Consider the following 230,686-nt stretch of genomic DNA (forward strand, 5'->3'; position numbering starts at 1 on the left):
GATTAAAAGCCGCAACTAAGCGGCTTTTTTCGACACATATACTTTAGAAGTAGACTACATTACTTGGGATACCGCGGCAACCATTTTAGCAGCAAGTGCTCAATATAGTACTTTTTCAGATTTACTTTCATTAGTTGCTTCTGGTGCTAGCGGTACCGTATTAGGTAACGTTATTGTCAAAGCTTTAGGTCTTACAGGCGTTCCTGCTACAGTTGCTTCGTTCGCGGTGGGTACAGTTGTTGCGCTAGGTTGGGACTGGCTAAGTAAAATTGACCGTTCGAGAATGTACGATACTTTTATGACTATGAATAAAAGCAAAAATCAATACATGAAAGTAGAGTTCATGTATTCGAACCATAAGATAAGTAAGTTATACTCTCTTATTTCTAAAACCAGTAGTGTTCCCAATCCATTCCCTGGAATGTGGGGCGATTGGAAAGATAATAAATTTGGATATTTATATAACTTTATGGTTGAAAAAAAGGGGTATAAAAATTTCATACCCCTTTTTCACATTAAGGTGGTGGAATATGGTAAAAAAAATAAGCGCTCTTATTGGCATATTTTCAGTAATGATCATCGCTTTTTGTGGAACAGAGTATCTTACTTATATTTTCCTTAGCAAAAAAAGCAAATTGTTCATTCCTTGCTTTCTCTTATTTTTACTAATGGTATCAATGTCTATTGAAATAATGCAAAAATTCATCATTCTACCAAACAAAATAATAATTGTACCTATTATAGTGCTATTTGCCGTCTTTATCAGCCTAGTCATATTGAAATTTATACTTCCTTACTTATAAAATTGTTAAACAATCATAAAAAGGAACGGGGAATCGGTAGATTGATTACCGGAGATTGATCGCAAAAAGGCTGCTTTACAGTAATGAATCTCTCTACCGCAGAGCAGCCTGTACTTATCTTTAGGAAAAGAATATAAATGGATTACGCCGCGCTTCGGCGACCTGCGGAAGGGTAATCACCTCATCGGCCTTAAATAACAAAAGGTCAATAACCGCCTCTCAATGGGCGGTTTTTTCGTCCTCAATAGTCTTCGCTTTTTAACAACATTAACTGTATTGATTTGATCGAAATACTTTAGCAATATCAGTATCAGCGTATAGAGAGTAATAGCTCTAAATTTAGATCTGGGTTAATACTAAGGCTTTAAGAAATGCTCCCCTCACGTTAGACAGGTGAATCATAGAAACCTGTCTCCGTAAGGGGAGCATCTCAAAAGCTCTTACCGCTTCACTCCGCCTTCTCCAACAACGTCTCCGTGGTTAGCGTAAAGCCCTCGATAACGGCATCTTCGTCAACCTCAATCATAATGCAGCGTTTGCCTTGGAAGCTCACCTGCTTAATATACCTTAAATCCTGTGGGCTGATCGTAATCGTCGCTACCTTGGTATCGATCTTGATCGATTTGGATGTGAATTTCGGGATCACGCTGTTGGCCTTCAGTTCATAGTTTTTATCGTCCACGATGGTTTCAAACGCCCGTTCCACGGCTTCCTTGGTCACGTTTTCTACGCCGCTTGCGGTCAGCACGCGTTCCACATCGGTATAATCCAGCTTCGGAGGTTCTTCCTCGTCCTGGTGGGATTCGATCACATGATGAATTTCCTCGTACACGTGTGCGATCGTGGCCGAGTCCAGCTGTTCGCCCGCCACTTCCTTCACGATGTCTTCAAAGATCGCTCGCTCTTCCAGCGCCGTCACGGACCGTTCCGCATTCAACACCTCGGAGATGAAACGCTCATTCGGATCATTCGATTTCCCCGTACAATACAGAACCCGGTTCACGTCGGAATAATTGTCCGTCACGCTGGGATAGAAGAACCCTTCCTCCGGCGTGCTGAGCTTGATAATCGGATCTACAATGATATTGTACTTAAACTCTTTCTCCACATAGTCGAACAAAAGCGCCTTCCGCTGCTTCTCCGTAGAGTTCACGCTGCATAGAATGAACGGATGCCCGAACACCTCGTCGTTCCCTGTCTCCTCGGCCTCATCATTCCTCGCCTTGGTCGGCCGGTAGTATTGTCCGCGCACGAACGTAATGACCGTATCCCGTTCATAGGTCGTGTCCGCCATCATTTTCTCTACGAGCAGCAGCATCAGATCCTGCCACTCCTCCGGATCGCCCGTCTGGATCGCTTGATGAAGCAGCACCCGCGAAGGGTCTTTCTGGTCCTCCGTCTCCTCCGTAAACTTAAGCTCGAACAGCTTATGATCCAATTCATTCCCATTCCAACAAGACAGCCTCAACCGTTATTCCGCCAGTATGTAAGTATCAGTCCCAAATGGATGATTCAACGCTTTTCGATTATAGTGTTTGAACTTGTTTGCTCCCATATCTTATCCTTAGCCATTCCATCTACTAGAATCAGCAACCGCCGCACAAACCGGAAGCTAAAAATTTCTCTCGCTCTTTTAGACTATAGGAACGCAATTGATTACTTACCAATTTACATATAATATCATTAATATAATGTATAAATACTATTTATTGTTAAAAAAAATAAATATTTTGATTTAAATTCCATAACAAAACCAGTTCGAGGAACGTTAGATATTTATAGAAGGGTAGTTTCCCTTAAAATTTACAAGAGAGGATGATGTTTATGCTGTAGGCCAATACTTTAAAAATTATGACGCTTCTCTCTATGATTTTATTTGCGGGAACCAAAATGAGGATTGAATAAGTAATTGTCACAAGATTTAGCTCACTCGAGGAACAAAAGGTTGGTTATAAAAGAAGAAATCAATAGTGACTGTTTGACAAATCTAAGTTTTGAATATTCTAAATTAGGAGTGATAACTCAATGTTGAAAAAACTAGTATTTTCAGTTGCTCTATTATGTGTAAGCGTTGCGCCAGGTTTTTCATTTGCTTCCAATACTGCACCTGAGTCTGAAGTAAGTAAAGTTGAAAAAGTTGTTAATAACTTTTACGACAGTTTAAATCGCCAAGATAGTGATTTGTTTTTGAAATCTATTGCAGATCCTGAAAGTGAAGCAACTCAATATAATGCTGCACATCTCGAGGATCAAAAGATAAGTTACAAAATCTTAGATATTGAAAAGGTTAATGATTTCAAATATGAAGTAGAAATTTCCAAGATTCAGAACGGTATTCAATATCCAGTAATTCCATACGACGTTGTCTTAGAGAATGGAACTTGGAAATTTGATCCTTCAAATATTGTGATTTCTCCTAAAGATGTGGTTGACAAATCTGTAAAAAGCATAAGACCATCTTACGTTCCCTACAGTAATGTAGTTAGTGAAAACGAAAACTTTGTAGTCGGAAAGATATTGGAAACAGATGAAATTTCAACCAAGTCCTGGGAAACTTATACATTTAATTCCTACTCAGCAGATATATACTCTCCAGGTTCTCTTCGCGTAGAGTCTATGCCTGGTACAAATGATGAGAAAAAAGACGAGTATAATTTCGTAGTAGCAAATATCTATAAAAAAGATAACGGAGAAAATTACCTCATGGATTCTGAAATTTTAAATGCATATAATAATGATAACGTGACGTTCTCAGGTTACTACGGATATCATAAAATATGGTGTGGGAACTTTAATTATCCTTGGTTACCGGGTAAATATAATGTAGTGTGGTAAAAATTTAAAAGGGGTTTCAAATTGGTATCAATCGGAACCCCTTTTTTTCTTTTTAAAAGCATAACTTTTTGATATCCAGAAACGTCTTAAGTAATGTATGGAATTTGTTTCGTAAGGGAGGATTATAATGAAGAAAAGAACATTATTACTTTGTATCGGAGCTGTTGCATTAACAATTGGTGCATCTGTGGGAGTGCAAGCGGCAAAGTCAGATAATGCTGCACCTACATCTAATATTAAGATTAGTAAAAAGGAATTTTTGCGTATGTCATCTATTATTTCGGACGTGAACACCGGAAAATTACCGATCACTGCACTGGAAGAAGCCCAACCGCTTCTTGATAAACGCCCCGACATGTTATCCCCAAAAATTGCAAATGAATTAGAGAACTCAAAATTAAAATAATCGACCGTTACTGTGTACACAATATTTTATAATTCAACAGATGCTTATTGTTGCATTGATTTGTTTACGTTTAAATTAAAGCGTCAAAAGGATGCCCGCTTTTTGCGAGCATCCTTTTTCACGGTATCTCCGTAAAGATGATGTTACACTTACTGTATTCTTTTACAATTTAGCATTCTTCGCTCTATAAATAATATACTGTTCGTTAGCCAAATCATAGTTATTTTGCATTGTTGGTATTTATTTCTGTTTTTATCCATCTTTACTAATTGCTACGAGAATTTGGGTGCTTCAACTCTGAGTGACCCATAAAACTATGTCCTTGGTTCACAATACCAACTTTTTCATTATTCCTATTGAAAGCAGGAATAAAACTAAAACAAAACGCCCTGTTTAGATACCCTCCAATGTCTCAGTAAGGCTGGGCTGATTCGTATCATTCGGATTTTTTCCGATCGAGATGAGCCTCTAGCGCATCGACATGTTGGTTCCATCGCTCGCGGTAGGCGCTCAACCAATCGTCCACCCCAGCTAGGAGACCGGCATCCAGTGAATAGATACGACGTTGGGCCACTGCCTTGACTCGGACGAGTCCGCTCTCACGCAACAATCGCAGATGGCTGGAGATCAGCGGCTGCGACAGGCCCAACTCTTCGGTCAAATCATTGACGGTGGAATCAGAACGCAGCAACCGATCTAGAATACGCCGCCGGGAAGGCTCTGCAATTACAGCATAAATGTCTTGCAGGGCAATCACCTCACTTTCACCCACTATTATAAATATTCATTTTTTATATAAATGAAAGTTTATATAAAAGATTCGATTTTATGAAATAATGTTATCTAAGACTGTTCCACACAAATTCCGAATAACCCCTTTTTCAAAAATCATTGGCCTTCTTTTTAAAAGTTATGATCGTCTACCTATCAACGGGTGAATACGGGGAATCTGTTATAAAATGCTGAAGGCGGCGCAATTTTAAATGGTTGATATGGGACTTTGATATTTTTACTTATTAGGAGAGGGGGAGTGATTCAGAAGGAGCTCCAAGCATAATACTCCCCTTACGATAGACAGGAGAAATCATAAAACCTGTCTTCGCAAGGGGAGCATCTCAAAAACTGCTATCGCTTCATTCCGCCTTCTCCAATAACGTCTCTGTCGTAAGCGTAAAGCCCTCAATAACAGCATCTTCGTCAACCTCAATCATAATGCAGCGTTTGCCTTGAAAGCTCACCTGTTTAATATACCTTAAATCCTGTGGACTGATGGTAATCGTGGCTACCTTGGTATCGATCTTGATCGATTTGGACGTGAATTTCGGGATCACGCTTTTCGCCTTCAGTTCATAGTTCTTATCGTCAACGATGGTTTCAAACGCCCGTTCCACGGCTTCCTTGGTCACGTTTTCTACGCCGCTTGCGGTCAGCACGCGTTCGACATCGGTATAATCCAGCTTCGGAGGTTCTTCCTCGTCCTGGTGGGATTCGATCACATGATGAATTTCCTCGTACACGTGTGCGATCGTGGCCGAGTCCAGCTGTTCGCCCGCCACTTCCTTCACGATGTCTTCAAAGATCGCTCGCTCTTCCAGCGCTGTCACAGAGCGTTCCGCATTCAACACCTCGGAGATGAAACGCTCATTCGGATCATTCGATTTCCCCGTACAATACAGAACCCGGTTCACGTCGGAATAATTGTCCGTCACGCTGGGATAGAAGAACCCTTCCTCCGGCGTGCTGAGCTTGATAATCGGATCTACAATGATATTGTACTTAAACTCTTTCTCCACATAGTCGAACAAAAGCGCCTTCCGCTGCTTCTCCGTAGAGTTCACGCTGCATAGAATGAACGGATGCCCGAACACCTCGTCGTTCCCTGTCTCCTCGGCCTCATCATTCCTCGCCTTGGTCGGCCGGTAGTATTGTCCGCGCACGAACGTAATGACCGTATCCCGTTCATAGGTCGTGTCCGCCATCATTTTCTCTACGAGCAGCAGCATCAGATCCTGCCACTCCTCCGGATCGCCCGTCTGGATCGCTTGATGAAGCAGCACCCGCGAAGGGTCTTTCTGGTCCTCCGTCTCCTCCGTAAACTTAAGCTCGAACAGCTTATGATCCAATTCGCCGGTCAGCAGCTTTTTGAAGTTGCCCATGTACAGCTCCTGCTTCTCCCGGTCCACTAACCCAAAAGGACTCCGCTCCCAGTGATAAATTTCGTTCGTTTCCTTCATAATGTACACGTTCAGAATATCGTAAATTTGCATCAAATGATTGTCCAGCTTAAACTGCTTGCGTATGTGCGCGACTTCTTTCTTGTTCATGGTTCGTCAGACAACTCCTAGAAAGTAAATTGGCTTTACCATATAGAATGAATTTATGTTTTTTCTTGTCATTCCTTGATCCACAGGGAATATCCGTTTCAAAGATGTGACTTACTTTCATTCAATCTATATAGTATAAACGATACAAAAACCCTCCGCTAGAAGGGTTACGCGTCTTGCTTCTTTTCTCTATTTTATAGCGATCTGCACTGCCGCAACGAAAACTATTTTCCTCAACATGTACTGCGCCGCAATTCATAAAAATACTGCACAACGGGATGCTTTAACTTCATCTTCTCGGACATGTTCAAAATCCGCTTTTTCCCGACCCGTCTGTCCACCAAAGCCAGAACATTCAATAAAATATCCTTGCTCTCGATGCTTTCTTCGATAGAAGTCGATAAAAATTGAGTAGCGACAGCGACAAAATTGGATTTGCTTAATGAAGCCTGCGCCGCCAAAAGCTCCTTGGCATATCCTGATATTTTTCGGTTTCTGGCAATGACTTTCAGACGATCCTCCGGAACGTTTCCTTTGGTATCCTTTCTGACCGCTTCCATTTCTTCATCGCTGACCGGGATTTGGATATCGGGATCATTTTTAATTTCCAGCTCCGTCTGATACCACCTTATTGAACTCGCTTTATCATTCATTCGGAGTACGTCCTTTTTATCTACCGAAATATAACAAAGCCCTGCTTTGTCAGGCAAATAACGATAACCCGTTGCTCGGTATTCAACCCTTCCGTTTAACGCAGGACAGAGAAAACTCTCCAGCTGCTGCTTCAATTTACTCCAGGACATGGTGCCTCCTATATGCTCAAACCCTGCCGATCCGTATGTGCGGTTGTCAGGCTTTCTTTTTTTTAAAAAATGATGCTCTTAAGAAGGCACGGTATTATTCTGCGCCGTCTTGTTCAGTATGAATAACCCTCTGCCAAAAAACAACCCACAAAGTTTGCACTGTCGTTACTATTGTCGTTTTTGTGGCACACATCTTTCAGTACGAGGGAGAACGGCATAAAAACGGAATGTTGCATTGGACAAATGTTAGCTGCAGCGTACCTGGTTTGGTCGGTTGGCCACCGCGCCTCCTCCGTTGTTGTCAGATAGCGTTTGAAATCCGCAATATCCTTTTGGGCCGGAAATATCGGATTAACGTCCTTTACATATCGAGATTGCTCTTACCTTAGCCACTTTATGAATCTCTTCAAACTTGTCATATAATTCAAGATCGTCTGGTCCCATATCCCTTATCATTTAAATGGGAGAGAAATTCTTAAGAATATAAAAATCACCGTACTCTAATTTATAAAATACGTAGAGTTTTTCAACCCTTAACGGTGCTATGCGGCTTCTATCTTTTCGTTTTACAACAACTCGTCATATTCTGTATAGAGAATTGACTAGTTGCTTTCCGTTAGTTCAAGGATGTCTAACCATTCGCCAAGATCATACCAGGCTCCGGCCGGCAGGGAAAAGCAACAATTCTTCGGTTAAACACGTCTAATAATATGTAAAACACAAAACACCGAATGGAGGCGGAGTAAATGAAAAAAAGCTTTTGGGTTCTGCGTATGGCTGTGATATTTACATTGTTTGCAACAAGTTTAGTTCCGCTCTCATTGGCTCATGCTGAGCAAAAACGCGTTACGGGTACAGTGGTATTAAACGGTAAAGCTTTAGATGACAAAGCTACTGTTATTAACGGGAATACAATGATACCATTCCGTAATTTTTTTGAAGCTTTGGGTATGTCTGTTAATTGGGATCAAAAAACCAAAACAGTAACAGCTTCTAAGGATGATCTTGAAATAAAACTGACAAATGGGATATTAAAGGCGATTATTAACAAAAGGGAGGTCCAACTAACCCAAGCTCCTTTTTTAGATGAAACAGAAAACAAGTTTTATGTTAATACGCGTGTTGTTGCTGAATCCATTGGTGCTACTGTTGAATGGAATAACGTTGAGAAAATAGCATCCATAACAACTAAAAATTGAGTAGATTTTATTAAGGCTCTTATGTGAAATAGGAGCCCTTTTTTCTGGTTATGCCACACGGTAATCCATAAGCTCAGATTCATGAGGCCAGTTCCGAATGCGTCAATATTTTCCGAACCCTTTTTCGCATATAATATCCGTTTCAAGAATGTCGTAAAGCTCTTTTTTGGATTCCTCCAACTTTTTTTGAGCATGTTCGATTTCAGATATTTTCTCCAAAATAAGTTGGGATTGATCCTCATGGGACAATCCATTTTTCGAGATCATCGCTTTTATATCGTTAATTGAAAATCCCACAGCTAAACATTTTTTAACAACTTCTAAATAAGGAATGATTTCTGAAGCATAATCCCGGTAATTATTCTGTTCTCTCCGAATGTAATCATTAGTGATAATACCTATTTTCTCATAGTATCGGATCGTTGATATTGGAAGGTCTGCCATTTTTGCGACTTCACTAATCTTCATATGAATCACCCCGATTCCTTCTCTTGCTATAAAGTATACTTCATAGTTTACAATCCTCCTAGTGAGGTGAAGCGGCCCGAATCTCACAACAAATATAGATGAAGGAGAGAGCAAAAATGAGCACATTGACTGGAAAATTCCATGCCACTAACAATTTCAATGAAATTGTCTTGGGACGCCGTTCGGTAAAAGTGTACGATCCCGAAGTGAAAATTAGCCGGGAGGAAATGACTGAAATTTTAACGGAAGCTACCCGCGCCCCTTCTGCGATTAACATGCAGCCATGGCGTTTCCTTGTTATAGATAGCGCTGAAGGCAAAGAAAAACTTGCACCTCTGGCATCCTTCAACCAGTCGCAAGTTCTGACTTCATCGGCTGTCATCGCGGTTTTTTACGATGCCAACAACATTGAATATATTGACGAGATTTATGGTAAAGCCGTAGAACTTGGATACATGCCGCCGGACATCATGGAGTCGAATTTGCAACAAGCGAAATCCTACTATGCGAATATATCTCCATCTGACCTGCGAGACATGAACTTGATCGACTCGGGCATCGTATCCATGCAACTCATGCTTGTCGCCCGCGCCCATGGATATGACACGAACCCGATGGCCGGATATGATAAGGAACGGATTGCTGAAGTTTTTGGTCTTGATAAAGACAGGTTCCAACCGGTCATGTTGATCTCGATCGGAAAAGCAGCCAAAGAAGGCTATCCGTCTTACCGCCTGCCAGTTGAAACCATTGCGACTTGGGCATAACCAAACATCAGGCTAAAAATGTGAAATCAGAACCCTAACCTGGACGCTTTACGTTTCATGTTTTTTTAGAAACACGTCCGAATGTAGTCGACGGATAGCGGCAGCCAAATTGCGGGACTGGCTTAGGCTTAGCTTGCGGTCTGATTTTTAATTACATCTACATGCTTCCTGTGAAGCTAAATGGTAGTGTTTTTTCTAGGAGACGTTAAAAAAGGAGGACTCCGGATCCTATCCGAAGTCCTCCTTCCTTGCACTTATGCCGGTCATTCCCCTACGGGTTCAAGACTCTCCAATATTTCGCTAAGGCTCAGCTCGGCGCACGCCATGGACGTGTCGGCCACTCCGTAATACATCCGGACGACGTCCCCGTGAACAGTCGCGCCGCAGGAGAACACCACCTCGCCAAAGAATCCATTGGTTTCATAATCCGCTTCGGGCTCCATCACCGGCTTGCCGGAACGGGCGATGACTTTGGACGGATCATTCAGGTCCAGCAGGACGGCCCCCATGCAGTACCGGTGATCCCGCGTCGCTCCGTGGTACAGTTCCAGCCAGCCCTGTTCGGTTTTGATCGGAACGGCTCCGCCGCCGATACGGCCGCTGTCCCACATGCCTTGACGCAGGCCGATCAGATGTTTGTGGTTGCCCCAATACAATAAATTGTCCGATTCGGCGATCCAGATTTCGGGGCGGCCTACGCTTTTGGTTGTCGGACGGTGCAGTGCGTAATACTTGCCGTTGATTTGCTCGGGAAAAATGATCACGTCCTTATTGTCCGGTCCAAAGATAAGGCCATGATGGGTCCAGGTCCGAAAATCCTTCGTTGATACCATCGCTTCCCCGATGCCTACCGGCGATACGGCCGAGAAATAAATGTAATAAGTGTCCCCGATTTGCGTAATCCGCGGGTCTTCGATGCCGAACACCTCCAGCGGGTTGGAAGGGTAGATGAATGGCTTATCCTCAATAGTGAAATGATGTCCGTCCTTGCTGCGAGCGATCCGCAAATAAGACAAGGACGTGAGGTATTCAAACGCCGGAGCGTTGGCTTTCTTCACGATGACCCGGGGGTCGGAAAAATCATAGCTTTCATCATCCAGACGGATTTCCATGAGATCCAGATCCTGTGTCTCCGGGTTGTAAACCGGTGCCAGCACAATGCTCGGGTCAGGGCTGACCGGGCGCTCCGCAACGCGGAGCAGCAGGATCGTTTCGCCGTTATATTCGGCCACCCCGGCGTTAAACGTACCGATCACTTCAAAACCTTCACGATGGGGATGGACGTCAGCCGGCGTAATCAGCGGATTCTGTTCATAACGGTATATATTCATGGCATTTAGCTCCTTGTAGTCACTTTAGTTCATGAAATAAAGTCCGGGGGTTCATTCCGGCCTTATTCGAATTTGGCAAAAGGATCGTCAATCACGATACGCTGCGCGTCGGCGTCGCCGATCCCCGCGTAAAGCACGGCAGTTCCGTCCTCCTTGCGGATAAGCCCGCCGCTAAACACAACGTCCTGCAGATCCGGGCGTTTGGACGGTCCAGGCAGAAAACGGTCGCGTACCGCGATGAGCTCCATGTCCGTAAAGGTCAAGTCGCTCGGGCTGAACACAAATGCCATCGGGTAATAATGACGGTCACCGCTTGGATCGTAGCAAGCCGCATGCCCAAGCACGCCTATCCGTCCGTCTTTGAGAAGATGGACCTCATTCGCTCCTCCCCATTCTTCGTCGGTAAATTGCCCTTCCAGCAGCGGAGCATCGTTAATGACCTGAAGGGTCAGCTTTTCCAGGGATGGAACCTTGGCAAACCCGATTTTACCGCGTCCGCCCTTCTTGCCCTGCGGTCTTGTAAAAATGCCGATGCTGCCGTCCTTCAGCTCCACCAGGCGGAGATCCTTCATGCCGTCCGGTCCTTTGAAAAATTCCTTCAGCCCGTTAACGGAGCTCCCTTGGTAAAATACGGTGCGCCACATCAGCGCATTTTCTTTCTCGGGATGCGGATAAATCTGCACGCCGCCGACGATCAGCTTTCCGCCGATCCGGGTATGAAACGGATCCTGCAGATCGAATACCGGCGCGCCGGCGCGCGGCAGCCATTTTCCGTCCCGCTCCACAAAAAACATCACCTGGGAATGCTCGCTGTCCCGCGGTTCCACGCGTCCGGGAAGCACCAGTTCCCCATCATCCTCAAAAGGAGCCGCAATATTGTAGACATCCTTGTTTCCTATCCCTTCAAACACTAGCCTTTCGGCCTGTTCAGCTCTCGCCTGCTTGCTGTTATAAGAGGCCAACAGGGCCGAGCAGGTCAATGCTTCTCTTGGTATACTCATGGTTTCTTCCTCCAAATCCGGTTTCCAATAACCTCTTCTATCTACTTACTTCAAACTGAACTGCATGCCCTCCTGAAACTTCTTGCCGAAAATAATAAACATGATGATAATCGGCAGCGTCAGCAGCGCGGATGCCGCATAAAGCGGACCCGGATAGGAGCCGTAAGGGCCGAACATTTGCGAAATGAGCACGTTCAGCGTGAGCATCCGATCGCTTTTGACGACGATCATATCCCACAGCAGCTCCGTCCACCGCTCCATCAGGAGGAACAGGAAAATGACGGTGGTGATCGACTTGGACATCGGCAGCATGATCTTATACATGATCTTAAGGTCCGAGGCCCCGTCCAGGCGGGCGGCTTCGATAAAGACGGTCGGTACGGCTTTAAAGAAATTGGTATACATAAAAATCGCCCATAAACTGACGGCTTTAGGCAGAATCAATCCCAAATAACTGTCATATAGACCTACTCTCTGAATGATCAGGAACGTCGGAATCAATAGAATAATCGCCGGGAAAAACATATGGAACAAAACGAAATTGTTGATGGCGTTCCGTCCGAAGAAATTCAGCTTGGACAGCGCGTAAGCAACCATCACGCCGAAGATCATCATCAGTACCGTGGAAGCAAGCGAAACCATGACGCTGTTCAGAAAAGCATGCAGCCAAGGACGGGGGATCCCCGTTTCCCCGCCGGTAAACAGCCATTCGTACGATTTCAGGCTGTATTTCGTCGGGAGCAGCTGCTTATCGATGTGCGCCCAGTCGGCAAAAGAGTTCAGCACCATATACAGGTACGGATAAACCATCACGAGGAGCAGGATCATGGCGAGCGCATACCGGACCGTGCGTCTGATGCCGCGATTTCGATTAGACCCAACCATTTCTCTTCCCCCATATCTCCAGTAATTTGCGAATGATAAAGATCGAAATAAAGGTGGCGACCGAAGCGAGCAAGGCTACGGCCGACGCATAACCGGCCTGCAGGTTCGTAAATGCCTGTTTGAAGATTTCCATCTGCCAGGTGTTGGTCGCATTGTTGGGGCCGCCGCCCGTCAACTGATACACCTCGGTGAAAATGCCGAACGTGACGCCGAATGCCAGAATCAGCGTTGTATAGAGCGACGGATACAGCAGCGGCAGCGTAATGCGCCAGAAACGCTGACGGTCGGTAACGCCGTCGATGGCGGCTGCCTCGTACACTTCCTTGTCAATGCTTTCCAGACCCGAGGTAAGGATCAGCGCATAATAGCCGGTGAATTTCCAGGCCAGAATCAGGCCGACAATACCTAGCGCAGATAACGGCGTGCCCAGCCAGTCGATATCGAGCCCCATTTTTCGCAAAAATACGTTCATCGGGCTGGTGTAAGAAAGAAGGCCCTTGGCGATAAGCGATGAAACAACGCCCGAGGACAGGTAGGGCAGAAAAAAACCGATCAGGAACAGGCTTTTAAAGCGCGGCAGCCCGTGCACCAGCACGGCGACGGCCGTCGCCAGCACCGTTACAATCGGTACGAAAATAATCATGAACTTATAAGTCACCCAGAAGGCCGAATGTACGCTTGGCGATTTTAGGGCATTCGCAAAGTTCTCGATCCCGACCAGATTGAAAGTCGGAGCGATCAGATTCCAATCCGTGACGGACAGGAAAAACGACCAGATCAGCGGTCCGAAAAAGAAAATAAGCGAATAGAGAAGGTAGGGGCTGGTAAATAACCAGCCCATTTTATTGTTTCTATGGTCCATCATCGGTCATCCTCCCTTATTGAAGGGCGCCTTCAATCGCTTTCTGCATGTTAGCCCAACCTTCGGCCGGAGAAATTTGCCCTTTGACAACTTTATTAAAAGCTTCGGTTCCGATGATGGTTTGCAAATCGTTGTATTTTGCGTTATCCATCGGCGGAATGGCATTGGGAACATTCTCCGCATAAGGCTTCAGTTCCGGCTGTTTATCCAAAATAGCTTTGAAGGAATCGTTGGTTTTCAAATCGTCTCTCGCTGGCGGCAGATTGGTCTGCTCAAACCACTTCGCGTCGTTAGCCGCATCGGAATATACCCATTTTATGAAGTCAATCGCGGCTGCCTGCTGCTCTTTCGTAGCGGAGGCATAAATGACCAGCCCTTTGGTATCCGCAAAGGTTTTGCTGTCTTTAGGATCCATCCCGTCCGGCACCGGAGGCATGGTCAGCGCAAAGTTGTCGCCGTATTTCAGATTCGGATATTTCTCTTTCCAAGTTGTGAACGTCCACGGACCTACGTCCGTAAAGACGCCGACGCCATTTTCAAACGGATCCGTCACCTGGCGGGCCAGGAGTCCGTTGGCCTTCCGCAAATCATCCATGAAAGCAAGGACTTCTTCGCCGGCTTTCCGATCGCCGGTAAACCGGCTGCCTTCAATGAACTTGTTGCCGCCGGACGCCGCATTATACAGCATGTAGAAGTCAAACCAGCGTTTCCAGGCCGTAGGATCGGCCAAGTCGGCTTTCGCCCACAGATATTTTTGGTCGCCGTATTTGTCTTTCAGCTTCTTGGTCAGCTCCACGATTTCGCTGTAGGTTTGCGGCGGTTCGTTATAGCCAAGCTCTTTCAGGACATCCAGTCTCCAGCCGAACAGCATGGCGTTGGAATAGATCGGCAGCACGTATTGGTGTCCATCCGCGAATTTCCAAGGTTCGATGGTGCTGTTCATGTTGCGTTCCTTGACGATATCTTGGAATCCGTCCAGCGTATCGAGCGGAACCAGCGCTTTGCTGTCCGCCAGCTGTGCGCCGAAGCCCCGGTTAATGTTCTCGGACATGGTCGGAGCGCTCTTCGCCGCAATCGCGGATTGAATGCTCGCTTCGGATGTCGGCGATTCTTTGATGGCACTGACATTAATTTTGACGTTGGAGTGTTCCGATTCATAGGCTTTGGCCATTTCCTGCCAGTAGGCCTGCTGCGTCGGGTTAGGAGCTGCCCAGAATTCGATGGTTGTCACTCCGCCCGAAGCCCCTCCATTCCCACTGCTTTCCGTCGAGCCTTGACCGGTGGAGCATGCGGACAACATCGTGGAAGCTACGGCGGCCAGCAGTAGTGCACCAAGTGATTTTCTCATCATTCGAACATGACCTCCAATAGAATGTAATTTCAAAGTCAAACCAAAATCCGCAAAATAACATTACAAAACATTATTTTTTATCCCATGTAAGCGCTTATGCACCTTATTATTACCTTGATTCGGATGCTTGTCAACTCATAATAATGATTACACTCTATTGTACACAACGAAAAATCAGTTTACTTTTCTATTTTGTAACGTTACAATCTTATCATATAACTAAGCTTGGATAAGGTACGGATTCAGACCCTCGAATGCTTGACAGTCGTCTCCGGAACTGAAAAAATGAAATCGAATGCAAGACCGGTTTAATGCCCTTCCGGTTGTTGCTCGACGGAGGTTGAATTCATTTTGAAAAATAAAGTTACCATGCAGGACATCGCAGACCATCTTCAGATATCCAAAAATTCCGTCTCCCAGGCTCTGACGGGGAAGGACGGGGTCAGCGAAGCGACGCGCGCCCTGGTGAAGGAAACCGCTGAACGGCTGGGCTACGTCTATAGGAAAAGCCGCCGCGGCCGGCAAAGCGAAGCTGCCGCTCCCCCTGCTTCCATCGATCCTTCTGCGGTCCTTCAAGACGGCGGCACCATCGCCCTCATTGCTTCGGATTATGCTTTCTCCAGAAAATCGTTTTTTGGAGACATTTATTTAAGTGTAGATAAAGAATTGAAAAAGTACGGCTATGAACTTGTCATTCAGTCCATCAGCCCGGAGGACGCAGAAGCGCTTCGCCTGCCCGCTTTTGTTGAAAACCGGTCGGTAGACGGCATTTTGATCCTGAGCCACATTACGACGCCCTATGTACAAGCCGTGCTGGATACAGGCATTCCTGCCGTCCTGATTGACCACCACCATCCCTCGCTGCAAGCCGACAGCATCCTTACGAACAACCGTTTCAGCGCGTACGAGGGGGTGCGACATCTGATCGAATTAGGCCATAAGGACATCGGTTTCATGGGCGATATCGACTATTCTCCCAGCCATTACGAGCGGCTTGAAGGCATGCGTCTCGCCGCCTTCGAAGCCGGCATCCGGCTTCGCGAAGACTGGCTTATTCAAGACGCCGTCGAAGACAGCAGCTATGTACACGGTGCCATTGCACAAATGCAGGAACGCCCGACCGCCTGGTTCTGCGTCAACGACGGCTTCGGCTTTATGATTACGTCCGCTTTGCAGCATCTGGGCGTGAAGGTGCCCCAAGAGGCTTCTGTGGTCAGCTTCGACAACGGGTATCTGTCGCAGGTTTGTACGCCCCCGACCACAACGCTGGATGTGAATCGCAGGTTATTTGCGACATATGCCATTAAGCAGCTTTTCTCCCGCTTGGAGAATCCGGATCAGCCTTATACGGAAATTTTGCTGCCGACGCAGCTGCTGGTCCGGGAATCCACAGCACCGCCTCCAGGAAGAGCAGAGGAAAGATAACTATGAAGCAGCATGTAATCCAGGACGCCTATCGAGTAACCGGGGGCGGCTCCTACGTTCTGCACATTTGACAAGATGCATGCACTCACAAAAAAAGAACAGCCCATCCATTCGGGCTGTTCTTCTCAGGCTGTCGAGCAAACCAAAGTACATTTTTTACCACAGATCCGGTTTTTCCTACGTCAAGGAATAACCGGATTTTCTGTATCAAAAACATGTTTTGGGTATGGTCTTGGGATCCGCGATTGTTCCGGAAGACTACTGGTTGTCCCGGACCGGTGCGGTCCCGGTTCCGACGTAAATCCACTTTTCTGTATCCGGATTAACCTTCACCTTTTCATGCTTTGGATGATCCCCTGGAGGATAGTTCAGGGACTCCATCAGGGTCCGTTCGCCCCCGGATCGTACGTCTTGCGCGGTTGTCCCTTGGTGATTTTTATCACTTTTCCAGCTGTCGCAGCGGAGTATACTGTTGCTGACAGTCCAACGACAACGCGGAGGTAGATTGACCTTAGGCAACAAATAACTACGAAACCGGGGAGGAGATATCATGAACAACAACGCGGCAGAGCCGTCCTTGAGTCAACGGCCGTCCATGTTCTGCTTTCAATGCCAGGAAGCGTCCAAAGGAACAGGCTGCACCCTTGTCGGCGTATGCGGCAAACCGCATGACGTGGCGAACCTGCAGGATTTGCTGATTTATCTGCTGAAAGGGATCTCTTTTCTCAGTCTGGATGTCCGGCTGCCGGAAGGGCTGGAACGGCGCGTATCGATGTTTATCATGGACTCCTTGTTTGCAACCATTACGAACGCTAACTTTGACCGCGGGGTTTTTGTGGGGAGAATCCGGGAAGCGATCGCGCTCCGCGGTGAGGTGCGCGCCTATTATAACGAACAACATCCGGAAGGAACGGCTCATCTCCCTGATGCTACCGTCTGGGAAGCGGATCATGAAACCGCAATGGATGAAAAAGCCCGTACGGTTGGTGTCCTCTCGACCCAGAGCGAAGACATCCGCTCGCTGCGCGAATTGATTACGTACGGCTTGAAGGGGATGGCTGCCTATACGTACCATGCGCTTCATCTGGAGCGGGACGACATCGAATTGAACCGGTTTATGCGCCGCGCGCTTGCGGCTACGCTGGACGACAGCCTTGAGGTGCAGGAATTGGTCGCTTTGGCGATGGAAGCCGGCAAATACGGGGTAACCGCCATGGCGATGCTGGACGAAGCGAACACATCCGTGTACGGAAATCCGGAAATCACGAAGGTCAATATCGGGGTTCGGAACCGGCCCGGCATTCTCATCAGCGGCCACGACTTGAAGGATTTGGAGGAGCTGCTGAAGCAGACGGAAGGAACCGGCGTGGACGTGTACACGCACAGTGAAATGCTGCCTGCCCATTATTATCCGGCTTTCAAGAAATATGAGCATTTTGTAGGCAATTACGGCAATGCCTGGTGGAAGCAGAACAGCGAATTCGCCTCCTTTAACGGGCCGATTCTGATGACGACCAACTGTATCATTCCGCCGAAGGACAGTTACAAGAACCGTATTTATACGACCGGCAACACCGGCTTTCCGGGCGTACGCCATATTCCGGAAGGAATGAACGGCGCTGCCAAGGACTTCTCCGCCCTGATCGAGCAGGCGAAAGGGTGCCCGCCCCCAACGGAACTTGAAACCGGTGAGATCATTGGCGGCTTCGCCCATGCCGCTGTGATGAACGTGGCCGATCAAGTCGTCGATGCCGTGAAATCCGGCGCGATCCGCCGATTCTTCGTCATGGCCGGCTGCGACGGACGGATGAAATCCCGCAGCTATTACACCGATTTTGCGGCTCAGCTTCCAAAGGACACGGTCATCCTGACCGCAGGCTGTGCCAAATACAAATACAATAAGCTGGATTTGGGCGACATCGGCGGAATTCCGCGGGTTCTGGACGCCGGGCAATGCAATGATTCCTACTCCCTGGTCGTCATTGCATTGAAGCTGAAGGAAGTATTCGGCCTTGAGGATATCAACGATCTGCCGATTTCCTACAACATTGCCTGGTACGAGCAAAAAGCGGTGATCGTGCTGCTTGCCCTGCTGTATCTTGGCGTCAAAAATATCCATCTGGGCCCCACGCTTCCTGCATTCCTGTCGCCTAACGTGACGAAAGTCCTCGTGGATAACTTCGGGATCGGCGGCATTACCAATGTGGAAGATGACATGAGCATGTTCCTGGGTGCCTGATTTCTGCTTCTGAACCAAAAAGAAGACACACAGGAGGACCCTGTTGTCTTCTTTTCTTTTAGACTTTTTATCCCAGTACTAACTCAAACCGAGCGAAAATATCTTCTTCATACCACATCGTGAAGTTCGTTCCCCATGTGGTGTTCAATAGTGTAAACGTAAATTTATGGTTGTCTGGATGGTACTTGTTGTTATAACTTAGATTGTTATTGGTTCCGATTCCCAACAGAGGGGCATCAATAGGTTTAATATTGATTTTTTTATCGCTGCCATCGTAAATTAACTCTTCAATCATGTGCTGCAGCTTATTTCCGTGACCTACTACTGCAAAAGGTGAAATCACGGTATCGATTTTACGAATCTTCGTTAAATACGGCGAATTCAAACGTGGTGTCATGTCAAAAGAATAAATTTCCGGATAACGAATGGCATCTTTATCCTGTAATAAAAGTGCAATTTCAACTTTATCCCCAAATTGATATTTAACCTTTACCACTCTTGGAGCACCATACTCCTCCACAGCTCTTTGGCTATATTTTAACGTTGCAATCATCGAATCATTTTCCTTAACTAGTTTAATAACATGTGGTGTGAAATTTTCATTCCATTGAATGCGTTTTTGAATCTCCATTCCTGGCTTTAAGAAGTCAATGGCCCACCAATTATGCTGCAGCTCACGCAAATAGTTGTAACGCAGGTTATCATAGTCATTTTGCCCGGCAATGGTATAGCTCAGCACCCCGAGTTTGTTGTCCTGATCAAAGTAAAGGACCCCATCCTTCTCTAAGTGGTTAATAGAACCATCGCTAGCAAACATCACTTGATACCCGTTGATCGAAATCAATTCTTCCAAACCACATTCAGTCCCTTGGTTATCAAAGATATGATAGGGGACTTCGATCATTTTTTTAATGTTATGTTGATCTTCAGGCTCCAAACAAGCGATTGCACGATCAACGTTCTTGCGTTGTTCTTTCCAGGAAGACTCATAAAATTTGTACGAACGGTCCGTCCACTCATTATAAGTGAATTTCATTTCGCCAACCGTTGCATCTTTAACAATGCCATAAGCGTAGGTTAAATCAGCATCCGTAATTTGGTCTAAACTGCGCGCCCGCTGGAAATCTTTCTTTTCATAATTCGTATAGTCACTGAAATAGCGTTTGATATCCATTCCCCACGTATGCTCTGGAACTAACATTGCATAGAAATTAGCATCATCATTTTCTATTTGGTGATCCAACATATAATTCGTTAAAATCCGGTAATCACGAATGATTTTCGGATCAGACATCGTTCCGTGAATCCAGGTATCCCCAATCTCCTCTGTAATCACCGGCAGTTGGTCGCGTACTTCCCAAAGTTCATTGGCAAACTGATCCATGGAAGTCATTTCAAGCTCATAGTCTGGATACTCATTGGCCATTTTTGACAAATACGCGTTAATTTTCTCCTTTGTTCCTGGACCACTATTATCATGCGTATGCATAAACGCCAACTTGTTATCCATGCAATCCACTCCGATGACGCCGCCATAGTCGTCTGAATAAGAGACAATGATCTCGCTTTCGCCATGCTTCCATAGAAATGTATCTGGAACTTCCGGAATGGAGCTTGAGCCATTTACACCGATGTGCAGGAATTTAATTCCTTGACGATATAACTCATCGACAATCCCGATCGTATGTCCTGGGACGTCCGTCATCTTTGCGCTTGTTGTTGTGTATCCATACCGAGCATCTAACTTCTTGGAGATGGAAATGATGTAATGCAACGTTTGAGATGTCATCGCTTCAGAGTGAAACGTACATGGGATCGCGTGCCAGCGTATGTAACCTTTCTTTATGGCGTCATCCAGCTTTTGACAAGCTTCTTCATCCATGTTTTTGAAGTAATATTCAATGATAAAGCTGCCTGTTGTCCAAACAAAGTCTTTGCCCTCTTTTCTTAAGTCTTCAGCTAACGTGATTGCGTTTTGAATGTATTCATGGCAATACTTGTGCAGGACATTTTCTGCCAAATCGGTAAAACCAATGTCCAAATGAGTTTTGTTTACCACATAGATTTTTTTCATCTCTATCATCACGCCTTTCTTAGTCATCATGCGTCGTGAATATCTACCGACGAGAACATGAAGTTAGATCGTGTTATCTGATATGATAAACGCCCAAACCATATTATTCTTTGAACTAATGAGACAACATTTTGTATTGTGCGGACATGATGATAAATGAATGATTTTAGTTTGGAATGAAGCGGCTTCCGCCCTTCCCGGAGAATTTGATTCTATGCCGCCGGAAGAACGCAATTGCCTATGGAGATTTTTTAAACTTCCGGAAATGCAGAAACGAATTGAGAATTGGGAGGAAATTGCTCACAAATCCTTGGCTCAATTTCAAAGGACATATGATAGGTATGCAGGGGATTCGTTATTCGAGGAATTGGCTGAGAAGCTGCAAGCGGTTAGCCCTGATTTTAAACGTATGTGGTCGAATCACGATGTACTGGGGAAAGACTATGGATATAGGGAAGAAAACCACCCGTCAATAGGGAAAATGGCATTCCAGCATTGTACATTTCAGGTTTATTAATGAATACCGCAATAATAAGAAGCCATTTCATGAATAAACCAGAGCCGCCGATGAAGCAAAATAGCTTGTGTATCAAGTTCACGGAGCCCGTGGACCATTGCTTCTTCTGGTTAGTTTGTTATTGACGGCGTCGAGCGCTTTGGCCAATTCGTTCTGGCGGTGAGATAAATCTTCCTTGTACGGGTTCAAGATCGCTTTGCGCTGTGGAATCGTGTCAGTATCTTCAGAACGGCTCACTGGTTCTGACTTTGCTCATAACCAGCTTCAGCAAGAGCGAATTCTAACTGCTCTCTGTTCCGTATCCATGTTATCAAGTCTATATCGTCATGTGGACGGGTAATCTTCCCGGCTAAAACATCGATTGCCCATCCACCACGCAACCGGAATTTGCGGTCAATTCTTGAAGAAGTCTTATAACTTAAGCAATAAAACCTTTTTTTCATAGTTGTCTAAACACCATTGAAACTTCTTTAGTATCTGATTATTAATTGGTTTGCCCTCATAGTCAAATTCTTTAAAACCAAATTTTTCATAAAAATGTTTTAACTCTTCAAATGGCAGACAATACACTTCTTTTAAATTATTTTTTTTAGCTTCCTTTACCAAGTAATCAACCAACTCATTTGCAAGCGATAGTCCTCTGAACTCATCCAATATATATATACCGCCAATTTCAGCCTCTTCTGCATTCAGATAAACAATCCTTCCAACCCCTGCAAATTCATCCTGATGTGTAACTATTGCAATTTTTTCACTTTCTAAATTACTCGGCAAAAAGCCTATTTTCTGATACTGTTCATTTACCCATTGGAGTTCATTTTTAGTTGCTAATCTTATTCCCATTCCTTTTCGCCTCCTAACTATATAGACCAAGTATAACAAATCAAATAAATTGCCCATTAGCGTAATAGAACTGCCGGTCAGCACCGGCAGCTCTTCCTTTTCGTTTATTCAACTATCGTCAAGCTAAGCTCGCACCATTAATCAAATGCGTTCTGGGCATGGGGAAGGGATCTTGACCTATTCCATGCGCAGGACAACTTGCTGGTTCGCCGTATCGGTGGAAGCGGATCGTCCGCATAGTAGCAGGACTGGATATGTCTGATTGTTCACCTCTTTGTTAGACGTATCTAAATTCTCCAATTTGAGGTTTGTTTTAGCAAACATCCCCTCTCCTATGCCCGAGATCAGCGAAACGCATACTTCACTTGTGTCAGCTCCTCGGAAACCGTCCACAACCGCCACGCGGCTGCTTCGTCATGCGAGCGCGTATTTGAATCTACCTTTTTAGGATATCCGCGCAATTCGAGACGTGTTGGCCCAAAGTAATCTCCGCCTTGGACGTTTGGCGCAGTGGCTGCATAAAGGGTCGGCAATACACCCATTTTCGAGGGCTGCGCGAAAAGGGGATTCAGGCGTCGCATCATGCTGGAATGCCGCAGCGCATTGGTCGCTGACCAGCCCGGATGCGCAGCTGCTGCCAGCGTGGATTGGCCTGCCGCAACAAGCCGGCGCTGCAACTCATAGGTGAACAGCAGATTCGCCAGCTTGCTCTGAGCATAGCCGCGCGCTGGCTTGTAATTCCGCTCCAGGTTCAGGTCATCAAAGTGAATGATTCCCGACCGATGCGACAAACTGCTTACGGTCACAATCCGAGCGCCCGGCGTTGCGCCGAGCCTATCCAGCAGCAAACCGGTCAGCGCGAAGTGCCCCAGGTGAATGACCCCGAATTGCTGCTCGAAACCCTGCGCTGTTTTCCTGTAAGGCGGCTTCGCCACGCCGGCGTTGTTGATCAGGAGATCAAGCCGATGGTAGTTCTGACGGAAGGCCGTCGCAAAAGCGCGGACGCTCTCCAGATCACCCAGATCGAGCGCCATGACTACGACCTTGCCCGACGGCTTAAGTGCTCTAATCCGGTTAGCGGCAGGGTTGGCTTTGGCGATACTGCGGCAGGCCATAATGACCGTCGCTCCCTTGTTGGCTAACGCCCGCGCCGCCTCCCAACCAATCCCGCTGTTTGATCCAGTCACAATCGCCACCCGTCCGGTCTGATCCGGCATGTGGTCTTCTGTCCATGGTGTTGTCATGTGGTTCCGTCCTTCCTCCGTTCAATCCGAAAACTAGAGTCAGTGTTCCTATTCAAATGCCGGGTAAAAAAACTCCTCGCAAACGGCTTATAGCCAACTGCGAGCCCGGGCACGAACTTAGATCTGAGAGCCTCCTCCATCCACGGGGAACTCGGCTCCGGTTGTGTAAGTCGCGTCGAACGCAAGGAACGCGGCTGCTTTGGCAACCTCGAGGGGGTCACCGAAACGCAGCATGGGGATCTGCTGACTCATCTCCGCTTTGGTCTGTTCTGCAGCTTCCTTCGGCATCGACTTGTCCATGATGCCGGTGTCGATGGGGCCGGGGCTGACCGCGTTGACGCGAATCTTCCGCGGCAACAGCTCACGGGCCAGACTGCGAGTCATGGAGCGCAGCGCTCCTTTACTGGCCGCATACGCATTGAGCATCGGGATACCCACTGCGTTCGCGATCGACGTGGTGAATACCACGCTGCTTCCTGTGTTTAGCAACGGTGTCAGTCTCTGCACGGTAAAGTACGGACCTTTGGTATTGATGGTAAGCAGCTCGTCGTACACTTCCTCGGTCATCGACTCGAAGGGGATAAAGCGCGTGATGCCGGCGTTTACGAACAGGGCATCGATCGTTCCGAACTCGGCCTTTATCCGTTCGGCCAACTCGTCGATATCTGTTAACATTGCTGCGTCGCTCAGCACTGCGACTGCGTCGTTGCCAATTTTTTCACGGGCTGAGTCAAGCTTGGCCTGGGTACGACCGGTAATAAGGACGCGTGCTCCTTCATCCGCCAGCAGCTTTGCTGTTGCGAGGCCGATCCCGCTGCTGCCTCCCGTAATCACCACTTTCTTGCCTGCGTATTTACTTCCTGCATTGTTCCCCATCTTCATCTTCCTCCCTTGGTTTATCCGGTATCATCTTGCTAAACAAACGGTCTCAGTTGTACCAACGATTGACCCAACAATGTAGTAAAAACTAAACTGTTTGTGCTAATCTTATCCAAGAGGTTTGGGCTGTACAACCAGTAAAAAACCGTATTTGTGGCTTAAACAACAGAGGTGCTTATTTGTTGTCCTTTGGCTTTCCAAAACGCATGATAACCAATAGATCCTGAGAAAGAGGGAGAAGCAGATGCTCACTAACACAAACGATCCTCGCGTGAAACGGACGCGTCAACTATTGATGCACGCTTTTATGGAATTGCTTGAGCAGAAGAAGAATGTCTCTTCTATTACCGTACAAGATATTACGTCTTACGCGACCGTAAATCGCTCCACGTTCTATGCGCATTTTGAAGACAAATTCGCATTTCTTGAGAGCTGGATGAGGGAAAAATTTTTGGAGAAGCTGAAGAATGAGCTGCCTAATGCTGCTTTATCCGATATAGGGAGCCTGCGAACGCTTATTTTAATCGTTTTCGATTTCCTGTACTGTACTCGTCCGTATATGACTTTAGCTGATCGTCAGTATGAATCGTTATTTGAGGTCGCAATGCAAAAGGAGCTATATGCCCTGTTATTTACCTGGTTAAGCGAACAATCGGAACCATCCGTTTCGCAAGAGACGGTGGAGGCTGCAGCCCGGATTGCAAGCTGGGGGATATTTGGATCAGCCGTCGAGTGGAGCAGACATCCGGAATCTAAATCGGCGGAAGACATGGCGCGAGAAGTGTTGGTGGTCGTGGCTGCAGGTTTAGCACCCGCCATAGGGGAATAGTTCGTGCCGCGTACAACGGTAAATCGGGTTAGATCCAGCCGCTTCAACAGCTCATCTCCCATTTCGGTCAACAGCACGATGCCGATGTCCTCAGAAATACTATTTTTTAATCATGAGTTACGATGTAAGGATCATCTTAAACTCAATAGCTCATCACGGAGTTCGTAATAAGCATCATTCCATCCCATCTTTGCATAAAAGCGTAATCCGATCAATCCATTATAATAGGTTGCACCCATGAACCTCTCTTTAAAATTCGGTATGTCCATGCCTATTTCTTGCTGATAATCTTGGTATATTTGGACCACATCGAGCTTCAAGTGTGTTTTGATGTGCCAGTCCAATGTGGCAAGGTCGATCAGAAAATCTCCATATTTGCCGTTGCTATCAATGATCCCGGTTATTCGTTGCCCGTCAGATAAAATGTTGTACTGGTGAAAATCGCCGTGAATAAAAAATCGATGCGGTTCATTGTACGTAGCATAGGCTAACAATCTGCTGTAACATTCATCAAACACGTCTTTCTCCAGACAGGATGTTTCGAACAAGCTGTGCCAGCCTTCCCATAAGCTATCCGCTTGTTCCTCAGCGAAGGTCGCAATAATATGCTCCCTCCAGGAACTATAAGTACCATCACCACTAGCATTTATCGTCCCATATCCTTTGGTTGTTTCTGGCTTTACCTGGTTCATTTGCGTTAAAATTTGAACGACCTCCGGAAGCATTCGCTGTTGCTGCTCATAAGAGAAGTCGTTCAGAATCCGTCCCGCGATCTTTTCCGAAATCAGGTAGTTCATTGATTTAAATTTTCCTAGCTCCATGCAGCGGGCAAACGGAACTCCCTGCGAGGATAAAAGGTTTGAAATCAATTTTTCCGTTTCAAAACTCCCGGTTAAATCGCAAAATTTAATGATGTATTCCTGATCCAAACATGCGAAGGAGAATACCGCGCTTATATTCCCGCCTTCCAATGGCGTTATTGCGGTTACATCTGATCGAAAATGCTTGCGCAATACAGCTCGCACTTCGGAAATTTCCACTGTTGGTTTATTATACGCCGCCATCTATTTCATCCTTTTTATCTTCGTCTTTTTCCTGCATATACAACGTGTATGAAAAGCATAGCATGGAGTTACCGTTAAAATATAGGTAAAGTACAATTATAATGATCTGCCCTTTCGTATAACAAAAAACAGCAGCCAATTACTTGACTGCTGTCATCCTGTCAGCGTAGCAACAGGTTGCGTATCTAAACCACGGGGCAGGAACCATTATTTTAACGAATAATCAAAGGAAAACGAGCTTGGTTTACTTACAACCCTATGAACGATTGAAAATAAACGGGTTGCAAGATCACCTTTAACATTAAGTCTATACCCACCTCGGACCCTATCCACGAAGCCCAGTTCAATGCAATCCACGATTACCTTGTCAAAATTCATGTCCGAGGGCAGCCGGGAGCGAAGGATCGATTCTTCTACTGGAGTGAAGTCTGGCTGCAGGTTCTCATTGTTAACCAATAACTCATACAGAACCGTAATCATATCGGCAGGTAAAACGTTCATTGGAAATTCTACGGATTCATGCATTGCATCTGTAGCTTCGTTTAAGAAAAGCGATGTTGCGATACAAACCAATCTGTCTTTAGCCCACAAACCTAATCCAGTTGGACCTAGATGGATTTGAGTTAGTGATGGGTGTGATGCCGGTGTCTGCACATGATGAGATGTAGCAGCAATCACCTCGCCCAAAAAATTAATCTGTTCCTCTTGCGTCGTCTTCCGGAGTTCCATTCTGATTTGAGGTAACATGGCTTGCAAATGGCTGCCTCTTCCGAGCAGGTAGTCTGTAGTGCAGTCAAAAACGTTTGCCAACTCCGTTAAAAGAGAAATATCGGGCAAGGAGTCCCCTTTTTCCCATTTGGAAACGGCTTGTGCCGAAACATTAAGAAGCAGCCCTAATTTTTCTTGGGTCATGCTTTTGCTATGACGCAGCTGACTGATTCTTTCACCAAAACGATTCGCATCCTGTACCATGGTTTACCACACCTCCCTTAATTTATAAATTGATTATATCCGATCTGTATCTTGATGATATCGAGGCGTAATTTTAGAACTTAATCACTGGTTGGAATTCTAAAACGCTGGTTGAAACGGACTGCTGAATGCTCATAATCTGCCCTGCCATACAACAGGTCAACGCAAAGAAACTCCATCCCCTAAGGGACGGAGTTGCTCCGCATACCTTATTTAATTTTCTGCGCCCTCATCCATATGTTGCGTAAATTCGTCCAGAAGCGCGCGCACTTCATCGGTAGACGTCGTGCTCATCAATTGATTCCTTAGTTCGCTTGCCCCTCGGAACCCTTTGACATAAATCTTGAAAAAGCGGTGAAGAGCTTTGAATGGACGGGCCTCTAACTTTTGGGAGTACTGATCATGGAGATCCAGCTGCAATCTTAAAAGATCAAGGTATTCGCTGCTACTATGCTCCCTCGGCTCTTTTTCAAAGGCAAATGGATTTTTAAAAATACCGCGCCCGATCATGATCCCGTCCACGCCATATTGTTCAGCCAGCTTCAAGCCCGTTTGACGGTCAGGAATATCTCCGTTAATCGTCAGCAGCGTATGCGGCGCCACACGATCCCGAAGCTCCTTGATTTCAGGAATCAGTTCCCAATGCGCATCGACTTGGCTCATTTCCTCTCTCGTCCGCAAGTGGATCGAAAGATTAGCGATATCTTGCTTCAAAATATGGGTCAACCAGTCCTGCCATTCATCCACTCTTGTGAAACCAAGTCTGGTCTTCACGCTTACAGGCAATCCTCCTGCCTTGGCCGCTTGGATGATGTCAGCCGCAACCTCCGGCCGGAGAATGAGGCCGCTTCCCTTCCCGTTGCATGCAACATTATGGACAGGACAACCCATATTGATATCGATCCCTTTAAATCCCATCTTCGCCATATCGATACTCATTTTTTCAAAATACTCCGGCTTATCGCCCCATATATGCGCGATCATGGGTTGTTCATCCTCGGTAAAGAGCAGCCGGCCGCGCACGCTATGATTGCCTTCCGGGTGACAATAGCTCTCCGTATTCGTAAACTCCGTAAAAAATACATCCGGTCTTCCCGCTTTACTCACGACATGACGAAAAACAACGTGCGTCACATCTTCCATCGGTGCAAGCACAAAAAAAGGCCGGGGTAAATCAAGCCAAAAATTGTTGTTCACTTCAAACTCAAATCCTTTCGTTATGATGCAGCTTCAAACGTTGTCCCAACATATTACGCCTAATGTTTTTCTTATCCGCTTATATCATGCTTAATCACTTAATGATTAAACAATAGTACTCTTGAGAGATCCAACCAAGCAACTGCTTAGTGCTTACTGACAATATTATATATCAAATTAAAAGAATTTTTTATCTTGTCAGCCTTTAAGAAAAAAGAACCAATTCCCCAACCAGAAATTTTCGGTGCGACCGGAAATCATACAATCCTTTTTTAGAAGACACAAAAACCGAGGAGAAACGGGAGTAGATACCCTCTCGGACGGCTCTCATGCAAACTTTTTGTCCTTTAGTCAGACTTCTTAGACTTTGGGTGAACGCAGATGCTAATTATGTTGAGTAGATCGTTTGGGCAGATTGATGCCGTGCCCCTAATGGCTTACACCCATATTGGAGCTTTGTATGATATAAAAAGGAAGACGCCACCCCACATACATAGGGCAGCGTCTTGATATTTCAACTATCATTAAGGGTTGGTTGACCAGAGTCCGGCATGTTTTAGTAAAACACGCGGATGAAGTTTCAGCTGTGCAACCATTAAGTCTGCCAAGTCTTCTGCCTGCATCACTTTATCCGGATTGCCGTCTGTTAAGTTGAGTTCAACAGCCATATCTGTTGCCACCGTACTTGGCGTTAACGTGGTCACACGGATATTGTGCTTACGCACTTCAAGCATTAATGACTCGCTTAATCCGATCACCGCAGCTTTTGAAGCCGAGTATGCACTTGTAACCGGTGCGCCTTTTTGGCCGGCCGTCGAGGAGATATTAATGATGTCGCCTGTTTTGCGCTCAATCATTTCCGGGAGTACTGCACGAGTTGTGTAGTACACGCCTTTTACGTTGACATCGATAATATTGGTCCATTCCTCAGGCGTTAAGTCCATGAAGTTGCCGAATTTGGAGATGCCGGCATTGTTGACCAAAATGTCGATCGCGCCAAGCTCACCGCGAATGGATTCAACCGCTGCAGTGATCGAGTCTAGATCCGCTACGTTTGCCGCGGCGATGGCCACCTTCACATCATACTGTTTAAGTTCCTCTGCTACGCGTTGCAAATTTTCAAGCGTGCGTCCGACAAGACCTACGTGAATACCTTCTTTGGCAAAAGCTATTGCTGTTGCACGTCCAATTCCGCGCCCTGCTCCTGTAATTAACGCCACTTTGCCTTGGATTGTTTGCATGGTGTTCACTCCTTAATAAAATCGTTTTGAAACAACGCTGAACCCTGCATTCCACCGTTGCCTCAATATATAAACTTGCAAAACAGTCATTTACTCAATGTTCGACCCCACTTATTGTATCACGACTTGATTTGAATCTGAAATGTCATGATGGAAAAACAGGAGTGGAGCAGTGATTATCCATCTACCACAAGCATTGATTAAAGCTGCCAGCAAGATATGCACAGTTCATCTTCAGGATGTCAAGAAAGTCCTCAACAACTATTTTTATCTCCAAATTATGCAACGCGATACCGCGGTAATATTGTAAAAAACAGGAAATTACTCAGATCGCATTCCATCATAAATGAAAAGAAGAACAACCCAGATCCTTGGCTGTTCTTTTTACGTTAAATATTGCTGTTCAATAATTTCAACCCAGCGTGGAAGCGACTCCGCACGATGTGTAATCAAACCATTTCGTATGACAAGAGCAGTTTCACCTTCAGATCGGCTATTATCAACAACAATAAGGTGATCAAGCAAATGAAGATGTGAAATTAAATTTTGCATTGAGGTATCATGTCGTCTAACAATATCCTCAGCTGGAATGTGATGTCCACCATTTTTAACACGCACTGCTACCCTCTCAATATTCAAGCAATAATCTCCTAGGCCAACGTAAAACATGGTTACTTCGAATCCGCTTGCTTTGGCACCCTGCATAAGACGTATGGCGTTACTTCCGGCCAATGTTGTTTCGATTGAAAAGTCGCGGCTATTATGAATGCAATCTCTTGCTAATTTTATGGCCTCTTTCCCAGCAGATACCCTTCGTCTCTCTGGATGATTAGAATCCAGTCCTCGAGCCAAAGCATCGGGGTCAATGTTTATACTGATCCCAAGCCGGTCAACAATTAGATTACGGATCGTGCTTTTTCCACTGCCATTGTTCCCGGCGAAAACATACATGATTGGCATTGATTCATGCATGACTGCTATCACGTTCGGTTATTGGAATAATATTTCCGTCACTGTATTCTTTTACTATTTGGCCTTCAGCCGTCTTGTATACAATGTACGTTTCATTGGCCTTGGCATCCAACTTCGCTCGATCACCCGTTAGTTTAATCAACTTCTGGAGATCTTTGAATTGATTCATTCGGCTCACCATCCTGTTACACCAGTATTGGCTTTTAATCTGATTATAACACAAGAGAAGCTCCTGATTAGAATCTCTTTGATTGGGACAACTGAGTTATTGAAGTCTCATAAAGTGTGATACACGCCTTAAAAGGAGGTAGAATCGTAAAGTAGTAGCCCAAAACAAAAAAATCCATCCGGAAAGTTGCTGTATCAAGTTCAATGCGGCATACCTCGCTACAATTTTGATTAACCGGGAGTCCACGTGAAGATCATATCGGAACTTAGGGATCCAGATTAAATGGGGTTGGAAAGAAAATCCAAAGAAAAGGCCGAGCAATATGCAGAGTCTATGAATATGTCGAATTCGGCTATTTACGATCAATTGATTTCAGAATACGGAGAAAAATTTACTAAGGAAGATGCAAAACGCCATAGATAATTTAAAAGCCATAGATAATTTAAAATAAGATAAAAAGGCCCTACTGGCTATATGAAGTGCACCCCTTAGAACAGACATTGGAAAAACCCCTTGGTTTAACCGATGAATTTCTAGGGGGTGTATTTTTTTATGGCGACTAAAGGTCAAAAGTTTAAGACATATTCTGAGGAAATCAAAATAGAGGCCGTCCGCCTGCACGTAGAGGAAAAATGGACATATCGGCAAATCAACGAACACTTAGGAATACAAGATAAGGATCGAATGAAGCGATGGATGCGTAAATACCGTGAGCAGGGTGAATTTGGTCTACTGGATCAACGAGGAAGGCGGAAGGAATATTTAGATCAGGAGCGATATGTTCAGCAGCTGAAACGGGAGAATTCGATGCTAAAAAAGTGTTTGGAAAGTGGTTACTACGCATATTTGAAGCGGAAGAACAACGACCGAGACGCCGAGGCTAAACGACTCATCCACACGGTGTATAAACGCTACGAAGGAAGGTATGGCTACCGGCAGATCCAGTTGTTCTTGTGGCAGGATGAAGGTGTATGGATGAATCACAAGAAGGTACTGCGCCTTATGCAAAAGCTCGGTCTTCAAGCCAGCATTCGCCGGAAACGTCGATTGAACATGACATACCATTAGTTGTGGGCTTCAAGCGGCGGCTACGCGGCTTAGGCGCGGGGTTATACCCAAACTCCATAGGATCGCCTCCTATATATCCGATTGGTATTTCATAATGGTTTGGAGTGCTGATACCTGTACTTTAATTGCATCTGCTGCCTCAATCCCGGCTTTAAAGCGAGCTTCGGCCAAATCACGTTGGAATAAATATTCCGATACGTTACCCTTCGCTATATCGGGGATGAGAGTAGTCTGCATCCCTCCGCTTTTAGCTTTAGCATCTCCTGAGCAAGCATAGAACGGTACTCGCGTTCAGTCTCAGCCTTAGCCCTTCCCAATTCGAAAAGAGCGTCAGCAGACTTGCTAAGGCGTTGTGCAGCGGCATGGATTTCTTTACTGATTTCTGTTATCTCCATGCGTCACCTCAAAACGGCAAATCGTCGTCATTGATATCGATTGGCTGACCGTCATCCATAAATGGATCTTGTTTTTTACTCTCCGTTCGTTCTTGCTGTTGCCCTTTCGGCTCAAGAAAACGCACATTGTCGGCGATGTGCAATGACTCCTTGGTGCAAACCCGTAGCGAGCCGTCAGCCTCTTTGACAAAAGGTTTTTATCGATGTCATTGAGTTTACCAATACGCCTGACAATCACCAGGATGGCGTATGACACAATTCGACAATTATTGTGTGGAGGTGGTCATCAGATTGGAATAATACTAAACTCGGAACAAATTGTTCTTAACACCCGGAGGGAGTGCGGAATTCTAATCCGCATCTTGCTCAATGATCCACTCGTATAGGTCTATGCGTTTCAAAGAAATGTACATTGCAGAGTTTGAAAGGATGCGAGATCAGATTAAGACCGGCATCGACCTCACCGGCTTAAGCCCACAACTCCAGCTACTAATCGCAATGGAACATCGTCAATTACAGATCGAGCAGAAACAGCAGGAACATGAACAGCAGCTTGAAACGATCAAAGAGACGTTCTTGCAGCGTGATGCGTTTGTCCGGAAACTGGTCGATCAAAAGGTTGGGTATCTGCTCGGGAAGCCCTTTGGCATTCAGACGGCCAAGCCGGCATATTACGATCTGCTAAGCCAGTTTTTTGACAAGGCCATGATGCGGCGCCAAACCGTAGCGCAGAGAACTTCCATATGCCGGGCTTAGAATCGACAGCCTGGGCTGGGGATCGGGTCTACGGGGCTGTTTGAGCTCGCGTTTAATAAGAGGAACGGTGGAACGAAGGAATGAAGCGAAGACCCTGCTGGCTACGTGCTGGCAGGGTCTTTTTTCTTTTTGCGATTGTATTCTTTTCGATACTTTTGCTGTTTTAAATGGCGCTCTGGATTAATGATCGGTCGCTTCCCGAGCGGGCATCGTCTCCCGCAATTTGTGGTGACTCCGTTATGTAGATCCGCACTGTCAGCGATCCGGGTATTGCCACAGTCACATTTACATAACCAAAACGAATGATTATTACGTGCTTTTTCGTATGATCTCTCGATTACAACCAAGCGACCGTATCGCTTACCAGTTAAATCCTTAAATTTCGGGGGAGGAGTCTTTGACTTTAAGCACCCGCATGATTTTGTATTTCCACTCCGCAGGCTGTCCACTTTGACGGTTACCTCGTTCCCGCAGTCGCATCTACATATATACCTGCGGTGCTTTCCGATTCGGGACGTCTCCGAAATCACCGTTAGCATCCCGTATTTTTCGCCGGTGAGATCAAGGCGAGCCGGACTGGCGGTATTATTGGTTTGCGCTTCGGGTGATCCGCTTTTCCTGGAATACTTCATCGGCCAGTGGGAAGCTTGGCAGCGCGGTCGCTACTGCTTTGGTCCATGTGGATACCGGATCCACATTCTCTTCGTACACCATCGGTAAACTTTGGCGATACGCACGTCCGGCACGAAAGCGACATTGATACAATAGTCGCCCATATCACCGAAAAACTGGAGCAAGATATCGCATCCTCCGCGGATGCCGTTTATGGATAAGGAGGGATGAATGGTGCGCGTTTATGGTGTCGAGCTGAGCTTTAACAATAAAGCCGAGGTCCTGCGGCTCCCGATCAATCCCTCTGAGATCGAGGTCAGCGAGTCCGGTCAAGGGAGTACGTACGATGTGGTTGGGCTTGGGCAAAACGACCAAATCAAAGCCCTGCAGGAGAGCAAGGCTTTTTTGTTTGTCCCGGAAGACAGCAGTAAGCCGAAATTCAAAGGTCGAACCCGTTGCCGATGGGCTCAGCAGCCCCGGGTCCAGGATGTTAAACTGGTACGCCTCAAAGGCGCTAAGCGCCGCCGAGAAGTCCGAACCGCTGGCCGTACCGTCTGCCCCTCCCGTCAGCTTTACGCCTGCTGTCGGCGTCAGCGTGCCGGTACCGGACCAATCAATAAATGCGTTCGGCTGCAGATCCTCTATCTTGGTTACCGTCTGCAGGTCATCGCCGAGTACAGCCCGAGATAGGTTTGCCACGTAATCGATCGGCAAAAGCGGACAGAAACGCTGTAGACCGCTCTCGACTGTATATTCTGATCCGCAACGTTCGCATTTATCTTTGCTCCCGATCGGGGCTGTGGTACAATATCCTCAATATATTTCAACAACGGCTGGAGCAATCTATAATCCCGACGGACAAGTTCAATTCTACATTCTGGATGCGAATTCCGGGGCCGATATGATAGAGTTGAATCCCGGGGAAATGGAAGTCCTCTATGGCCGTAACTTCCCATTTGAGATCGCACAGGTGGAATTGATCAACGGAGTGTACCATATTCTGATTGTGGAGTTGGATAAATGAGCGAAGGTAAAAAACCATTTTCGGATCCGCGGTGGAATGATACGTCCAAACCGAAGATCATCGGCCATATCGAAAGGACCGAAGAGGAACGCGAAGTCGACAAGAAACGTTTCCGTGATCATCTGCGGAAAATCGGCGTTTTGAAGGATGAAAAGGAAGAGAAATGAAGCACTCACGCTAAGGCGAGGGTGCTTTTTTCATGCCCTGGAGAGTTTCTTCTCGCATCTCAAAACGGAAGGACTCTATCCCTATGATATACGAAATCTGGCAGAGGCACAAAGACGAATTGAGAAATACATACGTTTTTACAACCGAAGACGACCACAGCGTAAATTAAACAATGATGCTAGACTAAATAGTGGACACCGAGAATCGAGAATGCGACAATAAACCTAGCAAAATCGAGGTGTCCGAAGATGAGTCAGAAATATGACAAAGAGTTTAAAATCCAAACCGTAAAAATGATTCAGGAACAGGGGAAGCCGGTGGCGCAGGTCGCCCGAGAATTGGGCGTATCCGACAATACTCTGTACCGCTGGATCAACGAATTCAAACAGGATCCGGTCAATGCGTTTCGCGGCAGCGGCAACCTGAAAATCGAGGAAAAAACCCTTCTCGAAATGCAGAAACGAATCCGCCAACTCGAGATGGAGAACGAAATTTTAAAAAAGGCGATGCACATCTTCGCAAAAGACCGGAACTGATCTTTGCGTTTATCCACAAACACCGCTCCAAGTATCCGGTATCGGAGATGTGCAAGGTTTTGAACGTATCCCGGAGTGGTTATTATCAATGGACCAGGCGCCAGGAAAGCAAGCAAAAGAAACGTCGCCGAGAACTGGAACAACAGATTAGCCGTATCTTTGTGGACTCGCGTCGCCTGTACGGCAGCCCGAAGATCGCTCAAGTCTTGCGCCAGCAAGGTGTTCGGGTATCCGAAAAAACGGTCGCCCGCATCATGAAGGAACTGGGGCTTAAGTCGCGCACCGTCAAGAAATACAAGGCGACGACGAACTCGAACCACAATCTGCCAGTGCATGACAATGTGCTGAACCAGCAGTTCAGGGCACAAGCTCCCAATCAAGTCTGGATGGCGGACATCACTTACGTTCCGACAGACGAGGGATGGCTCTATGTCGCGAGCGTGATGGACTTGTACACGCGCAAAATCGTAGGCTGGCACGCCGATGAGCGAATGACCAAGGAATTGGTCCTGCAAGCTCTGGATCAGGCTTACAACCGTCAACGGCCGAAAGGCGAAGTCCTGCATCATTCCGATCGCGGCAGCCAATACGCATCTCATGAGTACCAAAAACGGCTCTTGAAATACGGGATGAAATGCAGCATGAGCCGCAAGGGCAACTGCTATGACAATGCCTGCATCGAATCGTTCCACAGCGTGCTCAAAAAGGAACTCGTCTATCTGGAGAAGTTCAGAACCCGCAAGGAAGCCCAAAGTCGGATTTTTGAATACATCGAGTTTTTCTACAACCGGAAACGCGTACATTCCGCTATCGGGTATCTTACACCTTTTCAATACGAACAAATGTACGGTCAAATTGCGTAATTTTCTCGATTCTGGCTGTCCAATCTATTGACAGAGGTCCAAAAAGCGATTTTTCTTTCTGGCAGTAAAATCAGTCGGTCTGGCATTCCATCAAAACCCGGTGAGACAAGCTTTAAGGCTAGGCCACCCAAGTCTTTTGTCATCAGAACTAATTTCTGCTCTATATTTTTTTCTCTCATATGTCCTCCATGTTCCCTAAATCCAAAAAATCTCTATACGCGCGTAAATACGCGTCTGTGTGCGATTTTTACTTTTAATCTTAGGGATTATTTTTAATAGTAATTTATGGAACAATGGAACACAGGATATTAAGTAGCCTAGTTTGTAAGGGGCTTCTGCCTGTTCCGATGTGGTGTACCGAAGAGGTGTTTTTGTTTCACCGGAACAGGTGATAACTGTTCCCACGGCTGAATTTGTTCCAAATGTTCCAATCTTCATCATGGTTTGGGAACATAAACCCATTGCGGCCCATAAAGCGAAATGCGTTCCTTTTTAACAAGACCGCTCCAGCCGCCAATACCCGCCATGATCGCGGATATTTCATTACCATCCATCCTTCGCAAATTGGCGCGATCCTTACCAAAGCATTCGCACCAGATCTCCATGTTGGAAACGGATGTACGCTTTTTCACGCCAACCCGCTGGCTCTCTCCAAATTCAGTACCATTGATGAATGCACGGCGCTCGTATAAATCCATGGTGTCCCAATCTTCAGGTAAAAGCATGTCAAGGTACTCGCGCACTAAACCTTCTCGCTCATCCGATTCCATCGCTTCTCTTTGTTCGTCTTTCGCAAGTTTTTCTAAGCTGGCATCCAGATACAATTTCTCGCCCGCCTTAACAAAGGTGAGAGCTTCTGCCCATATTTGCAATATTTCATCTTGTGTCAACTGCCATGACTTTTTTGTACCATTACCTGGAGTCTTTACCGGCCAGAACCTACGATTACCAGTTGTATCTCGCAAATATCCTTTCTCAGCATTGGTAGTACCAAAAAATACACATTGTCTTAGGTGGGGAGTTGCTCTTCTGCCAAAACTAGCTCGGTAAATATCATTCTGGCGGGAGAGGAAACTACGAAGCGTCTCTACTTCAGCCTTTTTAAGTCCGGCAAGTTCTCCAATTTCTAAAATCCAATATCCCTGCAGTTTTTCAGCAGCAGTCTTATCCTTTGTATCAGATAAACTTAAGCTATCTGAAAACCAGTCACCGCCCAGCTTAGCGATGAGTGTACTTTTTCCTACACCCTGTGGTCCATTTAGAACCAGCATGGAATCGAACTTGATACCGGGTGTGAGTACACGTGCGATGGCCGCACATAGGTTTTTTCTAGTAACTGCCCGTACATACGGATTATCCGATGCTCCAAGATAATCGATTAAAAGGCTGTCTACACGTGGCACCTTATCCCATTCAGGGAGGGCTTCTATAAATTCACGAATAGGATGATAGGAACGATCATCGGCCACTTTTGCTACAGCCACATCATAATTTCTTGCAGAGAAAGTTCCATAGTGCGTATCAATGTAGCTGATCAACTGAGCATCATCAGCATCTCTCCAGAACCTTGACGGATGCGGCCATGGAACATCGCCTTTGATCTCAAGACTGTCTGAGAGTTGATTAAAGACAATGCTTTTCAGGTTTGGGTCATTTTCCAATATTAAAATTAAGTTTCTCAATGTATTCTTAACTGCACCGGTCTTATCCAGTTCAAGCTGCTTTTCCCAATCCTCATCGATAAATTCACTTTCAGCTTGTACCCTGCGTTCCTCGGCAAATTGCTCCTTGACTCGTTCATCTTTAAGAGCCAAATCCGTCATCGCTCTAAAAGAAGGCAGTTTGCTTGGCGCTGTATTTTCAGTAGTCTTCTCGTCCAAATCTCGAAATTTATGCACGCGGACAAGATCAAAAGCATTCAGCAGCATTCCGCAGGCGGGGTCGGTAGCGTGATGGCTATAAGCAAACTTCCCATCATATATCACCAAGCCCGCTGATGAGTCTGCTGGAATGTAATCGTAACGTCCATTCATGGTGCTTGGCTCATACACGTCCTGCAAGAAAGTGTCGATAGCTTCTTCAATCGTATAAGCTCTGCAAAATGCACCGACTACGCCTTCTTTTGAAAGCGGATCTGCCTGTTTAGTAATCTTTCGTTGAACCACCTCTGATTGTCTGGAAGATACCGGCCACATAGAGGTATCGCGCCAGTCCGTGTATTTAGCAAGGTACATATCCGGGTCTAAAAGCTCTCCGTCTTTTTCCTTGAAAACAAACTCACCATCAGAGGAAGTTGATGGCCAATACATTAGCCTTGATGGTTCATAGGTAGTGTCATCGAAGAAGTCGATTCCGATTTCCTTTGCTACCATGCGACCAAGCGCCGGGTATTCATCTTCCGTAACTTCTCGTTTCAGCGGAATCAAAAGCCTTAACCTTGGAGCGTCCGACGTGTGTTTATGGGTGGAGTAAATGCAGCATTTGAAATCGTGCAGCGTCTCAATCTGCTCCCATATGCCAGGCTTTGCATAGTCCATGTCAAGAGTCAGAAGGGAACGGCAGAGAACATAACCGTTTCTGCGTTTTCCTTCACGTAGTGCTCCGCCTACAAAGCCGCCAACGTCTTTGATGGTATCTTGCTGAGCCCTGCTCATCTTGCGGAACTCAGAAACCGTTTCAGTAGTGCGGATGGTTGTACTCACTCGGGAGATAAAGTCGTTCCAAGATATGTCCTTGTTCTTCCACTTTCTATCCATACGGCTGTTGCCAACCGCTATTTTCATATCTACTGCACCTCCTCGCATTTTTCAGTAAAATATCTGACAGGGATGCGATGCTTTGAAGCTTTGTCGATTTCTGCTTGCATTCCATCTGAGATGTAGCTACCAAATACCCATAGTTCATCACATTTTCTGAGCCAGGCCATGCCAAAAAACAAACCTAGCTTTCTCTGGTCAGGATTGCAGTCATCCATCACCTGTGGATATAGCAGATGAGGAGCGAAGGGAATGGCTCCTTGCTCCACTGCAAATTTTAGGTATCTTCTGGCATTCTCCAGGTTTCTAACTGTATCTCCAGCGAAAGGCGAGCAGATGAAAACGAAAGGCTTATATTTTTTGGCTTTTTCTTCGCGCATTACATTCTCCAATGCTTCTGCTGCAGTTGGGTCCGGATATCCTTCAGAATTATATTTGTCCATCGCTATACCACCTCAAATTCCTGCCCTTGCTCTATTAGCGGAAGAATGCCCTGCGCTTTCAGCAATTCATAGATAAACAAGCGGCCTTTCTGAGTCCAATAAGTATGGACCTTCGAATGCATCGTCCCATCATTTCCGGGGTAGCTATGAGTTTTGGTTACAGTATAGCCATGCTGGGCGTGTTTCTGATACAGGAGCCATATTTTCCCCTGACGGAATTGAACACCCAGATCATGAAGATATTCATTAAGCCAGCGACCCGATTTTCCATAATCCTTCGCGATCGTTGTTATGGCCACCGCATCCTTACAATTAAGAACCACGTCGTAATAGCTTGCTTTAGGTTTCATTTCAGCTATCTGCTGTTCCTGAATACTGATGGTGGCAGATAGCTTAGCATTTTTTGCACGCTCTGCTTTAAGCTCTTGTAACGCCTTGATCCAAAGATCAGGGTTAGCTAGCAGTTCATCCGCAGCATATAGTCCATGCTTTCGAATAGAGGGAAGAACCTCGTGGGTTACCCACCGTTTGAACTTTTTGGCTTCTGGCTTTCGAGAAACCAATATCACGCTATACAGGCCGCTTTCGTTGATAATAGATACTTCCTGTTTGCCTCCAGGGGTGTCGATAATATCGACTCCCTTTTCATCACTGTCCAAACGGGCCATAACATCGCGGCTGTTCCCGATATCTAATACAGCACATACATCTTTTAGCACCCACCAAGGATTCCCATTCTTCAGAACTGTTCTGACTGTGCTTCCCTCGTAGTTAAAAATAGTTAATTCGTTCATATAGAACCTCCAGCTTATCGTTGTAGGGCGGCATGAACTGCCCTCAGCTATAAGCAAAAAAAGGGGGCTAATCGAACCCCCTAAAAATCAATCTTTTTTATAAAAGTTGCATTCATAACCATCAGCACGAAGTAAAAGTCCCTTTGCCCAAGGCGGAGTTTTACCCATAAGAGTACAAACATCCTGTAAGGATACTCCTAATGGCACTTCTAACACAGTCTCGTCGTGGACATGCATCACGATTTGAAAACCTGCTTTATCTAGATTTTGCATAGCAAAACACAGAATATCTCTTGAGATTGCCTGCACAATGTTTTCCACAAACTTTGGTCCATAGCTTTCGATGCGCTCCCATTTTTTTGTTGTACCTATGCCTTCATATGTCACCGACTCACTTCCAAAACTGTTTATTCCAATTCGGGGCTTTACATAGGTCAGTTGTCTTCCTGATGGAAGCCATATCAGAAGCATTCCACTTCGATATTCAAACTGGATTCTATGAGTTTCAGTTCTGGTTCTCTCTTTTACCGCTTCTTTCACGGAGCTATCAACATCCCACCACAGCCGTACAATATTGGGGTTAGCATTTCGCCATGCAGCTACCAGCGGTTTTAGTTCTTCCTCGGAAAGACCCATATCCAGAGCGCCCATTGCTTTCAGTGCGCCAACAGAGCCACCGTAACCTAAGGCCAGTTCTGCAATCTTGCCTTTTTGCCTTAGCGGACTTCCTTTTGTCACTTCTTCAATGGGAACTCGAAACATTTGAGCAGCTGATGCTTCATATATTTTTCCATGGGTAGCAAACACTTCATTTCGCCATGCTTCACCTGCAAGCCAGGCAATAACCCTCGCTTCAATGGCACTGAAATCAGCCACGATAAACTTGAATCCTTCTTTAGGGATGAATGCAGTACGGATTAGTTCAGACAATACGCCTGGGACAGAATTATACAGCATCTCTAATGCTTCAAACTGTCCGCTGCGAACAAGGCTTCGTGCTTGTTCCAAGTCAGACAAGTGATTCTGCGGAAGGTTTTGTACCTGAATGAGTCTTCCTGCAAATCGACCTGTACGATTAGCTCCATAAAACTGCAATAGACCGCGTGCTCGCCCATCAGCACAAACGACATTTTCCATGGCTGTGTATTTCTTTACGCTGGACTTGGCCAGTAGCTGCCGCAGTTCCAGCACTTCACTTAGCTGATTCGGTGCTGTCCGTAGTAATGTTTTTACTGATGCCTTATCTAGGCTTTCTGTTTCCAGACCGTTCTCAGAAAGCCATTTTTTCATCTGGGCGACTGAGTTTGGGTTTTCTAATTTAGTAAGGACACGCATTCGGTTCGTAATCTCTTCTCTCGTCTGATCATCACATCGGATGGCTCGCTTTACTAATTCCAAATCTAACTGGATGCCCCTATCATTAATCTGCTGGTCTAGAATATAGTTCTGCCACTCATGTTCAGGCATCGGGAACTTTTCAAGTCGCGACTGTATCGCCAGTTCCGTTTCTACATCTCGGGCGTTATATGCCTTGAACCGTTCCCATTTATCCTGAGCATGCTCCGGTAAATTTCGGGTACGACCGCCATTTGTCTGAGTTGGTTTACATGGGACGGAGAAATACCGAATCAGTTCCTTGCCTTCAGTCAGTTTTTGTTTATCAACACCGGTTACCAAGGCTGCACCCTCTAAAGAAAGCGGAAGTCCAAGATACGCAGACCAAACCATCGTGCAACGCCACGAATTAGGTTCCAGCCAGATGCCAAGGTACCGGGACAAACAGATGCGTTCAAACTGTGCATTGAATGCCCACTTCGTGATATTCCGATTTAAAATCGCGCATTGAATATCTTCTGGAAGCGTTTCTCCGTTTGCTATGTCAATAACCCGTACTGGCCCTCCATCAACGCTATATCCGAAAAGCAAAATTTCAAAATCTGGAGCTTCAGCATAGCGATAGACCCCGCTTTTGGCGAGGTCTACACTACTAAAGGTCTCTAGGTCAATGCTGAGTGTTCTCATGACAAGAAATCGTCATCCACATCGGTGGCAAAATCATCAGCGGCATTCGTTCTACCACCTAGTGGCTCACCGTCACGGATTTTCTGAATATTGCCAAGGCCACATGCAATACCTTTATTTCCGTTGGAGTTGAAGGCATAGAAGTTGATACTTACTCTTGCGTACACACCAGAGTAAACTTCGGAACGGTCAAGAATCGGATTAACGTTTCTATCTACAATTTGTGGAGCAGTGTTGCTATTGGCATTGATGAAATAACTGTTTGCGTAAGGCTCGTCGTCTGGACGATCGATATCTCCATCACGCAGAGGGAGTTTAAGGGCAGCTTTATTAGGAATCTTGCCACCAAACTTACCTTTGCCTTCTTCAATTGCGGCATTCACCGCTGCGTTAATTGCAGAGAGCGTCTTTGTATCGCTCTTAGGGATAATCAAGCTCACGCTGTATTTTTCAGCGCCGCCGTTAATAGACTTTGGTTCCCAGACGTTGGCATAAGAAAGACGTACAATTCCAGTGATTACTTTCGTAGGGATTGTTCTTTTTGCTGTGTTTGACATAGTATTAAACCTCCATAAAATCATTTTTTACTGATGATGTATTCATTTCAGGACGCTTGTCTGAAACAGGCACTAGCGTCGGTTTTCCCGGTGGCTTCATGACCAGACCACCAAGGATTTCATTAAACTTGGGTTTGCCCATCAATTTTTCCATTTCAGTAATGCTGATGAGACTTTGCTTGTAAATATCGCGATAGCCTGCATTTTTCGCCGCTTCAGCGACTGCTTCTTCATCTGTGTATTTACGGTTGGAGCGGCCTTCGACTACCTTAAAGCCAGGCCATTGCTTTCCATGATTAACCGCTGCATCTGTTGCGTAGGCCATAATCTCATTTGCCCAGCTGGTGAGATCTCCGATTGATGAAAGAATCTCTGCGATTTCCTCATCTGACAGTAATGGCGGCAAAGCAAACTCGAACGCAGCCAGTTTTATTTTTGCTTCCGCTCTGGCCCGGCATTTTACTGCTGCTCGGCAAAATTGGCACCATTCTCCAGGGCAGTAATTGCCGTCACCTGCAAAAGCTAACTCCGCTTTTGGCTTTAAAACTTCCTCTGCCCACTGATACAAGCTTTCCTTCATTACTGTGTATGTGCTGACATTTTCCCGGCGTGGTTGATAGATTATCATGGAAACCGTATCGATGTCATAGATGCCATCGAATAACTCCAGTGCACCAAGGGCATAGAGCTTCATCTGCGGGTTCTCCTCTGCGTTTACCAAAACACCCTGACCATACTTGAAATCAATTATATGAAGGGTTCCATCAGAGATAATCAAGCAGTCACCCGTCCCAAAACCATCGGGTACATATTTTGAGAAGTCCAATCGCTGTTCAATTAAGACAAGAGGGTCATTGCATGACTGTTTTGCCTGTTCGATGGTTTCGAGTACGAACTCCACATATCCGTCAGTGAAGGTATCCATTTCATCGGAGTCATAAGGCGAAACCGGCTTTTTTGACCGCATCTTTAGTGCCCTGCGAAGCTTGTGTTCACTTAATGCATGAGCTGCAGTTCCTTCGGCTGCAGCTTCACCGCTGTTATCATCAAACTCTAGTTCCAATCTGGCTGACGGTGTACAGTTCATCCAGCGATGGGCTCCCGATGCGGAGAGAATTGCATGTTTGCTCATTTCAACCCCTCCGCATCTGCAAGAAGCGCGTCGTACTTGCTTGGATCAATCTCGCTAAGTTTAGATGCTCCATACTTTTGTAGCAGCGCTCTTACTTCAGCTGTAAATCCGTCATGACTCTTTTCCGCAAGCACAGCCCTTACTTCTTCCAAGGTAACCCGCTTTTCTTCAGGCTGCTCCGGTTTTGAAACCTCTTCAGGCGCGTTACTTGCTATTGCGTCTGCAACAGCCTGAACGCTGTCTGCCAGCGATCTAAGATCTGAGACCACATCGAGAAGAAGCTTGATTTTGCTCATGCTCCACACCTCCTTCCCTGATTTCCTTGATTTCTACCGTTTCAACTGAGTCACCGGGCGTAATTACAAGCAGGCTCACTTTTTTACCGAACAACAAATCGAGGAGTTTACTTCGGATTGTCTGTCTGCTGCTTTGAATTACAGGGCTTCGTCCGCCACCGGGTTTAGCCACATTGATTGTGACTTTGTGTTTTAGGCTCATATTTCGTCTCCTTTCCGGGGGCGGTTTTTCTGCCCCTCACCGATAAGCGAAAAAGAGAGTTCATTCGAACCCCCATCAGGAAAGAATTTTTCTTAATTTTTCGTGTATCTTTTTCAGGCGGTTACGGATAGCCGCTTCCGTCACTCCTTCTTCAGCAGCTATATCTGTGTTGGTACGTTTGTCCAAATAAACCTTTTTGAAAAGCTCTTTTTGCTGAGGCAAGAGACAACCCATAGCCTCGGCAAGCTTGTCCAGCGCATCCAGATGTTCAGCTTTATCTTCGGCTTCTATGTAAATCTGTTCTGGATTTGCACTTTCATCTGCCAAATACTTATTCCGATCTGTTGCCGCTTCACTCTCACCATCGTGATAAGCATCCAAATGAGATGTAACGCGGTAGTTGTAGCGGCGCTGCTCGTCCACTTCGTTATCATCCATAGAATGTAAAAGCTCGATGTCGGCTACGGTGACTCCATCTTCACCAGGGGTAATAACAATCTTTGTTCCTTCAGCGGTGTAATAAATATAATTTGTTCTGTTCTTTTTACTTGTTTTGTACTCTCTTGACATGTTTTGACTCCTTTGGTTTTCAAAATTTGGCTTTGAAATCCGCAGGAGCCGAAACAATCCGTAGAACAAAAAAACGACGGCCGGGATAGTCCTCTGGTATGAGAACTAATCCTAGCCGTCGTGCAGCTCTGCGGATTTTCTATTCAATTGATTAACGTCTTACGCTGCATAAACATGGCTTTCTACATGGAAAGCCGAATCATTTAATCGAGTGACTATCGTCACAACTCCTTCACGTTCAATCCTCAACGTTCCCCCAATAGGAATTTGTGTACTGGTTTTGCATCGTTTGTATAAAACTTCTACGAGACCTGTGGTTGCGTTACCTTTGCAGGCTATGCGACCCTTACAATCACGAATCTCCTCCATGGATTGTCCTCCTTTTGCAAAAAATATGGCTTGTCTAACCGTCTAAGTAAATTTTATTTATACGAACACAATAAGTCCTCAGCCACAACTCCGCTGTCACTCCGCTGTGACTCAGCAAATTCCAATCGTTTTTATCTCCAAAAAAATAAGCATTTGCAAAGGTTAAATCAGCACATTCAAATTTTTAATTGTGATTTGCTTAGTAATTTGTTATAATAGTAAAAACACGTCTTTTGAATACCGTCCAGTAATGCTTGGAGGCGATAGAATGGCATTCAGTTATAACAAACTTTGGAAGCTTTTGATTGATAAAAAGATGATGAAAAAAGATTTAATGGCGAAGACGAATTTGACATCGACAACGATGGCGAAGCTGAGCAAAGACTTGCCGGTAAGCATGGATGTGTTAGCCAGAATCTGTAAAGCACTTGACGTCAACATTGGCGATATTGTTGACTACGTTGACGACGATACTCATTGATTGAAAGGGGGCGCAATCTTTGAAAAAGCTGTGTTTTGGTACTTTTGCAACGATCTTGAAGCTTTGCAAGGCAAAAAGCGTTACACAAAAGGGGCTGTGTGGTACCATACTGCTTTCTATTGCGCCTACTTATGACATTCGTAACGATGATGGCACCGTTTCAGATTTGATACTTGGCAAAAAAAATCTATCCCCCAATGTGACCGATGTTGCACCGACAGCAGATGCTCGTGCTACCTCAAATTACTTTAAGCAGAACATCCTTCCACTGTTGGATGGCAATAAAAGGAGCCTTATCGTTCTTGCGTTGAAGGATATCATCGCCTCTGATGGCACAATAAAACCTGACACAATCGTTGAAAAAGTGAACGACATGACAAAGGCAACTATTGCAGTACGTGATGCTTTTGTTTTGGAAGACTTTCTCGCTGGAATTTTTCTTTATACGGCGGTCAATGTTGAAAACCGAAATTGTGAAGAAAGTGTAAAAGAGATAACTGACGAGTACATAAAGTCTTTTGACTCTAAAAAAACAGACATAAGCTTCCTTACTACATACAGTAAATTCTCTAAGGATACCGCTGATGAAATTGCAATTGACACTCACTCCTTGGTGCTACTAACAGAGACTGGCGGCAAGTGTCAAAAATGCGGTAGATTGTTGGGCATAAAAAAAGAAGGCAACGACGTTAACTACGCTAAGGTCGTTCACCTTTCCGAAACCGATGACGTAGTTCTTTGTGTTGACTGTGAACGCGAAATACAAAGTGCTTCCGAAGAGGATAAATTGGCTTTGCTTTCGGACAAACATTACTTGGAAAATCTTATGGTAGCAAGAGATGCAACGTCACGATATATGTTAGAAAAGCAAATTGAAGAGGTGCTTCGTGAAGTCCACTTGATGGATGTAACTGACGATACACGACTTAAAATTGAACCTGTCAAGGTTGAAAAAAAAGTTACTGAAAAGCGATTGAAAGAGAGAGTGCTTTCTGATGTCAGGCAGTTGTATGAAGGCGTCAATAATGCATTAGATCGATTGGCTGGAGAAAATAAACTGAACGTTGATAAGTTTGCTAAGAATATTAAGCGGATGTATGAAGATGCGAGTGAATCGCTTACATCCCAAAGCGATATTTACTATATGCTTGTTGAGACGTTATTTGAAAAGACCGGCCGCAAATACAGAGAAGCCTGCGAGATAATAATCTCCTACTTCGTGCAAAGGTGTGAAGTGTTCGATGAGATTGCCGAGTAAAGTTACACCCTATTCAAACAGCGTCATTGCCCGTTTCCCAGATATCTTAGAGGCATTGACGCAGCGGGATATGTCCCCCAAAGAGCTGTTTGAATTAACCACATCAGGCAAAAAGGGTATGGGCGATTTTTTGAGCGCTTTAGACTGCCTGTTTGCATTGGGGAAAATTGAACTAATCGAGGAAGGGAGGGTACTACGCTATGTTGACAGAAATTCGATGTGATAAATTCGCAGCAGAGCATCAAACAGTTCGATTCAATCCAGGACTTAACACTGTTTTAGGCAGCGCAGGAGGAAGCAATGCCATCGGCAAGTCAACGTTTCTGTGGATTATCGACTATGCATTCGGCGGCGAAAGCTACTACTCCATGTCGGATGACATTAAAAAGGAAATCGGTCCCCATACCATCTATTTCACTTTCCAGTTTGAAGGGCAGCCACACTACTTCTACAGAAGTACTGATGATCCAAAGAATGTGTGCCGCTGTGATAAGGATCACCATTTCATTACGAAATTGACGCTGGATGAATTTAGAAGCTTTCTCTTTCAGGAATACAAGATTGGATTGCCAGCCCTCACATTTTCAGAAATCACAGAGCGTTATTTCCGTATTTATGGGCGCGAAAACACACTGGAAAAGTATCCTCTGCTCGTAAAGCCCCGCGAACAGGATGAAAAAGCCGTTGATTTTCTGATGAAGCTGTTCGGCCACTACCAAATTCTCGCTGCCATCAAGAGCATGGAGGAAGAACTTGGTATCAAATCCTCGCAGCTCAAATCGCGCCAGCGTCAGCAGGTGGACACCGAGAAAATCGAAATGAATCAGAAAACTATAGAGTCGCTGAAGAAAAGGCTCCAAAAGCTGATGAAAAACAGTGAAGAAGCCCAGTTAGCAATGTTTGGTTTTGACACACAGACATTTGAACGAGTAACAGCAGCTCAAAAAGAGTTGAATAGTTTCATCCGCAAACGCAATCGTCTGCAGTCGCAGCTAAATGCGATTAAGAGTAATATCGCTGACAGTAATCCCGAAACCGCCAGTGAATTTAACTCCTTGGTGCGTTTCTTCCCAAATACTAATATAAAAGCCTTCGAGGAGATTGAACATTTTCATAAGAAAATCAGGGAAATTCTAGGTGAAGAGATGGCCCAGGAAATCGAACGTTTACAACCCCTTATTGATCATTGCGACAAAGAAATCAAACGGCTGCATCAAAAAATCGAAGAGTCTGGTTTGGCAAAGGAGATGTCGGAACGAGTGCTCTCTCAGTGCGTCAACGTGTCAAAAAACATTGATAGACTTGAGGAAGAAACAGCTGAGTTGATTCACCAGAAAGAATTGCAGGAAGCCCGCGCCGAAGCAGAGCGCAGGCTGGCAAAACTATTACTACAGCAAACCGAAAAGCTGGAAGAGATACAAGACGACATCAATCTGCGTATGGCAACAATAAACGGCGTGGTGACTGAACGACAGGAAACAGCGCCTCTTTTGCAAATCACACCCCAAAAGGAAATTATCTTTGAAACGCCCGGTAACACCAGTGAAGGTACTGCGTTTAAGAGCCTTGTGGTGTACGATTTGAGTATACTTGAATTACGTCCAATTCCTGCGCTCATTCACGATTCCAATATTCTTAAGCGTATTGAGGATACACACCTTGAACACATATTGGAACGTTATCAGGATAGTGGACGACAGATTTTCATTGCATTTGATAAAGCTGACTCTACAACTGAGAAGGCGTATAAGATTTTAGAGGACACGGCAATTTTACGCTTGTCGGACGGAAATGAACTTTTTGGTCGTTCGTGGAGCAAGTACGAATTGAATGATTAAGCTTAGGAGGATCTAAAATATGGCTGCAATCAATGATTTACTGCGACAAATCCCTGACACGACTCTGCGTAGTCGCTTGGAGCAGGAATTTGCTCGCATATCTAAAAATAAAAAATTTGGACTAGTATTCGAGGAGCATATCCCCGAATGCACTCCACTTTACGATGTTCCTATCAAACGTGGCTCGACTGTCGCATTAAAAACTGGCCACATTAATGATGTATATACTGTATTGAAATTAGACGGTGATTCTGCTCTTTGCCATAACAAATCAACAGGTGATACAATGAACATCCCACTTGCGGAGCTAGTTTCAGTTGCTCAGTTTGGCGAACCAATATTTCCTATGCTCCAACCTATCGCATCAGTAGAGAATGCAACTGATAATAGCTTATGGCATACACTCATCGAAGCAGACAATTATCACGCACTTCAACTATTGGAATACCTCTATCCAAAACAGGTGGATTGCATTTATATTGACCCGCCGTACAACACAGGTGCGCGGGATTGGAAGTACAACAACAACTATGTGGATTCCACTGATAGCTGGCGCCACAGCAAGTGGTTGTCTATGATGCAAAAACGGCTTAGGATTGCAAAAAGAATCTTGAACCCCGATACTGGTGTATTAATTGTTACGATTGATGAACACGAGGTTCATCACCTTCGTACTTTGCTTGAGGATCTCTTTCCCGAAGCATACATTCAAATGGTAACCATTGTAATTAATCCAAAGGGAGGAACACAAGGTAGATTTTCAAGAGTAGAAGAATACGCTATTTTTTGTTTTATGCCAAATGCTTATGTTGTTGGTGGATCTGACCCTTTGTTAGGCGAAAAAACTCCTTCAACGAAACCGCGTTGGAAAGGACTACTGCGTTCTGGTGCTGATTCTCGTCGTGAAGATAGTAAAAACCAGTTCTACCCAATTTTGATAGATGCAGAAAAACATAAATTAATTAAGGCTCTTGAACCATTGCCATATCCAGAAAAACCAGACTTAGATGCAAAAATTGATGGCTATGATGTAGTCTGGCCGATAAGGAGTGACTTGTCAGAAGGTCGATGGATGCTAAGTAATTCTACACTTAACGATCTCATAGAAAAAGGATATGCCGCACTCGGCAGATATGATTCTAAACGAAAAACATGGGGAGTATCCTACCTCAGTCAGAAATTTCAACAACAAATTGAAAATGGCGAAATTATAATTACTGGACGCGATGAACAAAGAAACGTTGTTGATGTGGAGTTTGCAAATTTACAATCCAAACAGATTATGACTGTTTGGCATAGGAGTTTACATGATGCAGGTGCATATGGTTCTGACATGGTTTCAAGCATAATTGGACAGTCAAGAGCTTTTTCTTTCCCAAAATCACTCTATTCTACAAAGGATGCTATTGCAGCAATAGTGCGCAATAAGAAAAATGCCCTTATCGTAGATTTTTTTGCCGGTAGCGGAACCACGTTGCATGCAGTAAACCTGCTTAACGCAGAGGATAACGGAAACCGTCGCTGTATTTTGGTGACAAATAACGAGGTATCGGACGCCGAATCAAAAAACTTGCAAAGTAATGGATATCAGCCTGGTGATCCAGAATGGGAAAAGCTTGGAATATGTCGCGCAGTAACTTGGCCGAGGACAAAATATAGCATCCTTGGTAAGCGCGACGACGGTACGGTCTTGACAGGCGATTACTTCACAACCCTGACTGAGACAAAAGAAATTGAACGCTCATTCTATCAACTTGGCTTTGTCGAAAACCCCGCAATCCTAACGAGCAATGCCAAAAAGCAGCTTGTTTCTTTGCTTCGCAGTAAGGAAGGAAAAACACAAATACCGCAAACGTTGGTAAAAACGGATAGCAAATTTATTGTTTCGGATAAACATTCAGCGTCGATTCTTTTTGATGTAAATGCTGCTGATGAGTGGTTGGATGCGCTGGAAGATCAAGATCACATCACTGACTTTTACATAGTGGTAAAGGAAGCGGCGGTATTCAAGGAAATCAAAGCACGAGTTTCCGACTTGCTTGGCCCCATCAATGTAGCATCGCAAGTTAAACGTCCCATGAGCGAAGGCTTTCCTGCCAACGTCGAATACTTCAAGCTGGGTTTTTTAGATAAAAATAGCGTGTCACTGGGTCAACAGTTCCACGAAATATTACCATTGCTTTGGCTCAAATCGGGTGCAATCGGTAGGCGGCCCGAAGTAAGCAGCGATGAGGAACCGGAAATGCTAATTCTCCCGCAGAACGGCTTCGCTATTCTAATTGATGAAACAAAGTATGCCGAGTTTGCCGAAAAGCTCTCAGAAGAAGATAATATCAGAGTTGTCTATTTCGTGACCAACTCCGAGGAAGCTTTCCGCGAAATGACCGCTGGGATAAAAGTAAATAACACATATCAACTATACCGCGATTACATTGATAACTTTGTGTTGGGAAGCAGGAGGGATTCATAAATGAGAGATATATTATTTCCGTTTCAGGAAACGGCTCTTGCCGAATTGCATGAAAAAATCAATAAGGCACACTTGATGTGGAGCGAACGTGACCCGCAAGTGATTTCCTTTTCCGCGCCTACAGGTTCGGGAAAAACCATCATCATGACCACGCTTTTTGAGGAAATTCTGTATGGAAATGCTGATAACATCAGCGAGCCAGATTCGATATTTATTTGGCTTTCCGATTCACCGGAGCTTAATGAACAAACGCGGCTAAAAATCGAAAGCAAGTCTGATAAAATCCGTGTGCGGGACTTAGTGACTATCGATTCAACATTTAGCGCCGAGTATTTTGAAGGCGGCCGCATCTATTTTCTGAACACACAAAAACTCGGTTCTGACAAGCTGCTGACAGGAACATCTGACACGCGGCAGTATTCTATTTGGGAGACACTCACTAACACTGCCAAACGTAATCCAAAGCAGTTTTATGTGGTGATTGATGAGGCACATAGAGGCACCTACACATCCGTCCAGGCGGAGAACAAGGCGCAGTCTATTATGCAGAAATTCATCAAAGGGAGCGAGGACGACGGGCTTTGTGTCATGCCCCTAGTTATCGGTGTGACCGCGACACCACAGAGATTTGATAATTTAATTGCTGGAACGACATCGACAGTTCAAAAAGTCATCGTTCCGCCTGAGCAGGTGCGTGAATCAGGGCTATTGAAAGACAGAATCATCATTCACTACCCAGATATTCAGCTGAGTGCCGATATGACAATGTTCAAAGGCGCAGTGGATAATTGGCTAAAAAAATGCTCTCACTGGAAATCCTACTGTGAGCGCGAAGACGAAAAAATGGTAAATCCTATTCTTGTTGTTCAGGTTGAGGACGGCAACGAGCGTGAAGTAACCCATACTGATTTGGGGGCTTGCATCGATTTACTGGAGGAATCACTGGGACGCAAATTACTGCCCGGCGAAGTGGTACATACATTCAATGACCGCGGCACGATTAAAGTCCGTGACGTTGAAATACAGCAAATTGAAGCCTCCCGAATTGAGAACGAGGAAAATGTGAAGGTTGTGTTTTTCAAAATGAACCTTTCCACAGGCTGGGACTGCCCCCGTGCTGAAACGATGATGTCATTCCGCAGCGCGCAAGACTACACTTATATTGCGCAGCTTTTGGGACGTATGATTCGTACTCCTTTGGCAAGAAGGATTTCCTCCGATGCTGAGCTAAACAGTGTCAGTCTGTTTCTACCGTACTTTGATGAAGATACAGTGAAGAATGTTGTTAATGCTCTACGAGACAGTGAAGCGGTTATGCCCACCGAAACAGGCACCAGCAAAGAGCTTGTTACACTTGGGCGCAACCTTGCCTATTCTGATGTGTTTGAGGCAATGTATAACCTCATCACCTATCGGGTAGATTCATCCCGTAAGCAGGCACCTCTCAAGTTGTTAATACAGCTTTCCCGTGCGCTGACGATGGACGGCATTGACTTGGGAGCACAAAAGGCTGTTAAAAATGCAGTTTTATCAAAAATGGATGAGGAGATTGCACGGATAAAAGAAAGTGGAGACTTTGACATCCGAGGGGCGTCAATCACCGGATTTGCTCTTGGCACACTGATATTTGAGTATGGAGACAATGCCTATTCCTTTGATGAAACAACACAGACCATGACCGTGTCCGAATTTGATATTTCCCGACATTTTGAGCAAGCCGGGAAGTTGTTGGGAGAGGGTTTACACAAGGAATATTGGATTCGCCACAGTACCCGTGATCATATCGATGTAAAAAAAGAAATCATCGTTCTCACAAGTGATACGGACGCAATGGAGAGGATTAATGCCTATGCAGAGAAAGAATTCATTACGCTCTACGAGAACAACAAGCGATCCATTGCTAGACTGAACGAGGCACGAAAGAATGTCTATGAAAGATTAACTAATGCTTCAGCGCAACCGATATCTGTACCATGGGTATTACCGGATTCAATCGATTTTTCTGTACCGGATGATAGTAAGAAGTTTGAACAGCACCTCTATTGTTCTGAGGACGGGACATTCCAAACATCACTGAACCCTTGGGAAAGCGGAGTTATTGCAGAAGAACTTAAAAATGGCGCTGTCTGCTGGTTACGCAACCTCGACCGTAAAAAGTGGTCACTTGAAATCCCGTATGAAATCAGTGGTGTAACCACTTCCATGTTCCCGGATTTAGTGATTGTCCGCGCCGATGCACAGGGTTACGTTTTCGATATACTGGAACCTCATGACCCCAGCCGTAAGGACAATTACCCCAAAGCAGTGGGCTTAGCGAAATTTGCAGAGAAGCACTGGGATAAATTTGGAAGAATTCAACTCATCCGTCTAAAAAAAGGTGTAGATGGTCGCGAACATTTCTATCGATTGGATATGGGAAAAACGACAGTCAGGAATAAGGTTCGTGGTATAACATCAAACGAGGAGCTTGATAGAATTTTCGATACTGATGGAGTGCGAGAAGACTAAATTTTACATCTATCCTGTCTCCTCAACCCCTATGAAAATAGGCGTTATCTAAACTGTCAACTCAACCCCATATCCTTCAGGGCAGTTGATATGTTACCGCAAACAATAAAAATAAGGGTTTCTCGACATTGTCTCCTCCGGCAAAATAGCCGTGAGAAAAACTCAATGTCTGGAAACCCTTTGTTTATAAGCTTTTTCAGCCCTACTATTCATCAACCCTTGACATCAATACGACACACTCCACATGTGTTGTATGCGGGAACATATCCACCGGCGTCACTTCCACCGTGCGATACCCGCCATCCTCCAATACGCGCAAATCCCGCGCCAGCGTAGAAGGATTACAGCTTACATAGACCACCCGCTCCGGCTTCATCTCCAAAATCGTCTCCAGCAGCTTCGGATCGCAGCCCTTGCGCGGCGGGTCGACGACGATAACGTCCGCTTCGATGCCCTGCTCTTTCCAGGCAGGAATGACATCCTCGGACGCGCCAACCTCGAAAGTAACGTTGCTCATCCCATTCAGTTCTGCGTTGCGGCGCGCATCCTCAATCGCCTCCGGCACGATCTCGACGCCGTACACCTTGCCCGCATGCTGCGCCAGGAACAGCGAAATCGTTCCGATGCCGCAGTACGCGTCAATGACCGTCTCTTTTCCGGTCAACCGGGCGTATTCCACCGTTTTGCCGTACAGCACTTCGGTCTGCGCCGGGTTCACCTGATAGAACGACCGCGCCGAGATGGCGAACTTCACGTCGCCGATATAGTCATAAATCACTTCGCGGCCCCACAGGACACGGGTGACGTCCCCGAAAATCACGTTCGTCTGCTTCGTGTTCACGTTCTGGCAGATGCTGACCACCGACGGCAGCTGTTCGCGAATCGCGCCGATCCATTCGTCCGCGTGCGGGATCTTGTCCCCGTTGGTGACCAGAACGATCATCATCTCGCCGGTACGGAAGGCGACCTTCACCACAACGTGACGAAGCAGACCTTGGCCGGTTTCTTCATCGTACGCGGAGATGCCGAGCTTGCGGCCGATTGCCTTCACCCGGGCAACGACCTCGTCGTTGCTTTCGTGCTGGATGAGGCAGGCTTCCATGTCGATGATGCGGTGGCTGCCGCGGGCGTAGAAGCCGCCGACCAGGCCGCCTTCGGTGACGCCGATCGGCACCTGGGCCTTGTTGCGGTAGCGCCATGGTTCGTCCATGCCAAGCGTGGCATGAACCTGGATCCCCCGGGAGTTCCCTGCTTCCGAAGGTGCCGCCTCAACAGGCTCTCCCGGGTCCCCGCGCCGCAGTTCCGGCTCCCCGAGCACCTGCAGCTTCCCGATCCGCGTCAGGTTGTCCACGACAAGCTGACGTTTCCAGGCCAGCTGCGCGGCATAATCCATATGCTGCAGCTGGCAGCCGCCGCATTTGTCGAAGATCGGGCAGGGCGCGGCGATGCGGTCCGGGCTGGCTTCGACCAGCTCGAGCAGTTTGGCGTAGCCGTACTGCTTTTTGGTCTTCAGCACTTTCACGCGCACTTTTTCGCCGGGCAAAGCGCCCGCGACGAATAACGTATATCCTTCGGCCCGGCCCACGCCTTCACCGTCATGGTTCATTCCGATGATGTCGATGACGACCTCGTCGTTTTTGGCCACCGGCAGTCCGGTGATGGGTGCAGGCGTGCTGCGGCGGCCGGCGTTCCGGCGGCTTTGTCGCTTGTTCATGCTGCTTACGTCACTTCTTTCCTTATATATTCAATCGTAAAATGGAGGCCCTATTGCAGACACCATTTTTCGTATGCATTCGCCTAACGTCTTTATTTTTAAAAAGGCAATGAACCTTCCCTGCATGACATCCATCCTATTATACCAAACATCTCCCCAACGCAAAAAAGATCAAGATGTCCCGCTCCCCTTCCCGGTGCGATGGGCAGCGACTGGACATCTTAACCTGCGTGAACTGCCGGTATGTATCGGTTTACGGCCGCTTGGGCCGTCTTGCAAACCGCAACGCTGGTCTTGCTAAAAAAACCATTCCTTACGCAAAAATCCTCAAATGCTGATGCAGCACCGAAAACTGGCCCGGAAGCGTTCCGCCCAGCTCGCCGTCGAGGTTGAGCAGCACCTTGCCCGGGGAAGTGACCTCCATCGAGCGGGTGCGGAAATACACGACCTTTTTGTCGTTAAAATGCTCGCCGCGCAGCGCCAACGTGACGACCCGGACGAATTCGGCCAGGTTGCATTTTTTGAGGGCGATCACGTCGAGCAGGCCGTCGTCGATCCGCGCGCCGGGCGCAAGCTTCTCGAAGCCGCCGACCGAGTTCGTGTTGGTGATGAGGAAAATCATGAATTCGTCGTGGATCGTCTCCTGCCCTTCGGCTTCGATGATCAGCTCCTGCGGCGACAGGCTGACCATTTTTTCGACCCCTTTAATGTAATACGCGAGCTGCCCGATCATCGTCTTGAGGCGGCTGGGCACGTCATAAGTCAGTTCCGTCAACGTCCCTCCGCCCGCGATGTTGATAAAATACCGGTCATTGGCTTTCCCGACGTCGATCGGACGGGTCTGCTGCCGGATCACGAGATCGCAGTAGTCCTCCCAGCTTCTCGGGATGCCCAGCCCGCGCGCAAAATCATTCGTCGTTCCCACCGGAAAAATGCCGAGCGGAGGCACATTGTCCTTGCCGGCCATGCCGTTGATGACCTCGTTCAGCGTGCCGTCGCCGCCCGCGGCGATGATCATGTCATATCCGCGTTCCACGGCATCCGCAGCCGCGGCCGTCGCGTCGCCTTCGCCGGTCGTCGCATGGCAGGAGGTTTCGATGCCGCCCAGATCAAGCCGCTGCAGCACGTCAGGCAGACGCCGCCTCATTTCCTCCCGGCCGGAAGTGGGATTATAAATCAATCTTGCTCTTTTCATTACCAAACGCCACCCATTTTAGGAATTCACACCGTTATGATTGCTCTAAGGGATGTCGCATGTCGGTGTCGCCAAAAGCACGCAACCTTAAGGCCATACGCCCCTTAGAAGAATATAGCCCATTATTCCACTTTTAACCAGTCTTGAACCTGCTGGTCAATCCACGCGGTCAGCAGCGGATGCGGCAGCAGCGCCTTGCCCGGATACAGGTAACTCAAGCCTTCCAGACGTTTCGGAATCACTTCGCGGATAAAATAACCCTCACTCAAAAAAAGCGGAGCCGCAATGACCTGCATTCCCCGGTCCTTTTGCCAATATGCCACTTTCTCGCGAACGTTGTCCGGCCGCAGCAGCGCAACATCGCTGCATGCAAAGCCGCCGATCTCCCGCACCTGGTCCGCCAGCCGCCGGAGGCCTTCCTCCCAGCGTTTGCGAAAACTTTCATAACTGCTTCCATGTCCGATCAGGACAAGGACTTCCCGCTCCGGTTCCCGGGATACCGGCCGTATTTTATCCCACAACATTTCCGCCACGTAAGGCCCATGCTCGATCGGCGAGCCGTAGTGAATGGTCGCGCCGACCCGAAACGGCTCCAGGTCGCTGTCGAAAGAAGGAGCATCCAGCACGCCGAGCGCGTATGCAATTTCGTTCACATGCGTGCTCCCGGAAGAAACGAACAGCGGAATGACCAGAATGTCCGTGACTCCCTGGCCTTCAAGCCGGTCGATGCCATCCTGAATGAGCCGTCCTTCCACGAGTTCCAAGAACGAAGCCGCCACAGGGAGGTCTCCCCGCAGCGGCAGCTGATGAATGGCTTCATCGACCAGATCGACCCAAGCCTGTTCCCTTGAGCCGTGGCTGATGATTAGTACGCCCCGTTTGCGCATCTTATCGTCCAAGACGGTCTAACGTCATTTTATACCCTTCGTTGCCGTAATTCAAACACCGTTTTACGCGGGAAATGGTCGCGGTGCTCGCTCCCGTTTCAGCCTCGATCTGGTTGTACGTGCAGCCTTTGCCGAGCATGCGCGCCACTTCCAGACGCTGGGACAGGGACTGGATTTCGTTCACAGTGCACAGGTCATCGAAGAACACGTAACATTCTTCAATATTTTCCAGCGTTAAAATAGCTTCAAATAATTGGTCAATACTTTTATCATTAAGTTTCTTCAGTTGCACTGAATCATCATCCCCTACTATTACTATTGCCTATTCAGGATTGTGCTCCCGTCACAGGGTCTTTCCACATTATAATATCGGTCAATCCATATTCAAATGATAGTCCTCTATGTACTCTCATTGTACCGAGCCGGTATAAAATTTTCAAGCGTTAACGAATTCACGCACTGAAGAGTTGCATGGCAGCAGGCTGAATAAAGCGACTCGGATCAGCCGCCCGGTCCCCCGATGCCTTTCCATCGTTAAAATGCATCAAACACCACCTTCCACTTGAAAGCGCTTAAATTATACATCATCCATGCGGGCTTGTACATGATGTTTTGGTGGATCATTTCCAATTCCGGTTATTCGGCTCTTTATCCATCTCCGTACCTGCACCAACCGGGACGCCGCTGAATCTTTTAGGATACGGGCTCTGCGATCCTTGAACGCGGATTTGGCGCAAAAGAAAAACCGCCCTATATGGCTGCATGGCCCGTCGCTGTTGGTGTCGTGCCCGTTCACTCCGGACTCGATCCTTCCTTGGCCCGTGAATTTTTCTCCTGATGATAATCCTCCCAGACCTGCAATTTCTACGCTGCCGCAGCCCCACACTCTGGCAGGACACCCCAAACCCGCTCGCCCGACGCCGCTTCTGGGTATTCGCCCGATTCCGCACCTATCCCTGTCTACCGGGCATTCGTCCATACCTTATGTTCGCCCATGACATACAGTATAATAAAACATTCCAAAAAGGAAAGTGATATCCATGCCTGAGCATTACTATCACCGCAAGCCCCGCAACGATCATCGCTCGCTGAACGGCGGTCCTTTCTCTCCTTACCCATCCTATTCACCCTATCCGGGTATCCCTTATAACGATTTTGGCGCCGGTCCGGGCACGGGCCTTGTTCCGATGCCGGGGGGCGAAGTGCTGCCAAGCGCCGAAGTGCTGACGGGAGCCGCCGAAGCGACCTCCGTGGCAGCTGCAGCCGCGCCTGCGGCTGCTGCCGCCAAATCGGGATTTTCCCTGGCCAATATCGGGGAGCTGAAAGGATTGATCGACCGGATGGGCGGGATTGACGGCATCGTCAATTCCATCGGGAAGGTGCAAAAGGTGATGACCGGCGTGCAGCAGGTGGCGCCGATGTTCAAACTGCTGTTCGGAAAAGGCAAAACGAACGCCGCCGAGGAGCCGGCCGAATACCGGCCCCGCCGCAGAAGAAACACGCGCAAAAAATCCTCTTCCCGCAAACGTTCGAACAACGCCTATCGCCCCGGCAAATCCTCGAAATCCTCCCGCAAAAAGCGGCGCTGACCAGACACATAGGAGCATACAATCTCCCATCCTTCCCAGCCCGGACATCGGTCCCCCGAACCCATCCGATCCCGGGCCGTTTCATGCCGCCATCGCGCCCGCCAGCCCGCAGGACGATACAAAGATGCTTAAATTTACATCCAGGGGACCGGAAGGTCCCCTCTTCCCCGTGGTTCGCGCTCCCAAAAAAGCCGCCCTCACGCGGCTTCCCGCAGCATATTTACTTAAACCAGCCCCGCCGCTGAAACCACAGCACCATGCCCGCCGCCAGAGCGAACATAAGCACCATCACCGCAGGGTAACCGTATTTCCAGCCGAGCTCCGGCATGTTCGTAAAGTTCATCCCATAAATACCGGCAATCAGCGTCAAAGGCATGAACACGGTCGTGATGACCGTCAGCGTCTTCATGATCGAGTTCATCCGGTTGGAGTTGAGCGAGATGTAGCTGTCCCGCAGATCGGCCGTCATTTCCCGGTCCGCTTCGATCATGTCGGTCAGCTTCAGCAAATGGTCGTAAATGTCGCCGAAATACACCTTATGCTCGCTGCTGCTTTGGACATGCTGGGAGTTCACGACCCGGTACAGCAAGTCGCGCATCGGCACGATCGTGCGCCGCAGCTTCAGCAGCCGCCCCCGCAGCTCGAACACCTGCTTCATCAGCTCCTCGACCGATTCCCTGCTGCCCCGCGTTTCAAGCTCCGCCAGCTCGTCTTCGATCGTAAACACGCACGGAAAATATTTGTCCACCAGCTTGTCCATCACGTTGTAGGCGCAGGACACCGGCCCGCGGGACCAGATTTTCCGGTCATGGGCATGCTGGATGATTTCCTTCCACGCTTCGTCCACTTCCTCCAGCTCTTTTTCGTGGAACGATACGAGCAAATCCTGCCCGAGAAACAGATCCACCTCTTCCACATGGAGCGTATCGGGATCGATGGCATGAAGCACGTAAAATTGCAGTTCGTCGTAATTGTCCAGCTTCGGGCGCTGCAGCACATGGAGGCAGTCCTCCACCGCAAGCGGGTGAAAATGGAAATAAGTCGTCAGCAAGGCCGATTCCTCTTCGGTCGGCGCGTTAAAGTCCACCCACATCCAGGCGTAATCCCCCGGACGGGTGTCCTCCAGCGGAAAATTCGTCACCACCTCATGCGTATGCGTCACAGCCAGCGTGCGTATCATCGGTTATCGACAGACTCCTTTCGAGAGCGGGATGCACAAGCCCAAATCCGTCCCTTGCGTTATTCCTTTTATTGTACAGCAAAGACAGCCGTACGCGAAATTCGGGAGGGGGACCGTTTCCCGGGGCAAGGGGACAAGCGCCAACGTCAGCCATTAGAACGACGCGCCGTACTCCTCACCCAAACGCCGGGCCGGCCGATTTCGGGCATACAAAAAAGCCAACCTCATCGATTGGCCCCCACTTCATATCCATATTTGATTTGTCTAGAATAAAATCTTATAAATAATGCCTGCCAGAATCGCGGAGATCGGGATGGTAATAAACCACGTGACCACGATCCGTCCGGCCAGCGACCATTTCACTTCGGAAAAACGCTTGGCGCTGCCTACCCCGAGAATCGCGGAGGTAACCGCATGGGTCGTACTGACCGGCAAATGCAGCAGCGTTGCGCCGAAGATAACCGAAGCCGAAGTAAAGTCCGCGGCAAAGCCGTTGATCGGCTCGATTTTGAATATTTTCGTCCCCATCGTCTTGATGATCTTCCAACCGCCGACGGAAGTACCGAGCGCCATCGATGTGGCGGCAGCGATTTTTACCCAAAGCGGAACTTCGAGATGATCCAGACGGCCGGACGCCACCAGCGCGAACGTGATGATCCCCATCGCCTTCTGCGCGTCGTTCGTGCCGTGCGTGAAAGACTGCGCGGCTGCCGTGACGATCTGCATCATCCGGAAGCCTTTGTTCACGGTATGCGGGCTTTTTTTCGCAAAAATCCATTTCAGGATCGTCATGATGATGTAACCGACCACAAACGCGATCAACGGGGAAAGCAAAAGTCCTTCGACGATTTCGATGAATCCGCTCCATTTGACATGGTTCGAGCCGGCTCCGACAAATACCGCTCCGGCCAAAGCGCCGATCAGCGCGTGCGAGGAGGAGGACGGAATCCCCAGCCACCAGGTGAGAAGGTTCCAGATAATCGCGGCCAGCAGCGTGGCAATGACCACTTCGATCCCGTTATCGAGCGTGGACGGATCCGCGACGCTTCCGCCGATTTTTTTCGCGACGCCCGTAAACATGATGGCCCCGACGAAGTTCATGATGGCCGCCAGGATGATCGCCGTACGCGGCTTGAGCGCCCGGGTCGATACCGAGGTTGCGATGGCATTCGCCGTATCATGGAAACCGTTAATGAAATCAAACGCCAGCGCCAGGAAGATGACAATGCCTAATACAATGATTGGTGTCTCCATGTGTTTGTAAACCCCTTACGAGTTGCTCATAATAATCGATTCCAACATATTGGCCACATCTTCGCACGTATCCGTGGTCGTTTCGAGACGTTCGTAAATTTCCTTGCGTTTGATCAGCTCGATCGGATCGGATACTTTGGCGAACAGGGCTTTGATGGAAATGCGAAGCAGCTCGTCCGCTTGGTTTTCCAGATCGTTCAGACGAATCGTATATTCGCGGATGGCAAGGAGCTTTTTCTGGGACAGCAAATGAACCGCCTTTTGAATCTCATAGGCCGACTGCCGCAAAATTTCCGCAAACTGAATGATATACTCGTCAGGGTCTGGCAGATGATACATATCGAAGCGGGAAGCGCAGGCCTCCAGTCCGTCCATTACATCATCCATGCTGGTTGTCAGATCCATGATGTCGTCGCGTTCGATTGGCGTTATAAACGTTTTGTTGAGCTCGGTAATAATGGTGTGTGTAAATTCGTCACACTGCGACTCAAACTTTTTCATTTCGTTGGCAAAAAGAACCACATCTTGAAGATTGGCCACATGCTGTGCGAAATAATCGGCAGCCTGCACAATCGTATCGGCCATATTTTCCAACGTCTGGAAGAATATGTCCTTTTTCTTCAATTTCATACGATAACCCCTTTACTTAAAATTGCTTGTATAAATTGAACAAAAGTTTAATCTTCCATATCCCGGTCCTGCCGATTTAATGAAACGATGCTCCTTTGCTTTCGTCCAATTTATAAAGAACGCGCGAAAACGGAAAAAAGACAACCCTAGTTATCTTATCAATCCACGGCGTATTTTGTAAAGATAACGGCTTTCAATTTTCGCGTAATCGCAAGGGTTTGCCGGTTGTCTTACCTTCAAAATACCCAATCTCCCGTAAAATTATCCAAGCGCTGGATATTACCCCTGCCAGTATTTACATAATGACGTCGAAGTTCGTCCCTTTATGCTTTAAACCGGAGCTCACTTTGAACGTAAAATTTCGACATGGCTCCCGAAGGCCGGCGCGTTCGGCACGATGTTGAAATACGTCGTTCCCGGGTACAGCGGCACTTCCTTGCCGTCCTTGACGAACCGGATCGCATCCCCCTTGGCGCGCGCCCAGCGCCCTTGGAGCACTTTGCCCCGCTGCAGCAGCACGGCTTCCCCGCCGGAGACGGTATCCACGGCCAATCGGCCCACGTCGTCGAGGGTCTTGTGGCTGGCGCCGAGAATGATGACGTTGGCCGCGGTCAGCTGCTCTCCCGTGTTCAGGTCGATATGCGGTTTGCCGTTGATGGATCGCTTGTACAGCTTGCTCGCTTCGTCGTACCGGTATTCGACCTTGTAGCTTTTCAGCAGGAAGGTTACCTCCGCCCCTGATGCGTCCTCGCCCTCTGGAAGGTCCTCCTCGGCCCGGAACGCGTACGCCGGGATATCCGCTTCCTTTTTGTAACCGCGCTTGTCTGCGCCCTTCCGGAGCGTGTCTGCGTCCGAATACAGGTTATGCGGAGCTTTGCGCGACTTGTCTCTCCAAAAGTATGCCCCTGCGTTGCCGATTTCATCGAGGTCTTCCTTATGCTGCTTCTGCAAAATGGCGTACGCGTCGTTGCTGCCTCCGGCATGCACCAGCACGCCGCCGTAGCTTTCCCCGATATCGATCAAATACGGGCGGATGCTGCGGATCGGGCCGATTTTTTCGTTCGTGCCCCGGCTTTGGAAAATGCCGATGAGCCGCGTGATGCCGCCTTCGGCCAGCACCTCGTATACGATATCGGCCTGGGACAGCCCCGACTGCGGACGCGCGGCCGGCGCGTTGTTGATCATGACCGCAAGCGGGCGTGCCGAAGCGGGCTTGTCCACGGGCAGCCCCGTCAGCGGCGCGGTGTAGGCGATCTTCGCCGGTTCCTCCGGAACGACTGGTTCGTTCTGGGCCGGTGCCGGCTCCTCCGGCGGCGTCGCTTCTTCCACAACCGGCGCCTGGGGCGCTTCCGCCTTCGGCTGCCCGCATGCGCCAAGCGCCGTCCCGAGCATCATCAGGCAGAGCAGTCCGCTCCCCAGCTTGTACCATCTGCGCGTTTCCCCATGGCCCTGCTTCTTCATCGATGAATGGATCCTCCTTTTCCTCTCTCCGTGCTTCCTTTTTTCACCATTTAATCACAAACGGCAGGCTTTGTCTTTGAAAAACCGAAATTTTTTGGCCTTCGCTTTCGACTGCTTGGGGAAATATGGCGATTGTATTATAAATCGTTGATTACGCTACTTGCCGGTGAAGGACTGTAACTTATAATTTAAGGATGTTATTCCATTAAATACTAAAATTTGAAGCAGTAAAGGAATGACAAAGAAAGCACCCTGCCATATAAAAATGAAGGAGTGGGAAAATTGTTCAACAATTGGCTGAGAAAAAATCAAATCGCCATGTGTTTGCTGACGGTCGTCCGGATTTATTTGGGGTACACCTGGTTAAAGGGCGGGATCAAAAAGTTGACCGGAGGTTTCGATGCCGGAGGGTTCCTGAAAGGCGCAATCGCCAAAGCGTCGGGCGAACATCCTGCGGTGCAGCACTGGTGGGCGGCTTTTCTGAAACACGGGGCGCTCCCTGGCGTCAAACTGTTCAACGTTCTGATCCCGCTCGGCGAAACGCTCGTCGGCTTGGGACTTCTGCTGGGCACCTTCGCCACTCTGGCCGCCTTGATGGGCATGGTCATGAACTTTGCTTTCCTCTTCTCGGACAGCGTTAGCGTCAACCCTCAAATGATCCTGCTCGAGATGATCCTCGTAGCCGCTGCCGCCAATGCCGGACGCATCGGGCTGGATTATTGGATCATGCCTTATCTGCGCACTTTGTTCTCCAAAAAGCCAACGCCCTCCGCCTCAACGCCGCACGAAAGCATATAACGTCTGCAACAGCTAAGCCTATTCAAACCTGCATGAATTTCTCGTACGGAGCCGGGCCGGATTTCCGTTCGGCTCCGTTTTCGCATGGCTGCCTGCCGGAGAGAGGGATTCCCGAAAAAATAATTTTAAATTTTATTTATATTGTGATTTTTATCACATATATTGTGAAAATTATCACATATAATAAAGACATGAAAGAGATGATCATCCTCCAACAAAACAAAGAAGCGAAACACCAAGGCTCAAGCAGACCAAACGCTTCTTCCAAAAAATACGAAACCCGAAAAAGGAGTGGTTCAATATGTTCAACAATTGGCTGAGAAACAACAAAGCGGCGATGTGGCTGCTGACGGTCGTCCGGATTTACCTGGGATATACGTGGTTCATGGGCGGGATCGGAAAATTAACCGGCGGATTCGATGCCGGAGGGTTCCTCAAAGGAGCCATCGCCAAAGCGGGCGGCGATCATCCCGCCGTGCAGGGCTGGTGGGCCGCCTTCCTGGAACATGGCGCATTGCCCGGCGTGAAGCTGTTCAACTTCCTGATCCCCGTCGGGGAAACGCTGGTCGGACTGGGCCTGATCCTGGGCACCTTCACCACCTTCGCCGCCCTGATGGGCATGGTGATGAACTTCGCCTTCCTCTTCTCGGGCACCGTAAGCACCAACGCCCAAATGCTGCTGCTTGAAATGTTCGTCGTCGTGGCCGCCGCCAATGCCGGACGCATCGGGCTGGACCGCTGGGTGATCCCTTACCTGCGGAACCTCTTCCGCCGGAACGGCGAAGGCAACACGCCATTCCCGCAAGGCGGGATGACGAAAACGAAAGGCGCCGCCTAAAACGGTAAACAAGCGATCCCTCCCCCGCGGGAGAACCCAAAAGAGCCGGACTGAATCTTCAGCCCGGCTCTTGATTTTATTTTTGTCACGTGTCATTAGGAACCGAACATCCAGCAGTTCAGGCTCAAATTGCCGTACTGATAGTCCTGGAACAGCCGCTTGGCCCGGCGGTCGTCGTCCGCCGCGCCCATGGCGTAAAACAGCGGGATAAAATGCTCCACGCCGTAAGACGGCACCGCCTGGCGGACATGGGGGGCTTTTTTGTCGTATTCGAAAAGCTCGCCAAGCTTCCAGCCTTCAAGCTTTTCCGCAACCCAATCATCGAACTCCACCGCCCACTCGTCCGGCGTCTCCGTCTGCCCCAGCATCCGCAAATTGTGCACGAGGCCGCCGCTGCCGATGATCAGCACGTTTTCCTGGCGAAGCTCCTTCAGCATCGCGCCGATCGCGTATTGTTCCGATGGAGAACGTTTGGAGTCGACTGACAGCTCGACAACGGGAATGCCGGCATCCGGATACATTTTCTGCAAAATGACCCATGCGCCATGGTCGAGCCCCCGGCCGGAAACGGTCTGATGCGGCAGGTTGCCTGCCTCGAACAGCTCCCGGATCCGTCCGGCAAGCGCCGGGGAACCCGGAGCCGGATAACGCAGCTCGTACATCGCGTCGGGGAAACCGTAAAAGTCATGCATCGTCCCGTTGGTCTCGTCCACGCTTACCGACTGGTCGGCTTCATCCCAATGCGCGGAAAAGACGGCGATGGCTTCCGGCACGGGCAGCTCCCGTCCGAGATTTTCCAAAAAACGCGTGTAGCCGTTATCCTCCAGGGCGAGCATGGGTGAACCGTGCGCTACAAATAGAGATGGTATTGTCATCGATGTCAACCTCCACACGCCAGTATAAGTTGCTACTTATATTTTACCGCGTAGATCAGGATAATTCCAACTTCTGTACACCGTGTCTTTTCCACCCTCTGCCGCCGCGCCGATCCGAACATGCCGCGGGTGCGCCCAAGCGCTTTTTTTCAAAGCTTTAGATCGACCAATGCTGCCAGTCCTGCTGCTGGGAAATTTGCTCGTTCAGCCATTCTTTGGTCCGGTGAATCAGCTGGTTGCAGTGCGGCCCCGACGAATACGTATGGTTGCCCTGAAAAATGATTTCCTTGTCGCAGCGCCCCTCGGACCGCATCCAAAACACTTTTTGATACAAAAACGCGTAATCCACCGGGATCGTATCATCCGACGTTCCGTGCATGACCAGCACGTTGCCGCTGAATTTGACCGCTTCCTGGAAAGGCTGGAACATGCCCAGCGAGTCGAAAAAGGCCGGCGTCAGCCCGAAGCCGAGATAATCCGCGCTGCCTTCCTTTACCGCTTGGTCATATACGTCCCGGCCGGTGATTTTCACGATGTCGCTCAGCGGGTAACCGACCGCCGACCACAGCACCAAATTTTTGACCCTGCGGTCGCGCACCGCCGTCAGGATCGCCACCGCCCCGCCAAGGCTGTGCCCGATCAAAGTGACTTGCGACGGATCGACGTTCCCGCATTCCAGCGCGTAATCGAGCACCGTCCGCGTCTGGGCGATCATCGATTCGAGCCCCTCTTTGCCGTACGAGCCGGTGCTTTCCCCGCATCCCGCAAAATCGAAGCGCAGCACCATATACCCGGCACCCGCCAACTCGCGCGCGGTTTTCACGAATAAACGGTCTACCCCGATTCGGCTGCCGACGAAGCCGTGGCATATGACGACGAGCGGAACCCGTTCCCCTTTAGGTCCGTTTTTCCCTTCCGGCTGCGCCGCCGGATAATGCAAGCTTGCGGTCAGCTCTTCCTGCCCGTAACGTATGCCGATTTGTCTTTCCATCGCGTCACTCCCCCTTTAATTCCGATCGACCCAAGACTGAAAACCAAAGATATGTGGTCTTTCTATCCCTTAACTTATAATTCCGATAAGTTTAATATGTTTTAGATACAACCATATTAGCACCGCTCGTTCGGCTGTGTCAAATAGATCGTTTTTATGGAAGCCGGCGTGGTATGGAACCGGGCAGCATGACAGAAACTAGGTTCAAAACCGAATGCAGAAAGGGACGTGTCGTTATGTGGCAGCAATGTCTAGCTCATATTCGCGAGCATCCGCTGTCCTGGGTGCTGGTCGTTTGCGTCATCGCGGCCGTCATATACGTGTTTGTCCATCGCGAGCAGCTTTTTCATCTCGAATGAAGCCCCCATGCTCCGAGCGGACTTGAATCCGGCAATGCCAGTTCCTATACTTGATGTATACGGAGGAACGGACATGACAACGAGAGAAATGGTACAAGAAAACAACCGTCTGCGGGAGCAAATGACGCCGGCGAACAGGGATTTTTACGAAGATATCGTCGTTTATGTAAGAGACAGCCGGGCGGACCGTCAACGGGGCGAGCAGCGGCTGCTGGAACTGGCCCGGGAAGTGCTGGAAGCCCAGCAAAAAGGAATTCCGGCTTCCACGCTGTTTGGCGGCGATGCGGAGGCCTTCGCCCAATCGGTGGTTGAAACGCTGCCGCAGGTCCGAAAGCTCGAAGGTTCCGCCTACTATCTCATGATCGCGTGGACCGCTTTGACGATTTTGTTCCTGGCGGAAGCGGTCATCGGTTTCGGCGCGCAGCTTGCCGGGCATGGCGGGGATCAGCTTAACCGCATCAGCCTGCTGGCCGTCATCCTGGTCGCCGCAGGTTCGGTCGCGCTGACGGAAATCATCATGAATTCGCTGGGCAAAACGGCGGATACCGGTCCGCAAAAACCCGGAATCAACCTGAAGGCGATCGGCATTTATTTGGTGATCATGGTCGTCGTGATGGTCGCCGGATTTTCGCTGCGCGGCGTGCTACCGGTGTGGACGGTACCGCCGTGGGTGAGCCTGATCCTGTGCGTTATCGGCTTTCTCGGGCTGCGGTTTATCTTTTTGCGCAAAACCAAATAATCCCTCAAACATCTTTGGACTGAACAACGTAAGAAGCGTTCGGGCAAAGATGTTTTTATTTTTCCGCAAAAAAGTTTACAAGTCCGAAACAAGCGGACGCGATCATGAAACAAGATGCGGTTAATATGGGAGTAACGAAACCTTGGAGGTGCTTTTACATGAAAAAATGGACCAAATCCGCAGCCGCGGCCGCTGCTTTAATCGCCGCCATCAGTTTGCAAACCGGCGCCCCAGCCGTTCATGCGGCCGAAGCCGTGCCACAAGCCGCCCCTGCAGGCGGGCCGACAACGGCACCTGCTGCCGCTTCCGCCAAAACGGCGCATGCCAATGCGGTGTTCAACCAAATGATGAGATTGCTCAAATCTCCTCCCAAACAAGCCGAGGCCGTTGCTTACATGGAGAAAAACATCTATCAAGTAACGCCTTGGCAGGCCACCATCATGGTGCTGAAGCTCGAAAACGCCGAAAAGGCGAACCTCGACGCTTGGAACGACAAATTTTACAGGGACAACGTGCAGCAAAAGCTCATCAAGCTGATGAAGCAGGGCGACGACCTCACTTCCCTGATCAGCAAAACAAACGATAAAAACTTGAAGACCCTGTTCGCAGGGGCGCGAGACAGCGGTTACCGCATCGATACGGCCGAGGGCATGTTCTATCTCGTGCTCGATTACCCGCGCCTGCAAAAGGTACGCCCCTACGTCACCAACGACATCAAAAGCTACATCGACATCATGACGGCCGAAACGAAATCCCCGTTTGCGCGCGATGCCGCTTTGTCGGTCGGCTGGACGGAAGCAACGAAACGCGCTTTGTCGGATGAGGCGTTCCTGAAGTCCTACCCGACATCCAACCGGGCGACGCAAGTCAAATCGTTGTATAACCTGTACCTGGGCGTTTCCATGTACGGCCTCAACAACACGCCGATGTTCGACTATGACACCAAAAAGGTTGATCCGGAGGGAAAAGCAGCCCTGCAGGCAGCCGTTCAAAAAGGGGACCCTTCCAAGAGCGCTTACCTGAAAAAGATTAAAGGATTCCTGGACGTACTCGAAAAAAGCCATGACGTGCTGACGCCGGAGGTTGAGAAGTATCGGAAAGCGGCGACGGGGAATTCGTAAATTCTTGAAAAAGATCGGCCGATAGCGCAGCTTGGATGGGACGATCCCTTCTAAAGTGCGGAAAAGAACCCACCTTTGGTGCTAAACTTGGGGTGGGTTCTTATTTTTCTGTAACGCCTACTGGGCCGGAATATTTTCTGCTAATTAGGGCTTGCTGAACGATTCTTTAACCGAAACTCATGGCTAGGCGACTGCGAGATAGCAGCGTAAAAATGAGGCAAAAAAGAACGCGGAGCCTGCGCTCCAGGTTCATCACCAGAAGTTGCAGCGTAATCACGGATTCACTTGTCTTTGCGAGGCGTGCTCGAATACAGCCAAGCCCGTACTTGCGCTTGCCTTCTCCGAACTTGCCTTCGATTGCGTTTCGTTCTCCGGTATCCTGTTTGGCCACTTGCCTATCTTCGCTTGTCGGGCCGTTTTTCGGCTTGCGTCCCAGTGCCGGTCCGCTGAGCCGAATCCCATGCTGTTTGCAGAATCTCCGGTTTTCGCGTGTGCGGTAGATCTGATCCGCTTGGACGACAGCCGGATAGAATCCCATGCGGCTGCGATACTTCTCGATCACGTCCATGAGCGTCGTGCTCTCGTTGAAGTTATCCCAAGATAGCCGATCAAGGAACGCGTAGCCCTTCGTCATGCTTACCGCGATCTTGGCTCCGAACTCGACGCGCGCCTTGGCTTTCCCGCGCACGATCGGCCTGACATGCGGCTGATGAATGCTGACGACCCGGTCTTCCATCTGGTGGGAACGCTCGTTGTACATGTGAAGCTGCTGACGGTACAGTTCGTGAATCACCAGCAGGTCGCGATAGGCTTTGCGGCCAAGTAGCGTGAGCGGTTGCGACTTGGCTTGCTCGGCGATGATGGAGAGGTTCCGTCCAACGTAACCGAGTTGCCTCCTGATCGCTTTGCGAATCACTTTCGGCCCCGGTCTGCGTTGCTTGGAAACGGCCAGAAACTGTTTGCGCGCTTTTTCCCGGTACGTGCGCGGTTTCGCCATTTGTCCGATGACCGGCTCATGCAGCGTATCGATGATCGCTTCGAGCTTCTCCCGCGCTTCATTCAACAGATTCAGATCGGTCGGATACGCCACATCCGCCGGCGCACAGGTGGCATCCACCAGCACGGTCCCTTGATTCGGCTGCTCAGGGGCTTCCCATTCTGCGGTCGATTTCGGATGCGCTTCGCAAACAAGTTTATTCGTTTCAGGAACCTCTGACTCTGTAGCCATCGACTCCACGGGAGACGCTGCTTCTGACGATGCGACTTGCGATTGTGCAAACATGGTTTGCTGCTCGACTGGACCTCTGTCAATAGATTGGACAGCCAGAATCGAGAAAATTACGCAATTTGACCGTACATTTGTTCGTATTGAAAAGGTGTAAGATACCCGATAGCGGAATGTACGCGTTTCCGGTTGTAGAAAAACTCGATGTATTCAAAAATCCGACTTTGGGCTTCCTTGCGGGTTCTGAACTTCTCCAGATAGACGAGTTCCTTTTTGAGCACGCTGTGGAACGATTCGATGCAGGCATTGTCATAGCAGTTGCCCTTGCGGCTCATGCTGCATTTCATCCCGTATTTCAAGAGCCGTTTTTGGTACTCATGAGATGCGTATTGGCTGCCGCGATCGGAATGATGCAGGACTTCGCCTTTCGGCCGTTGACGGTTGTAAGCCTGATCCAGAGCTTGCAGGACCAATTCCTTGGTCATTCGCTCATCGGCGTGCCAGCCTACGATTTTGCGCGTGTACAAGTCCATCACGCTCGCGACATAGAGCCATCCCTCGTCTGTCGGAACGTAAGTGATGTCCGCCATCCAGACTTGATTGGGAGCTTGTGCCCTGAACTGCTGGTTCAGCACATTGTCATGCACTGGCAGATTGTGGTTCGAGTTCGTCGTCGCCTTGTATTTCTTGACGGTGCGCGACTTAAGCCCCAGTTCCTTCATGATGCGGGCGACCGTTTTTTCGGATACCCGAACACCTTGCTGGCGCAAGACTTGAGCGATCTTCGGGCTGCCGTACAGGCGACGCGAGTCCACAAAGATACGGCTAATCTGTTGTTCCAGTTCTCGGCGACGTTTATTTTGCTCGCTTTCCTGGCGCCTGGTCCATTGATAATAACCACTCCGGGATACGTTCAAAACCTTGCACATCTCCGATACCGGATACTTGGAGCGGTGTTTGTGGATAAACGCAAAGATCAGTTCCGGTCTTTTGCGAAGATGTGCATCGCCTTTTTTAAAATTTCGTTCTCCATCTCGAGTTGGCGGATTCGTTTCTGCATTTCGAGAAGGTTTTTTTCCTCGATTTTCAGGTTGCCGCTGCCGCGAAACGCATTGACCGGATCCTGTTTGAATTCGTTGATCCAGCGGTACAGAGTATTGTCGGATACGCCCAATTCTCGGGCGACCTGCGCCACCGGCTTCCCCTGTTCCTGAATCATTTTTACGGTTTGGATTTTAAACTCTTTGTCATATTTCTGACTCATCTTCGGACACCTCGATTTTGCTAGGTTTATTGTCGCATTCTCGATTCTCGGTGTCCACTATTTAGTCTAGCATCAGGCTCTATACCACCACCTACTCCCCAACATCCTTCCCCTCCCCACAAAAACACCTCCACCATCACCAAAACCCCCATCCTAAACCCTTGCTCGAATATGCCACCATTGTTCCTCTACGTACATGCGGATGGTCTCCGTTATCGCTTTATTCATTGCTCAATTATGATTTAAATGAGCGTTTTGCAGTAATCTGAGGCCTTGAGCCGTAAGGATTTTCGGACATAAAAAAGGGACTTCACCCCAACTTGGAGAAGTTTTCAAGTGACCAAACCCAAAAACCTCAAGGATGGAGGAAGTCACTTTGTATATTCTCCAAGAATGTCTGTTTTCCTTCGAAGAACTTTTAAAAATTCAACCCAAGGAGAGATTGCCGATCTTCTTCAGCTCTCTCGATCTGAGACCGTATGCCAAGGAACTGAGAAGCCGTTCACCCCGAGGCGCTGAGGGATACTGCAGACAAGGTATTCTACGAGCACTCTTGGCTGCGCCGCTTGAAGGAATAAGTACCTTTTCAGGGTTGCATAAGCGTTTGGATACGGATCTCCGGTTTCGTTATCAGTGTGGTCTTCCGCTGGATCGAGAAGCTCCTTCCATATCCACATTAAGCCGAGTTTTCTCAGAACTGACGAGAAAGGACTTGGCAAAACGGCTTTTTGAGGATTTGGTCACACGCTGTCAGCAGGAAGGTATCATAGAAGGCAGTAACGTCGCCATAGACAGCGCCGCTCTCCGCGCTTACGAGAAAAAGCAGCCCAAACGCAAAAGCGAGCAAACGGGTAATGCGAACTGGGGCGCAAAAATTGATTCCTTCGGCAATAAAATCACATGGTTTGGTTACAAAATTCATCTGGCGGTCGATACGAAAAGTGAATTGCCGATCGCCTTGGAAGTAACGCCGGCGCATGTCAATGATGGAGAAATGGCGCCGGGCCTGATCGAGAAAACAGCGTCCAGGACGAGCACACGATTTTTCATACTCGATGCGGGCTACGACCAAATGAAAGTTTATGAGGCCGCCCGCAACGTCAAGGCACAAGCCATCATTCCCCTTAATCTTCGGGGGGAGAAGGAACCGCCTGCTGGCATGACCTCGAACGGAACACCGTGCTGTTCCATGGGTTATGCGATGACATACTGGGGAGTTGACGGCGATATGCATAAATTTCGCTGCCCGCATGCCACGGGTAAAGTCGACTGTCCGCTTGGCATGGCTGCCTGCTCGTCTTCAAACTATGGAATGGTCGTCAAAGTAAATGCGAAGGATGATCTCCGGCGATACAGCATCCCTCATCGGGATACAAAGCGTTGGAAGGAACTTTACAATGAACGAACCAGCGTAGAACGCTGCAACTCCCGATTGAAAACCTATTTGACGGCAGACGCCGCACATGTCCGGGGCATTCAGAAAGTCACAACTCACCAGTATTTGAATGCCATTGTTCTGCTTGCATCTGCGCTCGCCGTTTCTCATCATTCAAAACGGGCTGCCGCTTAAAAAACGAGCTGTTCTAAAATTCTGCAAGTCTGCCCTTTTCTTCATCCATATAATACCATTTTCGAAAATTACCCCTTAACGACAGTGAATATGCTATCGCTTCTTCTCTGAAACGGAATTATGCAAAACACTCAAATCAATAGTGATTTCCTTTTCTTCGAAGTTTTTTTTGCTATCAAATAGTACAACGGCCCATTTATTTTCTGTTATGTTATAATCGATCGTTTTTATAACAGGCACATCCATGTCCTTGCATTCATTGATTGCTTTTACTATTGCTTCTTTCTTAGATTTTTCATTTTGTTGTTCGTCATGGGTAACTCCAATTTTCTTTGCTTTTCCCTGGGCCGGATTTGAAGTTTCAAGCCCACCGTCAAATTCGACTGATATTCTATCCCCAATGTCTAATTCCATAGATGTTATGACCCATATAGCTTCACTTTTATTTTCTGAATCAGCAATATAATTTGTGACTAGTACTCTCCCGATTTCTTTTTTTACAATATAACCGGAAAAAGTAGTATTTATAAAATCACCTTTTTCTGTGTCAGATTCACTATTAGAACATCCGGAAATAAAAATAAGTAATAACTGAAACATAATAAAATACTTTATTCTCATTCAAACCTCCTAAATTAGCTGCAGCCGGTTATAAATATAACCGGCTACAACTATTATTTTAATATGGGGTGCCATACGTGAACAACGTCAAATCTGACCAATAGGTATGAAATGTGGAGATTTTTGTAGCTGAAGCCCATGCATCTGTTCCAGTTACGCTAGACTTTCCTGACATAACCCCATGAAGTGTATTGAGACTAAATAATGGAGCTCCGCTATCTCCATTATTCTGAAAAGAGTAATTAGGGTTGGAAATTTTAATCTGGTCGGGTCTGATTACTCCACTGATTGTAGGAGTAAAGCTTGTACTTGTTACTGTGCTACATGTGTATCCAGTAGTAATACCAGATTTACATACGCTTTGGCCTTGAATGACACCAGCATCACCATTAAAGTACCCATCATAACTGGTTGTTGATGATTTGATTACTCCATTACTAATTTGTCGACCAGATTCAGTAATTTTGATAAGCCCGATATCTTGTCCATTTCCGGCAGTAGACCACTCAACTCCAACTTTAGAGGTGTTTTGGTTAACGGCTGTTTTTCCATCGCCGCCTGATGATAAACAATGTTCAGCTGTAATAATATATCTTTCTGTACCTTTTTTAGCTGTAGCGGCCACTGTGCAACTACTATTATTAATGGCTACACCACCACCGATAATCGAGTTATTACCAGTTCTAGATATGGTATGAACTCCACCTTTATATTCTGGACTTACTCTTAATTCGATAATATCTCCATATGCTTCATCAAGAGCACTTTTCGCTTGCTCAGAAATATTCGTAGCCTCAACAATGACCTTATCAATTTCTTCATCAGTATAAGTTGATGTAATCCTGAATTTCGAAAGTGCATAAGATCAATGCAAGATGCTAAAGCAATGGCGACTTAAGAAGTGAAAAGGTGGGAGTTTCCCATGTTTTAGTGGAGACGGAAGCTTGCGGCAGATGGTCTTTCCCCCTCCCCAATGAAGAGGCAGTCCTGATTTCCATGTAAAATTTTGCTTATCATTATTCTAACTGCGCCACTCGAACCTCGATTCGTTTCCAGACATAACGGCTGGGAAAGTCCCTCGCAAGCTTGAGTAGGATAGAGCGACCATGCCGAATGAGCGTTGCGGCGCAATAAAAGAATTCCAGACGGAACCGGGCAATCGTATAGCCTTGATGGACTGGCTCACAGCAGTCACGTTTGAAGCGCTCGAACAAATTGTAGGCCAGCAGCTTGATCAGCAGATCCAGACCATTGGCTTTGAAATCACCTGTCGCAATGCGATCGATGGAAAACCCGTTCTTGGCTTCCTTAATGTAATTTTCCATGCAGCAGCGCTGATTGTAGAATCGCCACAAATCGATCGGTTCCCATTCCAGATTAGTCACCATGGCTTCGTACTGCCAGTCCGAATCGAATACAATGCGGCCTTGGCCCTCCTCGAACACTTGCGCCTTACGGATGATCGCTACACGACGCGCCTTGTTCCAGGAGGTCGCTTGGTAGATCAAGCAAATACCTTCGATGATCCACTCTTCGTCGACATATCGCGTCCAGTAACGACAAGCCCCAACTTCCTTGGCCAGCCGCTGGGTCCATTTCAGCTTGCCGACATAGCCGATGTGGTGCTGCTCCCACAAGCTGTAAAAATCTTCACCGCCAAAGCCTTTGTCGAACCTTGCGTACTTCACTTTGTGTTCGTCGAGCAGTCTAAAGGTTTGCCGCAGGAAGTCGGCCGCATCGGTGGAAGAGTGCGTATTGCCCGGTCGAAGCACGGCGTTCAAGTTTAGTCGGCTCTGGCCTTCAAAGGCAAGCAGGGGATGATAGCTCTTACGCCCGGGCTTGTGTGGATTTGTGCCTTTGGCCGCGCCGGACTGATCGCCATACACGGTCTCTACCGTGGAATCCAGATCGAGAATCAGCTCAGGTGGCAAGCAGGGTCGAATGATCTCTTGATTCAGCCTCCGCAGTTCGTTAACCAGAGAGGGACAGAAACGACCAAGCCGGATCAATTCCTTGTACAACAGACTGTGATGCGGGCAGCGGCCGCCGAGAAAGCGCCTCAGCAGCACGTCGCTTTGCAAACGACGGAAATGAAAAATCCGTTCGCAGCCAAGCATCCAGCCAACGATGAGATAGAGCAGAATACGGTAAACGGGGAAGAGGGAGTTGCGCGCTTTGCCGCCGGAGAGGCTGCACATCGCCTCCGGCAGTTTGATTTTTTCGAGAAAGGCCAGGAAGATTTTGATGCCGCCGCAGCTCGTTGCGTTTTGTAGTGAAAATTCTGTTTTAATTTTGCTGATCGTTGTGGTAGACTTCACCTATAAGGTGCTCCTCTCTTTGGGTGTAGTGTTCCAAGTAAACACCATTCTACCAAAGATTCGGAGCCCTTTTCATATTTTCAAGAAGCGATACTTTCGAAATTCAGGGTAATTTCTGCACCCAGCTTGACAAACTCATTCCATCGATTATAAAGCCCAATATTCGCTTGTTGCAATTCATTTGAACTGTATATATTTCCTTCTACTTCCCTCACCTCTAACATATCTGAATAGGTGGTGGAGCTAAGATTTGTTAAGGCATTAGCAAGCGTCATTGATGCCACCGAATCTTTTGGTAGAGAGATAACTAGCTTTTTACTATTATCTAAAGATTGACTATTTTGGCTACTTTCGAAATAAAGAGTGCCATGTTCTTTTAAATCCTTCATAAAGGGCTCAATGTATTGAATAACTGCTTTCTCGTTGGAGATTAAAGAAGCAACGGTATCATTTTGAAACGTTTCCGTAAGTGGTTCAGCTGAGACACTATTCACAAGAAAACCAAAAACAACAAATGAAGCTAGAATGGAACTGATTTTTTTCATAGTAACCCTCCTTCTTTTTATTTCATCTTAATCTATTATTTACCATATTTTTTTATTTTGGTTCAATTTATTATTATTTCCCTGCTTTTGTAATCAAAAACGATTAACCTCGATCAATTCCGTTAGTTTTCTGTTAACCGGCCGATATTCAGGATCTGCGGGGATAATCTGCTCTCCAGGATTCAAGTTACCGTAATATAATTCTTCTATTATATTCTTCATTTGCTCCCACACGAGTATTTATAAAGTAGGGAATTGGAAAATGTGTAACTCCACTCCCCCCGCCTAGTTTACCTCAGACTCACCGCCAAATTGAATTTTATGCGAACACTGTATATTGATTGATTATTAAATTACAGAAAAGCAGCCCCCTCGGGCATTTCTCCTCTTTCAGGATGCGTACTCTCCCTCGATTTTGAGGGATATATAAAACACTCCACCCCCAGTAAATGATTTTCTATATTTCCGCATATTCAGAAAATAATTTTCTAAAAGCGTTTACAAAATGAATTAATTTTGTTAGCCTAAAGGCAATCCAAGGAATACCATCTTGAGGAAAGAGGGGTTTAGACATGCAGCAATATGACGTAGTCGTGATGGGCGGCGGCATCTCGGGGTCCATGGCGGCCATCGCCGCGTCCAAAACGGGAGCCAAGACGCTGATCGTCGAATCGCACGGGTTTTTGGGCGGTACGCTGACGGCGAACGGCGTCGGCCCGATGATGACGTTCCATGCCGGCGACAAGCTGGCCATCCAGGGTTTTACGAACGAGCTGATCGAGCGGCTGAAACGGATCGGCAAATCACCGGGGCATATTTTCGATACGGTGGGTTTCACCTACTCCGTTACCCCGTTTGACGCCGAAGCGATGAAACATGAGCTTGAGCTGATGGTGACGGAAGCCGGCGGCGAAATTTTGTATCACACGATGCTGGCCGGCGTCGAGACGGAAAACGGGCGCATTACCGGCATCAAGGTTTGCAACAAATCCGGGCTCAGCGACATACACGCTTCCGTTTTCATCGACGCGACGGGAGACGGCGACCTCTCCGCCGGGGCCGGCGCGGAATACACGAAAGGCCGCGAATCCGACGGCGCAACGCAGCCGATGACCTTAAAAATGAAAATGTACAATGTCGACATTCCCAAGGTGAAGGAATACATTCACAGCCATCCGGAGGACTTTCCGCTGTACAACGGGGACACCTCCATCATCGAAAAAGCGCCGCGCCTGTCGGTCGGCGGTTTCGACAGCCTCTTCAAAAAAGCGAAGGAACGCGGCGAAATCTCCATCCCGCGCGAAAATATCCTCTTCTTCGAAACGAACAACCCCGGCGAAGTCATTCTCAACACGACCCGCATCATCGGCCATGACGCCACCGATGCGCTCAGCGTGAGCCGCGCCGAGATGGAAGGCCGCAAGCAATGCCGGGAGCTCGAACTTTTTGTCCGTAAATACATTCCAGGTTTCGAACATGCAGTCGTTGAGTCTACAGGCCCAAACATCGGCGTCCGCGGCTCGCGCCAAATCAAAGGCGTGTACACGCTGACGGCGGACGATATTTTGCAGCAGCGCACGTTCGACGACACGATCGCCCATTCGGGGTACCCGATCGATATCCACAGCCCCGACGGCGAGGGCACGAAACATCAGAAGCTGGAATGGGGCGGCATGTACAGCATCCCCTACTCCTGCATGATCACGAGTTCGGTGAAAAATCTGATCGTCATTGGCCGCTGCATCTCGGCCACCTTCGAGGCGCAGGCCGCCATGAGAACGACGCCGACGACGGGCGCCATCGGCCACGGCGGCGGCGTTGCCGCAGCGCTTGCGGCGCTGGAGGGTAAAAATGTACAGGAGGTCGACATCAAGAAGGTGCAAACCATTTTAAAAGAGCAAGGAGCTTACCTGGAAGTTTAGGAAGTTTAAAAGTTGTACTAAAGAAAGGACCGCTTATCATAATTAGTTCTTAAAAGCAAAGGCAGCGAAGGGGACGGAATCGATTCTTGCGGAGCTAAGGCTGTTTACGAAATAACTGCTTCGGAAGCATAGGTTGCGGTCGCCTAAAAGCTTTCCTACGGAAAGCTAGCATCGGAAGCATATGCTTTGTGAGCAGATTTCAACCATGAATCGTTAAAATCATAGAAATCTGTGAGCAACAGCGATCGGAAGAACGATCCGTAACCGAAGCGGCCACCTCGCACTATCAACTACTAGCTTTAAAGTTTGAGCCTGAATTTCAAGCCCATTTCGAGAGGGGAAATTTGGATGACAACGGCAATGTGGTTTCAAGCAATCGGTATTCTGCTCGTCTTTTTGGTGTTCGTCGGACTCATGATGGCGCGCAAGCTGCCGACCATTCTGGCGCTGCCCTGCATGGCGATCCTGTTCGCCGTCATCGCCGGCGTGCCGTGGGTTTCGGGCAATCCGGACACCGTTACCATCGCCAAAACCGTTCTGGCCGGCGGCTCCATGAAGCTGTCCGGCGCCATCGCCGGCCTCGTGTTCGGCGCCTGGTTCGGCCAAATCCTGAACAAGGTCGGCATTACCAAAGCGATTATCCGCAAGGCGGCCGAGCTGGCCGGAGACAAACCCGTACTTATAGCTATTCTGTTTTTTATTACCGCATCCATCATTTTTTCCGCCGCCGGCGGGCTCGGCATGGTCATCCTCGTCGGTACCATCGTCATTCCGATCATGCTCACGGCAGGCATCTCCCAATTCGTCGCCTCCATCGTCGTCCTGTTGGCCGTCGGCGTGGGCTCCCTCTTCAACGTTTCCAACTGGGCCGTCTACGTGGATGTGCTCGGGCTTTCGGTCGATAAAATCGCCAATTATACGTTGGTGGTGGCCCTCCCGCTGATCGTCATTTCGCTCATCATGATCGTCTTCTACGTGCAAAAGGACGGCAAAGGCCGCAAAGCCTGGTCGATGCCTGCCGCCACACCCGGCGACAACAACAAGGTGCCGGCGTTTGCGCTGATCAGCCCGCTCGTGCCGGTCATTCTCGTCTTTATCTTCAAGATCGACATCGTCCCGGCCGTCATCGTCGGCGCGATCGTCACCCTGCTGCTCACTTGGCCCAAACGTCCGATCCACATCCTCTCCAGCGCATTGGTGGAGGGCATCCAGGACGTCGCCGGGGCGATGGCGCTGATGATCGGGATCGGCATCCTGCTCAGCTCCGTCATGTCGCCGCAGGTATCGGCCGTCATTTCGCCGCTGATCGAAACCGTGCTGCCGGGCAGCCCGCTTACGTACATCCTGTTCTTTACGATTTTGTCGCCGCTGGCGATTTACCGCGGACCGCTGAATGTGTGGGGACTCGGCAGCGGCATCGCCGCCCTTTTCGTGACGGCGGGTATGTCGCCGGTCGCGGCCATGCTTGCCCTGCGCGCGGTCAGCAACGTACAGTCCGTGTCCGACCCGACCAACTCCCATAACGTGTGGGTCGCCGATTTCACGAAAAGCGACATCAACGAAATTTTGAAAAAGACGCTGTCTTGGACGATGGCGTCCGTGCTGATCTCGGTGATCATCGGATCGTTTATGGTGTTTTAACCGCGGTTAACCGGCATCTGGACCGATGCTTCCCGACATCGACAAAACCGGGCGAAGGGCCCCGCAAAAGGTTCTTTGCCCGTCATCTCAGGAGGACATTATGCACAGACGAAAGGTTCGAGTAGGCATCGACGTCGGCGGCACGTTCACCGACGCGGCCTTGATCGACAACGAAACGTTCGAAGTCATCGAAAAAATGAAAATCCCGACCACGCACCATGACCCGGACGGCGTGGCGAAAGGGATCGTGCAAATTCTGAATCGCATTCTGAGCAGCAAAGGCATCGATCCCGAAGACGTCGTCTTTATCGCCCACGGCACCACACAGGCGACTAACGCTTTGCTGGAAGGCGACGTGGCCCGCGTCGGCATCATCGGCATGGGCTCCGGCCTGGACGGCCTCAGCGCCCGCTCCGAATCCAATCCCGGGGATATCGAGCTTGCGCCGGGGAAATATCTGCAAACCTACCACACCTATCTCGATTCGAAAAACTTGACGGACGATCAGATCGAAGCCGCCATCGACGAGCTCATCCGGCAGGGCGCCGAAGTCATCGTCGCTTCCGAAGCCTACAGCGTCGACGATCCTGCCAACGAGCTCCGCGTCATCGAGCTTGCGGCCCGCAAAGGCGTGTATGCAACGGGCGGCCACGAAATCAGCCAGCTCTACGGCCTAAAAACCCGGACACGCACCGCCGTGATCAACGCCTCGCTTATCCCGAAAATGATGGAGACCGCCAATATGACCGAAAAGTCCGTCAAAGACGCGAACATTTCGTCCCAGCTCATGATTATGCGCTGCGACGGCGGCGTCATGAGCATCGACGAGGTGCGGAAGCGGCCGATTCTGACGATGTTGTCCGGCCTGGCCGCCGGGGTTGCGGGGGCGCTGATGTACGAAAAAATTTCGGACGGCATCTTCTTTGAGGTCGGCGGCACCAGCGTCGACATTTCCGTCATTAAAAACGGCAAGGTCATGATCAAAAACGCCGAGGTCGGCGGACACCGCACATACCTGCAGTCCCTGGACGTCCGCACGCTCGGCATCGCCGGCGGCAGCATGATCAAGGTCTCGGGCGGGCGCATCGCCGACGTCGGTCCGCGCAGCGCGCATATTGCCGGCAAGGAATACGAAGCTTTTGCATCCGCCGACGATATCGTCAGCCCCGGGGTCCGCTTCATCAGCCCAAGGGCGGGCGACCCGGCCGAATACGCGGTCTGCGGATGCGCGAACGGAAAGGAATATGCCTACACCCTTGCCGGGGCCGCCAACATTCTCGGATACGTTCCGGAAGGGGACTATGCGAAAGGCAATAAAGAAGCGGCGCTGAAAGCCTGGGAGGCGCTGGCGGGAGCCGTCGGGGTTAGCGTGGAGGAGGCGGCCAGACAGGCGATGGACATCGCCATCGATAAAACGATGAAAACCGTCAACGCAATGATCGACGACTACGAGTTGGACCGAAGCTTCGTTACGCTCGTCGGCGGCGGGGGCAGCGGCGCGGTGCTCGTGCCCGCCATGGCCGAACGCGAAGGCTTCAAATGCCGGATCGCGAACAACGCCCCTTACGTCTCCACGATCGGCGTCGCGCTGGCCATGGTCAAGGAACAGCTGGAGCGCACCGTCGTAAATCCGACCGAAGAGGACATCAAACGCATCCGGGCCGATATCGTCGAGCGGATCGTCAAGTCCGGAGCCTCCGAGGAGACCGTGGAGGTGACGATCGAAATCGACAGCCAGAAAAACATTCTGCGGGCCGTCGCCACCGGCTCCACCGAACTTCGCTCCAAGGATCTTGCCCAGGAGGCGATGCCGGTCCGGCAGATGCAGGAGATCGCCGCGAGCTCGATCGATCAGCCGGCCGAAGCCACCGTGCTTGCGGCACAAACGGGGCGCTGGAGCCTGTTTGCCAGCGAAAGCGTCAAAAAGTCCTTTTTCGGGCTGATGAAAAAGAAAACGAGCGGCGTCAGCGTCCTGGACCGCGAAGGCGTCGTCCGCTTCAAGAAAAACAACGCCCATTATAAAGCGGTGCCCAAGTCCGACCGCGGTGCATTGAACGATTTTCTGGACGAAAACACCGTTTATTCCGACGCCAATGCCACCATTCCGAAGGTGTTCGTATTTTACAAGGAAAAGATGCTGGATTTGACCGGCATGCAGACCAAAGAGCAGCTGCTCTCGATTCTGGACATCGAAACCGAAATGCTGCTGGACGAAGATGAGATGCTGGTTGTCGCCTATCAGTAAAGCTTCGGGATTTCGACATCAAAAAGGAGGTTCGTCCGGATGCCTGTCCTTCCCTTCCCCCTCTGCGCTTTATCCGATGAAATCATGGGCTGCCTGGAGCTCGGGCGCGACCTGCTTTTTCATAAAATCCCGGAAGCCGACATTCCGTATTACGTTCATGCCTCGCTTCGGGCCGGCCGCCTTGCGGCAGCGCCATACCGGGGGAAAAGCATCCGGGAAATGTGCAGGGAAGCCGGGCTCCGCTACGCGGTCACGCATGCCTCCGGCACGTTTCACGGCGTCGCTTTTCGGGCGCAAATCGATTTTGCCGCGAATCCGCCCGAAATCATCGTGTACGCGGATTCTTTGGAGGGGATGCGGCGCGTGTCCCGGGAAGTGCTGGCGGAGCCGCGCGAAACGTCCCGGCCATCCAATCCCGAAGCGGATTTGAACCTGCTGATCGACATTCATTTGGCGCACGAGTTTTTTCATTTTTTGGAGTATCGGGACGGAGCTTTTACGAACGAAAGGCTGGAGCGAATCGAGGTTTTTAGGCTCGGACCGTATACGAAAAAGGCAAGCGTGGCACAATGCAGCGAAATCGCGGCCCATGCCTTTTGCAAAACGCTGCTGAACCTTCCCTGCCTCCCGAACCTGCTGGATTACGTTTACCTGATCAAGGAAGGGCTGATGACGGCGGAACAATTCCAACGGCGGATCGAAGCCTGCAAATGTTGGATGTCGCGGCCTCTGCATCCCTCACCCGGTGTGATATAATGAGGAAAGCTAACGAAAATTTACCGGATTCGTCATTTCCAGCGTTAGATCAGGAGGAGGTATCATGTCTTCACAGATTCCGGCCGTCATCGCAAAAATCGTGTCCCAAACCCAAAAATTGACCTTCGGCGAAAACCAGATCGCCAATTTCGTCATACACAATCCGGATTTTATTACGCGCAACACGATCACGGCCATTGCCAATGAAATCGGCGTATCGGAAACGAGCATCAACCGATTTTGCAAAAAAATAGGCTTCAAGGGCTTTAACGATTTTAAAATCGCTTTTGCCCAGGACGCTTTTTACCGCGATATGCAGGCCAAGAAAAAAGAACGGCGGGAAATCAACCCGATCGACGCGCTGGCCCTCGATTACAACGAATTGATCGTCAATACGTCCGCGCTTGTCACCGAAGAGCAGCTCCTCCGCGTCGTTGACATTCTGAAAGGGGCACGGCGGATTTACGTGATCGGCCTCTTCGATTCCTATCTGGCAGCCATCGCCCTGAAGAACCGCCTGGCGATTATCGGCATCCATGCCGAAGCGCTGAACGACAGCCGCGCCATGAAAATCGCCGCCTCCCAATGCGGCAAGGAAGACGCCGTCGTCGCCTTCTCCCGCTCCGGTTCCACGAAGGAAGTGGCGGACACCGTTGCGATCGCGCAGGTCAAGCAAGCCAAAACCGTCGCGATCACCTGTTACGATTCGTCGCCGATTACCGAAAACGCGGACGTAAACATCATCGTGCCGGACAAAATCTCGGTGAGCAACAGCGCGCTTTTATCCAATCATATCACCTTCCTGTTCGTCGTCGATCTGCTCATGAGCATCTTCATCTCTTCGGACAAGGCCTATTTGAAAAAAAAGCTCGACAGCGAGGCCGTGCTGGCCAGCGATCAGGCGATCACGAATTATTTCTTGTAACGTTTGCGGCCGTTTTCCGGATCATCCCGGAAGGCGGCCTTTTCAACGGGTGCCAGAACGGTTCTCATGCTGGTGGTAAGCGGATGCGTGCTGCTGGTGGGCGCCGTTCTTCTCGGTACGCGTTTGGGCCTGCTCTCTCTTCTGCTCGTGCTCGTCGTGCTGCTCGTCGGAACGGTCTGCTTCACGGCCATCGGTTTTATCGCGGCGAATTTGTCCCGCGACGAAAGCAACGTGAACATGATTTCCAATCTGATCGGCTTTCCGATGCTGTTTACGAGCGAAACCTTTTATTCGCTGGCGCATGCGCCCAAGTGGGTCGTCGTCATCGGGAAATTGCAGCCTTTCCACTACCTCGTCGAAGCGATGCGAATCGCGGTATCCCCGGGGGAAGCGGTCTCTGCGCTCTGGCTCCCGCTCGGCATTCTCTTAGGCTTTACCGTCGTTTGCGTCGCGCTCGCGGTGTTCACCTTCCGATGGGACAGCGAAAGGCCGGGGAAACGGAAAAAACAGAAAACGCGCATGACGGCGGCAACATAAAAATCCCCTATTACCGACCGTTCCGATGCTCATGCAAAAAACCCCGCGCTAGCCGTCAAGCCGGCTTACGCGGGGGATAGAAGAACAATTAAATCAGAATATTGTACAAATTCGAGTCCTTGTTCAGCTCGGTATACTGCAGCCCTTTGCGGTTCATGCGCTCGATCAGCGGCAGGTAGTCCTCTTTGCTGTTGAGCTCGATGCCGACCAGCGCCGGGCCGTTTTCCTTGTTATGCTTTTTCGTATATTCGAAGTTGGTGATGTCGTCGCCGGGGCCGAGCACGTCCTCGAGAAACTCGCGGAGCGCGCCGGAACGCTGCGGGAAATTGATCATGAAATAATGTTTGATGCCTTCGTACATCAAGGAACGCTCCTTGATTTCCTGCATCCGGTCGATATCGTTGTTGCCGCCGCTGATGATGCAGACGACGTTTTTGCCTTGGATCTGCTCGCTGTACAGGTCCAGCGCGGCGACCGGCAGGGCGCCCGCCGGCTCCACGACGATCGCGTTTTCGTTGTACAGGTCAAGGATGGTCGTGCACGCTTTGCCTTCCGGCACCTTCACGATGTCGTCGAGCTTGCTCGCGCAAATCGCGTACGGCATGTCCCCTACCCGTTTGACCGCGGCCCCGTCGACGAATTTGTCGATCTCCTCCAGCGTCACCACTTCACGGCGCAGCAAAGCTTCGCTCATCGAAGCCGCTCCCGACGGCTCCACGCCGATCACCTTCGTCGAAGGGCTGACGGCTTTGATGTACAAGCCCACTCCCGCCGCCAGGCCGCCGCCTCCGATCGTTACGAATACGTAATCCGCCGGCACGTCCAGGCTCTCCATGATTTCCATTCCGACCGTGCCGTTGCCCGCGATAATTTTCGGGGCGTCGAACGGGTGGATAAACGTCATGCCCTGCTCTTTGCAAGCCTTCATCGCCTGCTCGAAAGCGTCGTCGAACGTATCGCCGATCAGGACGACTTCGACGTTGCTGCCGCCGAAACGCTTGACCTGCTTCACCTTCTGGTTCGGCGTCGTGCTCGGCATATATATTTTGCCTTGGATGCCAAGGGCATTGCAGGAGAATGCGACGCCTTGGGCATGGTTGCCCGCGCTTGCGCACACGATGCCCCTTGCCCGCTCTTCATCCGTTAAGTTGCGAATCATGTTGTAAGCGCCGCGGATTTTAAAGGACCGCACGACCTGCAAATCTTCCCTTTTCAAATAGACGTTGCATTTGTATTTCGCCGACAGCACGGCATCGTGCTGAAGCGGCGTGCGCACGATCACCTCGCGCAGCACGTGATGGGCTCGCACGATATCCTCCATCGAAACCGATTGGTCGCTGACTTCCGGCGCCGGATTGGCAACGCCCGCAGCCGTTTCTTGCACATGTTCCTTCATTTTGTTCCCCTCACTCCATCAGCCCGCATTTATCGCTTCCGGGCTTTGATTCTCGCCTTAAAAGTTTATTACTCAGTACCGTACCTTTTTTGCGGCGTTTTTTCAAGAGGAATTTCGGAAAAATCGATTTCGGGTCGCGGATCGCCACAACGCAAAAAACCTCCCGTCCCATGTCAGGACAGGAGGTTCTCCCTTATAGATTTAGAAGCGGTTATCCAGCCAGTCGGAGGCGGCGTACAGCTCCCTTTTGCTCAGCTGATGGCCCTGGTTGTCCCAATGCACTTGAACCTCGGCTCCCGCTCCGGACAATAGCGACTGGAGCTCTTCCGTTTCGGACACGGAGCAGAGCGGGTCGTTTTTGCCTGCGCCGATAAAGACCGGAACCCCGGTCAAATCCGGCAGCTGCTTGCCGCGCAGCGGCACCATCGGATTGAGCAGCACCGCTCCCCACAGCGCATGCTCGTAATGGAACAGCAGGCTGGCGGCGATGTTGGCGCCGTTCGAGAAGCCGACGGCGATCATGCGCTCGCGCTGCAGGCCGTATGCCTTCGCCGCTTCGTCGAGAAAATCGTTCAGCTCTTTCGTGCGGAACACCAAGTCTTCTTCGTCGAACACGCCTTCCGCCAACCGGCGGAAAAAGCGCGGCATGCCGTTTTCGAGCACGTTGCCGCGCACGCCCAGCACGGACGATTCCGGCGAAAGCATCTCGGCCAGCGGCAGCAGGTCATGCTCGTTGCCCCCGGTGCCATGCAAAAGGACCAGCACCGGCGCAGCCGGATCGGAACCTTGTTTGAATACATGTTTCATGCTTAAATTGCTCATTGGAATTCTCCCTTCACTTCACGTACTTCAAGCTTGGTCAATATTTGTTCGATCAATTCGCGCTGCGGCTCGTACCATTCCGGCAGCATCAAATGCGTGCCCAGTTCCTCGAAAGTTTCGTCGCGGGCAAAGCCCGGAGGATCGGTCGCGATTTCGAACAAAATACCTCCCGGTTCACGGAAGTATATCGCATTAAAATACTGGCGGTCAATGACCGGCGTCGGCTGGAAGCCGATTTCCGCCAACAGCGCGCGCCATTGCTCATGTTCTTCATAGTCTTTGGCCCGCCATGCGATGTGATGCACCGTGCCTGCGCCGGGATCGCCCCACGGGGCGTTTTCGGCATTGACGTCGATGATGTTGCCGATGTCCCCGAATCCTTTAAAGCGAACAAGGCCGTTTTCTTCGGCCACGCGCCCGAGACCTAGCACTTTTTCCAGCACGAGCATCGTATTTTTCGAGGAGATGCTGCTGAGCATCGCGCCTCCAAATCCTTTGATCGCATGTTCCGCCGGAATGCCGTTAAAGGACCAGCGGCTTGGCGCTCCTTCCTCGCGTTCCACGAGCTCGATTTGCAATCCCGATGGATCGAAGAAACGCAGGTAGCTCTCCCCGAACCGGGAAGTTGTTTCATGACGGATTCCAAAGGAATCGAGGCGTTTCGCCCAAAAGTCCATGCTGCCGGCCGGAATGGCATATACCGTCATGCTTACTTGCCCGCCGCCGATGACGCCCGTTCTCGCATTGTCCTGCGGAAAAAACGTGATGATCGTGCCGGGGCTGCCGTTTTCGTTGCCAAAATACAAATGATATACTTCGGGTGCGTCAAAGTTAATCGTCTTTTTGACCAGTCTCAACCCGAGGACGCCGGCGTGAAAATCGACGTTTTGCTGCGCGTTGTTCACGAATGCCGTTATATGGTGAATGCCTGCTGTTTTCAGCATGGTCATGATGCGATGCCTCCTTTTACAAAATCTCTAATTTAAGATTATTAATTATATAATATGTGATTTGAAGATAAATAGCAAGGGGTTTGATTTCGAGCCTGCCAACAATAAGTGAAAAACCTATGTGAAGTGAACCGTTGCCCACGAATCATAAAGTAAAAGACCGGAACTCCTTGTTCATCAAGGAATCCCGGTCTTTCGATTCTCCAAAATATTCGTATATCGTTCGAAGTCCGCAGGGTCACTTGTTCCACTGGGCTATCATTGCAGATCCAAACCAGTCAAGCGCGCGCTGAGCTCCCACAGCCTGCGGCGAAATGGGCCGTCATAGGCTTGCTTGTCGGCAGTTGCTTCCCTCTTTCGATCGAAGTATTTCCCCGTCACTCCTTCGAGTTCGGCCGAAACAGCCAGATGGACGACCGCATCTGCTCCGGAACGGACGCTGCCCAGCGGAGTAACTCCGCTTTCGCGCACCATTTTCGTATCGAGGTACGTTCCGGGATGCAAGCAGTTGCTGGTGATCCCGGTACTCCGGAACGTTTCGGCCAACTCGAACGTGAACGCTACGAGTGCAAGCTTGCTTTGCTGATAGGCCGCTAACGGCGAATAACCTCGTTCCAGCATCAAGTCGGATAAATCGATCCGTTTCTGACTTGCGGACGCAACATTCACGACCCGCGCCGAATTGGCTTTCAACATGGGCAGCAGCAAACCGGTCAGCAGATACGGGGCCAAATAATTGACGGCAAGCATAAGCTCATATCCGTCCCGGCTTAAGGCGCGCGCTCCTGTTCCACCGGTACCCGCGTTGTTGATCAGCGCATCGAGACCTGCATACTCGGCCTGTACCTCCGCTGCGAACCGCTGCACTTCGGCAAGCGACGAAAAGTCCGCCTTATGAAAACGAATGTTTTCGTTTCCCGTTAACCGGACGATCTGCTCTACCGCAGCCCTTCCCCGCTCGTCATTTCTCCCGTGCACGATAACGGTCGCTCCCCGCGACGCCAAATCGATCGCGGTCTGTTTACCGATGCCGTCCGTCGCTCCCGTAACAAGAATCGTTTGTTCATGGATCGGCTTCATGATGCTCCCGCCTTCTTAATGGCAATTTTGTTTTTGATTTTGCTCCCACAGCCGCAAATGATCGTATGCTTCAAATTTTTAATCGGTTGGCGGCATACGGGACATACAATTCGATGACGAACCGTTTTGCTTCACCTCTCCTCCCTTATATGACGATGCTTCGGTTGAAGCATCTGGCGTTTCTCCCCCTTTGCAGCATGCGAACACTCGGGTTACTTCACTTCACCTGTTGCCATGAGGATTGCTCTCCCCAGCGTATGGCCCAGCATGGTGAATCCCAGGAGAGCCGGCGTGGCGCTTGGGTCAACGCCGATCTACTCGACATCCAGCGCGTGAACGACAAAATAATACCGATGAGGACCGTGTCCCGCTGGAGGCGCCGCACCGATAAACCGTTCAAGCCGCAAATCGTTCGGCAGTTGCAAGGCGCCTTCCGGCAAGCCGCTGCCATGTTCGTCGCCTGCGCCGGCAGGCAGTTCGGTGACGCCGGCAGGGATGTTGATGACCGCCCAGTGCCACAGGCCCGATCCGGTCGGGGCATCCGGGTCATACGCGGTGACGGCGAAACTCTTCGTGCCTTCGGGCGCACCCGACCATTTCAAATGGGGCGAAAGATCTTTGCCCCCCTCCACTCCAGACGCGTATTGCTGGGGAGGCAAGGGAAAGCCCTCTACAATATCGTTACTCGTTACCTGAAAGGCCGCGACTTCCGGCAATTTGGCAAATGGGTTGTTGTTCACTGTAAACTCCTCCTTTTTTGTACGATTCGATTATATATTCCAGAATCGATTCTGTAAACATAAATATTTTTGTGATTAAATTTTCGAATTTCATCTTGTTTTTTTATAAGTTTCAGTGTAAATTATTTAAACGTGGATTATCCCGATGTTATAAAGGATGGTGTCGGCTTCATGGCGAAAAGAAACGGTTCGTCCACATTAAGTGAAAATGTTACAAAGAAACTGCGGCATGATATTTTGGCCGGGCAATATGAACCAGGCTCTCCATTAACCGTTTCGGAACTAGCCAAAAGTTTTGATGTCTCGGTTGCCGTCGTTCGGGAAGCACTGACCCGGTTAGCAACCCAAGGCCTCGTTTTGCAAAATCCGAATCACGGCTTTTCCGTGAAAACGGCGTCGGAAGAAGAATTGAAAAGCATCATCGAAGCGCGGTTGATCAATGAATCCGCAGCATTACGCCTGTCCATCGCCCATGGCGATCTCACATGGGAATCCAATGTAATCGCCCTTCACCACAAATTATCGCAAACGGCCGAATACGAGGAAGCGGATCAAAAGCTTGCCATTCGCGAAGAGTGGTCCGACATCCACCGTCAATTTCATTACCAGCTTATCGCCGCATGCCCCAATGCGCTTCTCCTGGATTTCTGCAGACGCCTTTGGGATTTGAGCGAATTTTATCGACATTGGTCGTTCCAACAGCAGCCGACCCGCGATGGCCGCGCCGAACATAAAGCATTAACCGATGCCGTTCTTAGCCGCGACAGCGATCGTGCCGTCGACATCTTTAGAACGCATATCCAACTCACTGCGGACAACCTGCTTGACAATCTATAACAGACGATGCCTTCAAAGCGCCGCCTTTACCGAAATCCGTTATAGATTAGTGGCAATATAAAAAGGCAAAATAAAACACCTTCAAGAACATGCAACCATCTCGTAAGGTATGGAAGCATCTTTGAAGGTGTTTTTTTCGCGGCAACAAGAGTAAGCTGCCTGGTGGAAAAAACGATGAATGCGAAAAGGCATTACCATGAGCATGCCCCGAAAGGTTACGCCCCCTGATCATGCCGCAATCGATCATTTATAACCAGTCTCTTTTTTCAAAAAAGCGCTGCCCGAGAAGCAAATAAGCCGCTCCCGTAACCAACGTAATCGCCCATAAACTGTATGGTTCGACCCTTGGGGCATAGATGGCCGCCTGCGGCATCATCACGTAATAGGGAATCGTAAACGGAAGCCAGGCTCCGATCGCGGAATGAAACCCGGTCAGCACGATGTTCGGCACGACATAACCTACGGACAACGCCAGGGAAGCGCCGAAATTGCGCACTTTAATGGAAACGATCAGCTGCAGGGCGGCGAGCGGTAGAATGCCGATCCATCCCCCAAGTCCGGTATACAGCAACGTTCCCCAAGGAATGCTTCCCGGAGCGCCCGCCAGCTTTCCTGCGGCAAGGTAGCCCAACATGAATACAAGTTGCACCAATGCCAGAATCCCGATTAACACCAAGTATTTGGCATAGAATACGTTATGCCGCGGACCGGGAGATCCAAGCACGATCTTCCAGCCCCCATCCCGGTGCTCGTACATACACAATAAGGAAGCCAGAATCCCGCAATAGAGAGGAAAGAAAAACATCGAGTGAAGATTCACGCTGTGGATATAAAGGGTCGTCCAGCTCGGCGCAAAAAATTCCTTCAAACTTTGGAGCTGCCCTACGCCCATGGCTGCATTGATCAGCGTATCGAGCAAAGCCAGCAAAAAAACGATTTTCCATTGGATTTTCATCGCTTCGGCACGCAAAAGCATTTTCATGTCTTCTGTTCCTCCTATTCAAACTCTCTTCTGGCGAACATGAAAGCTCCCAGGATGGACAACGATAATCCCACGCCAAGCGATATCCAAATCCACTGTACATGACCGGGAATAAGCGGACTCGATAAAGCGGGATATGACCAAGGAAGAAGATGAATGATGGAAGAACTGCTTCGGGCCAAAAACAGGCTGGAAATGGAACCGAATATTCCTATAGCCAGCGGCAACGCCTGGTTGGAAAACACGGTGGAAAACCACAGCTGGATCGCCATCATCGGCAGGGAAGACAAGCAGACGAAAAGCGGCTGTAAGATCAAGATTTTCCACGGCAGCGGTTCGCTCGTATATAAAAACCAAATGATACACATGCCAACGACCGTAATCGCTACAGTGCACAGCTGCAAAATGAAAATCCACAGCAATTTCGTCAGATAAATCGATCCTTTGGGGATCGGCATGGCCAGCAGCTGCTTCCAAGCCTTCGTTTCGTGCTCCGTACCTGCCATTATGCTGGCAAGAATCGTAATGCCCAATAAAAAAACAAACGAGATAAACATATACATGACGGCAAAACCCGCATAGACTCCCCCGGGTCCTTGACGAAAATAGAGATACCACTCCAGCGCCGTCATGCTGATCAAAATGATGCCCTGCAAAAAAGGGATCAAGCGGCATAACCTCTTCAGTTTGAGGCCTTCGGCACGGATCAGCTCCATATTCATAAGCTTTGCTCCTGCCCGGTCAATTCAAGGAAAATTTCTTCAAGGGTCTTTTTCTTCTCCGTTACCCTGTAGACATCATGCCGCCGTCCAACAAGATATCGGATCATTTCGGCCGATTCCTTCCGACCGGTTACGGAGGTTCTAAGCTGACCTGTCGCTGCATCCGGCTCCGCATCCCATCCGTTGTCGTTCAAGGCAGCCGCTGCTTCCATAGGCCGGTCGATTTCCATCCATACATAAGGCCTGCTTCGTTCGGTTAATTCCTGAAGCGGCCCTTGGAAGATCAATTCTCCATGGTTAATAATCCCTACATAGGTGGCCACTTGCTCAATTTCACTCAAGAGGTGGCTGGAGAGCAAAACCGTGATGTCAAAGTCACGGGGCAGCCGCGTAATCAGCTCGCGGATTTCTTGAATGCCGGATGGGTCCAAACCGTTCGTCGGCTCGTCCAGAATCAGCAGCTTGGGCTTTGTAATCAGCGCCATCGCAATGCCCAGCCGCTGTTTCATGCCAAGGGAATACCCCTTCACCGGACGATGGGCGGCTTGCTCCAGCCGGACCCATTGCAAAACCTCGTTGATTCTGGATTCCGGAATCCCGTGCATCAGCGTTACGATTTTCAGATTTTTATAGCCTGAAAGATGGGCATAGTAAGACGGAGATTCGACGAGCGATCCCACATCTTTTAATATCTCCATTCGGTTTTTGTTCAGATCTTTGCCCAAAATGCGGATATCTCCGGACGAAGCGCGGATCAAACCAAGGAGCATCCGGATCGTGGTTGTTTTCCCGGCTCCGTTCGGCCCCAAAAATCCATAGATCTCTCGCTTCGGAACCTTCAGGTCAATCCGCTTCACCGTCTCCCGTTGTCCAAACCTTCGCGTTAGCTGATGGGTGTCGATTGCATAATCCGTCATTGTTTATTCCTCCTGCTTGCATCTTAACGAACATCTCAAGTGTAGCAATGCAGGGTAAATAACAGGTAAACAAGGAATAAACGGCAGCCTAATTCATCGGCCTAATTCGGCAATGTGATCTCAACCCGGGTGCCCCCGCCGTCAGCCTTCATGATGTTCATCCGTCCGGAATGCGCTTCGACAAAGGCTCTGGCGATCGCGATCCCTTTGCCGGAATGAACCATCCCCTCCTTCAGCACGCCCTCGCCGATCCCGACTCCATTGTCCTCGATCACAATGAACCCGCTGTTATCTCGAACTGCAAATTCGCATGTAACCTGAGTTCCGGGAGGATTATGGATCACGGCGTTCATCAGTACGTTTTGAATGGCTCTCCCGAGCAGCTTGCTGTCAAAATCCATCCTATACATGCTTTCCGAAGCCGTAAAAGTAAACAGGGTATGCTCCGCCAAAGGATGGTTTGCGATATCGATGACCACATCGCGCAGAAAATTCACCATATCTTCCCTTTTGCGGTCCATGGGAAATGTCTCTACCGGCCAGCGGTTCGTATGATTCAAATCCTGGATCAGCCTTTTGATGTCGGCCGTCTTATCGCTGATCTGCCTGCTGAAATTCGACTTTTCTTCATCGGTCCAATGATACTCGGCTGCGGTTAACATGTGGGCGTAACCCTCAATATAGGACAGCGGCGTTTTCAGGTCGTGACTGATGGAAGAAATCCATTCCTGCTTTTTGGCTTCCATATTCAGCCGCTCCGCTTCGCTCTGACGCAGCTGCTCCGATAACTGGCTCATCTCCTCGAACAATTCCTTGTATAACGCATAAGGATAACGATAGCTTTTTTCTTGTACGGCACCCTTGGATTGCTTCCGAACATGGTCTTCGGGCTGTTGGTAGTTCCCATCGTATAAACGGTGGATCCAACGAATGAAATAGATCAGGGGTTTGCCAACGCTCCAGCCGCAAGCCAAAATAATGAAGACGATTAGAATGATCCCTAATGAAAAGAGTAATGTTCTTGTGGATATGAACTGCAGCGGAGTTATGATCTCCCGAAGATAAATAAGGACAATCGCAAGTATGATAAAGCAAGCAACGGAAGCCGCCACCAGCACGAGGGTGAACTGAATAAAACGAATCGCCATTTTGATCATGGCTACATTCCTGCCCCTTTCCTCGGGGCTACCATTTTGTAGCCAAGCCCCCTGACGTTCACAAGAAAGCGGGGATGGCCCGGGTCGGGTTCAATCTTTTTCCGCAGCCGGGAGATATGGATCACAACGGTCTTCTCATCTCCGAGATAAGGCTCGTTCCAGACCGCTTCGTATAAGTGGCGCGTGCTGAAAATACGATTCGGATGACGGCATAAAAATACGAGCAGTTCCCATTCGCGGGCCGGGCATTCCATCCGCTTCCCGTCTACGATAAGCTCCCCGGCCTCAGGCTCAACCCGGAAATAGTTGTAATCCAATATCGCTGACTGGGCCGCCGCCTTTTCTTCCCGCATCTTGTATTTCAAACGGGCTTTAATGCGGGCGACAACCTCCAAAGGGTTAAACGGTTTGGTGATATAATCGTCCCCGCCGATCCCAAACCCCATCAGCTTGTCCAAATCGGTGTCCCTGGCGGTCAAAAAAAGAATCGGCGCTTCGGTCATTTTGCGCATTTTCCGGCACACCTCGAAGCCGTCTTCATCCGGAAGCATCACATCCAGCACGATGACATCGACCGTGAGCACGGCCAACATTTGCAGCGCTTCGCTCCCGGTCCCCACGCTGCGGATCTGCCGAAAACCTTCCTTTTTCAACACGGCGGTCAGCATGTCGCACAACCCCTGCTCATCGTCCACCAGCAATATGGAAATTTGATCGATAAAGTTTTTCTCCATCACTCTGAGTTCCTTTTGGTTCGACATCGTATTTGGCCGATTGCCCGGATCATCCGTTTGCGGATCGGCCAATACAAGTATTATATAACGAAAAAGGAAGAAAGAGGAAATTTGTCGTTAGCGTTTGTTTCGGCAGCAATCAAACGATGAACATGATTCAAACACCCATCCTTTCTGCGCGCAAAAAGGAGCCTTCGTTGACGAAGACTCCTTTTACAAATTTCCCATATTCCTCTTCATTTAACGGGGTTAATCCTTTATACCAACGCTTTGGCGGCAATGTCCGTGCGGTTTTGCTTGCCCTCGAACGTAATCCGCTCCGCTTTTTCGTAAGCTTTTTGGCGGGCTTCGGCGATATCGGCGCCCAATCCGACAACGCCGAGCACACGTCCGCCGCTTGTGACGTATTGCCCCTGCTCATTCAAAGCCGTGCCGGCGTGGAACACGACTGCGTCTTCTACGTCCGTCGACATTTCCAGACCGTTGATCGGCCGCCCTTTCGGGTAAGAACCCGGGTACCCTTCGGAAGCGAGGATGACGCAAACGGCGGCGCGGTCGCTCCATTCGATGTCGACATCGGCCAGCGTGCCGTTTACGGCCGCGAGGAAGATGTCGAGCAGATCGCTTTTCAGCCGCGGCAGCACGACTTGCGTTTCGGGATCGCCGAAACGGGCGTTGAACTCCACCGTCGTCGGCGTGCCGTCCGGCTGAATCATCAGCCCCGCGAACAGGACGCCGCGGAACGGACGGCCTTCGGCCACCAACGCTTTGGCGGTCGGTTTGACGATGGTCTCGATCGCCTTCTCCACGATGGCCGGATCGATATGCGGCAGCGGCGAATAGGTGCCCATGCCGCCGGTATTCGGCCCGCGGTCGCCGTCGAAGATCGGCTTGTGATCCTGGGCCGCCGGCATCGGACGTACCGTCTCCCCGTCGACAAAGGACAGGATCGACATTTCCTGGCCTTCGAGGAACTGCTCGATGACCACCTGTGCGCCCGACTCGCCGAACACTTTGGCGACCATGATGTCATGAAGGGCCTGCCGCGCTTCCTCCATCGTGCGGGCGACCGTCACGCCTTTGCCGGCTGCAAGCCCGTCCGCTTTAATGACGATCGGCGCCTGCTGCGTATTCAAATAAGCCAACGCGGCTTCATGGTTGTCGAACTTTTCGTAAGAAGCCGTCGGGATGCCGTATTTATGGAGCAGATCTTTCATGAACGTTTTGCTGCCTTCGATTTCCGCCGCGTTTTTGCGCGGTCCGAACACCGGAATGTTTTTCGCTTCAAACGCATCGACGATGCCGTCCGCCAGCGGATCATCCGGTCCGACAACGACCAGGCCTACGTTTTTGTCGGCTGCAAAAGCCGTCAGCTTGTCGAATTCATGTACGGCAATCGGCACGCACTCCGCGATTTGCCCGATGCCGGCATTTCCCGGCGCGCAGTAAATCGTTCCCGCTTTGGGGCTTTTCCGCAGCGCCCAGACGATCGCATGCTCCCGGCCCCCGCCGCCAATGACCAAAATATCCATGTTTCGCCTCCTGTAGTTCCCATGTATTATTCAGGCCCCGCCCGCATTCGCTTTAAAACGGCAGCAGGCGGAGCCCGATCTCAAGTTTCATATGTCGTTTCTGATATGCCGGGTCCGGCTTTTAGTCGCAATGTGCATATAACTTTGGCCGTTCGCCCAATGAAGTTTAATGTTTAAAATGTCTAACGCCCGTAAACACCATGGCGATGCCATGCTCGTTTGCGACTTTGATCGACTCTTCGTCGCGGACGGAGCCGCCCGGCTGTATTACGGCCGTGATGCCAGCTTTGGCCGCAAGCTCCAGCGTGTCGCCCATCGGGAAAAAGGCATCGGAAGCCAAGACGGCGCCTTTTGCTTTTTCTCCGGCTTGCTCAATGGCGATTTTCGCCGCACCGACGCGGTTCATTTGCCCGGCGCCGACGCCGACGGTCATGTTGTCCGCGGCAAGCACGATCGCATTGGATTTGACGTGCTTCACGACTTTCCATCCGAACAGCAGCTGCTTCAGTTCTTCCGGCGTCGGCTGACGGTCGGTCACGACCTTAAGGTCCGCCTCATCCAGGGCGTGCACGTCGCTTTCCTGTACGACCATGCCGCCGTCGATGGACGTAACGACAAAGCTGCTTTTGCGTTCCCTGGAGGATCCGAATTCGCCCATTTTGAGGAGACGGATGTTTTTCTTTTTCGTCAAAATGTCGAGCGCTTCCTCGGTGAAGCCCGGCGCGAGGATGATTTCGAGGAAAATTTCGCTCAGCAGCTTCGCGGTATCGCTGTCGATGATCCGGTTCGCCGCGACGATGCCGCCGAAAATCGATGTCGGATCCGCGCTGTACGCTTTTTCGTAAGCTTCCAAAATGCTTTCGCCCACGCCTACGCCGCAAGGGTTCATGTGCTTCACGGCGACGACCGCCGGTTCGTCGAATTCTTTCACGATTTGCAGCGCTGCATTGGCATCATTGATGTTGTTATACGACAATTCTTTGCCATGAAGCTGCTCCGCCGTCGTCAGCGTGCCGGATGGAGCCAGCGGTTTGCGGTAAAAGGCCGCTTTTTGATGCGGATTTTCCCCATAGCGGAGGTTCTGGATTTTTTCGTAGGTAACGGTAAAACGTTCCGGCAGCGGATCGCCGGTCACGTTCGACAAATAATCGGCGATCAGGGCGTCGTATGCGCCGGTATGGCGGAAGACTTTGGCTGCAAGCTGTTTGCGCGTCTCCAGGGTGGTGTCCCCTTGCTCGCGGATTTGCTCGATCACGGTGCCGTAATCGCCCGAATCCACGACGACCGTTACGAACGCATGGTTTTTGGCAGCCGAACGGAGCATGGTCGGTCCGCCGATGTCGATGTTTTCGATGGCGTCTTCATACGTCACATCCGGTTTTGCGATCGTTTCCTGGAACGGATACAGGTTGACGACAACGAGATCGATATAGCCCAGCCCCAAATCCTTCATCTGCTGCTGATGATCCGCGCTGTCGCGAATGGCCAGCAGGCCGCTGTGAACCGCGGGATGAAGCGTTTTGACGCGCCCGTCCAAAATTTCGGGAAACCCCGTCACGTCGGAAATGCCGATCACCGGCACGCCTTCTTTTGCCAAAAGGCTTTTGGTTCCGCCCGTCGAAATGATTTCCACGCCCAGTGCAGACAGCTCGCGGCAAAAATCTACGATGCCTGTTTTATCCGAAACGCTTACCAGCGCTCTTTTTATACCCACAATATGCTCCTCCTTTGTCGTAGAGGATGGTGGAAAATCCTCGATCACGGCTTTGCGGGCCGCTTTTCCATCATCCTCGCGTTAATACGCTAACATTCGGGTGATCGTTTTTTATTTCCCGAGAAATATCGAATGGTCTCCGTGTTTCTCTCCCTCAACATGCCGGTCATGACAAAACATCGGAATATTCACATTCCTTAGCCGAACTTGTCGTCTCCTTCAGCGAAAAACGCATCTAAATCATTCCCCGATTGTAACCTGTCTGCCTTCCAGCTTGACCCGTCCTTGGGCAAACCAGGATACGACCTCGGGATACAGTTCTCGCTCCACCGCATGGACCGCTTGCGCAAAAGACTCCGGCGTTTCGCCCGATGCGATCGGAATCGCCGCCTGAGCGATAATCGGCCCCGTGTCCATCCCTTCGTCGACAAAATGAACCGTCACGCCGCTTACTTTTACGCCGTATGCCAAAGCTTGTCCGATCGCGTCTTTCCCGGGAAATGCCGGCAGCAGCGACGGGTGGATGTTGATAAGGCGCCCGCTGAATTTTTCGACGATCACGGGCGTCAGCAGCCGCATGTATCCCGCAAGCACGACAAGATCCACGCCATGCGCCTCAAGCTGTTCGACGATTTCGCGTTCGTAAGCTTCCCGGGACTCGTAATCCTTCGGTTGGAACAGGAAGGCGGGGATGCCCAGCCGCCCGGCACGTCCCACGACAGGCGCCGACGGTTTGTCGCAAACGAGCAGCGCGATTTCGGCTTTGCCCAGCCTGCCTGCATCTGCCGCTTCGGCCAACGCTTGGAAATTGCTGCCTTCGCCCGAAGCAAATACGGCGATACGGTAAACGCCCATTAAACGTCAGCCCCCGTAAACGTCACGATCGATTCGCCCGCCGTCACTTTGCCGATGATGTAGGCCTCTTCCCCTTGTCCCTTCAAAAAGCCGACGGCTTTTTCCGCGTCTTCAGCCTTGACGACAAGAACCAGCCCGATGCCCATATTAAACGTCGTAAACATATCGCGGTTTGAAATGGAGCCTTTGCGCTGCAGCAGCTCAAAGATCGGCAGAATCGGCCAGGAGCCGTATTCGATGTCGACGTTGACGTGATCCGGCAGCATCCGCGGAATATTTTCGATGAACCCGCCGCCGGTGATGTGCGCCATGCCTTTGACCGGCAGCTGCTCCAGGAGGGCCAGCAGCGGTTTGACGTAGATTTTCGTAGGCGCGAGAAGCGCGTCTCCCAAGGTGTCTCCCAGCTCCGGAACCGAATCCTGCAGGCTGTAGCCCTCCTGCTCCAGGAGAAGCTTGCGGACGAGGGAAAAACCGTTGCTGTGCACGCCGCTGGACGAGAGTCCGATCACCGCGTCGCCCGGGGCAATGTCCGCGCCGTTAATGATTTTGCTTTTGTCGACGACGCCGACGGTGAAGCCGGCAATGTCGTATTCGCCTTCGGCGTACATGCCGGGCATCTCAGCCGTTTCGCCGCCGATCAGCGCGCAGCCGGCTTGATGGCAGCCTTCCGCGATGCCGGCCACGATGGCTTCGATTTTTTCAGGCACGATTTTGTCGCACGCGAGATAATCCAGGAAAAACAGCGGTTCGGCGCCCTGCACGACGATATCGTTGACGCACATGGCAACGGCATCGATCCCGATCGTATCGTGGCGGTCCATCGCAAAGGCGATTTTCAGCTTCGTGCCGACTCCGTCCGTGCCCGACACGAGCACCGGTTCCTCGTATTTCTCCTTGTTTAATCCGAACAATGCACCGAAGCCGCCGAGATCGGTCATCACTTCGGGACGGAACGTCCGTTTCACGTGCTTTTTCATGCGTTCTACCGCTTCATTCCCTGCCGCGATATCGACGCCGGCGTTTTTGTAGGCCTCAGACACTTCCCACGACACTTCCCTTCCATTTTATATCAATGATTGATGAAAACGAGCGTTAACGTATACGTGATAAAATTTTTATCTGATGAACTTTCACGGCTGTCATCACGGTCAAACGCTTAACAGCCGCAGCCGAACTTCTCTTCGCCGTCGAAATCGAGGCGCGTCGGGTAATCGTTGTCGAAGCAGGCCAGGCAAAGACCGCCTTTATAATCCGCCTCGTTATTTCCCGCGATTGCCGCGATCAACCCCTCGGGGCTTAAAAATGCCAACGAATCCGCATTGATCTCGCGACAAATTTCTTCCACGGTCCGTGACGAAGCGATCAGCTCGCGCCGGTCCGGCGTGTCGATGCCGTAAAAACAAGGGTTTTTGAACGGCGGCGACGTAATCCGCACATGCACCTCGACGGCGCCCGCATCGCGGAGCAGATTGACGATCCGTCTCGAAGTCGTGCCGCGGACGATCGAATCGTCGATCATGACGACCCGCTGCCCTTCCACCACGCGGCGCACGGCGCTCAGCTTCATATTGACGCCCTGCTCGCGCAGCTCCTGGCTCGGCTGGATGAACGTCCGGCCGGTGTATTTGTTTTTGATGAGACCCAGCTCATACGGAATCCCGGTCTGTTCGGCATAGCCGATGGCCGCCGAAATGCTGGAATCCGGCACGCCGGTCACGATGTCCGCATCGACAAACGATTCGATCGCCATCTGGCTGCCCATGCGCTTCCGCGCCGCGTGCTGGTTCGAGCCGTTCATGTCGCTGTCGGGGCGCGCAAAGTAGATGTATTCCATCGCGCACAGCGCTTTGCGGTGTTTTTTCTCGTCAAAGTGGCCTTCATGCAGCCCTTCGCGGTCCAGCACCAGCAGTTCGCCCGGCTCGATGTCGCGCACGAATTCCGCGCCGATCGTCTCGAACGCGCACGTCTCGGAAGCGAAAATATACGCATCGCCGAGTTTGCCCATGCTGAGCGGGCGCAGGCCGTGAGGGTCGGAAGCCACCAACAGCTTGTCGTTCGTCATGATCAGGAACGCATAGCCGCCGACGATCCGGTTAAACGCATCTTTCGCCGCTTCAACCAAATCCTTCGGGGAACGGGCGATCAAATGCGCGATCACCTCGGTGTCGCTTGTCGTTTGGAAAATCGAGCCGCTTTCCTCCAGCTCGCGGCGGATTTGCGGCGCATTGACGATATTGCCGTTGGTTGCCACGGCGAGATCCCCCGCGCGGTATTTGAACACGAGCGGCTGCGCGTTCGCCAGCTTGCTGTCGCCGCTGGTCGAATACCGGACATGGCCGATGGAGATGGAGCCGGCAAGAGACGACAGCAAGTCTTTGTCGAAGACCTCCTTCACCAGCCCCATGCCGCGGTGAAAATGAAACTCCTGACCGTCGCTGACGCAAATCCCGGCGCTTTCTTCCCCCCGGTGCTGCAGGGCATGCAGCCCGTAATAGGAAAGGGATGCGGCATCGGGGTGTCCGTATACCCCGAATACGCCGCATTCTTCCTTTAATTTGTCGAACAGGCCTTCCTTGCCCGCCCCTTCATTATAATAGTCTCCGGTCCACAGCGGCTGGGATGCTATTTCATGAGACATGGAATCGCATCCTCCCAGACCTGGCGCAAACCTTCCACCGGTTCGTTCACGGCCTGCGCGTCGTTGATCGTCACGGCCAGGCTTTCGCCGCCGACGGAACCGATCCGCGTCACGGGCACTCCGCGTTCGGACAGATAGGCTTCCAGCTTGTCGGCTTGCTCCCGGCTTGCGGACAGCAGAATCCGCGACTGCGATTCGCTGAAGAGCGCCACGTCGCTGCGCAGCTGCGTGCTGAGCGAAACTTGGGCGCCGATGGAACCGCTGATGCAGGATTCCGCCAATGCGACCGCGAGCCCGCCTTCGGACAGGTCATGCGCGGATTGGACAAGCCCGCTCTGGATTGCGCCGAGCACGCCGGCAAGCAATGTTTTCTCCGTATCCAAATCAAGCGCCGGCGGACGTCCTTCCGTCAGGCCGTGAACGGCATACTGGAATTCGCTGCCGCCGAGTTCGGCTTTCGTTTCGCCGAGCAGGAAGATGACGTCCCCTTCCTGTTTGAAGCCTTGGGTCGTGATATGGTCCGTGTCATGCAGCAGACCGACCATGCCGACCACCGGCGTCGGGTAAATCGCGCCGCTCGCGTTTTCGTTGTACAAGCTGACGTTGCCGCCGATAACCGGCGTGTCGAGCACGCGGCAGGCTTCGGCCATGCCGTCGACCGCACGTTCCATTTGCCAGAAGATGTCCGGCTTTTCCGGGCTGCCGAAGTTCAGGTTGTCCGTAATCGCCAGCGGCTCCGCGCCGGAGCAGACGATGTTGCGGGCCGCCTCGCTGACGGCGATTTTGCCGCCGACTTCCGGATCGAGGTACACGTAACGGCCGTTGCAGTCCGTCGTCATGGCGAGCCCTTTGCGCGTGCCGTCGATCGTGATCACCGCCGCATCAGAACCCGGGCGCACCGCCGTGCTGGTGCGGACCATATAGTCGTATTGGTTGTACACCCACGCTTTGCTGGCGACGGTCGGAGAAGCCAGTACCTTTTTCAGGGCGCCGCCCAGATCTTTGACTTCTTCATAACGCAGCGTATCTACGTTTTCGTTTTCTACATAATAAGCAGGCACGCTCGATGGCTTCTCGTATACCGGGCACTCGTCGACCAGCGCCTGTACCGGCATGTCGCCGACCAGCTCGCCATGATGGAACAGCTTCAAACGTCCGTCGTCCGTCACTTTGCCGACTTTGGCGCAGATGACGCCCCAACGCTCGAAAATTTCCATGGCTTGGGCTTCGTCCTTCGGTTCAACGACGAACAGCATCCGTTCCTGCGATTCGGAAAGCATCATTTCATACGGCGTCATGCCTTCCTCGCGCTGCGGCACCTGGTCCAGGTACAGCTCGAGGCCGTTGCCCGCCTTGCTCGCCATTTCCGCGCTGGAGCAGGTGAGGCCCGCTGCGCCCATATCCTGAATCCCCAGCACGATGCCGGTGTCGATCAGTTCGAGGCAGGCTTCCATCACGAGTTTTTCCATGAACGGATCGCCGACCTGAACGGCCGTTTTTTTGGCTTCCGACTCTTCGCTCAGCTCCACGGACGCGAATGTCGCGCCATGGATGCCGTCGCGGCCCGTCGGAGGTCCGACGTAAAATACCGGGTTGCCGACGCCTTTGGCGACGCCGCGCTGGATTTTGTCATGATCGATGAGTCCGACGCACATCGCATTGACGAGCGGATTGCCGTCGTAGCTGTTGTCGAACATCACTTCGCCCGCCACGGTCGGAATGCCGATGCAGTTGCCGTATCCCGCGATGCCGGAAACGACATGTTCAAACAAGTATTTGACGCGTTCGCTCTCCAGCTTGCCGAAACGGAGGGAATTCAAGAGGGCCACCGGTCTTGCGCCCATGGAGAAAATGTCGCGGATGATGCCGCCCACCCCGGTCGCCGCGCCTTGGTAAGGCTCGACGGCCGATGGATGGTTATGGCTTTCGATTTTGAATACGACGGCCTGGTTGTCGCCGATGTCGACGATGCCCGCGCCTTCGCCAGGACCCATCAGGACGCGAGGTCCGCTGGTCGGGAAGCGGCGCAAAAGCGGCTTCGAGTTTTTGTACGCGCAGTGCTCGGACCACATGACGCTAAAAACGCCGATTTCCGTATAGTTCGGGAGGCGGCCCATAAACGAGCAAATCAGTTCATATTCGCTGTCCGATACGCCAAACTGCTGATAAATTTTCTGTTCCGCAATCTGCTGTGCGGTCGGTTCCTTAGCGGACACTTGCTGTGCCATGGGTATCCCTCCAAGCCTTCAGGATTGATGTAAACATGCGTTTTCCGTCCGCAGAGCCGAGCAATTCGCTGACCGCCCGCTCCGGATGCGGCATCATGCCGACGACGTTGCCCCGTTTGTTGGAAATGCCGGCAATGTCGGCCAGGGAGCCGTTCGGATTGTCCTTGTACGTAAACACGATCTGGTTATTTTGCTGAAGCTCTTTTAACGTCTCTTCGTCGCAATAATAATTGCCTTCGCCATGGGCGATCGGGATGACGATTTCTTCGTTCGGCGCAAAATCGTTCGTAAACGGCGTTTTATTGTTCACGACCTGAAGCACCGTGTCATGGCAGCGGAATTTCAGGGACGTGTTGCGGAGCAGCACGCCGGGCAGCAAGCCCGCTTCCGTCAAAATCTGAAACCCGTTGCAGATGCCAAGAATGTATTTGCCTTCTTCCGCCGCTTTCGCCACTTCGCTCATGACCGGCGCAAACCGGGAAATCGCCCCGCAGCGCAGGTAGTCGCCGTACGAAAAACCGCCCGGAACCAGAATGCAGTCATATGCGGAAAGATCGGTAGCCGTATGCCACACGTAATCGACAGGCTCTCCAACCGTTTCCTGCACCGCTTTGTAGCAGTCGATGTCGCAGTTGGAGCCAGGAAAAACGAGAACTGCAAATTTCATGGATGTTAGCCCTCCAATTCGTAACGGTAATCCTCAACCACCGTGTTTGCCAAAAGCTTTTCGCACATCTCTTTGACGCGGCGCTCGGCCTCGGCACGGTCATCCGTGTCCAGGCTAAGCTCCATATATTTGCCGATGCGCACACTCTCTACTTCCTGAAACCCCATCGAATGCAGCGCTCCCTGCACCGCAACGCCTTGCGGATCGAGTACGCCCTGCTTAATCGTGACATAGACCGTAGCTTTCAACATATTCCTCTAGTTCCTCCTCAGGTTAGATCGATAGAATGAGCTGATGATAAATGCTTTATTTCAATCTTAGAAGTATGTGACATTACGCGGCGTTGACCGCTGCGGTTACGGATCGTTCTTCCGATCGCTGTTGTCTCCAAAATTATTGGAATTAAGATTCAAAGGTATAATTACGGAGACAAAGGCGACCGCTGCCGCTTCTTCAGATCGATTCCGTCCCCTCCGCTACTTCCACTTCTTAAATTGAACTGAAGAAAATATTTTTCCTAAGCGGCCTTACGCCCGCTCGGTCAACCGATGATAAATGTCCTGATAGCGGCGGGTGGTTTCTTCCACCACTTCCGCCGGAAGCGGATCCGGTTGGCTGTTTTGGTCCCATGTCGTCGACGCCAGATACGTGCGGACAGGCTGTTTGTCCATGCTGTCGATTTCGATGTCCAGCGCATATTTTTCTTTGGCCCAGAACCGGGAACAATCCGGAGTGAAAATTTCGTCGATGAGGATGACCCGGCCGTCCAGGATGCCGAATTCGAACTTGCAGTCCGCCAGAATGATGCCGCGCTCCGCGCAGTAGTCCCTGGCAAACCCATACAGCTTCAAGCTTTTCTCCTGAAGCTCAAGGGCAAGCTCCTCGCCGATCATCGCCTTCATTTGATCCATCGAAATGTCTTCGTCGTGCCCGACGTCGTTTTTCGCGGCCGGCGTGAAGATCGGCTCCGGAAAGGCCTCGTTTTTCCGCATGCCCTCGGGAAGCTTGATCCCGTTGACTTCGCCCGAAGCTTGATACTGCTTCCAACCGCCTCCGGTAATATAACCCCGGACCACGCATTCGATGTCGATGCGTTTCGCTTTGCGGACGACCATGATCCGGTCCTTCAAAAGCGTTTTGTCCTTCGCGATAGGTCCGAGGCGCTCCACGTCGGTATGCACCACGTGATTGTCCATCAGCTCCCGCGTTTGGTCGAACCAGAAGGCGCTGAGCCGGTTCAGGACGTTTCCTTTTTCCGGCACGGCGGGCTCCAGCACATAATCAAAAGCGGATATCCGGTCCGTGACGACGATCAGCGTATGTTCCCCCAGATCGTACAGCTCGCGAACCTTGCCTTTGTAAAGCAGCGGCGCATCAACAAGTTCCACAGCGGTGGATACGGCCGGTGATGTCATGTGAATCCTCCCCATGTTGTGGATCAACACTGAAAATCAGTTTTAGAACGCTAACTTCGTTTAATCCCTGTTCAATGTTGATCCACTTTTTTTCTTTATATCAAACCAAGTCTTTTGAAAATCGTATCCACATGCTTCAAATGCCAGGATGGGTTAAACGCGTCTTCGATGTCTTCCGGGCTCAGCACGCTTGTAATTTCCGGCGTGGCCTCGATGATCTCGCGGAACTGGCGCTGCTCCTCCCATGCCTGCATTGCCCGCGGCTGCACGGTATCGTACGCCTGCTCGCGGCTGAAGCCTTTGTCTATCAGCTTGGTCATGACGCGTCCGGAGAACGGCACGCCGAAGGTGCGGCTCATGTTGCGCTTCATGTTTTCCGGGAACACCGTCAAGTTTTTCACGATATTTCCGAAGCGGTTCAGCATGTAGTTGATCAGCATCGTCGCATCCGGCAAAATGACACGCTCCACCGAGGAATGCGAAATGTCGCGTTCATGCCAAAGCGCCACGTCTTCGTACGCCGTGACCATATGGCCGCGGATGACGCGGGACAGGCCGGAAATGTTCTCGCAGCCGATCGGGTTGCGTTTATGCGGCATGGCCGACGAACCCTTTTGGCCCTTCGCAAAGGCTTCTTCCACCTCGCGGACCTCGCTCTTTTGCAGGGCGCGGATTTCCGTCGCGAATTTGTCCATCGACGTCGCGATCAGCGCCAGCGTCGCCATATATTCGGCATGGCGGTCGCGCTGCAGCGTTTGCGTCGAAATCGGAGCCGGGCTGATGCCGAGCTTGCGGCACACGAATTCTTCGACGAACGGATCGATGTTCGCGTACGTGCCGACGGCGCCGGAAATTTTGCCGAATTCCACGCCTTTGGCCGCATGGCGGAAACGCTCGAGGTTCCGTTTCATTTCTTCATGCCACAACGCCATTTTGAGTCCGAACGTCGTCGGTTCGGCATGAACGCCGTGCGTGCGTCCCATCATCGGCGTGTCTTTGTAAGCAATCGCTTTGTCTTTCAAAATGTCGATGAAGCGGATCAAATCCTGCTCGATGATTTCGTTCGCCTGGCGCAGCAGGTAACCGAGCGCCGTATCCACCACGTCGGTCGACGTCAGGCCGTAATGCACCCATTTGCGTTCCTGCCCGAGGCTTTCGGACACGGTACGCGTAAAAGCGATGACGTCATGGCGCGTCTCCTGCTCGATTTCGTAAATGCGGTCGATGTCAAAGGACGCCTTCTCCCGCAGCAGCTCGGCGTCTTCTTTCGGAATGACCCCGAGCTCCGCCCATGCCTCGCAAGCGCAAATCTCGACTTCGAGCCAAGCCTTAAACTTGTTTTCTTCGGTCCAAATGGCCCGCATTTCCGGTCTGCTGTAACGTTCGATCATGAATTATCCTTGCCTCCAAATATGAGTTTGTTCGACCCAATCCAGCGCATGCTGGACGTCTTTGCACAACAAATTGATATGGCCCATTTTGCGGCCGGTCTTGCTTTCAGTTTTTCCATATAAATGAAGCTTAGGCACGATGCCGAATTCATTCAGCGAAGGATCCGGCACCCCTGCCCGCTTCACGGCTTCATCCAAATGCTGCCCTAATACGTTCACCATGACGACCGGGCTGAGCAGCGTCGTATCCCCCAGCGGAAGATTGCAAATCGCCCGGATATGCTGCTCGAACTGCGAGGTGGCGCAAGCCTCCATCGTGTAATGCCCGGAGTTGTGGGGACGCGGCGCGACTTCGTTGACGTACAGTCCGCCGTCCTCCGTCACGAACATCTCGACGGCCAGAAGTCCGGCTACGTTCAGGCTTTCCGCCAGCCGTTCCGCCAGCTTCCGCGCCTCCCGCTGGATGCTTTCCTCGACCCGGGCAGGGACGATCGACAGATGCAAAATGCCGTTCACGTGAATGTTTTCCGACACCGGAAAGCTTTTGATTTCCCCTTTCGGGCTGCGGGCGGCGATGACGGAAACTTCGGCGCGGAACGGAATGAATTTCTCCAGAACCAGCTCGCTGCCGGATGCCGCCAGCTCCCGGTATGCCGTTTCCAGTTCGTCCGCTTCGCGAATAACCGCCTGCCCCTTGCCGTCATATCCTCCGGTTGCCGTTTTCAGCACGCAGGGAAGACCAAGCTCGCCGGCCGCGACGACCAGGCTTTGCAAATCCGTCACTTCGCGGTACGGGGCAACGGGAACGCCCGCCGCTTCGATCGCTCGCTTTTCGCGCAATCGGTGCTGGGTGGTGTACAGCAGGGCGCTGCCCTGCGGCACATAGGATTCCCGCTCCAGCAAGGCGGCAACGCCGGCGTCGACATTTTCGAATTCGTACGTGATGACGTCCGACCGTTCTGCCAGTTTCCGCGCCGCTTCTTCATCGCCGTAGGCCGCTTCGATCTGCGGCGTCACTTGTCCGCACGGCGACCCGGGCGTCGGATCGAGCGTGACGAACCGGTATCCCATGGCCGTCCCGGCAAGCGCCATCATCCGCCCGAGCTGGCCTCCGCCCAAAACGCCGATCGTCGCTCCCGGGAGGAGCGTTTTTGCTTGGAGCTGGCTTGGCTGTACGTTACTCATAGCGAATCACTGCTTTCCATCACTTCGTTGCGGATGTGATCCCGGCGCGCTTGCACCCGGTTCTGGATGACAGGGTCCGAAGCCCCCAAAATTTGGGCCGCCAACAGTCCCGCGTTTGTCGCGCCGGCCTGGCCGATGGCCACCGTCGCCACCGGAATGCCCCCAGGCATCTGCACGATGGACAACAGCGAATCCAGCCCGTTCAGCGCTTTCGTCTGCACCGGCACGCCGATCACCGGCAGCACCGTTTTGGAGGCGACCATCCCCGGCAAATGCGCGGCACCGCCCGCACCTGCGATGATGACTTTAATGCCCCGCTGCGCGGCTTCTTCCGCAAAGGAAAACATCAGATCCGGCGTACGATGCGCGGATACGACCTTTTTCTCATAAGGAATGTTTAATTCATCAAGGACTTTGCATGCGTGCTGCATCGTTTCCCAATCGGATTTGCTGCCCATAATCACTGCGACCAATGCTGACATGCTTCCTACCTACTTTCCTTGTGGTTTTAGCGAAATTGAGTTCTGCTTTGGTTGAGCTTATTTTAGTGAGAGCCTGAAATAAGACCAAAAGGCCCGGTCCCAAGAAAATGGCGATTTTCAGGATACCGGACCATGTCAGGAATACGCATGGCGCGCTCGAAAGCTTCCCGCGGCAAACAGGCAGACGCCAAGCCCGAAAGAGGCCGCTTTAGCCTCTCCTGGCAGTATTCCCTCGTAGTCCGGAAATTTACGGTTCCCGGGTAGAAACTTCCGGGCCTTATTCCCGGCATTATACGAGTCGTTTTCAGTTGGAAATTGTTCGTGAATAGCGAAAGCCCCCGTGGTATGGCGACTTACATCTACAGTTTAACAATCCCCTACATCACATGTCAACTCAAACACGAACAATTAAAATAGATATGTAATTAATGTTCGCTTTTTAGCTCCATCCAATTAAAAAGCAAGCCAGCATGCCTTTCGATTCCGGCACACTGGCTTACATTTTCATATTTTCGCTTTATTTGATCACAAGAACAGGTATGCGCGCATGCTGCACCACGTTATGGCTGACGCTGCCGAGCACGAATTCACGGATTCCGCCAAGTCCCCGGCTGCCGATGACGATCACGTCCGAGCCATGTTCCTGGGCATATTTCAAAATCGTTTCCGCCGGCGCCCCTTGAATCAACTCCGCATTGTAGCTCACGCCCGCATCGTCCAAGCGTTTTTTCGCTTCCTCCACCGTCTGTTCCGCAAGATCATAATAATCTTTGTTGACCGAAGCAGGGATCGGCGCCAATCCTTCACCGATAAACACGCGCGGAAAATCGAACGCATGCACGACTTGAATGACCGAGCCTGGAGCCGCTTGGGCAAGCTGAACCGCTCTGTCGAGCGCCCGGTTGGAAGCTTTGGAACCGTCGTAAGCCAGAAGGATGTTGGAAAATAACATGTGAACCCACCTCTTCTTTCTCTGTTTTGTTGGACCGCCGCAACTTTGCAGAAGCCGGCAACCTTCTCTTTTTATTACACGCAAAGATAAAGGAAGAAACTTCTAGTCAAAGCCTCGGAGCCACAGGAAACAAACCGTCGTATAAAGAAAGAAATCCGATGATGCCCGTCAACAGGGTCTTGCCTCAGGTCGATGCGAAAAGCCTTACCTCAAAAAATAGGCATACAGAACGGCATTGATGAACAGCAGCACCGGGATGCCGATCCGGAAGCTCAAGTGGCGCGTTTTGTGGCGCTTGCGGTACATGGCGATCCATACGCCCAGCGCCCCGCCGATGGCCGCCAGCAAAAACAGCGTTTTTTCCGGCACGCGGTCGCGCCTGTTTCTTGCCCTTTTCTTATCTTCCGACATGACCAGGTAGCCCACTGCATTGATAAAAATAAACCATACCCAAAGGGCTGTCCTCACCCGGAGAACCACCTCCGTTCTTACTGCCTACCTTCATTATAAATCCGCATCCCGGCGGAAACAATGGACAAACTCCAAACCATAACGGAAGATACGCCCGCAAAAGATCGGGTAGCGTCGATATTCGTCGTTACTTGTCGTTTTTCTGCTCCAAGGCCGCTTTTAACAGCTCGCCCAGGTTGGATACGGCAGCCGATTCCTGTTTGGCATATTTTTCGACCAGTTTGCGCGCTTCCCTTTTGTTGACGTGGTTATGATCCTTATTGAGCGTTTCGGTAAAACCGCATGGCAGGCACTGCACGTACAAGCCGGCTTTGCCTTCCTTGAGCTCCATCTTTTTGTGGCATGTCGGGCAGCGGCGATTGGACAGCCTTTTTTCGTCCGAACGGCGGTAGCCGCAGTCATCGCTCGGGCATACCAGCATTTTGCCGCGTCTGCCCTTTTTCTCGAGGAGCCGGGTTCCGCACTGCGGGCAGTGGCTGTTCGAGACGTTATGCGGTTTGTACCCTGCTGAGCTGTTTTTGACCTCGGCCACGAGCTCCTTGGACATTTGGCGAATGCCCTCGATAAACGGCTCCGGCTTGCCTTGGCCGCGGGCGATTTTTTCGAGTTCGGCTTCCCAACGGGCGGTCAGTTCCGGTGTACGCAGCTCGGGCGCCACCAGCTCGATCAGCTGTTTTCCTTTTCCGGTCGGATGCAGCAGGTTGCCTTGGCGCTCGATCGTATCGGAATTGATCAATTTTTCAATGATGTCGGCCCGCGTCGCAGGCGTCCCGAGTCCATGCTTTTCCATCTGCGAGAGGAGGCTGGCTTCGGTGTAACGCTTCGGCGGAAGCGTTCTTCCTTTCTGGACGTGCACGCGCTGCACTTTGACCGAGTCGCCTTCGCGAAGTTCGGGGAGCAGCACCGGACTGTCGTCGTCATCCCCGTCGTTGTCGTCGTCGGACAAATCGTCCGCATCCGCGCCGTACACTTCCCGCCAGCCGGCATCCTTGATCGTGGTGCCTTTGACGTGAAGCTGCTCGCCTTCGACCTGCACGACGACGCTCACGTTGTCATAACGGGCAGGCGGATAAAACAGGCTGATAAACCGCCGCACGATCAAATCGTACAGCTTGCGCTCTTCCGTGCTTAGCTGGTTCAGCAGCACCGTCTCTTCCGTCGGAATGATCGCGTGGTGATCGCTGACCTTGGAGTCGTCGACGATTCGTTTGGACGTAGGCAGGTTTTTGCGCAAAAGCGGACGGGCCAGCTGCGCATACGGGCCGACGGCCACGCTCTCCAGGCGTTCCTTCAGCGTATGAACCATATCCGACGTTAAATAACGGCTGTCCGTGCGCGGATAGGTGACAAGCTTATGCTGCTCATACAGGCGCTGCAGCACGTTGGACGTCTGCTTGGCGGAAAATCCGTATTTGCGGTTGGCGTCCCGCTGAAGTTCGGTAAGGTCGTAAGCGAGCGGATGCGGCTCGACCTTCTCCGATTTTTTCACCTGCGTGACTTTGCCGTATTGTCCTTCGAGTTTCTTTTTCACCGTGTCGGTTTGCTGGCGCTCGAAGATGCGCGCATCCCCGTTTTTGCCGCGCCAGGTTGCCGTGAAGCTGCCAAAATCGGCCTTCAGCGTCTCGTATTCCTGGGACCGGAAATTCACGATTTCATTTTCCCGGTTCATGATCATGCCGAGCGTCGGGGTCTGCACCCGCCCTGCGGACAGCTGCGCCCCGAATTTGACGGTCAATGCCCGGGTGACGTTCAGCCCGATCATCCAGTCGGCTTCGGCCCGGCAGCGCGCCGATTCGTACAGTCGGTCGAACTGGTTGCCCGGACGCAGCGAAGCAAAACCCTCCTTGATCGCTTTGTCGGTTTGCGAGGAAATCCACAGGCGCTGGAACGGTTTGTTCCAATGGGCCATTTTCATGATCCACCGGGCCAGAAGCTCCCCTTCGCGCGCCGCGTCGGTGGCGATGATCAGCTTGTTGATATCCTGGCGTCTGGTCAGCGACTGCACGATTTTGAACTGATGCCCGGTTTCACGGAGCACCTTCAGCTTCATCGTTTTCGGCAAAATCGGCAAATCCTCCAGATTCCAGGTTGCGTATTTGTGGTCGTAATCTTCGGGTTCGGCCAGGCCGACCAAATGCCCAAGCGCCCAAGTCACGATATATTGTGGGCCTTCAAAATATCCCTTATGCTTTTCCCTGCTGCCCATGACCCGCGCGATTTCGCGTGCAACGGACGGTTTTTCGGCTAAAACGAGCGATTTCATTATGTATCCACCCTTTCTTCCGTCCTATTATAACATTGATTGCGGCTGCGAATGCAAAGGACGATGAAACCCGACCGATTTGGTTCAAATCGTGAAAACGACAAAATCCCCTCAGTGGGCATCACGTCCGATGACGGTACCTTTCTGAAGGGATTTCAGGTGGTGCGGTGTTCGCCTAATCCTGTTCCTGCTTCGGAATCTCGTTCAGGCTCGGCGGAAATTTAGCAGCTTTATCCGGATGCAGCGTTACGTTTTCCTCTTTCCTGCTCGCTCGGTTTTGCTGGTTGTTGATTTTGAGCGGTTTATGATGCGGCATGCTTATCCCCCCTTACCGTTTAGCCATCCCCTGATCCGCGCCGAATTATCCATGACTGCGTTCGGTTTCTTTTAATAGAAGATAAGCATCAAAATAATGCGTCCCGTCCCCGGCTTGTCCGCTTACGTAAATGCGGCCGTCCGTCACCTCGGACCTTTTGACCTGAATTTCATCGCCCAAGCGGGCTTCGTGATGATACGTGATTCGGAATCCGGCGTACGTAAGGCCGGCAAGCTCGTCCGGGGTCAACGTATCCATGCATAAATCGGCATAACGCGAATTGTTCAGATGGCCGTTGGCGTCGATCCCGCTGTATCGCACCACGGATCGGTACGCGTCCCGAAGAGGGACGTCCTCCGGGATGGTGACTTTATCCGGCGTTTCGCCCGCCGAGTCCTCTTCGTTGATGTAGACGTCAAACGGGAATTTGGACGGCCTTAGCATTCTCCGTTTTTGAATGTCGACCAGCGCCCAAATGCTGCACGCTTCGGCAATGATATCCCCGCCGGAATAGATCCGGAAATCCCGCTGCCACAGCGCTCCCTTCGGTCCTTTGTTCCAGGTTTCGATCGCGATTTCCTCCAGCGCCTTCGGCATCCGGCCGATACGCAAATCCATCGTCATCAGCATCCAGCCCATACCCGCTTCGATCATCTGGTCTCTCGTCGCCCCTAGCTGCTCCAAATCGGCATCCGCCGTTCTTTGGGCGAGCGACAGCAGCACCGACAGCCTTGCTTCGGATTTATAATCGATATCGTTGGAATGTATCAGGTAGGTTTCAGTCCATTTGTTGCCCATAGCTCTCTCCCTTTTCGAGTAAAAATTGATCGTCCCGGCGCGTACCTTTTTCGTTGTCCGAACTTCCCATGAATTGCAGCCTGCGCACATCCTCTTATGTATTAAAAGCTCGGGAATGCTCATCCTAAAGGTAATCCATCAACAGGGTAACGAAGCGAATATTACGGATTTCATGGCCTTCATGTTAAGGGTTCGGGGGTTGTAATCCCATACATAAAGCATACTCCTAGTTTTTATTTTATTCAAAGCGGCGTAATCGCCGTCATGTTCAGGGAAGTTCCCTTGCTGGGCCATCCGGTCAGATCCGATCATGCTCGATGTCATGATGCCCCAAATAGACGGAATTCAAGCATGCAAGGAAGTTCGTGAGGATGGCGAGGATAGAAAAGCCCGCCAAAACTATATGCTTTGACGGGCTTCTAGGCTTTATGTGGATATCGGTATTTCCGCTACTGCTTAGCTTCAAAGGATAGTTCGCAAACTTACAGGACGACCTTTAAACGCTTTCAAAAGTTCGTTATTCATAATGTGAATAAAAATTTGAGAATATCGACGTTTTGAACCTTTCATGCCATGAATCTGTGTATTATGGGGATGAATTTGTGAATTTGTGGAGAACTTTTTGTGAGAATCTCCAAATTTACAAAATTCGATTTATTTTTCTGTGCATAAGTCCATTTTCCAGAACAAAACTCGGATGAGCTTGTGGATGAAAATTTCCAATTTCGCAAAGATATCCACAGATGGGGACAAAAAAACCACTGTCAATGTTTCATCAACAGTGGTCCTTCGCTTGGCAGCGTCCTACTCTCCCAGGACCCTTCGGTCCAAGTACCATCGGCGCTGGAGGGCTTAACGGTCGTGTTCGGGATGGGTACGCGTGGAACCCCTCCGCTATCGCCACCAAACAGGATTTTTGCGCTGCTTTTGCTTCGGAGATCACTCACCAGCAAAATATCCATCCTCTAAAAGGATTTGCAGCTTCAAAATCATTCAGATGTTTGATCACCTGAAAACTAGATACGAAACGTTTGCGTTTTAATAAAGCATATGCTTCCGTAGCGAGCTTTCTTTCAGAAAGCTTTTAGGATAAGCCCTCGACCGATTAGTATTGGTCAGCTCCATGCATTGCTGCACTTCCACCTCCAACCTATCTACCTCGTCGTCTTCAAGGGGTCTTACATACTGGGAAATCTCATCTTGAGGGGGGCTTCACGCTTAGATGCTTTCAGCGCTTATCCCGTCCGTACGTAGCTACCCAGCCATGCTCCTGGCGGAACAACTGGTGCACCAGCGGTACGTCCATCCCGGTCCTCTCGTACTAAGGACAGCTCCTCTCAAATTTCCTACGCCCACGACAGATAGGGACCGAACTGTCTCACGACGTTCTGAACCCAGCTCGCGTACCGCTTTAATGGGCGAACAGCCCAACCCTTGGGACCTACTTCAGCCCCAGGATGCGATGAGCCGACATCGAGGTGCCAAACCTCCCCGTCGATGTGGACTCTTGGGGGAGATAAGCCTGTTATCCCCAGGGTAGCTTTTATCCGTTGAGCGATGGCCCTTCCATGCGGTACCACCGGATCACTAAGCCCGACTTTCGTCCCTGCTCGACTTGTAGGTCTCGCAGTCAAGCTCCCTTCTGCCTTTGCACTCTTCGAATGATTTCCAACCATTCTGAGGGAACCTTGGGGCGCCTCCGTTACTCTTTAGGAGGCGACCGCCCCAGTCAAACTGCCCGCCTGACACTGTCCCCGTACCGGATCACGGTACCAGGTTAGAACCTAGATACGATCAGGGTGGTATCCCAACGTCGCCTCCACACAAGCTGGCGCTCATGCTTCTTAGGCTCCCACCTATCCTGTACAGATCGTACCCAAATCCAATATCAAGCTGCAGTAAAGCTCCATGGGGTCTTTCCGTCTTGTCGCGGGTAACCTGCATCTTCACAGGTATTAAAATTTCACCGGATCTCTCGTTGAGACAGCGCCCAAGTCGTTACGCCATTCGTGCGGGTCAGAATTTACCTGACAAGGAATTTCGCTACCTTAGGACCGTTATAGTTACGGCCGCCGTTTACTGGGGCTTCGGTTCACAGCTTCGGGATTACTCCCTAACCGCTCCCCTTAACCTTCCAGCACCGGGCAGGCGTCAGCCCGTATACTTCGCCTTACGGCTTCGCACAGACCTGTGTTTTTGCTAAACAGTCGCTTGGGCCTTTTCACTGCGGCCCCCTCGTGCTATTCACACTACCGGGGCACCCCTTCTCCCGAAGTTACGGGGTCATTTTGCCGAGTTCCTTAACGAGAGTTCTTCCGCGCGCCTTAGAATTCTCTTCTCGCCTACCTGTGTCGGTTTGCGGTACGGGCACCTTCACCTGGCTAGAGGCTTTTCTTGGCAGTGTGAGATCATGACCTTCGGTACTATAATTTTCCCTCCCCGTCACAGCCCAGCCTTAACGATGTGCGGATTTGCCTACACATCAGCCTCACTGCTTGGACAGACATCCATCAGTCTGCGTCACTACCCTCCTGCGTCACCCCATCGCTCATAGCGGTTTACGGTGGTACAGGAATTTCAACCTGTTGTCCTTCGACTACGCCTTTCGGCCTCGCCTTAGGTCCCGACTTACCCTGAGCGGACGAGCCTTCCTCAGGAAACCTTGGGCTTTCGGCGGATCAGATTCTCACTGATCTTTTCGTTACTCATACCGGCATTCTCACTTGTATACGCTCCAGCGCTCCTTACGGTACACCTTCAACGCTGCATACAACGCTCCCCTACCCCTGAATCGACTTCACTCCGCCTTCGAAGTGTGTTTAACCCCTGAGAGCATTTGGTCATCCTTGATTTCATCTCAAGTCTGACATAAATGTTCATCTCAGGCTCACTACCTCAAAGAAGCAGTGAAGTCGATTCAAGCCATAGCTTCGGTGGTGTGTTTAGCCCCGTTACATTTTCGGCGCAGAGTCACTCGACCAGTGAGCTATTACGCACTCTTTAAATGGTGGCTGCTTCTAAGCCAACATCCTGGTTGTCTGTGCAACTCCACATCCTTTCCCACTTAACACACACTTGGGGACCTTAGCTGATGGTCTGGGCTGTTTCCCTTTTGACAATGGATCTTAGCACTCACTGTCTGACTCCCGGTCAATCAGTCTATGGCATTCGGAGTTTGACTGAACTTGGTAACCCTTGCGGGCCCCGCACCCAATCAGTGCTCTACCTCCACGACTGTACAACCGAGGCTAGCCCTAAAGCTATTTCGGGGAGAACCAGCTATCTCCGAGTTCGATTGGAATTTCTCCGCTACCCCCACCTCATCCCCGAATTTTTCAACATTCGTGGGTTCGGGCCTCCAGTGCGTGTTACCGCACCTTCACCCTGGACAGGGGTAGATCACACGGTTTCGGGTCTACGCCCACGTACTTATTCGCCCTATTCAGACTCGCTTTCGCTGCGGCTACGGCTTCTCACCTTAACCTTGCACGGGAACGTAACTCGCCGGTTCATTCTACAAAAGGCACGCCATCACCCCTAAAACGGGCTCTGACTTCTTGTAAGCACACGGTTTCAGGTTCTATTTCACTCCCCTTCCGGGGTGCTTTTCACCTTTCCCTCACGGTACTGTTTCACTATCGGTCGCTAGGGAGTATTTAGCCTTACCAGATGGTCCTGGCAGATTCATACGGGGTTTCACGTGCCCCGCACTACTCGGGATCCGTCTCGGAGGGAACTGACTTTCGGCTACAGGGCTTTTACCTTCTATGCCGGGCCTTTCCAGACCTCTTCGCCTAACCAGTTCCTTTGTAACTCCATGTGAGACGTCCCACAACCCCGGCCAGCAAGCTGACCGGTTTAGGCTAATCCGCGTTCGCTCGCCGCTACTGACGGAATCACTATTGTTTTCTCTTCCTCAGGGTACTTAGATGTTTCAGTTCCCCTGGTATGCCTCTTCACATCCTATGTATTCAGATGCGAGTGACTGACTATTACATCAGCCGGGTTTCCCCATTCGGACATCCCCGGATCAAAGCTTGCTTACAGCTCCCCGAGGCAGTATCGTTGTTCGCCACGTCCTTCATCGGCTCCTAGCGCCTAGGCATCCTCCGTGTGCTCTTAGTAGCTTAACCTTCGACTCCTGTTTGCCTCGCTTCGCTCCGTTGTTTTGTGCTTCGCACAAAGCCAAAGTCGCTCTTCGATTCAAACACTCGTCTGCTACCTTCATTACTTGGTCTTACATGTAAGACACAAGCAGCTATGATGAATTTCAATTTGACGCGAAGCCAAATTTAAAATCATCAGAAAAGGATATTTCTAAAACGCAAATTCGTTTCGTTATCTAGTTTTCAAGGATCAACAATCAATTTTTCGGTTCATCACGGATGTGTGAATGAAAATTTGATTCAAATTCCGGTTTTTCAACCGGACTTATATCATACCATCCACAGCACTTCTTGTCACCAAGCAAGTTCTGGAAATCGTATGCGAGAGTTTGAACTCTCAAAACTGACCAACGAGTGAGATCATATTTGTACCGCTTCGCTCAGAAGCGAGGTACTCCATAGAAAGGAGGTGATCCAGCCGCACCTTCCGATACGGCTACCTTGTTACGACTTCACCCCAATCATCTACCCCACCTTCGGCGGCTGGCTCCTTGCGGTTACCCCACCGACTTCGGGTGTTGTAAACTCTCGTGGTGTGACGGGCGGTGTGTACAAGACCCGGGAACGTATTCACCGCGGCATGCTGATCCGCGATTACTAGCAATTCCGACTTCATGCAGGCGGGTTGCAGCCTGCAATCCGAACTGAGACCAGCTTTGATAGGATTGGCTCCGTCTCGCGACTTCGCTTCCCGTTGTACTGGCCATTGTAGTACGTGTGTAGCCCAGGTCATAAGGGGCATGATGATTTGACGTCATCCCCGCCTTCCTCCGGTTTGTCACCGGCAGTCATTCTAGAGTGCCCACCTTAAAGTGCTGGCAACTAAAATCAAGGGTTGCGCTCGTTGCGGGACTTAACCCAACATCTCACGACACGAGCTGACGACAACCATGCACCACCTGTCTCCTCTGTCCCGAAGGCCGCCTCTATCTCTAGAGGATTCAGAGGGATGTCAAGACCTGGTAAGGTTCTTCGCGTTGCTTCGAATTAAACCACATACTCCACTGCTTGTGCGGGTCCCCGTCAATTCCTTTGAGTTTCAGTCTTGCGACCGTACTCCCCAGGCGGAATGCTTAATGTGTTAACTTCGGCACCAAGGGTATCGAAACCCCTAACACCTAGCATTCATCGTTTACGGCGTGGACTACCAGGGTATCTAATCCTGTTTGCTCCCCACGCTTTCGCGCCTCAGCGTCAGTTACAGCCCAGAAAGTCGCCTTCGCCACTGGTGTTCCTCCACATCTCTACGCATTTCACCGCTACACGTGGAATTCCACTTTCCTCTTCTGCACTCAAGTCACCCAGTTTCCAGTGCGAACTAGAGTTGAGCCCTAGCCTTAAACACCAGACTTAAGTGACCGCCTGCGCGCGCTTTACGCCCAATAATTCCGGACAACGCTTGCCCCCTACGTATTACCGCGGCTGCTGGCACGTAGTTAGCCGGGGCTTTCTTCTCAGGTACCGTCACTCGGATAGCAGTTACTCTACCCGACGTTCTTCCCTGGCAACAGAGCTTTACGATCCGAAAACCTTCATCACTCACGCGGCGTTGCTCCGTCAGGCTTTCGCCCATTGCGGAAGATTCCCTACTGCTGCCTCCCGTAGGAGTCTGGGCCGTGTCTCAGTCCCAGTGTGGCCGTTCACCCTCTCAGGTCGGCTACGCATCGTCGCCTTGGTGAGCCGTTACCCCACCAACTAGCTAATGCGCCGCAGGCCCATCCGTAAGTGACAGATTGCTCCGTCTTTCATTACCACTCCATGCGAAGCGATAAATTATCCGGTATTAGCTACCGTTTCCGGTAGTTATCCCGGTCTTACGGGCAGGTTGCCTACGTGTTACTCACCCGTCCGCCGCTAACCATCAGAGGAGCAAGCTCCTCATCAAGTCCGCTCGACTTGCATGTATTAGGCACGCCGCCAGCGTTCGTCCTGAGCCAGGATCAAACTCTCCAAGAAAGGTCGAACTTCGTTCGACCGACGATTGAAAATGGGTCAAACTCGGCTGAGTCGATCATTTTCAATCCGCATCTTCGAAAGAGCTCTTAGCTCATTTTGAATCTGACGAGAAATAATGAATTTTTCGATTGAGCAAAGCCTAATCGGAAATTTCATTATATTAATTCTCATTTATGCTCGACCACCGATCCGGACAGTTGTCACGAACCCGATGATCTCGCGTTTCGGTTTCGTTGCCGAAACCTCATATCTCACTCGTTGTTCAGTTTTCAAAGATCAAACTTCACTCGCCATCGTCGAAGTTCTTATCGGCGACAACTTTTATATTATAACATGTCCGACTGTTTTATGCAAGCTCTTTTTAAAATCTTTTTTTGAAGCACTGCTTGCTTCGAATTCATCAATGTTGTTCATCCCATTTCGTGGTCGCAACATCATGTTTTCTTGGCCGGAATTAGAATATACCATGTACAGAAACATAATGCAACCTTTTTTAAAAAAAACTAAATGATTCATTTTACTTTTCATTCTCCAAAACCGTGCTGTAACCGACATCACCCCGGTACGTCCAAAGCCAGACGCAATGAGCCAGGTAAAATTTTTAAGCAGCTGCCCGATCGAAAAGAAACCCAAAGGACATTCGATAACGGCAAGATGAGCAAAACAAACAAAAGGGCCGCTCTCCACTCGAAGGAAAGCAACCCTTTTTCTACTATATAATATTTATTCTGTTCCCAGGAACACGAAACGGAAAATAACGATGACCGCAAGCACCCACATCAGCCAATGGATTTTCACTTTGCGCTTCATCGCGATGTTCGCGAAGATCGCCAAAATGACGTAGGACAAAATCCCGGCCGAAATACCGTTCGCAATCCCGCCGGTGAACGGCATCAAAATGATCGTCAAAAACGCAGGGAAAGCTTCAAAGAAATCATCCCACTCGATGTTGCGGACTTGGCTCATCATAAGCACGCCTACGACGATCAGCGCCGGTGCCGTTGCCGCCGAAGGAACCACCAGGGCAAGCGGAGCGATAAACAGGGACAAAATGAACAGCACGCCCGTCGTGACCGCCGTCAGGCCTGTCCGTCCGCCTGCTTCGACGCCGGCGGTGCTTTCGACGAAAGCCGTCACCGTGCTCGTACCCAAAACCGCGCCTGCGCTGACGCCGACGGCGTCGACCAGCATGGCTTTCCCGATCGTTTTTTCGCCTTTTTCCTTGTTTTTCATCAGACCGGCGCGAGTCGCCGTACCGACCAATGTTCCGAACGTATCAAACAATTCGACAAACGTGAAAATAAATACGATATCAAACAAACCGATGTGAAGAGCGCCCTTAAGGTCCAATTGACCTACGGCCAGATTCGTAAAGGAAGGAATCCAATTGGCATGCGCCAGGCCGCTCAGGTCCGTCACGCCCATCGGAATGCCGATCAACGTCGTTACGACGATCCCGATGAGCAAGGCGCCTTTCACGCGCAGCACCATCAGGACGGCGATAAACAACAGACCGATCAAAGCTAGAAGAGCATCTTTATGCGTAAAGAAGTCGCTAAGCATCAAGTTGAAGTTCGCGCCGCCGACCGGCTTGCTGGCATCCGTGCCCGCATTGACCGAAATGGAAATCAGGTTGCTCAGCTTAAAGCCGACGATCGCGATAAACAAACCGATGCCGACCGTAATCGCGTTTTTCAGGTTTTGCGGAACGGCCGTCATCAGCATCTGCCGAACCTTCGTCACGGTCAAAATGAGAAATACGATACCCGAGATAAATACGGCGCCCAGTGCCGCCTGCCAAGTGATCGCGCCGTTCGAGCTGAGCACCACCGTCATAAAATAAGCGTTAAGCCCCATGCCCGGCGCCAAAGCGATCGGAATGTTGACGAACAATCCCATCAGGATCGTTACCAAGCCCGCTCCCACAGCCGTCGCAAAAAATACTCCCTCATTCGGGATGCCGGCTCCGCCTTCGCCCAAAAACAGCCCGTTGACGAACAGGATGTATGCCATGGCCATAAAGGTCGTCAGACCGGCAATGATTTCTGTCCTTACATTGGTTCCGTGTTCCTTTAACTTAAAGAAACGCTCCATTTTTACAGAATCCCCCTTAGAAAATGTGTCAGGACGACAAAAAAAGGCCCGCAGACCGTTACAGATCCGCAGGCATTATGCAAAAGGAAGAGATCGCTACCCGTGCACGTCCTGACAAACAGCCTTACGAATAAGGTGTGCCAAGCGCATGCAGGTTATCCGCATCCCTTCTTTTTCGTAGCCAGATCATTACGGTGATCTCGTAGAGACTCCCGGGCCGATTCCCGGGATTATACGAAAAAAATGATGATGTATTGTCGTTTCTTACATCATTTATTCTAGGGAGACGCGCGAAAATTGTCAATATAAAAAACGAATATTAAATCGCCAAATAATGTCCATTGTTCGGAATTAACATTTTTATCTAAATTCTATTCGATTTCGACGATCAATTCGATCTCTACCGGCGTATTAAAAGGCAGCTCATTCGCGGAAATCGCGGAACGCGCGTGTTTGCCCTTTTCACCGAAAATTTCGACCAGAAGCTCGGAAGCCCCGTTAATGACGTACGGCTGTTCGACGAATCCGTCCGCGGAATTGACGAAGGCCAGCATTTTTACCACCTGTTTGATCCGGTCCAAATCGCCCAAATGCTCTTTCAGCACGGAAATCAGGTTGATCATCACCTGGCGCGCCGCATCATACCCCTGCTCCACCGTCAGGTCGCTGCCCACTTTCCCCGTATATTTCAGCTTGCCGTTGACGCGGCAGTCGTTGCCGGAGGTATACACGAGGTTGCCGACGGTTTTGGCCGGAACGTATTCCGCTACCGGAGTCGGAACCTTTTCTAAGACGATCCCTTTTTCTTCGAGAATTTTTTCGATTTTTGCCATGATGGTCATCTCCCTTTTAAATTTAGCTTGCGCTTCGATACGAACCTGTTTGCATTTACCGTTCCAATTCATGCCGGCAGCAATGCTGGACGGGGATAAAAACGCCCGGCCGTTCATGCGTATGATGCCGATGCTCCATCGTTTTGCGGCCGTTGACGAGCACCGCGGAAATCCCCTCGGGATGCCGGATGGGGTCCTGGTAAGTCGCCGTGTCGGAAATGCGGTTCGGGTCAAAAATGACGATGTCCGCGGCATACCCCGGAACGAGGAGCCCGCGTTTGCCAAGCTTGAACCGCTGGGCCGGGAACGATGTTACTTTGCGTACCGCCTGCTCAAGCGTAAGTATTTTGTTCTTTCGGACGTACTCCGCGAACAGCCTCGGAAATGTGCCGTAGGAACGGGGGTGCGGTTTGCCGGTGACGCAGCCTAAGCTGTCCGACGCCACCAGGGAATAATCGTAACGGATAACTTCCCGCACGTCTTCCTCCGACATATGGAAATACACGATCGATACCTGCCCGTTTTCCCTCCGGAGCAGCTCCAGCGCCGCATCTTCCGGATCCATGCCCCACAGCTCGCCGATCTCTTGCATATGCTTCCCTTCGAGCAGCCTGCCTGCCGCGGAAGGCACGGAGGACACGAACACGCTTTGCCAGCCGGTCGAGCATACGAGGTTGTCCCAAGTCGTCTGTTCTTCCCGGAGCTCCTGCTTGATTTGGGCCCGGATGGCCGGATCGGCGATCCGCTCCAGCGTCGCTTCGATTCCGCCTTCGAGGACCCATGGGGGGAGCACCGTCGTCAGCGTCGTCGAGCCCGCGGAATACGGGTACACGTCGCAAGTGACGTCCATCCCGCGGCTTCTGGCTTCGTCGATCAGCTCCATCGCGGCCCCGGTTTGGCCCCAATTGATCCGGCCCGCCGCCTTCAAATGGCTGACATGGAGCGAAACGCCGCTTTGCTCCGCGATCCAGATCACTTCGCGCACGGATGCCAGCAGGTTGTTGCCTTCGCCGCGAATATGGGTGGAGAACAAGCCGCCGTACGCGGCAACGACCTTGCACAGCTCAGCCAGCTCTTCTTTTGGCGTATAACTTCCCGGAGCGTATAACAGACCGATGGACAAGCCGATCGCACCGGCCTTCAAGCCGTTTTCCAGCAGCCGTTTCATCCGGTCGAGCTCATCCTTGGTGGCCGGGCGGTTTTCGAACCCCATGACGGAGATGCGAAGCGCGCCGTGCGCCACGTAAGTGGAGACGTTTTCGGACGCGGGAGACTTCGCCAAATGCTGCATGTATTCCTCGATCCTTTCCCAAGACCAGGGCCAATCCGTGCGTCCGATGACGGGCTCGATATAGCTTTTCAGCTCGGCAGCCCGGTTGTTCACGTAGGGGGCAGGCGCCAGGCCGCAGTTGCCGACGACTTCCGTCGTGACGCCCTGCTGCATCTTGAACTCGCTGTCCGGCTGGTCCAACACGAGCAGATCGGAGTGGCAATGCCCGTCGATAAAACCGGGAGCAACCACCTGCCCGCGCGCGTCGATCCGCTCCAAAGCTTCGGCTTCGGTTCTGCCGACATGCGTGATTTTCCCGTCCTTGATGCCCAGTTGTCCAAAATACCACGGATTTCCGCTGCCGTCCACAATCCTTCCGTTTTCGATGACGATATCAAGCATCTTCTTCTCCCTCCCGCTGCGCTAGGCCAGTTTCCCTCTTGCCAAGACCGGGATGGCCCGAATGCTGCCGTCTTTCGACGCAAAAACCTCGTTATGCAAATTGACCGTCGAACAAATATGGTTAGGGACGATTTCGAGAATGTCGCCGACATGCAGGCCGTGCGGGCCTTGCGTCCGGATCATGCCGTGCTCTTCATTCATTTTTTCGAACACGGCATCCGGATGGCCGACGATTTCGCCAAAACCCTTCAGATGCAGCGGCGGTTGCCCGGGCTGCACGTCGGTCGCAAAGGTTTTGCTGCCGCCGTCGACGACCAGCCGATCTTCCGCGGGAACGCTTACAACCGTAACCAGCACTTTGGCTGCCCAATCTTCTCTGGAGCAGGCTCCCATCACGGCGAGCATCCGGTCATAAAAAATATAGGTGCCGGGCCGCACTTCCGTGATGCCCTCCACGGCTGCCGCATAAGGGGCGGTTGGCGTGGAGCCGACGCTGACGTCCCGGATGGCGATGCCCGCGGCGCGCAGCCTCTCCGCCGTTTCGACCATGATGCGACCCTCTTCCTGTCCTGCCGCTTCGAGATCCAGCGTCCCTGCTCCTTCGAACACCGCGCCTTTAAACGTAAAAATACCGCTCAAATCGAGCCCCGGCAGCTCCGCAATCCGTTTGGCCAGCTCTACGGCCTCATCCGGACGCACCCCCGTGCGCGCCAGACCCGTGTCGATTTCAAGCCGGACCGACAAGGTGATTCCCGCCCGCGCAGCCTCTTGGGAGAGATTCCGTGCGCCTTCGATGCTTTCGACGCCGACGATCATGCGGATTTTTTCCGCCAAAGCAATGATCCGCTTGATTTTGGACGGGGATACGATCGGGTAGGCGATAAAAATATCGTCAATGCCGTGTGCCGCCATCATCTCCGCTTCCCCCACTTTGGCCGCCGTGATGCCGGATGCCCCCTCAGCAAGCTGTCTGAGCGCAAACTCGGGAACTTTGTGGGTTTTGATATGCGGGCGAAGCTGTACCCCGTTCCGCGCGGCGATGTCGGCCATGCGGCCGATATTGCTCTGCATAACCTGTTCGTCGATCAGGATGCAGGGCGTCTCCAGCAGCTCTTTCGTTACCATGCCTTAAACCTCTCCCCTCTCGCGTACGCCTGTATTTTGCAATTCCTAACATAAGCCCATTATATAGGATAAACAATAGGAGGAAAGGAAGGAAATGATAAAATTCAACGAAATCGGTTGGCGGAATCGCCGAATGACCCGACGAAAAGGGATGAAATCTTCACGAGGCGGAGACATTACTTTTTATACATCGAAAGGCAGGTGCGAAAGAACATGGCGACATCGAAATCCGAACCCGAATACAGCGACTTTTCCAACGTCGAGTCCCAGCGCAACGACCTGACGGCCGAGGAGTTTCCGGAGGGCCCTTACGGCTCGGGCCTGGAAGCCGAATCGATCGGCAAAAGCGCCCCTTGGGGAAAAGGACAAAACGGCCCGCGCCCGTACGGTTACGAAAACCTGCAGCTCCATGAAGGTTCGGGCCGGGACTATCCGGCCGAAGATTTGATGACGGACGAACAAAACGAGCGCGAAAACGGCGAATAACCGGCGGCATGCCCAAAGTGACGCTCCCTTAAGGTAGACGGGACATGCATAAGTCCAGCTGCTTTGAGGGAGCTTTGTCATGTACAGCCTTGCGCGGCAGAAAAACCAAAAAGAAAAAGCCATTCGCCGTTAACGATGAATGACTTTTCGAACCGATTATTCAATGAACAAATAAATAAGCGTGACGAGGAGCGAAACCCCGAAAATGCTTCCCGCCACAAGGGTATGACGTTTCCGCTGCATGACGACGATGGCGATGTATTCGCGAATCATGGCATTCGGCCAGTAATAGAACGCTGTCTTCGAACCGATTCCCTGGCTCTTCAAACCTACCTTTTTCGCGTACAAGCTGGCTCTGAACAGGTGGAAATTGTTCGTCGCAAAAATGCTGTTATATTCGCGTCCCTTTAACGACTCCATGATCCGTTTCGAAAAAAGCATATTCTGGTATGTATTTACGGATTCCGTTTCCGTTATCGTGTGCTCCAAGGGAATGCCGCGCTCGAGTGCAAATTTTTGCATCGCTTCCGCCTCTGAAATATTCTCATCCGAGCCTTTTCCGCCTGAAAAAATGATCGTTGGCGGAAAAGCCGCCGCCGCTTGCTTCCGGTAAAAATCAATGGCTTTTTGAATTCTGCTGGCCAAAAGCGGCGGTACCTTGTCGTTAATCAATCCGCTGCCAAGAACGATAATAAAATCCTGATTATATTTAGGCCTGTTAAATTGATACAGCAAATATGCGGTCAGAAAATTGGTGAGGTGCAAAAAGAAATACACCACAATGAGGGTCACTCCGGCGTATAAAGGTTTAAAGTGAACGGATAGAAAACGCTCCGGGTTAATGATTTGGATCAACGACAACACGAGAAGGGCGATCCCTAAGATCAGCGTCAGGCAGTTGGAGAATTTCCGGCCTTCTTTTTTCAGCAAAATTTTCGCATTTAGGAAAAGACCGATACTTAAAGCCAATAACCCGAACGAAGAGATAATAAATACAAAAACGAGCGCAGCGAAGGCAAAGATCCCAAAAATCAAGAGATTCGACTGATACCCCAAATAACCGCAAAAAAGAAGAAACGAACAAAAAAACACGTTAAACAAAAAACCGTTTAACATTCGTCTCGGATCCGTCAAATAAAAGGCCAGGAACACCATAAACAACGCAAGAGAAGTCAGTCCAAGGGCTGCAAGCATGTTAATCAAACCTCAATTTTTATGTATTTTTTCAAAATGTCAAATATATCTTAACCCTTTCAAAGCGGAAAAAAACGCATGAACCTGAACGATAAAAAAACTCCCTTTTATTTGCCGAAAAAAGCAGATAAAAGAGAGTTGTTGTTTCAGATGATCGCCCGCAGGTAAAAAACAGCTGTACCGTCCATGCCGTCCCCTCTCACTTCCAAGGGGGGCAAGCATGGACGGACATTCACCCGGCTTACTCCCATTCGATCGTTGCAGGCGGCTTGGAGGTAATGTCGTACACGACGCGGTTGACGTTCTCCACCTCGTTCACGATGCGCACCGAGATCTTCTCGAGCACGTCCCAAGGAATGCGCGCCCAGTCCGCGGTCATGCCGTCGATGGACGTTACGGCGCGGATGCCGACGGTGTAGGAGTACGTACGCGCATCGCCCATGACCCCAACGCTCTTCATGTTCGGCAAGGCCGTAAAGTACTGCCAGATTTCGCGGTCCAGACCGGCTTTGGCGATTTCTTCGCGCAAAATGTAGTCGGAATCGCGCACGATCGTCAGCTTCTCTTCCGTTACTTCGCCGAGCACGCGGATCGCAAGTCCAGGACCCGGGAACGGCTGGCGCCATACGATGGCTTCCGGCAGGCCGCATTCCAAACCGACCTTGCGCACTTCGTCTTTAAACAGAGTTTTCAGCGGTTCGATCAGCTTGAATTTCATGTCTTCAGGCAAGCCGCCGACGTTGTGGTGCGATTTGATCGTTTGCGCCGTCGCCGTGCCGCTTTCGACGATATCCGTATACAGCGTGCCTTGGGCAAGGAAATCGAAGTCATCGAACTTGGCGGATTCTTCGTCAAAGACGTAAATGAATTCGTTGCCGATGATTTTCCGTTTTTTCTCCGGATCTTCCACGCCGGCCAATTTGCCGAGGAAACGGTCGCGGGCGTCGATTTTGACGACCTTCATGTCGAATTTGCCGACAAAGGTTTCCATGACGCTTTCGGCTTCGCCCTTACGCAGCAAACCGTGGTCGATGAACATGCATGTCAGCTGGTCGCCGATCGCTTTGTGGACGAGCATGGCCACGACGGAAGAATCTACCCCGCCGCTGAGCGCGCAAAGCACTTTGCGGTCTCCGACCTGTTCGCGGATGTCGCGCACCGCGTCATCAATGAAGGTTTCCATGCTCCAGTTGCCCTCGCAATGGCACACTTCGTACAGGAAGTTGCGGATCATTTCGTTGCCGTTCACCGAGTGGCGCACTTCCGGATGGAACTGAACCGCGTAAAGCTGCTTGTCCAGGTTGCTCATGGCCGCAATCGGCGCCGATTCCGTGCCAGCATCCAGCTTGAAGCCTTCAGGCAGCTCGACGACATGGTCCCCGTGGCTCATCCATACGGTTTGTTTGGCATCCAGACCTTTGATCAAAGTCGTGCCCGGGTTGAATTCCAGGTCCGCTTTGCCGTATTCGCGTTTGGCCGCGCGTTCCACTTTACCGTTCAGCTGATGGGCCATCAGCTGCATGCCGTAGCAAATGCCGAAGATCGGCACGCCCAGGTCATAAATCGCCGGATCCACATGGGGTGCGTCTTCAGCATATACGCTCATCGGTCCGCCGGAAAATACGATCCCTTTCGGAGAAAGCTCGCGGATTTTGTCGATCGGCGTATTGTATGGCAGCAGTTCGCTGTATACTCCCAAATCGCGAATGCGTCGTGCAATAAGTTGATTGTATTGTCCACCGAAGTCCAAGACGACGATGATTTCATTTGGTTTGTTCATGAACGTGCCTCCCTCAATTGTTGAAATTAATTATACGCAACGATAATTCATACCGTCAAGGAAACCGGGGCGGCAAGCTTATGCCACTTTTTTGGAGATCCGGAGGCAGCGGCGCAAATACGCGATGCATCTGCCCCGTTCCATCGGACCTTCGTCATAAGCTATCATTTCCCAATCGGCGGCAAAATCGTACAACATCCTGCGTATTTCATCTTGTTCAACAGGGAGGGACCGTATATACTCCCGAACCGTGCAGCCTGCGGGGGCGGCGCCGAAGCGTCGCGCCAGGGCCCGCCAGACCGGGCGCGCGCTTTGGATGAGCTCGTCTCTTCCCGGAAACCGCCGTCGTGTCGCGTAGAGGCGAAGCCATAAAGGCAAAAGCCCCAGCCATGGCAGCGCCCGGACAACCGCCAGGGCAAGCGCTCCCGCCAAAGCGGCTCCGACGGCGAACCATGCCGCGTGACGGAGCATGAAAGCCAGCGTCGAACGCAAACCGTCAACGGCCGTGCCTGCCAACGCTTTCAGAACATGCCCGCCTGCCGCGGCCGGACGGAACGCCGATGCCGTTTCCGACGCGCCGCCGGTCAACGCAATGCCTGGCGTAGGATCGAACGGAATCCAGCCGGACTCCGGAAAATAAACCTCCACCCAGGAATGCGCATCGCCTTCGCTGACCAGATACGTACCCTCTTGGCCGACTTCTTGTTTTCCCGGCGCAAATCCTTTCACGTACCGCGCCGGGATGCCCTCGCTGCGCAAAAGCACGGCCATGGCGGTCGAAAAATGATTGCAATATCCGGCGCGGGTCTCGAAAAGGAAGTCATCGACGAAATCCGTGCCGGCCGGGGGAACCCTCGTGTCCAGCGTATACTTTTCGTGCTCCTTCAAGTAATTCAGGACTGCTTGAACCCGGTCGTAACGGCTGCCGGCCCCGGCCGTCATTTCCTTCGCCAGATCCCTCACCCGCTGCGGCAGCTCCTCGGGAAGCTGCAAATACCGTTCGCGTACGGCGAGCGGATCCGGGCCCGACTCCCGCTTCAGCCGCTCGGGGTTTTTGTCCGGTATGGCGACTTTCACGGTATAACCTTCAATTTGCGTCTGCCCTCCGTCGAGCACGACTTTGACCGTGCCGGCGCCAACGTTTCTTTCGATGGCGGCAGGCAGCGCCGAACCTCCCGGGGACAGCCGCATGTCCACGATTTCGGCGACCCTGCCCCCGCCAAACAGCGGAAAGCTTTGCCGCAGCGGTTGCTCGAACGAGACATGCTGGGTGATTGTCGCCAGCCCCGCCGAAGCGTCTCCCCCTTGCTCCGCGATCACGCCGGGGGCATACCCCGTTTTGACGTCAGCGTCGGGTTCCGACCATTTCCTTCCATTATATTCGCTGAAGGTTTCGCCGCGCCAATAGGTCGGGACCGGGGTTTGGGCCGTGAAATAGATCCGGCTGCTTTGCTGAAGCGGAAGGCCCATGTCCTCCTCTTCGCCGGATAAATTATAGCCCGTCATCGCTGCCGCTTCTTTGGCCCCATATTCGGATTGAACCCAATTCGCCAGACGGTTCGCGGCTTGCTGGAGCGAAAAACCCGCAGCCGGTTTCGGCTCCGCCAGGCTCCCCAGCATCCAGCTGCCGGCAACGACCGTCAGCACGACCGCGGCAAGGGAGCCCCCCCATCTGCCGTACTCCGGTTTCGCCATGCGGCGGCTGCCAGGAAGCGAGCGTTCCCTTAAACGCGAGAAATGAACCATGCCCTGCAGCAGAAGCACCAAGGCGCTGGTCCGAATCACGTCTCCGTACACGGACAGGCCGAGCAGCGTTTCAAGGCAGAACAAATACAGCAGCGTGGCTCCCGCGAACAGGAGGATGCTGCTTCGGAGCAGGGCCAGGGACTGGACCGAATAGACCAGCAGCGCCCAGCCGACCATGAGCACGAGCATGCGCGCATCTTGGCTTAATGCCGAAAATCTGCCGGTGGCGGCAAGCTGTTCGGCATCTTGGCGCAGCACGGAAAGCATGGAAGCCAGGCCGGCTTTCTCCCCGCTTTTCGCGATGACATCCGCCCAAAAAAGAAGCGTGCAAAGTCCGTACAAAGGCGCCAAAAGGGGCAGCCGCGGACAAAAGGCCCCGAGCAGCAAAAGCATGGCCGTAAAGCCGTACATGACGCCGAACCATTCCCGGCTGACGGACAGCACATCCAGCGGTTGCAGCGGAACGATCCATTCCATGAACAACCCCATCAAGAGAGCGGAGATGCCGAGCCGGAACCATAACGGATCTTTGCCGGTTTCCATTTACACCGCCCCCTCTCCGGCGCGAAACGGACCGGTCAAGCCGACCTTCGTCACGCCTTCGGGATGAACGGCATAGATCCCGGCACCCATCCGGGAAAGGCGTACGGCCGCCGCAAAAGCCGAACCTGCTCGCTTCTCGCGTTTCCCGTCGGCCTCCCCCATCCCGGCATTCAGGGCCGTGCAATACAAATGAACCTGGATGCCCCTTGCCAGCAGCCGGGCTGCCGCCTCGGACGTCGGCTCGCTGAGCGTCCCGGTGATGAGCAGGACTCGCGTCCCTGGGGCCGCATGCCTGATTTCCGTTTCCAGCAAGGAGCCCAGGGCCGGGCCCTCGGCCAGTTCAACCGAAGACAGGGCGGCAAGCATTCGCGAATAACCGCCGCTGCCTGACATCCGATCCTCCGCCGGTGCGGCGGCAAACGCCGCGAGCGGGTCCGATGCGCCGCAGACCAGCTTGCCTTTGGCTCCGGAGCGTCTCATCTCGCTTACGATTCCTGCCGCTGCCGATACCGCCTGCTCAAAATCCCGCTTTGCCCGTTTCACCCGCTCCTCGTCCGTTCCTTCCCACGCAACATATCCGGCGTAGGAACGGTCCAGGACAACGAGGCAATGCGGATCGCGTTCGTCTTCCGGCAAAAAGGTGTTCAGGCTGCCGCGTTTGGCATAACTTTTCCAATGGATCCGGTTCATGGGATCCGTCGGCAAGTAGGGCCGAACCTCAGGGCCTTTGACTCCCTGCCTCCGTTCCATCGTTTGGGCCGGCTGCGCCGCCCCATAAGCAACGGCGGCCGGGGATTCCGACAAGCCGGCGACGGGCAGCGGCTTGGGCAGCACCAGAAGGTTTCCCTCCGATTTTTGCACCCGCTCCCCTTTAAACCAGCCGAAAAGCCCGCCCCATTCCAGCCGGCAGGCATCGAAGGAATATACGCCGCGCGGCAGGCTGCGCAGCTCGCAGCGGTATGCCAGGCGGCGCCGGAATCCCGGGAACAGGATATGCCGGCTGCTGCCGCCGGTGTAATAGTCTTCGACGGCAAGCCAAGGCACGGGGAGAAACGATCGGAACCCGATCTCCACCTCCATGACGGCGGTTTCGCCGGAAGTCACGACGGGGGCGGACATCCGGCGCTGGACCGTGACGTTCCTCGGCCCGAGCCATTGCAGCAGGATGCCGGACGACACGATCCATCCCGCGAGCAGCATCAAATACAGCGCCGAGGCGCCCCCATGCCAAACGTACAAGGCGCATAACGCGCCGAACACGCAAATCCCGGCCGACCACTCTGCAATCCGCCTTTTCATGGCTTTGCTCCTTTGCGGGCGGCGACCGGCATCGTCAGGCCGGATAACAGCTCCCGCACGACGTCCTCGCTTTGCGTCCCGGAGAGCACGGCCTCATGGCTGAGCACCAGCCTGTGGGCAAGCACCGGCACCGCCACATGCTTCACGTCGTCGGGGATGACGTAGGAACGGCCGGACATGTAGGCGGCAGCCTGCGAAGCCTGCATCCATGCAAGCGTCCCGCGCGGGCTGATGCCGAGCTGAAGCTTCGCATGCCGTCTCGAAGCGTCCGCGGTCTGGACCAGCATCAGCTTAATCGCGTCGTCCACGAAGACGCTTTTGGCCTCCCGCTGCATGTTGACCATCTCTTCGGCCAGCATTACCGGCTTGATCCGGTCCAGCGGGTCGTTCCCGGCCATTCGCGTCAGCAGCTCGATCTCCTGGGCCGGATCCGGGTATCCGAGCTGAATCCGCATTAGGAAACGGTCAAGCTGCGCTTCGGGAAGACGGTAGGTTCCTTCGAACTCCAGCGGATTTTGGGTCGCGAGCAGCAAAAACGGACGAGGCAAGAGATGCATATGGCCGTCAACCGTTACTTTTCGTTCCTCCATCGCTTCAAGCAGCGCCGACTGCGTCCGGGGCGAAGCCCGGTTCAACTCGTCGGCCAGCACCAGATTGTTCATGAGGGGACCCGGACGGTATTCGAATTCGCCGCTTTGCTGGCGGAATACCGACGTTCCCGTGATGTCCGCCGGCATGAGGTCGTACGTAAATTGGATTCGCCCGAAGCTCGCGCCGAGACAGGCGGCCAGCGAGCGGACCAGCATCGTTTTGCCGACGCCGGGAATGTCCTCAAGCAACAGATGCCCGCCGCAGAGCATCGACATCAGCGTCAGCCGGATTTGTTCCTCTTTGCCGACAATGACCGTGCCGACGCGGTGAATGACCCTTTCAAGCAGCTCGGGAGCAAAATCCCGATGAGGTAAGGAAGAAGTGGACAATGTCAAAACCTCCGATTCATTGTGGAGTGGCCGTCTATAAACGGAATCTATGAATATAGCTTTTCCACAAACGAAAGGAAGTAGACATGATCGCCCGGGTTGTTTTTCTTGAGCAGCCTCTCGAGAAACGGTCAGGACACCTTGACCCGCCGCTCCTCCCGGTTTTCGGAAGCCTCCGCGCGGGCATATCCGGCGTTGGCGAACAAGTCCCGCAGCGGAATCCAAACCGCATCGTTGATCATGCTGACGGACGTCGTGACCGAAGAGACGTTTTTCCCGGCTTTGGTCACCGTCAGCCGTCCGGTCCGGACCTGGATGTTCAGCACGGTATCCGAATCCGCCGACAAGGTCACTTTGGCGGTCTGCGTTTTCGGATCCCAAGCGGCGTTCCCGCCCAGCCTTTCGGCTACGGCACGGACCGGAACCAGATAATGCCCGTCCTTATACAGGTATTCTCCGGGATTCAGCGTCGTTTCCATCGGTCCGACTTCGAGGCGCAGCGGTTTGCCGTTCGCGAACAAGGCGCCGTTGCCGGCGACATGCGACTGCACCCACGACTCGCTTGGCGCGGCGCGCTTCAGCTTTTTCGCCTTTTCGTTCACTTTGAACTGCACGGGTTCCTCGTCCGGCGACAGGACGTCAAAACGATACCCTTGCTTTTTGTAATGCGCAATGATTTCAGGCAAAGCCTTCACGCTTTCCTCATGGCCGCTGCCGTCATGCAGCAGGAGCACGACGCGGTCCGAGTTCGCCGGGGCCTTGGCCCCTTTTACGATTTCCGCCGCGGGCACTCCCCGCCGCTTCGAATCGCCGCTGTCCACGTTCCAGTCGGTCACGACGTATCCGCCCAGCTTCATCAGGCGAAAATAGGTATCATCGAAATGGCCGGCCGTACCGCCCGGGGCCCTGACCAATTGCGGCCGAACGCCGGTGACGGCATAAACTTCTTCTTCGGTCCGTTTGATCTGGTTCCAGAAGGCGGGAAATCCGCTATAAAGTTCGGTATAATGATGATCATAGGAATGATTGCCTATCGCGTGCCCTTCTTCGTGGATGCGCTGCAGCAGCTCGGGATACCGTTTCACCTGCTCGCCCAGAACGAAAAACGTGGCGCGGATATTATTTTTTTTCAAAATATCGAGAACTTTGCCGGTTAAAGCGCTGGGTCCGTCGTCAAACGTAAGGAAGACTGTTTTTCCGGCTGAAGTTGGATTTTTGGATTTCGGGGATGCGGATGTTGTTGCGTACATCGGCGGAATTTGCTGCAGAACCCGTTCCTGCACCGAAGCTTCCGCGGTTTGAGGCTGCCGGACCAGTTCCTGTCTGCTGATGAACGGTAGGATCATGAGGAGCAGCAAAGCAATCAATAATCGTTTTACCATCGGGAAAACCTCCACTATTTCTATGAATTCTGCTTTCTGGTAGATTATATGGTGGGAGGTTCGAAAATAGACTTTACGGATCAGTCTTTTGGCAAGAACATCTTGGATCTGGTTTGGAGTGAGAATGTTGGAACTGCTGAAGTGGATACAGCTATTGTTTGGAGATTACGGTTATATCGTTTTGTTTTTGGGACTGGTTCTGGAGTTTATTGCGCTCCCGTTTCCGGGTGAGACGACCATGGCTTATGCGGGGTATTTATCCTACGCGGGGAATCTGAATTTCGGCTGGCTGATCGTGCTTGCTTTCCTCGGGACGACCATCGGCATAACCATCACGTATTTTATCGGCCTCAAGGCAGGTCTTCCCTTCATTCACCGGTACGGCAAATGGGTGCTGCTTTCCGAAAGCAAACTCGATCACGTGCAAAAATGGTTCAACAAGTACGGGCAAGGCCTCATTTTCATCGGGTATTTCATCCCCGGCGTGCGCCATTTTACCGGGTATTTTGCGGGAATCATCTCCGTTCCCTTCCGGAAGTTCGCTTTGTATGCATACAGCGGGGCGCTGTTCTGGGTGGTGCTCTTCATCAGCATCGGCAAGGTGTTCGGTCCTCAGTGGAACATGGCCTTTCATATGGTGGAGAAATATTCGGTTTGGATCGTCGGCGCCATCCTGCTGCTCGCGATCGTCCTGCTGGCCGTTCGTTACCGGAAACCTCTCTCGGCGCTGATGCACAAGCTTTTCCGCAAAAATAAAGCAAAGACCGTGTCGAAGACGCGTTGATCGAATGGCAACGTTTGAAAAACGTGCAAGGTCCATTGAAATAAAACAAAAGGGTATCCCTCCAGGTTGTTCAAACCTGTCGGGAAACCCTTTTTTTTGCGTGCGATCCATTAACCTTTCGCGTTCACGGCTTTGCCGACGTTCGGCATCTCCGCCTTTTCCGATTTCATGTTTTCGTCCTGCGGTTTGGTCTTTTTGATGAAAAACGCCAACACCAGCGAGACGGCGCTCAGCCAAGTGGCGATCACGAACGCGTCGTTGATGCCGTGCACCATCGATTGGGCCGATAGAGCCGCCATTTGCGCTTTGTCGGTCGCTTTGGCGGCGCCTGCTTTCAGGCCTTCGGTCACGTAATGTTTCGTTTGCGAAGTCATGACCGTCACCAGAATCGCCGTACCGATCGAACCGGAAATCGTCCGCAGCGTATTGGACATCGCCGTACCGTGCGCGTTCAAGCTGCGCGGCAGTTGGTTGAGGCCCGCCGTCTGGATCGGCATCATCATCAGCGACATGCCGAACATGCGGATCGTGTAAATCGTGATCAAATGCGCATAAGTCGTTTCAACGCTCAAGCGGCTGAACTCATAAGTCATGTAAGTCGTGATGGCCAGGCCGATGACCGAAAGCCATCTCGCGCCGATTTTATCGAAGATCGCCCCCGTAATCGGCGACATGATCCCCATCAAAATCGCCCCCGGCAGCATCATGAGGCCGGACTCCAGCGGCGTAAAGCCGCGGATATTCTGCAGGAACAACGGCATCAGGATCATGCCGGCATACATCGCCATCGTGACGATCACGTTGATGAGCGTCGTCAGCGTAAACATGTTGTATTTAAAAATGCGGAATTCGAGCATCGGGTTTTTGGACTTAAGCTGCATCCACACGAACGCGATCAAAGCCACGGTGCCGACCGCCAGCGACCAGACGACCTCCCGGCTTCCCCAGCCGTCCGTACCCGCGTCGCTGAAGCCGTACAATAGGCCGCCGAAGCCGATCGTGGACAAAATGACCGAGACGGCGTCGAATTTCGGCTTGGTGACTTTCGTGACGTTTTTCAAGAAGAAAATTCCGATCAACGTCGCGATAATGGCAAACGGAAGAATGATGTAGAACAGGACGCGCCAGCTGTAATGCTCCACAAGGTAACCGGAAAGCGTCGGTCCGATCGCCGGAGCGAGAATCATTGCGATCCCCATCATCCCCATCGCGGATCCGCGTTTTTCAATCGGGAAAATGTTCAGGAACACGACGGTCATCAGCGGCATCAAAATGCCGGCTCCCCCGGCCTGGATCAACCGTCCGACCATCAATACGCCGAATGACGGAGCCAAGGCGCATATGAGCGTGCCGATCGAAAACAGGGACATCGCCGAAATGAACAACTGGCGTGTCGTAAAACGGGCGATCAAAAAGGCGGTGACCGGGATCAACACGCCGTTGACAAGCATATAGCCGGTGGTCAGCCATTGTCCCGTCGCGGCTTGGGTAATCCCGAGGTCGGCCATGATTTTGGGCAGGGCCACGTTCATGAGCGTCTGGTTCAAAAACGCCACGAAAGCGCCGATGAGCAGGGCGGCGATAATCGGCCCTTTTTTTATGTGCTCGATGGACTGAGCTTCGCTGCTATTCATAATAGATTTCTCTCTCTCCCTTTTTCGGATAATATGTCGATAATCTGCTTGTGCGTCCTTAACATGTGACGCCGGTCCTCTTCCTTGATATGTAAAAGAGGTTCAAGATAGTCTTGGCAAATGGCCTCGGTGCGTTTCCGCAGTTCATCCCCTTCCTTCGTGTTTCTCAGCGTAATCGATCTCCGGTCCGTCTCGGAGCGTTTGCGTTCCACCATCCCCGCCTTGACGAGCCGGTTCACGACGCCGCTGGTCGTACTGTTGCCTATTAGAATGAAATCCGCGAGCTCGGTGAGTCCGATGTCCGGATGGTCACGGAGCGTTCGCAGCACTAGATATTGAATCCAGGTGGTCCCAAGCGATTCCGCTCTCTTCCAGAACAGCTGGTAAAAGCTTAAATGCACTTGGCGAAAAGAATACAGCAATTCAACGATTTGTTCCTGTTCCTGGGATTCCAAAACTTGCCCCCCCTGTTTCACAACCTAATATTTCGCATACGAATTAGTTTAATGCCTACCTGTTTCCATGTCAATAAAAATATACGAACAAATTTACATATGTTTTTACAATTTTATTTCATAAATTATCTGAAAACAACTATTTTGGATTAGACATGTCCCCTTAGCACGAACAAGATCCCCGGAAAAGCAAAAAAGCCGGTCTCCGCCGCCGCTTAAGCAGCGGGTACGGAAACCGGCTTTTGAAGGATCACAAATACGATAAAGAAAATTGGCATTATTCCGCGGCCAAAGCGCCCATTTCGTTTCCTTTGGATGCGGAAGTTTCTTGTACCGCCTCGGCGGCAGCGCCCTTTTTATCCTGATGATGCGCCATGATGACCTTTGCTCCGCAAAGGAACAGGAACATGATCAAATAGGTAACGATGTATTGCAGCGCCGTGCCGAGCCCGGCTTCCATATGGCCGCCGTAATAAAACAAGGCGCGGAACCCGTCCACCATGTACCGCGTCGGCAAAAACGAGCTGAGCGCGCGGTGAAACTCGGGCAGCGTCGTGACGGGAAAAGCGCCGCCGCTCCCGAAGATCCCCATAATGTTGACCGGGAACATCGCAAGCATCCCCCATTTGCCGAGGAACAGGCTGAGCATTTTGAATAAGAAAAACATCGTGAGGGAACTTAACAGCAGGAACAGATAAATGCGCCAAACGGCCGTCGTATGCGCGCTATCGAAAACGCCGAACACGAAAATCATGATCACCGAAGTCACGAGCACCGACGTAATGACTCCAAGCAATATTTCGGTCAGCAGTTGTTTGGCATGGCTTAGGCGATGACCTTTGCGTCTCATGTTTTCGGCGATTTTTTCCACATATCCGTGGATCATGTTGACCCCGAGCAGTCCGCTGATCGACGAGATCATGACGACCACGAAAGGCGTCATCCCTTTGTTGATGTTCCCCGTCAAGCCCAAGGCATTGGTGGTCTTCGCCTGTACCGGGTTATCCAGCAGCGTTGCCGCTTGCGGCGATACCTCCAGGCCGAGCTTCGTCATGCCCGCCTTGATTTGCTGGCTGACGCCGGCGTTCACGGTCGAGGCGACCGTCTGAAGCGCGGTGGTAGCGACCGAGGAGGCGAGCTGTCCGCCCGCTTCGTTAACCAATATCTCCATCCGTGCAGGTTTGCCGCCGGTTTGTCCGGTCATCAGCGATTTCTGCACGCCGGACAGCGAAGCGGAATAGTCGGCCGGAATGACGAGCGCCCCGTATGCCTTGTTGTTTTTGATTTGTTCGACGGCTCTTTCCCTGCTGGACTCGATCGTCCATTTAAAGGAATGTCCGTCCTGCGTTTGGATCAGATTGTCCATGATCTTTTGGCCCATGTTCACCGAGGCGGCGCCTTGATCCTCATTCACCACGATCAGCGGAAAATCCGTCAATCTTTGCGACTGCCCGCCGAATACGGGCAAATATATGCTTAGCATGCAAAGCATGAGAAAGGCCGTGCACCACACCGGGAACCAGGCGATTTTAACCTTCAGTAACCTTTTCAAAATAACACTTCCCTTAAGTTATGATTCATATTTTTTGCATATCGCTTGATTCCGAGTCCAATTTACGGTTCATGATCCGCATCATCACGTACAGAACCTCGAGGTCATCCTGGCTGAGCTTTTTGAAAAAGTCAGCGGCAAAAGAATGCTCGAACGGGAAAGAGGAGATTTCATGCCCTTCGTCCGTCAAGCTGATGAAATGGCTTCGCAGGTCGCTGGGATTTTCCGTCCGGGCCACAAGCCCCTTTTTCTCCAGCGAATCGACCAAATACGTAATGGACGCCGCCTTCAGCTTCAAATGGCTCGCCAGATGGCTCGACAGGCATGCGCCGCCCCGTTCGATGATATTCAATATAAAAAACTGGTTCAGGGACAATTCGTGCTTGCGCAGATGATCCATCAAGGCACGAATGCGCTGGCCAGTCATTTTTCGGGACAGCTCGCTGTATACATCAAATAACATATCTACCGTAATTTCAGGCTGCTTATCCATGTAATTCTCCTCTTTCCTTACCGGATAATCACCATTATACTTCGAATATTCTAAATTGTAAATGGATAATGATGTGTTTACATTTGTTTTCACTGAAATTTCACCATGGTTTGCTTAGAATATTCTAACTTATATTCTTAGGAACTCACTGCGGAAACAGCCGGAGCAGGCTGAGCGAAACGCCAAAAATCCCGGCGTCCGCCGTGGGCTGCACAGCGCCGGGATCTTTGGATTGCAGTTTACGATAAAGCGGACAGGACGTCCTCGGTATGGCCCTTGACCTTCACCTTGCGCCATTCCTTCAGCAGCTTGCCGTCTTCATCGATGAGGAAGGTCGAGCGGACGATGCCCATATATTCGCGGCCGTACATCTTTTTCAGCTGCCAGACGCCGTACATCTCGCTCACCCGGTGATCCTCGTCCGACAGCAGCAGAAACGGCAGGCCGTATTTCTCCGTAAACTTGCCGTGGGATTTGATCGGGTCGGGACTGATGCCAAGCACCACCGCCCCCTTCTCTTCCAGCAACGGGTGCGCGTCCCGGAAGCTGCAAGCCTCCTTGGTGCAGGCTTCCGTCATGTCTTTTGGATAAAAATACAAAACGACCTTTCGTCCGCGGAAACTGCTCAGCGTAACGTCCGCGCCGCTGGATGCCGGGAGGGTAAAATCCGGAACCTCTTGTCCGATCGCCAGTTCTGTCATATTCTTCGTGCTCCTTTCGGCAGGCAATCCATGCCAACATCGGGTGCCATCAAATGCAATATCCCAAGGTAAAATTGATTGTATTGTCAAAAAAAATTATAATAAATGAATCCTTATCCTACAAATTGTCGAATGATACAGCAAAAGCCTCCTTTATCAGCATAACTTGAAAGGAAGAGAAGGAATGACTTCAAGGAAAAAAACGATATTATGGATTATAGCCATCATCTTGGTAGCCGTCATCGGCTACGCGGTATATTATTTTACTTCGATATACAACGGTTTGCAGGGCCTGCAAAAAACCGGCGAAGCCTCTCCTTTTAAAAACGTGACTCCCGTCGAAGCCAAAGTCCCCGAGCCTCCCAAATGGGAAGGCACCGAACCCGTCAATATCCTCCTCATGGGCGTGGATGCCCGCGGCATCTCCGAAGGCGAGATTCCCAGGTCGGACAGCATGATGGTCGCCTCCCTCGACCCGGTCAAAAAGCGGATTCATCTGTTTTCCATCTTGCGAGATACGTACACGGACATTCCTGAGCACGGAAAGGACCGAATCAACACCGCGATCACCCACGGTCCGAACACGGCCATGAAAGCGGTCGGCGATTTGCTCGGCATTCCGATCCAATATTACGTTTACACCGACTTCCAAGGCTTTATCAAGCTGGTGGATGCGGTCGGCGGCGTCGATTTTTACGTGGAAAAAGACATGTATTATCCCAGCGCCGCGGATAAACACGAATACGACATCGACCTGAAAAAAGGCATGCAGCATCTCGACGGAAAAACGGCGCTGCAATATGTCCGTTTCCGCCACGACGCGACTTCGGACTTCTCCCGGACCGAGCGCCAGCGCGCTTTCCTGAAAGCCGTCGCCGCAAAAATGCAGTCCACCACCTCCATCATGAAACTTCCGGATATTTTGGAGGAGGTCAGTCCATACATCGATACGAATTTATCGGTGAACGACATGTGGAAGCTGGCGACGGTCGGCTACAAAAGCCAGATGGCCGGCAGCGAGCAAATTCCGCCCATGAAGCTGCTCAAAGAAAGAACCATCGGCGGAGCGGCGGTGCTTACCGTATCGAGCGAATCCAAATTGAAGGATTATATTCAAGACGTTTTCAACAAACCGGCCACGGTACCGGTTTCCAGCGACGGAACCGCCGGGTCCGGAACAACCAATACCGAATCGCAGGACGCCACGTCCGGCAAAAGCGGCAGTACGGGCAGCAGCGATTGACGGCTGCCCGCCTGTGTTTCTAAATGGAGGATTGTCACATACATCGAAAGGAAGTTGAAATTCAATGAATCGTTCTCGTTCCGAACAGCTTTACCAGGAAGCACTTCAGCACATCGTCGGCGGCGTCAACAGCCCTTCCCGTTCGTTTAAGGCGGTAGGCGGCGGGGCGCCCGTCTTTATGAAGAGAGCCAAAGGCGCTTACTTCTGGGATGAAGACGGCAACCGCTACATCGATTATTTGGCGGCCTACGGCCCGATCATTACCGGACATGCCCATCCCCACATCACGGCGGCGATAACGCAGGCCGCGGAAAACGGCACGCTGTACGGCACGCCGACCGAACTTGAAATCCGCATGGCCCGGATGCTCAAAGAAGCCATCCCTTCCATGGACAAGGTCCGTTTCGTCAACTCCGGCACCGAAGCGGTCATGACGACGATCCGCGTCGCCCGCGCGTATACGGGCCGGAGCAAGATCATCAAATTTGCCGGCTGTTACCACGGCCACTCCGATCTCGTGCTGGTTGCGGCGGGATCCGGGCCTTCCACGCTCGGAACCCCCGACAGCGCGGGCGTGCCGTCCAGCATCGCGCAGGAAGTGATCACCGTTCCGTTCAACGATTTGGACGGCCTCGCACAAGCGCTGGATACCTGGGGCAAAGACGTCGCCGCCGTCATGGTCGAGCCGATCGTCGGCAACTTCGGCATGGTCATGCCGAAGCCCGGATTCCTTGAAGGGCTCTGCCGGCTGGCCCGCGATAACGGCTCGCTCGTCATTTACGACGAAGTCATCACCGCCTTCCGTTTCCATTACGGATCGACCCAAACGTTTGCGGGCCTGGCCAACCATGAGGCGATCAAGCCCGACCTGACCGCGCTCGGCAAAATCATCGGCGGCGGGCTGCCGATCGGCGCTTATGGCGGCAGCAAGGAAGTCATGGAGCAGGTCGCGCCGCTCGGCCCGGCATACCAAGCAGGCACGATGGCCGGCAACCCGGCTTCGATCGCGGCGGGCATCGCCTGCCTGGAAGTGCTGCAGGGCGAAGGCGTCTATGAAGAGATGGACCGCCTGGCCGCCAAGCTTGCGGACGGACTGCAGGCATCGGCCGACCGATACGGCGTGCCGCTGACGATCAACCGGATCCGGGGTTCGTTGTCCACGCATTTCTGCGACCATCCGGTCACCAATTACGACGAGGCGCAGGATACGGACGGCGAAGCATTTGCCGCGTTCTTCCGCAACATGCTGAACCGCAACGTCAACCTGGCGCCATCCAAATATGAAGCCTGGTTCCTGACGACGGCCCATACCGAGCAGGATATCATCGACACGCTCGAAGCGGCCGACGCCTCCTTCCGCGAAATGAGCAAAAAATAAGATAAGGCGCCAAAGGCAACGCACAATTCGAGTTCGCGATGCCATGACTATAAAAAAGCCGTCCCGAAAGGTCTAATGATCGACCCGGGACGGCTTTTGCCGTTTAAAACGGTTGATTTCTGCTCCTTCCTTGCTCCCCTTGCTTCAAAAGAAAATACAGCACGAGGTATGCCGCGTATCCCAGCAGCCCCCCGGCGGTATTCATGATGATGTCGTCGACGTCAAAGGTGCCGATAAAAAGGACGAGCTGCAGCGATTCCAACGCCAGGCTGACGCCAAAGGATAACAATAGGACTTTGGGAAGCGTCATCGAGCGGACGCCGCACACCATCGGCAGCAAAAAGCCGAGCGGCATAAACGCGGCGATGTTTCCGAAAAAGTTCATGAAGCTGACCCCGTCTCCCAGGTCGCGGAGGTAGCCCTCGATCTCCCGGAGCGGCATAAGATTGCTGACCATCCGAAGCCGGTCGGCGATCATCCCGGGATGCAGGATATGATCGATCAGCTCCCGCAAGTAATACACCGGGCTAATGCTGCCGAATTTGAACAGGATGATTTTGACGAGCGCGTACAGGTACACGACGAACAGCAGGATCACGCCCAGCTTGATCGCCGCATGGGCCGGATTCGAATCGGCTGGGCGGGCCCCGGCATCGTTATTTTGCTGATGATATCGTTCATCTCGCAGTTGTTGGTCATACATGGAAATAGTCCTCCTTAGCATGCTTCCTATCCTAAGCTATGTCTCGATTCAGGCATTTTCGCCGTTCCTGATTTCAGGATACCCTGCAGGTCTTTGCTATTTTTCAAAAAAACCTAAAGAAACTTAAAGAAGATGCGTTCGATCGAAAGCCTATTCCCTTTTGCCGGCAAATGCGGTACAATGAACCCCATATTCGCGATGATGAAGAAGAGTACGCGGACAGCGAGCCTCAAGAGAGCCGGCGGGTGGTGCAAGCCGGTGGCTGCGTTGGCGGAAGTGGGCTTCGGAGCGACCGGTCTGAACGTAAACCGCGATTTTCGGCGGCGATTAGTAGGACGGGCGGCGTGTCCCCACCGTTAACCGGGGCAGGGTATCGAAGAGGAGCTTAAAGGGCTGCCGCTTCCGTACCTGATGAGCAGGGCGGCCTTTTCCCATGGAAAAGAGCGGCCAAACAAGGTGGCACCGCGAAGCTGACGGCTTCGTCCTTGGAAAGCGATATGACCGGAAATCCCGGCATGCCGCTTTTCGCAGGACGGGGCCTTTTTTGATTTCGGGAACATCGGGGAGGGCATGGAATGCGTCCGTCGCAACCGCAGTCCTTTTTTTCGCCGAGCAGGTTTCACGGATGGCCGCTTTGGAATTCGGGCTTAGGGTTCATATGATTTTTATGGGAGGTGATGGCCATGGAGGACGGTTGGTGGCGGCTCAACGTCGGAACGAAAAGGAACAACTTCACCCTTAGGAGGAATTCTAATGACAACCCAAATGACAACGCAAACCAAACGGGAGATCGTATTGACCGGAGACCGCACGACCGGAAAGCTGCACCTTGGCCATTACGTCGGCAGCCTCAAAAACCGCTTGCAGCTGCAGCGGCAATATGAGACCTATATCATGCTCGCGGATGTGCAGGCGCTGACGACCCATTTCCATCGGCCTGAACTGCTTGCCGAAAGCGTGCGCCAAGTCGCGCTGGACTACTTGTCCGTCGGGATCGATCCGGAGCGCTCCACCATCTTCGTGCAGTCGATGATCCCCGAAATCGCCGAGCTGACCGTTATCTTTTCGATGTTCGTCACGGTCAGCTCGCTGCGGCATAATCCCACCGTCAAACATGAAGCCAAAGAACGCGGCTACGAAGATCTCTATTACGGCTTTCTCGGGTATCCGGTCAGCCAGGCGGCCGACATTACCGCCTTTAAGGCGACGCTTGTCCCGGCCGGGGAAGATCAGATTCCGCATATCGAGCAGGCCCGGAAAATCGTGCGCCGATTCAACGAATTATACGCCCCCGTGCTGGTGGAGCCGGACATTCTCGTCGGCGAACGTCTGGACGGACTCGACGGCGGCAGCAAAATGAGCAAAAGCCTCGGCAATGCCATCACGCTGGACGCTTCTCCCGAGGAAGTGAGCATGCAAATCCGAAAGGCGAAGACCGATCCCGCGCGCATTCATAAAACCGATCCGGGCCATCCCGATCGATGCACGGTGTTCGGCTACCACTGCATTTTCCGCCCTGAAGGCAGCGAAGACATCCGGGAAAACTGCCAAAAAGGCGCCATAGGTTGCGCCGCCTGCAAAGGCATGGTAACGGATGCGATCGAGGACGTAATGCAGCCGATCCGCGAACGGCGCGAAACATACAAACATCGTCCGCGATATATCGACGAAGTGCTGATGGCGGGCACGGCCAAAGCTCGGAGCGCTGCCCGGCAGACGATGGGCGAGGTACGCGAGGCTATGGGGATCCATTATTTCAAATAGGATGGAATCGGACGGCAACCCGCCTGATTCTTGCAAAATAGTAAAGGGATGCCTTCCGGCCGGTGGACCGGGGCATCCCTTTTTGTTCTATCCCTTTCGTTTTGCTCCTACTTTTTAGCGTTATATTCTACCGTCATTTCAACGCTTGCCTTGTTCCCGTCGCTATCGACGGCTTCGAGCACGATACGGTTCGTGCCGCTTGCCAAGGTGAGCTTCCCGTTGAATTTGCCGTTGTTTACCTTGAGATACATCGGCTCGCCGCCATTCAAGCGAACGCTGATCCGGGCATCGGCCACCGGCTTGCTGACATGGCCGGAAAGCATGTAGTTCCTGTTGTTTTGCTTTTTATTTTTGCCGTCCACCGTGATCACGGGCGCTGCCGTCCCCGGAGTCCCAGCCATCTCGCCGAGCACGATCCCCAGGCCGTTCGTGGCCAAATACACCCGTCCGTACACTCTCGGGTCACCGGTGATCGCCGTGTTCGCCGCGCCGAATTGATGCCGGTCGTCATTGATGCGAATCCACGTTCTGCCCGCATCGTCCGAGCGGTAAATGCCGTCCCGGCCGCCGATGGAGGCATGGGCGTACAGCGCCATGTAACTTTGGCCCGGCGCGGCTTTGCCGAACCCGATGGCCGCGGCGGCCTGAACCTGATCCAATTTCTTAAACGTCTTTCCGGAATCGGTGGAATGCCAAAGTCCATACGGGCTGTCCCGATCGGTGTTATCCTCTGCCGCGGCTACCCAAATGTCCCCTTCCACTCCCGGCATCGCCTTGAAATTGCTGGTCAAATACGTCGGCAATCCGGTTGCCGCCTTCGCAAAGGTCGCCCCGCCGTCCACGCTGACGTAGAATACGCCGTCCGCGATGCCGTAAAATTTCTTCGGATTCACCCGATCGGAGGAGACTCTGGCGCCGCTTGGGATGCCGGACGAAGCCTTCCAGGTCGCGCCCAGGTCTTTCGAGTAGCTCACCGGCTTGGGGTCCGCCGCATTGGACGGGCTCCAGACCATGGATGAGCCGTCGGCACCGACCGCAACATAACCGCCCTGCGTCGCGTCATTGGACGGCGAAACCCAGGCGTTGGCAGCCGGTCTCCACGTTTTGCCGTTGTCCATGGAGACGCCCATTCTCGGATTCGAGCCCTCGCTGTTGCCGACGCGAACGACGATGTTCGGGTTCAGCTCGGCGTAGTCGATATCCGTGCTGGTTCCCAGATACGGATTGGTGATCATCGGCGGCGCCTGGGTCAGATCCTCGTGGCGGAAGCCGCCGATATCCCCCATGGCGCTCAGCAGATGCGCCCCCGACGGCGGGCTGATCAGGCCCATTACCGCCGTTTCTTCTATCCCGTCGGCCATAACGGAAATGTTGACGTTCTGCCCTTTGTCCAGCGCCGTCACGTTATTGGAGCCGTACAGCGTCGCTCCCGTGCCGTACATGATCCGGTCCGGATCGAACGGATCGATTTCGAGGTCGCCGATCATCCAGCCCAGCTTCGGATTCTGCTCCGGCAGGTTCTTTTTCTCTCCCCAATCCAGCCAGGGAGCCAGCGAATAATCGATCGTATATTGATTGGTCCGGACCGGGTCCTTGGCATCATCAAGCGTCCAAAACGGCTTCCATGTCTTGCCGCCGTCGGTGCTTCGGTAGATGAACTCGTCCGGCCACCATTTGTTCATCGTTGCGACCATGACGGTATCGGGATGCTGCGCATCCACGGCCAAGCCGCCGTAAGGGCTGTCGGTCTTCCCCGCCCCCGTCGGGCTAATGTCGGTCCACTTGCCGGAAACGGTCTCGTATTTCCATACGGAACCTTCGCCTCCGTTATACGGCCCCACTTCCTTGGTATACGTCACGTACAGGTTTCCGTTCGCGGACAGGATGCCGTGATGCTGGATGAAACCTTGAGCCGGCTGTCCAGGCACAGGTTCCCACGTCTGGCCGCCGTCGGTGCTGCGATACAAGCTATGTTCGGTATCGGCTACCCCGGCATAAATCGTCCGGGTCGCTTTTCCCCTGCTCCCCGTGGAAGGATCAAACGTGACCCATACGACGCCCACCAGGTCGTTATACGGATCTCGAACGTTGCCGACCGCCGTAAAGCTCTCCACCTTCTGCCAGGTCGCCCCGTAATCCGTGCTCCGCCACAGCCCGTTGCCGCTGCGGGTGCCCATGTACAGGATGCGGTTATCGTTCGGATCGATCGCCAGCCGCTCGCCCATGGAGCGTCCCGGCATATTCCCGCCGAGTTTGAAAGGAAGCTCCGTGCGCTGCCACGTCTCTCCTTTGTCCGCCGAACGCAGCAGCACCCCGTTCATGTCGGTAAAGTCGTTGGTATACGTGCCGGCCGCCACGTACAGGCGATTCGTCTCCACCGGATCGGTCGCGAGCGTATCGACGCCAAGCATGTTCCATTCCTTGGCCCCGACAAAATCGAGCAGCTGCTTCCACTTTTTCAAGGCCGGATCCCACCGGTAAGCTCCTCCAATATCGGTCCGGGCGTAGATCAGATCCTTTTCGCTCGGGTTAAAAACAATGCCCGGGACAAAGCCTCCGCCGACGACCTTCACCCGGTCCCAGCTGTAACCCTGCCCGGAAGGCGCCGAGCCTTTGCCGCCTCCTTCCGGCTTGGCCGAAACGGACGGTCCGCCCATCGCCGCAAGCGGCGCCGTCAGGGCCGCCGCAAGCACCAAACTTAACGTCTTCTTGAACATGAATCTCCCTCCTTAAACATGAATTCGCCAGTTTGAAACCGCTGTGAGAAAGAATGGGTCCCAGCTTCTTTTGCCGGCCGGTCCCATCCTTCCGACATCGTTCCGGGTTCCAACGCCTTGCATTCGTCCTTCGGTCCTTCCGACGACCTAGCTGCAACGCTCCTTATGTAAGCGGTTTCTGAAGAACGGTATATTCATTTTAAGGGGACTGTTTCCCTAAAAAACACCTTAAGGGGACTGTTTCCCTAAAAAACACCCTAATAATTAGATCAGTTTTCATGTAAAAATTAGACATGAAGTCATTGGCCTATTGTCCGCTTAAATGCTGATCGACGCAAAACGCCGCACAATAAAATCGCGAAACTCGCAGGCCGCTGCCGAGAGGTAACGGTTCCGCATCCAGGCGATTTGGTAGGTGCGGATGCATTCAGGCTCAACGATTTCCAGCACGTGAAACGGAGCATCGAACTTCTCGAGCAGCGTCTCCGGCAGAAAAGCGATGCCGATCCCGGCGCGCAGAAAATGCCCGACCGCGGAATGCTCATCCACCTCGCAGACGATGTTCGGCGCAAAGCCGGCCTGCCTGCAAAAATCATCCGTCATCGTCCGAAACGGGTTTTCCGACTTTAGGCAGATAAACGGCTCCGCTGCCGCTTCCGCCAAACGAATGCTGCTGCGGCCCGCAAAAGGGTGCCCATGCGGGACGGCCAGCAATATCCGTTCCGTCAAAAACGGAATCCCTTCGATGTCCGGCTGCCGGATCGGCGGGAACGTAATGCACAAATCCAACTCTCCCTTGCGCAGCTTTCCGATTTTTTCCGTCTCCGAAGCCTGGGATATGTGCAGCCTTGCCCCGGGATGCCGGGCGATAAAATCGCCGATCGCATCGGAGAAACATTTATGCGTCGTGGTTGCCACAAAAATGCGGCCGCGCTCAAGCCCCGCCATATCCTGTACTTCCTTCCGCCCGTCTTCCAGCGCCTGCAGGGCCGTGTCGACTTTCCGCAAAAACGCTTTGCCGTAAGCGTTCAAACGGATTTGCCGTCCTTTGCGGTCGAACAACGGCACGCCTACGTCCTCTTCAAGCCTGGAAATCGTTTTGCTTAAAGCGGGCTGGGCTATATGCAGCTCCTCAGCCGCTTTGGTCATATGCTCCAGCTCCGCCACTTTCCGAAAATACTGCAACTGCAGAAACTCCATTTTTCCCACCTCATTGATACACTTCAGTATATTAATAAATACGGATATATATATTATTCATTATCTAGAGTTCATTATAAAATAATCCCTGAAGCAATGCGATGCTTAAAAAACGCAATCGTGTGAAACACGGCTCAGACATAGAACAGACAGAAAGGCCGATGAAACCATGAAGCGACAAATGAAAGCTGCGGCATTTTATTCAGCCGGAGCGCCGGATGTGCTGCAAGTCGTCCATTTCGACTTGCCGGAAGCCGGGCCGGGAGAAGTGAGGGTGCGGGTCAAGGCGGCAGGCGTTCAGCCTTTCGATGTGGCCGTACGGAAAAACGGCTGGGCGCCGTCCGGGCGCCGGATCGTCTATCCGCAAATCCTTGGCAATGAATTCGCCGGCGTCATCGACCAGGTCGGCGAAGGCGTCACGGCATTCGCCGCCGGCGACGAAGTGCTGGGCTGGGCGCTCCTTTCCTGTTATGCCGAATATGTGACCGTCCCAGCCGATCAGATCGTCCGCAAGCCCCGGAATATGCCATGGGAGGAAGCCGGGGCTTTAACGGCCGGCGGGTTGACCGCGTACACGGCCTTAAAGGAGCTCGGCGTCGGCCCGGGGGATACCGTCCTCATTCATGCGGCCGCGGGAGGCGTCGGTTCGGCCGCGGTACAGCTGGCCGCCTTGTGGGGGGCGACCCCGATCGGCACCGCCAGCCCGCAAAACCACGATTATCTCCGCTCGCTTGGCGCCATCCCCGTCGCCTATGGGGAAGGTCTGGCCAAACGGGTCCGGGCCCTTGCTCCGGACGGCGTGGATGCGGCGCTGGATGCCGCCGGGGAAGACGCGCTGAGAGCTTCCGTCGATCTTGTCCCCGATAAAAACCGGATCGGCACGATCGTCTCCTTCGAGCTCGCGGCCCAGCTCGGAGTCCGCATGATCCGCAACCAGCGTTCGGCCCAGCGGTTGGCGGAGCTAACCGACTGGTACGAACAAGGAAAATTCCGCGTTCATGTCCGGCAAACGTTCCCGCTGGAGCAGGCGGCGGACGCCCATCGCGAAATCGAGCAGGGCCATGGCCGCGGAAAGATCGTTCTTACCGTCGGATAACCGTGCTCAAAGCCGCCGGACGTTTGGCGTTTCCCTGCATTACAAAAAAACCAGCTGCTTGGCCGGATGATGGCCGAAGCAGCTGGTTTTTTTGACCTCTGATTATGGATTGATGAATACCGTTCTAAGTTTGTTTACGTACTGTACGTCCAGCCCCAGGCCTTGCGCCAGGGCCGCAACCGGCACGTAGGTTTTCGACTCTTTGCCCGCTTTGTTCAGGAAAGCCGCGGCATCGATCGGAACGTCCTTGCCGTCCACTTTCACCGTTTTGGATCCGATCGTAATTACGACCTTGTGCCCTTCGTGCGTGATCGTTGCGCTGGAGGTTTTATTGTCCCATGTCGACGTGGCGCCGACCGCGTCCACGATATCCTTGATCGCCACGAAGTTCAGGTTTTGCCGGATGACCGGCTTGTAAGGCGTGTTCAGCTCTTTGCCGCCCACGTAAATGCCCATGGGCGTTCCTGCTTCATGCACCGCCAGCTTCGTATAGCTGCCCCAAATCGTTTCGGAGAATACCTTGGCCATCGCTTCGTAGCCGAGCTGGTTCGGGTGGAAATCATGATCCTTGATCATATGGGTCATCGTGCCTTCCCCGCCGACGAATTCCTTGGCGACATGGGCGACTTTGACCTCGACCCCTTGCGCCGCGAAACCGGCGGCCATCTGGTCGATCACGCCGGTGAAGGCTTCGGCCGCTTTGCCGAGCTTCGGATACAGCGCTTTGTCGGCGATTTCCGGCAGGGGCTGGTATTGGTCCGCGACGACGATCAGCGCATCCGGGTTCAATTCATGCAGATCCGTGATGACCGCGCCGACGCTGTCGGTGTACAGCTTGAAAAGCTCCTGAACGCGGGCTTGCAGATCGGCATCGGACATTTTTCCAGCCGTCGTCAGCAGCTCGGACATGTCGTTGCCACCGATCGTGATCGTAACGGCATCCGCGGTTTCAAGCGCTTCCTTCGTCTCTGGCGCCGCGGCCCCGATCTGGGACGCGCGCGGGTCGGGCAGCTTCGGCTGGATGTCGTCGGCCGAAATCGCTTGGCCGTTTTTGACGGCTTCCACGAAGTTTTCCAGCCCCTTGCTCTTCAGCCCGGCGATGCCGACGTTCACCGTTTCCGCGCGCCCGTGCAGCAGCGCTTGTTCCTGCAGGCGGTCGACGAACCCGTAAGGGCGTTCCTTTTCGCCTTTGCCCGGTTCGTAACCCACCGTCAACGAATCGCCAAGCGCCACGATGCGGTAAGGCTGCTTCGCGCCAGCTTTCGCCGATTCCGGCGCGGCCGACGCCGCTCCCAGCAGCAGCGAAGACATCAGCACCGCCGCCGAAACGGCCGATATGTACTTTTGAATAGATTTTCGCATCCGATCCATCACTCCTCTTTTCGCCTATGAAAGCCCTTTCCACCTTGGCGACGCAGGGCTTTCTCCCATTTTACCATCTTCTGCTAGACGGAGTAACTGCTTTCTTCGCGGAATTTGGACGGCGTGCGTCCCGTCGCTTTTTTGAACACCTGCGTAAAATATTTCGGGTCCTGGTAGCCGACCATCGGCGCGATTTGGTAGACTTTGACGCTCGTATGCTTGAGCATGTACTTCGCTTTTTCCATCCGGCATTCGGTCAAATATTCCAAAAACGTGTATCCCGTCGCCTGCTTGAACAGCGTGCAAAAATGGCTGATGCTCAGCCCCGCCACTTCCGCTACCTCTTCGATGCCGAGATCCTTATGGTAATGGTTCATCATGTACAGCTTGGCCTTTTCGATCAAGGAGCGGGCGTCCTCCTTCGTCTGGCTTTTCATGCTCTCTTCCATTTGTCCCGCAAAAGCCTTTTTCAGCAGGTCGATCGCTTCCTGCAAATGTTCCGCCTCGTGAAGGGCCTGAATCAGCCCGTCCAGCGGCCAGTCCGCAAGCACGCTTGCGTACTCCAGCTGCCTATACAAAACGACCGCGATTTCCACAAGCAGCCGTTCGGCTGCATCTTTAGCGGCTGCATGGCGTTCGATGTACCGCTTCAAATCGTCAAAAGCCGCCTCCATCCGCTGCAGGTCCAGCGTACGAACGCTTTCCGCCAAAACGCTCTCCAGCTGCCGGGGATACTTCAGGTCCGAAGGCCGGGCCTCAGACTGCTGCCCCTCTTCGTCGGCAAACACTCCCTCCCGTTCGGAATAAAAACGGCGGTACAACGCCCGCGTGGCGCTCTGATAAGCCGCGCTCAGCTGCCTGATCCCCGTACAGGGCCGGCTTAAGCCGACGGAACAACCCAGCTTGGCGTATTTCTTGATCTGGCTGATCAGGTCATGGCCAAGCGCCGCGGCATCCGCTTGCCCTCTCGACGGGAACAAAAGGATCCATTCGCCGCTGTGGAAAGGAAACATCGTCAGCGCGCCATGCTGCAGGGACCATTCCTCCAAAATGTTGCGGATGGCAAACAGCCACAGGCGTTTCTCGTCCATCATCCATTGCTCGTTCAGGCGGAGATAACGGTCAAGCTGCACGACGGCCATCACGTATTCCTGCTCCAGCTCGCTGTTTTCCATCCACTGCATATGCCCGAGCGGCCGGTCGTTGCCTTCGATCCATTCCGCAAACAACCGTTCGCGCGCCATGACGGACAACGCCTTGGCCGAGTGCAGCAGCCGCTCGTTTTCCATCCGCGCATCCAGCTGCGCCGCCGCCCGTTCAAGCATGCCTGTCAGTTCCTCATGGTCGATCGGTTTCAGCAGGTAGTCGAACGCCCCTTGGCGCAGCGCCTCCCTCGCATATTCGAACTCGCCGTAGCCGCTGATGACGATAAAGATCCGCTTCGGACCGCCTGCCAGCACTTCCTTCATCAGCGCGATCCCGTCCATGCCCGGCATGCGGATGTCGCTGATGACGATATCCGGCGCATGCGCTTCGATCAGCTTCAGCGCAGCTTCCCCGTTGCGTGCCGTTCCGGCGACCTCAAGCCCCAGCTCCTCCCAGCCGATGGCCGCCTGCAGGCTGCGGAGAATGATCGGTTCGTCGTCGACGAGAATGACTTTATATTTTCCGGATCCCCCCAACTCCCTCACCTCCTGCTCATTTCAACCCGGAGCTGCTGCGCAGGCTCCAATACCGGCGCAGCGAATCATCCATGCGGCGGAGCGCCTCATCGGGAGCGATCCGCCGGCTGATCGTCTCCTCCACCGCGGCCAGGAACGACCATTTGACCTCGGGCGAAAGGATGTTGTCGTACGGCGCAAAAGTCTGCGCCTCCTGTTCCATGAGTCCCGTCACCTGGGTGAACACCGGACCGGTCTTTTGCGCATCGAAGTCGATCCGCATGGACGGGATGCGCAGCCCTTCGTACACGATTCGTTTCTGCACGTCCTCCGAATAAAAAGCCTTCATCAGCTCTAAGGCCGCTTTCTGCTGCGCCGCCGTCAAGTTCGAGGAAAGGCCGATGCCGAACGTGTAACCTCCCGCGATCGATCGCTCCCCTCCCGGATGCAGCGCGGGAAACGGGAGGACGCCCACCTTGTTTTGAAAGTCCGGCGGCGCCTTCTCGTTGTGGAACAAGGTGATGTCCCAGTTCCCGTTCAGGTACATGGCGGCTTTGCCGTGCGTGAACAGGCCGATCGCTTCCTCGGTGGACAAACCGTTCGGGTCCGGCCCGAAGGCTCCTTCCTTGCCCCATTCCGCCAACTGTTCAAACGCTTTCAAATATCCGTCGTTGTCGAATACCGCTCCGGCGTTCCCTTGGACGATCCCGTCGATTTGCTCCGGGCCGCTGTAGCGGTCCATCAAATAATGGGCAAACACCGCCGCCGGCCACCGGTCCTCGTTCCCGAGCGCAAACGGGATATACCCGCTTGCTTTCAGCACCGTCACGGCTTCGTTCAGCTGGGAAAGCGTTTCCGGAAGCGCCAAGCCCAGCTTGTTGAAAATTTCCGTGTTCACGTACAGCGGCTCGGCATTTCCCTCGATCGGCAGGCCGTAAATGCGCTGATCGTAGGTCCATAACTTCAAATCTTTGAATTCCTTCTCCAGGCCGTTTTCTTGGACGAACGCCGTCAGGTCCATCAGGCGGTTGGAACGGATGTACGGCTCGATCTCCGCCCCGCCGAACAGGACGAACATATCCGGCGGCGCGCCGGTCACCATTTCGCTTTTCAGCTTTTGTTCCCGGTGGATCGTCTGGTCCATGCCCTCGAAATTCACCTTGACGTTGGGATGGCTGCTTTCGTATTGCCGGACGACATCCTCGAAAATATCCAGCATCGGGCGGTCATGCTCGGCGATCCAGAAATGGCGGAAGGTCAACGTCGTTTTTTCTTCGGTCTGCTCCTCGATCCCGCCGTGGTTGCTCCTGGCCACCAGCGTAACCGTGACGGTGAGCACCGCCGCGTACAGCAGGGCCCAGCTCCAGTTCAGCCATTTTTTAAAGTGCGCTCGCTTCACGTCCCGCTCCCCCCTTCCGCTTCCGGTATCCCATCTCATGGCGTGATTTTGGGCAGCCGGATCCGGATGACCGAACCCCAGCCCGGTGATGAGCAGACGAGAATGCCGTAACGTCCGCCGAACCGGATGCGCAGCCGTTCATGCACGTTTTTCAGCCCCACGCCGCTGTCGCGGTATTTTTTCGTGCCGCCCGCTTTGTCGTCCTCCAAATGCCGCAGCGTATGCTCATCGAAACCCGGGCCGTTATCGGTCACGTCGATGATGATGTCCCCGCCCGCATCCCTGGCTTCGATCCGGATAAGTCCTTTGCCTTCCATCGGCTCGATCGCATGGTACAGCGCGTTTTCGACGATCGGCTGGACGATCAGCTTTTGCGTCATGAACAGCTTCAGCGGTTCCGGCAGCACGAGCTCGTATTCGAAGCGGTCCTCGAAGCGGTATTTTTGGATGTTCATGTAATGGCGGACATGCTCAAACTCCATGTTCATCGTGATGAGCTCCTGGTTCTCGCTGATGCTGATGCGGAGCAGCTTGCCGAGCGAGACGACCATTTTGCTGATATCCCGGTTGCCGGCCAGGACGGCCATCGAGTTGATGGACTCCAGCGAATTGTATATGAAATGCGGGTTGATCTGGGCGACCAGCGCCTGCATTTCCGCTTCTTTTTTGCGGGTCTGTTCGGTTTCCACCTGCTGAAGCAGCTCCTGGATTTGGCTGCTCATGCGGTTGAAGCCGTCGATCAGCAGATCGGTCTCGTCGAAGCGTTCCACATGCGCCTGGATCGGCACGAAAATGCCCTGCTTCACCCGCTTCATGCCGTTGACCGCGCTGATGATGCTGCGCACGAGCCTGCGGATGAAAAACTGGTCGAACCATAACGCCGACAGGAGCGAAAACAGCACCAAAATGACCGCGATGTTGCGGATCGACACCGACTCGGAGCGGATCAGCTTCAGCGGGGTAACGGCGACCAGGTACCACTGCTCGTTATGGGACGGCAAAAAGGTAATGAGCGATTTTTCATGCTGGTATGTATCGACGTAGTAATCCTTCTCCTGGCGGTAACCGTCCGACAAAAACGGAAATTGCACCTTTTCGCCCACATGGCCCCCGGATTTGTTGAACACGATGCTGCCCGCTTTGTTCACGAGCAAAATATCCCCGCTTTTGAGCGTGGCGGACTCCCAAAATACCTGGTCCAAAATGTCCGGCTTCACGTAAATGACCAAATACCCGATATCCTCCAGCGAGTAGTAGTCTTTGATGACGCGGGCATGGATCATGACCGGCTTTCCCCCTGCGGCGGAGCCGTTTTCTCCCGGACCGGACCAGACCGGCCTGCCTTCGGCCTTTTCCATGTCGGCGAACCATGCCTGACGCTTCATGTCCCCGTAGGGCAACGGCGCGTTGTATTGGTAGACGAGATCCGTTTTGGAATACAGGCTGAACGAAGCGATCATCGGATGGTTGATGAGCAGATTGTTGATTTCCTGCTTGCGGTCATAGGTCAACCCGGAGCCGTCATTTTTAAGCGCCTGCTGGATGGCCGGCTGCGTGATCGCCGCATTCGAGATGGAGTTGATTTCGCTGAGGGCGAATTTCAGCTTCCGGTCGGTCTCCAGGAGGGAGATCCAATAAAAATTGCTCGACTTCTTTTCCATCGCGCTCGAAAAATTGTAATAGGAGACGACGCCCATGACGATAACCGGGATAAACACAAGAAGAATAATAGCAAGCAAGATTTTGCGGCGGAGCTTCATGGCAGTCCCTCCTGCGCCTTGATCTGTGGCTTCACTCTATTATTCTTCATCAGGTTGAATATTCCTTGCATGACACGTTTTCGGGCGAAGGTCCCGCCGCAAGCAGTGCCGGGCTTGCCGGCACCAAGCGGGAAACTTCAACTTTTGACCGCGCCGGAGGTCAGGCCGGCGATGACCCAGCGGCTGAACAGCAGGAACACGATCAACAGCGGAAGCGTCGCCGTAAAGGTCGCGGACATGATCATGCCGTAATCGAGGCCGTCCCGGTTGGCAAAAAGCTGCTGCAGCGCGATTTGGATCGTAAAATGCTCGCTGTTTTTCAGCACCACGAGCGGCCAGAAAAAGTCGTTCCATACGTTCATGAAATTCAGGATGCCTAACGTCGCCATGGCCGGCGTAATGACCGGAACCGCGATGTTCCAGAAAATCCGGAAATGCCCGCCCCCGTCGATGCGCCCCGACTCGATCAGCTCGGAATGCACCGCCGTGGCCGCATACTGCCGCATCCAGAAAATGCCGAACGCGTTGACCATGGCCGGAACGATCAAGGCGCGGTACGTGTCGATCCACTGCAGCTTCGCCATGATGATGTACGTCGGAAGGACGCTGAGCTGCGACGGCACGAACAAGGTGGCGATGACGAAATAAAAAAGCGCGTTTTTGAACGGGAATTCATATTTGGCAAAAGCATACCCCGCCAGCGTGCAGAAAAAAACGACGGATACCGTCACCATCGACGAGACGAACAGGGAATTCAGCAGCGCTTGGAAAAAATCCGTCCGCTCCAGCACGCGCTGAAAATTGTTGAAAAACTCGCCTCCGATCGTCAAGAGCGGCGGAATGTGGAAAACCGCGCCGCGGTCGTTCGTGGCGATGACGAACATCCAATAGAACGGAAAGATCGAGATCAGGGCACCTGCGATGAGCAGGACGTAAAATGCGGTTTTGCCGAAAATTCCGGCTCCGCCGGGGGCCTTCGAAGGTTGGGACCAGCTGCTCGAGCTCATGCTTTGCCACCTCCCGTACTGCCTTCCATGCGGTTCGATACCCACATATTGATCATCGAAAAGATGATCGTAATGATAAACAGCATGACCGCGGTCGCGGCCGCCGTGCCGAAAAAGCCGTTGCGGAACGCTTCGCTGTACAGATAGGTTACCATGGTGATGCCTTCCTCGCGCGTGGAGCCCGTTCCCGACTGTCCGAGATACACGTACGGCTCCGTAAAGAGCTGCAGCGCTCCGATGGTCGAAATGAGGGTAACGAACACGATGAACGGCTTCAGAAGCGGCATCGTAATGTACAGCAGCTGCTGGCGCCGATTGGCGCCGTCGATGCGCGCCGCTTCATACAGGTCCAGCGGGATGCTCTGCAGGCCCGACAGGAAAATGATCGCGTTGTAGCCCGTCCAGCGCCACATGACCATCGTGGAAATGGCGATTTTGACGCCCCACCACCCGGAGTTGAACGCCATGCTCTCCATGCCCATATGGTTCAGCAGCCAATTGATCATGCCGTTGTTGCCGAACAGCGTGCTGAACACGAGGGTGACGGCCACGATGGACGTAATGTTGGGCATGAAAAAAAGGACGCGGAACGTTTTCTTGAACCGGGTCATCGCCGAATTCAGCATAACCGCCAACAGCAGGGCTATAATCAGCTGCGGAACGGTGCCCATGACGCCCATGATGAGCGTGTTCGTGAACGAAGTCCAAAACAAGGGATCGCCGGTGACCAGGTCGTAATTTTTCATGCCGACATAGGTCATCGGCCCGAGCGCATCCCACTTGAAAAAAGACAAATAGATCGTGAAGAAAATCGGGTACAAGCCGAAAATCGCAAACAAAATAAAAAAAGGCGATATGAACGTATAAGCCGTTAACCGGCTTCGCCTTTGCTCGGTCCAGAACGGCCGCTTGCCTGCCGAAACGGGCCGCGCGGCGGTGACGGGTTCTGCCATGACGCACCTCCATGAAGTCGCTTTTGATATGCCCGGAGCAGACCGGAATGAGGCTCGTGCCTGCATCCGGCCTGCTCCGGGAGAGTCCTTCGGGCCTGACGGCAACCGCGGCGCGAACCGCCGATTCCCGAAGCGTCAACGCCTCTTTGAGCGGTCTGCCGGTTGCCAGTCATGCCGGGTCTGCCGGCTGCCTGCTTAGCTGCGGGCCGCCAGCGTCTTCGCCTTCTCCACCGCCGCGTCCCATTCTTTCGCAGGATCTGCTTTTTTCTCCAGCACGTTTTTGAGCGCGTCCTTGAAGTAGGTATCGGTTTGGTCGTGCAGCGGACCGTAATAGATCGGTTTGACGCGCTGCGCCGCCTTGCCGTATTCCACCGCCGTCGCCTGGCCGCCGAAGAAGTCGTCCTTGAAGCCCGTAAACGCCTCATCCGTATACAAGGCCGGGATGGACGGCATCAGCCCTTTCGTCTTGAACGATTCCAGCTGGTTTTCCTTGCTGTCGAGCCATGCGATGAATTCGTACGCTTCCTTCGGATGTTTGCCCTGCTTCGGCAGCGTCAGGAACGAACCGCCCCAGTTGCCGGCGCCCTCCGGAAGCTGGGCGATCCGCCATTTGCCCGCGGAGTCCGGACCATTGCTTTTGATGTTGCCCGCCATCCAAGCCGGGCCGAGCATCACGCCGAACCCGCCGTCATTGGTCGCCTGTCCCCACTCCGGAGACCACAGCAGCGTATTGCCGATCCAGCCTTCCTGGATGCCTTTGACGGTAAAGTCGTAAGCTTTTTTCACCTGCGGGTTTTTGTCGCCGATGAAAGAGCCGTCTTCTTTGCTGAAGTAGATTTCCCCTTCGGATTGGTCGCGGATGGCGTTGTATACCAGGTCGGTCAGATCCGCGAACGGTTTACCCGTCTTTTCTTTGAATTGCTTCGCCGTAGCGGCGAATTTATCCCATGTATCGATCGTTTGGCCGAATGCCTCCGGGTCGGTCGGGAGCCCGGCCTGCTCCGCCAAATCGGTGCGGAAATAGACGACGGTCGGGCCGATGTCGGTCGGCAGGCCGATCTGGAAGCTGCCGTCCTTGGAAGACCCCTGTTTCCATTTCCAGTCCAGATAGTTGCCGGCGATATCTTTGGCGCCCAATTCGTTCAGGTTGTAAAATTTGTCCTCGGCGGTGATGAACCGCTCCATGAATCCGATTTCAAGCATGAAGATGTCGGGCGCCCCGGAGCCTGCGGACAGCGCCGTCGTCAGGTTGTTGTGATGGGCCGTCTGGTCCGACGTATTTTGAAACTTGATCGTGACGTTCGGATGTTCCTTCGTGTATTCCTTGCCCAGTTCCTCGTAGTTGGTCGTTCCGAGCGACCAGAAGGTCAGCTCCACTTTTTCGCCGGAGTCCCCTTTTGCATCGCCGGATGGCGCGGTGTTGTTGTCCGTCGTGTTTCCGGGCGTCGTTTGGGTTTCTTGCTTGCCGCCGTTCCCGCCGCATGCCGCGAGCGATGCCGTAAGCAGCAGCGACAGCAGCAGCAGCGGCCATTTTTTGCCTCGTTTCATTTTTCTTTTGCCCCTCTCGAAAATAAGTTTGACGTCGTCTAAGGTTTAGTCTAATCGAGGGGGCCATAAATTTTGAGGAGACAATATTTCGATTCGAGGTTGAAATTATTACGGCGCAAAAAAACGCCGAAGGATTCCCCCCCGGCGCCTCCATATTCAGTTCATGTCGAAACCGGGCGGGGCTGAATCAGGCATGACGGGTTACCTGCTTGCCCGCTCCTCCTCATAACCTTCCACGTAATCCCGATGCTTAAATCTCCAGGAGCACATATCTTTAAGCACCGAGCTTAACGACTTGCCGTGCTCCGTCAGGGAATATTCGACCTTGGGCGGAATTTCCTGATAAATCTTCCGGGTGATCAGCTTGTCGCGCTCCAGTTCGCGAAGCTGGTTTGTGAGCATGCCCTGCGTTATGTTGGGAAGCTGCCTCCGCAATTCCCCGAACCGTTTCGTCCCCTCGTGGAGCAAAATGAACAATATTAACGGCTTCCATTTCCCTCCGATCGCATGCAGCGTCGCCATGATTCCTTCCGTGTTCCCGGGGCGGCGTTCGTCCGTGCTCACGTTCTTTCGTCCCCCTTCCCTTTGATGCGGTTTCGGCTTTTTTGCCATTTTACCAAAACACACCGTTATCTTACAGTACTCTCATTTCTCGGACATAGTACGTTTTTTGGTACCATTCCGCAACCCGCATCCGAACGGATGGTACGGTTTGAGAGACCTGGTATGAAAAAAAAGCGTACTTTTCAGAAAACGGAATCGGAACCATACTGGAGATGAATCCAACGCATGCATCATTTTTAAACCCTCGTGAACCGACGAAAGGATGATTCCATATGAAAACATTGATTATTGCGGCACATCCCGATCTTGGCGTCTCCCAAGCCAATCGAGCGCTCATTGACGCGGTGAAAGGAGAGCAGGGCATTTTCGTCCACGACCTTTACGCGGAATATCCCGACTGGAACATCGACGTCGCCCGCGAGCATCGGCTGTTGACCGAACATGACCGGATCGTGCTGCAATTTCCTTTTTATTGGTACAGCACGCCGCCCCTCCTCAAAAAGTGGTTCGACGACGTGATCCTGTCCGGCTGGGCTTACGGCCCCGGCGGGTACCGTTTGAAGGGGAAGGAATTCATGGTAGCCACCACGGCGGGCGGAACGGAGAAATCCTTCCAAGCCGGCGGAGACAACTGGTATGCGATGAGCGAATATCTGAAACCGATTCAGGGGACGATCAACAAATGCAGCGGCGTGTTTCTCCCCCCATTCGTCGTTTACGATGCCAATCGGGCAGACGGTTCCCGATTGCAGCAAGAAGGGCGGCGGTATGCGGAGCATATCCGGATGCCTTACCGCGTCCTGGTTCACTAAAAGCGACGTTTGAGCCGTCAAAGCGGACTGCATGTCGCAAAATTTTGGCGGATGTTTGACTGAACGTGCCTGAAGGTACAATCAAGTTCTGAACGACGCAAAAAAAGCGGACGAAGTGACATATCCACTCCGTCCGCTTTGCCTCTTATTCCTGATTCGCCTCGTGATCGGGCGTGTGTTCCCATTTCTTCGCCCGTTCCAGGTACCGGTCGTACCGGTCGTCCAGCTCGCGCGCGATGCTGCGGTATTTCAACGTTTCTTCCACGATCGGATCCATTTTCGTCTGAATCCGGATTTCATATCGGGGGGAAATAAGCTCCCGCTCCTGCTCCTTGCGGTGACCCCGATCTTCCATTTCGCCTTCGGTTAGCATCTCACTAAGCTGACGCTCCAGTTCATGTTTTTCACTCATAGCAAAGACACTCCTTGCGATAGATTCCGCACCGGGCTAGGTGCTTACGATATGTGTTATCCCGTCAATCGGGAAATGAAACGCCTTCCGGCATGATCACGCGTTTTCCAGTCCGGTGGCCGCGGCTTCCTTCAAAGCCTGAACGAGCTCCGCATGCACCGCTTTGTTCGTGGCGGCAACATGGCGCGTACGAAGGGAATAAGGGTTCCCTGCCGTATCGGTGATTTGTCCGCCGGATTCGGTAACCATCAGCGCGCCCGCGGCCGTATCCCAGGCGTTCAGGCCGATTTCCCAGAATCCCGTCAGCCGGCCCGCGGCGACATAAGCCAGATGCAGCGCCGCCGAACCGCCGGAGCGGATATTGCGGACCTTCGGAGCCAAATGCATCAGCCCCGCCATGTTGACCGGAAGCGTGCTCTCGCGGCCTACGGGGAATCCCGTCGCCAGCAGGCTTTCCTCCAGCTTGGCCTCGCCGGATACCTGCATGCGTTTGCCGTGGACGTAAGCTCCCTTGCCTTTTTCGGCGACAAACATTTCATCCCGCGAAGGATCGTAAATGACGCCGACGATCACCTCGCCTTTATGCGCAAGCGCAATGGATACGGAAAAAAACGGGAAGCCGTGCACGAAATTGGTCGTGCCGTCCACGGGATCGACGATCCACAAGTATTCTTCTTCCGCATATTTCTCGAGCGCTTGGGCCGAAGCCTCCGGGCCGGGCTCCACGCCCTCTTCGCCGAGAATGGCGTGATCCGGGAAATGGGTGAAAATCAGCTTGCGGATCATCGATTCCGCACCCTTGTCCACTTCCGTGACCAGATCGCTCACCGCGGACTTGGTATTTAATTGTTTTACGGTGCCCAATCTGGTTTTAATCCATTCCCCCGCTTTGGAAGCGGCATTGATCGCCACAGCGGTATAGCTTTTGCTCGTCACGACATAAGGAGTTGTTTCCTTTTGGTTCAAAGCGCTCACTCTACTTTCCGTGTTATCGTAAGTCAGACATCTGATCGATGTGATTCCTTGAAGACAGACCGATTCTTGCAGTTATCATCTTTAAAAATATACGTGATGAAAGATTTAAAGTTTCGCCCTTTTTCACAAGGCGGTTCAAATCCGGCGGCAGCCTGGAAAGGCCTTGGCGACAGCCCAAAATCGCCGCTTCGCTCCTTCGGGATTCAACCCGAAATTTCGATGCTCGCCCCGTCCAGCATCCGGACTCCCTCCGATTCGTAATTAGCTAAACGATTCATCAGGTCAAAAAGGGCGGCATCCTTCCGTTTGGCTTCGATCATCACGTCGATTGCGGGCGTGCTGCCTGCGATATGCCGCAAAAAGGCGAGCAGCGGGCCCGGCTCCACCAGGTCGGCATGGCTGCGCGGATCGCTTTCGCTTTTCGGGCTGGATACATGAATTTTCGGCGGCAGCGGCCGTTCCGGATCCGCGTCTTTTTGCGCAAGCGCTCCGGCCCACGTTTCCTGAATGCCCGGCCAAAGCTCCCACGGCTGTTCGCCGTCGTTGTTGACCCATTGATGATGCAGATCGAGCACCATGGGCAGGCCCGTCGCCCGGCAGACCTCCAGCGTTTCGGCCGCGGTAAAGGTTTTGTCGTCGTTTTCGAGCGTCAAACGCTCCTGGATTTCCCGGTCCAGCATAGCGACATGCTCTTTGAAGCGTTCGGCGGCGGACGGCTTGTCTTTGTAGGCCCCTCCGATGTGGATGTTGTTTTTCGCGGTAGCATTCAGTCCCATAGCCTTCAGCATCGCGACGTGATGCTTCAGATCCCGCACCGAATTGCGCAATACCTCCGGCCTCGGCGTGCTAAGCACCGTAAAGTGATCGGGATGAAAAGACACCCTCATCCCATGGTCGCGGACGTACTGCCCCACTTCCCCGAAAGCGCCGTGCAGCGCCGCAAACGGGTCCCAGTCCTGCAAGTCCTCGTGGGTCGACAGCGGGATCAGCTTGGAGGAAAAGCGGTATACCCGGATGTCATGGGCATGGTTATGCTTCAGTAGCCGCAGCGTGTTGTGCAGATTCCCTTCCGCGATCCTCTCCAGCTTGCGGATGGCCGCATCCCGGTCGCTCAGCTTGCGAAAACTCGTCATCGTCATCGTTTTGGACGGGGAAGCGTCCTGAACCTCCATCGACATGGCCACGTAGCCGAACCTTACGATCATCATTCCGCTCCTTAGGGTCTTAGTAAATGATTATACCTTAAGGATTATGTTCCCCAAAAAACATTTCGTAAGCCAAAGCCGTTTGAATCCGCGATTCCTCGTCATTCAGCTTGCGGATCAGCTCCATTTCGACCTCGGTCACCTCTTGCCCCTGAAAGTTGATTTCGGCGATGCAGCCCACGATTTTTACGATGGCCACCGCGACGTTGTCCGGCGTATACGCGATCACTTTCTGCCCCGTCGGAAAAACGCGGAAGCCCTGCTTCACCATTTTGCCGCGCCCGTATTCCATCAGTTCGTACAGCTCCTGGTCGCTCTTGAACTTGCATACCGAGTTGAATTCCGTTTGAAATCCCATCCATGCACCTTCCCTTTCCCCATAAAATGGCGTTCCCTCATGCATAAAAGGTGCCCGGGCCTTTGACTGCGCCGGCCGGACACCTTATGAAACGTTTCTTCATCTTCGAGCGGGGCAGCCGCTTACGGTTCGTTCGTGTAGCTCAGCGCCTGCTTGTTTTCGTAGCGTTCGAACGCCAGCTCGATCATCCGGTCGAGAAGCGCCTGATAGCCGAGCCCCGTTTCCCTCCAGAGCAGCGGATACATGCTGTACGGCGTAAAGCCCGGCATCGTGTTGACTTCGTTGATCAAAATCGCGCCGTCCGACTTGCGGAGGAAAAAGTCCGCCCGGGTAATGCCGCTGCCTTCGATCGCCTGGAACGCGATCAAAGCCGCTTCGCGCAGGCGGTCCGCCACGTCCGGATCCACCGGAGCCGGAATGATCATCTCCGACTGGCCGTCGGTGTACTTGGCGGCGTAATCGTAATAATCGGCGGAGGATACGATTTCCCCCGGAACCGAAGCCATCGGCTCCTGGTTGCCGAGAACGGCCACCTCCACCTCGCGGGCATCGACGAATTCCTCCACGATGACCTTCAGGTCGTAACGGAAAGCAAGCTCGACCGCACGCTCCAGCTCCTCGCGGTTTCTCGCTTTGGAAATGCCGACGCTCGAACCGAGATTGGCCGGCTTGACGAAGCATGGGTACCCCAGATCGTCTTCTACGCCTCGGATCAGATTAAAGCTGCCTTGTTCCCATTGATGTTTGGTGAAATGGCAGAACTTGCACTGCGGAAGGCCGGCCTGCGCGAAGAGCTTCTTCATCACGACCTTATCCATCCCGGCCGCCGATGCCAGCACGCCCGCCCCGACGTAAGGGATATTCGCCATTTCGAACAGCCCCTGGATGGTGCCGTCCTCGCCGAACGTTCCGTGAAGGAGCGGAAACATCAGATCCACGGCCGGATCGCCGCCGTACAATCGGCTGAAAATCGCGCCAAGCGCCGCTTCGGTGCCTTCCCCGCCTTCCTCCAGCTTCAGCTTTTCCACCTTGTCAAGCGGAGCGGACAGCGCGGGTCCCTTTTTCCATTCCCCCTGCTTCGTGATGTAAAACGGAATCAGCTCGTATTTATCGTAATCAAAGGCGTTCATGACCGCAAAAGCCGTTTGCAGCGACACCTCGTGTTCGCCTGATTTGCCGCCGTATACCAGCCCTACGGTTGTTTTGTTGTTCCCCATGCCTAACCTCTCTCTTTTTTACTGTATTGCAGGCTGCTCCTGCTGTCGTACCTTATCATTATAACGCTCTAGAAGTAGTCCGGGATATGCAAAAAACGGTACGCGGTATTTTCGGTCCACGCATAGGAATCCCTGTAATCCCAGTAACGGTGCCGGCTGCTGACCGTGTGCGCGTTCACCAGCGGCTGCCCGCCGGCATCGAAAGCGGTGACGATCGTCGAATGCTGGAAGGAGCCGTCCCCGTCCCAATCATAAAAAATGACGTCGCCGAGCATCAGCTGCTCCGGACGTTCCACCAGTTCCCCCCGGGTTCCCCAAGTGCTTGCCGCAAGAAAAGCGGACAACGCGTTGGACACGGCCCAACTGTAGCTCCACCATTCCTTGCCGCCGACATATCCCTTGTACCACCAGCCCGTTTCTCTTCTACCAGTATAGTTGATTGGCGCACCGCCTGCAAAGAGACATTGGGAGATGTAATTCGTGCAATCCACGTCGAAAACCGCAAACTCGGGATTGTAGGAATTCCACCAGCGGTCGGCATACGCAGCCGCTTCCTCCCGGCGGTACCGGACGGACTTCCGGTTGATTCCCCCGCCCAGGATGTACGGGTTCAGGTAAGGCTGGGGACTGCTGCCGTAGGACGGGTAACCGGACTGCTGCGGTTCCGCCAAGACGTCGATGCCCGCCGCCGACGGATGCTTTTCCGGCGTGAGATGTTCCACGGACACGATGACCCAATCGTCGCCGTCGCGGATCAGCGTCAGGCGCTCCCTCTGGATCGTTTCCTCCGCATGGGTCACCCCTCCTTTTTCATAAAAAAGCTGCACATGGAGCTGCACGTCGACGACCGCTTGATCCGGGGCGTCCTGGATCGTCCGCAGCAGCTTGGCCCTTGTTTCGCTGCGAAGCGGCCGGGCCCCGCGTTCTTCGTACCATTGCGAAAGCCGGAAGGAACGCTCCGCCTTGGCCATCAGATAACCCGGGTCGGTGACGACCTGCTCCCCTTGCTGCGACCGGTAATCGATCTGCAGCTGATTATATTGGTTCACATAGGTGTAGAGTGTCTGTTTCCATTCCTTCTCCATCCGCTCTAATCCCCTCTCGTTTCCGTTACTTGCAGCCGTTTTCAAACCCTGAACGGGCTTCAGGCCTGAACAAGCCATGAAACGGCTTCCTAATATAACGTATATGAACCGAAACGAGCCGCTATGAACTTCAGTTCATCCGCGGTTGAAAGGGGCGGCCCGGGGAAAGAATGATATTCGGCGGTTTTTGGGGCATGCGAATTCCTTGGCGCCGCAAGGATCGGGAGGCCTCCCGGACAGTCGTCCTTCTTCCTTTTATCCCACCTTTCGTTTCATATAAATAGACGCAAAAAGTTCTTTACTCCCCGGCTTGTAAACGGTATACTAAAAGCAAACCTCACTATTTTGAAATTATGTTTCATCTAGTGAAACAGGAACGGCAAAGTGATTGCCCTTATCGCTTACCGCATCCCACCGAAAATGTTCACGAGAGCACATTCTTAAGGAGGTACATGTATGACAGCAAAGGATCAATTCTCCACAGCCCGCAGCCTGGAAGTCGGCGGCAAAACATACCGCTACTACAGCCTGAAGGCGCTTGAAGAACAGGGACTCGGCAGCATTTCCAAGCTCCCGTTCTCGATCAGAGTGCTTCTGGAAGCCGCCGTCCGCCAATTTGACGGCCGCGCGATTACCGAGGAGCATATCAAACAGCTGGCAAAATGGAACGAAGGCGTAGGCCGCAACAAAGAAATTCCGTTTATCCCTGCGCGGATCGTGCTTCAGGACTTTACCGGCGTTCCGGTCGTCGTCGACTTGGCCGCGATGCGCGACACCGTGAAAAAAGCCGGCGGCGATCCGAAGAAGATCAACCCGCTCGTACCGGTCGACCTCGTTATCGACCACTCCGTTATGGTTGACGCCTTCGGCACACCCCAGGCGCTGAACTATAACATGGAAGTCGAATTCGAGCGCAACGAAGAGCGCTACCGCTTCCTGCGCTGGGCGCAAACGGCGTTCAATAACTTCCGCGCGGTTCCGCCGGCAACGGGGATCGTTCACCAGGTCAACCTGGAATACCTTGCGTCCGTGGCAGCCACCAAAACGGTTGACGGCGAAACCGTCGTCTACCCTGACTCCCTCGTCGGAACGGACTCCCATACGACGATGATCAACGGTCTCGGCGTCGTGGGCTGGGGCGTCGGCGGCATCGAAGCCGAAGCCGGCATGCTCGGACAGCCGCTTTATTTCGTCACGCCGGACGTCATCGGCTTTAAGCTGACGGGCAGCCTGACGGAAGGCGCAACCGCGACCGACCTGGCCCTGACGGTCACCGAAATGCTGCGCAAAAAAGGCGTCGTCGGCAAATTCGTCGAATTCTTCGGCCCTGGGCTTGCCAACATCAGCCTGGCGGACCGCGCGACCGTAGCCAACATGGCACCGGAATACGGCGCGACCATCGGCTTCTTCCCGGTCGACGGCGAAACGTTGTCCTACCTGCGCAACACCGGCCGCTCCGACGAACAAGTCGAGCTGGTGGAAGCTTACTATAAAGCACAAAACATGTTCCGTACGGCCGACACGGAAGACCCTGAGTTCACGGACATCATCGAGCTCGACCTGGCTTCCGTCGTACCGAGCCTTGCCGGACCTAAACGTCCGCAGGACCGCATCGAGCTGACGAACATGAAAAAAGCCTTCAACGATATCGTGCGCACGCCGATCGAAAAAGGCGGATACGGTCTCAGCGATGCTAAAATCGAAGAGAAAGTGACCGTGAAACATGCGGACGGTACCACCAGCCAAATGGGAACCGGCGCCGTCGTCATCGCCGCGATCACGAGCTGTACCAATACGTCCAACCCAAGCGTTATGCTGGGCGCGGGCATCTTGGCGAAAAAAGCGGTTGAACGCGGCCTGAAAAAACCGGGCTACGTAAAAAGCAGCTTGACGCCGGGCTCCCTGGTCGTTACCGAATATTTGGAAAAAGCAGGCCTGCTTGAATCCCTGGAAGCCCTCGGCTTCTACGTTGCAGGTTATGGCTGCGCGACTTGCATCGGCAACTCCGGCCCGCTGCCGGACGAAGTCAGCCAGGCGATTGCCGACAACGACATGACCGTAGCCGCCGTATTGTCCGGCAACCGGAACTTCGAAGGCCGCGTCCATGCGCAGGTCAAAGCCAACTACCTGGCTTCGCCTCCGCTCGTCGTAGCCTACGCGCTGGCCGGAACGGTCAACATCGATCTGCAAAACGATCCGATCGGCCATGACCAGGAAGGCGAGCCTGTCTATCTGAAGGATATCTGGCCGACTTCCGCGGAAATCAAGGAAGCCATGAACCAATCCATGAACGCGGAAATGTTCCGCAAAAAATACGCGAACGTCTTTACCGCCAACGAACGCTGGAACGCGATTCCGGTTCCGGAAGGCGAACTGTACGAGTGGGACGAAAAATCCACTTACATCCAGAATCCGCCGTTCTTCAAGAACCTCGGCACGCAGCTGGATGACATTAAGGACATCAACACCGCTAACGTACTGGCACTGCTCGGAGATTCCGTCACGACCGACCATATCTCCCCTGCCGGCAACATCTCGCCGACAAGCCCTGCAGGCCTGTACCTGAAGGAGCACGGCGTTGAACGCAAAAACTTCAACTCCTACGGCTCCCGCCGCGGCAACCATGAAGTCATGATGCGCGGCACGTTCGCCAACATCCGGATCCGCAACCAGGTTGCGCCTGGAACGGAAGGCGGCGTTACGACGTACCTGCCGACGAATGAAGTGATGTCCATTTATGATGCATCCATGAAGTATCAAAACGAAGACCGCAACCTTGTCGTCATCGCAGGCAAGGAATACGGTACGGGAAGCTCCCGCGACTGGGCGGCCAAAGGCACGTTCCTGCTTGGCGTCAAAGCCGTTATCGCCGAAAGCTTCGAACGGATTCACCGCAGCAACCTCGTCGGCATGGGCGTGCTTCCGCTGCAGTTCCAAGAAGGAACCGGCTGGAAGAGCCTTGGCCTGACCGGCAGAGAGACATTCGACATCGTGGGTCTGAGCAACGACGTGCAACCTGGCCAGACGCTGACCGTAAAAGCGACGCGCGAGGACGGCACGAGCTTCGAATTCCCGGTTACGGCCCGTCTGGACAGCATGGTGGACGTGGATTACTATCACAACGGCGGCATTCTGCAAACCGTGCTTCGCCAAATGATCGCAAACCAATAATAAGCTTAATGAAAAAGGCGTTCCCCAGCCATGTGCATGGCTCGGGGACGCCTTTTTTCTTTCGTGTATGGAGGTGAATCGTGCTTATCTTCAATAAGATGCCGGCAACCGGAAACTCTATCTCAGCCCGACATGGTCAAAGCGGTTCCGGATCCGTTCATGCATAAACGACTTGATCAATCCGATCGCCTCCTGTTCCGCACGCTGCGCTTCATCGAATAATCGAACGAGATTTCGGGCCTGTCGTTTCATGCTTGGATCCTCGGCAATGAGGCCCAGCACCTCGCGAAACGCTTGTGCGGTCTTTCGGTAAGCTTGAGCCGCCGGTTCAAGCTGCGGCCATAGAGACGCCAGCACGCCTATATATTCGCCGACGTCCCGTTTGGCGGCGGCATAACATTCGAAAACCTCGCCGGCCTGAACGGGATCGAATGCACCTCCATGGAGTGCCTGCTTGATCGCATCATAAGCCTTAGAGCCGCAGGCATAATCCGCTTCGGGGAGCATCCGGTCATGCGTCTCCCATTTGTAGATTGCTTGCATAAGGGATTCCTTATAAATTTCGATCGGATCGAGTTCGACCGTATCTTCGAGTATCTGATAATACCAGTAGGGGGAACGATTCTGTCCGAATTCCCCGTACGGCAATCGCTGCAGCCCATGTCCGGAGCCGTCGTCGTAATACAGGATGCCTTCTTCGTCGTCATATCCGGCTGCAACGGCAAAGCAGTCCTTCCAGAACACGGCTCCGATCCCCCGGTCCAGCGACGCCTTAATTTCGGCAACCGCCTCCTGCCGATATAACGGAAACGTCGGGTGAAAGGCAAACCCCGCGGATGACGAAGCGGTAACTCCCATAAAATCCGCGGCGAGAAAGTTTTCCGCCACCCAATTGTATGCCGTCGGCGACTCGGCGGTTAAATGCCGATGGACCGCAAACCGGAAGCCGGTAACGGTCATGCCGGCAAGCATCGCCTTGGAACAGGACGTCCAACCGGCATGGGTCAACACCGCATGCATCGCATCGATGTAGGATCTGGACTCCGTGGTCATGCGCAAATCTTTCAGGATGATTTTGGCCATAACTTCTCCCTTCCGTTTATCTTGCGGTATGCAGTCCCCATCGCGGAACCGTCGACCGTTTCAAATCCGGATATTGGACGGAGATGCTTCCGAAAACGCCCATCGCCCGCTCCTCCAGCTTCTCCGCCTCCTTCAGCACCCCGATCAGGGCCGGAATGCTCTCCTGGCTGAGCGTTCGGCCCCCGTTCGCGGAAACGGTCCAACGCTCCGGCGGCTCCATCATGCCCGCAAGCTGCTCGTAACATGTCGCCGCTTCCTGCAATTCCGGAAACATGAGCACCGCCTCCTGCAAAAAAAACATGATTTCCGTCCTCGAGCCCCGAAAGGCATCCCAAACATAAACGGCGCCAAACGAGTCAAAGTCCCCTTGCTCCAGCGCATGGATAAAATACGAATAAGCCTTCCTTCCGGAAGCGATGCTGCGGTTCGGGGGAACCGGATGCGGGTTCTCCCAATCGTCCAGCGCCATGCGGAGTGCCTCCAGAACCATGTCTTTCTCCCCGATGTCCACTTTCCCGCCAAACATTTGCGCATACCAAAACGGGGTGAAGTTGATGCCGAAATTATCGTACAACACGATTTTGCTTTCCGCGGAGTACCCGTCCTGCACGTAAAAAATCCGGTCGGCATCGTCATATCCGTGGATGACGCCGAATTCGGGAAGCCAATACACCGCTCCGAGTCCGCGGTCCAGGCTGGATTTGATCCACTTGACGGCATCCTGCTGATATTTCTTAAACGTGGGATGCCGCGTCCTGCCTGCATCCGTCACCGTAAAAATGCCGAGGCTGTCGGCGGCCCGCTTATGAACCGTCCCCCACTCCCCGTAAGCCGTTACCGAAAGCGGCAGCAGCCGTTCATGTACGGAAAAGATGAAAGCCATGCCGCTCACCGCGGAAAGCCTGTATTTCGGTCCGGAGAATAACCCGGCTCCCGTCAGGACAGCGTACAGGCTGTCGGTAAAAGACTTCGATTCCCTTTTCATCTCCAGTCCGCGCAGAATCACTTCGGCCATCGGCATCATTCCTCTCCATCCAAGCATTTTAAAATTTGTCCGCACCGGTTCCGCAGCTTGGTTTTCAGCCATTTGGGAGATACCAGGTTCAGCCATCCGCCCAGCATAAGCTGCTGCAGGAACGCGTCGTCGTCATAAAAGTCGATGTCGTAAAAGCCGTCCCCGGCGGGTCTTGCCGGATAACCATGCCAGGCCTCCCCCTGAAGCTCCCGATCCAGCCTAAGCCTGGCCGTAAAAGGTTGGATCGCGGGAGGTCTGCCCTTTACAAAAGGAACGTCCCCCGCTTCGTTTATCTCGAACATGCGATTCGTCACATGCAGGCTTTCGATGGCGTCCAGCCGGTACAGGCGCGTTTTCCCCTCATGTTCTTGGTACGCTGCAACATAATCGGCGTTGTATCGGGACAACAGACGCACCGGACATACGTCCTCCCGGAACTCTCCGTTTTCGGACCGGTAATGGAGATGCACGGTCCTTCGCTGCTCGATCGCAAACGCCAGCTGCCCGCTGATATGGATAAGCCGGGGATCGGCATCGAAATAAGGAAGCCTCCCGGCTCCCTCCCCTTCTTCCTCGCCCGCAAACCTGCCCAGCAGGTGTGCGACCCGCTGAACGCCGGACGGGGCATCGGTGCTGTACTCCCCGTATTTTCGGGCCAAAAATTTCAGCACCGACTTTTCTTCTTCCGTCATGTACAAATGCGGCAGCATGTACGTTTTATCCTCGTAGCCGTATCCACGGTGTTTGGCTATATAAACGAGCGGCGCCCGCAGTGAAACCGCAAGGTATTCGATGTCGCGCTGCGCCTGCCTTCTGGAAATTTCGAATTGAAGGGCAAGATCCCTGCTGCTCGGATAATGCCCTCCCCTAATCCGCTGGTCAAACCAGTGGATCCTGTGCATATTGCTCATATCTTGCTTCTCCTTGTCAGAAGATCATGCCCTTCAGCTATATTGAAGCATTTGCAGGCTCTGGGATACAAGCGGTTTTTGAATCTTTTTCCTGCCGAAGATTTTTGATCCTTACTCCGTACGAGCGGCCGGTTCCGGATTTCGGCTGGCGGCGTCAACCCTTTCTTGCGTGGCTTTAAAGCATTTTTTGCAGACTTTCATGGATGCGCCTTCCGTACTCGTGCGGGTATATAAAAGCTTGATCCTCCCGCTGCCGCAAACCGGACATGTCCCCCGGCCTCTGGACGGCAAATTCCATAATACGCGTCCCCGTTTCGTTTTTGCCATGAACATATAACCTCTTTTCATTCATTTTTCCGCGTTACATGCCCATTATAGGAGATGTGATGCGACATAAAATGTCGTAACAGTTTCCGCTTTCGCTTCTTTGCAAAATGGAGCGTTTCGAAATATGATGTTTATAACCGCCATGAAACGGGTAATGGTTCTACACATGCCGCGCCGAAACATAAGGGCGCTTCCGGTTTGCAGCCGCCATGACGCATGCAGGGTTAGCAAACCTTCGGAAGGAGAGATCATGATGAATGTGCCGCGCATTGCGCCTCTTCACCATTCGTATCCAAGACCACAGATCATCGCATCGAGGAAAAAGGAAAACCTGGAGCAAAACGCAACCTTCAAAGAGCTGCTCATGAAAAAAATGAAGCAAAAACAACAACGTGAATAAACCTGTCGCTTCGCGAACCAAAGCGTCTGCTTAAGCAGGCGCTTTTTTTGCGCAAGCCCGGCCGCCGTTCGCGGCCTTTTTGAGCTGCGGCTTTGGTCAAAATCCTTATTTACACCCAAAATTCTATCTGTTATATTTGTAGTATAACAGTTGCACTTTTGACATTTTGTTTGCGAAAGAAGGGCTTCTTATGATCATCCGTCTGGATATGCAGTCGGAACTTCCCATTTATACGCAGCTGATTAATCAGATTATCGAAGGCATCGCGAGCGGCAGCCTGCAGCCGGGAGAAGACCTCCCGTCCGTCCGGAGCCTTGCCGCGGATATCGGCGTCAACCTGCATACCATCAACAAAGCGTACACGCTGCTCAAACAGGAAGGTTACATTCAGATCCACAGGCAAAAAGGCGTCGTCGTCAATCCGGACGGCATGCCTCCCGCTACGCCGGAGTTTGAGCAGAAGCAGGCGGAGCAATTCAGGCCGCTGATCGCCGAAGCCATATGCCGGAGCATGGATAAGGCGAGCCTGCTGCAAATCGTCGAATCCATTTATGAAGACATCTCACATGGCAAAAAGGAGAATGCATAATGTACTGGATTTCTGCTTTCATGATTGTCGCCCTCTTCATCCCCATCATCATCGCGCTGATTTCCATACCGTTTCTCAGCAGGGAAACCGTCAGTTTCGGCGTTTCGGTCAGCGAAGAGATGTATCACAGCCCGCAGCTGCGGCGGATGAGACAACAATTTGCCTGGATTAGCGGCACGTTGTATGCCCTCCTGCTTCTCGGCTGCTTGTATTCGCTGATGAACGCCGGCGAAGAAGGCCAGGCCACCGTAATATCCATCTTTATTACCGCCGTGATTGTTTGCTCGGCAGCGATGAACTTCGCCTTTTATCTGAGAATGAAAAAAACGAAGGCCTCCCTGCCGACCGCGGCGCAGCAAAGCGGAAAAATCGCGATCGACACCCGGTTCCGCAGCAAAAAGATCACGGTCTCCAACCGCTGGTTCATCCTGCATATTGCCGTCATGCTGATCAGCGCCATTCTTGCGATTACGTACTACGACCAGTTCCCTGAGACGATCGCGATGAAATACGACTGGCATGGCGAAGTCACCCGCTCCGTCGACAAATCGCTTCAAGCGGTGCTCGGTCCGAACCTGATGCAGCTGGTCATGATTTTCCTGTTTATGTTCATGAACTGGATGATCCTGAAAAGCAAGCAGCAGATCCATCCCGACCATCCCGAGCTTTCGGCGCAGCGGAATGCGCTTTTCCGCCTCCGGTGGTCGATGTTTAACGTCGTCTCGGGGATGTTGATCACGCTGTTGCTGTCGTTTATTCAGCTCAATATGCGCTACAATCTGCCCGGCAACGTCGTGTTTCCCATCACGCTGTTGATGCCGGCCATCATCATCGTGATGGCCCTTGTCCTCTCGTTTACGACCGGACAAGGAGGCCGCCGCATCGGCCGCCCTTCCGGGGCCGCCAGCGCGACCGCCGTGAATGACGACCGTTTCTGGAAACTCGGCTTTATTTATTACAATCCGGACGATCCGGCCATGTTCGTGGAGAAGCGAATGGGCATCGGCTGGACGATCAATTTCGCCAGACCCGCGGCATGGATGATTTTTGCGGGGATTCTGCTCCTCATATTTGCCGCCGGTCATTTTGCAGGCTGATAATCGAAATTGGAGCATTCGCAGCTTCATCGGCATCGGCCATCCTAGAATCCAACCTCCGCCTTCATACGATGCCTTTCATTATATAAAAAGGAGCTAACCGCTCCAGAGGAGGAACCGTCATGAAAAAAAATTCGAAGAAACTACGCAAATTTGCCGCCGCATCCCTCGCGCTTGCGCTGTCCGTGCCCGCAGCTTCCGCCGCAGCGGAATCGTCCAAGGCCGGGACGGCGTACGCGCCGGTGCGCGAAGCCGCGTCCAAGCTGGGCGTGGAGGTTCGCTGGGATCAGGCCGCCCGCACGGTCACGCTGGTCAAAGGAGGCCAAACCCTCGTGCTGACCCCGGGCAAAGCCCAAGGCGTATTCAACGGCAAAGCCGTAAACGTAGGAGGTCCGGTTCAGCTCGTTTCCGGCAAAACGCTTGTGCCTGCCGGTTTCCTTACCGGCATTTTCGGCCAACCGGCAACCCCGGGGGAAAGTACCAACCCGGAAGCTTCCCAAGACACAGCCGATTTGTTCCTGAAGGAGCTGCAAGCGGGCAACGGCGCCAAAGCCGCCGAATACATGAGCCCCGCTTTCCAAAAAGCGCTGCCTGTTCAAGCCATCAACGGCTTGTGGAGCAATTACGAGCAGCTGTATGGAAAGGCGCCTTCGAAACCCTCTGCCAGAACGGAGCAAACGAATGCCGTCTACCGCAACGTTTCCTATCTGCTTCAGTGGGGACAAATGCCGGTGAACGTAACGCTCAGGCTGAATGGCGAAGGCCGGGTGGATGACATGTATATCGGCCCTGTCAGCTCCGGCGGATACCAAAAGCCCGCTTATGACAACCCGGCCGCCTATACGGAACAGGAAGTGCGCATCGGTGAAGGCCAGTGGGCCTTGCCCGCCACGTTGACCCTTCCGCAAGGCGAAGGACCGTTCCCTGCCGTCGTGCTTGTCCACGGCTCCGGGCCTCATGACCGCGATTCCTCGATGGGCGCGGCCAAGCCGTTCCGCGACCTGGCCGTCGGTTTGGCGGCCAAAGGCATCGCCGTTCTTCGCTATGACAAGGTGACCTACGAGCATACCTTCAAGGTTGCGGCCGATCCGAAGTTCACGCTGAAGAAAGAAACCGTGGATGACGCCGTCACCGCCGTCAAGCTGCTCAAACAAACGCCTAAGATCGATCCGGGCCGGATCTTCGTCGCAGGCCACAGCCAAGGCGGTTTTGCGATGCCGCTGATCATCGATGCGGACCAAGGCAAGGACATCGCGGGCGCGATCGTGCTCTCGGGCCCTAGCCTGAAGTTTGCCGATACGCTGATCGAGCAGCAGCAGGAGCTGGTTGCGCGCGTCAAAAAGCTGGGCCAGGACCCTGCCCCGTACGAACAGCAGGCGGCTGCATGGACCCAAATCGCTCAGCTGGTGAACGATCCGCAGTATACCGTGGACCATATGCCTGAAAAATTCCCGCTCTCCCCGGCGTATTGGTGGTTTGAGCAGAAAAACTATAAACCCGTCGATCTGGCCGTCAAGCAACAAACGCCGATGCTCGTCCTGCAAGGCGAAAACGATTGGCAGGTGACGATGAACCAGTTCAACGAGTGGAAAAAGGCGCTTCAAGGCCGGAGCGGCGTCGAATTCAAATCGTATCCGAAAATGAACCATCTGCTCGCGGAATACGACGGCATCTCGATCGGTGCCGAATATGCGATGCCGTCCAACGTATCTTCCGCGCTGATCTCCGATATCGCGGCGTGGATTCGGAAAAAGTAACGGGCTGCGGGGTTCTCGGCTTCCGAAGGAATCGGGATGGAATTTACGCCCATTCTCTGGGATAATGAACTCATGAAATGGTTCATCTTTTATATGGGAGGTCTTTTTCGATGAGTGAGAAACGCGTAATGACAGCCGAGGACCTGTACCGCATCCGCTGGGTAAGCGATCCTGCAGTTTCGCCCGAAAACGGCGCGACTGCGTACATACTGAAATCGGTCAACGACAAACATGACGGGTACGTGACCCAAATTCGCCTGATTCAGCCCGGCGGCGCGGACGTTCCGTTTACGGCCGGCGAGCAGGACGGAGCGCCGCAGTGGTCCCCTGACGGTGCGCAGCTGGCTTTTCTCCGGAAAAAAGGCGATGCGCGCCAGGTGTGGATCATGCCCGCGCATGGCGGCGAAGCCCGGGCCGTGACCGAATTGAAGCATGGGGTAAGCGCATTCAAATGGTCGCCGGACGGTTCCGCCCTGCTTCTTAAAGCCGAAGCGCCGGACGACAAGGAAGAGCAATTGGACGCCAAAGCCAAGGACGAACCTGCGCTGCCCGAGGAAAAAATCGTGGACCGCATCCGTTACAAAGCCGACGGCGTCGGTTTGCGAAGCGGCCGCAGATCGCATTTATTCGTATTCGACATCGCGGGCGCAAGCAGCGTCCAGATAACGTCGGGCGCGTTTGACGTCGGGGCTTTCGCCTGGTCGCCGGACGGCAGCCGCATCGCGTATACGGCGGAGCTGCCTACGGACGAGTATGCCGACGCCGATCTGAGACCGACGAACGATCTGTATGTAACGGATCGTACGGGAAGCGAAACGCGCCGGCTGACGGACGGCAAAATCAGCATCGGTTCCGTCAGCTATACGCCGGACGGCGGATCCATCCTGATGCTTGCGGATGATCTGTCCTGCGGTTACGCCACGCTGACCCGCATATATCTCATCCCGGCGGAAGGCGGCGAATACCGCGCCCTCTATACCGATCTCGACATCCAGATCGGCCACAGCTGCGTCAGCGATATGCGCGCAGGCGCCGGAACGCCGCCGGTCTTCAGCCCGGACGGAGCGCATGTATACCTTCAGGTGAGCCAGCTGGGGCGCGTCGAGATCGCCCGTTATGCCCTCGACGGCTCCGAATTCGAAATCGTCGCCGGCGGGGACCGCGAGATCTACCAGTTCGCCCTGACGCCGGAAGGCAGCCTCGTATTTGCCGCTGCCGATCCTTTGCACCCCGGCGATTTGTACCGGCTGGAACTGCCGGGCCGAACGGAAACCCGCTTGACCGAATGCAACAAAGAGCTATGGAGCGAGCTGACGCTGAGCGAGCCGGAAGAGTTCCGGTACGCGGCCGGAGACGGCTGGCCGATGCAGGGCTGGATCATGAAGCCGATCGGCTTCAAGGAAGGCTCCAAGGTACCGGCCGTTCTCGAAATCCACGGCGGACCGCAAGCCATGTACGGCCATACGTTCATGCATGAGTTCCAGCTGCTGGCCGCCGCCGGTTATGCGGTATTCTACACGAATCCGCGCGGCGGGCACGGCTACGGACAGGTCCATGTCAACACGGTCCGCGGGGACTATGGCGGACGGGATTACCTCGACCTGATGGAATTTACGGACTACGTGCTGGACCACTATCCTTTCGTGGACGGCTCCCGTCTCGGCGTGACCGGCGGAAGCTACGGAGGATTTATGACCAACTGGATCGTCGGCCATACGAACCGCTTCCAGGCGGCCGTCACCCAGCGTTCCATCTGCAACTGGCTTTCGTTCTACGGCGTGAGCGATATCGGCTACCACTTCACGGAGGACCAAATCTGGGGCAATGCGTGGGATGACGTCGAAAAGCTGTGGAAGCATTCCCCGCTTGCTTATGTCAAAAACGTAAGCACCCCGCTGCTCATCCTTCACGGCGAGCAGGACATGCGCTGTCCAATCGAGCAGGGCGAGCAGATGTTCGTCGCGCTGAAGCGGCTGGGCAAAGAAACGCAGCTGATCCGTTTCCCGGGAGCGGATCACAATCTGTCCCGGAGCGGCAATCCGTATCTTCGCACAAGACGCCTCACCCATATCGTCCGCTGGTTCAAAGAGCATATCGAGGCATAAAATCAAACAAAGCCCGCGCCGGCCGTAACGTTTACGGTCGACGCGGGCTTTTTGCCGTCTAGATCATCAGTCCCATTTCATGGGCCGCTTCCATCAGTACCGGCGCAAACTCATGCAGCGTATCCTCGCCGATCCGGCTGATCGGACCGGATACGGAAAGCGCCGCAGCCACTTCCCCCCTCCGGTTCACGATCGGCACGGCAACCGCGGCCGCTCCCGGCTCGCGCTCTTCGAAGCTGGTCGCGTATCCGCGCTCCCGGATCTCCGCCAGCATGCGGAGGTAACCTTCCGGATCGGGCATCTCCGGCCATTCCGGATCGCCGAACAACTCCCGCCGGTCTTCCTCCGAAGCAAAAGCGACAAGCACCTTGCTCGAAGCTCCGACGTACAGCGGCAGGCGGGCGCCGACCTGAGCCACGCGGCGGATCGCCTGGTTGCTCTGCACCGCCTGGATCCGCAAGCGGTCTTTTCCGTCCCGCAAATACAAGCTCACCGTTTCCCCGAGCCGGTCGCGCAACCGCTCCATCGCCGGAAGAAGCAGCACGGCCGGATCGTCGCTTTTGGACAGATGCGTGGACAGCTCCCATACCTTCAGGCCCAGGCGGTATTTTTCCGTTGCCGCATCCCGCGCGACGAATCCCTTCTCCTCGAGCGTCGTCATCAAACGATGCACCGTGCTTTTGTGCAGGCCGATCTGCCCGGCGATTTCGGTCAGCCCGAGCTCGCTGCTTTTGGTAAAACACATCAATATGTCAAGCGCGCGCTCGACGGCGCGTACGGTTAATTTGCGGTCTTCCATTCCTGTTCCCGCCCCTCTTAATGTTTCACCAAATGAAACATGGTTACAATAATTATAAAAAATTCAGCCCCCAAAGTCTACTTTTTCGCTAAAAATCTGTTTTGGCGGCGCTAAAAAAAGAAACCGTTTTTTTGGGCCAGGCCGATTGACTTTAGGCGATCTACCGCATAGGATATAGAGTAAAATTTTTTCTGTTTCCGAATCGGGTGTATAATAGGTAAACTAGAGACAGGCTCGAAATTTGTAGAATCCTGAAATTTTGATATAAAGGAGGGGCTCTCATGAATATGGCAACCCGAAACGACGCCCAAATTTCTCCCCCCCTGACCGAGACACCCATTCCACTCACCCCGCGGCTGATCCGCGTGAAGCATATTCTCGTTGCCTTGCTGCTGTCGGTCGTGTTTTTCCTTCTCTTTTGTTTTATCGCCTTGCACGCGTACATCGCTTGGGTGCTTTCGAACCCGACCGTTGCGCCGCTGTATTCGAATCCGAAGCAGGCAAAAAACATGGCCTATGAAAACGTGACCTTCCCCGCCTTGGACGGCAGCCGGATGATGCAGGGCTGGTACATTCCCGCCGCCGGATCGAAAAAAACGATCGTGTTCAGCCACGGCTACGGCGCAAACCGCGAGGAAACGTGGATTCCGATGTACGATCTGGCCCATTACGCGCACCGGATGAATTTTAACGTCATCATGTTCGATTACGGCTTCGCGTCCCAGACCAGCAAGGCGGTGGCCACCGGCGGCAAAGCCGAATCTCAGCAGCTGCTCGGGGCGATCGAGCTGGCCAAACAACGCGGCGCGAAACAGATCGTCGTGTGGGGCTTTTCGATGGGAGCCGGGACGGCGCTTCAAGCCGGGCTGCAAACCAAGGATATCGACGCGATGATTTTGGACAGCACTTTTTTGCTGGAGCCGGACACGTTGTACCATAATATCAAAAACCAAATCGACCTTCCGCGCCATCCGTCGCTCGAAATTTTGGAGCTGCTGTTCCCGGTGCTTAACGGAACGAGCCTCCACCAAATTCCTTACCAGCAGGTCAAAAAGGAAGATTACCCGTTCCCGATCTTTTTCGTTCACGGCACGGATGACGAGAAGGCCCCTTACCCGATTGCCGAAAAATTGGCATCCAACCAGTCGAATCCGTATTCGGACGTTTGGATCGTCAAAAACAGCCATCATGAGCTCATTTTCCGCGAGCATCCGCGCGAGTATCTTCGCCGCGTCTCCTCCTTCCTCGCCAACGTGAAGCTTGCCGAACGGAAGGACATCGACAATGCGCCCGTGATCCAAAACAAACGGTAAACAGCCTTTCGCCCAATTAGGCCAAGGCGCTTCCGAAGCCCGGGCATACAAAAAGGCATCATCGAAGATCCGATTCGGGTCTTCCATGATGCCTTTTTTATGATGTTCCGATTATTCTTTGATCAAAGACAAAAACTCGGCTCTGGAAGCCGGGTCCTCGCGGAAAATGCCGCGGACCGCGGATGTCACCGTTTTGCTGCCCGGCTTTTTCACGCCGCGGGCGCACATGCACAGATGTTCGCCTTCCACGACCACCATGACGCCATGAGGCTGCAGAACTTCGACCATGATGTCGGCAATTTGCGACGTGATGCGTTCCTGGACCTGCAAACGGCGCGTGATCGCCTCCACCAAACGGGCCAGCTTGCTCAGTCCCGCGATTTTGCCGCTCGGAATGTACCCGATATGGACTTTCCCGAAAAACGGCGCCATATGATGCTCGCATTGGCTGTAATAAACGATATCCTTGACGATCACGAGCTCCTCGTGGTTTTCATCGAAGGTAACGCCCAGCACATCCCTCGGGTCCACTTCGTACCCCGCAAAAATTTCCTCGTACATCCGCGCCACGCGCGCAGGGGTTTCAAGCAGGCCCTCCCGCTGCGGGTCTTCGCCGATCAATTTCAAAATTTCCGCGATGTGGTGTTCCACCTGTTCACGGTTTTCCCGAACCTTGTTGTTTACGTAATCTTTAACGCCGGCCACGGCACTTCCCTCCTCTCGCGGCTTCTTTTTTTTCGCTTCACGGATTTATCGACAATCCGGCTTATTTGCGTTTGCCTCCGCCAGGCTTCTTTTTGCCGCTGAACTGCGGATTGTTTTTCATCATTTGCTGCGCTTTCTGCATTTGACGATTGTTTAGATTATACCCCATCTGTTTGGCCATTTTTTGCAGCATTTGTGGATCACTCTGCATTTTCTCCATTTGCTTGCGCAAATAAAACACGCCGATGAAAAAGCCGCCGACCAAGCCGACGATCAGCGTAATCACAGGAATGACATATTGCATGTTCCGCCACCTCATCGTTATAAATCAATACTTTGCGTGCATAGCAACACGAACCTATCATAGCATGTCCCCGTGTGGCTCGCAAATGGATTTCTACGATAAAACCGCCTCGATGAATACCGTCGTCTCCTTCGCCAAATCCAGTTCTTTGACGTCGAACCGGCTGGCCTCCCCCTGAACGATCCGGATGACCGGACGCCCGGGCAGGCCGCGATGCTGGCGGACGACGACGCCCGTTTGCTTGTTGGACAAACGTACCGCCGTGCCGTTCGGATAAACGGATACGATCCGGTTGAACTGCAGCAGCACTTCATGGTCCAGCTGCTTTTCCGACATCGCCATCATTTCCTCGCAGGCTTCGTGCGGCAGCAGCTTTTTGGCCTGCGGAGGCAGCGGATGAACGAGCCGTTCGTAGGTATCCGCCGCCGACACGATTTTGGCGTACAGATGAATTTCATCCCCCGCAAGTCCCCGCGGAAGGCCCAGACCGTCCACCCGTTCATGGTGCTGCAAGGCCACGTGCGCGATCAGGAGGCTGAATTCCCTTCTGCTTTTCAGCTTTTCGTATCCTCTCCAGGTGTGATGCCCTTTAAGGTCGGGAATGAGCAGATCTTCCTCCCTTATGCCCGTTTTGCCGATGTCGTGCAGGAGGGCCCCCGTCGCAAGTTCCTTCAGCTGTTGATAGTTGAGGCCCATGTTGATGCCCATGACGCTGGATAACAGGCATACGTTGATGGCATGTATATATTGGCCGTTGTCTTTCGTCCGGATATCGGTCAATTGGACCAACACTTCCTTGTTGCTCATCACGTCCGTCAACAAGCTGTCCACGCTGCTCCCGATCATCTGGGTGTTCCAATCCTTGCCGGAACGGATCGCCTCGAACGTGCTGTTCATGGCTTGGATCATGCCCTGCTTCGTCGCTTCGCTGAGCATATCGTCCGTCTCGACGTCCTCGAACATCGGATCCTGGATGTACAGCATCGTCACGCCGATCCGGTTGAGCGTGCTGATCATGTACACCGTCAATTGAACGCCGGCGCCCAAAAGCACCGTCCCGTTCGCGGAGTAGATCGTTTTGCCCAAATACTGCCCGGGCTCCACATGGTCTATGCTCACATACCTCATCGTCTTCCCCCGATTTCGGAGCGGCCGAAAAAAGAACCCTTCGCCGCTTTACTCTTCGATCCGCTTGTTTCTTTCGGGGAGCGCATTTTCGTGGTTCAAAAGCTTCCGTTTCGTTTCAAGCCCGCCGCTGTAGCCCGTCAGGCCTCCGCCTTCCTCAAGCACGCGATGGCAGGGAATGATGACCGGAACGGGATTTTTGTTCACGGCTCCGCTGACGGCCCGCATCGCTTTCGGTCTCCCTATGGTCTCTGCGATCGTCCCGTAAGTGCGGATCTCTCCATAAGGAATATCGGCAACTGCGTCCCAAACCTGAAGCTGGAACGATGTGCCGCGCAAATCGAGCGGAACGTCAAACGTCTGCCGTTTGCCCGCGAAGTATTCGCCAAGCTGGCGTTTGGCCTCTTCCAGTCGTGCATCGTCGTGCTCCAATTCGCCGCCTCCGCACCAGGTGCGGGACCATTTTTGCAGGACGGCTTCCTTGACGCTGAAGCTGCCGAATTCGATCAGGCACAGCCCTTTGTCGGTGGCGCATAACGTTAACGGCCCGATGATCGACTGCATTTCGTCGTAATAAATCGTTTCCGGTTCTCCGCCGAGCGCCGGCGAAAATTCCGATGCCTCGTTTTTGTTTTCCGCTGCTTCCGCTTTCGTTTGCGATTGAAGTTGCGCTTTGGCGTCCGTGAGCATTTCCCTTACTTTCTCGTCCTGCTCTTCCGCCAAGGCTTTATTCATGATGTCCAATGCCTCTTCGCCTCCTATGCGTCCCAGCGACCAGGCGGCGGTTCCCCGCAGCTCCGGCCGTGGATCTTTCAGCAGCACCTCTCCGAGTTTGGGCACCGCAGATTTGTCTTTGTAATTACCGAGCGCGATGACCGCGTTGCGCTGGATCGGCTTCCGGCCCCGCCAGGCGGCGGCGCTTTCGCCGAACTTTTCTTTGAACTCCCGGTTGCTCATGTCCAGAATCGGCAGCAATAGCGGCCGGTCTTTGTCGGGCACCGGCAACAGGTCCGGATGATGCGTCCAATGCTTGCCTTTGTTTTTCGGGCAAATCACCTGGCACGTATCGCAGCCGTACAGCCGGTTGCCGATTTTGCGCATGACCTCGTCCGTCAGAAATCCTTTCGTTTGCGTCAAAAAGGAAATGCAGCGCTGCGCGTTCAGCTGCCCCGGACCGACCAGCGCGCCCGTCGGACAAGCGTCGATGCATAGCGTGCAATCCCCGCAATCCTCCGTCACCGGCGTATCCGGCGGGAACGGGATGTTCGTGACCATCTCGCCGAGAAAAATCCAGGAGCCCCATTTCGGCGAAATGATGCAGCAGTTTTTGCCGCTGAAGCCGATTCCGGCCCGCTCCGCGACCGCCCTGTCCACAAGCGCCCCGGTATCCACCATGCTTTCCATGACCGCATCCGGCACCCGTTCGCGGATAAAAGCCTCCAGCTTTCCCATCGCCTCGCGCAGCACCTGATGATAATCCTTGCCCCAAGATGAACGCGACAAGACGCCCCGGTATTTGCCGGGTTCGTTTTTTGGCGGGTTTGGCATTTTGGAGGAATACGCGACGGCGATGGAGATGAGCGAGGCTGGTTCTGCGGAAGGCAATGCGGGGGTGATTCGTTTATCCAAATCCGGCTCCTCGAAGCCGGACTCATACCCAAGGTCCCGGTGATTTTGCAAAATGGCTTTTAACGATACGAAAGGGTCCGCGGAAGCGAAGCCGATCTCGTCGATGCCGAAATCGGCCGCAGCCTCCTTGATTTCCTGCTTCAGCTGCTCCCACCGGGAAGGCGGAGGAGCATAAGCGGATGGATTCATGGTTATCAAAAGCTTGCGCCTCCTTCACAGCATGCATTCAAACCGATGTTACAAGCCCTTGATTTCGGAGATCGGCCAAAAAATGAATTCGGCCCTGCCGACGATCGCTTTGGCGCTGACGCTGCCGAAAGAGCGGCTGTCTTTGCTGGCGCGGGCATGCCGGTTATCCCCCATCACGAAATAATGATCCTTGTCCAGCTTGACCGGACCGAAATCCGGATCCTGAATTTCGACCTCGGTATACGGCTCCGTCTGGACCTCGCCGTTCACGTAAAGCTTGTGGTCTTTGACTTCCACCGTATCGCCGGGAACGCCGATGATCCGTTTGACCAGATATTCCTTTTTATCCGGCCCGTTGCTCGGATCATGCAGCACCACGATTTCGCCCCGGCTCGGCGATTTGAAATCGTACACGATTTTATCGATAAACAGCCGTTCCTTCTCATGCAGCGTGGGCTGCATGGATTGGCCTTTGACCATCGACAGGTTAAACACGAACAAATTCAGCAGCATCATGATCACGAACGCAATGACGATCGTTTTCGCCCAGTCCCACGCTTCGGCGGCAAAACTGCGCTTTTTCGGTTCCGCTTCGGGCGGCCGTCCCGGATCGTTCCCGGAGCGCCCCTGCTCTTGCAGTCGAGCTTGATTCATGCCACACCTCATTTTTAGACAAATTCCCCTTATATACAGAAAAGCATATCTTGCGCGGTTTTGCAACGGCAGCAAAGATATGCTCAATATAGAAAATATTGTTTATTGACAACAATAATGGATGTACTTTTTGTAATTTCTGGCGTTTTGGGCATGTCCGGACGGCGGCCGCACACACGCAAAGGTTATTTTCAGTTATAAAACTAAATTAGTGCTGCGGGCTTATGATGCTCAGCTTCTGGAATGCTTCCAGCACCTTGTTGGCACCGTAACCCATCGCTTCGTAAAGAGGCATCGCTGCTTTGTTATGCTCGTCGCCCGCGATCCATATCCGGCTCACCTTCCGGTTCTGGAAACGCTGCTCCATCGCCGACACAAGGGCTTTGCCGACGCCTTGGCGGCGGTAGTCGGGATGAATGGCAATGCGGTAATAGCAGCCGTGGTTGTGCTCGATCGTGCCGATCAACGCGCCCACGATTTCATCGTCTTCCTCTGCGACCAAAATCAGCTCCGAATCCCAGGACAGCTGCCTGGAGAACGGCCCCATCGTATTCCGGTAACATTCTTCGGACAAGGCAATCTTCATCAATTCGGTCACATCGGTACAATCACTTAACTGAAAGGAACGAACACGCATGATTAAATCTCCCTTTTTCGTCAGCTTGTTTGGATCCTCGGAAGATCAAGCTCCTCTTATAATCCAGAATAAATATTACGACAAAAAACGTTAAATTCCTGCTTTATCATCCATTAAAGCATAGTTTTCTTTAAAAAACACGCTTTTTCTTTTGAAAGCGCTTTATAGCAAACGTTTTCAATGTAATATAAGTTTATAAAACCAGATATTGGTTATTTGTCCGCGCATAAATATCCGTAAAACGGGTAATGGTTAATATGGGTTATAGGCCTTTATAACCTAATCGCACGGTCACGCAGACTTTTTAAACATAAATGTTGATTTAATTGAAAAAATACGGTTTAATTGTACTTGGAAGCATTACTGTTTGAAACCGGTCAATAAAGGAGATCCCGCCAACCGCGGCGTTTCCTTTATGAAGAGGATCAATGTTCATTGATTCCTTGAATAAAAGAAAACAATACAGGAGGTATTTATCATGGCATTTCAATTACCTGCACTTCCTTACTCCAACGATGCGCTCGAGCCGCATATCGACGCCCAAACGATGGAGATCCACCACGACCGTCACCATAACACCTATGTAACGAACTTGAATGCAGCGTTGGAAAACGCTCCTGAACTGCAAAATAAAAGCTTGGAAGAGCTGCTGACCAACCTGGACAGCGTGCCTGAAAGCATCCGTACCGCAGTACGCAACAACGGCGGCGGCCATGCCAACCACAGCATGTTCTGGGAAATCATCGGACCAAACGGCGGCGGCGCTCCGACCGGCGCTTTGGCTCAAGCGATCGACAGCGAGCTTGGCGGCTTCGATAAATTCAAAGAAGACTTCGCCAAAGCGGCTGCTGGCCGTTTCGGAAGCGGCTGGGCTTGGCTCGTCGTCGGCAAAGACGGCAAACTCGCCATCACCAGCACGCCGAACCAAGACAACCCGATCATGGAAGGCCAAACTCCGGTTCTCGGCCTGGACGTTTGGGAGCATGCTTACTACCTGAAATACCAAAACAAACGCCCTGATTACATCGCCGCTTTCTGGAACGTTGTAAACTGGGACGAAGTCGGCAAACGTTACGACGCTGCCAAAAAATAATAAGGGTTATGAGGTGACGGGCCGTTCCGTTGCCGTCCGATCCTTTGAAAAGCGGTTCAAGCCTAGGCTTGAACCGCTTTTTTTATTTTAGCCTGCAGTAAAATGCGTCTGCAGCACGCCTGCAAAAGCCCATGAGTCCCGTCATCGTGCCTCTTATTCAGCCTTGCATTCCTATCATCGAAAAAGCAAATTCAAGGTGGAACAAGGAAGGGATGGAATCAGAACCGTCGAAATTCAGTTAGGAGAGTACAAGCCCAAATAGGCGGTGAATATCGTGGATCAGTCAGTTCTTGTTTTTTATGATAACCTGGCAGAAGATTACCATCTTATTTTTCATGATTGGAAACATGCGGTTTCGGTGCAAGGCGAAGTTTTAAACGGAATCATTTGTTCTAAAGTCGGGAGTCCGGGCAACGAGGTTATGTCCCTATTAGACTGTTCCTGTGGGATCGGCACACAAGCAATCGGTCTGGCTAACCATGGATTCAAAGTAACCGCTACCGATTTAAGCCCGGTATCTGTTGAAAGAGCGAAAAAGCACTTTTTATTGCAGCAAGAGAATGGACAATGGATAACGAAGCATAGCAAAACAAGGTACAGAGCTTTATTGCGGGATGAATTCACCCATATGTTGAGTGCGGCCGGGTTCTCGGATATCGAGTGGTGCATGCCGTCAGAATCGGGTTATTACCAGCCCATTGTAACGGCGCGAAAGAAATTGTGAACAACAAAAAATGGATATGGCTCAGATCTGCTCTGAAACCTCTATCCATTTTGATTTTCACCTTATAATGCAGCCTTTTTGCTGTCCGCATGATTCAACTCTAAACTTCCCATGTCGGGTTTACGGCCGCTTCCCCTTAAAATGCTCCTTCAGGATTCTCAGGAACACGTTCGGAAAAGCGTACAGCTCCATATCCTCTTCGTTGATCCAGCGATACTGCGTGCGTTGCGCGCCAGCATCAGGGTCAGCATCAGGCGCATAAACCGCCCGGGATTCGGCCACGGAAAGCAAATCCTCCTCGCGGCAGCGGTACACCTGAAGGTTCCAATGAATATGGCTGAACGTATGCTCCGCATCCATCATGAACCCTTCCGGCCGTGCGTGAATCCCCTCTTCCAGCAGCATGTCCGCCACGATATCCATGGCCGGCTCGTCCGGGAGCCTTCCCTTGCGGCTTTGCGGAACCTGCACATGCGGCAGCTCCCACATGCGGGCGAGCAAACCTTCCTGCGGACGCTGACGGATCAGAACCTTGCCTTCGTGCGGACCCGATCCTTCGACCAGGGCGACCATCCGATACTCCGGACGCGGCGGTTTCGCTTTGGTTTTCACCGGGAGCGACTCTTCCACACCTGCGATCCTTCCGGCGCAATGCTCCATGACCGGACAAGTCAGGCAATGCGGCGATTTCGGCGTGCATACGAGCGCGCCAAGCTCCATGAGCGCCTGGTTAAAATCGGAAGCCCGCCCCTCCGGGATCAATTCCGTGACAAGCCCTTCCATGAGCGCCCTCGTGCTTCCTTTCATGATGTCTTCTTCGATCAAAAAATAGCGCGACAGCACGCGCATCACGTTGCCGTCCACCGCCGGTTCCGGTTTGTTGAAGGCAATGCTGAGAATCGCCCCCGCCGTGTACGGGCCGACGCCTTTGAGCGCAAATACCGCCGCCCTGTCATCCGGCACCTGTCCGCCGTGAAGCTCCTTTACCTGCTTGGCGGCCGCCTGAAGATTTCGTGCGCGCGAATAATACCCAAGGCCCTCCCAGCATTTCAGCACGTCCTGCTCCGGCGCGTCCGCCAAAGCCTCGACGGTCGGAAACCTTTCGATAAACCGTTTGAAATAAGGGATCACGGTATCGACGCGCGTCTGCTGCAGCATGATTTCCGATACCCAAATATAATAAGGATCCCGGTGGCGGCGCCACGGCAAATCCCGTTTATTTTCCATGTACCATTCCAGCAGGTGCCCGCTGAAATACTCTTTTTGTTCCGTTTGATCCATAACGCTGCTTCAAATCCTTCCGCTTTCTTCTCCCTCACGCTTTACAATCTTTTTTCGACCACCGCAAACGCCGAAGCCAGCTCGGTTTGGTGGGATATGGTCAAATGGATCGTATACTCCGGTTCGCCCGGAAGATTCAGGCGTTCCCATGCCCCCCGGCTCAGGGCGGCCACGGGTTTCCCGCTGGAATCCGGCAAAATTTCGATGTCTCCAAAGCCGATTTTACTCCCGATGCCGCAGCCGAAAGCTTTGGAAATCGCCTCTTTGGCGGCAAAACGGCCGGCAACGAACTCCGTCAGCTTCCCGCCTCTTTTTCTGGCTTCCTCCCGCTCTTTTTCGGTAAGCACCCGCTCCATGAACCTGAATCCAAGCTGTCCGCTTAGCAAAAGCGCAAGCCGCTTGATTTCCAGCACGTCATGCCCGATTCCGTGAATCAATGGACCACACCTTCCTTCCGTGACATACAAACTCTATTGTAGCAGGAGACATCCCGGGAAGCGAGTCCATGCCGGCCATCATTCAAGCGGTAACCTTCGGAAAATTTCTATGAAAAGCGCACGGGCCGTCGGCCGCATCCTATTTCCCCGTCCCGCATGGGCCGGACATGCGTCGGGCCTAAGCGCAGCCACGGAGAGCTTCTTTGTACATTCAATATATCATGGACCAACCGTATCCAATTCGATCATTGCCCCCGTCAGCCGGTCCAAACCGCAGTTCCGGTCACCTCATCATACGAACGGGCTGAATAGTTCAATCGTTTTCGTACTGCCTTCAAGCGATAAAATCACCGGAGAAGGAACGCACAGAAAGCGTCGGTTTTTCACAATACCCATGGTGGTGTGCTCTGTTATAATTTCTGTGGAACCTGCGTAAATGAGGATGCCCAAATACGAGAAAACACGGGTGTGTGAAGCTCTTTCCAAAACCTGTTCCCGTAGAACACACGAAGAGGTGAGTTTGCACGATGGAAACCCTCCGTACAATTTATCCAAAACAGATGCCGTTGCTTGATCAGAAGACTATGCCGCTCCAGATCCCGCGTGATGGAGTTTGGCTCAGGCTTGCCCTCACATTGGAAGGAACGGTGCGCCGCAGCGCGTATGCCAAACAAATCCTTTGCTCAGAGCAATTTAACGCCGCGCGAACGCGCTGGACTCCTGCCGATTTGACTTTTCTGCAATCCGCACTAGAGCTGCTGTACAATACACAGGGCCGAATCCGTATAAGTACACTTGCCGCTGAGTGCTTTCTTTCATTGCGCCAATTCGAACGACGTTTTAAGCAGTGCATAGGCGTATCGCCGAAGGTGTTCGCTCGTCTCCTCCGCTTCGAGGCACTGCTTGGCTCATTAATACAAGGGCCGGCCATTTCTTTCACTGACGTCTCTTCCCGTCTTGGCTATCATGATCAAGCCCATGTCATCCATGAATTCAAAACATGGGCAGGCTGCACGCCAACGGCGTTTATCGCACGAGCTAAGCAGCGGGAGATGGGAAGGCCTATCGTTAACAAACCTCGATGTATTCCTGAACCTTTATATATCGTCTAAAAAAAAAGGAGAAGAAGAAGTATGTCTCTTACTGAAGGATCATTTCAAATTCCCTGGCAGGGTATCCACCACATCGCCTTGCTTACAGCGGATCTGGACGCGACGATTCGCTTCTACCGGGACGTGTTGGGGATGCAAGCCGGTGATATCGCCCTGTCCCAGGAAGGTCGCGGCAGGCACTGTCTTATTTTGGTTAAACCAAACGACGACAACGTATTGGGCTTTCATTTCTTTGAACGCCCGATAATTAAGACAACGCTGGGCCCTTCAGATACTCATCCACAGAGTTTGGCCCCCCATGTTGCCCTGCGGCTCCCGGACGCAACCGCCGCGGTCGCTTTGCGCGCGCGTTTGAGCAATGCCGGCGTTCCCGTCACGGACATTCCCGAATTGGGGACATTTGTGTTTTTCGACAACAATGATCTGTGTTTAGAAGTCACTTGGCCCAGAGGTATGTGACCCTATGAAAAAAAGCGGAGCCGCTGGCTCCGCCTTAGTTATGATGAGATTTGCATCGCGTTCCTTTTCAAAATCCGGAAACCGTGCTTATTCAGCTCCATTCCGCCCTTTACGGTTTCCCCGCTCAACACGTCGGTGTACTGCCTGGAATCGAGCTTTACCTGCTGCACCCGGCCGCTGAAGTTCAGCACGAACACGTAATCCGTGCCGCCGTCCGATCTCAGCTGTGCCGTGACCCCTTCGGGAAGCTCCGTATCGATCGCTTGACGGACACCGGCCTCCCGGATCAACCGGGCATAAAAATCGGCGTAAAACGGCTCCTTCGCCCGCGATGCCAAATAATACGCTTTGCCTTCCCCGTAAGCATGAACCGTCAGCGCCGGACGCCCGGCATAAAAATCGTCGCCGTATTCGGCAAGCACCCGGGCGCCTTCCGGGTGGATCAAATCGCACAGGTCATATAACCCGTACGATCCTTCAAGCCCCAACGCGTTGTCTTTGAGGCATACCATCTCGTTGCGCTCGCCTTCATGCAGACCGTCCATCTCCTCGGACCAGATGCCGAGCACCTGCCGCAGCGGCCCGGGGAATCCGCCCAAATGGCACAGGTCGCTTTCATTGACGATCCCCGACCAGTACGTGGCGACAAGCGTGCCTCCCCCCGCGACAAACGCCTCCAGGCCGGCGCCGGCTTGCTCCGTGCACAGATACATCATCGGTGCCACGATCAGTTTATACCTGGAAAAATCGTCTTCGGAGCAGATGACGTCCACGGGTACGCCCATGTTCCACAAGGCCCGGTAGTGCTGCATCACCGTGTTTTCGTAGTCGATGCCCCGGTTCAGCGGTCCTTGCGCATCCTTCACGGCCCAGCGGTTGTCCCAGTCGGCGATGATCGCCGTCTCCGCCGGAACGCCGGAGCCGGTCACCTCGGCGATCGTTTCCAGCAACCCGCCCAGCTCGGCCACATCCTGAAATACGCGCGTATGCTCGTGACCCACGTGGTCCACGACCGCTCCGTGAAATTTCTCGCTCGAACCGCGGCTTTTCCGCCACTGAAAATACTGCACGGTGTCCGAACCGTGCGCCACCGCCTGCAGCGACGACAACAGGTGCATGCCCGGCCGTTTCAGCTTGCTGACCGGCTGCCAGTTCGTCAGGCTCGGCGTGCTTTCCATCAGCATGAACGGCCGTCCGCCCTTCAGCGAACGGAACAGGTCGTGATTGAACGAGAACCAGGCGGCAAGCTTGCCCGGCTCCTGCGTATCATGCCAGGTCGGGTACGCGTCCCAGGAGATGACGTCCAGCATGTCGGCAAATTTGCGGTAATCCAGGCCCTCGAACCAGTCCATCATGTTGGTCGTCACCGGCAAATCCGGCCGGATCGCCTTGAGCGGAGCGATTTCGGCCCTGCAGAAATCCGCCGTTTGGTCCGTCACGAACCGTTTCCAGTCCAAATTATGCCCATGGACCATCTTCTCCCCGTGCGGGGCTGGAGATTCGATTTGCGACCAGTCCGTGTACGTATGGCTCCAGAACGCCGTCCACCAGGCGCGGTTCAGCGCTTCAAGCGTGCCGTAGCGCTTTTTCAGCCATTCGCGGAACGCTTCCTGGCAATTATCGCAGTGGCAGTCCCCGCCGTATTCGTTGGAGATGTGCCAGCCGACCACGGCCGGATGGTTGGCGTACCGCTCCGCCAGCTTCGTGTTGATGATCCGGGTTTTCTCCCGGTAGGCCGGCGAAGTGTAGCAGTGGTTGTGCCGTCCTCCATGCAAATTGCGCACGCGGTTCTCGGAAACCCGCAGCACCTCGGGATACCGCTGCGACAGCCATGCCGGCCGAGCGCCGCTTGGCGTTGCAAGCCACGCGTAGATCCCGTTCGCGGCAAACCGGTCCAGCACCCGGTCCAGCCATTCGAACGTAAACGTCCCCTCTTCGGGTTCCAGGGCGGCCCAGGCAAAGATGCCCACGGCCATCACGTTGCATTTTGCCAGCTTCATCAGCCGGATATCTTCCTCGAGCACTTCCGGGCTATGCTGCCACTGGTCCGGATTATAATCGGCCCCATGCATGAACCCGGTAATTTTCGGGCTGATGGGCGGATAAGTTTTCACCATGTATAACTACCTCGTTTCAGTTATGGAATGTACAGCGCAGGCAGCGGGCTGCCGTCGTGATCGAACAGCGTAAGATTGCTCCAATTGTTCGCGTGGCCGACCGACCACTCCCTCTGCGACGGGATCCAGCACGGCTCCCAATAATAAAACCCGATCCCCCGGCCGCCCGGCGTCCGGCGGATCACGTCCGCGAACGCCTTCATGTACGCCGCCTGCCCCTCCGGCGTGGCCGGATACGCGGCGGGCAATGCCTCATCATTCTCTACGATGAGGGGAAAACCCTCTCTGGCACGGAAAGTCCACGGGTAAGCCGTCTCCACGACGATCAGGTCCCGGCCGTACCGCTCCGCCAGCTCGTCCAGATTGCGGCTTAGCTGCTCCAACGGGCCGTGCCACCAAGGATAATAAGACAGACCGATGACGTCATAATCGATTCCTTCCGCTTCCATCCGGTCGAAGAACGACCTGCTCCCTTCCGGATCGCCGCCCCGGTCGATATGCAGCATGATCCGGACGGACTCATCCGTATCCCGTACGGCGCCGATGGCCGCCTTCAGCAGGCCGCACAATCGGGCCCACTGTCCGTCGGCCGCGACAGGATCCCCTTCAGCGCCGATCCTGCCGTCCGGCCACAGCATGCCGTACGTGATTTCGTTCCCGATCTGCACCATGTCCGGCAGCGCGCCTCCCGCCCGCAGCACGGCAAGTACCTCGTACGTGTAGTCGTAAACGGCCTGCTCCAGTTCCCGGCCTTGGAGATCCGTCCATAACGCTGGCTTCCATTGGTTCGCCGGATCGGCCCAGCGGTCCGAATAATGGAAGTCAAGCAGAAGCTGCATCCCGAGCGCCTTCACCCTTTTGGCCATCAGAAGAGTCCGTTCCAGATTGCAATACGTTCCGGGCGGGTCGTTCCAGATCCGCAGCCGGATGGAATTGACGCCGCCATCCCGGAGGATGCGCAGCGCATCCCCGCTTTCGGTTGCGTCATGAAACACGCCCCCTCCCTGCTCGATCTCGTCGAGAAAGGATACGTCCATGCCCTTGATCCATGCTGATTCCATGCCCATCCTCCTTATTCTTTAACCGATCCCAAAACCAGGCCTTTAACGAAATATTTCTGCAGAAACGGATAGACGAGCAGCACCGGCAGCGCTCCGATGAAAATTTGCGCCGCGTTGACCGTCTTTTGCGACAGCAGCGCCACTTCCTTCGGATCGATGCTCATCGAGCTCATGTCCTTCTGCACAATGACCGTCTGCAGAAAGGTGGCCAGCGGAAACGACTTGGAATTGTTCAGGTACAACAGCCCGTCGAACCAGGAATTCCAATGAAACACCATGCTGAACAAAGCCAGCGTCGCGATGGACGGAAGCGAAACCGGAAGATAAATCGCAAAAAGCGTACGAAAATGTCCGGCCCCGTCGATAAAGGCAGCTTCCTCCAGCTCCTTCGGGATGCCCCGGAAAAAGTTGAGCAGCAAAATCGTCAGATAAACGTTGACCGCTCCCGGCAGCACCAGCACCCAAAAGGAATTGATCAGATGAAGCTTTTGGATGACGATATAAAAAGGCACCAGCCCCCCGCTGAAAATCATCGTGAACACGAAGATCCACGAATAAGCGGTCCTCGCCTTAAACACGCGCGATTCCTTGGACAGCGGATATGCCGCCAGAAAGGCAAGCAGCAGCGTCAAGCCGGTCCCGATGACCGTCCGTTTGACGGACACCCAAATGGAATGCAAAAAGATCGGGTTATCGATCGTTTTTTTATAGGCTTCGGTCGAAAATTGAACCGGCCAAAGGCCGACCAGGTTGGCGTCCGCCGCCGACTTGGCGCTGAACGAAACCGCCAGCACATGCAGCAGCGGAATGATGCACGCGAGCGACAGGAACAGCAGCAGGATCGTGTTGAAAATGGTAAACAAGCGGTATGAAGCGGTTTTATGATACATGCGTTTATGTCCCCCTCTTAGAAAATCCGGTAGTTCGCCAGCTTATACGCCAATCGGTACGAGATCAGGATCAGCACCATCGAAATGACGGACTTGAACAATCCGATCGCCGTTCCGAGCCCCATTTCCCCGTTCAATATCGCCGTGCGGTACACGAAGGTGTCGATGATGTCCCCTTTTTGGTACACAAGCGGGTTGTACAGGTTGAAAATCTGGTCGAAGCCCGCATTCAAAATGTTGCCGAGGGCCAGCGTGCCGACGACGACCGCGATCGGCAGCATCGACGGGATGGTGATGTGCAGCGTCTGCTTCCAGCGGGACGCGCCGTCCACTTCGGCAGCCTCATAAAGCGACGGGTTGACGTTCGCCAGCGCCGCCAGAAAGACGATCGTCCCGAAGCCGAATTCCTTCCAAACGTCCGAAGCGATCACGGTAAAGCGGAACCAGTTGTTGTCGCCGAGGAAAAAGATCGGATCCATGCCGAACCAGGAGCTTAAAATCCGGTTCAGGAAGCCGCCGTCCGTGGACAGGAAGTCCAGCAAAATGCCGCCGAGGATGACCCAGGACAGAAAATGCGGCAAATAGACGAGCGTCTGGACGAAACGTTTGAAAAACGCCCTTCTCACCTCGTTGAGCAGCAGCGCAAACGTAAACGGCGCCACCAGGTTCAGGACGATTTTGAGCGCCGAGATGATCAGCGTGTTCCAAATGACCTCGATGCTGTCCTGCCGCGCGAACAAGGTCCGGAAGTTGTCCAGCCCGACCCACTCGGAATGCGCAAATCCGAGCCACGGCTTGAAATTTTGAAAGGCCATGACGATCCCTGCCATCGGCACGTAGCTGAAAATAATGAGAAACACGAGCGCCGGCAGCACCATCGCGTGCAGCGGCCAGTTTCTTTTTAAACGGTTCATGCGCGTTTTCCCCCTCATGATTGCTTATCTCCTTCTAGGTACCGACATTATAGCAAGGGGCCCGAAGCGGCCTGTAGCCCATAAAACCAACATAAATGGCACTATTGCAACCAATTGCGAAAGGGAATCGGCTGCACATCAAAAAGCGGCATGCCATCGCATGCCGCCCGTTTGCCTTTTGCCGGTTATTTGCCCAGCTTGGAATACCAGTCGTTCACTTCATTCGTCATCTGATCGCCGCCAGAGGCTTTCCACTGCTCGACGAACTTGTCGAAGGCCTCTACGCCCTGCTTCCCATAGATGATTTCGTTGAAGGTCTGGTTCTCGATTTTATTGAGGTAATCCAGCTTGGATTTCATGGTGGCCGTCGTAGGGCCGGTGTACATGTTCGGATAAGCGATGCCTTCCTGGGACATCAGCACTTTGGCCGCCGCCGGCGTTTCCAGGCCGTAGTTAAGCTTCACTTCTTTTTCCAGGCGGGTCGTCGCTTCCTTGCCGTCCGCCAGATTCAGGAGCGCCTTTATCTGGGCGTCCGGAATGCGCGCGCCGTCCCGAACGAGCAGGTAGCGCAGGCTGTTGACGTAACCTCCCGGAATTTGGTCGTACCGCAGCGGTTTTCCGCTCGCGTCGAAATCGTAGTCGTAGCCTTTGAACAAGCCGTTTTCGAATATGCCGCCCGGTTTGGAATCGGCCAGATTGTCATACATGTAGTTCTGGTACGTAAAAAACGCTTCCGGATGCTTCATGTCCTTGTTGATCAGCGTCACGCCGTTGGTAAACAGCGTCCCGTGGCGCCCGGCCTTGCCGTCCGGACCAGCCACATTGACCAGGTAGGTCTGCCCGTCGAGCTCGAGCGTGCGGTTCTCCTCGGCCTGGAGCGTTTCCTTCTGCAGCTGGCGCAAAATCCGTTCCGTCAGCGGCTTGTCCGCAGACCGGTTGTAAATGACGCCCAGACCCGGCTTGAAGTATACGGGATCCCTGCGCCCGTCGCTTTTGAATTTATCGAGCATATCCTGGATGTTGCCGCTTTCGAACTGAAGCTCAATGATCAGGTTCGCGTCCTCCGGATGACTGAACGAGGAGTAGGGATAAGCCGTAAACAACGAAAACACGTAATACGCCTCGTCTCCCTGCCCCATTTTTTTCACCTGCCAGCCGGGCTTCATCCGCTTCTTGAGATCGTCGTTGTCATAGTGGTCCACATCGTTGTCGGATACCACCCTGCCAAGCGACGGGGAAAATATGTAAAGCTTCGTTTTCCAGTTGGAGGAGCTTTCCTGGATGTTGAGCTTGGTCTGGATTCGTTTCACCACGTTAATGATATCGAGGTTAAAATATTCGCTGCTTAAAAAAATGTCTTTGAACCCGAAAATGTCGGGATCCTGGATCAGCAGGTTCGGCCACAGCGAAAACAGGTCGATGTTCGTATTGACCTGCGACTGGAAAAAACTCAATTGGTTTGCGTTCGATTGGTTGAGCTCCGTTCCCAGCACTTCCGTGCTCGTACGGTTGGAGTAATAGTAAAGCCCTACGATCGGGACGAGCATCATGACGAGAAGAAGGACCATTTTTCGGAACAACGTATGTCTGGGCACGGGAAATTCACACCTTACGTCCATATTTTATCTGATGAATCGTTTGCCAAGCCTCACGGTGCCAAAAGCAACATCATTATACGGTATGCCGGCGGAATCCAGCAGATCCGTTTCGGCAAAGCCGGGACAGGCTGCAAAAAAACGCGAAAAGGAAGCCGCCGGAAACCGGCAGCTTCGCCATGCCGCGTTGGTTATCGGGGCCGATGCGAGCTCAAGCTGAACGCGCTTTCATATACAAAGTGGCAGCCGACGCATCTTTCTCTCCATTGTAACGGGCAGGCGCGAGGGCGAAAAGGGATGCCCCTGCAACATTTCTGCACTTTTCGCAACCCCTTGGCATGTCTCCGGCATCTCGGCCGCCCAAAGACCTTCCGCAAAACGGCAAGCGCATTCAGGCCGTACGCGGACCCGGAGATGACCGAACCTAAAAAGACAGGCCGCAGCCGCGGCCTGTCCCTGCTGTTCACTTCCCGATATCGCTCAAATGCCCGGAATCGGACTGCGCTTGTGCGCGGTTCGTTTATAAAAGCTTTCAAGACGCTTTTGCGCCTCCGGGCTGATTTCCTTGCCTTCGAGGTAATCGCTGTTTTCCTCATAGGTAATGCCCAGCTCGCCTTCGTCGGTCTGCCCTTCCCACAGCCCGGCGGTCGGAGCCTTGTCCAAAATGGCCTGCGGCACGCCCAAATAACGCGCGAGCCGACGAACCTGGCGTTTGTTCAGCGTGCTGAGCGGGGCAAGGTCCACCGCGCCGTCGCCCCATTTCGTATAAAATCCGGTCACGGCTTCGGAGGCGTGGTCCGTGCCCACCACAAGCAGCTTCAATTCGAACGCCAGGGCATATTGCATCACCATGCGGGTCCGGGCTTTGACGTTGCCTTTTCCCTGCGGGGACAAATGGCGGTACAACCCGATTTGCTTCAGTCCCTGCTCGGCTTCAAGCGCAATCTCGCCGACCGCGTCTTCGATGTTCGTCTCCGCGGTATGCTTCAGGTCAAAAGCCCGGGCCACGGCATAGCTGTGTTCGATGTCCTCCTGCGTCCCGTAAGGCTGGAAAACGCCAAGCGTCATGTATTCCCGGCCGGTTTCCGCCGACAGCTCGTCGGTCGCCTGTTTGCACAATCCCGCGGCCACGGCGCTGTCGATTCCGCCGCTGATGGCGATCAACAGGCCTGTCGCTCCGGCCTCTTTTACATGCGCTTTCAGAAAGTCCACTCTTTTTCTGACTTCCGTTTCTTCGTCGATCACGGGTTTAACGCCTAATGCTGCAATGATTTCTTCCTGCAGACTCATCGCCGGCCACCTCTTTTCCTAGTGTCATGGACGTCGCGCGTAACGAACCGGCATGTGTTCCATGTACCGCGAAACGCCCGCATCAAAACACGAAAGCCCCGACATCGGCTGACGCCGAAAATCCGGGGCAAATCCGAACGCGGAACCGGTTAACGGCACACGCGGTCAAAGGCTTCGATCAAATCTTCCGCGATTTCTTGGGCGGAACGGTCTTCGATCTGGTGGCGCTCGATGAAATGAACGAGCTCTCCATCCTTCAACAGAGCGATGGAAGGCGAAGACGGCGGATACGGAGCGAAATATTCCCTTGCTTTGGCCGTTGCTTCTTTATCCTGTCCGGCAAATACGGTGTACAGATTGTCAGGCACCAATTCGTTTTGCAGCGCCAGGGCTACGCCCGGACGGCATTGGCCTGCTGCGCATCCGCATACCGAGTTGACGACCACCAGCGTCGTGCCGGGCGCATCCTGCAAATGGGTTTCCACTTCTTCCGGCGTTCTGAGCTCTTTGATGCCCAGGCTGGTCAGCTCGTCTCTCATCGGTTGAATCATATCTCTCATATATCTGTCAAAAGACATCGACATTTCTTTCATCACTCCTCGATCCGCAAAATATCAGACTGCATTCAATACTATTATACCTTCCCAAGGTTCGAAATCAAGATAAAGCCCCGCGCCGGACGTCCGGACCCTGCTGCCGTCAGGATTCGTGAAGCGGCAGGGAAATGATGAACGTCGTCCCTTTCCCCTCTTCCGATTCCACGTCGATTTTGCCCCCGTGGCGCTCCACGATGCTCAGGCAAAGGGCAAGCCCCAGACCCGTGCCTTTGGCCTTCGTCGTAAAAAACGGCTCGAAGAGCCGCTCCAGCCGGCTTTCGGACATGCCGACGCCGGTATCCCTGACGATCAGCTCCACCATGTTGTCGCTTTCCCTGAACCGGGTTTGGATGGTCAGCTTTCCTTTTTCCTCCATCGCCTCCATCCCGTTGCGCGCCAGGTTCAGCAGCACCTGTTTGATTTCCTTGGCGTTCAGGTGGAGCTTCGGCACCCGTTCGTCCAGCAGAAGCTCGATCGTCTGGCCGCGGAGGTTCGCGTCCGCCCACAGCAGCGGGCTGAGATCGTTGATGATCTGATGAAGATGCCACTGCTCCTTTTCGGATATCCGGTTTTGGGCAAGGGATAAAAAATCGTTGATGATGCCGTTGGCCCGGTCCAGCTCCTCCATCACGATCCGATAGTAATGGTCCAGCGAATCGGGGCTTTTTTCCTTCATCAGCTGCAAAAAACCGCGCACCACCGCCATCGGGTTCCGGATTTCATGCGTAATGCTGGCCGCCATCTGCCCGACCAGGCTCAGCCGTTCCACATTGACCAATTCGGTCCGCAGCCTCTCCAGCTCCGTAATATCCTGGATGACCAGCACGGCCCCGAGAATTTCGCCGGTATAGCTGTTCGTCAGCGGCGAAGTGCTCGTATAGTGGATCTGGGAGCCGATCCGGATCAGTTCGTTGTCCATCTTGACGCCGTTCAAAGCCTGGGCGATTCGGCGGTCGATGTAATCCTCTTCGACCATGTCGACGAATACGCTGAGCGGCTGTCCCAAAACATCGGTTTTGGTCAGCTCGGGCGAGCGGTTTTTGAACAGCCCCATCATCATTTCGTTGACGCTGGTAATGCGCCCCTCGGTATCGACCGACACCATGCACAGCGGCGCCACGTCCATCACCTGCTGGAGTTTTTCCTCTTCGCGGAGGTATTTTTCGGAGATGCCTTTGACTTGCTCGGTCAAAAGCAGCTTCTCCAGCGCAAATTCGATCATGTAGATCAAGGCCCCGCCGGCGAACACGGTGATCAAAATATAAAACAAAAGCATGAGAATCGGACCGGCATCGGAAAAATCCAGGTTCGGATCTTCAATGATCGGGGACGACGTAAACAGAAGCATTGCGGGCAAGAGGCAAACCCACAGCTTATTGATTTTGTCGGTCAGGGTATCCGTCCGGAATCTCGGCGACATCCAAACCAGAAGCGGATAAAACAATAACCCCGTATGTAGGAACAGGCTTGATAGCGACCAGCTTTCATTCGACAAATAATCGCATAGCAGGTACAACCCGGCCAAGGGAAGCCCGCTTTTGTAGCCTCCGTACAGCATGCCGATAAACAGCGGTAAAATGCCCAGATTCAAAGGGATCAGATGAAACAACGAGGAAGAGAAAAAAGAACACATTAAAATGCTCAGGGCGCTGGATATAATGATAACGACTTCAAAACCGGAAGCCCGCAATTTTTTGTTCCGGCTGATCAGCCGGACGTATTTGTCCAGGCTCAGCGGAAACAAAAACGCGAAGGAACCTGCCATGAGCACCTGTGTTATAATATTTTTCAGCGCATCGATAATCGCAATCCATCCTCCCTTCGGGGTGGCAAATACCCATTCGTCGCTTGGACCGGGCATCCTTCTGCTCCACCATTCAATGAAATGGCGACAAAGTTTATTGGTTTAATAAAGTATAAATCAGAATTTTGTGAAAATCATGATGTTTTATTATAGAGGAAACGACTAAATTCGTGCTTTTTTGGAAGATGGATGGTACTTTCGAAAGTAATATACATGTAGATTAAATCACAGCCTACACTATATTACAATATACCCTGAAATATCCTGTGGAGCATGATGAAAACCATCGATTCTTCACGTTTGGAGTCAAAAGGAGAGAATAAATTGAAGTCATACGATGTCATTGTTATCGGAGGCGGGTCGGCCGGGCTGATGGCCTCCGTCGCGGCCGCAAGGTTCGGCGCGTCCGTGCTGCTGCTCGACAAGGGCGCCAAGCTTGGGCGCAAACTGGGCATTTCCGGGGGCGGGCGCTGCAATGTGACCAACGCCAAGGAAACCGAGGATCTGATCGCCCATATCCCGGGCAACGGCCGCTTTCTGTACAGCGCTTTTCAGCATTTCAACAACCGCGATATCATGGCGTTTTTCGAAGGCTTGGGAATCGCCCTGAAGGAAGAAGACAACGGCAGAATGTTCCCGGTGTCCGACAAAGCCGCAAGCGTCGTCAATACGCTGATCGGGGAGGTCCGCCGGCTCGGCGTGGACATCAAAACCGACACTCCCGTATCGGAGGTCCTCTATTCGGAACACCGCGTATCGGGCGTAAAACTCGCTTCGGGGGACATGTTGCGGGGAAACGCGGTCATCGTGGCGACCGGAGGCAAATCGGTGCCGCATACCGGCTCGACCGGCGACGGATATCCGTGGGCGCAGGCCGCGGGGCATACCATCACCGAGCTCTATCCGACGGAGGTTCCCATCGTTTCGCGCGAAAGCTGGATCGCGTCGAAGGAACTGCAGGGATTGTCGCTTCGCGACGTTGAATTATCGGTATGGACGCCGAAAGGAAAAAAAGTGATCGGTCACCGCGGAGACATGATTTTCACCCATTTCGGGCTATCGGGCCCGATTGCGCTGCGGTGCAGCCAGTTCATCCGCCAGGTGAAAAAGAAATTCAAGGTGAGCGAGGTCGACATGGCGGTCGATTTGTTCCCCGACCTGCCTCCCCACGACTTGGACCGCATGCTGCGGGACAAGCTCGGGGCCGAGCCGAAAAAGGCGATCAAAAACGTGCTGAAAGCCCAAATCCCGGAACGCATGCTTCCGCTGCTCATGAACAAGGCCGGCCTTGACGGCGACGCCACGTTCGCCCACCTGCCGAAGCAGCAATGGGCATCCTTCATCGACATCTTGAAAAAGTTTGTCATCCGGGTGACCGGAACCAAATCGATCGAGGAAGCTTTTGTGACCGGCGGAGGGGTGAACCTGAAGGAAATCAATCCGAAAACGATGGAATCCAAGCTGATGCCGGGTCTGTTTTTCTGCGGAGAGATTCTCGACATTCACGGCTATACCGGAGGGTATAACATTACCGCCGCCTTCTCCACCGGTTACACGGCAGGCATGCATGCGGCGGAGGCGGCCCGCTCCGCTTCGTCCGGCCTTTCATAATCCCGCCTTGTTTTCGAGCGATCCGCTTCCCCGATTATCCGGGGCGGCATTCAAAAACCTCCCGCGTTTCATAACGAAACCGCGGGAGGTTTTTTTAGAATCGGAAAACGGGCAGGGCCGCGAAGGCTACATCTTTTTATGAAGAAAAAACATGCGCATGAGATAAGGCACCGCCCAGCCGGCCGCCATGCCCAGCGGAATGAAGCCAATGGCCGCCAGCCACGGACTCAAGCTGGAAAACATGACAAGAGCGGAGGCCCATACCGAAAACGGAAGCAGCAGCGTCCGGACGGCCGCGAAGCCTGCCTGCACGCCGTCCGCTTCCGGCCAGGGCAGCAGTGCGATAAAGGGATCTTTCCTGAAAGCGGACCACTGCAGGAACAGCCAGTACGCGATTAAGGCATGCAGGGCCGCAAACGCCACGATCTGCATCTTCACCGGGAGCGTAACGAGCACCATCGTGCTGATTCCGGCAAATCGCAGATAAAGGGAGCGTTGTCCCGGATGGCGCAGCAGCGATTTGACCATCGCCCCGGCGATGCGTTTGGCGGGCTCCCGCGAGCGGAACACATGCCGCGATTTCCGGAATATCCATGTTTTGCTGCGGACCCGGCGCGGTTGATCGACCGACTGGCTGAGCAGCAGCCCCGTCAATCGGGTGCGTCTTGCAAGGTCCTCCTGGACGTCGGCCATGAACGTGCCGCGCAGGCCAAGCCTCGCCCTCAGCAGCAGCAGGCTGAGCAAAGCCAGCCCCAGCGCACCCGCCCAAAGCATGGCGGCCTGCTGGCTAAACATCAGAACAACACCCGCATAAACGGCGCAAGGCACAACCGCGAACGGAACATAAAGCAGCCATCTCCGCATGCCTTTGGCCTGCACCTTGACCAGATGCCTGGACCACATCAGCACCCATTCGAAAGCGACCGTAAAAGCGAGCAGTCCCCCCGCGTACAAGCCGTCCGCATGAAACCGCCGGACCAGGAACGGCAGCAAAACGAGGAAACAAAGCGACGTTTTTACGGCCGCCGCAGCCATGCTGTACCAACCGCTCCGAAGCATGATGCCCCGCAGCCATTCGCGGCGCTGCACCAAAAACAGCGCATCTCCTTCCCGGACCAGCAGCAGGATGTCCCCCGTCAAGGCGATCAGCAAAAGCGATAACGGCACCATCGGGAACGACAGCATGCCGGCCCATTCCGGCAGCGGCTCCTTCCAAAACCCGTAATAAAACCGGCCGGCAAGCAAAAGCCCCGGGACGAGAATGTACAACAAGACCGTCCAGTCGTCGACGACGGACCGCAAGGCGGCCGCCGTTTCTTTGAAATGGCTCCGAAGCCGCCGCCGGAACAAACTTGCGGGATTCGGAAACAGATATCCTTCTTTTTCCCTCGTCATTATCGTATAGTCCTTTCTTTCCGATAAAATGGCCCCCATGGCCCCTCTTCCCGGAAACGAAGCGTTACGTCAGCGAATCGAAGCAGTCGAACAGCGACGCATCGGGCAGCCCGGCCGCATCGCGGATGTCCGCCAGCGTCCCTTCGGCTACCGTCCTGCCGCCGGCGATCATGACGAATCTGTCGCAGATTCTTTCGGCCGTATCCAGCACATGCGTGGACATCAGCACCGCCGCGCCGCGTGCGCGCTCCTCGTCCAGCAACCGCAGAAAATCCTTGGTCGCGCGCGGATCCAGCCCGATAAACGGCTCGTCCACGATGTACACGTCCGGTTCGCTCAAAAATCCGAGCATCAGCATCATTTTCTGCTTCATCCCTTTGGAGAAGCCTCCCGGCAGGTCATGTTTGACCTCCTCCATGCCGAATTGGCGCAGCAGCCTGTCCGCTTCCCCGCAAAACCTTTCGTAGTCGAGACCGTAAACGGCCGCAGCCAAATCCATATGCTCCCACAGCGTCAAATCGTCGTGAAACACCGGCTGCTCGGGGATGTAAGCATACCTTCCCGAACCGCCGAGAAACGATACCCGGCTTTTGGCGTATTTCAGCAGCCCCAGCAGCGTTTTGATCGTCGTGCTTTTGCCGGCCCCGTTCGGGCCGATCAGCCCGAGCAGCTCGCCGGCATACACCCGAAAAGCGATACGGCGGATCTTCGGATGTCCTTCCTCGTATCCCGCTTCCTCTATTTCAACGTCCAGCAGCGGTTGTTCCACGCTTTCCATGTCCATGCCGTTTCTCTCCTCCCCCAAAAAAAGCAGCTTCCGCACATTCCTCCGCCGCCCCGAAAGACGGCCGCAACGACCTCGCTCCAAACGGAAACTTGGCCGGATCTGCCCTTCCGTACTCCTTGATCCGGACCCTCCTCCGGCTGAAACAGGATTTACCGTAAATTTTAACGTTTCAAAGTTGATGGATTGTGACAAATGACATGTTTTTCGCACAATCCGAAAGGTATGATGTAACTACAATACGGATCAGACTGCGGTTATGTTTCATAAAAATATAAAACAAAAGGCGGGATTGTATCATGATTCACGCACAGGAACGCGATACCGAGTTATCCATGCAGCTGTACCGGGCGTTCGCCAAAAGCTTCAAAAGCGTCAGCGAACATGCCGCGATCGGCGCAAAGTCCGAAGGGTTCCATCCTACTGCCTTTGCCGTCATGGAAATGCTGTACTGCAAAGGAGCGCATCCCATCCAGCAAATCGGCTCCAGCCTCCTCCTTCAAAGCGGCAACGTCACGTATGTCATCGACAAGCTCGAAAAACGCGGATGCATTTACCGCAGACCTTGCTCAAACGACCGCCGCGTCATCTACGTGGAGCTCACGCCGGAAGGCGAAGCGTTGATGCGCGAGCTGTATCCCCGATACGCCGGCCGGATCGACCACGCCTTTAGCGGCCTGAACGGCGAAGAAAAGGCGGAGCTGATCCGCCTGCTTAAGAAGATGGGGATGCAAGCCGAAAAGCTGATGTCCGGAGGGCAAACCTAACCTGAAAACATAAAAAAACACCCCTGGGTTAAAAAACATCTCCCATGGGGTGCCGTGCCTTTTAGTTGATCATCCGATCTTGACAATCAGGCTTTTTCCGTTTCCGCATCCTCTTCCGGCGATGGCACCGTATTGCGCAGCGCCAGGACGGAAATCAGGCTGATCACCGCAATGACTCCCATCACGATGTACAGCGAATGAAGGCTTCCTTCCAACACATGCTTCAGCTGATTCCATATTTCCTGCGGCATATCGGCGCCGCCTTCCGGCGTCAGCAGCCGGTTCACGTCCTCCTGGCCTACATGCTCGAGACCCGGCTGACTCGCAATCCGGCTGGCCATGCTCAGATTGATAAACGTTCCGAACACGGCAACGCCGACCGTCTGTCCCAAGGAACGGACGAACGTGTTCAGCGCCGTCGAAGCGCCGCGCAGCGAATATCCGACCGAGGATTGGGCGATGATCGTAAACACGGTGGTCGAGTAACCGAAGCCCAAACCATAGATAAAGGTAAAGATCAGCAGCACGTAATGCGGGGTTTGTCCGTTCATCCAAGCCAGTCCCGCTGCGCCGATCACGATGCCGGCAAGGCCGATGGCGCTCGTTTTGCGCGAGCCTGCCGTCAGGATCAGCCGGCTTCCGAACACCGAGCCGAACAGCCAGCCGATCGACATCGGAGCCATCGTCAGCCCCGACAGCGTCGCGTTTTTGCCCATGACGCCCTGGATCCAGAGCGGAGTATAGGTGGTTAACCCGATCAGGAGCGCGCTGGTCAAAATGCTGGCCACCGTGGACACCGAAATGTCGCGGATGCGGAACAGCTTGAGGGGCAGCATCGGTTCGGCCGCGCGGTTTTCAATCCAAACGAAGGCGACAAGAAGCACGGCCGCCAAAACAAAACATCCGATGAGCAGCGGCGAGCTCCAGCTGAAATATTGCCCGCCCGTTGCGAGCGCAAACAACAACGCGGTCATGCCGACCGTAAATGCCGCCGCGCCGGCCACGTCGACGGACACCTTCTCCCGCTTGTCCCGGCTTTCATGGAAATAACGGGCGATAAGCCACATGGAAACGATGCCGAACGGAACGTTAAAGCCGAATATCCAGCGCCAGTTCAAATAGTCGACGAAATAGCCGCCGACAAGCGGGCCGATCAGCGAGGAAATGCCCCACACCGAGCTGATCAGCCCTTGGATTTTGGCGCGCTCCTCGATCCGGTACACGTCGCCGATGATGGTGAACGTGACCGGAACGATGGCTCCGGCTCCGATCCCCTGGATCGCCCGGAACAGGATGAGCTGCTCCATGTTTTGCGAAAAGCTGCAAAGCAGCGAACCGAGCACGAACAGCAGCGAGCCGATTTGGAATACCGGCTTGCGTCCGTACAGGTCGCTGACTTTGCCGAAAATCGGCGTCGAAACGGCCATCGTCAGCAGGAAGGCGGTAAAAATCCAGCTGAGGAGCTTCATGCCTCCGAAGCTGCCGATGATCGCCGGGCCTGCCGGACCCGTCACCGTTCCTTCGATCGCCGACAGAAACGTCGATACCAAAATACCGATCAGAATATATTTGCGTTTGGCAAGTTGAACGCCAGCGTTATCAGACATGGGTTTCCTTTCCAGATGACGAGGCAGAAACCGCCGGAAGGGCCTTACGCCGGCCCGGGCCGCCGGAAATCGGCGGCTTGATGCGGAGAAAGCCTGAGCATAAACGAGGCTTCCCTCTCCGCCAAATCGGGATCATGCGTGATCATCAGCACGGCCGCGCCGGCCGCCGTTTTCTCCCGGCATAACCTGAGCACCCGTTCGGCGGCCCCAAAGTCGATCCCGGACGTCGGTTCGTCCAAAATGTACAACGCCTTGGGATGGACGAATTGGCCGATGATGCTGAGCAGCTTTTTTTCCCCTTGGCTCAGCATGTAAGGGGAGGCGCCGCGTTTTCCTTCCAATCCCGCGGTCCTAAGCAGCGCTTCGGCCGTTTCACGCTGAGCGGCGGTCGGCTCGGACGGTTCGCCTTTTGTCCGGCCAAGTCCGTACACCAGCTCGTCCCATACCGTATGGGCGACAAACTGATGCTCCGGCTGCTGAAACACGTAGCCGATCCGGGCCGCCCGCTGCGACACGCGCCATGCAGCGACATCTTCGCCTTCCCAGTACACCGAGCCCGGCGGCACCGGCAGCAGTCCCATCAGCAGGCGCGTCAACGTCGTCTTGCCGGAGCCGTTCTCCCCGGTGACGATGCCCCATTCCCCCGGCTTCATGACGAAGCTGGTCTCATGAAGCGCCGGGGCTGCGGCGCCGGCATAGGCGTAGCTCAGCCGGTCGATCTGGAGCAGGCTGCCGGAGCCCGCGGCAGCCCCGGGCGGCGCCGCGCTGCGAGGCGCCGCGCCCCGCGGGTCCGGGCCGATGGCCGGACCCGCCTGCGTCGCTGCCCCCTCCCAAGGGGGCAGCAGCCCGAGCTGCGCGAGCCGCTCCCGGCTCTCGCGCAGCAGCTGCCGCGGCGGCCCGTCCAGCACGACGCGGCCGCCGTCCAGGACGATGACGCGCCCTGCGGAGCGCGCGGCATCGTCGAAGCGACCGGACGCGGTCACGAGCGTCCGGCCTTCCGCGTGCAGCTTGCGGCAAAGCTGCACGAACTGCTTCTGCGCCGCGGGATCCAGGCTGGCCCCGGCGTCGTCGAACACGACGATGCGGGGGCGCAGGGCAAGCACCGCGGCGATGGCCGTGCGCTGGCGCTGTCCCCCGGACAGCTCGCGCACCGGCGAGTGGCGGCGTTCCGACAGCTCCACCGCCGCCAGCGCCTCCTCTACCCGCCGCTCGATTTCCAGCGGCGGCACCCGCAGATTCTCCGGGCCGAAGGCGGCTTCATCCCCGGGCGTCCCCTGGACCAGCTGCGCGTCCGGGTCCTGGAACACGATGCCGCACAGCTGCGCGACGTCGGCGATGGCCGCTTCGGCCGGGTCCAGCCCGGCCAGCTCCAGCCGCCCTTTTCTCGTGCCCCCGCCGCTTCGCGGCAAATATCCGCTCAGCAGCTGGCACAGCGTGGACTTGCCGCTGCCGCCGGGTCCGACGACCGCCGTCCATTCCCCTTCCGGAATCGACAGGGTCACCTCCCGCAGCGCGGGTTCCCGCTCGTCATCATAATAGTAGGTTAGATTCGAACAATTAATGGATATCGGGCGCATGCTCGGCTCTCTTCCCTCCGATGGCAAACCGCCGCAGAAGTCCGCTGCGCTGAAGCATGTCCCCAAGCATTTTGGTCAACAAACCGCAAAGCACGATACCGCTTATAAGACGCATCACGAGCGTCAGCGCCAGCACCTGCCAGCTCCACGCCGTGTAACCGAACATATTGGCTGCGCATACGAACCACAAAGGAACCATCGCTCCGCCGGCAAGCATCATCATGCCCGTCCCCCAGCGTTTGTAGCGCGAAAGCGCAAAAACGGCCTCCGCCGCCACCATGTAGCAAAGCGCCGCCACGATCGCGGACGCGATGCCGTAAGTCGTTCCCACAAAGCACTGGATGGCTCCGCCGATGCCGTAGGTTATGGCAGCCGTGCCCGGCTTGCGGATAATATAATACGCGAGCAGGCCGTAAACCATGTACACCCCGACGATGGTCGATGTCGCTACAGGGCCGCCCAGGCTGTTCAGCATTTTATTGATATAAGACAAATAAAAGGTCAATACAGCATTGGCTGTAGCCAGCATGGCCATGAGCACGATATCCAATGTGGTAAAAGAAAGGCGGTTTCTCTTTGATTTTGATGAGGTTTCCATTCCGTGTCAACTCCTAATCTAAAAATGGCTTTACCTTGTTATTTTGCCTTGTCCGCCCGTTAACGTCAACCACAATTTTCGTTAAAGGTTAACAATATGAATAAACCACCATAAAAACGCAGTAAGCGCGACCGCCGTCCCCGCAAGGACGATCCCCCGTCCGAGCGGCATGCTTTCCCGGACAAACGTCCGGTCGGGATATGCCCCGAAGCCTTTGGCCTCCATCGCCCCGGCCGTCTGCTGAATCCGCCGCAGCGCGTTGTGCATGACCGCCGAAATAAACGTCAGCCACCAGCGCAGCCGCCCCCGAAGGCCTTCCGGCGTTCCCCCGCCCCTGACTTGATGGGCTGCGGAAATGCTTCTTCCTTCCTCCTGCAGCAGAGGCAAAAAGGTTAGCGCCATCGATAATCCGAACGCAAACCGGTACGGAATCCGCAGCCGCGTCGTCAACGATACCACCATGTCGCGCGGATCGGTCGTAAACATGAAGACGTATGACGACAGAAAGACGGTAAACATGCGCACCGTAACCGATCCTGCCGAATCCAAAGCCTCCGTTGTGAGCCCAAGCGGCCCAAACTGTATAAACACATGTTCTCCCGCAGCCGTAAGCAGCGTCACGATAAAATACGGAACCGCGAAACCCAGCAGGATCGCCAGCGCTTTCGCCTGCTTCTTCCATGGCATGCCTCCCGCCCATCTCGCCAATGCGAACACGGCAGCAAGCAGCAGCGCTTGTCCGAGCGAAGAGTGAAACCTCATCGTCAGCAGCGCGATGCAGAACAGCAGCACCAGCTTGCCTAGCGGATCGGTACGGTGCAGCAGCGACGGTTGTTTATGAAATGCGATCATCTTGTTTGTCCCCCCGATTTCCCCTTGATGCCGGTCCTGTCCGGAACTTCTCCCAATCCCGGCGCAGCATGGCATGCATATCGGCATCGACGAAGCCCTGGTCCGTATGGCGATACTGGCGGAGCCGCCCCTCCAGCGTAAATCCGAGGGCGCGGAACAGCCGCCCGGCACGGTCATTGCGGGGATCGGTCAGCGCTTCGAGCCGGTTCAGGCCCATCTCCTCCATAGCATAATCGATGACAAGGCCGATCGCCTCCCGCATGTAACCCCCGCCCCAAAAAGGCCGGGACAGCTCGCAGCCGATTTCTCCGCGGTAGGCTCCTTCAAGCTGCCACCAGTTCAACCCGCAGCTGCCGATGATGCTGCCGTCCGGCGCCTGAATCCCCCACCGCAAGCTGTCGTCCGTCAAGGCCAGGCGGTTGAGGAGGCCGATCAGTTCCGCCGCCGCCGCGGCGTCCGGCATGCGGGGAAGATCCGCAAAACGCCTGACTTCCGGATCGGACCAGCATTCGAACATCGCCTGCGCGTCCCGCGCGGCAAGGCGGCGCAACACGACCCGTTCCCCCTCCAGCTCAGGGATGTTTCCTTCGCAGCTGTATGGCACGGCATTTCCTCCTTACACGCAAAATATCACCATCCACTGTACACCTTGAGCCCCATATCGATCAAGATGCCTTATTGCGGCAAGCGAGCCCCAACCATTCGAACCAAATCGATCGGGCGCAAAATTCCAAGCCGTCGTTCCATCCTTGGCAGGCCGATTAATACCCGCCTCCCATGACGGCATGCCCGCATTCTCCGCACGCAAAAAGCGCTTGCCCCTTCCGGATCTCCGGTTTCGGGCAAGCGCTTTTGACGGATGCTTATGCTTCTTGCATTTCCTCCTTGGGCTCGCGTCCAGCCAGCAGCAGCAGGACGATCAGGATAAATGCGATCAATGCCAGGAGCGGAATCGTGATGAATCCGAACCAGTTCAGGTAATCGAAATTGCACGGTATCCCGACGGTGCACGGAAGGGCTTTGGCCAGCGCAGGGATTTTCTGCTCCAGGTAATGGTAGATGGAGATGCAGCCCCCGATGATGCTGAGCGTCATGGCATAGGGAATGATTTTGCGGTCGTTCTTGTAGCTTGCGATCCCGAGCAGAATGACCTCCGGATACATGAAAATCCGCTGGAACCAGCACAGCTTGCATGGCTCGTAATGCATGATTTCGCTTAAGTACAAGCTTCCGCCGGCAGCCACGATGGATACAATCCACGCCATGTACAGGGCATACGGGCGAATAGACGCCAAGAAACGATTGCCTCCCATCGCTCTAACTCCTTTTTCTTCAAAGATTCGTCATTCTTTATTTTGTTCGGCCAGCTTTTTCTCGATGAACGGTTTCAGCACCGGATAGTTCATGGAAGCTTCTTCGGTCGCTTTTTCCCCGTTGACGAACACGGTCGGCGTGCTCATGACGTTGAGCTTCCGCGCCAAAGCGTTTTGGCTGTCGATTTCTTCTTGGTACGTTTTTTCGTCGATATCTTTGCGCAGTTGGTCATAATCGACCTTAATGTTCTCCGTGCGGGCGAGGTTCACGAGGAAATCCGGCGTGGCCCATTCGGTGGCCTCGTCCCCTTGGTTTCTGTAAATCGCCTCGTAATACTTCCAAAATTCATCCTTGTTCTGATGGAACACCGACTGGGCGGCCAAAGCGGCGGTATTGGAATCCCCTTTTGGACTGATGATCAGATAATTGCTGAAATACAAGGCGGCTTTGCCCGTGTCGATGAAATCCTTCTTCAGTTGAGGCGAAATCTCTTGCGTGAAGTATTGGCAGATTGGACACTTGTAGTCGCCCATCTCCACGATTTTGACCGGCGCATCCGGATTGCCGAGCACCGGGAGCGAGCTGTAGTCAAAATCCCCCTTTTGGGACGACGGTCGGATGGCCAGCAGCAGCACCACCAAAACGACGATGCAGGCCCCCGTGATCCACATCACCCGTTTCATCCGCTTTTCCTGCTGTTCCCTCTGGGCTTTTTTCTGCGCGATTTTATTCACCGGCTTTTTCTTTGCTTTCATAAATTGCCGACCCTCTCCTCTCTTCGAACTTCAGTTCGAGGCGCCTTGGCATGATTTTTTGTTTTCTTCCATAAATAGCCGCAAGAAAGCGCTACTTGTCCACTTTATTTTAGCATCTTGATCTTTGAAAGGCTATATCGGAGAGAAAGGATCTCACGATTTCAGACAACCATTTCCCCAATTCGTCAGAATTTCTCCAAAAGTTGGTAGCTGCATGTCGCATCATGCGGTTAAATTTGGTTATAGATGCATATACTAAACCTTGCCTATGAATAATCATCCGGGAGGTGAGCGGAATTGGACTGGTGGGCCGTCGTCCTCGTCGCTGCCGCCGCAGCGCTTGCGGTCGCAGGGATCACCCATTACGCATTCATACAAATGACGCAGATGAAAGCCTTAAATTATCAGCAGGTTTTTGACGCTTTTGAACGGGCCGGAGCCCGCTTCCGGGAAATGTACGAGCCGCTGCGGAAGGAGGAGGTCCGGATCGCGAGCCATGACGGCCTCCGCCTGCACGGGGTCGTCGTCAAAGCGGAGCAGCCTTCGCCCAAATGGGTCATTCTCGTGCACGGATATACTACTTCCCTTCCGGCATCCATTCCTTTTATGGATATGTTTCGCGAGGAAGGGTTTAACGTCCTGCTGGTCGACCAGCGCCGGCACGGAAAAAGCGAAGGCAAATATACGACGTACGGTTATCACGAGAAACATGACGTGGCTGCTTGGGTCAGATACATCAAAGACGCTTACGGCGAAAACTGCGTCGTCGGCCTTCACGGCGTTTCGCTCGGCGGCGGCACCGTGCTGGAATATTTGTCGCTGCCGGAAGCCGACGCGAAATTCGTCATCGCCGACTGTCCTTATTCCGATTTGACGCGCCTGATGCATCATCAGTTGCAGCGCTTGAACCATCTTCCCGCGGCGCTTTTTCTTCCGCTGGTCAACGCCCGGATGCGCAAAAGGGCCGGTTTCACGCTCGATCAGGTCAGCCCCGTCCGTTCCGTGCAAAGCAGCAAAATTCCCGTCATGTTTATCCACGGCGCCAAGGACAACTATATTCCGCCGTCCATGAGCGAGGAGTTGTTTGCGGCCAAAACCGGGGCCAAAAGGCTGTTGCTCATTCAAGACGCGACGCACGGCTTTGCGCTGGACGCCGACCCGGCCCTGTACAAACGGTCCGTGCAGGAGTTCGTCCGCGAGGCGTTCGCAGGCAGCCCGGCGGAATCCGTGGAGCAAGCCGCGGAGCTGTCGCCGCCGGAAAAGGAGGAGTTTAGCGGATTTGGACTGACCGGCGTGCCAAATGCCTAAGACGGGTCGGTGTTTAGCCCGTTCCTTTCTTGAATAACCGCATCATCCCCTCGGCGGCCGGCCGGGGGTTTTCTTTTGACCGTTCCTGTCTCCATCCGGCTAAAACCAAATCCCGGGAAAACAGCCTCGCCGGCATCATCTTTTGCTTGACTCGGAGGTCATTCCTGTATACTATCGTTATAATTAACCAACGGTTAAAAGAAAGGTGGAGTATGATGTTTCAAGCACTTCCTTATGAAGGTAACCGGAGCGAGCAGTTTGCCGCCGTTCTGGAACAACTGAAATCCCTCATTCACGATGAACCCAGCTCCATCGCCAATCTGGCCAATGCATCGGCGCTGCTGAACAGCTTTTTGCCGGATATCAACTGGGTAGGCTTTTATCTTTACGACGGGCAAGAGCTGGTGCTCGGTCCATTCCAGGGTCTTCCGGCATGCATCCGCATTCCTTTGGGCCGCGGCGTATGCGGCACGGCGGCGGCCGAACGACAAACGATCGTCGTGGATGACGTGCATGAGTTTCCCGGACATATCGCCTGCGACGCGGCTTCCAACAGCGAAATCGTCGTTCCGCTCGTCAAGGATGGAGAACTGCGCGGCGTGCTCGACATCGACAGCCCGCTCAAAGGACGCTTTGATCATGAGGAGAAGCAATTTTTGGAGCAGTTCGCCGAAATTATCAGCTCCAAATTGTAATTTTATGTAAAAGAAGCGGTCGTTCGCCCAAAACGAATGCCGCTTCTTTTTTATGGGTCACGGGCGTTGTTCGCTTCCTTCCCGATCAGAAATCTGTTTCATCCCCGCAAGCCGCGTTCAAACATCCTCCGGTCTCCGGATGATCGATAGCCCTTCGACATGCTTCCGCTGCATCATCTTGCTTTTTTTCCGGTTTTCCTTGCTCTCGAAAACGATGTCGAAGTCGTAATCCTCCGGATAAAGATTGCCTTTCTCGATATACAGCTTCAGCCGCTTCTGATTGATTTTCAGCTTCTGCTTCTGGACCATGACCCCGACCATGCCTTTGGCATCTTCCTCCTGATACACGATTCCGACGCGCTGCAGGGAACTGACGAATACGGCGTCGCCCACCTCCAGCTTTTGCGGTTTTGCCGTTTCTTCGGGTTCCGCTCCCTCGTCGCTTTCCATGGATTCTTCCCGATCGTGGCGGTGCCTGCGCCCAGGTTCCCCGCTGTCCGGTTGGCGTCGTCCGGCTTCTTCCGGCAGCGTTCCCGCCCCGGATTGCTCGTATTCGGACTCCAACGGGTCTTGGCCGAAGTCCGCGTTGCTCCCGTTTTCCATTGCCGTTGCCCCATCCGAAAACATCGTCTCGGCCTTTGCGCCCCCCGCCATAGGCTTATGGTTGTGCAAAATCTCCCTGGACCGCTGCGTAATGCCTGAGGGCATGCCGAGTTTGGTGGCGATTTCGATCGCGTAGCTTTGGCCCGACTCGCCGATGGTCAAGCGGTACAGCGGTTCGAGCGTCTCGACGTCGAATTCCATGCGCGCGTTCTGAAAGCCCGGAGCGGATGAAGCGAAACCCTTCAGCTCGTTAAAATGGGTCGTGACCATCATCATCGCTCCGCGCCGGTTCAATTCCTCCAAAATGGCGATCGAAAGCGACATCCCTTCCCCGGGATCGGTCCCGGCGGCAAGTTCGTCGATAAGAAGCAGCGTCGATCGGTCGGACTCCTCCACCATCGCGATCAGCCGGCGGATTTGGGCCGAAAAGGTGCTGAGCGATTGCTCGATGCTTTGCCCGTCGCCGATTGCCGTCATGACCTTGCCGTACACCGCAAACACGCTGCCCTCCTCAACGGGCACGAGCAAACCGGACTGAATCATCAAAGTCAGCAGCCCCAGCGTCTTCAGCGCGACGGTTTTGCCGCCCGTGTTCGGCCCGGTGATGATCAGCGAGCGGTAGCCGTTACCCATCTCCAGCTGCAGCGGCACCATCGTTTTCAGCATGAGCGGATGTTTGGCGCCCCGCAGCCGGATGCGTCCCTGATCGTTTAGCTGGACCATGCGCCCTTCGATGGAGCGCCCGTATTTGGCTTTGGCGAAAATGAAGTCGTAATTGCCCGTAATGTCGATGTTAAGCAGCAAATCGGCGCTGGACGCTTCGAGCAGGCCCGTCAGCATGCTGAGCACGACGGCCTCCTCCCGGGCTTCGTCCGCTTCCAGCATCCCGAGTTCGGTCTGAAGCTGGGAGATTTCCTCCGGCTCGACGAATATCGTCTGGCCGCTGGTGGACTGGTCAAGCACGGCCCCTTTGATCTGTTTGTGGTATTCCCGTTTGACCGGGACGACATACCGTCCTCCCCGGACGCTGATCAGATGCTCCTGCAGAATCGAGCCGTGCCGGGACAGGATGGAGCTCATTTTTTTCTGGATCCGCTCCTTGACCACGGCGATTTTTTTCCGGGTTTTCTCCAGCTGCTTGCTCGCTTGGTCATCGACCTTGCCGAAGCGGATGCAGCGCTCGATTTCGCTTTTCAGCCGCGGCAGCTCCTGCATCGATAAGGCATAACTGCTGACGGTCGGCGCCATGTCCCTTTTGCCCGCCATATATTTCTTCAGCTGCCCGCAGCTGTGCAAAAACGTCTGCACCGCCGCAAAATCCTGTTCGGTAAACAGGTATCCCGTATGCAGCAGCGACACGATGTGTTCGATGCCTTCCAGCGACGGCAGCGGCACGCTCGCCCCTTTTTCCAGTATCGCTTTGGCCTCGGCCGTTTCCCTCAGCGCCGCTTCGATCGCCCGCAGGTGGCTTCCCGGCATCAGGTCGTCGATCTGTTTCCTCCCTGCGTACGATACTGCGTATTCCCGCAGATTTTCCTTCACTTTGTCATACTCCAGCATGCTCATGGTCATGTGATCCATCGCTTGATTCTCCTTTTTCGTTGTTTTAAAAAAACGCAAAAAAGGGACAAAGAACGCGCATGCGAGTTCTCTGTCCCTTTGGTTTTCGGCCGCTCCATTCTTCTTTTGTTTTTTTGCGTCTTGGATAGCCTTAAATCCGGCCCTCCCCTGGGGAATCCCGGAGACGGCCGAGGCTATAGCTATGTTTGCTTATCCTATGGACGCAAAAAAACCGTGCTGCAAGAGCACGGTCTCCAACAAAGTCCCCGCTGGCGGAGAAGCCGCTCACGAAGGAACATTGATTGAATAACAAAGAATGAAACGGCGCCAAAGTACCGTTTGATGCTTCGCGTGTTCTTAACTATTTTCCATGACCGCGCGCGAACCTTGCGGACTTCAAGCCCAGGCTTCGTCCGATGTTCAAGTCCCGAAAAGGCGCAAGGAAACAAAGCTGCCCTCCTAGGCAAGCTTGACCTGGTCTCTTCGTACGGTCTTCGTATGGAATTGGATTAGTTAAGAACAACCACCGACATCAAAATCTCTCCTTTGGTATAGGATGAGCTAAATTTAACAATTTTGTTCATCCATGTCAAGCCTTTATGCCTGAAGCATGTACACCCTGGCTTCATGAGGGCGGAGCCGGACGGTGCCGCCGAGATCGTCGTCCCCCGCAACCGCATAGTTGGAGATCAGCAGCTCCTTTGCCGAAAGATCCAGTTCCGGCGGAAGCTGGAGCTCCGGCTCCCTCCCGAAGAAATTCAGAATAACCAATAGCTTGGCTTCGCCCAGCGTCCGGGTGAAGACATAGATTTCCGGATCGTCCGGAAGCAACAGCTCGTATTTCCCGTACACGATAACCTCGTGCTCTTTGCGCAGCGCGATCAGCTTTTTGTAGTAGTGAAGGATGGAATCCGGGTCTCTCAGCGCCGCTTCGACGTTGATTTCGCGGTAGTTCGGGTTCACGGCGATCCACGGCGTTCCCGTGGTAAACCCCGCTTCTTTCGTTCCGTCCCACTGCATCGGCGTTCTGGCGTTATCCCTGCTTTTTTGGCGGATCGCCTGCATCACTTTTTCCTCGGACGCCCCCTGCTTCAGCTGGTCCCGGTAAAAATTGTGCGTCTCCACGTCCCGGTAGTCCTCGATCGAATCGAAGGCGATGTTGGTCATGCCGATTTCCTCGCCTTGGTAGATGTACGGCGTACCTTCGAGCATGTGCATGAAGGTGGCGAGCATTTTGGCCGATTCCACCCGGTACCGACCGTCATCCCCGAACCGGGACACGGGGCGCGGCTGGTCATGGTTGCACCAATAGTTGGCGTTCCAGCCCCGGCCGTGCAGCACCGTCTGCCAGTTGCTCATCACCTTTTTCAGCTCAAGAAGGTTCCATGGCCGAATGTCCCATTTTCCCGAACCGCCGGATACGGCATCCAGCTGCATATGCTCGAATTGAAACACCATGTTCAGCTCCCCGCGCGTATCCCCGACGTAACTGAGCGCCTCTTCCGGTCCCAGTCCCGACGTTTCGCCCACCGTCATGATGTCGTAGTGGAACAGCAGCTCGGTATACAGCTGATGCAGCAGCGTGTGCACATGCTCCAGATTGGAAAACAGGTCATAGGCACGGACCGTCGGCAGGTGATGCGGATTATCCCCGTCCGGCAGGCCGACGGCCTTGGCGATATGCGCGATCGCGTCCAGGCGGAAGCCGTCCACTCCTTTTTTCAGCCACCATTCGATCATCTCGTGCATGCAGTCGACGACATCTGGATTTTCCCAGTTCAGGTCCGGCTGATGTTTCGAATACAGATGAAGGTAATATTCGCCGGTCGTGTCGTCGTATTCCCATACCGAACCGCTGAAATACGACTCCCAGTTGTTCGGCGGGCCGCCGTCTTTCCCTTTGCGCCATATGTAAAAATCCCGTTTCGGATTGTCCTTCGACGACCGCGATTCGATAAACCACGGATGCTCGTCCGATGTATGGTTGAGCACCAGGTCCATCATGATTTTAAGCCCCCTTGCATGGGCTTCCCGCAGCAGCTCGTCAAAATCCTCCATCGTTCCGAACTGCTCCATGATGTCCTTGTAATCGCTGATGTCGTACCCGTTATCGTGGTTGGGGGATTTATAGATCGGGCACAGCCAGACGACGTCCACCCCGAGCTCCTTCAAGTAATCGAGCTTCGACAGAATGCCGCGCAGGTCGCCGATGCCGTCGCCGTTCGAATCCAAAAAGCTGATCGGATAAATTTGGTATACGACGCTTTCCTTCCACCATGTTTTGTTCATGTCCGTCTCCTTCCTTGCAGGTTAAGCCGGCTTGTCTTTACAACCCGGGAGAATCCATTTATAATACATGTAAACTGTTTTTCAGATCCCCTTTCACATGAGGGGCGACTGTTTTTTCAATCGCATAGAATAACATTCGGAGGAGCCTGCCACGTGCGGGCTCCTTTTGTCTTTTTCAGCCTACTCGTCCCGATGGCGGGTCCGCATGGGCACTCTTCTCCTTCGGCAAAAGGAGGAATCGGATCATGCCATGATGATCAATCTAATCTTGCGGACTTCGACATAGAGACAAACGGGGAGGAACCATATGGAACAACAAGCGATTTTGGCTATCGTTATTTTTTTGATTGCGTATGCACTGATTATTTCCGAAAAAATCCACCGGACGGTCATCGCGATGATCGGCGGCGTGCTGATGGTCGTGTTCGGGATCGTGAGCCAGGAGACGGCCATACACCATATCGACTTCAACACGCTCGGGCTGCTCATCGGCATGATGATCATCGTCAATATTACGGCCGAAACGGGGCTGTTCAAATACGTGGCCGTCTGGGCTGCGAAAAAAGCGAAAGGCCGTCCGCTCGCCATCCTGATCGCGCTGATGCTGCTGACGGCGCTCGGGTCGGCGTTTTTGGACAACGTCACCACCGTCCTGCTGATGGTGCCGGTTACGTTTAGTATTACACGCCAGCTGCGGGTCAATCCGCTGCCTTTCCTGATCACGCAGATCATCGCCTCCAACGTCGGCGGCACGGCGACCTTGATCGGCGATCCGCCGAACATCATGATCGGCAGCGCGGTCAAAGAGCTGACGTTTATGGCTTTCATTCAAAACCTGATGCCGATGGCGCTCATCATTATGCTGGTTCTGATTCCGATCTTCATCCTGCTTTTCCGGAAACAGATCCAGACGACGCCCGAACTGATGCAAAGCATCATGGATCTGGACGAAAAAGAGCTGCTGACGGACAAAAAGCTGCTGGTCAAATGCGTAACCGTGCTCGGGCTGACCATCGTCGGATTTTTCATCCACCAGCTCGTCCATATCGAATCGGCTACCGTGGCCTTGGCCGGCGCTTTCCTGCTTTTGCTGTTGACGGGGGAACATATGCTTGAAGAAGCGTTCGCCAAGGTCGAATGGCCGACGATCTTTTTCTTCGTGGGGCTGTTCGTGCTCGTGGCCGGCTTGATCGAAACCGGGGTCATTTCCACCCTGGCCGAAAAGGCGGTAAGCCTTACCGGGGGCAACGTCGCATCGACCTCGATGCTCATTTTATGGTTAAGCGCCATCGCTTCGGCGTTTGTCGACAACATCCCGTTTGTGGCCACGATGATTCCGATGATTCAAGACATGGGCAGCATGGGGATCAGCAATCTGGAACCGCTCTGGTGGTCGCTCGCCCTGGGCGCTTGCCTCGGCGGTAACGGTACCCTGATCGGCGCCAGCGCCAACCTGATCGTGGCCGGCATGGCCGCCAAGGAGGGGTATCCGCTGAAATTCACGACGTTCTTGAAATACGGCTTCCCGATCATGATTTTGTCCGTCCTATTGTCCAGCGCATATGTATATCTCAGATATTTGATGTGACCAGGAGAATACCGGACGGTTGTTAACCGGCAGGAATCGTGGGAAGGAATAAGCAAAGGAAAACATTTTGACCGGAATAGAGGCGCCCGCCATGCTGACTTACCGCTGCAACGAGGACGTTGCCCGCATCACGGAAACCGTCAACGGAGACGATGTCGAATTTCGCATCCATCTCCTCCAGGAGGAGCCGTATTTGAACCGTTTGCGGGAAATCCGGAAACATTTCGAGGATAACGACGTTTACACCGACGCGCTGTTTTACGCCTATAAAAACCATGAATACGCCGCCATCGTGCGGAAAGATTACTACGTGGATTTCGTGCTGGCGCTGATGAAGCACGGCCTGCTCCGCAGCGTCGAATGGAAGAAGAACGAAGCATAGGAAGCATATTTAAAGGAGGGCCAACGCCCTCCTTTTTATTTGCCTCTTACCTACGGCCGTAATCTGCCTCCATTCGGTAAATCCCCTTTTCGTGCACATGAACGACTTTATTTCTCACTAACTTTCTCCATCAAAAATTGACTCATCAATCCGAATAAGCTGCCGCAATCATGCTTTCCGGGCCGACCCGGGTCGGAACTGGACTAGTCGTGAGCTGCCCGGGGTCCAAGCGACATCGGGAGGCTCCTTCAAATCTCATTCGGCCGACTCGACCACGTACTCGTACCTTCTTTTTACGTCTGCCAAGCGTGTTTCCAGGCTGCGCTGCTCCGACTCGATCCGGCGCACCACCCGCTTGATTGCATCCAGCTTTTCTTCCACCTGCGAAAGCGTGTCGTTGATCCGTCCCTGCACCATCCAGTCGGCAATAAACCCGTCGAAAAAATAATCCGAAAAACGCAAAAAACTGCCGATGTCGATCTCGACGGCCAAATGCATCTCCACATCCTTCAGTTCTTTGCCGAACCTCCGCAAGCTGGTTTGCGCGTCATGGATATAATCCATGGCCTCGTCGATTTTGTTATGCTTGAGGTGCGTGGACAGCATGCCGCCGCCAAGCATGTCGTAAGTGCCCCAACTGCGGGCGGACTGCAGGTAATCCCGGGCCTGCTCCAAATCATGAAGCACCGAGCGGCCCGCTTGCACCGCTTCCTTCATTTCCTTCAGCTGCACGGCGAGATCCGCCTGCCGCTCCGCCAGTTCCGCCAGTTCCCCGGGCTGCCGCAAAAGGATGGTTTCCTTTTCCTTCAATATCCGTTCATATTCGGATTCCGAATATCGCACGTCGCGGAGCAGCCGGTCCGTTTCCTCGCATTGCTTCTGAATGTCCTCTGCCGCCCGGACCGCCGCATCGTATTTTGCTTTCGCCTCCAGCACTTCGAGCTGTTCGCGTTCCATTTTTTCTTCCTTTTTGCCGATCAAGCCGAAAAACAACGCGGACAAAGAGGCGCCAGCCAGCCGTTCTACGTCCTTTTCCTCGTCCGCCAGCCGCTGTTTCCAGCGATCCGCTTCCCGCCGTCGTTCCTCCCGCTCTTTTTCCAGCTCCTGAAGGTGTTTTTCCCATTTGACTTTGTTCCTCATGCTCTCCTTCAGCTCCGTCAGACGGGCATTTTCCGCATCGAACATCGGCATCCCCCCATGTCAAAATTTACATTCATTACCTGTTTAAACGTTGCAGCGAATGGAGAAGTTTCAAGAATACCTGCAAAAAACCGGTTTTTTCTGCAAGGACGGGACAAACCGGAGGTGCGCTAGATTTTGGAGCGAAAAGCCGCTATCATTAGACATAGCGAAAATGCATAAGGAGTGAACAACCGACTCATGAAACTGAAAAAAGCGTATTTACTTCCGTTGATGATCATGATCGTGGTTGCCCTCGTTCTCGGCGGCTGCGGCAAAAAACCGGAATCGTCCGCCGAGCAGGCCAACCCGAACCAGTCCCAGGAAACGCAGCAGCCGCAGGACACGAAGGGTACGGATGCCAACGATACCGATACGAAGGATAACGGCACGAATGCATCGCAGGGGGCGAAAAGCTGGACAAGCCCGCCGGCCATGCAAATCGATACGAAGAAAACCTACGAAGCCGAGGTCAAAACGTCCAAAGGCACGTTTACGATCCAGCTGTTTGCGAAAGACGCGCCGAAAACCGTCAACAACTTCGTGTTTCTGTCCAAGCAAGGCTTCTACGACGGCGTCATTTTCCACCGCATCATCGAACCGTTTATGATTCAAACCGGCGACCCGACGGGAACCGGCACGGGCAGCCCTGGATATACCTTCGAGGATGAAAAAACGAACTACAAATACGAGCCGGGCATCGTCGCGATGGCCAACGCCGGACCGAACACGAACGGCAGCCAGTTTTTCATCTGCACGGGCGAGGACAGCAAGGATCTGAACCAGATCCCGAACTACACCATTTTCGGCAAAATCACCGGCGGCATGGACGTCGTGAAAAAAATCGCCGCCACGCCGGTCGAAGCGAATCCGGACACGGACGAGCTGAGCAAACCGACTGAAAAAGTAACGATCGATAGCATCACCATCAAAGAAAAATAAGGACACGACAAGCGCCCCGCGGCCAAATGCCGCGGGGCGTTTCTTTAGTCGGGACGATCGGCGGAACGGGCCGTACGCGGGTGGGGCCGCCGAAGTTTATTTTGCGAATAGAGTCCCGAACTTGCTCATATGGTTGTACAAGCGAAACATGCGACTGCAATCTACTGGGTAAGGAGGATCCTATGAACGCCATTTTGCTGGGAAGTCTGGCGACTTCGCTTTGCACCGCTTTGGGCGCGCTGCCCGCGCTCCTGTTCAACAATGTCACGCATCGGAGGCGGGATATATTGCTGGCGTTCACCGCCGGCATCATGGTTGCGGCTTCGACCTACGGCCTCATCCCGGCGGCGCTGAAGTTGTCGAACCTGTGGATTCTTACGATCGGCACGCTGCTGGGAACGGCGGTTCTAACCATATTGGAGCTGATCATCCCCCATCAGGATCCCGCCCATAATCTGCGCATCGAAAAAAACGGCCGGACGAGCTCGCTCATGTTCCTTTCCGCGATGGCGCTGCATAACTTACCTGAGGGGCTTTCGGTCGGGGTCAGCTACGGGAGCAGCAGCCAGGATCTCGGAACGATCGTCGCGCTCAGCATCGGCCTGCAAAACATTCCGGAGGGGTTCCTCACCGCTTTGTTCCTGATTACCCATGGCATGCGCCGGCGCTGGGCGCTGGTGCTGGCCGCGTTTACCGGCGTGCTGGAGTTTGCCGCCTGCTGGGCCGGGCTTCGCTTCGCCGAAACCTTCCATGCGGTCATCCCTTACGGACTTGCCTTTGCGGCCGGAGCCATGCTGTTCGTCGTCTACAAGGAGCTGATCCCCGAAAGCCACGGGGACGGCAATGAACGGGCCGCGACGTTTTCCTTCATTTTCGGCCTGCTGACCATGATTGGGCTCACCCATTTCCTGCGGTAGGGCGTTTCGCCATGAAGCGCCTTGACAAGGAGTCGGGTTTCAATCCACTGTTTTGCCTGCGGATCGCTTTGGAACATCCATGCACATAGAAAAGCGGTAGGTTCATATCTTACTTCGGAAAGGAGAGATTTTTTTTACATCAAAAGTTGTCCGGAGGCAAAATAATTTCCTGTAAGAAAGAAGGTTGTACACATGAACATGTCCGCACCACGCGTAAAGGAATCGCAGTCCGAGCAGGGCTGGCGCTCCAAGCGGGATGCCCCCAGCCTGCCCGAAGTTTACAAGTCGATGAAGGTGCCGACGAAAGGCAGCTTTTTTCGGAAGCTGCTCGCCTTTGTCGGTCCGGGATACCTCGTCGCGGTCGGGTACATGGATCCGGGAAACTGGGCTACCGATTTGGCGGGCGGAGCCATGTTCGGCTATACGCTGCTGTCGGTCATCCTCATCTCCAACCTGATGGCGATCGTGCTTCAATCGCTTTCCGCCCGGCTGGGCATTGCCACCGGAAGGGATCTGGCGCAGGCCTGCCGCGACCATTACAGCAAACCGGTCAATTTCGGCCTGTGGATACTGTGCGAGCTGGCGATCGCAGCCTGCGATTTGGCCGAAGTGATCGGCTCCGCCATCGCCCTTCAGCTCTTGTTCGGCATGCCGCTCATCTACGGCGTGCTGCTGACGGTGCTTGACGTCTTGCTCGTGCTTTTCCTGCAAAACAAAGGCTTTCGCTACATCGAAGCGATCGTCATCTCGCTCATCGCCATGATCATGCTTTGCTTCGTCGCCGAAATGGTGCTGTCGAGGCCCGATCTTGGCGGCGTGTTGTCCGGTTTCGTGCCCAAGGCGGAAATCGTCCAAAATCCGGCCATGCTGTACATTGCCCTCGGCATTTTGGGCGCGACGGTCATGCCGCATAACTTGTACCTCCATTCGTCGATCGTGCAGACGCGGAATTACGAGGATACGGTGCAGGGCAAAAAATCGGCGATCCGTTTCGCGACGATCGACTCGACCGTGGCGCTTATGCTGGCCCTGTTCGTGAATGCGGCGATCCTGATTTTATCCGCCGCCACGTTCCATGCGACGGGTCACACGGAAGTCGCCGAAATTCAGGATGCGTACCAGCTGCTGACGCCGCTGCTCGGCACCGGCATCGCCAGCGTGCTTTTTGCCGTCGCGCTGCTCGCTTCCGGCCAAAACTCCACCCTGACCGGGACGCTGGCCGGCCAGATCGTCATGGAGGGTTTTCTTAACATCCGGCTCAAACCTTGGATTCGCAGGCTTATTACCCGCGCCATCGCCGTCATTCCGGCCGTGCTGGTGATCGGGATCGTCGGCGAACAGGCAACCGGCAGCCTGTTGATCCTGAGCCAGGTCATCCTGTCCCTTCAGCTCTCTTTTGCCGTCATCCCGCTCGTCATGTTCACCTCGGACCGGAAGAAAATGGGCCCGCATGCCGCCCCCCGGTGGCTTCGACTGCTGTCCTGGTTCATCGCGATCCTCATCGCGGTGCTTAACATATATCTGTTGTACGGAACGTTTGCTTATTAACATAAAGATCGATCGCTTCGGCAAGAGCAAAGCTGCACCCGCTTCAAAACGGGTACAGCTTTTTTCCGGTTCATACCGGCGAGCCCCGGCGTTACATTTTATCGACGGACGCTACCGGCGTTTCCCGGGATACGCTGAATAATTTCACTTTAGCCGCGATCAAAACGAAAGCCAACGCCGCAAACAACATGCCGCTCCAAATGAGCTGCTGAATGCCGAAAGAGGAAATAAACCAGCCGCCCAAAGAAGAACCGAGCGTAATGCCCAGGTTGGAAAAAGAGACGAATAGGCTGTTGCCGAATTCGGGCGCCTCTTCCACCTCGCTCATGAGCCACGTCTGGCTTACGATCAGCCCGCCGGAGTGAATGATTCCCCACAAAAAAACGATCGGCAGCATCGGAAAAAATGAAGCGCCAAAATGCCGATGAACGCGACCAAATTGACGGCGGCCGCAAACCCAAAAGCCGTGTCCAGCGAAATTCGTTCCGCCAAATACGAGGTCAACGGTACGCCGAACGCAAAACCGACGGTGATGCCGGCAAAAACCTTCGTCGCCGCCTGTCCGCTTTTTTCCGGAGAAACCAGCTGCGAAGCCGTAACGAGCGCAATCGAAAAGAACACCGGATGGAAGATCGCCGGGATGATGCGGAATGCCATCAGCACTTCAAAACGGCTTGTCATGACGTAACAAACGTTGGAAACGGCAAACATCAATACCGCCAAACTTAAAATCATCTTGCGGTTCAAACCGGATGCAAGCAGCGTGGCAAAAGGACCCGAAACGGCGACGACCAGCGCAAAAACGCTGACCGCCAGCCCCGCATGCGCCGCGGAAACATGGAATTTCTCCGTCACCTGGGGCAAAACGCCGACGATTCCCATTTCGGTCGCAATGATGCCGAAAACGCCCAAAGACAACATCATGATCAGCATCGTTATTTTGTTCTTCATATGTCGTAATCCTCTCTCCTATCCTATCGTTTATAACTACACATCTGGATATATGGATATGTAATCCCAAAAAATAGCCTTGCCGTCTTCCTTTCATTTTTCTCTTTTCGCCCAAAAAGTTTTTCACTCAATACGTAACACCGCAATCCTCAGCCATTATACATCCAATTATCTAGATATGTAAATACGTATAGGCGTAAAAAAAGGAGTCTCCTCCTTTATTTACGGCACTACAATTCATTCCGGATATAATCGGCAAAAGCCTGAATGGTCTTTTCGTTGCGGCGGTAAAAGGTCCACTTGCCTACCCGCTCCATTTCGAGCAATCCGGCGTTTTGCATCATGAGCAAATAGCTGGAAATGACGGACTGGGCAAGCCCTGCCTTTTCCTGAATATCGCTGACGCAGGCGCCGATTCGCTGGGGCACTCCATGCTGAACGTAAGGCGTTTCGTCAAAATGCCGCTCCGGATGTTTTAACCACGTTAATATTTGACGGCGTGTTTCATTCGATAAAGCTTTTATGATTAGAGAGGGTTCCATGCGTTTTTCGGTCCTTTGGCATCATATTTTCAAACTTAATCTTTTCGCGAACGGGTACTTTACCAGGAAGGCCGCAGTTTTTTCGGCGCATCCCCTTCGCTAACGCTCTCGATGATCCGTTTCAAATCGGAACGCATCATTTGCAGGCGGTCATTCCCGATGATGGCTCCCCACCGGCTTTCAATGGTGCTGTAGATGCTTTCTTTGGCCTTCATCAGCGCCTGGCCGCGCTCCGTGAGCACCACCAGCTTGCCTCTGCCGTCCGAAGGATGCGGTTTTCTGACGACGTAGCCGCGCTCCTCCAGGTAATCCAGCATCTGGCTCACCGCCTGCTTGGAAATACCCAAAAGCTCAACCAGCGTTTTCGCCGTGGCCCCGTCCGGAATCAGCCCTTGAAACAAAAAACCGTGCATGGGCCGGAAATCTCCGAATCCAAGCTCGTTCAGCCGCTCATGCAGTTCCTCGTTCAACGCGCTGAATCCGAGCGAAAACAATGATGCCAAATCCTCTTGGTGTCGACGGGGTGTTTTGGGCATAAGTAGCACAACTCCTTGTTAGGTGTAAAAGTTAAAAATTGGTCAGTTTAATTGACTTCATATTCATTATACCGCCCCGGATCAAGCAGAATCAAATCGGGATAGGATTTTCGAGGCGCAACTTCCTAAGTTCTGGAAGCGTCTATGAATATCATGTGAACACGGAAGGCAGGTTAAACCGCAATGGTTCGGAAAAAAGGCTCGCTCCTTCTTATGCTTTGCGCTTCGCTGCTGCTGACGGCGTCCTGTGACGGCCGGCAGCCGAATTCCCCGGAATCGTCGAAAAAGCAGGCGCAGGTCCTCTCCCTCGCCGAAAGGCAGCAGGTCGCCGAAAAACTCCATCCGGACATGGTCCGCGCGCAAAATCGTTTCGGGCTGCGTCTTCACGAAGAGCTCGCGAAGACGGCAAAGCCGGGGGGGAATACCCTATTGTCTCCCTATAGTATTTTTATCGCATTAGCGTTAGCCTATCAGGGCAGCGGCGGAAACACCGCAGAAGAAATGGCGCGGATGCTCGGAATCGAAACCATCGGCAAGGAGCAGGCGAACGCCTCGGTCCGGACGCTGTACACGCTTCTTGGGGATGCGGGGTCGGGCGTCCGGCTGAATTCCGCCAATTCGGTCTGGTACCGCAAGGGCATGGAGATCAAAGACTCTTTTATTCTCACGGCAAAAGACAGCTACCATGCCGACGTTCAAGCCGTTGACTTTACCGAAAAGGGAACGGTAAAAAAGATCAACGATTGGGTAAGCCGGCATACGCGCGGTAAAATCCCGGGAGTTCTCGATCAAGCTCCCACCCCGGATACGCTGGCGATTCTGCTGAATACCGTCTACTTTAACGGCGCCTGGCAAAGTCCATTCGATCCGAAGGACACCCAAGACGGCAAGTTTACGCTAGGCGACCAAACGACCAAACAAGTGCCGATGATGAGGCGGTCCGGTATGTTCGAATACAAGCAAACGCCCGAAGCTCAGGCAATTCGCCTGCCTTATGGGGACGGTCGGCTGAACATGCTGATCGTGCTTCCCGCAGGCGGGCATTCGCTCGCCGATGTCATGAACACCATCCGCAAGGCCCCGTCCATATGGCAAGCCCGGTTCGATCATGCCTCCGGCGAAATCCGGCTCCCCCGCTTCAAAGCCGAATCGTCGCTGGAGTTAAGAGAGGCGCTGATCGCGATGGGCATGAAGCAGGCGTTTGATCCGGCGGCCGCCGATTTCACGGCCATGACTGGCGCGAAGCCGCTTTTTGTATCTTCGGTGCTGCATAAGATGGTGCTTGACGTAAACGAGGAAGGCACGGAAGCCGCTGCCGTCACCGAAATGGCCATGGCAGGTTCGGCTCCGCCGGCGGGCCGGTTCGAGATGAACGTGGACCATCCTTTTTTCTTCTGCATCGAAGACGGCCAAACCGGGCTTTGGCTGTTCATGGGGACGGTTGAAAATCCGGCGTAAAACAGAACATAACCAACGTTCAACTTATCATCGAGTGCAAATACGGAGTTACAGTAATGGCTCCGCCGGACGCTTCCATAACAAAAAGCCGCGCATTTAGCGCGGCTTCAGAGTGTCGAGAAAGTCCAACGGACTTTTCGACACTCTATTTTTTATATGGGGAATCATATCTTTTAAAATAAAAATCGA

Annotated in this window: 204 protein-coding genes, 3 rRNA genes, 3 pseudogenes, 2 riboswitches and 1 other annotated feature; of the genes and pseudogenes, 62 read left to right on the top strand and 148 right to left on the bottom strand. The window is 52.8% G+C overall.

Annotated features, from left to right (window positions below; genetic code table 11):
- Positions 1 to 1,251 precede the first annotated feature (1,251 nt).
- Positions 1,252 to 2,244: pseudogene (locus tag NYE48_RS22945) on the bottom strand (DUF4317 family protein); the annotation flags it as partial.
- 584 nt (positions 2,245 to 2,828) lie between these two features.
- Here NYE48_RS22945 and NYE48_RS22950 point away from each other — a divergent pair.
- Both NYE48_RS22950 and NYE48_RS22955 read left to right on the top strand, forming a co-directional pair.
- Positions 2,829 to 3,638 (top strand): hypothetical protein, encoded by an 810-nt coding sequence (locus tag NYE48_RS22950; RefSeq protein WP_036715750.1) that lies wholly within the window; start codon positions 2,829 to 2,831, stop codon positions 3,636 to 3,638.
- 127 nt (positions 3,639 to 3,765) lie between these two features.
- Positions 3,766 to 4,044: a hypothetical protein gene (locus NYE48_RS22955; RefSeq protein WP_036715753.1), complete on the top strand. Its 279-nt coding sequence runs from the start codon at positions 3,766 to 3,768 to the stop codon at positions 4,042 to 4,044.
- Positions 4,045 to 4,480: 436 nt separating this feature from the next.
- Here NYE48_RS22955 and NYE48_RS22960 read toward each other — a convergent pair whose 3' ends face one another.
- From NYE48_RS22960 to NYE48_RS22970, 3 genes are all read right to left on the bottom strand, one after another.
- Positions 4,481 to 4,801, bottom strand: a complete 321-nt coding sequence (locus NYE48_RS22960) for an ArsR/SmtB family transcription factor (RefSeq protein ID WP_197070102.1) — start codon at positions 4,799 to 4,801, stop codon at positions 4,481 to 4,483.
- Positions 4,802 to 5,177: 376 nt separating this feature from the next.
- Complete coding sequence (locus NYE48_RS22965) at positions 5,178 to 6,368, bottom strand: DUF4317 domain-containing protein (protein WP_212958531.1); 1,191 nt, start codon at positions 6,366 to 6,368, stop codon at positions 5,178 to 5,180.
- Positions 6,369 to 6,601: 233 nt separating this feature from the next.
- Positions 6,602 to 7,171 (bottom strand): SF0329 family protein, encoded by a 570-nt coding sequence (locus NYE48_RS22970; RefSeq protein WP_341000075.1) that lies wholly within the window; start codon positions 7,169 to 7,171, stop codon positions 6,602 to 6,604.
- Between the two features lie 746 nt (positions 7,172 to 7,917).
- Here NYE48_RS22970 and NYE48_RS22975 point away from each other — a divergent pair.
- Positions 7,918 to 8,370, top strand: a complete 453-nt coding sequence (locus NYE48_RS22975) for a copper amine oxidase N-terminal domain-containing protein (RefSeq protein ID WP_212952349.1) — start codon at positions 7,918 to 7,920, stop codon at positions 8,368 to 8,370.
- 102 nt (positions 8,371 to 8,472) lie between these two features.
- Here NYE48_RS22975 and NYE48_RS22980 read toward each other — a convergent pair whose 3' ends face one another.
- Positions 8,473 to 8,838 (bottom strand): MerR family transcriptional regulator, encoded by a 366-nt coding sequence (locus tag NYE48_RS22980; protein ID WP_341000076.1) that lies wholly within the window; start codon positions 8,836 to 8,838, stop codon positions 8,473 to 8,475.
- Between the two features lie 116 nt (positions 8,839 to 8,954).
- Here NYE48_RS22980 and NYE48_RS22985 point away from each other — a divergent pair, with 116 nt between their 5' ends.
- Positions 8,955 to 9,605, top strand: coding sequence for a nitroreductase family protein (locus tag NYE48_RS22985; RefSeq protein ID WP_341000077.1), 651 nt, complete (start codon positions 8,955 to 8,957; stop codon positions 9,603 to 9,605).
- A gap of 263 nt (positions 9,606 to 9,868) precedes the next feature.
- On the opposite strand, the gene NYE48_RS22990 is transcribed toward NYE48_RS22985, so the two are convergent.
- The 5 genes from NYE48_RS22990 to NYE48_RS23010 form a co-directional block, all read right to left on the bottom strand.
- Entirely contained in the window at positions 9,869 to 10,936 is a 1,068-nt protein-coding gene (locus tag NYE48_RS22990) for a BtaManbiosPhlase (protein WP_341000079.1), read from the bottom strand.
- Positions 10,937 to 10,998: 62 nt separating this feature from the next.
- Positions 10,999 to 11,937, bottom strand: coding sequence for an MTP-1 family protein (locus tag NYE48_RS22995; RefSeq protein ID WP_341000080.1), 939 nt, complete (start codon positions 11,935 to 11,937; stop codon positions 10,999 to 11,001).
- Positions 11,938 to 11,982: 45 nt separating this feature from the next.
- Positions 11,983 to 12,822 carry a carbohydrate ABC transporter permease gene (locus tag NYE48_RS23000; RefSeq protein ID WP_212958536.1) on the bottom strand — a complete coding sequence of 280 codons (840 nt, stop codon included), beginning with the start codon at positions 12,820 to 12,822 and terminating at the stop codon, positions 11,983 to 11,985.
- Entirely contained in the window at positions 12,809 to 13,684 is an 876-nt protein-coding gene (locus tag NYE48_RS23005) for a carbohydrate ABC transporter permease (RefSeq protein ID WP_236575748.1), read from the bottom strand. The genes NYE48_RS23000 and NYE48_RS23005 overlap by 14 nt, the downstream gene beginning before the upstream one ends.
- Before the next feature lie 16 nt (positions 13,685 to 13,700).
- Entirely contained in the window at positions 13,701 to 15,032 is a 1,332-nt protein-coding gene (locus NYE48_RS23010; protein WP_212952353.1) for an extracellular solute-binding protein, read from the bottom strand.
- A 354-nt stretch (positions 15,033 to 15,386) separates the two neighbouring features.
- Between NYE48_RS23010 and NYE48_RS23015 the strand changes: the two genes are divergently transcribed.
- Both NYE48_RS23015 and hcp read left to right on the top strand, forming a co-directional pair.
- On the top strand, positions 15,387 to 16,460 hold the full coding sequence (locus NYE48_RS23015) for a LacI family DNA-binding transcriptional regulator (RefSeq protein WP_036715323.1): 1,074 nt from the start codon (positions 15,387 to 15,389) through the stop codon (positions 16,458 to 16,460).
- Positions 16,461 to 17,010: 550 nt separating this feature from the next.
- Positions 17,011 to 18,699 carry a hydroxylamine reductase gene (gene hcp / locus NYE48_RS23020; protein WP_341000081.1) on the top strand — a complete coding sequence of 563 codons (1,689 nt, stop codon included), beginning with the start codon at positions 17,011 to 17,013 and terminating at the stop codon, positions 18,697 to 18,699.
- 67 nt (positions 18,700 to 18,766) lie between these two features.
- Here hcp and NYE48_RS23025 read toward each other — a convergent pair whose 3' ends face one another.
- Positions 18,767 to 20,773, bottom strand: coding sequence for a DUF5054 domain-containing protein (locus NYE48_RS23025; RefSeq protein ID WP_341000082.1), 2,007 nt, complete (start codon positions 20,771 to 20,773; stop codon positions 18,767 to 18,769).
- A gap of 160 nt (positions 20,774 to 20,933) precedes the next feature.
- Between NYE48_RS23025 and NYE48_RS23030 the strand changes: the two genes are divergently transcribed.
- Positions 20,934 to 21,290: an MmyB family transcriptional regulator gene (locus tag NYE48_RS23030; RefSeq protein ID WP_212952341.1), complete on the top strand. Its 357-nt coding sequence runs from the start codon at positions 20,934 to 20,936 to the stop codon at positions 21,288 to 21,290.
- A gap of 233 nt (positions 21,291 to 21,523) precedes the next feature.
- On the opposite strand, the gene NYE48_RS23035 is transcribed toward NYE48_RS23030, so the two are convergent.
- From NYE48_RS23035 to NYE48_RS23050, 4 genes are all read right to left on the bottom strand, one after another.
- Positions 21,524 to 21,733: a nucleotidyltransferase domain-containing protein gene (locus NYE48_RS23035; protein ID WP_212952340.1), complete on the bottom strand. Its 210-nt coding sequence runs from the start codon at positions 21,731 to 21,733 to the stop codon at positions 21,524 to 21,526.
- Positions 21,702 to 22,133: a GNAT family N-acetyltransferase gene (locus NYE48_RS23040; RefSeq protein ID WP_212952339.1), complete on the bottom strand. Its 432-nt coding sequence runs from the start codon at positions 22,131 to 22,133 to the stop codon at positions 21,702 to 21,704. The genes NYE48_RS23035 and NYE48_RS23040 overlap by 32 nt, the downstream gene beginning before the upstream one ends.
- A 344-nt stretch (positions 22,134 to 22,477) precedes the next feature.
- Positions 22,478 to 23,377: an oxidoreductase gene (locus NYE48_RS23045; RefSeq protein WP_341000083.1), complete on the bottom strand. Its 900-nt coding sequence runs from the start codon at positions 23,375 to 23,377 to the stop codon at positions 22,478 to 22,480.
- 117 nt (positions 23,378 to 23,494) lie between these two features.
- Positions 23,495 to 24,253 (bottom strand): SDR family oxidoreductase, encoded by a 759-nt coding sequence (locus NYE48_RS23050; RefSeq protein WP_212952337.1) that lies wholly within the window; start codon positions 24,251 to 24,253, stop codon positions 23,495 to 23,497.
- Positions 24,254 to 24,500: 247 nt separating this feature from the next.
- Between NYE48_RS23050 and NYE48_RS23055 the strand changes: the two genes are divergently transcribed.
- On the top strand, positions 24,501 to 25,085 hold the full coding sequence (locus tag NYE48_RS23055) for a TetR/AcrR family transcriptional regulator (protein ID WP_212952336.1): 585 nt from the start codon (positions 24,501 to 24,503) through the stop codon (positions 25,083 to 25,085).
- A 131-nt stretch (positions 25,086 to 25,216) separates the two neighbouring features.
- On the opposite strand, the gene NYE48_RS23060 is transcribed toward NYE48_RS23055, so the two are convergent.
- The 6 genes from NYE48_RS23060 to NYE48_RS23085 all read right to left on the bottom strand — a co-directional run bounded on the left by NYE48_RS23060 (position 25,217) and on the right by NYE48_RS23085 (position 30,700).
- The gene (locus NYE48_RS23060) at positions 25,217 to 26,149 is read right to left on the bottom strand and encodes a phosphotransferase family protein (protein WP_212952335.1); all 933 of its coding nucleotides are present in this window, start codon (positions 26,147 to 26,149) and stop codon (positions 25,217 to 25,219) included.
- A gap of 207 nt (positions 26,150 to 26,356) precedes the next feature.
- Positions 26,357 to 27,121, bottom strand: coding sequence for a helix-turn-helix domain-containing protein (locus NYE48_RS23065; protein WP_036715744.1), 765 nt, complete (start codon positions 27,119 to 27,121; stop codon positions 26,357 to 26,359).
- 213 nt (positions 27,122 to 27,334) lie between these two features.
- Entirely contained in the window at positions 27,335 to 28,318 is a 984-nt protein-coding gene (locus tag NYE48_RS23070) for a tRNA dihydrouridine synthase (RefSeq protein WP_341000084.1), read from the bottom strand.
- A gap of 524 nt (positions 28,319 to 28,842) precedes the next feature.
- Positions 28,843 to 29,559 carry a 3-ketoacyl-ACP reductase gene (locus NYE48_RS23075; protein WP_212952333.1) on the bottom strand — a complete coding sequence of 239 codons (717 nt, stop codon included), beginning with the start codon at positions 29,557 to 29,559 and terminating at the stop codon, positions 28,843 to 28,845.
- Positions 29,560 to 29,943: 384 nt separating this feature from the next.
- Positions 29,944 to 30,531, bottom strand: coding sequence for a zeta toxin family protein (locus tag NYE48_RS23080; protein ID WP_341000085.1), 588 nt, complete (start codon positions 30,529 to 30,531; stop codon positions 29,944 to 29,946).
- The gene (locus tag NYE48_RS23085) at positions 30,524 to 30,700 is read right to left on the bottom strand and encodes a hypothetical protein (protein ID WP_212952331.1); all 177 of its coding nucleotides are present in this window, start codon (positions 30,698 to 30,700) and stop codon (positions 30,524 to 30,526) included. The genes NYE48_RS23080 and NYE48_RS23085 overlap by 8 nt, the downstream gene beginning before the upstream one ends.
- Before the next feature lie 339 nt (positions 30,701 to 31,039).
- On the opposite strand from NYE48_RS23085, the gene NYE48_RS23090 reads away from it, so the two are divergent.
- The 3 genes from NYE48_RS23090 (at position 31,040) to NYE48_RS23100 (ending at position 32,919) form a co-directional block, all read left to right on the top strand.
- The gene (locus NYE48_RS23090; RefSeq protein ID WP_341000717.1) at positions 31,040 to 31,123 is read left to right on the top strand and encodes an Ltp family lipoprotein; all 84 of its coding nucleotides are present in this window, start codon (positions 31,040 to 31,042) and stop codon (positions 31,121 to 31,123) included.
- 129 nt (positions 31,124 to 31,252) lie between these two features.
- Positions 31,253 to 31,768 (top strand): IS3 family transposase, encoded by a 516-nt coding sequence (locus NYE48_RS23095; protein ID WP_341000086.1) that lies wholly within the window; start codon positions 31,253 to 31,255, stop codon positions 31,766 to 31,768.
- Between the two features lie 824 nt (positions 31,769 to 32,592).
- Positions 32,593 to 32,919: a hypothetical protein gene (locus tag NYE48_RS23100; protein WP_341000087.1), complete on the top strand. Its 327-nt coding sequence runs from the start codon at positions 32,593 to 32,595 to the stop codon at positions 32,917 to 32,919.
- Between the two features lie 777 nt (positions 32,920 to 33,696).
- Here NYE48_RS23100 and NYE48_RS23105 read toward each other — a convergent pair.
- Entirely contained in the window at positions 33,697 to 34,245 is a 549-nt protein-coding gene (locus NYE48_RS23105; RefSeq protein ID WP_341000088.1) for a hypothetical protein, read from the bottom strand.
- A 306-nt stretch (positions 34,246 to 34,551) separates the two neighbouring features.
- Between NYE48_RS23105 and NYE48_RS23110 the strand changes: the two genes are divergently transcribed.
- From NYE48_RS23110 to NYE48_RS23120, 3 genes are all read left to right on the top strand, one after another.
- Positions 34,552 to 34,722: a hypothetical protein gene (locus NYE48_RS23110; RefSeq protein ID WP_341000089.1), complete on the top strand. Its 171-nt coding sequence runs from the start codon at positions 34,552 to 34,554 to the stop codon at positions 34,720 to 34,722.
- The gene (locus NYE48_RS23115; protein WP_341000090.1) at positions 34,703 to 34,945 is read left to right on the top strand and encodes an IS3 family transposase; all 243 of its coding nucleotides are present in this window, start codon (positions 34,703 to 34,705) and stop codon (positions 34,943 to 34,945) included. The genes NYE48_RS23110 and NYE48_RS23115 overlap by 20 nt, the downstream gene beginning before the upstream one ends.
- Before the next feature lie 26 nt (positions 34,946 to 34,971).
- Positions 34,972 to 36,122 (top strand): IS3 family transposase gene (locus NYE48_RS23120; protein WP_341000091.1). Its coding sequence is split into 2 segments (ribosomal slippage): positions 34,972 to 35,227 and positions 35,227 to 36,122, totalling 1,152 coding nucleotides; the frame shifts between segments, so codons are not numbered across the junction.
- Here NYE48_RS23120 and NYE48_RS23125 read toward each other — a convergent pair.
- From NYE48_RS23125 to NYE48_RS23170, 10 genes are all read right to left on the bottom strand, one after another.
- Positions 36,110 to 36,301 carry a hypothetical protein gene (locus tag NYE48_RS23125; RefSeq protein ID WP_341000092.1) on the bottom strand — a complete coding sequence of 64 codons (192 nt, stop codon included), beginning with the start codon at positions 36,299 to 36,301 and terminating at the stop codon, positions 36,110 to 36,112. The genes NYE48_RS23120 and NYE48_RS23125 overlap by 13 nt on opposite strands.
- A gap of 258 nt (positions 36,302 to 36,559) precedes the next feature.
- Positions 36,560 to 38,905 (bottom strand): virulence-associated E family protein, encoded by a 2,346-nt coding sequence (locus tag NYE48_RS23130; RefSeq protein WP_341000093.1) that lies wholly within the window; start codon positions 38,903 to 38,905, stop codon positions 36,560 to 36,562.
- 2 nt (positions 38,906 to 38,907) lie between these two features.
- Positions 38,908 to 39,321 (bottom strand): DUF7768 domain-containing protein, encoded by a 414-nt coding sequence (locus NYE48_RS23135; protein ID WP_341000094.1) that lies wholly within the window; start codon positions 39,319 to 39,321, stop codon positions 38,908 to 38,910.
- A gap of 2 nt (positions 39,322 to 39,323) precedes the next feature.
- The gene (locus NYE48_RS23140; RefSeq protein ID WP_341000096.1) at positions 39,324 to 40,115 is read right to left on the bottom strand and encodes a phage antirepressor; all 792 of its coding nucleotides are present in this window, start codon (positions 40,113 to 40,115) and stop codon (positions 39,324 to 39,326) included.
- A gap of 87 nt (positions 40,116 to 40,202) precedes the next feature.
- Positions 40,203 to 42,137, bottom strand: coding sequence for a DNA polymerase (locus NYE48_RS23145; protein ID WP_341000097.1), 1,935 nt, complete (start codon positions 42,135 to 42,137; stop codon positions 40,203 to 40,205).
- Positions 42,134 to 42,694 carry a DUF2815 family protein gene (locus NYE48_RS23150; protein WP_341000099.1) on the bottom strand — a complete coding sequence of 187 codons (561 nt, stop codon included), beginning with the start codon at positions 42,692 to 42,694 and terminating at the stop codon, positions 42,134 to 42,136. The genes NYE48_RS23145 and NYE48_RS23150 overlap by 4 nt, the downstream gene beginning before the upstream one ends.
- A gap of 4 nt (positions 42,695 to 42,698) precedes the next feature.
- Positions 42,699 to 43,826: a DUF2800 domain-containing protein gene (locus NYE48_RS23155; RefSeq protein WP_341000100.1), complete on the bottom strand. Its 1,128-nt coding sequence runs from the start codon at positions 43,824 to 43,826 to the stop codon at positions 42,699 to 42,701.
- Complete coding sequence (locus tag NYE48_RS23160; protein WP_341000101.1) at positions 43,823 to 44,122, bottom strand: rRNA biogenesis protein rrp5; 300 nt, start codon at positions 44,120 to 44,122, stop codon at positions 43,823 to 43,825. Before NYE48_RS23160 ends, NYE48_RS23155 begins: the two co-directional genes overlap by 4 nt.
- A 277-nt stretch (positions 44,123 to 44,399) precedes the next feature.
- A complete protein-coding gene (locus NYE48_RS23165; protein ID WP_341000102.1) occupies positions 44,400 to 44,894 on the bottom strand; it encodes an RNA polymerase sigma factor in 495 nt (164 codons plus the stop codon).
- Between the two features lie 159 nt (positions 44,895 to 45,053).
- Positions 45,054 to 45,263 (bottom strand): hypothetical protein, encoded by a 210-nt coding sequence (locus NYE48_RS23170; protein ID WP_179234623.1) that lies wholly within the window; start codon positions 45,261 to 45,263, stop codon positions 45,054 to 45,056.
- A 268-nt stretch (positions 45,264 to 45,531) separates the two neighbouring features.
- Between NYE48_RS23170 and NYE48_RS23175 the strand changes: the two genes are divergently transcribed.
- The 6 genes from NYE48_RS23175 to NYE48_RS23200 are packed head-to-tail and all read left to right on the top strand — an operon-like array spanning position 45,532 to position 53,818.
- A complete protein-coding gene (locus NYE48_RS23175) occupies positions 45,532 to 45,744 on the top strand; it encodes a helix-turn-helix domain-containing protein (RefSeq protein WP_341000103.1) in 213 nt (70 codons plus the stop codon).
- A gap of 19 nt (positions 45,745 to 45,763) precedes the next feature.
- Complete coding sequence (locus NYE48_RS23180; RefSeq protein ID WP_341000104.1) at positions 45,764 to 47,002, top strand: ABC-three component system protein; 1,239 nt, start codon at positions 45,764 to 45,766, stop codon at positions 47,000 to 47,002.
- A complete protein-coding gene (locus NYE48_RS23185) occupies positions 46,986 to 47,225 on the top strand; it encodes an ABC-three component system middle component 7 (protein ID WP_341000105.1) in 240 nt (79 codons plus the stop codon). Before NYE48_RS23180 ends, NYE48_RS23185 begins: the two co-directional genes overlap by 17 nt.
- Positions 47,203 to 48,840, top strand: coding sequence for a DUF2326 domain-containing protein (locus NYE48_RS23190; RefSeq protein ID WP_341000106.1), 1,638 nt, complete (start codon positions 47,203 to 47,205; stop codon positions 48,838 to 48,840). The genes NYE48_RS23185 and NYE48_RS23190 overlap by 23 nt, the downstream gene beginning before the upstream one ends.
- A gap of 19 nt (positions 48,841 to 48,859) precedes the next feature.
- On the top strand, positions 48,860 to 51,310 hold the full coding sequence (locus NYE48_RS23195; RefSeq protein WP_341000107.1) for a site-specific DNA-methyltransferase: 2,451 nt from the start codon (positions 48,860 to 48,862) through the stop codon (positions 51,308 to 51,310).
- Positions 51,311 to 53,818 carry a DEAD/DEAH box helicase gene (locus NYE48_RS23200; RefSeq protein WP_341000108.1) on the top strand — a complete coding sequence of 836 codons (2,508 nt, stop codon included), beginning with the start codon at positions 51,311 to 51,313 and terminating at the stop codon, positions 53,816 to 53,818.
- Positions 53,819 to 54,023: 205 nt separating this feature from the next.
- On the opposite strand, the gene rlmD is transcribed toward NYE48_RS23200, so the two are convergent.
- The 4 genes from rlmD to NYE48_RS23220 all read right to left on the bottom strand — a co-directional run bounded on the left by rlmD (position 54,024) and on the right by NYE48_RS23220 (position 57,906).
- Complete coding sequence (rlmD, locus tag NYE48_RS23205) at positions 54,024 to 55,532, bottom strand: 23S rRNA (uracil(1939)-C(5))-methyltransferase RlmD (protein ID WP_341000109.1); 1,509 nt, start codon at positions 55,530 to 55,532, stop codon at positions 54,024 to 54,026.
- A 313-nt stretch (positions 55,533 to 55,845) separates the two neighbouring features.
- The gene (locus NYE48_RS23210) at positions 55,846 to 56,727 is read right to left on the bottom strand and encodes a diacylglycerol kinase (protein ID WP_036714990.1); all 882 of its coding nucleotides are present in this window, start codon (positions 56,725 to 56,727) and stop codon (positions 55,846 to 55,848) included.
- A gap of 122 nt (positions 56,728 to 56,849) precedes the next feature.
- Entirely contained in the window at positions 56,850 to 57,614 is a 765-nt protein-coding gene (locus tag NYE48_RS23215; RefSeq protein ID WP_212952352.1) for a sirohydrochlorin chelatase, read from the bottom strand.
- A 1-nt stretch (position 57,615) separates the two neighbouring features.
- Positions 57,616 to 57,906, bottom strand: a complete 291-nt coding sequence (locus NYE48_RS23220) for a YerC/YecD family TrpR-related protein (protein ID WP_036714986.1) — start codon at positions 57,904 to 57,906, stop codon at positions 57,616 to 57,618.
- A gap of 748 nt (positions 57,907 to 58,654) precedes the next feature.
- Between NYE48_RS23220 and NYE48_RS23225 the strand changes: the two genes are divergently transcribed.
- Complete coding sequence (locus tag NYE48_RS23225; RefSeq protein WP_212952327.1) at positions 58,655 to 59,203, top strand: hypothetical protein; 549 nt, start codon at positions 58,655 to 58,657, stop codon at positions 59,201 to 59,203.
- A gap of 220 nt (positions 59,204 to 59,423) precedes the next feature.
- On the opposite strand, the gene corA is transcribed toward NYE48_RS23225, so the two are convergent.
- The 4 genes from corA to NYE48_RS23245 form a co-directional block, all read right to left on the bottom strand.
- On the bottom strand, positions 59,424 to 60,383 hold the full coding sequence (gene corA, locus NYE48_RS23230; RefSeq protein WP_212952326.1) for a magnesium/cobalt transporter CorA: 960 nt from the start codon (positions 60,381 to 60,383) through the stop codon (positions 59,424 to 59,426).
- Between the two features lie 264 nt (positions 60,384 to 60,647).
- Complete coding sequence (locus NYE48_RS23235; RefSeq protein ID WP_212952325.1) at positions 60,648 to 61,637, bottom strand: inorganic phosphate transporter; 990 nt, start codon at positions 61,635 to 61,637, stop codon at positions 60,648 to 60,650.
- Between the two features lie 15 nt (positions 61,638 to 61,652).
- On the bottom strand, positions 61,653 to 62,267 hold the full coding sequence (locus NYE48_RS23240; protein ID WP_036714980.1) for a DUF47 domain-containing protein: 615 nt from the start codon (positions 62,265 to 62,267) through the stop codon (positions 61,653 to 61,655).
- A 342-nt stretch (positions 62,268 to 62,609) separates the two neighbouring features.
- A complete protein-coding gene (locus tag NYE48_RS23245; RefSeq protein ID WP_341000111.1) occupies positions 62,610 to 63,728 on the bottom strand; it encodes a DUF3048 domain-containing protein in 1,119 nt (372 codons plus the stop codon).
- A 282-nt stretch (positions 63,729 to 64,010) separates the two neighbouring features.
- Between NYE48_RS23245 and NYE48_RS23250 the strand changes: the two genes are divergently transcribed.
- Positions 64,011 to 64,526, top strand: coding sequence for a DoxX family membrane protein (locus NYE48_RS23250; protein WP_212952323.1), 516 nt, complete (start codon positions 64,011 to 64,013; stop codon positions 64,524 to 64,526).
- A gap of 301 nt (positions 64,527 to 64,827) precedes the next feature.
- Positions 64,828 to 65,364 (top strand): DoxX family protein, encoded by a 537-nt coding sequence (locus NYE48_RS23255; RefSeq protein WP_212952322.1) that lies wholly within the window; start codon positions 64,828 to 64,830, stop codon positions 65,362 to 65,364.
- 95 nt (positions 65,365 to 65,459) lie between these two features.
- On the opposite strand, the gene NYE48_RS23260 is transcribed toward NYE48_RS23255, so the two are convergent.
- Positions 65,460 to 66,239: a DODA-type extradiol aromatic ring-opening family dioxygenase gene (locus NYE48_RS23260; protein ID WP_212952321.1), complete on the bottom strand. Its 780-nt coding sequence runs from the start codon at positions 66,237 to 66,239 to the stop codon at positions 65,460 to 65,462.
- Between the two features lie 157 nt (positions 66,240 to 66,396).
- Positions 66,397 to 67,230: an alpha/beta hydrolase family protein gene (locus NYE48_RS23265; RefSeq protein ID WP_341000112.1), complete on the bottom strand. Its 834-nt coding sequence runs from the start codon at positions 67,228 to 67,230 to the stop codon at positions 66,397 to 66,399.
- A gap of 236 nt (positions 67,231 to 67,466) precedes the next feature.
- Here NYE48_RS23265 and NYE48_RS23270 point away from each other — a divergent pair, with 236 nt between their 5' ends.
- The 3 genes from NYE48_RS23270 to NYE48_RS23280 all read left to right on the top strand — a co-directional run bounded on the left by NYE48_RS23270 (position 67,467) and on the right by NYE48_RS23280 (position 69,449).
- Complete coding sequence (locus NYE48_RS23270; protein WP_339323465.1) at positions 67,467 to 67,589, top strand: hypothetical protein; 123 nt, start codon at positions 67,467 to 67,469, stop codon at positions 67,587 to 67,589.
- A 73-nt stretch (positions 67,590 to 67,662) separates the two neighbouring features.
- The gene (locus NYE48_RS23275) at positions 67,663 to 68,328 is read left to right on the top strand and encodes a DUF1129 family protein (RefSeq protein ID WP_341000113.1); all 666 of its coding nucleotides are present in this window, start codon (positions 67,663 to 67,665) and stop codon (positions 68,326 to 68,328) included.
- A 158-nt stretch (positions 68,329 to 68,486) separates the two neighbouring features.
- Entirely contained in the window at positions 68,487 to 69,449 is a 963-nt protein-coding gene (locus NYE48_RS23280; RefSeq protein ID WP_341000114.1) for a hypothetical protein, read from the top strand.
- Positions 69,450 to 69,615: 166 nt separating this feature from the next.
- On the opposite strand, the pseudogene NYE48_RS23285 reads toward NYE48_RS23280, so the two are convergent.
- Positions 69,616 to 70,746: pseudogene (locus tag NYE48_RS23285) on the bottom strand (IS5-like element ISPaen2 family transposase); the annotation flags it as partial.
- Between the two features lie 41 nt (positions 70,747 to 70,787).
- A protein-coding gene (locus NYE48_RS23290) for an IS3 family transposase (protein ID WP_341000115.1) occupies positions 70,788 to 71,938 on the bottom strand; the annotation gives its coding sequence in 2 pieces (ribosomal slippage) (positions 70,788 to 71,683 and positions 71,683 to 71,938; 1,152 coding nt in all).
- A 376-nt stretch (positions 71,939 to 72,314) separates the two neighbouring features.
- On the opposite strand from NYE48_RS23290, the gene NYE48_RS23295 reads away from it, so the two are divergent.
- Positions 72,315 to 73,508 carry a transposase gene (locus tag NYE48_RS23295; protein ID WP_016311143.1) on the top strand — a complete coding sequence of 398 codons (1,194 nt, stop codon included), beginning with the start codon at positions 72,315 to 72,317 and terminating at the stop codon, positions 73,506 to 73,508.
- 93 nt (positions 73,509 to 73,601) lie between these two features.
- Here NYE48_RS23295 and NYE48_RS23300 read toward each other — a convergent pair whose 3' ends face one another.
- From NYE48_RS23300 to NYE48_RS23320, 5 genes are all read right to left on the bottom strand, one after another.
- The gene (locus tag NYE48_RS23300; protein ID WP_341000116.1) at positions 73,602 to 74,129 is read right to left on the bottom strand and encodes a DUF3221 domain-containing protein; all 528 of its coding nucleotides are present in this window, start codon (positions 74,127 to 74,129) and stop codon (positions 73,602 to 73,604) included.
- A 58-nt stretch (positions 74,130 to 74,187) separates the two neighbouring features.
- Positions 74,188 to 74,754 carry a trypsin-like serine protease gene (locus NYE48_RS23305; protein WP_341000117.1) on the bottom strand — a complete coding sequence of 189 codons (567 nt, stop codon included), beginning with the start codon at positions 74,752 to 74,754 and terminating at the stop codon, positions 74,188 to 74,190.
- A gap of 391 nt (positions 74,755 to 75,145) precedes the next feature.
- Positions 75,146 to 76,447 (bottom strand): IS1380 family transposase, encoded by a 1,302-nt coding sequence (locus NYE48_RS23310; protein ID WP_009226929.1) that lies wholly within the window; start codon positions 76,445 to 76,447, stop codon positions 75,146 to 75,148.
- Between the two features lie 80 nt (positions 76,448 to 76,527).
- Positions 76,528 to 76,992 (bottom strand): hypothetical protein, encoded by a 465-nt coding sequence (locus NYE48_RS23315; protein WP_341000118.1) that lies wholly within the window; start codon positions 76,990 to 76,992, stop codon positions 76,528 to 76,530.
- A 93-nt stretch (positions 76,993 to 77,085) separates the two neighbouring features.
- Positions 77,086 to 77,214 carry a DUF6809 family protein gene (locus NYE48_RS23320; protein ID WP_341000119.1) on the bottom strand — a complete coding sequence of 43 codons (129 nt, stop codon included), beginning with the start codon at positions 77,212 to 77,214 and terminating at the stop codon, positions 77,086 to 77,088.
- A gap of 350 nt (positions 77,215 to 77,564) precedes the next feature.
- Between NYE48_RS23320 and NYE48_RS23325 the strand changes: the two genes are divergently transcribed.
- The 6 genes from NYE48_RS23325 to NYE48_RS23350 all read left to right on the top strand — a co-directional run bounded on the left by NYE48_RS23325 (position 77,565) and on the right by NYE48_RS23350 (position 85,018).
- Entirely contained in the window at positions 77,565 to 78,914 is a 1,350-nt protein-coding gene (locus NYE48_RS23325) for an FAD-dependent oxidoreductase (protein ID WP_341000120.1), read from the top strand.
- A gap of 348 nt (positions 78,915 to 79,262) precedes the next feature.
- Positions 79,263 to 80,555, top strand: coding sequence for a citrate transporter (locus NYE48_RS23330; RefSeq protein ID WP_341000121.1), 1,293 nt, complete (start codon positions 79,263 to 79,265; stop codon positions 80,553 to 80,555).
- A gap of 100 nt (positions 80,556 to 80,655) precedes the next feature.
- A complete protein-coding gene (locus NYE48_RS23335) occupies positions 80,656 to 82,800 on the top strand; it encodes a hydantoinase/oxoprolinase family protein (RefSeq protein WP_341000122.1) in 2,145 nt (714 codons plus the stop codon).
- A 39-nt stretch (positions 82,801 to 82,839) separates the two neighbouring features.
- Complete coding sequence (locus tag NYE48_RS23340; RefSeq protein ID WP_341000123.1) at positions 82,840 to 83,556, top strand: hypothetical protein; 717 nt, start codon at positions 82,840 to 82,842, stop codon at positions 83,554 to 83,556.
- A 64-nt stretch (positions 83,557 to 83,620) separates the two neighbouring features.
- Positions 83,621 to 84,481 carry a MurR/RpiR family transcriptional regulator gene (locus tag NYE48_RS23345; RefSeq protein ID WP_212952460.1) on the top strand — a complete coding sequence of 287 codons (861 nt, stop codon included), beginning with the start codon at positions 83,621 to 83,623 and terminating at the stop codon, positions 84,479 to 84,481.
- A 3-nt stretch (positions 84,482 to 84,484) separates the two neighbouring features.
- Positions 84,485 to 85,018, top strand: coding sequence for an ABC transporter permease (locus NYE48_RS23350; RefSeq protein WP_341000124.1), 534 nt, complete (start codon positions 84,485 to 84,487; stop codon positions 85,016 to 85,018).
- Between the two features lie 88 nt (positions 85,019 to 85,106).
- Here NYE48_RS23350 and ilvA read toward each other — a convergent pair whose 3' ends face one another.
- The 5 genes from ilvA to NYE48_RS23375 all read right to left on the bottom strand — a co-directional run bounded on the left by ilvA (position 85,107) and on the right by NYE48_RS23375 (position 90,006).
- Positions 85,107 to 86,414 carry a threonine ammonia-lyase IlvA gene (gene ilvA / locus NYE48_RS23355; protein WP_341000125.1) on the bottom strand — a complete coding sequence of 436 codons (1,308 nt, stop codon included), beginning with the start codon at positions 86,412 to 86,414 and terminating at the stop codon, positions 85,107 to 85,109.
- A 201-nt stretch (positions 86,415 to 86,615) separates the two neighbouring features.
- Entirely contained in the window at positions 86,616 to 87,221 is a 606-nt protein-coding gene (locus NYE48_RS23360) for an alpha/beta hydrolase (RefSeq protein ID WP_341000718.1), read from the bottom strand.
- An 11-nt stretch (positions 87,222 to 87,232) separates the two neighbouring features.
- On the bottom strand, positions 87,233 to 88,180 hold the full coding sequence (locus NYE48_RS23365; protein ID WP_445324080.1) for a ring-cleaving dioxygenase: 948 nt from the start codon (positions 88,178 to 88,180) through the stop codon (positions 87,233 to 87,235).
- Positions 88,181 to 88,444: 264 nt separating this feature from the next.
- Positions 88,445 to 89,266 carry an SDR family NAD(P)-dependent oxidoreductase gene (locus tag NYE48_RS23370; RefSeq protein WP_341000127.1) on the bottom strand — a complete coding sequence of 274 codons (822 nt, stop codon included), beginning with the start codon at positions 89,264 to 89,266 and terminating at the stop codon, positions 88,445 to 88,447.
- A gap of 314 nt (positions 89,267 to 89,580) precedes the next feature.
- Positions 89,581 to 90,006 carry a YbhB/YbcL family Raf kinase inhibitor-like protein gene (locus NYE48_RS23375; protein WP_341000128.1) on the bottom strand — a complete coding sequence of 142 codons (426 nt, stop codon included), beginning with the start codon at positions 90,004 to 90,006 and terminating at the stop codon, positions 89,581 to 89,583.
- A gap of 171 nt (positions 90,007 to 90,177) precedes the next feature.
- Here NYE48_RS23375 and NYE48_RS23380 point away from each other — a divergent pair, with 171 nt between their 5' ends.
- Positions 90,178 to 90,843 (top strand): GntR family transcriptional regulator, encoded by a 666-nt coding sequence (locus tag NYE48_RS23380; RefSeq protein WP_341000129.1) that lies wholly within the window; start codon positions 90,178 to 90,180, stop codon positions 90,841 to 90,843.
- 247 nt (positions 90,844 to 91,090) lie between these two features.
- Here NYE48_RS23380 and NYE48_RS23385 read toward each other — a convergent pair whose 3' ends face one another.
- The 30 genes from NYE48_RS23385 to NYE48_RS23530 form a co-directional block, all read right to left on the bottom strand.
- Positions 91,091 to 91,825, bottom strand: a complete 735-nt coding sequence (locus NYE48_RS23385) for an ABC transporter permease (protein WP_341000130.1) — start codon at positions 91,823 to 91,825, stop codon at positions 91,091 to 91,093.
- Positions 91,826 to 91,839: 14 nt separating this feature from the next.
- Positions 91,840 to 92,547: an ABC transporter permease gene (locus NYE48_RS23390; RefSeq protein ID WP_341000131.1), complete on the bottom strand. Its 708-nt coding sequence runs from the start codon at positions 92,545 to 92,547 to the stop codon at positions 91,840 to 91,842.
- Positions 92,544 to 93,464 (bottom strand): ABC transporter ATP-binding protein, encoded by a 921-nt coding sequence (locus NYE48_RS23395; protein WP_212952447.1) that lies wholly within the window; start codon positions 93,462 to 93,464, stop codon positions 92,544 to 92,546. Before NYE48_RS23395 ends, NYE48_RS23390 begins: the two co-directional genes overlap by 4 nt.
- A 101-nt stretch (positions 93,465 to 93,565) precedes the next feature.
- Entirely contained in the window at positions 93,566 to 94,621 is a 1,056-nt protein-coding gene (locus tag NYE48_RS23400) for a sensor histidine kinase (protein ID WP_341000132.1), read from the bottom strand.
- 2 nt (positions 94,622 to 94,623) lie between these two features.
- Complete coding sequence (locus NYE48_RS23405) at positions 94,624 to 95,340, bottom strand: response regulator transcription factor (RefSeq protein WP_341000719.1); 717 nt, start codon at positions 95,338 to 95,340, stop codon at positions 94,624 to 94,626.
- 272 nt (positions 95,341 to 95,612) lie between these two features.
- On the bottom strand, positions 95,613 to 96,887 hold the full coding sequence (purD, locus tag NYE48_RS23410; RefSeq protein ID WP_212952443.1) for a phosphoribosylamine--glycine ligase: 1,275 nt from the start codon (positions 96,885 to 96,887) through the stop codon (positions 95,613 to 95,615).
- Between the two features lie 166 nt (positions 96,888 to 97,053).
- Positions 97,054 to 98,601, bottom strand: coding sequence for a bifunctional phosphoribosylaminoimidazolecarboxamide formyltransferase/IMP cyclohydrolase (gene purH / locus NYE48_RS23415; protein WP_341000133.1), 1,548 nt, complete (start codon positions 98,599 to 98,601; stop codon positions 97,054 to 97,056).
- Positions 98,602 to 98,841: 240 nt separating this feature from the next.
- Complete coding sequence (gene purN, locus NYE48_RS23420) at positions 98,842 to 99,456, bottom strand: phosphoribosylglycinamide formyltransferase (protein ID WP_341000134.1); 615 nt, start codon at positions 99,454 to 99,456, stop codon at positions 98,842 to 98,844.
- Positions 99,456 to 100,496 (bottom strand): phosphoribosylformylglycinamidine cyclo-ligase, encoded by a 1,041-nt coding sequence (purM, locus tag NYE48_RS23425; RefSeq protein ID WP_341000135.1) that lies wholly within the window; start codon positions 100,494 to 100,496, stop codon positions 99,456 to 99,458. The genes purN and purM overlap by 1 nt, the downstream gene beginning before the upstream one ends.
- Positions 100,497 to 100,612: 116 nt before the next feature.
- Positions 100,613 to 102,094 carry an amidophosphoribosyltransferase gene (gene purF, locus NYE48_RS23430; protein ID WP_341000136.1) on the bottom strand — a complete coding sequence of 494 codons (1,482 nt, stop codon included), beginning with the start codon at positions 102,092 to 102,094 and terminating at the stop codon, positions 100,613 to 100,615.
- A complete protein-coding gene (purL, locus tag NYE48_RS23435) occupies positions 102,079 to 104,322 on the bottom strand; it encodes a phosphoribosylformylglycinamidine synthase subunit PurL (protein ID WP_341000137.1) in 2,244 nt (747 codons plus the stop codon). The genes purF and purL overlap by 16 nt, the downstream gene beginning before the upstream one ends.
- Positions 104,300 to 104,989, bottom strand: a complete 690-nt coding sequence (gene purQ, locus NYE48_RS23440) for a phosphoribosylformylglycinamidine synthase subunit PurQ (protein ID WP_036714264.1) — start codon at positions 104,987 to 104,989, stop codon at positions 104,300 to 104,302. Before purQ ends, purL begins: the two co-directional genes overlap by 23 nt.
- Positions 104,990 to 104,994: 5 nt before the next feature.
- On the bottom strand, positions 104,995 to 105,240 hold the full coding sequence (purS, locus tag NYE48_RS23445; RefSeq protein ID WP_212952436.1) for a phosphoribosylformylglycinamidine synthase subunit PurS: 246 nt from the start codon (positions 105,238 to 105,240) through the stop codon (positions 104,995 to 104,997).
- A gap of 276 nt (positions 105,241 to 105,516) precedes the next feature.
- Positions 105,517 to 106,404: a phosphoribosylaminoimidazolesuccinocarboxamide synthase gene (locus NYE48_RS23450; RefSeq protein ID WP_341000138.1), complete on the bottom strand. Its 888-nt coding sequence runs from the start codon at positions 106,402 to 106,404 to the stop codon at positions 105,517 to 105,519.
- Between the two features lie 95 nt (positions 106,405 to 106,499).
- On the bottom strand, positions 106,500 to 107,795 hold the full coding sequence (gene purB / locus NYE48_RS23455; RefSeq protein WP_341000139.1) for an adenylosuccinate lyase: 1,296 nt from the start codon (positions 107,793 to 107,795) through the stop codon (positions 106,500 to 106,502).
- A 3-nt stretch (positions 107,796 to 107,798) separates the two neighbouring features.
- Positions 107,799 to 108,980: a 5-(carboxyamino)imidazole ribonucleotide synthase gene (gene purK, locus NYE48_RS23460; protein ID WP_341000140.1), complete on the bottom strand. Its 1,182-nt coding sequence runs from the start codon at positions 108,978 to 108,980 to the stop codon at positions 107,799 to 107,801.
- Positions 108,977 to 109,462, bottom strand: coding sequence for a 5-(carboxyamino)imidazole ribonucleotide mutase (gene purE / locus NYE48_RS23465; RefSeq protein ID WP_212952428.1), 486 nt, complete (start codon positions 109,460 to 109,462; stop codon positions 108,977 to 108,979). The genes purK and purE overlap by 4 nt, the downstream gene beginning before the upstream one ends.
- A gap of 215 nt (positions 109,463 to 109,677) precedes the next feature.
- A riboswitch (purine riboswitch) is annotated at positions 109,678 to 109,779 on the bottom strand.
- Positions 109,780 to 109,979: 200 nt separating this feature from the next.
- Complete coding sequence (locus tag NYE48_RS23470) at positions 109,980 to 110,414, bottom strand: universal stress protein (protein WP_341000141.1); 435 nt, start codon at positions 110,412 to 110,414, stop codon at positions 109,980 to 109,982.
- 204 nt (positions 110,415 to 110,618) lie between these two features.
- The gene (locus tag NYE48_RS23475; protein ID WP_036714253.1) at positions 110,619 to 110,882 is read right to left on the bottom strand and encodes a DUF1294 domain-containing protein; all 264 of its coding nucleotides are present in this window, start codon (positions 110,880 to 110,882) and stop codon (positions 110,619 to 110,621) included.
- A gap of 130 nt (positions 110,883 to 111,012) precedes the next feature.
- Positions 111,013 to 113,148 (bottom strand): DNA topoisomerase III, encoded by a 2,136-nt coding sequence (locus NYE48_RS23480; RefSeq protein ID WP_341000142.1) that lies wholly within the window; start codon positions 113,146 to 113,148, stop codon positions 111,013 to 111,015.
- A 175-nt stretch (positions 113,149 to 113,323) separates the two neighbouring features.
- A complete protein-coding gene (locus NYE48_RS23485; RefSeq protein WP_197070048.1) occupies positions 113,324 to 113,464 on the bottom strand; it encodes a hypothetical protein in 141 nt (46 codons plus the stop codon).
- Positions 113,465 to 113,509: 45 nt separating this feature from the next.
- Positions 113,510 to 114,262, bottom strand: coding sequence for an acyl-[acyl-carrier-protein] thioesterase (locus NYE48_RS23490; protein WP_339323437.1), 753 nt, complete (start codon positions 114,260 to 114,262; stop codon positions 113,510 to 113,512).
- A gap of 791 nt (positions 114,263 to 115,053) precedes the next feature.
- A 5S ribosomal RNA gene (gene rrf, locus NYE48_RS23495) occupies positions 115,054 to 115,170 on the bottom strand.
- A gap of 177 nt (positions 115,171 to 115,347) precedes the next feature.
- Positions 115,348 to 118,395 (bottom strand): 23S ribosomal RNA (locus tag NYE48_RS23500).
- A gap of 435 nt (positions 118,396 to 118,830) precedes the next feature.
- Positions 118,831 to 120,384, bottom strand: a 16S ribosomal RNA gene (locus NYE48_RS23505).
- The 16S, 23S and 5S rRNA genes sit together here, the layout of an rRNA operon.
- A 321-nt stretch (positions 120,385 to 120,705) precedes the next feature.
- A complete protein-coding gene (locus NYE48_RS23510; protein WP_341000143.1) occupies positions 120,706 to 121,071 on the bottom strand; it encodes a hypothetical protein in 366 nt (121 codons plus the stop codon).
- 36 nt (positions 121,072 to 121,107) lie between these two features.
- Positions 121,108 to 122,478 (bottom strand): NCS2 family permease, encoded by a 1,371-nt coding sequence (locus NYE48_RS23515; RefSeq protein ID WP_212950114.1) that lies wholly within the window; start codon positions 122,476 to 122,478, stop codon positions 121,108 to 121,110.
- 158 nt (positions 122,479 to 122,636) lie between these two features.
- Positions 122,637 to 122,736: riboswitch (purine riboswitch) on the bottom strand.
- A gap of 113 nt (positions 122,737 to 122,849) precedes the next feature.
- Entirely contained in the window at positions 122,850 to 123,311 is a 462-nt protein-coding gene (locus NYE48_RS23520; protein ID WP_036707512.1) for a RidA family protein, read from the bottom strand.
- A gap of 55 nt (positions 123,312 to 123,366) precedes the next feature.
- Complete coding sequence (locus tag NYE48_RS23525; RefSeq protein WP_341000144.1) at positions 123,367 to 124,983, bottom strand: N-acyl-D-amino-acid deacylase family protein; 1,617 nt, start codon at positions 124,981 to 124,983, stop codon at positions 123,367 to 123,369.
- Positions 124,984 to 125,004: 21 nt separating this feature from the next.
- Entirely contained in the window at positions 125,005 to 126,108 is a 1,104-nt protein-coding gene (locus NYE48_RS23530; protein ID WP_341000145.1) for an alanine racemase, read from the bottom strand.
- A 213-nt stretch (positions 126,109 to 126,321) separates the two neighbouring features.
- On the opposite strand from NYE48_RS23530, the gene NYE48_RS23535 reads away from it, so the two are divergent.
- The gene (locus tag NYE48_RS23535) at positions 126,322 to 126,594 is read left to right on the top strand and encodes a hypothetical protein (protein ID WP_341000146.1); all 273 of its coding nucleotides are present in this window, start codon (positions 126,322 to 126,324) and stop codon (positions 126,592 to 126,594) included.
- Positions 126,595 to 126,750: 156 nt separating this feature from the next.
- On the opposite strand, the gene NYE48_RS23540 is transcribed toward NYE48_RS23535, so the two are convergent.
- From NYE48_RS23540 to NYE48_RS23565, 6 genes are all read right to left on the bottom strand, one after another.
- Positions 126,751 to 127,788: a YdcF family protein gene (locus NYE48_RS23540; protein ID WP_212950107.1), complete on the bottom strand. Its 1,038-nt coding sequence runs from the start codon at positions 127,786 to 127,788 to the stop codon at positions 126,751 to 126,753.
- Positions 127,789 to 128,029: 241 nt separating this feature from the next.
- Positions 128,030 to 129,568 (bottom strand): glutamine-hydrolyzing GMP synthase, encoded by a 1,539-nt coding sequence (gene guaA / locus NYE48_RS23545; RefSeq protein WP_212950105.1) that lies wholly within the window; start codon positions 129,566 to 129,568, stop codon positions 128,030 to 128,032.
- Between the two features lie 78 nt (positions 129,569 to 129,646).
- A complete protein-coding gene (locus NYE48_RS23550; protein WP_341000147.1) occupies positions 129,647 to 131,857 on the bottom strand; it encodes a transglutaminase family protein in 2,211 nt (736 codons plus the stop codon).
- Positions 131,858 to 133,156: a DUF58 domain-containing protein gene (locus NYE48_RS23555; protein WP_341000148.1), complete on the bottom strand. Its 1,299-nt coding sequence runs from the start codon at positions 133,154 to 133,156 to the stop codon at positions 131,858 to 131,860. It abuts the gene before it with no gap.
- Positions 133,153 to 134,136, bottom strand: a complete 984-nt coding sequence (locus NYE48_RS23560; RefSeq protein WP_341000149.1) for an AAA family ATPase — start codon at positions 134,134 to 134,136, stop codon at positions 133,153 to 133,155. The genes NYE48_RS23555 and NYE48_RS23560 overlap by 4 nt, the downstream gene beginning before the upstream one ends.
- Positions 134,137 to 134,267: 131 nt before the next feature.
- A complete protein-coding gene (locus NYE48_RS23565; RefSeq protein ID WP_341000150.1) occupies positions 134,268 to 135,518 on the bottom strand; it encodes a polysaccharide deacetylase family protein in 1,251 nt (416 codons plus the stop codon).
- Positions 135,519 to 135,645: 127 nt separating this feature from the next.
- Between NYE48_RS23565 and NYE48_RS23570 the strand changes: the two genes are divergently transcribed.
- Positions 135,646 to 136,302, top strand: coding sequence for a DedA family protein (locus NYE48_RS23570; RefSeq protein WP_341000720.1), 657 nt, complete (start codon positions 135,646 to 135,648; stop codon positions 136,300 to 136,302).
- A 110-nt stretch (positions 136,303 to 136,412) separates the two neighbouring features.
- Here NYE48_RS23570 and NYE48_RS23575 read toward each other — a convergent pair whose 3' ends face one another.
- From NYE48_RS23575 to bcp, 5 genes are all read right to left on the bottom strand, one after another.
- Positions 136,413 to 137,936 carry a DHA2 family efflux MFS transporter permease subunit gene (locus NYE48_RS23575; RefSeq protein WP_212950093.1) on the bottom strand — a complete coding sequence of 508 codons (1,524 nt, stop codon included), beginning with the start codon at positions 137,934 to 137,936 and terminating at the stop codon, positions 136,413 to 136,415.
- Complete coding sequence (locus NYE48_RS23580; protein WP_212950091.1) at positions 137,933 to 138,391, bottom strand: MarR family winged helix-turn-helix transcriptional regulator; 459 nt, start codon at positions 138,389 to 138,391, stop codon at positions 137,933 to 137,935. Before NYE48_RS23580 ends, NYE48_RS23575 begins: the two co-directional genes overlap by 4 nt.
- 277 nt (positions 138,392 to 138,668) lie before the next feature.
- Positions 138,669 to 139,943: a YhgE/Pip domain-containing protein gene (locus NYE48_RS23585; protein WP_341000151.1), complete on the bottom strand. Its 1,275-nt coding sequence runs from the start codon at positions 139,941 to 139,943 to the stop codon at positions 138,669 to 138,671.
- 25 nt (positions 139,944 to 139,968) lie between these two features.
- Positions 139,969 to 140,436, bottom strand: a complete 468-nt coding sequence (locus tag NYE48_RS23590; protein ID WP_052146821.1) for a MarR family winged helix-turn-helix transcriptional regulator — start codon at positions 140,434 to 140,436, stop codon at positions 139,969 to 139,971.
- Positions 140,437 to 140,675: 239 nt separating this feature from the next.
- Positions 140,676 to 141,137 (bottom strand): thioredoxin-dependent thiol peroxidase, encoded by a 462-nt coding sequence (bcp, locus tag NYE48_RS23595; RefSeq protein WP_212950088.1) that lies wholly within the window; start codon positions 141,135 to 141,137, stop codon positions 140,676 to 140,678.
- Between the two features lie 184 nt (positions 141,138 to 141,321).
- Between bcp and NYE48_RS23600 the strand changes: the two genes are divergently transcribed.
- Together NYE48_RS23600 and NYE48_RS23605 are read left to right on the top strand one after the other, a co-directional pair.
- A complete protein-coding gene (locus NYE48_RS23600; RefSeq protein WP_212950086.1) occupies positions 141,322 to 142,380 on the top strand; it encodes an LCP family protein in 1,059 nt (352 codons plus the stop codon).
- 64 nt (positions 142,381 to 142,444) lie between these two features.
- A complete protein-coding gene (locus NYE48_RS23605; protein WP_212950084.1) occupies positions 142,445 to 143,758 on the top strand; it encodes a glutamate-1-semialdehyde 2,1-aminomutase in 1,314 nt (437 codons plus the stop codon).
- Positions 143,759 to 143,861: 103 nt separating this feature from the next.
- Here the strand turns inward: NYE48_RS23605 and NYE48_RS23610 are convergent, their stop codons facing one another.
- Positions 143,862 to 144,461, bottom strand: a complete 600-nt coding sequence (locus tag NYE48_RS23610) for a VanZ family protein (RefSeq protein WP_212950082.1) — start codon at positions 144,459 to 144,461, stop codon at positions 143,862 to 143,864.
- Positions 144,462 to 144,650: 189 nt separating this feature from the next.
- Positions 144,651 to 144,951: a binding site (T-box leader), on the top strand.
- A 263-nt stretch (positions 144,952 to 145,214) separates the two neighbouring features.
- Here NYE48_RS23610 and trpS point away from each other — a divergent pair.
- Positions 145,215 to 146,225 (top strand): tryptophan--tRNA ligase, encoded by a 1,011-nt coding sequence (gene trpS / locus NYE48_RS23615; RefSeq protein WP_246536884.1) that lies wholly within the window; start codon positions 145,215 to 145,217, stop codon positions 146,223 to 146,225.
- 107 nt (positions 146,226 to 146,332) lie between these two features.
- Here trpS and NYE48_RS23620 read toward each other — a convergent pair whose 3' ends face one another.
- Positions 146,333 to 148,942, bottom strand: coding sequence for a xyloglucanase (locus NYE48_RS23620; RefSeq protein ID WP_341000152.1), 2,610 nt, complete (start codon positions 148,940 to 148,942; stop codon positions 146,333 to 146,335).
- Positions 148,943 to 149,260: 318 nt separating this feature from the next.
- Positions 149,261 to 150,142 carry a LysR family transcriptional regulator gene (locus NYE48_RS23625; protein ID WP_341000153.1) on the bottom strand — a complete coding sequence of 294 codons (882 nt, stop codon included), beginning with the start codon at positions 150,140 to 150,142 and terminating at the stop codon, positions 149,261 to 149,263.
- A gap of 181 nt (positions 150,143 to 150,323) precedes the next feature.
- On the opposite strand from NYE48_RS23625, the gene NYE48_RS23630 reads away from it, so the two are divergent.
- Positions 150,324 to 151,238 (top strand): NADP-dependent oxidoreductase, encoded by a 915-nt coding sequence (locus NYE48_RS23630; RefSeq protein ID WP_341000721.1) that lies wholly within the window; start codon positions 150,324 to 150,326, stop codon positions 151,236 to 151,238.
- A 102-nt stretch (positions 151,239 to 151,340) separates the two neighbouring features.
- On the opposite strand, the gene NYE48_RS23635 is transcribed toward NYE48_RS23630, so the two are convergent.
- The 8 genes from NYE48_RS23635 to NYE48_RS23670 form a co-directional block, all read right to left on the bottom strand.
- A complete protein-coding gene (locus NYE48_RS23635) occupies positions 151,341 to 152,600 on the bottom strand; it encodes a stalk domain-containing protein (protein ID WP_341000154.1) in 1,260 nt (419 codons plus the stop codon).
- An 83-nt stretch (positions 152,601 to 152,683) separates the two neighbouring features.
- Positions 152,684 to 154,282 carry a response regulator gene (locus NYE48_RS23640; RefSeq protein WP_341000155.1) on the bottom strand — a complete coding sequence of 533 codons (1,599 nt, stop codon included), beginning with the start codon at positions 154,280 to 154,282 and terminating at the stop codon, positions 152,684 to 152,686.
- A 16-nt stretch (positions 154,283 to 154,298) separates the two neighbouring features.
- Complete coding sequence (locus NYE48_RS23645; protein WP_341000156.1) at positions 154,299 to 155,660, bottom strand: ABC transporter substrate-binding protein; 1,362 nt, start codon at positions 155,658 to 155,660, stop codon at positions 154,299 to 154,301.
- A 35-nt stretch (positions 155,661 to 155,695) separates the two neighbouring features.
- Positions 155,696 to 157,420, bottom strand: a complete 1,725-nt coding sequence (locus NYE48_RS23650) for a sensor histidine kinase (RefSeq protein WP_341000157.1) — start codon at positions 157,418 to 157,420, stop codon at positions 155,696 to 155,698.
- 137 nt (positions 157,421 to 157,557) lie between these two features.
- Positions 157,558 to 158,427, bottom strand: coding sequence for a carbohydrate ABC transporter permease (locus tag NYE48_RS23655; RefSeq protein WP_341000158.1), 870 nt, complete (start codon positions 158,425 to 158,427; stop codon positions 157,558 to 157,560).
- Positions 158,424 to 159,380 carry a carbohydrate ABC transporter permease gene (locus NYE48_RS23660; protein ID WP_212950070.1) on the bottom strand — a complete coding sequence of 319 codons (957 nt, stop codon included), beginning with the start codon at positions 159,378 to 159,380 and terminating at the stop codon, positions 158,424 to 158,426. The genes NYE48_RS23655 and NYE48_RS23660 overlap by 4 nt, the downstream gene beginning before the upstream one ends.
- A 195-nt stretch (positions 159,381 to 159,575) precedes the next feature.
- Positions 159,576 to 160,928, bottom strand: coding sequence for an ABC transporter substrate-binding protein (locus NYE48_RS23665; RefSeq protein ID WP_036707465.1), 1,353 nt, complete (start codon positions 160,926 to 160,928; stop codon positions 159,576 to 159,578).
- A gap of 201 nt (positions 160,929 to 161,129) precedes the next feature.
- A complete protein-coding gene (locus NYE48_RS23670; protein WP_052146825.1) occupies positions 161,130 to 161,450 on the bottom strand; it encodes a winged helix-turn-helix transcriptional regulator in 321 nt (106 codons plus the stop codon).
- Positions 161,451 to 161,764: 314 nt separating this feature from the next.
- On the opposite strand from NYE48_RS23670, the gene NYE48_RS23675 reads away from it, so the two are divergent.
- On the top strand, positions 161,765 to 162,304 hold the full coding sequence (locus NYE48_RS23675; RefSeq protein WP_036707462.1) for an NAD(P)H-dependent oxidoreductase: 540 nt from the start codon (positions 161,765 to 161,767) through the stop codon (positions 162,302 to 162,304).
- A gap of 145 nt (positions 162,305 to 162,449) precedes the next feature.
- On the opposite strand, the gene NYE48_RS23680 is transcribed toward NYE48_RS23675, so the two are convergent.
- The 6 genes from NYE48_RS23680 to NYE48_RS23705 form a co-directional block, all read right to left on the bottom strand.
- Positions 162,450 to 162,716 carry a hypothetical protein gene (locus tag NYE48_RS23680; protein ID WP_341000159.1) on the bottom strand — a complete coding sequence of 89 codons (267 nt, stop codon included), beginning with the start codon at positions 162,714 to 162,716 and terminating at the stop codon, positions 162,450 to 162,452.
- Positions 162,717 to 162,812: 96 nt separating this feature from the next.
- On the bottom strand, positions 162,813 to 163,682 hold the full coding sequence (locus NYE48_RS23685; protein WP_212950068.1) for an inositol monophosphatase family protein: 870 nt from the start codon (positions 163,680 to 163,682) through the stop codon (positions 162,813 to 162,815).
- 212 nt (positions 163,683 to 163,894) lie between these two features.
- Positions 163,895 to 164,896, bottom strand: coding sequence for a UV DNA damage repair endonuclease UvsE (uvsE, locus tag NYE48_RS23690; RefSeq protein ID WP_036707458.1), 1,002 nt, complete (start codon positions 164,894 to 164,896; stop codon positions 163,895 to 163,897).
- A gap of 37 nt (positions 164,897 to 164,933) precedes the next feature.
- A complete protein-coding gene (locus NYE48_RS23695; protein ID WP_036707456.1) occupies positions 164,934 to 165,254 on the bottom strand; it encodes a hypothetical protein in 321 nt (106 codons plus the stop codon).
- 122 nt (positions 165,255 to 165,376) lie between these two features.
- Complete coding sequence (locus tag NYE48_RS23700) at positions 165,377 to 166,471, bottom strand: D-alanine--D-alanine ligase (RefSeq protein WP_341000160.1); 1,095 nt, start codon at positions 166,469 to 166,471, stop codon at positions 165,377 to 165,379.
- A 68-nt stretch (positions 166,472 to 166,539) separates the two neighbouring features.
- Positions 166,540 to 167,556, bottom strand: coding sequence for an amidase domain-containing protein (locus NYE48_RS23705; protein ID WP_341000161.1), 1,017 nt, complete (start codon positions 167,554 to 167,556; stop codon positions 166,540 to 166,542).
- 456 nt (positions 167,557 to 168,012) lie between these two features.
- Here NYE48_RS23705 and acnA point away from each other — a divergent pair, with 456 nt between their 5' ends.
- Positions 168,013 to 170,727, top strand: coding sequence for an aconitate hydratase AcnA (acnA, locus tag NYE48_RS23710; RefSeq protein ID WP_341000162.1), 2,715 nt, complete (start codon positions 168,013 to 168,015; stop codon positions 170,725 to 170,727).
- Positions 170,728 to 170,844: 117 nt separating this feature from the next.
- Here the strand turns inward: acnA and NYE48_RS23715 are convergent, their stop codons facing one another.
- The 4 genes from NYE48_RS23715 to NYE48_RS23730 form a co-directional block, all read right to left on the bottom strand.
- The gene (locus NYE48_RS23715; RefSeq protein WP_341000163.1) at positions 170,845 to 171,810 is read right to left on the bottom strand and encodes a hypothetical protein; all 966 of its coding nucleotides are present in this window, start codon (positions 171,808 to 171,810) and stop codon (positions 170,845 to 170,847) included.
- A gap of 16 nt (positions 171,811 to 171,826) precedes the next feature.
- Entirely contained in the window at positions 171,827 to 172,825 is a 999-nt protein-coding gene (locus NYE48_RS23720) for a hypothetical protein (protein ID WP_341000164.1), read from the bottom strand.
- 5 nt (positions 172,826 to 172,830) lie between these two features.
- Positions 172,831 to 173,736, bottom strand: coding sequence for a helix-turn-helix transcriptional regulator (locus tag NYE48_RS23725; protein ID WP_341000165.1), 906 nt, complete (start codon positions 173,734 to 173,736; stop codon positions 172,831 to 172,833).
- A gap of 111 nt (positions 173,737 to 173,847) precedes the next feature.
- On the bottom strand, positions 173,848 to 174,063 hold the full coding sequence (locus NYE48_RS23730; RefSeq protein WP_036707549.1) for a hypothetical protein: 216 nt from the start codon (positions 174,061 to 174,063) through the stop codon (positions 173,848 to 173,850).
- Between the two features lie 250 nt (positions 174,064 to 174,313).
- Between NYE48_RS23730 and NYE48_RS23735 the strand changes: the two genes are divergently transcribed.
- The 5 genes from NYE48_RS23735 (at position 174,314) to NYE48_RS23755 (ending at position 180,011) form a co-directional block, all read left to right on the top strand.
- Entirely contained in the window at positions 174,314 to 174,463 is a 150-nt protein-coding gene (locus tag NYE48_RS23735; protein ID WP_341000167.1) for a hypothetical protein, read from the top strand.
- 190 nt (positions 174,464 to 174,653) lie between these two features.
- On the top strand, positions 174,654 to 175,052 hold the full coding sequence (locus tag NYE48_RS23740) for a GntR family transcriptional regulator (protein WP_339323399.1): 399 nt from the start codon (positions 174,654 to 174,656) through the stop codon (positions 175,050 to 175,052).
- Positions 175,052 to 176,149 carry a DUF1648 domain-containing protein gene (locus NYE48_RS23745; RefSeq protein ID WP_341000168.1) on the top strand — a complete coding sequence of 366 codons (1,098 nt, stop codon included), beginning with the start codon at positions 175,052 to 175,054 and terminating at the stop codon, positions 176,147 to 176,149. The genes NYE48_RS23740 and NYE48_RS23745 overlap by 1 nt, the downstream gene beginning before the upstream one ends.
- Positions 176,150 to 176,271: 122 nt before the next feature.
- Complete coding sequence (locus NYE48_RS23750; protein WP_341000169.1) at positions 176,272 to 177,906, top strand: alpha/beta fold hydrolase; 1,635 nt, start codon at positions 176,272 to 176,274, stop codon at positions 177,904 to 177,906.
- A gap of 110 nt (positions 177,907 to 178,016) precedes the next feature.
- The gene (locus tag NYE48_RS23755) at positions 178,017 to 180,011 is read left to right on the top strand and encodes a S9 family peptidase (RefSeq protein WP_212950056.1); all 1,995 of its coding nucleotides are present in this window, start codon (positions 178,017 to 178,019) and stop codon (positions 180,009 to 180,011) included.
- A gap of 58 nt (positions 180,012 to 180,069) precedes the next feature.
- Here the strand turns inward: NYE48_RS23755 and NYE48_RS23760 are convergent, their stop codons facing one another.
- Positions 180,070 to 180,810 (bottom strand): IclR family transcriptional regulator, encoded by a 741-nt coding sequence (locus NYE48_RS23760; RefSeq protein WP_036707437.1) that lies wholly within the window; start codon positions 180,808 to 180,810, stop codon positions 180,070 to 180,072.
- A gap of 281 nt (positions 180,811 to 181,091) precedes the next feature.
- Here NYE48_RS23760 and NYE48_RS23765 point away from each other — a divergent pair, with 281 nt between their 5' ends.
- Positions 181,092 to 182,123 carry an alpha/beta hydrolase gene (locus NYE48_RS23765; protein ID WP_341000170.1) on the top strand — a complete coding sequence of 344 codons (1,032 nt, stop codon included), beginning with the start codon at positions 181,092 to 181,094 and terminating at the stop codon, positions 182,121 to 182,123.
- A gap of 111 nt (positions 182,124 to 182,234) precedes the next feature.
- Here NYE48_RS23765 and folE read toward each other — a convergent pair whose 3' ends face one another.
- The 6 genes from folE to NYE48_RS23795 form a co-directional block, all read right to left on the bottom strand.
- Entirely contained in the window at positions 182,235 to 182,828 is a 594-nt protein-coding gene (gene folE, locus NYE48_RS23770) for a GTP cyclohydrolase I FolE (protein ID WP_036707435.1), read from the bottom strand.
- A 61-nt stretch (positions 182,829 to 182,889) separates the two neighbouring features.
- The gene (locus NYE48_RS23775; protein ID WP_081992101.1) at positions 182,890 to 183,132 is read right to left on the bottom strand and encodes a YneF family protein; all 243 of its coding nucleotides are present in this window, start codon (positions 183,130 to 183,132) and stop codon (positions 182,890 to 182,892) included.
- Between the two features lie 93 nt (positions 183,133 to 183,225).
- Positions 183,226 to 184,260 (bottom strand): HD-GYP domain-containing protein, encoded by a 1,035-nt coding sequence (locus NYE48_RS23780; RefSeq protein ID WP_341000171.1) that lies wholly within the window; start codon positions 184,258 to 184,260, stop codon positions 183,226 to 183,228.
- Between the two features lie 48 nt (positions 184,261 to 184,308).
- Positions 184,309 to 186,075, bottom strand: coding sequence for a tRNA epoxyqueuosine(34) reductase QueG (gene queG, locus NYE48_RS23785; RefSeq protein ID WP_036707546.1), 1,767 nt, complete (start codon positions 186,073 to 186,075; stop codon positions 184,309 to 184,311).
- A gap of 48 nt (positions 186,076 to 186,123) precedes the next feature.
- Positions 186,124 to 186,729 carry a signal peptidase I gene (lepB, locus tag NYE48_RS23790; RefSeq protein WP_212950051.1) on the bottom strand — a complete coding sequence of 202 codons (606 nt, stop codon included), beginning with the start codon at positions 186,727 to 186,729 and terminating at the stop codon, positions 186,124 to 186,126.
- Between the two features lie 208 nt (positions 186,730 to 186,937).
- Entirely contained in the window at positions 186,938 to 187,366 is a 429-nt protein-coding gene (locus NYE48_RS23795; RefSeq protein WP_036707425.1) for a GNAT family N-acetyltransferase, read from the bottom strand.
- A gap of 478 nt (positions 187,367 to 187,844) precedes the next feature.
- Here NYE48_RS23795 and NYE48_RS23800 point away from each other — a divergent pair, with 478 nt between their 5' ends.
- On the top strand, positions 187,845 to 188,459 hold the full coding sequence (locus NYE48_RS23800) for a superoxide dismutase (protein ID WP_036707423.1): 615 nt from the start codon (positions 187,845 to 187,847) through the stop codon (positions 188,457 to 188,459).
- Between the two features lie 274 nt (positions 188,460 to 188,733).
- Positions 188,734 to 189,183, top strand: a complete 450-nt coding sequence (locus NYE48_RS23805) for a class I SAM-dependent methyltransferase (protein ID WP_036707419.1) — start codon at positions 188,734 to 188,736, stop codon at positions 189,181 to 189,183.
- Positions 189,184 to 189,303: 120 nt separating this feature from the next.
- Here the strand turns inward: NYE48_RS23805 and mutY are convergent, their stop codons facing one another.
- Entirely contained in the window at positions 189,304 to 190,464 is a 1,161-nt protein-coding gene (gene mutY, locus NYE48_RS23810; RefSeq protein ID WP_212950049.1) for an A/G-specific adenine glycosylase, read from the bottom strand.
- A 41-nt stretch (positions 190,465 to 190,505) separates the two neighbouring features.
- A complete protein-coding gene (gene acpS / locus NYE48_RS23815) occupies positions 190,506 to 190,901 on the bottom strand; it encodes a holo-ACP synthase (RefSeq protein ID WP_036707416.1) in 396 nt (131 codons plus the stop codon).
- 527 nt (positions 190,902 to 191,428) lie between these two features.
- Between acpS and NYE48_RS23820 the strand changes: the two genes are divergently transcribed.
- Together NYE48_RS23820 and NYE48_RS23825 are read left to right on the top strand one after the other, a co-directional pair.
- Entirely contained in the window at positions 191,429 to 192,013 is a 585-nt protein-coding gene (locus NYE48_RS23820) for a helix-turn-helix domain-containing protein (protein ID WP_341000172.1), read from the top strand.
- Between the two features lie 21 nt (positions 192,014 to 192,034).
- Positions 192,035 to 192,472 (top strand): VOC family protein, encoded by a 438-nt coding sequence (locus NYE48_RS23825; protein WP_341000173.1) that lies wholly within the window; start codon positions 192,035 to 192,037, stop codon positions 192,470 to 192,472.
- 38 nt (positions 192,473 to 192,510) lie between these two features.
- Here NYE48_RS23825 and NYE48_RS23830 read toward each other — a convergent pair whose 3' ends face one another.
- The 8 genes from NYE48_RS23830 to NYE48_RS23865 all read right to left on the bottom strand — a co-directional run bounded on the left by NYE48_RS23830 (position 192,511) and on the right by NYE48_RS23865 (position 202,796).
- Positions 192,511 to 194,589, bottom strand: coding sequence for a beta-galactosidase (locus NYE48_RS23830; RefSeq protein ID WP_341000174.1), 2,079 nt, complete (start codon positions 194,587 to 194,589; stop codon positions 192,511 to 192,513).
- A gap of 20 nt (positions 194,590 to 194,609) precedes the next feature.
- Positions 194,610 to 195,650, bottom strand: a complete 1,041-nt coding sequence (locus tag NYE48_RS23835) for a glycoside hydrolase family 53 protein (protein WP_341000175.1) — start codon at positions 195,648 to 195,650, stop codon at positions 194,610 to 194,612.
- 11 nt (positions 195,651 to 195,661) lie between these two features.
- Positions 195,662 to 196,540 carry a carbohydrate ABC transporter permease gene (locus NYE48_RS23840; RefSeq protein WP_036707412.1) on the bottom strand — a complete coding sequence of 293 codons (879 nt, stop codon included), beginning with the start codon at positions 196,538 to 196,540 and terminating at the stop codon, positions 195,662 to 195,664.
- A 17-nt stretch (positions 196,541 to 196,557) separates the two neighbouring features.
- The gene (locus tag NYE48_RS23845) at positions 196,558 to 197,454 is read right to left on the bottom strand and encodes an ABC transporter permease (protein ID WP_212950040.1); all 897 of its coding nucleotides are present in this window, start codon (positions 197,452 to 197,454) and stop codon (positions 196,558 to 196,560) included.
- 185 nt (positions 197,455 to 197,639) lie between these two features.
- Complete coding sequence (locus NYE48_RS23850) at positions 197,640 to 199,049, bottom strand: hypothetical protein (RefSeq protein WP_341000176.1); 1,410 nt, start codon at positions 199,047 to 199,049, stop codon at positions 197,640 to 197,642.
- A 480-nt stretch (positions 199,050 to 199,529) separates the two neighbouring features.
- Positions 199,530 to 200,339, bottom strand: coding sequence for an ammonia-dependent NAD(+) synthetase (gene nadE, locus NYE48_RS23855; protein WP_212950032.1), 810 nt, complete (start codon positions 200,337 to 200,339; stop codon positions 199,530 to 199,532).
- Positions 200,340 to 200,488: 149 nt separating this feature from the next.
- The gene (locus tag NYE48_RS23860) at positions 200,489 to 200,923 is read right to left on the bottom strand and encodes a BrxA/BrxB family bacilliredoxin (RefSeq protein WP_036707403.1); all 435 of its coding nucleotides are present in this window, start codon (positions 200,921 to 200,923) and stop codon (positions 200,489 to 200,491) included.
- 115 nt (positions 200,924 to 201,038) lie between these two features.
- The gene (locus tag NYE48_RS23865; protein ID WP_341000177.1) at positions 201,039 to 202,796 is read right to left on the bottom strand and encodes a two-component system sensor histidine kinase NtrB; all 1,758 of its coding nucleotides are present in this window, start codon (positions 202,794 to 202,796) and stop codon (positions 201,039 to 201,041) included.
- A gap of 267 nt (positions 202,797 to 203,063) precedes the next feature.
- Between NYE48_RS23865 and NYE48_RS23870 the strand changes: the two genes are divergently transcribed.
- Positions 203,064 to 204,350 carry a BaiN/RdsA family NAD(P)/FAD-dependent oxidoreductase gene (locus NYE48_RS23870; RefSeq protein WP_341000178.1) on the top strand — a complete coding sequence of 429 codons (1,287 nt, stop codon included), beginning with the start codon at positions 203,064 to 203,066 and terminating at the stop codon, positions 204,348 to 204,350.
- A gap of 126 nt (positions 204,351 to 204,476) precedes the next feature.
- On the opposite strand, the gene NYE48_RS23875 is transcribed toward NYE48_RS23870, so the two are convergent.
- Positions 204,477 to 205,745 (bottom strand): ABC transporter permease, encoded by a 1,269-nt coding sequence (locus NYE48_RS23875; RefSeq protein ID WP_341000179.1) that lies wholly within the window; start codon positions 205,743 to 205,745, stop codon positions 204,477 to 204,479.
- Positions 205,746 to 205,809: 64 nt separating this feature from the next.
- Positions 205,810 to 206,529, bottom strand: a complete 720-nt coding sequence (locus NYE48_RS23880; RefSeq protein ID WP_036707538.1) for an ABC transporter ATP-binding protein — start codon at positions 206,527 to 206,529, stop codon at positions 205,810 to 205,812.
- 299 nt (positions 206,530 to 206,828) lie between these two features.
- On the opposite strand from NYE48_RS23880, the gene NYE48_RS23885 reads away from it, so the two are divergent.
- Positions 206,829 to 207,296, top strand: coding sequence for a MarR family winged helix-turn-helix transcriptional regulator (locus tag NYE48_RS23885; protein WP_341000180.1), 468 nt, complete (start codon positions 206,829 to 206,831; stop codon positions 207,294 to 207,296).
- 86 nt (positions 207,297 to 207,382) lie between these two features.
- On the opposite strand, the gene NYE48_RS23890 is transcribed toward NYE48_RS23885, so the two are convergent.
- The 7 genes from NYE48_RS23890 to NYE48_RS23920 form a co-directional block, all read right to left on the bottom strand.
- Positions 207,383 to 208,903, bottom strand: coding sequence for an MDR family MFS transporter (locus NYE48_RS23890; protein ID WP_036707395.1), 1,521 nt, complete (start codon positions 208,901 to 208,903; stop codon positions 207,383 to 207,385).
- 44 nt (positions 208,904 to 208,947) lie between these two features.
- The gene (locus tag NYE48_RS23895) at positions 208,948 to 210,480 is read right to left on the bottom strand and encodes an ABC transporter ATP-binding protein (RefSeq protein ID WP_341000181.1); all 1,533 of its coding nucleotides are present in this window, start codon (positions 210,478 to 210,480) and stop codon (positions 208,948 to 208,950) included.
- A complete protein-coding gene (locus NYE48_RS23900; RefSeq protein ID WP_212950020.1) occupies positions 210,461 to 211,078 on the bottom strand; it encodes an ECF transporter S component in 618 nt (205 codons plus the stop codon). The genes NYE48_RS23895 and NYE48_RS23900 overlap by 20 nt, the downstream gene beginning before the upstream one ends.
- A gap of 81 nt (positions 211,079 to 211,159) precedes the next feature.
- Entirely contained in the window at positions 211,160 to 211,930 is a 771-nt protein-coding gene (locus tag NYE48_RS23905; protein ID WP_341000182.1) for an energy-coupling factor transporter transmembrane component T family protein, read from the bottom strand.
- On the bottom strand, positions 211,914 to 212,534 hold the full coding sequence (locus NYE48_RS23910) for a GNAT family N-acetyltransferase (RefSeq protein WP_246536880.1): 621 nt from the start codon (positions 212,532 to 212,534) through the stop codon (positions 211,914 to 211,916). The genes NYE48_RS23905 and NYE48_RS23910 overlap by 17 nt, the downstream gene beginning before the upstream one ends.
- A gap of 259 nt (positions 212,535 to 212,793) precedes the next feature.
- Positions 212,794 to 213,243: a disulfide oxidoreductase gene (locus NYE48_RS23915; RefSeq protein ID WP_036707384.1), complete on the bottom strand. Its 450-nt coding sequence runs from the start codon at positions 213,241 to 213,243 to the stop codon at positions 212,794 to 212,796.
- Between the two features lie 30 nt (positions 213,244 to 213,273).
- A complete protein-coding gene (locus tag NYE48_RS23920; RefSeq protein ID WP_341000183.1) occupies positions 213,274 to 213,999 on the bottom strand; it encodes a DsbA family protein in 726 nt (241 codons plus the stop codon).
- A gap of 297 nt (positions 214,000 to 214,296) precedes the next feature.
- Here NYE48_RS23920 and NYE48_RS23925 point away from each other — a divergent pair, with 297 nt between their 5' ends.
- Together NYE48_RS23925 and NYE48_RS23930 are read left to right on the top strand one after the other, a co-directional pair.
- Positions 214,297 to 215,307: an alpha/beta hydrolase gene (locus tag NYE48_RS23925; protein WP_341000184.1), complete on the top strand. Its 1,011-nt coding sequence runs from the start codon at positions 214,297 to 214,299 to the stop codon at positions 215,305 to 215,307.
- A 215-nt stretch (positions 215,308 to 215,522) separates the two neighbouring features.
- Positions 215,523 to 216,002 (top strand): GAF domain-containing protein, encoded by a 480-nt coding sequence (locus NYE48_RS23930; RefSeq protein ID WP_036707379.1) that lies wholly within the window; start codon positions 215,523 to 215,525, stop codon positions 216,000 to 216,002.
- Between the two features lie 117 nt (positions 216,003 to 216,119).
- Here NYE48_RS23930 and NYE48_RS23935 read toward each other — a convergent pair whose 3' ends face one another.
- On the bottom strand, positions 216,120 to 218,186 hold the full coding sequence (locus NYE48_RS23935; protein ID WP_341000185.1) for an endonuclease MutS2: 2,067 nt from the start codon (positions 218,184 to 218,186) through the stop codon (positions 216,120 to 216,122).
- A 576-nt stretch (positions 218,187 to 218,762) separates the two neighbouring features.
- The gene (locus tag NYE48_RS23940) at positions 218,763 to 220,454 is read right to left on the bottom strand and encodes a glycoside hydrolase family 13 protein (protein ID WP_341000186.1); all 1,692 of its coding nucleotides are present in this window, start codon (positions 220,452 to 220,454) and stop codon (positions 218,763 to 218,765) included.
- Positions 220,455 to 220,761: 307 nt separating this feature from the next.
- Here NYE48_RS23940 and NYE48_RS23945 point away from each other — a divergent pair, with 307 nt between their 5' ends.
- Together NYE48_RS23945 and NYE48_RS23950 are read left to right on the top strand one after the other, a co-directional pair.
- Complete coding sequence (locus tag NYE48_RS23945) at positions 220,762 to 222,042, top strand: ArsB/NhaD family transporter (RefSeq protein ID WP_341000187.1); 1,281 nt, start codon at positions 220,762 to 220,764, stop codon at positions 222,040 to 222,042.
- Between the two features lie 67 nt (positions 222,043 to 222,109).
- Positions 222,110 to 222,424, top strand: a complete 315-nt coding sequence (locus tag NYE48_RS23950) for a hypothetical protein (protein ID WP_341000188.1) — start codon at positions 222,110 to 222,112, stop codon at positions 222,422 to 222,424.
- 255 nt (positions 222,425 to 222,679) lie between these two features.
- Here the strand turns inward: NYE48_RS23950 and NYE48_RS23955 are convergent, their stop codons facing one another.
- Positions 222,680 to 223,609, bottom strand: coding sequence for a hypothetical protein (locus tag NYE48_RS23955; protein ID WP_036707370.1), 930 nt, complete (start codon positions 223,607 to 223,609; stop codon positions 222,680 to 222,682).
- 195 nt (positions 223,610 to 223,804) lie between these two features.
- Here NYE48_RS23955 and NYE48_RS23960 point away from each other — a divergent pair, with 195 nt between their 5' ends.
- From NYE48_RS23960 to NYE48_RS23970, 3 genes are all read left to right on the top strand, one after another.
- Positions 223,805 to 224,545, top strand: a complete 741-nt coding sequence (locus NYE48_RS23960; RefSeq protein WP_212950008.1) for a peptidylprolyl isomerase — start codon at positions 223,805 to 223,807, stop codon at positions 224,543 to 224,545.
- A 182-nt stretch (positions 224,546 to 224,727) separates the two neighbouring features.
- Complete coding sequence (locus NYE48_RS23965; RefSeq protein WP_341000189.1) at positions 224,728 to 225,462, top strand: ZIP family metal transporter; 735 nt, start codon at positions 224,728 to 224,730, stop codon at positions 225,460 to 225,462.
- Between the two features lie 198 nt (positions 225,463 to 225,660).
- Positions 225,661 to 227,010: an Nramp family divalent metal transporter gene (locus NYE48_RS23970; protein ID WP_445324081.1), complete on the top strand. Its 1,350-nt coding sequence runs from the start codon at positions 225,661 to 225,663 to the stop codon at positions 227,008 to 227,010.
- A 91-nt stretch (positions 227,011 to 227,101) separates the two neighbouring features.
- On the opposite strand, the pseudogene NYE48_RS23975 reads toward NYE48_RS23970, so the two are convergent.
- The 3 genes and pseudogenes from NYE48_RS23975 to NYE48_RS23985 form a co-directional block, all read right to left on the bottom strand.
- Positions 227,102 to 227,961, bottom strand: a pseudogene (locus tag NYE48_RS23975) (MFS transporter).
- A gap of 230 nt (positions 227,962 to 228,191) precedes the next feature.
- A complete protein-coding gene (locus NYE48_RS23980) occupies positions 228,192 to 228,503 on the bottom strand; it encodes an ArsR/SmtB family transcription factor (RefSeq protein ID WP_341000191.1) in 312 nt (103 codons plus the stop codon).
- A 59-nt stretch (positions 228,504 to 228,562) separates the two neighbouring features.
- Entirely contained in the window at positions 228,563 to 229,039 is a 477-nt protein-coding gene (locus tag NYE48_RS23985; protein ID WP_036707363.1) for a MarR family winged helix-turn-helix transcriptional regulator, read from the bottom strand.
- A gap of 183 nt (positions 229,040 to 229,222) precedes the next feature.
- Here NYE48_RS23985 and NYE48_RS23990 point away from each other — a divergent pair, with 183 nt between their 5' ends.
- Complete coding sequence (locus NYE48_RS23990; RefSeq protein WP_341000192.1) at positions 229,223 to 230,497, top strand: serpin family protein; 1,275 nt, start codon at positions 229,223 to 229,225, stop codon at positions 230,495 to 230,497.
- Positions 230,498 to 230,686 lie beyond the last annotated feature (189 nt).

It is taken from the genome of Paenibacillus sp. FSL M7-1455, from assembly GCF_038004655.1.
GTDB classification, from domain to species: domain Bacteria; phylum Bacillota; class Bacilli; order Paenibacillales; family Paenibacillaceae; genus Paenibacillus_AQ; species Paenibacillus_AQ cookii.

What these genes read in the sequence shown, in the direction of transcription:
- NYE48_RS23190 (WP_341000106.1), top strand. Translation starts at nt 47,203, where the DNA reads ATGTTGACAGAAATTCGATGTGATAAATTCGCAGCAGAGCATCAAACA.
- NYE48_RS23775 (WP_081992101.1), bottom strand. Translation starts at nt 183,132, where the DNA reads ATGCAATATGTCATTCCTGTGATTACGCTGATCGTCGGCTTGGTCGGC.
- NYE48_RS23400 (WP_341000132.1), bottom strand. Translation starts at nt 94,621, where the DNA reads ATGATCAAAATGGCGATTCGTTTTATTCAGTTCACCCTCGTGCTGGTG.
- NYE48_RS23700 (WP_341000160.1), bottom strand. Translation starts at nt 166,471, where the DNA reads ATGGGGAACAACAAAACAACCGTAGGGCTGGTATACGGCGGCAAATCA.
- NYE48_RS22950 (WP_036715750.1), top strand. Translation starts at nt 2,829, where the DNA reads ATGTTGAAAAAACTAGTATTTTCAGTTGCTCTATTATGTGTAAGCGTT.
- NYE48_RS23610 (WP_212950082.1), bottom strand. Translation starts at nt 144,461, where the DNA reads ATGTATGACCAACAACTGCGAGATGAACGATATCATCAGCAAAATAAC.
- NYE48_RS22985 (WP_341000077.1), top strand. Translation starts at nt 8,955, where the DNA reads ATGAGCACATTGACTGGAAAATTCCATGCCACTAACAATTTCAATGAA.
- NYE48_RS23945 (WP_341000187.1), top strand. Translation starts at nt 220,762, where the DNA reads ATGGAACAACAAGCGATTTTGGCTATCGTTATTTTTTTGATTGCGTAT.
- NYE48_RS23185 (WP_341000105.1), top strand. Translation starts at nt 46,986, where the DNA reads ATGAGATTGCCGAGTAAAGTTACACCCTATTCAAACAGCGTCATTGCC.
- NYE48_RS23490 (WP_339323437.1), bottom strand. Translation starts at nt 114,262, where the DNA reads ATGGGCAACAAATGGACTGAAACCTACCTGATACATTCCAACGATATC.
- NYE48_RS23065 (WP_036715744.1), bottom strand. Translation starts at nt 27,121, where the DNA reads ATGGTACAGGATGCGAATCGTTTTGGTGAAAGAATCAGTCAGCTGCGT.
- NYE48_RS23890 (WP_036707395.1), bottom strand. Translation starts at nt 208,903, where the DNA reads ATGTCTGATAACGCTGGCGTTCAACTTGCCAAACGCAAATATATTCTG.
- mutY (WP_212950049.1), bottom strand. Translation starts at nt 190,464, where the DNA reads ATGGATCAAACGGAACAAAAAGAGTATTTCAGCGGGCACCTGCTGGAA.
- NYE48_RS23325 (WP_341000120.1), top strand. Translation starts at nt 77,565, where the DNA reads ATGCAGCAATATGACGTAGTCGTGATGGGCGGCGGCATCTCGGGGTCC.
- NYE48_RS23255 (WP_212952322.1), top strand. Translation starts at nt 64,828, where the DNA reads ATGTTCAACAATTGGCTGAGAAACAACAAAGCGGCGATGTGGCTGCTG.
- trpS (WP_246536884.1), top strand. Translation starts at nt 145,215, where the DNA reads ATGACAACCCAAATGACAACGCAAACCAAACGGGAGATCGTATTGACC.
- NYE48_RS23760 (WP_036707437.1), bottom strand. Translation starts at nt 180,810, where the DNA reads ATGGAAGACCGCAAATTAACCGTACGCGCCGTCGAGCGCGCGCTTGAC.
- NYE48_RS23000 (WP_212958536.1), bottom strand. Translation starts at nt 12,822, where the DNA reads ATGGTTGGGTCTAATCGAAATCGCGGCATCAGACGCACGGTCCGGTAT.
- NYE48_RS23960 (WP_212950008.1), top strand. Translation starts at nt 223,805, where the DNA reads ATGAAACTGAAAAAAGCGTATTTACTTCCGTTGATGATCATGATCGTG.
- NYE48_RS23840 (WP_036707412.1), bottom strand. Translation starts at nt 196,540, where the DNA reads ATGTATCATAAAACCGCTTCATACCGCTTGTTTACCATTTTCAACACG.
- purE (WP_212952428.1), bottom strand. Translation starts at nt 109,462, where the DNA reads ATGTCAGCATTGGTCGCAGTGATTATGGGCAGCAAATCCGATTGGGAA.
- lepB (WP_212950051.1), bottom strand. Translation starts at nt 186,729, where the DNA reads ATGAATCAAGCTCGACTGCAAGAGCAGGGGCGCTCCGGGAACGATCCG.
- guaA (WP_212950105.1), bottom strand. Translation starts at nt 129,568, where the DNA reads ATGAACAAACCAAATGAAATCATCGTCGTCTTGGACTTCGGTGGACAA.
- NYE48_RS23145 (WP_341000097.1), bottom strand. Translation starts at nt 42,137, where the DNA reads ATGAGAACACTCAGCATTGACCTAGAGACCTTTAGTAGTGTAGACCTC.
- acnA (WP_341000162.1), top strand. Translation starts at nt 168,013, where the DNA reads ATGACAGCAAAGGATCAATTCTCCACAGCCCGCAGCCTGGAAGTCGGC.
- NYE48_RS23750 (WP_341000169.1), top strand. Translation starts at nt 176,272, where the DNA reads ATGAAAAAAAATTCGAAGAAACTACGCAAATTTGCCGCCGCATCCCTC.
- purB (WP_341000139.1), bottom strand. Translation starts at nt 107,795, where the DNA reads ATGATCGAACGTTACAGCAGACCGGAAATGCGGGCCATTTGGACCGAA.
- NYE48_RS23345 (WP_212952460.1), top strand. Translation starts at nt 83,621, where the DNA reads ATGTCTTCACAGATTCCGGCCGTCATCGCAAAAATCGTGTCCCAAACC.
- NYE48_RS23965 (WP_341000189.1), top strand. Translation starts at nt 224,728, where the DNA reads ATGAACGCCATTTTGCTGGGAAGTCTGGCGACTTCGCTTTGCACCGCT.
- NYE48_RS23360 (WP_341000718.1), bottom strand. Translation starts at nt 87,221, where the DNA reads ATGAAACATGTATTCAAACAAGGTTCCGATCCGGCTGCGCCGGTGCTG.
- NYE48_RS23970 (WP_445324081.1), top strand. Translation starts at nt 225,661, where the DNA reads ATGTCCGCACCACGCGTAAAGGAATCGCAGTCCGAGCAGGGCTGGCGC.
- NYE48_RS23260 (WP_212952321.1), bottom strand. Translation starts at nt 66,239, where the DNA reads ATGACAATACCATCTCTATTTGTAGCGCACGGTTCACCCATGCTCGCC.
- NYE48_RS23525 (WP_341000144.1), bottom strand. Translation starts at nt 124,983, where the DNA reads ATGCTTGATATCGTCATCGAAAACGGAAGGATTGTGGACGGCAGCGGA.
- NYE48_RS23935 (WP_341000185.1), bottom strand. Translation starts at nt 218,186, where the DNA reads ATGGATCACATGACCATGAGCATGCTGGAGTATGACAAAGTGAAGGAA.
- NYE48_RS23085 (WP_212952331.1), bottom strand. Translation starts at nt 30,700, where the DNA reads ATGAATCAATTCAAAGATCTCCAGAAGTTGATTAAACTAACGGGTGAT.
- NYE48_RS23485 (WP_197070048.1), bottom strand. Translation starts at nt 113,464, where the DNA reads ATGCCGCATCATAAACCGCTCAAAATCAACAACCAGCAAAACCGAGCG.
- NYE48_RS23315 (WP_341000118.1), bottom strand. Translation starts at nt 76,992, where the DNA reads ATGAAAAAAATCAGTTCCATTCTAGCTTCATTTGTTGTTTTTGGTTTT.
- NYE48_RS23330 (WP_341000121.1), top strand. Translation starts at nt 79,263, where the DNA reads ATGACAACGGCAATGTGGTTTCAAGCAATCGGTATTCTGCTCGTCTTT.
- NYE48_RS23675 (WP_036707462.1), top strand. Translation starts at nt 161,765, where the DNA reads ATGAAAACATTGATTATTGCGGCACATCCCGATCTTGGCGTCTCCCAA.
- NYE48_RS23275 (WP_341000113.1), top strand. Translation starts at nt 67,663, where the DNA reads ATGACAACGAGAGAAATGGTACAAGAAAACAACCGTCTGCGGGAGCAA.
- NYE48_RS23680 (WP_341000159.1), bottom strand. Translation starts at nt 162,716, where the DNA reads ATGAGTGAAAAACATGAACTGGAGCGTCAGCTTAGTGAGATGCTAACC.
- NYE48_RS23045 (WP_341000083.1), bottom strand. Translation starts at nt 23,377, where the DNA reads ATGACAACACCATGGACAGAAGACCACATGCCGGATCAGACCGGACGG.
- NYE48_RS23735 (WP_341000167.1), top strand. Translation starts at nt 174,314, where the DNA reads ATGATGAATGTGCCGCGCATTGCGCCTCTTCACCATTCGTATCCAAGA.
- purN (WP_341000134.1), bottom strand. Translation starts at nt 99,456, where the DNA reads ATGGGCGTTTACCGTATCGCCGTATTTGCTTCGGGCGAAGGCAGCAAT.
- NYE48_RS23365 (WP_445324080.1), bottom strand. Translation starts at nt 88,180, where the DNA reads ATGCTGAAAACAGCAGGCATTCACCATATAACGGCATTCGTGAACAAC.
- corA (WP_212952326.1), bottom strand. Translation starts at nt 60,383, where the DNA reads ATGATACGCACGCTGGCTGTGACGCATACGCATGAGGTGGTGACGAAT.
- purK (WP_341000140.1), bottom strand. Translation starts at nt 108,980, where the DNA reads ATGAGTAACGTACAGCCAAGCCAGCTCCAAGCAAAAACGCTCCTCCCG.
- NYE48_RS23030 (WP_212952341.1), top strand. Translation starts at nt 20,934, where the DNA reads ATGATTTTAGTTTGGAATGAAGCGGCTTCCGCCCTTCCCGGAGAATTT.
- NYE48_RS23265 (WP_341000112.1), bottom strand. Translation starts at nt 67,230, where the DNA reads ATGGAAAGACAAATCGGCATACGTTACGGGCAGGAAGAGCTGACCGCA.
- NYE48_RS23135 (WP_341000094.1), bottom strand. Translation starts at nt 39,321, where the DNA reads ATGGACAAATATAATTCTGAAGGATATCCGGACCCAACTGCAGCAGAA.
- NYE48_RS23715 (WP_341000163.1), bottom strand. Translation starts at nt 171,810, where the DNA reads ATGGCCAAAATCATCCTGAAAGATTTGCGCATGACCACGGAGTCCAGA.
- ilvA (WP_341000125.1), bottom strand. Translation starts at nt 86,414, where the DNA reads ATGAAGGAACATGTGCAAGAAACGGCTGCGGGCGTTGCCAATCCGGCG.
- NYE48_RS23895 (WP_341000181.1), bottom strand. Translation starts at nt 210,480, where the DNA reads ATGCGCCCGATATCCATTAATTGTTCGAATCTAACCTACTATTATGAT.
- NYE48_RS23450 (WP_341000138.1), bottom strand. Translation starts at nt 106,404, where the DNA reads ATGACATCACCGGCCGTATCCACCGCTGTGGAACTTGTTGATGCGCCG.
- NYE48_RS23835 (WP_341000175.1), bottom strand. Translation starts at nt 195,650, where the DNA reads ATGGAATCAGCATGGATCAAGGGCATGGACGTATCCTTTCTCGACGAG.
- NYE48_RS23625 (WP_341000153.1), bottom strand. Translation starts at nt 150,142, where the DNA reads ATGGAGTTTCTGCAGTTGCAGTATTTTCGGAAAGTGGCGGAGCTGGAG.
- NYE48_RS23390 (WP_341000131.1), bottom strand. Translation starts at nt 92,547, where the DNA reads ATGAATATGGAGCTGATCCGTGCCGAAGGCCTCAAACTGAAGAGGTTA.
- NYE48_RS23725 (WP_341000165.1), bottom strand. Translation starts at nt 173,736, where the DNA reads ATGAGCAATATGCACAGGATCCACTGGTTTGACCAGCGGATTAGGGGA.
- NYE48_RS23590 (WP_052146821.1), bottom strand. Translation starts at nt 140,436, where the DNA reads ATGGATAAGCAGCCTGAAATTACGGTAGATATGTTATTTGATGTATAC.
- NYE48_RS23915 (WP_036707384.1), bottom strand. Translation starts at nt 213,243, where the DNA reads ATGGGAGGCAATCGTTTCTTGGCGTCTATTCGCCCGTATGCCCTGTAC.
- NYE48_RS23795 (WP_036707425.1), bottom strand. Translation starts at nt 187,366, where the DNA reads ATGCGTGTTCGTTCCTTTCAGTTAAGTGATTGTACCGATGTGACCGAA.
- NYE48_RS23695 (WP_036707456.1), bottom strand. Translation starts at nt 165,254, where the DNA reads ATGGGATTTCAAACGGAATTCAACTCGGTATGCAAGTTCAAGAGCGAC.
- NYE48_RS22965 (WP_212958531.1), bottom strand. Translation starts at nt 6,368, where the DNA reads ATGAACAAGAAAGAAGTCGCGCACATACGCAAGCAGTTTAAGCTGGAC.
- NYE48_RS23195 (WP_341000107.1), top strand. Translation starts at nt 48,860, where the DNA reads ATGGCTGCAATCAATGATTTACTGCGACAAATCCCTGACACGACTCTG.
- NYE48_RS23885 (WP_341000180.1), top strand. Translation starts at nt 206,829, where the DNA reads ATGATTCACGCACAGGAACGCGATACCGAGTTATCCATGCAGCTGTAC.
- NYE48_RS23740 (WP_339323399.1), top strand. Translation starts at nt 174,654, where the DNA reads ATGATCATCCGTCTGGATATGCAGTCGGAACTTCCCATTTATACGCAG.
- purL (WP_341000137.1), bottom strand. Translation starts at nt 104,322, where the DNA reads ATGGCACAGCAAGTGTCCGCTAAGGAACCGACCGCACAGCAGATTGCG.
- uvsE (WP_036707458.1), bottom strand. Translation starts at nt 164,896, where the DNA reads ATGATCGTAAGGTTCGGCTACGTGGCCATGTCGATGGAGGTTCAGGAC.
- bcp (WP_212950088.1), bottom strand. Translation starts at nt 141,137, where the DNA reads ATGACAGAACTGGCGATCGGACAAGAGGTTCCGGATTTTACCCTCCCG.
- NYE48_RS23920 (WP_341000183.1), bottom strand. Translation starts at nt 213,999, where the DNA reads ATGAAAGCAAAGAAAAAGCCGGTGAATAAAATCGCGCAGAAAAAAGCC.
- NYE48_RS23130 (WP_341000093.1), bottom strand. Translation starts at nt 38,905, where the DNA reads ATGAAAATAGCGGTTGGCAACAGCCGTATGGATAGAAAGTGGAAGAAC.
- NYE48_RS23600 (WP_212950086.1), top strand. Translation starts at nt 141,322, where the DNA reads ATGACTTCAAGGAAAAAAACGATATTATGGATTATAGCCATCATCTTG.
- NYE48_RS23010 (WP_212952353.1), bottom strand. Translation starts at nt 15,032, where the DNA reads ATGAGAAAATCACTTGGTGCACTACTGCTGGCCGCCGTAGCTTCCACG.
- NYE48_RS23200 (WP_341000108.1), top strand. Translation starts at nt 51,311, where the DNA reads ATGAGAGATATATTATTTCCGTTTCAGGAAACGGCTCTTGCCGAATTG.
- NYE48_RS23150 (WP_341000099.1), bottom strand. Translation starts at nt 42,694, where the DNA reads ATGTCAAACACAGCAAAAAGAACAATCCCTACGAAAGTAATCACTGGA.
- NYE48_RS23080 (WP_341000085.1), bottom strand. Translation starts at nt 30,531, where the DNA reads ATGCATGAATCAATGCCAATCATGTATGTTTTCGCCGGGAACAATGGC.
- NYE48_RS23470 (WP_341000141.1), bottom strand. Translation starts at nt 110,414, where the DNA reads ATGTTATTTTCCAACATCCTTCTGGCTTACGACGGTTCCAAAGCTTCC.
- NYE48_RS23575 (WP_212950093.1), bottom strand. Translation starts at nt 137,936, where the DNA reads ATGAATAGCAGCGAAGCTCAGTCCATCGAGCACATAAAAAAAGGGCCG.
- NYE48_RS23160 (WP_341000101.1), bottom strand. Translation starts at nt 44,122, where the DNA reads ATGAGCAAAATCAAGCTTCTTCTCGATGTGGTCTCAGATCTTAGATCG.
- NYE48_RS23880 (WP_036707538.1), bottom strand. Translation starts at nt 206,529, where the DNA reads ATGGACATGGAAAGCGTGGAACAACCGCTGCTGGACGTTGAAATAGAG.
- NYE48_RS23555 (WP_341000148.1), bottom strand. Translation starts at nt 133,156, where the DNA reads ATGAAAAGGCGGATTGCAGAGTGGTCGGCCGGGATTTGCGTGTTCGGC.
- hcp (WP_341000081.1), top strand. Translation starts at nt 17,011, where the DNA reads ATGAACAACAACGCGGCAGAGCCGTCCTTGAGTCAACGGCCGTCCATG.
- NYE48_RS23060 (WP_212952335.1), bottom strand. Translation starts at nt 26,149, where the DNA reads ATGGCGGCGTATAATAAACCAACAGTGGAAATTTCCGAAGTGCGAGCT.
- NYE48_RS23385 (WP_341000130.1), bottom strand. Translation starts at nt 91,825, where the DNA reads ATGAAAATGCTTTTGCGTGCCGAAGCGATGAAAATCCAATGGAAAATC.
- NYE48_RS23170 (WP_179234623.1), bottom strand. Translation starts at nt 45,263, where the DNA reads ATGGAGGAGATTCGTGATTGTAAGGGTCGCATAGCCTGCAAAGGTAAC.
- NYE48_RS23980 (WP_341000191.1), bottom strand. Translation starts at nt 228,503, where the DNA reads ATGGAACCCTCTCTAATCATAAAAGCTTTATCGAATGAAACACGCCGT.
- NYE48_RS23670 (WP_052146825.1), bottom strand. Translation starts at nt 161,450, where the DNA reads ATGGCGACGCTGCATGCGATCGGAGGGAAATGGAAGCCGTTAATATTG.
- NYE48_RS23860 (WP_036707403.1), bottom strand. Translation starts at nt 200,923, where the DNA reads ATGTCGATGTCTTTTGACAGATATATGAGAGATATGATTCAACCGATG.
- NYE48_RS23705 (WP_341000161.1), bottom strand. Translation starts at nt 167,556, where the DNA reads ATGGAGAAGGAATGGAAACAGACACTCTACACCTATGTGAACCAATAT.
- NYE48_RS23280 (WP_341000114.1), top strand. Translation starts at nt 68,487, where the DNA reads ATGAAAAAATGGACCAAATCCGCAGCCGCGGCCGCTGCTTTAATCGCC.
- NYE48_RS23550 (WP_341000147.1), bottom strand. Translation starts at nt 131,857, where the DNA reads ATGGAAACCGGCAAAGATCCGTTATGGTTCCGGCTCGGCATCTCCGCT.
- NYE48_RS23040 (WP_212952339.1), bottom strand. Translation starts at nt 22,133, where the DNA reads ATGGGAATAAGATTAGCAACTAAAAATGAACTCCAATGGGTAAATGAA.
- NYE48_RS23480 (WP_341000142.1), bottom strand. Translation starts at nt 113,148, where the DNA reads ATGAAATCGCTCGTTTTAGCCGAAAAACCGTCCGTTGCACGCGAAATC.
- NYE48_RS22990 (WP_341000079.1), bottom strand. Translation starts at nt 10,936, where the DNA reads ATGAATATATACCGTTATGAACAGAATCCGCTGATTACGCCGGCTGAC.
- purS (WP_212952436.1), bottom strand. Translation starts at nt 105,240, where the DNA reads ATGTTGAAAGCTACGGTCTATGTCACGATTAAGCAGGGCGTACTCGAT.
- NYE48_RS23620 (WP_341000152.1), bottom strand. Translation starts at nt 148,942, where the DNA reads ATGTTCAAGAAGACGTTAAGTTTGGTGCTTGCGGCGGCCCTGACGGCG.
- NYE48_RS23660 (WP_212950070.1), bottom strand. Translation starts at nt 159,380, where the DNA reads ATGGCAGAACCCGTCACCGCCGCGCGGCCCGTTTCGGCAGGCAAGCGG.
- NYE48_RS23565 (WP_341000150.1), bottom strand. Translation starts at nt 135,518, where the DNA reads ATGGTAAAACGATTATTGATTGCTTTGCTGCTCCTCATGATCCTACCG.
- NYE48_RS23650 (WP_341000157.1), bottom strand. Translation starts at nt 157,420, where the DNA reads ATGAAGCTCCGCCGCAAAATCTTGCTTGCTATTATTCTTCTTGTGTTT.
- NYE48_RS23125 (WP_341000092.1), bottom strand. Translation starts at nt 36,301, where the DNA reads ATGAGAGAAAAAAATATAGAGCAGAAATTAGTTCTGATGACAAAAGAC.
- NYE48_RS22995 (WP_341000080.1), bottom strand. Translation starts at nt 11,937, where the DNA reads ATGAGTATACCAAGAGAAGCATTGACCTGCTCGGCCCTGTTGGCCTCT.
- NYE48_RS23830 (WP_341000174.1), bottom strand. Translation starts at nt 194,589, where the DNA reads ATGGTGAAAACTTATCCGCCCATCAGCCCGAAAATTACCGGGTTCATG.
- NYE48_RS23825 (WP_341000173.1), top strand. Translation starts at nt 192,035, where the DNA reads ATGTCTCTTACTGAAGGATCATTTCAAATTCCCTGGCAGGGTATCCAC.
- NYE48_RS23320 (WP_341000119.1), bottom strand. Translation starts at nt 77,214, where the DNA reads ATGAAGAATATAATAGAAGAATTATATTACGGTAACTTGAATCCTGGA.
- NYE48_RS23540 (WP_212950107.1), bottom strand. Translation starts at nt 127,788, where the DNA reads ATGCTTGCAGCCCTTGGACTGACTTCTCTTGCGTTGTTTATGGTGTTC.
- NYE48_RS23900 (WP_212950020.1), bottom strand. Translation starts at nt 211,078, where the DNA reads ATGGAAACCTCATCAAAATCAAAGAGAAACCGCCTTTCTTTTACCACA.
- NYE48_RS23075 (WP_212952333.1), bottom strand. Translation starts at nt 29,559, where the DNA reads ATGCAAACAATCCAAGGCAAAGTGGCGTTAATTACAGGAGCAGGGCGC.
- NYE48_RS23225 (WP_212952327.1), top strand. Translation starts at nt 58,655, where the DNA reads ATGCCTGAGCATTACTATCACCGCAAGCCCCGCAACGATCATCGCTCG.
- NYE48_RS23035 (WP_212952340.1), bottom strand. Translation starts at nt 21,733, where the DNA reads ATGAAAAAAAGGTTTTATTGCTTAAGTTATAAGACTTCTTCAAGAATT.
- NYE48_RS23235 (WP_212952325.1), bottom strand. Translation starts at nt 61,637, where the DNA reads ATGGAGACACCAATCATTGTATTAGGCATTGTCATCTTCCTGGCGCTG.
- NYE48_RS23630 (WP_341000721.1), top strand. Translation starts at nt 150,324, where the DNA reads ATGAAAGCTGCGGCATTTTATTCAGCCGGAGCGCCGGATGTGCTGCAA.
- purQ (WP_036714264.1), bottom strand. Translation starts at nt 104,989, where the DNA reads ATGAAATTTGCAGTTCTCGTTTTTCCTGGCTCCAACTGCGACATCGAC.
- NYE48_RS23380 (WP_341000129.1), top strand. Translation starts at nt 90,178, where the DNA reads ATGGCGAAAAGAAACGGTTCGTCCACATTAAGTGAAAATGTTACAAAG.
- NYE48_RS23720 (WP_341000164.1), bottom strand. Translation starts at nt 172,825, where the DNA reads ATGGCCGAAGTGATTCTGCGCGGACTGGAGATGAAAAGGGAATCGAAG.
- NYE48_RS23140 (WP_341000096.1), bottom strand. Translation starts at nt 40,115, where the DNA reads ATGAACGAATTAACTATTTTTAACTACGAGGGAAGCACAGTCAGAACA.
- NYE48_RS22955 (WP_036715753.1), top strand. Translation starts at nt 3,766, where the DNA reads ATGAAGAAAAGAACATTATTACTTTGTATCGGAGCTGTTGCATTAACA.
- NYE48_RS23110 (WP_341000089.1), top strand. Translation starts at nt 34,552, where the DNA reads ATGAGCGAAGGTAAAAAACCATTTTCGGATCCGCGGTGGAATGATACG.
- NYE48_RS23095 (WP_341000086.1), top strand. Translation starts at nt 31,253, where the DNA reads ATGGCGACTAAAGGTCAAAAGTTTAAGACATATTCTGAGGAAATCAAA.
- NYE48_RS23340 (WP_341000123.1), top strand. Translation starts at nt 82,840, where the DNA reads ATGCCTGTCCTTCCCTTCCCCCTCTGCGCTTTATCCGATGAAATCATG.
- NYE48_RS23665 (WP_036707465.1), bottom strand. Translation starts at nt 160,928, where the DNA reads ATGAAACGAGGCAAAAAATGGCCGCTGCTGCTGCTGTCGCTGCTGCTT.
- NYE48_RS23175 (WP_341000103.1), top strand. Translation starts at nt 45,532, where the DNA reads ATGGCATTCAGTTATAACAAACTTTGGAAGCTTTTGATTGATAAAAAG.
- NYE48_RS23335 (WP_341000122.1), top strand. Translation starts at nt 80,656, where the DNA reads ATGCACAGACGAAAGGTTCGAGTAGGCATCGACGTCGGCGGCACGTTC.
- NYE48_RS23165 (WP_341000102.1), bottom strand. Translation starts at nt 44,894, where the DNA reads ATGTCAAGAGAGTACAAAACAAGTAAAAAGAACAGAACAAATTATATT.
- NYE48_RS23370 (WP_341000127.1), bottom strand. Translation starts at nt 89,266, where the DNA reads ATGAAGCCGATCCATGAACAAACGATTCTTGTTACGGGAGCGACGGAC.
- NYE48_RS23520 (WP_036707512.1), bottom strand. Translation starts at nt 123,311, where the DNA reads ATGGCAAAAATCGAAAAAATTCTCGAAGAAAAAGGGATCGTCTTAGAA.
- NYE48_RS23005 (WP_236575748.1), bottom strand. Translation starts at nt 13,684, where the DNA reads ATGGACCATAGAAACAATAAAATGGGCTGGTTATTTACCAGCCCCTAC.
- NYE48_RS23845 (WP_212950040.1), bottom strand. Translation starts at nt 197,454, where the DNA reads ATGAACCGTTTAAAAAGAAACTGGCCGCTGCACGCGATGGTGCTGCCG.
- NYE48_RS23300 (WP_341000116.1), bottom strand. Translation starts at nt 74,129, where the DNA reads ATGAGAATAAAGTATTTTATTATGTTTCAGTTATTACTTATTTTTATT.
- NYE48_RS23755 (WP_212950056.1), top strand. Translation starts at nt 178,017, where the DNA reads ATGAGTGAGAAACGCGTAATGACAGCCGAGGACCTGTACCGCATCCGC.
- NYE48_RS23930 (WP_036707379.1), top strand. Translation starts at nt 215,523, where the DNA reads ATGTTTCAAGCACTTCCTTATGAAGGTAACCGGAGCGAGCAGTTTGCC.
- NYE48_RS23100 (WP_341000087.1), top strand. Translation starts at nt 32,593, where the DNA reads ATGCGAGATCAGATTAAGACCGGCATCGACCTCACCGGCTTAAGCCCA.
- NYE48_RS23990 (WP_341000192.1), top strand. Translation starts at nt 229,223, where the DNA reads ATGGTTCGGAAAAAAGGCTCGCTCCTTCTTATGCTTTGCGCTTCGCTG.
- nadE (WP_212950032.1), bottom strand. Translation starts at nt 200,339, where the DNA reads ATGAGTCTGCAGGAAGAAATCATTGCAGCATTAGGCGTTAAACCCGTG.
- NYE48_RS23820 (WP_341000172.1), top strand. Translation starts at nt 191,429, where the DNA reads ATGGAAACCCTCCGTACAATTTATCCAAAACAGATGCCGTTGCTTGAT.
- NYE48_RS22970 (WP_341000075.1), bottom strand. Translation starts at nt 7,171, where the DNA reads ATGTCCTGGAGTAAATTGAAGCAGCAGCTGGAGAGTTTTCTCTGTCCT.
- NYE48_RS23155 (WP_341000100.1), bottom strand. Translation starts at nt 43,826, where the DNA reads ATGAGCAAACATGCAATTCTCTCCGCATCGGGAGCCCATCGCTGGATG.
- NYE48_RS23215 (WP_212952352.1), bottom strand. Translation starts at nt 57,614, where the DNA reads ATGCGCAAACGGGGCGTACTAATCATCAGCCACGGCTCAAGGGAACAG.
- NYE48_RS23730 (WP_036707549.1), bottom strand. Translation starts at nt 174,063, where the DNA reads ATGGCAAAAACGAAACGGGGACGCGTATTATGGAATTTGCCGTCCAGA.
- queG (WP_036707546.1), bottom strand. Translation starts at nt 186,075, where the DNA reads ATGAATCCATCCGCTTATGCTCCTCCGCCTTCCCGGTGGGAGCAGCTG.
- NYE48_RS23055 (WP_212952336.1), top strand. Translation starts at nt 24,501, where the DNA reads ATGCTCACTAACACAAACGATCCTCGCGTGAAACGGACGCGTCAACTA.
- NYE48_RS23530 (WP_341000145.1), bottom strand. Translation starts at nt 126,108, where the DNA reads ATGGTAACGAAAGAGCTGCTGGAGACGCCCTGCATCCTGATCGACGAA.
- NYE48_RS23635 (WP_341000154.1), bottom strand. Translation starts at nt 152,600, where the DNA reads ATGCGAAAATCTATTCAAAAGTACATATCGGCCGTTTCGGCGGCGGTG.
- NYE48_RS23025 (WP_341000082.1), bottom strand. Translation starts at nt 20,773, where the DNA reads ATGAAAAAAATCTATGTGGTAAACAAAACTCATTTGGACATTGGTTTT.
- NYE48_RS23955 (WP_036707370.1), bottom strand. Translation starts at nt 223,609, where the DNA reads ATGTTCGATGCGGAAAATGCCCGTCTGACGGAGCTGAAGGAGAGCATG.
- NYE48_RS23940 (WP_341000186.1), bottom strand. Translation starts at nt 220,454, where the DNA reads ATGAACAAAACATGGTGGAAGGAAAGCGTCGTATACCAAATTTATCCG.
- NYE48_RS23270 (WP_339323465.1), top strand. Translation starts at nt 67,467, where the DNA reads ATGTGGCAGCAATGTCTAGCTCATATTCGCGAGCATCCGCTGTCCTGG.
- NYE48_RS23090 (WP_341000717.1), top strand. Translation starts at nt 31,040, where the DNA reads ATGTCGAATTCGGCTATTTACGATCAATTGATTTCAGAATACGGAGAA.
- NYE48_RS23515 (WP_212950114.1), bottom strand. Translation starts at nt 122,478, where the DNA reads ATGGAGCGTTTCTTTAAGTTAAAGGAACACGGAACCAATGTAAGGACA.
- NYE48_RS23245 (WP_341000111.1), bottom strand. Translation starts at nt 63,728, where the DNA reads ATGAAGAAGCAGGGCCATGGGGAAACGCGCAGATGGTACAAGCTGGGG.
- NYE48_RS23765 (WP_341000170.1), top strand. Translation starts at nt 181,092, where the DNA reads ATGAATATGGCAACCCGAAACGACGCCCAAATTTCTCCCCCCCTGACC.
- rlmD (WP_341000109.1), bottom strand. Translation starts at nt 55,532, where the DNA reads ATGAACAAGCGACAAAGCCGCCGGAACGCCGGCCGCCGCAGCACGCCT.
- NYE48_RS22975 (WP_212952349.1), top strand. Translation starts at nt 7,918, where the DNA reads ATGAAAAAAAGCTTTTGGGTTCTGCGTATGGCTGTGATATTTACATTG.
- NYE48_RS23115 (WP_341000090.1), top strand. Translation starts at nt 34,703, where the DNA reads ATGAAAAGGAAGAGAAATGAAGCACTCACGCTAAGGCGAGGGTGCTTT.
- NYE48_RS23050 (WP_212952337.1), bottom strand. Translation starts at nt 24,253, where the DNA reads ATGGGGAACAATGCAGGAAGTAAATACGCAGGCAAGAAAGTGGTGATT.
- NYE48_RS23865 (WP_341000177.1), bottom strand. Translation starts at nt 202,796, where the DNA reads ATGCCCGGTCCAAGCGACGAATGGGTATTTGCCACCCCGAAGGGAGGA.
- NYE48_RS22980 (WP_341000076.1), bottom strand. Translation starts at nt 8,838, where the DNA reads ATGAAGATTAGTGAAGTCGCAAAAATGGCAGACCTTCCAATATCAACG.
- NYE48_RS23605 (WP_212950084.1), top strand. Translation starts at nt 142,445, where the DNA reads ATGAATCGTTCTCGTTCCGAACAGCTTTACCAGGAAGCACTTCAGCAC.
- NYE48_RS23800 (WP_036707423.1), top strand. Translation starts at nt 187,845, where the DNA reads ATGGCATTTCAATTACCTGCACTTCCTTACTCCAACGATGCGCTCGAG.
- NYE48_RS23985 (WP_036707363.1), bottom strand. Translation starts at nt 229,039, where the DNA reads ATGCCCAAAACACCCCGTCGACACCAAGAGGATTTGGCATCATTGTTT.
- NYE48_RS23745 (WP_341000168.1), top strand. Translation starts at nt 175,052, where the DNA reads ATGTACTGGATTTCTGCTTTCATGATTGTCGCCCTCTTCATCCCCATC.
- NYE48_RS23210 (WP_036714990.1), bottom strand. Translation starts at nt 56,727, where the DNA reads ATGAAAAGAGCAAGATTGATTTATAATCCCACTTCCGGCCGGGAGGAA.
- purF (WP_341000136.1), bottom strand. Translation starts at nt 102,094, where the DNA reads ATGTCTCATGAAATAGCATCCCAGCCGCTGTGGACCGGAGACTATTAT.
- NYE48_RS23905 (WP_341000182.1), bottom strand. Translation starts at nt 211,930, where the DNA reads ATGATCGCATTTCATAAACAACCGTCGCTGCTGCACCGTACCGATCCG.
- NYE48_RS23535 (WP_341000146.1), top strand. Translation starts at nt 126,322, where the DNA reads ATGGCGACATCGAAATCCGAACCCGAATACAGCGACTTTTCCAACGTC.
- purD (WP_212952443.1), bottom strand. Translation starts at nt 96,887, where the DNA reads ATGGATATTTTGGTCATTGGCGGCGGGGGCCGGGAGCATGCGATCGTC.
- NYE48_RS23240 (WP_036714980.1), bottom strand. Translation starts at nt 62,267, where the DNA reads ATGAAATTGAAGAAAAAGGACATATTCTTCCAGACGTTGGAAAATATG.
- NYE48_RS23655 (WP_341000158.1), bottom strand. Translation starts at nt 158,427, where the DNA reads ATGAGCTCGAGCAGCTGGTCCCAACCTTCGAAGGCCCCCGGCGGAGCC.
- NYE48_RS23875 (WP_341000179.1), bottom strand. Translation starts at nt 205,745, where the DNA reads ATGACGAGGGAAAAAGAAGGATATCTGTTTCCGAATCCCGCAAGTTTG.
- NYE48_RS23780 (WP_341000171.1), bottom strand. Translation starts at nt 184,260, where the DNA reads ATGAGGTATGTGAGCATAGACCATGTGGAGCCCGGGCAGTATTTGGGC.
- NYE48_RS23395 (WP_212952447.1), bottom strand. Translation starts at nt 93,464, where the DNA reads ATGACGGATTATGCAATCGACACCCATCAGCTAACGCGAAGGTTTGGA.